At 70.7% G+C, this 166,635-nt stretch carries 155 protein-coding genes, 4 tRNA genes and 2 pseudogenes; 73 read left to right on the top strand and 88 right to left on the bottom strand.

Annotated features, from left to right (window positions below):
* The first annotated feature begins 254 nt into the window (after positions 1-254).
* Positions 255-734, top strand: coding sequence for a methylated-DNA--[protein]-cysteine S-methyltransferase (locus ACIBMZ_RS24440; protein ID WP_396697503.1), 480 nt, complete (start codon positions 255-257; stop codon positions 732-734).
* 148 nt (positions 735-882) lie between these two features.
* Here the strand turns inward: ACIBMZ_RS24440 and ACIBMZ_RS24435 are convergent, their stop codons facing one another.
* Both ACIBMZ_RS24435 and ACIBMZ_RS24430 read right to left on the bottom strand, forming a co-directional pair.
* Positions 883-1,962, bottom strand: a complete 1,080-nt coding sequence (locus tag ACIBMZ_RS24435) for an inositol-3-phosphate synthase (protein WP_350698100.1) — start codon at positions 1,960-1,962, stop codon at positions 883-885.
* Positions 1,963-1,985: 23 nt separating this feature from the next.
* On the bottom strand, positions 1,986-2,624 hold the full coding sequence (locus ACIBMZ_RS24430; protein ID WP_396697501.1) for a PadR family transcriptional regulator: 639 nt from the start codon (positions 2,622-2,624) through the stop codon (positions 1,986-1,988).
* Positions 2,625-2,798: 174 nt separating this feature from the next.
* Here ACIBMZ_RS24430 and ACIBMZ_RS24425 point away from each other — a divergent pair, with 174 nt between their 5' ends.
* The 3 genes from ACIBMZ_RS24425 to ACIBMZ_RS24415 all read left to right on the top strand — a co-directional run bounded on the left by ACIBMZ_RS24425 (position 2,799) and on the right by ACIBMZ_RS24415 (position 8,021).
* Positions 2,799-3,254, top strand: coding sequence for a DUF5318 domain-containing protein (locus ACIBMZ_RS24425; RefSeq protein WP_396697499.1), 456 nt, complete (start codon positions 2,799-2,801; stop codon positions 3,252-3,254).
* Positions 3,255-3,450: 196 nt separating this feature from the next.
* Positions 3,451-6,354 (top strand): transglycosylase domain-containing protein, encoded by a 2,904-nt coding sequence (locus ACIBMZ_RS24420; RefSeq protein WP_396697497.1) that lies wholly within the window; start codon positions 3,451-3,453, stop codon positions 6,352-6,354.
* A 155-nt stretch (positions 6,355-6,509) separates the two neighbouring features.
* Positions 6,510-8,021 carry a glycosyltransferase family 87 protein gene (locus ACIBMZ_RS24415; protein ID WP_396697495.1) on the top strand — a complete coding sequence of 504 codons (1,512 nt, stop codon included), beginning with the start codon at positions 6,510-6,512 and terminating at the stop codon, positions 8,019-8,021.
* Between the two features lie 15 nt (positions 8,022-8,036).
* Here the strand turns inward: ACIBMZ_RS24415 and ACIBMZ_RS24410 are convergent, their stop codons facing one another.
* Both ACIBMZ_RS24410 and ACIBMZ_RS24405 read right to left on the bottom strand, forming a co-directional pair.
* The gene (locus ACIBMZ_RS24410; protein WP_396697530.1) at positions 8,037-10,256 is read right to left on the bottom strand and encodes a hypothetical protein; all 2,220 of its coding nucleotides are present in this window, start codon (positions 10,254-10,256) and stop codon (positions 8,037-8,039) included.
* A gap of 89 nt (positions 10,257-10,345) precedes the next feature.
* The gene (locus tag ACIBMZ_RS24405) at positions 10,346-11,137 is read right to left on the bottom strand and encodes a deoxyribonuclease IV (RefSeq protein WP_396697493.1); all 792 of its coding nucleotides are present in this window, start codon (positions 11,135-11,137) and stop codon (positions 10,346-10,348) included.
* A gap of 588 nt (positions 11,138-11,725) precedes the next feature.
* Here ACIBMZ_RS24405 and rpsF point away from each other — a divergent pair.
* From rpsF to rplI, 4 genes are all read left to right on the top strand, one after another.
* A complete protein-coding gene (gene rpsF, locus ACIBMZ_RS24400) occupies positions 11,726-12,016 on the top strand; it encodes a 30S ribosomal protein S6 (RefSeq protein ID WP_117228245.1) in 291 nt (96 codons plus the stop codon).
* 80 nt (positions 12,017-12,096) lie between these two features.
* The gene (locus ACIBMZ_RS24395) at positions 12,097-12,636 is read left to right on the top strand and encodes a single-stranded DNA-binding protein (RefSeq protein WP_350698000.1); all 540 of its coding nucleotides are present in this window, start codon (positions 12,097-12,099) and stop codon (positions 12,634-12,636) included.
* A gap of 41 nt (positions 12,637-12,677) precedes the next feature.
* Positions 12,678-12,917, top strand: a complete 240-nt coding sequence (gene rpsR, locus ACIBMZ_RS24390; protein ID WP_007073789.1) for a 30S ribosomal protein S18 — start codon at positions 12,678-12,680, stop codon at positions 12,915-12,917.
* A 14-nt stretch (positions 12,918-12,931) separates the two neighbouring features.
* A complete protein-coding gene (gene rplI, locus ACIBMZ_RS24385; RefSeq protein WP_117228246.1) occupies positions 12,932-13,378 on the top strand; it encodes a 50S ribosomal protein L9 in 447 nt (148 codons plus the stop codon).
* Positions 13,379-13,474: 96 nt separating this feature from the next.
* Here the strand turns inward: rplI and ACIBMZ_RS24380 are convergent, their stop codons facing one another.
* Positions 13,475-15,133, bottom strand: coding sequence for a hypothetical protein (locus tag ACIBMZ_RS24380; protein WP_396697490.1), 1,659 nt, complete (start codon positions 15,131-15,133; stop codon positions 13,475-13,477).
* A gap of 373 nt (positions 15,134-15,506) precedes the next feature.
* Here ACIBMZ_RS24380 and ACIBMZ_RS24375 point away from each other — a divergent pair, with 373 nt between their 5' ends.
* Positions 15,507-18,209, top strand: coding sequence for a replicative DNA helicase (locus tag ACIBMZ_RS24375; RefSeq protein WP_396697488.1), 2,703 nt, complete (start codon positions 15,507-15,509; stop codon positions 18,207-18,209).
* A gap of 73 nt (positions 18,210-18,282) precedes the next feature.
* Here the strand turns inward: ACIBMZ_RS24375 and ACIBMZ_RS24370 are convergent, their stop codons facing one another.
* Genes ACIBMZ_RS24370 through ACIBMZ_RS24355 form a run of 4 tightly spaced genes read right to left on the bottom strand, consistent with a single transcriptional unit; the run spans position 18,283 to position 23,155 of the window.
* Positions 18,283-18,654: a zf-TFIIB domain-containing protein gene (locus tag ACIBMZ_RS24370; protein ID WP_396697486.1), complete on the bottom strand. Its 372-nt coding sequence runs from the start codon at positions 18,652-18,654 to the stop codon at positions 18,283-18,285.
* A gap of 22 nt (positions 18,655-18,676) precedes the next feature.
* On the bottom strand, positions 18,677-19,309 hold the full coding sequence (locus tag ACIBMZ_RS24365) for a phosphoribosyltransferase (RefSeq protein ID WP_396697484.1): 633 nt from the start codon (positions 19,307-19,309) through the stop codon (positions 18,677-18,679).
* Positions 19,306-20,631 carry a glycosyltransferase family 87 protein gene (locus ACIBMZ_RS24360; RefSeq protein WP_396697482.1) on the bottom strand — a complete coding sequence of 442 codons (1,326 nt, stop codon included), beginning with the start codon at positions 20,629-20,631 and terminating at the stop codon, positions 19,306-19,308. Before ACIBMZ_RS24360 ends, ACIBMZ_RS24365 begins: the two co-directional genes overlap by 4 nt.
* Positions 20,632-20,644: 13 nt before the next feature.
* Positions 20,645-23,155, bottom strand: a complete 2,511-nt coding sequence (locus tag ACIBMZ_RS24355; RefSeq protein ID WP_396697480.1) for a putative bifunctional diguanylate cyclase/phosphodiesterase — start codon at positions 23,153-23,155, stop codon at positions 20,645-20,647.
* A 422-nt stretch (positions 23,156-23,577) separates the two neighbouring features.
* On the opposite strand from ACIBMZ_RS24355, the gene ACIBMZ_RS24350 reads away from it, so the two are divergent.
* The 5 genes from ACIBMZ_RS24350 to ACIBMZ_RS24330 all read left to right on the top strand — a co-directional run bounded on the left by ACIBMZ_RS24350 (position 23,578) and on the right by ACIBMZ_RS24330 (position 29,596).
* Entirely contained in the window at positions 23,578-26,685 is a 3,108-nt protein-coding gene (locus ACIBMZ_RS24350) for an AfsR/SARP family transcriptional regulator (RefSeq protein ID WP_396697478.1), read from the top strand.
* Positions 26,686-26,942: 257 nt separating this feature from the next.
* Positions 26,943-27,434: a cyclic pyranopterin monophosphate synthase MoaC gene (gene moaC, locus ACIBMZ_RS24345; RefSeq protein ID WP_396697476.1), complete on the top strand. Its 492-nt coding sequence runs from the start codon at positions 26,943-26,945 to the stop codon at positions 27,432-27,434.
* A complete protein-coding gene (locus ACIBMZ_RS24340; RefSeq protein ID WP_396697474.1) occupies positions 27,431-27,901 on the top strand; it encodes a molybdenum cofactor biosynthesis protein B in 471 nt (156 codons plus the stop codon). Before moaC ends, ACIBMZ_RS24340 begins: the two co-directional genes overlap by 4 nt.
* A gap of 22 nt (positions 27,902-27,923) precedes the next feature.
* Entirely contained in the window at positions 27,924-29,183 is a 1,260-nt protein-coding gene (locus tag ACIBMZ_RS24335; RefSeq protein WP_396697472.1) for a molybdopterin molybdotransferase MoeA, read from the top strand.
* A complete protein-coding gene (locus ACIBMZ_RS24330; RefSeq protein WP_396697470.1) occupies positions 29,177-29,596 on the top strand; it encodes a molybdenum cofactor biosynthesis protein MoaE in 420 nt (139 codons plus the stop codon). Before ACIBMZ_RS24335 ends, ACIBMZ_RS24330 begins: the two co-directional genes overlap by 7 nt.
* A 50-nt stretch (positions 29,597-29,646) precedes the next feature.
* On the opposite strand, the gene ACIBMZ_RS24325 is transcribed toward ACIBMZ_RS24330, so the two are convergent.
* Together ACIBMZ_RS24325 and ACIBMZ_RS24320 are read right to left on the bottom strand one after the other, a co-directional pair.
* Complete coding sequence (locus ACIBMZ_RS24325; RefSeq protein WP_396697468.1) at positions 29,647-31,089, bottom strand: glycosyltransferase 87 family protein; 1,443 nt, start codon at positions 31,087-31,089, stop codon at positions 29,647-29,649.
* A gap of 226 nt (positions 31,090-31,315) precedes the next feature.
* A complete protein-coding gene (locus tag ACIBMZ_RS24320; protein WP_396697466.1) occupies positions 31,316-31,861 on the bottom strand; it encodes a DoxX family protein in 546 nt (181 codons plus the stop codon).
* A gap of 151 nt (positions 31,862-32,012) precedes the next feature.
* On the opposite strand from ACIBMZ_RS24320, the gene ACIBMZ_RS24315 reads away from it, so the two are divergent.
* On the top strand, positions 32,013-32,558 hold the full coding sequence (locus ACIBMZ_RS24315) for a GNAT family N-acetyltransferase (protein ID WP_396697464.1): 546 nt from the start codon (positions 32,013-32,015) through the stop codon (positions 32,556-32,558).
* Between the two features lie 150 nt (positions 32,559-32,708).
* Here the strand turns inward: ACIBMZ_RS24315 and ACIBMZ_RS24310 are convergent, their stop codons facing one another.
* From ACIBMZ_RS24310 to ACIBMZ_RS24280, 7 genes are all read right to left on the bottom strand, one after another.
* A complete protein-coding gene (locus ACIBMZ_RS24310; RefSeq protein ID WP_396697462.1) occupies positions 32,709-33,947 on the bottom strand; it encodes an AAA family ATPase in 1,239 nt (412 codons plus the stop codon).
* Between the two features lie 142 nt (positions 33,948-34,089).
* The gene (locus ACIBMZ_RS24305; RefSeq protein ID WP_396697460.1) at positions 34,090-34,752 is read right to left on the bottom strand and encodes a hypothetical protein; all 663 of its coding nucleotides are present in this window, start codon (positions 34,750-34,752) and stop codon (positions 34,090-34,092) included.
* A gap of 159 nt (positions 34,753-34,911) precedes the next feature.
* Positions 34,912-38,121, bottom strand: coding sequence for a UvrD-helicase domain-containing protein (locus tag ACIBMZ_RS24300; protein ID WP_396697458.1), 3,210 nt, complete (start codon positions 38,119-38,121; stop codon positions 34,912-34,914).
* Positions 38,122-38,182: 61 nt separating this feature from the next.
* Positions 38,183-39,445: a metallophosphoesterase gene (locus tag ACIBMZ_RS24295; RefSeq protein ID WP_396697456.1), complete on the bottom strand. Its 1,263-nt coding sequence runs from the start codon at positions 39,443-39,445 to the stop codon at positions 38,183-38,185.
* 15 nt (positions 39,446-39,460) lie between these two features.
* On the bottom strand, positions 39,461-39,715 hold the full coding sequence (locus ACIBMZ_RS24290) for a MoaD/ThiS family protein (RefSeq protein WP_396697454.1): 255 nt from the start codon (positions 39,713-39,715) through the stop codon (positions 39,461-39,463).
* Positions 39,712-40,725, bottom strand: coding sequence for a GTP 3',8-cyclase MoaA (moaA, locus tag ACIBMZ_RS24285; protein ID WP_396697452.1), 1,014 nt, complete (start codon positions 40,723-40,725; stop codon positions 39,712-39,714). Before moaA ends, ACIBMZ_RS24290 begins: the two co-directional genes overlap by 4 nt.
* Positions 40,722-41,636: a fructosamine kinase family protein gene (locus ACIBMZ_RS24280; protein ID WP_396697450.1), complete on the bottom strand. Its 915-nt coding sequence runs from the start codon at positions 41,634-41,636 to the stop codon at positions 40,722-40,724. Before ACIBMZ_RS24280 ends, moaA begins: the two co-directional genes overlap by 4 nt.
* A gap of 206 nt (positions 41,637-41,842) precedes the next feature.
* Between ACIBMZ_RS24280 and ACIBMZ_RS24275 the strand changes: the two genes are divergently transcribed.
* From ACIBMZ_RS24275 to ACIBMZ_RS24260, 4 genes are read left to right on the top strand one after another with little or no spacing between them, the layout of a single operon-like run.
* Positions 41,843-42,874, top strand: coding sequence for a DUF4192 domain-containing protein (locus ACIBMZ_RS24275; RefSeq protein ID WP_396697448.1), 1,032 nt, complete (start codon positions 41,843-41,845; stop codon positions 42,872-42,874).
* Between the two features lie 48 nt (positions 42,875-42,922).
* Positions 42,923-43,498 (top strand): helix-turn-helix domain-containing protein, encoded by a 576-nt coding sequence (locus ACIBMZ_RS24270; protein WP_396697446.1) that lies wholly within the window; start codon positions 42,923-42,925, stop codon positions 43,496-43,498.
* The gene (locus ACIBMZ_RS24265; protein ID WP_396697444.1) at positions 43,495-44,853 is read left to right on the top strand and encodes an MFS transporter; all 1,359 of its coding nucleotides are present in this window, start codon (positions 43,495-43,497) and stop codon (positions 44,851-44,853) included. Before ACIBMZ_RS24270 ends, ACIBMZ_RS24265 begins: the two co-directional genes overlap by 4 nt.
* Complete coding sequence (locus tag ACIBMZ_RS24260) at positions 44,850-45,560, top strand: GAP family protein (protein WP_396697442.1); 711 nt, start codon at positions 44,850-44,852, stop codon at positions 45,558-45,560. Before ACIBMZ_RS24265 ends, ACIBMZ_RS24260 begins: the two co-directional genes overlap by 4 nt.
* A gap of 84 nt (positions 45,561-45,644) precedes the next feature.
* On the opposite strand, the gene fdhD is transcribed toward ACIBMZ_RS24260, so the two are convergent.
* Complete coding sequence (gene fdhD / locus ACIBMZ_RS24255; RefSeq protein ID WP_396697440.1) at positions 45,645-46,499, bottom strand: formate dehydrogenase accessory sulfurtransferase FdhD; 855 nt, start codon at positions 46,497-46,499, stop codon at positions 45,645-45,647.
* A gap of 209 nt (positions 46,500-46,708) precedes the next feature.
* Between fdhD and ACIBMZ_RS24250 the strand changes: the two genes are divergently transcribed.
* The 3 genes from ACIBMZ_RS24250 (at position 46,709) to ACIBMZ_RS24240 (ending at position 48,720) form a co-directional block, all read left to right on the top strand.
* Positions 46,709-47,296 carry a molybdenum cofactor guanylyltransferase gene (locus tag ACIBMZ_RS24250; RefSeq protein WP_396697438.1) on the top strand — a complete coding sequence of 196 codons (588 nt, stop codon included), beginning with the start codon at positions 46,709-46,711 and terminating at the stop codon, positions 47,294-47,296.
* A complete protein-coding gene (locus tag ACIBMZ_RS24245) occupies positions 47,293-47,550 on the top strand; it encodes a DUF6457 domain-containing protein (RefSeq protein ID WP_396697436.1) in 258 nt (85 codons plus the stop codon). Before ACIBMZ_RS24250 ends, ACIBMZ_RS24245 begins: the two co-directional genes overlap by 4 nt.
* An 87-nt stretch (positions 47,551-47,637) precedes the next feature.
* Positions 47,638-48,720 carry a T3SS (YopN, CesT) and YbjN peptide-binding chaperone 1 gene (locus ACIBMZ_RS24240; protein WP_396697434.1) on the top strand — a complete coding sequence of 361 codons (1,083 nt, stop codon included), beginning with the start codon at positions 47,638-47,640 and terminating at the stop codon, positions 48,718-48,720.
* Positions 48,721-48,793: 73 nt separating this feature from the next.
* Here ACIBMZ_RS24240 and ACIBMZ_RS24235 read toward each other — a convergent pair whose 3' ends face one another.
* Together ACIBMZ_RS24235 and ACIBMZ_RS24230 are read right to left on the bottom strand one after the other, a co-directional pair.
* Positions 48,794-50,716: a beta-propeller domain-containing protein gene (locus ACIBMZ_RS24235; RefSeq protein WP_396697432.1), complete on the bottom strand. Its 1,923-nt coding sequence runs from the start codon at positions 50,714-50,716 to the stop codon at positions 48,794-48,796.
* 86 nt (positions 50,717-50,802) lie between these two features.
* A complete protein-coding gene (locus ACIBMZ_RS24230; protein ID WP_396697430.1) occupies positions 50,803-51,261 on the bottom strand; it encodes an Lrp/AsnC family transcriptional regulator in 459 nt (152 codons plus the stop codon).
* Positions 51,262-51,320: 59 nt separating this feature from the next.
* Between ACIBMZ_RS24230 and ddaH the strand changes: the two genes are divergently transcribed.
* Positions 51,321-52,154 carry a dimethylargininase gene (gene ddaH, locus ACIBMZ_RS24225; RefSeq protein ID WP_396697428.1) on the top strand — a complete coding sequence of 278 codons (834 nt, stop codon included), beginning with the start codon at positions 51,321-51,323 and terminating at the stop codon, positions 52,152-52,154.
* Positions 52,155-52,249: 95 nt separating this feature from the next.
* Here ddaH and ACIBMZ_RS24220 read toward each other — a convergent pair whose 3' ends face one another.
* Positions 52,250-53,455 carry an ABC transporter substrate-binding protein gene (locus ACIBMZ_RS24220; RefSeq protein ID WP_396697426.1) on the bottom strand — a complete coding sequence of 402 codons (1,206 nt, stop codon included), beginning with the start codon at positions 53,453-53,455 and terminating at the stop codon, positions 52,250-52,252.
* A 79-nt stretch (positions 53,456-53,534) separates the two neighbouring features.
* Positions 53,535-54,323: an alpha/beta hydrolase family protein gene (locus tag ACIBMZ_RS24215; protein WP_396697424.1), complete on the bottom strand. Its 789-nt coding sequence runs from the start codon at positions 54,321-54,323 to the stop codon at positions 53,535-53,537.
* 137 nt (positions 54,324-54,460) lie between these two features.
* On the opposite strand from ACIBMZ_RS24215, the gene ACIBMZ_RS24210 reads away from it, so the two are divergent.
* Positions 54,461-55,069, top strand: a complete 609-nt coding sequence (locus ACIBMZ_RS24210; protein ID WP_396697422.1) for a bacterial proteasome activator family protein — start codon at positions 54,461-54,463, stop codon at positions 55,067-55,069.
* A gap of 50 nt (positions 55,070-55,119) precedes the next feature.
* Here the strand turns inward: ACIBMZ_RS24210 and ACIBMZ_RS24205 are convergent, their stop codons facing one another.
* From ACIBMZ_RS24205 to ACIBMZ_RS24195, 3 genes are all read right to left on the bottom strand, one after another.
* Positions 55,120-55,932 carry an HAD family hydrolase gene (locus tag ACIBMZ_RS24205; protein WP_396697420.1) on the bottom strand — a complete coding sequence of 271 codons (813 nt, stop codon included), beginning with the start codon at positions 55,930-55,932 and terminating at the stop codon, positions 55,120-55,122.
* Positions 55,932-56,753 carry an HAD hydrolase family protein gene (locus ACIBMZ_RS24200; protein ID WP_396697418.1) on the bottom strand — a complete coding sequence of 274 codons (822 nt, stop codon included), beginning with the start codon at positions 56,751-56,753 and terminating at the stop codon, positions 55,932-55,934. The genes ACIBMZ_RS24205 and ACIBMZ_RS24200 overlap by 1 nt, the downstream gene beginning before the upstream one ends.
* A 277-nt stretch (positions 56,754-57,030) precedes the next feature.
* The gene (locus ACIBMZ_RS24195; protein WP_396697416.1) at positions 57,031-57,780 is read right to left on the bottom strand and encodes a hypothetical protein; all 750 of its coding nucleotides are present in this window, start codon (positions 57,778-57,780) and stop codon (positions 57,031-57,033) included.
* A gap of 161 nt (positions 57,781-57,941) precedes the next feature.
* On the opposite strand from ACIBMZ_RS24195, the gene ACIBMZ_RS24190 reads away from it, so the two are divergent.
* From ACIBMZ_RS24190 to ACIBMZ_RS24180, 3 genes are all read left to right on the top strand, one after another.
* Positions 57,942-58,373 (top strand): OsmC family protein, encoded by a 432-nt coding sequence (locus ACIBMZ_RS24190; protein WP_396697414.1) that lies wholly within the window; start codon positions 57,942-57,944, stop codon positions 58,371-58,373.
* Between the two features lie 107 nt (positions 58,374-58,480).
* The gene (locus ACIBMZ_RS24185; RefSeq protein ID WP_396697528.1) at positions 58,481-58,819 is read left to right on the top strand and encodes a metallopeptidase family protein; all 339 of its coding nucleotides are present in this window, start codon (positions 58,481-58,483) and stop codon (positions 58,817-58,819) included.
* A gap of 70 nt (positions 58,820-58,889) precedes the next feature.
* Entirely contained in the window at positions 58,890-59,606 is a 717-nt protein-coding gene (locus ACIBMZ_RS24180; protein WP_396697412.1) for an AIM24 family protein, read from the top strand.
* A gap of 10 nt (positions 59,607-59,616) precedes the next feature.
* Here the strand turns inward: ACIBMZ_RS24180 and pheA are convergent, their stop codons facing one another.
* From pheA to ACIBMZ_RS24160, 4 genes and pseudogenes are all read right to left on the bottom strand, one after another.
* Positions 59,617-60,573 (bottom strand): prephenate dehydratase, encoded by a 957-nt coding sequence (gene pheA / locus ACIBMZ_RS24175; protein ID WP_396697410.1) that lies wholly within the window; start codon positions 60,571-60,573, stop codon positions 59,617-59,619.
* Positions 60,574-60,691: 118 nt separating this feature from the next.
* A pseudogene (locus ACIBMZ_RS24170) lies at positions 60,692-61,180 on the bottom strand (hypothetical protein); the annotation flags it as partial.
* Positions 61,181-61,364: 184 nt separating this feature from the next.
* Positions 61,365-61,823, bottom strand: coding sequence for a PAS domain-containing protein (locus ACIBMZ_RS24165; protein ID WP_396697408.1), 459 nt, complete (start codon positions 61,821-61,823; stop codon positions 61,365-61,367).
* A 167-nt stretch (positions 61,824-61,990) separates the two neighbouring features.
* Positions 61,991-62,731, bottom strand: a complete 741-nt coding sequence (locus tag ACIBMZ_RS24160) for a hypothetical protein (RefSeq protein ID WP_396697406.1) — start codon at positions 62,729-62,731, stop codon at positions 61,991-61,993.
* A 163-nt stretch (positions 62,732-62,894) separates the two neighbouring features.
* On the opposite strand from ACIBMZ_RS24160, the gene ACIBMZ_RS24155 reads away from it, so the two are divergent.
* The gene (locus ACIBMZ_RS24155) at positions 62,895-64,094 is read left to right on the top strand and encodes an arginine deiminase (RefSeq protein WP_396697404.1); all 1,200 of its coding nucleotides are present in this window, start codon (positions 62,895-62,897) and stop codon (positions 64,092-64,094) included.
* 107 nt (positions 64,095-64,201) lie between these two features.
* Here the strand turns inward: ACIBMZ_RS24155 and ACIBMZ_RS24150 are convergent, their stop codons facing one another.
* The 12 genes from ACIBMZ_RS24150 to ACIBMZ_RS24095 all read right to left on the bottom strand — a co-directional run bounded on the left by ACIBMZ_RS24150 (position 64,202) and on the right by ACIBMZ_RS24095 (position 76,227).
* Positions 64,202-65,086 (bottom strand): DUF5926 family protein, encoded by an 885-nt coding sequence (locus tag ACIBMZ_RS24150; protein WP_396697402.1) that lies wholly within the window; start codon positions 65,084-65,086, stop codon positions 64,202-64,204.
* A 59-nt stretch (positions 65,087-65,145) separates the two neighbouring features.
* Positions 65,146-65,559 carry an ATP-binding protein gene (locus ACIBMZ_RS24145; protein ID WP_396697526.1) on the bottom strand — a complete coding sequence of 138 codons (414 nt, stop codon included), beginning with the start codon at positions 65,557-65,559 and terminating at the stop codon, positions 65,146-65,148.
* Between the two features lie 69 nt (positions 65,560-65,628).
* Entirely contained in the window at positions 65,629-67,086 is a 1,458-nt protein-coding gene (locus ACIBMZ_RS24140) for an ATP-binding protein (RefSeq protein WP_396697400.1), read from the bottom strand.
* A 55-nt stretch (positions 67,087-67,141) separates the two neighbouring features.
* Positions 67,142-67,933 (bottom strand): glycerophosphodiester phosphodiesterase, encoded by a 792-nt coding sequence (locus ACIBMZ_RS24135; RefSeq protein ID WP_396697398.1) that lies wholly within the window; start codon positions 67,931-67,933, stop codon positions 67,142-67,144.
* A gap of 5 nt (positions 67,934-67,938) precedes the next feature.
* Complete coding sequence (locus ACIBMZ_RS24130) at positions 67,939-68,274, bottom strand: rhodanese-like domain-containing protein (RefSeq protein ID WP_396697396.1); 336 nt, start codon at positions 68,272-68,274, stop codon at positions 67,939-67,941.
* A gap of 48 nt (positions 68,275-68,322) precedes the next feature.
* A complete protein-coding gene (locus ACIBMZ_RS24125) occupies positions 68,323-69,261 on the bottom strand; it encodes an LCP family protein (RefSeq protein ID WP_396697524.1) in 939 nt (312 codons plus the stop codon).
* 193 nt (positions 69,262-69,454) lie between these two features.
* Entirely contained in the window at positions 69,455-70,648 is a 1,194-nt protein-coding gene (locus ACIBMZ_RS24120) for an LCP family protein (RefSeq protein ID WP_396697395.1), read from the bottom strand.
* Between the two features lie 235 nt (positions 70,649-70,883).
* Positions 70,884-72,104: an LCP family protein gene (locus ACIBMZ_RS24115; protein ID WP_396697393.1), complete on the bottom strand. Its 1,221-nt coding sequence runs from the start codon at positions 72,102-72,104 to the stop codon at positions 70,884-70,886.
* 69 nt (positions 72,105-72,173) lie between these two features.
* Positions 72,174-73,148, bottom strand: a complete 975-nt coding sequence (locus tag ACIBMZ_RS24110) for an NAD-dependent epimerase/dehydratase family protein (protein WP_396697391.1) — start codon at positions 73,146-73,148, stop codon at positions 72,174-72,176.
* Between the two features lie 95 nt (positions 73,149-73,243).
* Complete coding sequence (locus ACIBMZ_RS24105) at positions 73,244-74,911, bottom strand: cation acetate symporter (RefSeq protein ID WP_396697522.1); 1,668 nt, start codon at positions 74,909-74,911, stop codon at positions 73,244-73,246.
* Positions 74,912-74,916: 5 nt separating this feature from the next.
* Positions 74,917-75,270 (bottom strand): DUF485 domain-containing protein, encoded by a 354-nt coding sequence (locus ACIBMZ_RS24100; RefSeq protein WP_396697389.1) that lies wholly within the window; start codon positions 75,268-75,270, stop codon positions 74,917-74,919.
* 189 nt (positions 75,271-75,459) lie between these two features.
* Positions 75,460-76,227, bottom strand: a complete 768-nt coding sequence (locus ACIBMZ_RS24095; RefSeq protein ID WP_396697520.1) for a flavin reductase family protein — start codon at positions 76,225-76,227, stop codon at positions 75,460-75,462.
* Between the two features lie 657 nt (positions 76,228-76,884).
* Between ACIBMZ_RS24095 and ACIBMZ_RS24090 the strand changes: the two genes are divergently transcribed.
* From ACIBMZ_RS24090 to ACIBMZ_RS24080, 3 genes are all read left to right on the top strand, one after another.
* Positions 76,885-77,670, top strand: coding sequence for a helix-turn-helix domain-containing protein (locus ACIBMZ_RS24090; RefSeq protein ID WP_396697387.1), 786 nt, complete (start codon positions 76,885-76,887; stop codon positions 77,668-77,670).
* Positions 77,667-77,873 (top strand): DUF397 domain-containing protein, encoded by a 207-nt coding sequence (locus tag ACIBMZ_RS24085; RefSeq protein ID WP_396697385.1) that lies wholly within the window; start codon positions 77,667-77,669, stop codon positions 77,871-77,873. Before ACIBMZ_RS24090 ends, ACIBMZ_RS24085 begins: the two co-directional genes overlap by 4 nt.
* 365 nt (positions 77,874-78,238) lie before the next feature.
* Positions 78,239-79,159, top strand: a complete 921-nt coding sequence (locus tag ACIBMZ_RS24080; protein ID WP_396697383.1) for an endonuclease domain-containing protein — start codon at positions 78,239-78,241, stop codon at positions 79,157-79,159.
* On the opposite strand, the gene ACIBMZ_RS24075 is transcribed toward ACIBMZ_RS24080, so the two are convergent.
* Together ACIBMZ_RS24075 and ACIBMZ_RS24070 are read right to left on the bottom strand one after the other, a co-directional pair.
* On the bottom strand, positions 79,143-80,831 hold the full coding sequence (locus tag ACIBMZ_RS24075) for an ABC transporter permease (protein ID WP_396697382.1): 1,689 nt from the start codon (positions 80,829-80,831) through the stop codon (positions 79,143-79,145). The genes ACIBMZ_RS24080 and ACIBMZ_RS24075 overlap by 17 nt on opposite strands.
* Entirely contained in the window at positions 80,816-81,580 is a 765-nt protein-coding gene (locus ACIBMZ_RS24070) for an ABC transporter ATP-binding protein (RefSeq protein WP_396697381.1), read from the bottom strand. The genes ACIBMZ_RS24075 and ACIBMZ_RS24070 overlap by 16 nt, the downstream gene beginning before the upstream one ends.
* 225 nt (positions 81,581-81,805) lie before the next feature.
* On the opposite strand from ACIBMZ_RS24070, the gene ACIBMZ_RS24065 reads away from it, so the two are divergent.
* Together ACIBMZ_RS24065 and ACIBMZ_RS24060 are read left to right on the top strand one after the other, a co-directional pair.
* The gene (locus tag ACIBMZ_RS24065) at positions 81,806-82,306 is read left to right on the top strand and encodes a SigE family RNA polymerase sigma factor (protein ID WP_396697379.1); all 501 of its coding nucleotides are present in this window, start codon (positions 81,806-81,808) and stop codon (positions 82,304-82,306) included.
* Complete coding sequence (locus ACIBMZ_RS24060) at positions 82,299-83,120, top strand: hypothetical protein (RefSeq protein ID WP_396697377.1); 822 nt, start codon at positions 82,299-82,301, stop codon at positions 83,118-83,120. The genes ACIBMZ_RS24065 and ACIBMZ_RS24060 overlap by 8 nt, the downstream gene beginning before the upstream one ends.
* Positions 83,121-83,148: 28 nt before the next feature.
* Here ACIBMZ_RS24060 and ACIBMZ_RS24055 read toward each other — a convergent pair whose 3' ends face one another.
* The 6 genes from ACIBMZ_RS24055 to ACIBMZ_RS24030 form a co-directional block, all read right to left on the bottom strand.
* Positions 83,149-84,789 carry a cation acetate symporter gene (locus ACIBMZ_RS24055; RefSeq protein ID WP_396697375.1) on the bottom strand — a complete coding sequence of 547 codons (1,641 nt, stop codon included), beginning with the start codon at positions 84,787-84,789 and terminating at the stop codon, positions 83,149-83,151.
* Positions 84,790-85,191 (bottom strand): hypothetical protein, encoded by a 402-nt coding sequence (locus ACIBMZ_RS24050; protein ID WP_396697518.1) that lies wholly within the window; start codon positions 85,189-85,191, stop codon positions 84,790-84,792.
* 187 nt (positions 85,192-85,378) lie between these two features.
* Complete coding sequence (locus ACIBMZ_RS24045) at positions 85,379-86,158, bottom strand: LytR/AlgR family response regulator transcription factor (protein WP_396697373.1); 780 nt, start codon at positions 86,156-86,158, stop codon at positions 85,379-85,381.
* Positions 86,155-87,381, bottom strand: coding sequence for a sensor histidine kinase (locus tag ACIBMZ_RS24040; protein ID WP_396697371.1), 1,227 nt, complete (start codon positions 87,379-87,381; stop codon positions 86,155-86,157). Before ACIBMZ_RS24040 ends, ACIBMZ_RS24045 begins: the two co-directional genes overlap by 4 nt.
* A 39-nt stretch (positions 87,382-87,420) precedes the next feature.
* The gene (locus ACIBMZ_RS24035) at positions 87,421-88,932 is read right to left on the bottom strand and encodes a sugar transferase (protein ID WP_131054760.1); all 1,512 of its coding nucleotides are present in this window, start codon (positions 88,930-88,932) and stop codon (positions 87,421-87,423) included.
* A gap of 325 nt (positions 88,933-89,257) precedes the next feature.
* Positions 89,258-90,118 (bottom strand): Fpg/Nei family DNA glycosylase, encoded by an 861-nt coding sequence (locus tag ACIBMZ_RS24030; protein ID WP_396697369.1) that lies wholly within the window; start codon positions 90,116-90,118, stop codon positions 89,258-89,260.
* A gap of 24 nt (positions 90,119-90,142) precedes the next feature.
* Here ACIBMZ_RS24030 and ACIBMZ_RS24025 point away from each other — a divergent pair, with 24 nt between their 5' ends.
* Entirely contained in the window at positions 90,143-91,525 is a 1,383-nt protein-coding gene (locus ACIBMZ_RS24025; protein WP_396697366.1) for a glycosyltransferase family 4 protein, read from the top strand.
* 344 nt (positions 91,526-91,869) lie between these two features.
* On the opposite strand, the gene ACIBMZ_RS24020 is transcribed toward ACIBMZ_RS24025, so the two are convergent.
* The 5 genes from ACIBMZ_RS24020 to ACIBMZ_RS24000 form a co-directional block, all read right to left on the bottom strand.
* Positions 91,870-92,583, bottom strand: coding sequence for a CDP-alcohol phosphatidyltransferase family protein (locus tag ACIBMZ_RS24020; RefSeq protein ID WP_396697363.1), 714 nt, complete (start codon positions 92,581-92,583; stop codon positions 91,870-91,872).
* A complete protein-coding gene (locus tag ACIBMZ_RS24015) occupies positions 92,567-93,634 on the bottom strand; it encodes an iron-containing alcohol dehydrogenase family protein (protein ID WP_396697360.1) in 1,068 nt (355 codons plus the stop codon). The genes ACIBMZ_RS24020 and ACIBMZ_RS24015 overlap by 17 nt, the downstream gene beginning before the upstream one ends.
* Positions 93,622-94,353: a sugar phosphate nucleotidyltransferase gene (locus tag ACIBMZ_RS24010; protein WP_396697516.1), complete on the bottom strand. Its 732-nt coding sequence runs from the start codon at positions 94,351-94,353 to the stop codon at positions 93,622-93,624. The genes ACIBMZ_RS24015 and ACIBMZ_RS24010 overlap by 13 nt, the downstream gene beginning before the upstream one ends.
* A gap of 73 nt (positions 94,354-94,426) precedes the next feature.
* Positions 94,427-95,194 carry a hypothetical protein gene (locus ACIBMZ_RS24005; RefSeq protein ID WP_396697358.1) on the bottom strand — a complete coding sequence of 256 codons (768 nt, stop codon included), beginning with the start codon at positions 95,192-95,194 and terminating at the stop codon, positions 94,427-94,429.
* A complete protein-coding gene (locus ACIBMZ_RS24000; RefSeq protein WP_396697355.1) occupies positions 95,191-95,640 on the bottom strand; it encodes an NUDIX domain-containing protein in 450 nt (149 codons plus the stop codon). Before ACIBMZ_RS24000 ends, ACIBMZ_RS24005 begins: the two co-directional genes overlap by 4 nt.
* A 136-nt stretch (positions 95,641-95,776) precedes the next feature.
* Here ACIBMZ_RS24000 and ACIBMZ_RS23995 point away from each other — a divergent pair, with 136 nt between their 5' ends.
* The 3 genes from ACIBMZ_RS23995 (at position 95,777) to corA (ending at position 99,045) form a co-directional block, all read left to right on the top strand.
* Positions 95,777-96,271: an ester cyclase gene (locus ACIBMZ_RS23995; protein ID WP_396697353.1), complete on the top strand. Its 495-nt coding sequence runs from the start codon at positions 95,777-95,779 to the stop codon at positions 96,269-96,271.
* 147 nt (positions 96,272-96,418) lie between these two features.
* Positions 96,419-97,513 (top strand): PLP-dependent aminotransferase family protein, encoded by a 1,095-nt coding sequence (locus ACIBMZ_RS23990; RefSeq protein ID WP_396697351.1) that lies wholly within the window; start codon positions 96,419-96,421, stop codon positions 97,511-97,513.
* Positions 97,514-97,986: 473 nt separating this feature from the next.
* Positions 97,987-99,045, top strand: a complete 1,059-nt coding sequence (gene corA / locus ACIBMZ_RS23985; RefSeq protein WP_396697514.1) for a magnesium/cobalt transporter CorA — start codon at positions 97,987-97,989, stop codon at positions 99,043-99,045.
* Between the two features lie 56 nt (positions 99,046-99,101).
* On the opposite strand, the gene ACIBMZ_RS23980 is transcribed toward corA, so the two are convergent.
* The gene (locus tag ACIBMZ_RS23980) at positions 99,102-99,917 is read right to left on the bottom strand and encodes a hypothetical protein (protein ID WP_396697349.1); all 816 of its coding nucleotides are present in this window, start codon (positions 99,915-99,917) and stop codon (positions 99,102-99,104) included.
* A gap of 59 nt (positions 99,918-99,976) precedes the next feature.
* Here ACIBMZ_RS23980 and ACIBMZ_RS23975 point away from each other — a divergent pair, with 59 nt between their 5' ends.
* Both ACIBMZ_RS23975 and ACIBMZ_RS23970 read left to right on the top strand, forming a co-directional pair.
* Entirely contained in the window at positions 99,977-100,507 is a 531-nt protein-coding gene (locus tag ACIBMZ_RS23975; protein ID WP_396697347.1) for a peptidylprolyl isomerase, read from the top strand.
* A 142-nt stretch (positions 100,508-100,649) separates the two neighbouring features.
* Complete coding sequence (locus ACIBMZ_RS23970) at positions 100,650-101,561, top strand: rhomboid family intramembrane serine protease (RefSeq protein ID WP_396697345.1); 912 nt, start codon at positions 100,650-100,652, stop codon at positions 101,559-101,561.
* A gap of 48 nt (positions 101,562-101,609) precedes the next feature.
* On the opposite strand, the gene ACIBMZ_RS23965 is transcribed toward ACIBMZ_RS23970, so the two are convergent.
* On the bottom strand, positions 101,610-102,044 hold the full coding sequence (locus ACIBMZ_RS23965) for a PH domain-containing protein (RefSeq protein ID WP_396697343.1): 435 nt from the start codon (positions 102,042-102,044) through the stop codon (positions 101,610-101,612).
* A 112-nt stretch (positions 102,045-102,156) separates the two neighbouring features.
* Here ACIBMZ_RS23965 and ACIBMZ_RS23960 point away from each other — a divergent pair, with 112 nt between their 5' ends.
* From ACIBMZ_RS23960 to ACIBMZ_RS23950, 3 genes are all read left to right on the top strand, one after another.
* Positions 102,157-103,329, top strand: coding sequence for a thiolase family protein (locus ACIBMZ_RS23960; protein ID WP_396697341.1), 1,173 nt, complete (start codon positions 102,157-102,159; stop codon positions 103,327-103,329).
* Between the two features lie 57 nt (positions 103,330-103,386).
* Complete coding sequence (locus ACIBMZ_RS23955; protein ID WP_396697339.1) at positions 103,387-104,385, top strand: phosphotransferase; 999 nt, start codon at positions 103,387-103,389, stop codon at positions 104,383-104,385.
* Between the two features lie 117 nt (positions 104,386-104,502).
* Positions 104,503-105,015 carry a hypothetical protein gene (locus tag ACIBMZ_RS23950; RefSeq protein ID WP_396697337.1) on the top strand — a complete coding sequence of 171 codons (513 nt, stop codon included), beginning with the start codon at positions 104,503-104,505 and terminating at the stop codon, positions 105,013-105,015.
* Between the two features lie 37 nt (positions 105,016-105,052).
* Here ACIBMZ_RS23950 and ACIBMZ_RS23945 read toward each other — a convergent pair whose 3' ends face one another.
* A complete protein-coding gene (locus ACIBMZ_RS23945) occupies positions 105,053-107,254 on the bottom strand; it encodes a hypothetical protein (protein WP_396697335.1) in 2,202 nt (733 codons plus the stop codon).
* Between the two features lie 125 nt (positions 107,255-107,379).
* Between ACIBMZ_RS23945 and ACIBMZ_RS23940 the strand changes: the two genes are divergently transcribed.
* On the top strand, positions 107,380-108,087 hold the full coding sequence (locus tag ACIBMZ_RS23940; RefSeq protein WP_396697512.1) for a glycosyltransferase family 2 protein: 708 nt from the start codon (positions 107,380-107,382) through the stop codon (positions 108,085-108,087).
* Between the two features lie 36 nt (positions 108,088-108,123).
* Here the strand turns inward: ACIBMZ_RS23940 and ACIBMZ_RS23935 are convergent, their stop codons facing one another.
* Together ACIBMZ_RS23935 and ACIBMZ_RS23930 are read right to left on the bottom strand one after the other, a co-directional pair.
* Complete coding sequence (locus ACIBMZ_RS23935; RefSeq protein WP_396697333.1) at positions 108,124-109,014, bottom strand: transketolase family protein; 891 nt, start codon at positions 109,012-109,014, stop codon at positions 108,124-108,126.
* Positions 109,015-109,016: 2 nt separating this feature from the next.
* Entirely contained in the window at positions 109,017-109,742 is a 726-nt protein-coding gene (locus tag ACIBMZ_RS23930; protein ID WP_396697331.1) for a transketolase, read from the bottom strand.
* 46 nt (positions 109,743-109,788) lie between these two features.
* Here ACIBMZ_RS23930 and soxR point away from each other — a divergent pair, with 46 nt between their 5' ends.
* On the top strand, positions 109,789-110,271 hold the full coding sequence (soxR, locus tag ACIBMZ_RS23925) for a redox-sensitive transcriptional activator SoxR (protein ID WP_396697329.1): 483 nt from the start codon (positions 109,789-109,791) through the stop codon (positions 110,269-110,271).
* Here soxR and ACIBMZ_RS23920 read toward each other — a convergent pair.
* Positions 110,268-111,245: an NAD(P)H-quinone oxidoreductase gene (locus tag ACIBMZ_RS23920; protein ID WP_396697327.1), complete on the bottom strand. Its 978-nt coding sequence runs from the start codon at positions 111,243-111,245 to the stop codon at positions 110,268-110,270. The genes soxR and ACIBMZ_RS23920 overlap by 4 nt on opposite strands.
* A gap of 343 nt (positions 111,246-111,588) precedes the next feature.
* Between ACIBMZ_RS23920 and ACIBMZ_RS23915 the strand changes: the two genes are divergently transcribed.
* Positions 111,589-111,675, top strand: a tRNA-Ser gene (locus tag ACIBMZ_RS23915).
* Positions 111,676-111,930: 255 nt separating this feature from the next.
* Here the strand turns inward: ACIBMZ_RS23915 and ACIBMZ_RS23910 are convergent.
* A complete protein-coding gene (locus ACIBMZ_RS23910; RefSeq protein WP_396697325.1) occupies positions 111,931-112,089 on the bottom strand; it encodes a hypothetical protein in 159 nt (52 codons plus the stop codon).
* A gap of 150 nt (positions 112,090-112,239) precedes the next feature.
* Here ACIBMZ_RS23910 and ACIBMZ_RS23905 point away from each other — a divergent pair, with 150 nt between their 5' ends.
* Positions 112,240-112,773 carry a YbhB/YbcL family Raf kinase inhibitor-like protein gene (locus tag ACIBMZ_RS23905; protein ID WP_396697323.1) on the top strand — a complete coding sequence of 178 codons (534 nt, stop codon included), beginning with the start codon at positions 112,240-112,242 and terminating at the stop codon, positions 112,771-112,773.
* 159 nt (positions 112,774-112,932) lie between these two features.
* Here ACIBMZ_RS23905 and ACIBMZ_RS23900 read toward each other — a convergent pair whose 3' ends face one another.
* Positions 112,933-113,643, bottom strand: a complete 711-nt coding sequence (locus ACIBMZ_RS23900) for a class I SAM-dependent methyltransferase (protein WP_396697321.1) — start codon at positions 113,641-113,643, stop codon at positions 112,933-112,935.
* A gap of 210 nt (positions 113,644-113,853) precedes the next feature.
* Here ACIBMZ_RS23900 and ACIBMZ_RS23895 point away from each other — a divergent pair, with 210 nt between their 5' ends.
* Entirely contained in the window at positions 113,854-115,680 is a 1,827-nt protein-coding gene (locus ACIBMZ_RS23895) for a hypothetical protein (RefSeq protein WP_396697319.1), read from the top strand.
* Between the two features lie 4 nt (positions 115,681-115,684).
* On the opposite strand, the gene ACIBMZ_RS23890 is transcribed toward ACIBMZ_RS23895, so the two are convergent.
* On the bottom strand, positions 115,685-116,467 hold the full coding sequence (locus ACIBMZ_RS23890; RefSeq protein ID WP_396697510.1) for a hypothetical protein: 783 nt from the start codon (positions 116,465-116,467) through the stop codon (positions 115,685-115,687).
* Between the two features lie 277 nt (positions 116,468-116,744).
* Between ACIBMZ_RS23890 and ACIBMZ_RS23885 the strand changes: the two genes are divergently transcribed.
* Complete coding sequence (locus tag ACIBMZ_RS23885) at positions 116,745-118,259, top strand: peptide deformylase (RefSeq protein WP_396697317.1); 1,515 nt, start codon at positions 116,745-116,747, stop codon at positions 118,257-118,259.
* A gap of 226 nt (positions 118,260-118,485) precedes the next feature.
* On the opposite strand, the gene ACIBMZ_RS23880 is transcribed toward ACIBMZ_RS23885, so the two are convergent.
* Positions 118,486-119,607, bottom strand: a complete 1,122-nt coding sequence (locus ACIBMZ_RS23880; protein WP_396697315.1) for a globin domain-containing protein — start codon at positions 119,605-119,607, stop codon at positions 118,486-118,488.
* Between the two features lie 119 nt (positions 119,608-119,726).
* On the opposite strand from ACIBMZ_RS23880, the gene ACIBMZ_RS23875 reads away from it, so the two are divergent.
* Positions 119,727-120,533, top strand: coding sequence for a CPBP family intramembrane glutamic endopeptidase (locus tag ACIBMZ_RS23875; protein WP_396697313.1), 807 nt, complete (start codon positions 119,727-119,729; stop codon positions 120,531-120,533).
* Between the two features lie 165 nt (positions 120,534-120,698).
* Here ACIBMZ_RS23875 and ACIBMZ_RS23870 read toward each other — a convergent pair whose 3' ends face one another.
* Positions 120,699-121,304: a hypothetical protein gene (locus tag ACIBMZ_RS23870; RefSeq protein ID WP_396697312.1), complete on the bottom strand. Its 606-nt coding sequence runs from the start codon at positions 121,302-121,304 to the stop codon at positions 120,699-120,701.
* A gap of 1,374 nt (positions 121,305-122,678) precedes the next feature.
* On the opposite strand from ACIBMZ_RS23870, the gene ACIBMZ_RS23865 reads away from it, so the two are divergent.
* The 6 genes from ACIBMZ_RS23865 (at position 122,679) to ACIBMZ_RS23840 (ending at position 128,125) form a co-directional block, all read left to right on the top strand.
* Positions 122,679-122,769: transfer RNA gene (locus ACIBMZ_RS23865), tRNA-Ser, on the top strand.
* Between the two features lie 35 nt (positions 122,770-122,804).
* Positions 122,805-122,877 (top strand) — tRNA-Arg (locus ACIBMZ_RS23860).
* A 398-nt stretch (positions 122,878-123,275) separates the two neighbouring features.
* On the top strand, positions 123,276-124,751 hold the full coding sequence (locus ACIBMZ_RS23855) for a helix-turn-helix transcriptional regulator (protein WP_396697310.1): 1,476 nt from the start codon (positions 123,276-123,278) through the stop codon (positions 124,749-124,751).
* Positions 124,752-124,792: 41 nt separating this feature from the next.
* Positions 124,793-125,641, top strand: coding sequence for a PfkB family carbohydrate kinase (locus ACIBMZ_RS23850; RefSeq protein WP_396697308.1), 849 nt, complete (start codon positions 124,793-124,795; stop codon positions 125,639-125,641).
* Between the two features lie 322 nt (positions 125,642-125,963).
* On the top strand, positions 125,964-127,112 hold the full coding sequence (locus ACIBMZ_RS23845) for a hypothetical protein (RefSeq protein WP_396697306.1): 1,149 nt from the start codon (positions 125,964-125,966) through the stop codon (positions 127,110-127,112).
* Positions 127,113-127,417: 305 nt separating this feature from the next.
* On the top strand, positions 127,418-128,125 hold the full coding sequence (locus ACIBMZ_RS23840) for a hypothetical protein (RefSeq protein WP_396697304.1): 708 nt from the start codon (positions 127,418-127,420) through the stop codon (positions 128,123-128,125).
* Between the two features lie 98 nt (positions 128,126-128,223).
* Here ACIBMZ_RS23840 and ACIBMZ_RS23835 read toward each other — a convergent pair whose 3' ends face one another.
* Complete coding sequence (locus tag ACIBMZ_RS23835) at positions 128,224-128,898, bottom strand: hypothetical protein (RefSeq protein ID WP_396697302.1); 675 nt, start codon at positions 128,896-128,898, stop codon at positions 128,224-128,226.
* Between the two features lie 305 nt (positions 128,899-129,203).
* On the opposite strand from ACIBMZ_RS23835, the gene ACIBMZ_RS23830 reads away from it, so the two are divergent.
* Entirely contained in the window at positions 129,204-129,905 is a 702-nt protein-coding gene (locus tag ACIBMZ_RS23830; RefSeq protein ID WP_396697300.1) for a creatininase family protein, read from the top strand.
* Positions 129,906-129,984: 79 nt separating this feature from the next.
* Here ACIBMZ_RS23830 and ACIBMZ_RS23825 read toward each other — a convergent pair whose 3' ends face one another.
* From ACIBMZ_RS23825 to fxlM, 8 genes are all read right to left on the bottom strand, one after another.
* Entirely contained in the window at positions 129,985-130,488 is a 504-nt protein-coding gene (locus ACIBMZ_RS23825) for a PPC domain-containing DNA-binding protein (RefSeq protein ID WP_396697298.1), read from the bottom strand.
* On the bottom strand, positions 130,481-131,560 hold the full coding sequence (locus ACIBMZ_RS23820) for an asparaginase (RefSeq protein WP_396697508.1): 1,080 nt from the start codon (positions 131,558-131,560) through the stop codon (positions 130,481-130,483). The genes ACIBMZ_RS23825 and ACIBMZ_RS23820 overlap by 8 nt, the downstream gene beginning before the upstream one ends.
* A 79-nt stretch (positions 131,561-131,639) precedes the next feature.
* Complete coding sequence (locus tag ACIBMZ_RS23815) at positions 131,640-133,196, bottom strand: helix-turn-helix transcriptional regulator (protein ID WP_396697296.1); 1,557 nt, start codon at positions 133,194-133,196, stop codon at positions 131,640-131,642.
* 21 nt (positions 133,197-133,217) lie between these two features.
* Positions 133,218-134,099 (bottom strand): thiopeptide-type bacteriocin biosynthesis protein, encoded by an 882-nt coding sequence (locus tag ACIBMZ_RS23810; RefSeq protein ID WP_396697294.1) that lies wholly within the window; start codon positions 134,097-134,099, stop codon positions 133,218-133,220.
* A 13-nt stretch (positions 134,100-134,112) separates the two neighbouring features.
* The gene (locus tag ACIBMZ_RS23805; RefSeq protein WP_396697292.1) at positions 134,113-135,186 is read right to left on the bottom strand and encodes a lanthionine synthetase C family protein; all 1,074 of its coding nucleotides are present in this window, start codon (positions 135,184-135,186) and stop codon (positions 134,113-134,115) included.
* Positions 135,183-137,927, bottom strand: a complete 2,745-nt coding sequence (locus ACIBMZ_RS23800) for a lantibiotic dehydratase (protein ID WP_396697290.1) — start codon at positions 137,925-137,927, stop codon at positions 135,183-135,185. Before ACIBMZ_RS23800 ends, ACIBMZ_RS23805 begins: the two co-directional genes overlap by 4 nt.
* Positions 137,928-138,000: 73 nt before the next feature.
* Positions 138,001-138,147 carry an FxLD family lanthipeptide gene (locus ACIBMZ_RS23795; protein ID WP_176093382.1) on the bottom strand — a complete coding sequence of 49 codons (147 nt, stop codon included), beginning with the start codon at positions 138,145-138,147 and terminating at the stop codon, positions 138,001-138,003.
* Between the two features lie 14 nt (positions 138,148-138,161).
* Positions 138,162-139,400 (bottom strand): methyltransferase, FxLD system, encoded by a 1,239-nt coding sequence (gene fxlM / locus ACIBMZ_RS23790; protein ID WP_396697288.1) that lies wholly within the window; start codon positions 139,398-139,400, stop codon positions 138,162-138,164.
* Between the two features lie 591 nt (positions 139,401-139,991).
* Here fxlM and ACIBMZ_RS23785 point away from each other — a divergent pair.
* The 16 genes from ACIBMZ_RS23785 to ACIBMZ_RS23710 all read left to right on the top strand — a co-directional run bounded on the left by ACIBMZ_RS23785 (position 139,992) and on the right by ACIBMZ_RS23710 (position 154,611).
* The gene (locus tag ACIBMZ_RS23785) at positions 139,992-140,573 is read left to right on the top strand and encodes an AAA family ATPase (protein WP_396697286.1); all 582 of its coding nucleotides are present in this window, start codon (positions 139,992-139,994) and stop codon (positions 140,571-140,573) included.
* Between the two features lie 398 nt (positions 140,574-140,971).
* Positions 140,972-141,046 (top strand) — tRNA-Arg (locus ACIBMZ_RS23780).
* Positions 141,047-141,293: 247 nt separating this feature from the next.
* A complete protein-coding gene (locus ACIBMZ_RS23775) occupies positions 141,294-141,524 on the top strand; it encodes a hypothetical protein (protein WP_396697284.1) in 231 nt (76 codons plus the stop codon).
* Positions 141,521-142,972: an APC family permease gene (locus tag ACIBMZ_RS23770; RefSeq protein ID WP_396697282.1), complete on the top strand. Its 1,452-nt coding sequence runs from the start codon at positions 141,521-141,523 to the stop codon at positions 142,970-142,972. Before ACIBMZ_RS23775 ends, ACIBMZ_RS23770 begins: the two co-directional genes overlap by 4 nt.
* A gap of 415 nt (positions 142,973-143,387) precedes the next feature.
* Complete coding sequence (locus ACIBMZ_RS23765) at positions 143,388-144,062, top strand: hypothetical protein (protein WP_396697280.1); 675 nt, start codon at positions 143,388-143,390, stop codon at positions 144,060-144,062.
* Positions 144,059-145,261, top strand: a complete 1,203-nt coding sequence (locus ACIBMZ_RS23760; RefSeq protein ID WP_396697278.1) for a histidine decarboxylase — start codon at positions 144,059-144,061, stop codon at positions 145,259-145,261. Before ACIBMZ_RS23765 ends, ACIBMZ_RS23760 begins: the two co-directional genes overlap by 4 nt.
* A 103-nt stretch (positions 145,262-145,364) precedes the next feature.
* Complete coding sequence (locus ACIBMZ_RS23755; protein WP_396697276.1) at positions 145,365-146,168, top strand: class I SAM-dependent methyltransferase; 804 nt, start codon at positions 145,365-145,367, stop codon at positions 146,166-146,168.
* Positions 146,169-146,927: 759 nt separating this feature from the next.
* Positions 146,928-147,071, top strand: a complete 144-nt coding sequence (locus ACIBMZ_RS23750) for a hypothetical protein (protein WP_396697274.1) — start codon at positions 146,928-146,930, stop codon at positions 147,069-147,071.
* Positions 147,072-147,229: 158 nt separating this feature from the next.
* The gene (locus tag ACIBMZ_RS23745) at positions 147,230-147,874 is read left to right on the top strand and encodes a GNAT family N-acetyltransferase (RefSeq protein ID WP_396697272.1); all 645 of its coding nucleotides are present in this window, start codon (positions 147,230-147,232) and stop codon (positions 147,872-147,874) included.
* A 71-nt stretch (positions 147,875-147,945) separates the two neighbouring features.
* Positions 147,946-148,188: a hypothetical protein gene (locus ACIBMZ_RS23740; RefSeq protein ID WP_396697270.1), complete on the top strand. Its 243-nt coding sequence runs from the start codon at positions 147,946-147,948 to the stop codon at positions 148,186-148,188.
* Entirely contained in the window at positions 148,185-150,629 is a 2,445-nt protein-coding gene (locus ACIBMZ_RS23735) for a Helicase associated domain protein (RefSeq protein WP_396697268.1), read from the top strand. The genes ACIBMZ_RS23740 and ACIBMZ_RS23735 overlap by 4 nt, the downstream gene beginning before the upstream one ends.
* A 51-nt stretch (positions 150,630-150,680) precedes the next feature.
* Positions 150,681-151,625: an endonuclease/exonuclease/phosphatase family protein gene (locus tag ACIBMZ_RS23730; RefSeq protein ID WP_396697266.1), complete on the top strand. Its 945-nt coding sequence runs from the start codon at positions 150,681-150,683 to the stop codon at positions 151,623-151,625.
* Between the two features lie 841 nt (positions 151,626-152,466).
* Complete coding sequence (locus tag ACIBMZ_RS23725) at positions 152,467-152,817, top strand: Lsr2 family protein (RefSeq protein ID WP_357219091.1); 351 nt, start codon at positions 152,467-152,469, stop codon at positions 152,815-152,817.
* A 374-nt stretch (positions 152,818-153,191) separates the two neighbouring features.
* Positions 153,192-153,719 carry a DUF6244 family protein gene (locus tag ACIBMZ_RS23720; protein ID WP_396697264.1) on the top strand — a complete coding sequence of 176 codons (528 nt, stop codon included), beginning with the start codon at positions 153,192-153,194 and terminating at the stop codon, positions 153,717-153,719.
* A complete protein-coding gene (locus ACIBMZ_RS23715; RefSeq protein ID WP_396697506.1) occupies positions 153,716-154,201 on the top strand; it encodes a DddA-like double-stranded DNA deaminase toxin in 486 nt (161 codons plus the stop codon). The genes ACIBMZ_RS23720 and ACIBMZ_RS23715 overlap by 4 nt, the downstream gene beginning before the upstream one ends.
* On the top strand, positions 154,198-154,611 hold the full coding sequence (locus ACIBMZ_RS23710; protein ID WP_396697262.1) for an Imm1 family immunity protein: 414 nt from the start codon (positions 154,198-154,200) through the stop codon (positions 154,609-154,611). The genes ACIBMZ_RS23715 and ACIBMZ_RS23710 overlap by 4 nt, the downstream gene beginning before the upstream one ends.
* A 454-nt stretch (positions 154,612-155,065) precedes the next feature.
* On the opposite strand, the gene ACIBMZ_RS23705 is transcribed toward ACIBMZ_RS23710, so the two are convergent.
* The 7 genes from ACIBMZ_RS23705 to ACIBMZ_RS23675 all read right to left on the bottom strand — a co-directional run bounded on the left by ACIBMZ_RS23705 (position 155,066) and on the right by ACIBMZ_RS23675 (position 160,336).
* Positions 155,066-155,389, bottom strand: coding sequence for a hypothetical protein (locus ACIBMZ_RS23705; RefSeq protein ID WP_396697260.1), 324 nt, complete (start codon positions 155,387-155,389; stop codon positions 155,066-155,068).
* Between the two features lie 217 nt (positions 155,390-155,606).
* The gene (locus ACIBMZ_RS23700; RefSeq protein WP_396697258.1) at positions 155,607-157,127 is read right to left on the bottom strand and encodes a tyrosine-type recombinase/integrase; all 1,521 of its coding nucleotides are present in this window, start codon (positions 157,125-157,127) and stop codon (positions 155,607-155,609) included.
* Between the two features lie 92 nt (positions 157,128-157,219).
* Entirely contained in the window at positions 157,220-157,489 is a 270-nt protein-coding gene (locus tag ACIBMZ_RS23695; protein WP_396697256.1) for a DNA-binding protein, read from the bottom strand.
* A 154-nt stretch (positions 157,490-157,643) separates the two neighbouring features.
* Positions 157,644-158,099, bottom strand: a complete 456-nt coding sequence (locus tag ACIBMZ_RS23690) for an XF1762 family protein (RefSeq protein WP_396697254.1) — start codon at positions 158,097-158,099, stop codon at positions 157,644-157,646.
* Positions 158,096-159,271 carry a DNA-methyltransferase gene (locus ACIBMZ_RS23685; RefSeq protein ID WP_396697252.1) on the bottom strand — a complete coding sequence of 392 codons (1,176 nt, stop codon included), beginning with the start codon at positions 159,269-159,271 and terminating at the stop codon, positions 158,096-158,098. The genes ACIBMZ_RS23690 and ACIBMZ_RS23685 overlap by 4 nt, the downstream gene beginning before the upstream one ends.
* Positions 159,268-160,041: a hypothetical protein gene (locus ACIBMZ_RS23680; protein ID WP_396697250.1), complete on the bottom strand. Its 774-nt coding sequence runs from the start codon at positions 160,039-160,041 to the stop codon at positions 159,268-159,270. Before ACIBMZ_RS23680 ends, ACIBMZ_RS23685 begins: the two co-directional genes overlap by 4 nt.
* A complete protein-coding gene (locus tag ACIBMZ_RS23675) occupies positions 160,010-160,336 on the bottom strand; it encodes a DNA cytosine methyltransferase (protein ID WP_396697248.1) in 327 nt (108 codons plus the stop codon). The genes ACIBMZ_RS23680 and ACIBMZ_RS23675 overlap by 32 nt, the downstream gene beginning before the upstream one ends.
* A 305-nt stretch (positions 160,337-160,641) precedes the next feature.
* On the opposite strand from ACIBMZ_RS23675, the gene ACIBMZ_RS23670 reads away from it, so the two are divergent.
* On the top strand, positions 160,642-161,706 hold the full coding sequence (locus ACIBMZ_RS23670) for an IS110 family transposase (RefSeq protein WP_396697246.1): 1,065 nt from the start codon (positions 160,642-160,644) through the stop codon (positions 161,704-161,706).
* A gap of 55 nt (positions 161,707-161,761) precedes the next feature.
* Here the strand turns inward: ACIBMZ_RS23670 and ACIBMZ_RS23665 are convergent, their stop codons facing one another.
* From ACIBMZ_RS23665 to ACIBMZ_RS23640, 6 genes and pseudogenes are all read right to left on the bottom strand, one after another.
* The gene (locus tag ACIBMZ_RS23665; protein WP_396697532.1) at positions 161,762-162,265 is read right to left on the bottom strand and encodes a hypothetical protein; all 504 of its coding nucleotides are present in this window, start codon (positions 162,263-162,265) and stop codon (positions 161,762-161,764) included.
* Between the two features lie 137 nt (positions 162,266-162,402).
* A pseudogene (locus tag ACIBMZ_RS23660) lies at positions 162,403-162,630 on the bottom strand (DNA cytosine methyltransferase); the annotation flags it as partial.
* The gene (locus ACIBMZ_RS23655) at positions 162,627-163,490 is read right to left on the bottom strand and encodes a hypothetical protein (protein ID WP_396697244.1); all 864 of its coding nucleotides are present in this window, start codon (positions 163,488-163,490) and stop codon (positions 162,627-162,629) included. The pseudogene ACIBMZ_RS23660 and the gene ACIBMZ_RS23655, both read right to left, overlap by 4 nt.
* Positions 163,487-164,401 (bottom strand): TRM11 family SAM-dependent methyltransferase, encoded by a 915-nt coding sequence (locus ACIBMZ_RS23650; RefSeq protein WP_396697504.1) that lies wholly within the window; start codon positions 164,399-164,401, stop codon positions 163,487-163,489. The genes ACIBMZ_RS23655 and ACIBMZ_RS23650 overlap by 4 nt, the downstream gene beginning before the upstream one ends.
* A gap of 37 nt (positions 164,402-164,438) precedes the next feature.
* Positions 164,439-165,353 (bottom strand): hypothetical protein, encoded by a 915-nt coding sequence (locus ACIBMZ_RS23645; protein WP_396697242.1) that lies wholly within the window; start codon positions 165,351-165,353, stop codon positions 164,439-164,441.
* A 622-nt stretch (positions 165,354-165,975) separates the two neighbouring features.
* The coding region (locus ACIBMZ_RS23640) for an IS3 family transposase (RefSeq protein WP_396697240.1) at positions 165,976-166,635 on the bottom strand (660 nt) is incomplete at its 5' end.

Here is a 166,635-nt window from a genome sequence, read left to right as displayed (position 1 = left end):
GTAGTCCGTGGGGCTCGGAACCGGCTTGATTTTCTTGTGCGCCACGGCCTCACCTCTCGAACCACCCCCGGCGCCCGCCGGAGCACCCCGACCGGGGGGACGCTCCGGCGGGCGCCGGCCGTTCGGCGTGTGTCGACCGGGCCGGGGTTGCCCCTCGATGCAGGATCGAGGGGCATCGCATGCCGTGGAACACCACTCGATCCCGGATCGAGCGCGATCATGGTTGCGGTGGGCGGCTGGGGGACAATGGCGGGATGCGTTGGACCGTGCTGGATTCGCCGATCGGAGAGTTCTCGGTGGCCACCGAGGGCGACAGCGTGTGCGGAACGCACTTCGCGGCGGTGGCGGGCGGGTCGCGGGAACCCGTCGACGAGGCGTCCGAGCGTGCGGTGGCGGAGCTGCGGGCGTACTTCGCCGGGGAGCTGACCGGGTTCGGTGTGCCGGTGACGGTGCCGCGCGGCTCGGAGTTCGAGCGGGCGGTGTGGCGGGAGATGACCCTCATTCCGTACGGCGAGACGCTGACCTACGGTGAGGTGGCCCGGCGGCTGGGGGATCCCGGTGCCGCCCGCGCGGTCGGGGTGGCCTGCAACCGCAACCCGATCCCGGTCATCGTGCCGTGTCACCGGATCGTCGGGGCCGGCGGCAAGCTGGTCGGCTTCGGCGGCGGCCTCGACCGCAAGATCAAACTGCTGGAGCTGGAGGCCCGGGTAGCCCTGCAACGCGCCTGGTCCTGACGACCGCCGCAATCGTGGCACTGTAGGAAGTCGACACGCCGGGCCGAGAGCACCCACGGTGCCACGATCCGAGTGTCGCCTGGGGACGACGTGAAGGGCCGGGTCCTCATGGGCCCGGCCCTTCACGGTGCTGCTGGTGGTCAGCGCGTCAGCGCTCGACCTCACCGGTGATGAAACCCTCGACGGCGGCGTGCGCCTCGTGGTCGGCGTACTGCACCGGCGGGGACTTCATGAAGTACGACGACGCCGACAGGATCGGGCCGCCGATCTTGCGGTCCAGGGCGATCTTCGCGGCCCGGACGGCGTCGATGATGACGCCGGCCGAGTTCGGCGAGTCCCACACCTCGAGCTTGAGCTCCGCGTTGAGCGGGGTGTCGCCGAACGAGCGACCCTCCAGGCGGATGTACGCCCACTTGCGGTCGTCGAGCCACGGCACGTGGTCCGACGGGCCGATGTGCACGTCGCTCTTGGCCATCTCGTGCGGCACCTGGGAGGTCACCGACTGGGTCTTCGAGATCTTCTTCGAGACCAGGCGGTTGCGCTCCAGCATGTTCATGAAGTCCATGTTGCCGCCGAAGTTGAGCTGGTACGTGCGCAGCAGCTCGACGCCCCGGTCCTCGAAGAGCTTCGCGAGGGCCCGGTGCACGATGGTGGCACCGACCTGGCTCTTGATGTCGTCACCGACGATCGGCAGGCCGGCGTCGGTGAACTTCTGCGCCCACTCCGGGTCCGAGGCGATGAAGACCGGCAGGGCGTTGACGAACCCGCAGCCCGCGTCGATGGCGGCCTGGGCGTAGAACTTGTCGGCCTGCTCCGAGCCCACTGGCAGGTAGGAGACGACCACGTCGACCTGCGCGTCGCGCAGCGCCTTGGCCACGTCGACCGGCTCGACGTCCGACTCCTTGATGATCTCGCGGTAGTACTGCCCGAGGCCGTCGAAGGTCGGGCCGCGCTGCACGGTGACGCCGGTCGGCGGCACGTCGCAGAGCTTGATGGTGTTGTTCTCGCTGGCGACGATCGCCTCCGCGAGGTCCATGCCCACCTTCTTGGCGTCGACATCGAACGCCGCGACGAACTGCACGTCAGAGACGTGGTAGTCGCCGAAGGTGACGTGCATGAGACCCGGGACGCGGTCGTTCGGGTCGGCGTTCCGGTAGTACTCGACGCCCTGCACGAGGGACGAGGCGCAGTTACCCACACCGACGATGGCGACGCGGACGGAGCCCATCGCGTGTGCCTCCTTCTTCTTGGTCACGGCCGCTCTGTCCTGGTCTCTCCAGGCGGAGGCGGGCTGTTGTCTTCTCGTCGGCCACCGGCCGTCCCGTCGTGCGGGACCGTCGGGGCACGGCCGGAGCGCTCGTTGGCGATGAGCTCCTCCAGCCACCGGACCTCACGCTCACAGGCCTCCAGGCCGTGGCGTTGCAGCTCCAGGGTGTACGCGTCGAGGCGCTCGGCCGCCCGGCCCAGCATGTCGCGAAGGCCCTCGCGACGTTCCTCGATCGTGCGGCGCCGACCTTCCAGGATTCGGAGTCGGGTCGCCCGGTCGGTTCGGGAGAAGAACGCGAAGTGCACACCGAAACCGGTGTCGCCGTAGGTCTCCGGCCCGGTTTGCGCGATGAGCTGGGCGAAGCGTTCTTTTCCTTCCGCGGTGATGGTGTAGACCACCCGACCTCGTCGGCTGGTCAGCGCGGGAACCTCCTCGGCGGTGGCGGGTGTCTCGGCGGCTTCGGCGATCCAACCCGCCGCCTGCAACCGGCGCAGCGTCGGGTAGAGCGAGCCGTAGCTGATCGCAGCACGGATCGCCCCGAGCTTGGCGGCGAGCTCCTTGCGGAGCTCGTAGCCGTGCATCGGGGCCTCCTGCAACAGGCCGAGGATGGCGAGTTCGAGCACGGCCACCCTTCCTTTACCCTGTGCGTGGAGCGCTAACCGCCGCGATGTATCGGGCCGATACATCGCACCGTAGCGTCTCACACCTCGGTGGGCAAACTCCTCGCTCCGGGGTCCTCGCATCACGGATCGTCACGGTGGTCGCCCCGTCAGACGAGACCGCGTACCCTTTGCCGCATGCGTACGCAGCGCCAGGTCGTCGACTACTCGCTTCGAAAGCGAGCGCTGCTGCGTGAACTCCTCGCCGGTCGCGTCGGCACCTATGACCTGTGCGACGCGTCTCCCTACCTGAAGAACGCGGCCCGCTTCCACGGCGAGTCCACCGACCAGCGTTGTCCGATCTGCCGGAGCGAGAACCTTACGCACGTCCATTACATTTATGGCGACGAGCTCAAGCAGTCTGCCGGCCAGGCCCGTACGGTGGCGGAGCTGTCCGTGCTGGCGATGACGCTGCGTGAGTTCCAGGTCTTCGTGGTGGAGGTGTGTCTCGGCTGTGACTGGAACCATCTCGTCGAGCAGTACCTGCTCGGGCGGGACGGGCTGACCGGTGGCGAGTCGGAGCAGGAGGCGTCGGGTGGGGTGGCTGCCGCCAGTGGAGCAGGCGCCCGGCGAAGGCGAGAGGCGCAACGGTGAATCGAGCTCGATCGGCCGGCCCCGGCCGTACTGCACGCGACCGGGGCGACCGACGGCTTGTAGGTCTGAATAGTCCGATTGATTCGGATGTGGCACCACTGTGGCGGCACCCCCGTGCCCCGCGTTCGGGTGTCCCAACTCACGGCAAACCGGTGGCGGTGCGAGTGCGCCCCACCGCGACGGCAGGGTGTGAGGAATGAATTCGTACGGCGATCCCAGCTCCTCGCGCGGACGGGCCCGGATTCCGGGCCAGGACGACCCGGGGCAGGCGGACGACGCGTACCGCTACCCGGGTGGTGAACCGCACGGAGGCAACTGGTCGAGCGGCCCGGAGTCGTCCGGTCCCTCGGCCCGCGCCTCGGTCGGTGGTCGGGCCTCCGTCGGCGGGTCGGCGAGTGTGCCGCCGCGTGGCGGGCCCCCCGCCGGTGCGGCGCCGGTCGGCTCCGTCGGTCGCGCCGGACCCGGCCGGGCCTCGGTGCCGGTCTCGCCGGCCGCACCGGGCCGCGCCTCGGTCCCCGTCTCCCCCGCCCCCGGTCGGTCCGGCCGGGCGTCGGTGCCGGTGAGCCCGGCGCCGGGTGGGCCTGCCGGACGCGCCTCCGTCGGTGCCGCCTCTGTGGGGGCTGCGTCGGCCGGCCGGGCGAGCGTCGGTGCGGCGGCCGTCGGCGGTGGAGGTGGTCGGGCTGCGGTGGCCCGGGCCAGTGTCGGCGGTCCCGGTGGACCCGGCGGGCCTGGCGGCCCGGGTGGTCCGGCCGGTCCCGGTCGTGGTGGTCGCGACCCGAACGCGGTGTCCCGCGCCCGCAAGCGCAAGCGGATGAACATGCTGATCGCCAGCTTCGCGGTGTTCATCATGCTGGCCGGCATCGGCGTCGTCGGATTCACCTACTACTCGACGAACGTGGTGCTGCCCAAGGAGATCCCCCTGCCGCTCTCCACCGCGGTCTATGCCAAGGACGGCAAGAGCGTCGTGGCCAGGCTCGGCAACGAGAACCGGATCTTCGTCACCATCGACAAGATCCCCGAACACGTACAGCATGCCGTCGCCGCCGCCGAGGACCGCAACTTCTACCGGCACTCCGGCGTCGACTACAAGGGCATCGCCCGGGCCGCCTGGAACAACCTCTCCGGCGGAGACCGGCAAGGTGCCTCGACCATCACCCAGCAGTACGCCCGCAATGCCTACGAGAACCTCCAGGACGACAGCTACGGCCGGAAGGTGAAGGAGGCGATCCTCGCCTCCAAGCTGAACGACAACTTCGGCAAAGAGCAGATCATGGAGAACTACCTCAACGTGATCTACTTCGGTCGAGGTGCGTACGGCATCGAGGCGGCGGCACAGACCTACTTCAAGACCACCACGGAGAAGCTCACCCCGGCGCAGGCGGCGGTGCTCGCCGCGCTGATCAAACAGCCGGTCGCCAGCGCCACCCACCAGGGGTACGACCCGGAGGTCAACGAGGTCGACGCCAAGTCCCGGTGGGAGTACGTCATCAACGGCATGGTCGCGGAGGGTTGGCTGGGCGCGCCCGGTAAGCCCGAGCGGCCGACCGAGTACCCGAAGGTCCAGAAGATCAAGAAGGACAACGGGTTCGGCGTCGCCACCCCGGTCGGCAACGTGATCAACTACGTGCGCAAGGAGATGGAGGAGTGGGGTATCTGCTCCAACTCCGGCGCTCCGGACAAGCCGAACTGCGTCACGGAGCTGCGTGAGGGCGGCTACCGGATCACCACCACCATCGACCCCAAGATGCAGAAGGCCCTGGAAGAGGCGGCCCGGCCGGACCGCAAGGGCTCGGTGCTCTACGGGCAGCCGAAGAACCTGATGGCGGCGGCGGTCTCCATCGACCCGAAGACCGGGCGGGTGCTGGCCTACTACGGCGGCAACAGCGGTGCGGACTTCGACTACGCCGGGATGAACACCAACAGCAACGGTGACATCGTCGGCGGTCATCCGCCGGGCTCGTCGTTCAAGGTCTACACGCTGGCGGCGGCGATCGACGAGGGGATCTCGGTCAAGTCGCGCTGGGACGCGACCCCGTTCAAGCCCGAGGGCTACGCCAACGAGATCGTCAACGCCGGCCGCGACGTCCGGCGGAGCTGCAACAAGTCCTGCACGTTGCAGGAGTCGACCGTGCTGTCGTACAACGTGCCGTTCTTCCACATCGCCGAGCAGGTCGGTGAGGACAAGGTCATCGACATCGCCCGCCGGGCCGGCATCCGGACCATCTGGTCCGTCGACCCGCCGAAGCCGTACGACCTGACCAAGAACAAGCCGGAGGAGCTCGGCAAGAAGACGTTCGACCGGGTGATCGGCTTCGGGCAGTACCCGATCACCGTCTTCGACCACGCGAACGGTCTGGCCACGCTCGCCAACAGCGGCAAGTACAACAAGGCCCACTTCGTCCGGGTGGTGGAGAAGCAGAACAAGGCGACCGGCAAGTGGGACAAGGTCGCCGGTGAGAAGCTGACCAAGGGCGGCGGCACGCAGGTGATCAGGTCGGAGGTCGCCGACGAGGTGACCGCCGTGCTCAAGGAGATCCCGGGCCGCAGCAACGCCGGGCTGAGCAACGGCCGGCAGGCGGCCGGCAAGACCGGTACCTGGGAACACAACAACACCGACAAGAACGCACACGCCTGGATGGTCGGCTACGACAAGAACGTCGCCACCGCCGTCTGGGTCGGCAGCCGTGACCCGAAGAAGCCGACCATCGTCGACAAGAACGGCAACAACGTCGGCGGTAGTGGCTTCCCGGCTGCGGTGTGGAAGAAGTACATGGACGACGCCCTCAAGGGCTTCGACCCCAGCGACCTGCCGAACGTGACCGGCGTCGGCGACGACAAACTGGGCAACGGCGAGGAACCGCCACCGCCGCCACCGCCCACGCCGCCGGCCGGGCAGAACAACTGTGACCCGACCGACCTGCCCTGTCTGTTGGAGCGCGGCATCACCGGTGGTCCGGGCAACGGCGGACCCGGTGGCGGCGGACCCGGTGGCGGCAACAACGGTCCAGGTGGGGGCAACCAGTTCGATCCACCGAACAACGGTGGGGGACCGGGTGGTGGCGGCGGTGGTCTGCTGCCACCGAGAAGCACCCGGGACTGACAACCGGTCCACGTGGTGGGCGGTCCGAACCTCGTTCGGGCCGCCCACGCGGCGTTCATGGCCCCTGGTCGATCGGCGTCCGTCGACGGCTGATCCGTGGGCGGTGCCGTGGTTCGGCTTCTGTGCGGTCAACTGATACGGCAGGATGCACGGTCATGAGCACCCAGTCGACGCCCGGCATCGATGAACCCGGTGTCCCCGACCACCCGTCCCGCTCCGACGGTTTCGTGCGGGGTCTCTCCGGGCTGATCGGCGGCCCGCTCGGTGACCACGCCACCGCACGCGACCGCCAGAGCGGCTCGGAGCGCCGATTCTGGACGGCCGTACGCATCGTTCTGGCGCTCACCTGCCTGACCCTGGCCCTGCACTGGGTGCAGAAGTCGCCCTGCCAGGACGGCGCATGGGTGGACAACAAGCAGTACACCCGCTTCTGCTACACCGACGTGCTGGCGCTCTACTACGCGGAGCGGCTCCACGAGGGTGCCGTGCCCTACCGGGACCACCCGGTCGAGTACCCGGTGCTGACCGGGTACTTCATGGGGGCACTGGGACTGCCCGTGCACGCCGTGGGCGAGGGCAACCCGCAGATCAACCAGGGGCAGTGGTTCTACAACCTGAACGTGCTCGTGCTCGGGGCGCTGGCGGTGGCCACCGTGGCGGTGCTGCTGTCGCTACGCCGACGACGACCCTGGGACGCCGCACTCTTCGCGTTGGCCCCCGCACTGCTGATCACCGCCACCGTCAACTGGGACCTGCTCGCCATCGGACTGGGCGCGTTCGGGCTGCTGGCCTGGGCACGCAGCCGACCCGTCCTGGCCGGGATCCTGCTCGGGCTGGCCGGGGCGGCGAAGATGTGGCCACTGTTCATCCTCGGCCCGATCCTGGTGCTCGCGTTCCGCACCGCCCGGCTCCGCCCGGCGTTCACCGCGATCGGGGCGGCGGTGGTCACCGTGCTGGCGGTGAACCTGCCGGTGGCGATACCGGAAGCCACCAGGGACGGCTGGAAACGCTTCTTCGAACTCAACACCGAGCGCCCGATCGACTGGGGCACGCTGTGGTACATCGGTCGCTACCTGGACGGCAAGGTCGGTGACCCGGCGAGCATGGGTCCCTTCCAGTGGCTCGACGCCAACATCCCCGTGCTCAACAACCTGTCGTACGTGCTCTTCGGACTGGCCTGCCTCGGCATCGGCGCACTCGGGCTGCTGGCGCCGCGTCGACCCCGACTCGGCCAACTCGCCTTCCTGGTGGTCGCCGTCTTCCTGATCTTCAGCAAGGTCTGGTCGCAGCAATTCGTCCTCTGGCTGCTGCCGCTGGTGGTGCTGGCCCGGCCCAAGTGGGGTGCGTTTCTCGCCTGGCAGGCCGCCGAACTCTGCTACTTCGTCGCGTTCTACGGCCAACTGCTCGGGGCCTCCACCGGCCGACCGGTCTTCCCCGAGGGCGTCTTCGTGCTGGCCGCCGGCCTGCGACTGACCACGGTGGTGGTCCTGTGCGTGCTCGTGATCCGGGAGATCCTGCACCCCGAACGGGACGCGGTCCGCAGCACCTACCCGGACGACCCGGACGGCGGTGTGATCGACGGCGCTCCCGACGCGCCCTGGCTGGACCGATGGCGAAGCCGCCGCACCACCACCGATCCCGCCCCGGTCCCTGTCACCACCGGTTGACCGTCACCGGCCCACTCAGAGACGGAAGACGACGACCGAGCCGATCTCCTCACGGGTGATGCCGAGCCCGTCGACCGGCGCGTCGATGCTGATCTCCCAGGGCGTGCCGACGACCTGGTCCCGCAGGATCAGGACGTTCTGCACGCCCAGGGTGCGCAGGTAGTCGACGCTGGTCTGGTCCGGGAAGGCCATCGTGACCCGGCGGACGTCGTCCAACTGTCGTGGGACGAAGCCGCTGCCGCCGTTGACGACCTGCTGGAACCGCGACGTCGACCAGAGCATCACCGGCTGGTCGTGGCCCTGACTGCTGGGCAGCACCAGCATCGGACCGTCGACCTCACGCATCGCGGCGGGCTGCGACGGCACCACCGGCTGCGGGGTGGTGTTCGTCCCCTCGGCGAGGACCAGGAACAGCGGGACCAGCGTGGCCAACCGCAGCCACGGGCTAGGCCAGGACGGGATCCGCTCGGCGGAGATCTCTCGTACCCGCTCGGCGAAGGCGCTGACCGCACCCGCCGCGAGCAGCCCCAACAGCAGGGTGGTCCAGAGCATCAGCCGTCCCGGCGTACGGATGCCGTTCCAGCCGGGCAGATGCTCGAAGAGCGGTACGTAGGTGTACGTGCCGCCGAAGAACTCGGTGCCCATGGCCAACACCATTGTGACCAGCACGCCGAGGAACAGCAGCAGACGCTGCCGAGCGGTCCAGATCGAGAAGAACAGACCACCGGCGGCCAGCGCGTACAGCACGAAGCCGGGTAGCAGCGTCATCTCCGGGTGCCAGGGCAGGATCGCCCGCGCACCCTCGTGCAACTCGCCCCAGACGCGGGACTCGCCGGGAGCGGTGACGAAACCGGTCAGCGGTGGTGAGAAGACGGCGATGTCGCCGATGGAGCGCTCCGCGTGCGGGTGGAGCTGGGTCACCGTGAAGTACGGGATGGCCAGCAGGATGCCGACCCCGGCGAAGATCAGGCCGCCGATCAGGTCGGCGGTCAGCAGCCGCTGACCGAACGGCCGCTTCACCCGCCAGAAGATGCGCTTGGCGTACCAGACGACGCCTGCCACCACGACAGTGCCGGCGAGGACGTACGCGAACGGTAGGCCGATGCCGAAACCGAGACTCAACTGCCAGGCGGCGACCAGCCAACCGGTGTACACCCAACCGGGGCTACGGCGTTCGGGCCGGTAGCCGTGCCGCAGCGACCAGCCGTGGCCCCGCGCGAGCATGGCCAGTGCGAGCGGGATGCCGCCGTTGGAGATGACGTGCAGGTGACCGGCCTGCGCCAGCAACCACGGCGCGTAGGTGTAGCTGACCCCGGCCACCGCCGACCCGATCCGGCTCGCACCGAGCTGTCGCGCCAGCACGTACGCGCCGAACGTGGCGAGCGCGTGGGCCAGCACGAACATGATGTTGTAGCGCAGAAGGGCGTGCTCGGGGCCGGTCCCGATCATGCCTGCCGGGGCGTACCCGAGGAGCGTGTCGGAGAACGCGAAGCTCCACCGCTCCGGGAAGAACGTGTTGGCGTGCCAGAGCTGCGTCGGGTCGGTCTTCAGGATGTGCCCCGACCAGGCCATCTGCCATGCCTGCAGGCTCGGGTCCCAGTAGTCCTGCGGCAGGGTGTGCCGTGGATAGCGCAGCGTCGGCCAGGTCATCAGCACGGCCAGTGCAAGCGACCCGAGGGCGGCCAGGGTCCACTCGTGGATGGCAAAACGGCCGAGACGGCTACCGATTCGTCCGTACCAGGTGGGTACCGGCACGGGTGCCGGCCCGAAGGCGGCCCACGGGTCCGCCTTCTCGTCGCCCGGGGCGCCCTTGTCGGTCGCGACCTTGTCGATCCCGTCCTTGCTCGTCGCGTCCTTGCTCGCTTCGGACTCGCTGGCCGAGTCCTTGCCGTCGGCGGTGTCCTTGCTGCCGGTCGCGCCCGGATCCGCGCCGAGGGCAGCGTCCTTGTCGGACACGCTCTTGCCGTCAAGGGCCTTCTGGCCGCCGGGCGACACCTTCGCGTCCTCACCGGCGGTGGCATGGTCGGCCGTGCCTTCGTCGGCGGTCACGCCCTTGCTCTCGGCGGCGCTGTCGGAAGGACCAGCCCCGGCGGTCGTGCCTTCGTCGGCGGTCACGCCCGCCCGGGCGGGCGTGACCTCGTCCGCGTCGCTTGTCGCCTTGCTCGCACCGACGGGGGTCTTCCCGGGTTCGCCGCTGTCGGCCCCTGCGTTCGTGGCCGTCGTGTTCGGCGGCATCTCGGTGGATGCGCGGGAGGTCGGCGGCTCGGCCGCAGCGCCGTCCTGCGGAGCCGACTGTGAGCCGCCGGTGGCGGACTGATCCGTGGTCATTCCGCCGACGCCTCCGGGCCGAGTTGACCACGCAGGAAGGCGATGTCGCCGCTCTGGCCGTCGGCACCGCCGGGGGTCTCCACGATGACCGGGGCGTCGGCGGCCCGGACCACGGCCACCAGGAGGTCCGGTTCGATGGTGCCACCGCGCAGGTTGTCGTGGCGGTCCCGGCCCGAGTCGAACGCGTCCTTGGAGTTGTTGGCGTGCACCAGGTCGACCCGTCCGGTGATCGCCTTCACGCGGTCGACCAGGCCGAGGAGTTCCTCGCCACCCGCGTGCGCATGACAGGTGTCGAGACAGAAGCCCACGTCGTACGCGCCGATGACGTCCCAGAGCCGGGCGAGCGCGTCGAGTCGACGGGCGCAGGCGTTCTCGCCGCCGGCCGTGTTCTCGATCAGCACCGGCAGCCCGAAACCACCGGAGTCGGCTGCGTAGGCCAGGGCCTTGCGCCAGTTCTCGATGCCGCTGGCCGGATCGTCACCCGCGTTGACGTGACCACCGTGCACCACCAGCCCCCTGGCCCCGATCGCCGTGGCGGCCCAGGCGTGGGCGAGCAGCAGCTTCCGGCTCGGGATACGGATGCGGTTGTTGCCGGTGGCGACGTTGACCACGTACGGCGCGTGCACGTAGACCTCCACCTCGGCGGCGCGCAGCCGTTCGGCGTCCGCACGGGGCTGTGGGGCCTTCCAACCCTGGGGGTCGGAGAGGAAGAACTGCACGGCGTCGGCCGTTCGGGCGGTCGCCTCCGCCAGCGGGTCGGTCGGATCGACGTGGGCTCCGATACGCATGCAGGGGAGCCTACGTCCCGGGACCGACGGTCGGGGTGACGCCCACCGGCCCGACGGCGTCACCGCACCCGCCGGAACTCGTTGATACCGATGGATCCGGCGCTTCGGACGTTCCTGATCCCGGTGTCGGCGGACCGGCCGCCTGTCGATGTCCGACCGCACCCGGTCGGGTGTATCGGCACGGCAGGACGTCGACGGCTGTCAACAGAGAAAAATGTCGGTAATTCTGGGATTTGCCCCATGAAGAGCTGACTTCCGGGATATCGTCAAGTAACAACGTGATAAAGCTCCGCGGGGCGTCTTCCGTCCAACCTCATCGGTGTGGTCGTTCCTCCCCAGGTCCCACCCAAGGAATGCGGACGGGGCGCCCCGCGGTCCCGTGACCGGGGGTCCGGGTCGACAGCGACGTCGACGCGGACCCCCGGTTCGCTGTGCCGGTCACCTCGGTGATGGTGATCGTCCGGGCCGGGTATCCTGGTCCGGTTGTCCGCTCCCGGTCGGGTTCCCCCGGTGCGGGGCGGGCCACGACGCACGACCTCCTGCCACGGAAGGACCGTGGCCGCTTAGCCCACAGGAGGTGAGCACGTCTTGCGTCATTACGAGATCATGGTGATCCTCGACCCCAGCCTCGAGGAGCGCACCGTCGCCCCGTCGCTCGACACGTACCTGAACGTGATCAGGACCGCGGGTGGCTCGGTGGAGAAGACCGACGTGTGGGGCCGCCGGCGCCTCGCGTACGAGATCAACAAGAAGGCCGAGGGCATCTACGCCGTCGTCGACCTTCAGGCGTCGCCCGAGGCGGTGGCCGAGCTGGACCGCCAGCTACGTCTCAACGAGTCCGTGCTGCGCACCAAGGTCATCCGGCCGGAGATGCGCTAAGCAATCCACCAAGCCCCACCCGGAACAGCCTCACCCGTGCTGTCGGAGGGTTCTGAGAACCTGTACGCCGGAACGGTTGAGTGCGCGAGGAGTTGGTCATGGCAGGAGACACCACCATCACGGTCATCGGCAACCTGACCGATGACCCCGAGTTGCGGTTCACCCCCTCGGGGGCAGCCGTCGCCAAGTTCCGGGTCGCCTCGACGCCCCGGTACATGGACCGGCAGTCCAACGAGTGGAAGGACGGCGAGCCCTTGTTCCTCGCGTGCACCGTCTGGCGTCAGGCCGCGGAGCACGTGGCGGAGTCGTTGCAGCGCGGTGCCCGCGTGATCGTGTCGGGCCGGCTACGCCAGCGGTCCTACGAGACCCGCGAGGGCGAGAAGCGCACCGTCATCGAGCTGGAGGTCGACGAGATCGGCCCGTCTCTGCGCTACGCCACGGCGAAGGTGCAGAAGATGTCCCGCTCCGGCGGTAGCGGCGGCGGCTTCGGCGGCAGTGGCAGCGGCGGTGGTGGTGGCCAGGGCGGCGGCGGAGGCAACTTCGACGACCCCTGGGCTTCGGCCGCACCAGCCCCCTCCCGTTCGGGTGGCGGCAACTTCGACGAGGAGCCTCCGTTCTAATGGCGCCGAGCGCCCGTGATCGTAAACCAGGAGCAAGAGCAATGGCGAAGGCTGCGGCACTGCGCAAGCCGAAGAAGAAGGTGAACCCGCTCGACAAGGACGGGATCACCTACATCGATTACAAGGACACCGCGCTGCTGCGCAAGTTCATCTCCGACCGCGGCAAGATCCGCGCTCGGCGGGTGACCGGCGTGACCTCGCAGCAGCAGCGGCAGATCGCCCGTGCGGTCAAGAACGCCCGTGAGATGGCGCTCCTGCCGTACACCGCCACGGCCCGCTGAGAGGAGGCGCCGACATGAAGATCATCCTGACTCAGGAGGTGTCCGGGCTCGGCACCCCCGGCGACATCGTCGAGGTCAAGAACGGCTACGGCCGTAACTACCTGCTCCCGCAGGGCTTCGCGATCGCCTGGACCAAGGGCGCGGAGAAGCAGGTCACGCTGATCAAGCGGGCCCGCTCGGCACGGGAGATCCGCGATCTGGGCCACGCCAACGAGGTGAAGGGCCAGCTCGAAGGTCTCAAGGTCAACCTGAAGGCCCGGGCCGGCGACGGTGGCCGACTCTTCGGCTCGGTCACCTCCGCCGAGATCGTCGACGCCGTCAAGGCGGCCGGCGGCCCGGCACTCGACCGGCGTCGGCTGGAGCTTCCCGGCCACATCAAGTCGATCGGGTCGCACCCGGTGCGGGTCAAGCTGCACCCCGAGGTGACCGCTACGTTCAACCTCAACGTCGTGCAGGGCTGAACCCCGCTGACGTAACCGACAGGGCCCGCACCGGCGACCGGTGCGGGCCCTGTCGCATGCGCGTACCCAGCCGACGGGCCAGCGCGCGTCGACCCGTCAGCCGATCGGTTGGCCCGTCACCGCACTGATCATCACGGTGGACAGACCCCCACCCACCACGGCAGCGGCCAGCGCCACCGTGGTCGACCGCCACGTCGTACCCACCCGGCGCAGCAACATCGCCACCGCCAGGCTGCTCATCAACGCCAACCCGAAGCGGGGCAACCCACCCACCATCGCGCCGAACGCCCGCGCCCGCGGCGAATCACAGCCGCCGCCACTGATGTCGGTCACACAACCCGTCGGCGGCGCCCCGTCGAGCGTCAACAGCCACACGAAGATCACCGCCGCCGGCAGCAGATAACAGGCCGCGGTGTACAGCAACGGCAACCACGGACCACCCGGATCCGGATCGAGCAGATCGTCCTCCAGCCGCCGGTTCCAGCTTCCGGAACCGACCGCCTCGATCCGCCGCCGTACCGCCGCCATCCCGACCGGTCGCGGCGGAGCCGCCGCGGGCGACGAGCGCCGCCGCGTCGCGGACCGCGGCCGAGGCGCGGTGTACCCGACCACCGGCGACCGAGGCGCCGCCTCGGGCGCGTCCACCCACCGCGGATCGTCACCGGCCAGACGCGTACCCGGCCAGAAGGGCTCCCGCGCCGGCTCCGGCTCAGCCCGCTCCGACCAGGACCACTGCCCGGCACCCGAGGTCGCCGGAGCGGCCCCGGACCGAGGCACATCCGTCCGATCCCACCGGTCCGGCTCGGAGTAACCGGCCCACCGCTCCGATGGCCGCTCCCCATCCCGTTCCCGTGGTTCCGGAGCCGGCCCGGGCTCCGGCTCCGGCTCCGAGAAGCGATCCCACTGGCCGGTGCTGTCCGGCTCGCGCCACGGATCCGAACCCGCCGCCTGAAGCCACTGACTCGTGCTGTCCGCGTCCCACGGATCCGCCGACGTGGGCTCCACCCGGCGAGCGTCGACCGCCGACCGGTCCCACGCATGCAGGCCGGACGCGTCCCACGGATCCACCGCCGGCTGCTGGTACTCCGGCTCGGCGACCCGCTCCGCACCCCGCTGCCACGGGTCGACCGCAGGCGTCGCAGGCTCCGCCGCACGCCGCCGACGCCGGGTGGGCGGCTCGACGGCCGGTTCGGACCCGCCAGACTCGCCGTCCTCCTCCGCAAGCCCCGACCAGGTCACCTGACGGCGCTGCGACTGGGCGCGACGCGGCCGACTCTGCGGCGTCACACCCGAGACCGGGTCGTCGTCCTCGGCGCGACGACTACCGACGTACCCCTCTTCCTGTGGCCGGTCGAACGTCCACTCGCGGGTGTGATCGGACTCCGGGAGGGCCGCGGCCCGCGACGTGGGCTCACGCCGGCCCGACTCACCGGCACGGCGACCCCGGCCACCCTCCGCCGAGCGCCGACCGCCCGCGTAGCGCGGCCGCTCGACCTCGTCGTCATCGTCCGGAGCGGCGTGCCGCCCGCCACCGTCGACACTGCGGACGCCGGACTCCAGAGCCCACCGCGGCAGGTACGGCTCGGCCGGCTCGTCCTGGCCACGCTCGGCGGCCCGACGCCGACTCGGGGTGCGGTACCGCTCGACCGCGGAGTCGTACCGCTCGTCCGGGTCCCGTTCCACGGGCTCGGCCCACGAAGCGGTCGGCCGCTCACGCGGGCCGTCCTCCCCGCGTACCCAGTCCCGGTAACTCACGGCCGGAGCGTGACCCTTCTCAACCGAAAGCGCAATCCGCTGTCCAGGTGTAGCCGTAGGGCACCGATCCTACGGGACGTTCAGGACAAAGCCCTACCCGGAAATTCCTGTCCACAGGCTGGGGACGATACCTGTCCAGCTCAACGCCGTGAGCCGCACTGTTCCCCAGGAGTTATCCACATGCTGTGCACACGCTGCGCACATGTCAGTCCACCGCCATCCACAGGTTGTCCCGAGGCTCGTCCACCGGCCTGGTTGAGTGGCTGACCTCGGTTTCCGTATCGTTAGCCCCCGACCCGCCGCCAGATGCCCCCGATCGACGGCCGGTCGACCGTCACACCCCGGGCGGTGAGCCCGGAAACGATCCGACGCAGTGGAGGGGGGCCCGGTGTCGGTCACGGATGACATGCGGACAGAGTCGTTTCCCAACGGCGGGCAGCAGTCCGGCCCGCCACCGCGCGACGGCCAGTTCGACAAGACGCCCCCCCAGGACGTCGCGGCCGAGCAGTGTGTCCTGGGCGGCATGCTGCTGTCCAAGGACGCCATCGCCGACGTCGTCGAGATCCTCAAGACCAACGACTTCTACCGGCCGGTGCACGCCACCATCTTCGACATCATCCTGGAGATCTACGGCCGGGGTGAACCCGCCGACGCGATCACCGTCGCGGCGGCGCTCGCCGACTCCGGCGACCTGGCCCGGATCGGCGGCGCACCGTACCTGCACACGCTGATCGCGAGCGTGCCGACCGCGGCGAACGCCGCGTACTACGCGCGCATCGTCAGCGAGCGGGCCGTACTCCGGCGGCTGGTCGAGGCCGGCACCAGGATCGTCCAACTCGGATACGGCACCGGAGGCGGCGGCACTCGCGACGTCGACGACGTCGTCGACCTGGCCCAGCAGGCCGTCTACGACGTGACCGAGCGCCGCGTCAGCGAGGACTTCGCCGTCCTGGCCGACATGCTGCAACCGACGCTGGACGAGATCGAGGCCGTCGGCGCGCAGGGCGGTGTGATGACCGGCGTACCCACCGGCTTCACCGATCTGGACCGCCTGCTCAACGGCCTGCACGCCGGCCAATTGATCATTGTGGCAGGCCGCCCGGGTTTGGGTAAATCTACGGCAAGTATGGATTTTGCCCGAAATGCAGCGATTAGGGCCAATCATGCCTCAGCCATCTTCTCGCTGGAAATGAGCAAGGTCGAGATCGTCATGCGGTTGCTCTCGGCCGAAGCACGGGTGCCGTTGCACGTGCTGCGCAGTGGGCAACTCTCCGACGACGACTGGACGAAGCTCGCCCGGTGCATGGGTGAGATCAGTGAGGCGCCACTCTTCGTGGACGACACGCCGAGCATGAACCTGATGGAGATCCGGGCCAAGGCCCGTCGACTCAAGCAGCGGCACGACCTCAAGCTGATCGTGGTCGACTATCTCCAACTGATGACCTCACCGAAACGCACCGAGAGCCGTCAGCAGGAGGTCGCGGACCTGTCCCGAGGCCTGAAGCTGCTGGCCAAGGAGGTCGAGTGTCCGGTCATCGCGGTCAGTCAGCTAAACCGTGGCCCCGAACAACGCACCGACAAGCGCCCCCAGTTGTCCGACCTGCGGGAGAGCGGCTGCCTGACCGCCGAGACGAGGCTCATCCGGGCCGACGACAACTCAGAGGTCACACTCGGTCAGCTCCTGGCCGGCGATGCGAAGGACGTTCCGGTCTGGGCACTCGACGAGAGCCTGCGGTACACGCCACGGACGATGACGCACGTCTTCCCGAGCGGCCATCGCGAGGTGTTTCGGTTGACGCTGACGTCCGGCAAGCAGGTCGACGCCACGGCAAACCATCCCTTCCTTACGTTCGCCGGTTGGGTTCCGCTCGGCGAGTTGACCCCGGGGATGCGTCTCGCGACGCCTCGGCACGTACCCCCGCCCTTGGCCGTCCGACCCATGGCCGAGGAAGAGGTGGTGCTTCTGGCGCACCTGCTCGGCGACGGTTCATTCGTGCGACGTCAACCCATTCGCTACGCGAGCGTCGACGAGGCGAACCTACAGGCGGTGTCGGAGGCTGCGAAGTACTTCGGTGTCACGGCGGTACGCGACGACCATCCGACGGTGCGAGTCACGACTCTTCGACTTCCCGCTCCGTACCCGCTCGCCCATGGGCGACGTAATCCGATCGCCGAGTGGTTGGACGGGTTCGGACTCTTCGGATGCAGGTCGTACGAGACGTTCGTGCCGCAGCGCCTGTTCGGGTTGCCCAAGGAGCAGGTCACCCTCTTTCTTCGGCACATCTGGGCGACTGACGGGTCAGTGCACGTCAACAAGTCCGGTCAGGATGGGCGGATCTCCTTCGCGTCGACCAGTCGGCGGATGTTGGAGGACATCTCCCGTCTCCTGCTCAGATACGGCATCACTGCCCGGCTGAAGACGGTGCCGGTGACCCGGCATCGCCCGCAGTACACCCTCGACATCTCCGGGCGGGACGACCAACTGCGGTTCCTGCGCGAGATCGGTGTGCACGGGGCCAGGGCGGCGAAGTGCGACGCCCTGCTCGCCATCCTGGCGGAGACCACCGCCAACACCAACGTCGACACCGTGCCGCGCGAGGTCTGGGATCGGGTACGCGAGATTCTTGTCGAGAATGGCATGAGTCATCGTGACTTCGCCAAGGCCATCGGCACCCCGTTCGGCGGGAGTGCGTTGTGGAAGCGTGCACCGAGTCGTTCCCGACTGGCGAACATCGCTCGGGTCCTCGACGCCGCCGACCTGGACCTGCATGCCACGAACGACGTCTTCTGGGACGAGGTCGTGTCGATCGAGTCGATCGGTGAGCAGGATGTCTTCGACGCGACCGTGCTTGGTACGCACAACTTCATCGCCAACGGCATCGCCGCCCACAATTCGATCGAGCAAGATGCCGACGTTGTCATTCTTCTGCACCGGGACGACTACTACGACAAGGAATCGCCTCGTGCTGGAGAGGCGGATTTCATTGTTGCCAAGCATCGGAATGGGCCGACCGACACGGTGACCGTGGCTGCCCAACTGCACCTGTCGAGATTCGTCGACATGGCCATCGTCTGAGCCGTCCGAGAACCGGCTCAACCCGCCGGAGGCGACCGGGCCGGCCGACGTGGCGGCCCGGTCGCGGGGTGGCTCAGCCGAACATGTCGTCCAGGAAGCTCTTGCGCTTCTTACGCCGGTAGTGGCCGTGGTAGCCGTAGTGCTGCTGGGAGTGGCCGTAGGCGGGTGCCGGTGCCGGGTAGCCGTGCGGCGGGGGCGGCGGAACGGCACCGTAGCCGGGCTGGTGCGGGGCGGGTGCCGGGGGTGGCGGTGGGGGCTGGTAGCCGCCCTGGGGAGCGGCCGGGGGCTGCTGGGCGGCGCTCCAGTTGGCCTCCGCCTCGAACAGCTTCTCCAGCTCGCCACGGTCGAGGAAGATCCCGCGGCACTCGCCGCACTGGTCGATGACGACCCCACTGCGCTCGTACTGGCGCATTTCTCCGCGACACTTGGGACAGGTCAGGCTCATGTCCCGAAGGTACCTGGTGGGTTCACCCGGTTGAGGTCAGCGCCGCCGTGACCTCGCCGTCGGAGACCTCGTGGAAGTCGTCGTAGTAGGCGCCGACCGCGCCGAAGTCGACGGGTTGCAGCGCGCTGACCACCTCGTCGGCCTCGGCGGCCAACATCTCGTGGGCCTGGGGGGCGCTGACGGGTACGGCGACCACCACGCGGCGGGCACCGAGGTGGCGGGCGACCTGGACGGCGGCGCGGGCGGTCGCGCCGGTGGCCAGACCGTCGTCGACGATCAGGGCGATGCGTCCGGTGAGGTCCAATGGTGGTCGGCCGGCCCGGTAGAGCTGTTCGCGCCGGTCCAGTTCGGCCTGTTCGCGTTCCTGCACTCCGGCGATGTCGTCGGGGTCGAGGCGGCTGGCGATCACCTCGTTGAGGACGCGTTCGCCGCCGGGGCCGAGTGCGCCGAAGGCGACCTCGGGGGCCCAGGGCATGCCGAGTTTGCGGACCACGAGTGCGTCGAGGGGTGCGCCGAGGCGTTCGGCGACGACCTGGGCCACCGGCACGCCACCGCGTACCAGGCCCAGCACGACGAGGTCCGGTTCGCCGATCAGGTCGGTGAGTCGGTCGGCGAGTACCTGGCCTGCCTCGGTGCGGTCGCGGTAGGTGGTCATGTCCTCAGGTCTACGCCCTGTCGGTCGCCCGTGCTCGGCGGTTGCCGGATCCCGGGAAGGTCGAGCGCGGGTGCCCAGAGCAGGAACGCGATCGGGTACAGCAGGTAACCGAATCGGGTGGCGGGCATCAGCAGGATGGCGACGAGCAGGCCGTACCCGCAGATCAGGGCGGCGGTGCGAGCGGTGCGGGGTGGGCGGCGGGCGAGCAGGACGGCGATGGCGGTCCCGGCGGCGACCAGGAGGGCGGCGGCGACCACTCGCCCGGCGGGCAGGGTGTTCGCGATCAGGTAGCCGGGGAACGGTGTGGCGGCGGGGCTGGAGACCAGGCCGTGGCCGAGGGGGAAGCGCAGCACGTTCTCCACCAGCGCGGTGCGGTCGACCAGGAGGGTGGGGAGCAGTGCGGCGGCGGGGAGGCCGAGGGCTCCGGCGGCCACGCGCAGGCCGGCGCGGCGGGTGAGACCCCAGATGATCAGCACTGCGGCGACCGGCCAGGCGAAGAGCTTCAGGGCACCGGCGAGTCCGACCGCGATGCCGGACCAGCCGGGTCGGTCGGTGGCGGCGAGGGCGAGTGCCAGCAGGCAGAGCGCGAGTACGGGCAGGTCGTCGCCGCCGGTGGCGAGCGTGAGCGCGCAGACGGGCAGGACGGTGGCGGCCTGTACGCCGCGCAGCAGGAGGGCCTGGTGCCGGGTGGTCCGGCTGCGGGCGGTGGGTGGTCGCAGGATGCGGATGGCCAGCAGTAGCGCGACGGCGGTGCCGACGGCGAACCAGACCCGGGCGTCGGTCCACCAGGTGTCGACGAGTGCCCGGGGGATGCCGAACAGGGCCATGCCCGGCTGGTAGGGGGTGTAGCCGAGAAGTCGTTCGTCGGAGGGTAGGGCGGCGATGGCGTCGGGTCCGAGATAGGGCGTCCCGGTGTCGACGAGGCGGGCGCCGGAGTCCTCGACGACCAGGACTTCTTCCTGGGCGCGGTCGGTGCGTCCGGCCGTGCGTTGGATGCTCTGCCAGATCAGGGGCAGCAGGGCGGTGCCGGCCCAGGCGAGTGCGGTGACGAGGGCTCGGCCGGGCAGGGTGACCAGTTTCGAGTGTGGTCGGTGGCGGCGCAGGAGGAGTTGTCCGGTGGCGGCGAGTGCGGCGGCGAGGTAGCCGAGTGCGGCGATGGTGCCCCAGGCCCGGTGGGGTACGAGGGTGCTGGTGGCGGCGGTGATCGCGGCGAAGGCGGCTGCGGTGGCGTACAGGCCGAGGTCGAGGGCGAGGCCGTCGGCGGCGGTGTCGAGGCGTTGCCACCTGCTGAGGCGGTGGGTGGTCGAGGTGGCGGCGCTCACGTCGGCCAGTGTGTCAGGCGGGCCGGTGGTGGCCCCGGCCCCCCTGTCGGCGTCCCTTGCCCTTGGGTAGCCGGACGACGGCGCCGGCGTCGTGGAGGGGGGCGGCGAGGCTTCCCGGTCGGCCGCCGGCTCCGCGTTGGAGGGCGGCGAGGAGGGTGCCGGCGGCGAGGGGGCGGGCGAAGAGGTGGCCCTGTCCGGCGGTGCAGCCGAGTTCCCAGAGGGCGCGGCGTTGGGCCTCGCGTTCGACTCCCTCGGCGACGACGGCCAGGTTGAGGCTGCGGCCGAGGTCGAGGGTGGAGCGGATGATGGCGGCGGCTTCGGTGGCGGATTCCATGGCGGTCACGAAGCTTCGGTCGATCTTGAGTTCGTGGACGGGGATGCGGGAGAGCAGGGAGAGTGAGGAGTAGCCGGTGCCGAAGTCGTCGAGGGCGAGGCGGATGCCGGCGTCGCGCAGTCGGGTGAGTCCCTGGTCGACGACGTCGAGTTGGCTGAGGGTGAGGGTTTCGGTCAGTTCCAGGACGAGCCGGTCGGGGGGTAGGTCGTGGGCGCGTAGGCGGGCGAGTACGGAGCCGGGGAAGCGGGCGTCGAGCAGGCTGCGGGGGGAGACGTTGACCGCCACCGGGACGTCGAACCCGGCGTCGCGCCAGGTGCCGGCGGCGACCAGGGCCTGGTCGAGGATGGCTTCGGCGAACGCGGGCAGCAGCCCGGAGCGTTCGACGGCTTCCAGGAAGCGCAGTGGGTCGATCATGCCGTGGGTGGGGTGGCGCCAGCGCGCGAGTGCCTCGGCGGCGATGACTTCCCCGGTGCCGAGGTCGACGATGGGCTGGAAGTTGACCGTGAACTCCTGGTCGGCGACGGCGCGGGGTAGTTCGCCGCCGAGAGTGAGTCGGCCGATGTCGGCGGTGTCGCGCGCGGGTGCGTAGGTGGCGATCCGGTTTCCGCTTCGTTTGGCCTGGTACATGGCGACGTCGGCGCGTCGGAGCAGTTCGACCATGCCGCCGGTGGCGGGGGCGACGGCGATGCCGCCGCTGGCTTCGACGCTGATCCGCATGCCGTCGATGTCGAAGGGTTCGTGCAGGGCGGCGAGGAGTGTGTCGGCGCGGTGTGCGGCGACTGCGGGGGCGGGCAGTGCGCGCAGGAGTACGGCGAACTCGTCGCCGCCGAGGCGGGCGACCAGGTCGTCGGCGCGGGCGGCGGCGCGGAGCCGTTCGGCGACCTGCATCAGCATCTGGTCACCGGCGGCGTGGCCGAGGGTGTCGTTGACCTCTTTGAAGTGGTTGAGGTCGATGAGGACGAGGGCGGTGATGCCGTCGGCGTGCCGGTGGTGCAACTGCTCGTTGCCTTCTTCGAGCAGGTGGCGTCGGTTGGCCAGTCCGGTCAGTGCGTCGTGTGCGGCGGCGTGGGCGTGGGCCTGGGCCACCCGGGCGAGTTCGGCGTACGCCTGGGCGTTGCGGACGGCGGTGCAGAGTGCGGAGGCGAAGGTGTGCAGGGTGTACCGCTCCCGTTCGGAGAGCCGTACCGGTCCGCGGAAGCGGAGGCGCAGCATGCCGACGTCGACGGTCTTGTCGTGTCCTTCGAGGCGTACGGGGACGGTGGCGCCGTGTACCTCGGTGGGCTCGCCGATGGGTCCGTCGTACGTGAGGGTCTCGGTGGAGCCGCGTACCACGCGGCCGTCCTCGCGTAGTTCGATCTCGACCTCGTCGGCGGAGAAGAGTTCGGCGGCGCGGGTGACCGCTGTGGTGAGCACGTCGTCGAGTTCGACGACGTTGAGCGCGTCGGTGGTCTGGGCGAGTCGTTGCCAGGCCTGTTGTTCGGTGCGGGTGCGCACTCTGCTCGAGTAGAGCAGGTGAAGGCTGAGTACCAGAGGCGGTACGGCGAGCAGCAGCCGAATGTCGATCTTGATCGTCAGTACGGTACCGACAATGACGAGGAGGCGGGTGAGTGCCGCCGTGAGGCGGAGATCCCAGTCGTCGCGGAAGAGCTTGCGTAGCGAAATACCGGTCGCCATCGCGATCACCGGCAGGGTGATGATTTCGTCGAGGAGTACTGCGGTCAGGTAGGCGGCTGCGATTGGAATGACCGTCTGCGCGACGTCTGGATTGTTCGGTGTCCATTCGAGGATCTCAAGAACGAGTCCTGCGCCGCCGGCGACGAGCATGTTCTTGCTGATGCCGAAGACTCTCTTTAGTGACGTCAGTCGTGTCGGAGTCGTGGCGATGGCGATTCCCAGGCCGGTGGCAAGAATGACCACGGGGGTCGGTGCCACGGCGAGGCCGATCACGATGGCGGTTTCGGTCCAGGCGATCTCATGATTCGTCGAACGAATTCGGATCCTGACCGTCACTGTGAAGGCGACGGCGACCAGCGAGATCAACGTGGCCCAGACGATGGTGGCCTCGCGGCCGCCGTAGCTCGGCAGGTGGGCGGCGGCCACGGCGCCCGTCAGCCCGGCTGAAACGACGACGAGACCGACTAGCGGGCGTAGCCGCCGATCGGTCCCGGTCTGTCGTTGCTGTGGAGCCAAACCTCGTCCTCATTCGTCACCGAGGGACTGCGCTCCGCAATCGTACTTGTGTCGGCGCTGGTGCAGAAGAAGACGGATCACTTCCACTCGTGCGAGCTCATCTCAACCCCCTGACTTGTTTCCGGCCTGCCTGATGACCGAACACTAGGGGGCGATTGCTCAATTTAGCTATAATAAATGTCGTATTGCGCAGAATGGGCCAACATGATGGTGTTATGTAACGTTCTGTCCCGCCTTCCTGACGGAGGGTCTAAATGCCGTAGCTGTTGAGTTGCGGCCCTCCGTGTCGGTGATGTCGAGCTTTATGTTTCGACAAGGGTGGCCGAAGTGTCTGCGCATATCATCGTCGCTTCGGCCAGCATGCCGCATCAGGGCGGGATATCTGCTCGGGCGGTGGTCGCTAAGCTGCACACGGTGATCAGGTGGATGCGGTAGAGGAGCACGTGCGGGTTCAGGTCCTCGGTGGGCTTGTCGTCCGTGTCGGCTCGGTCACGCTCACCCTCGGCACACCGAAACAACAGACGGTGTTCGCGGTGCTCGCATGCAACGCCGGGCAACTGGTCTCGGTCGACCAGCTCGTCGACGAACTGTGGCCGGACGGCCCGCCCCCATCCGCCGTGCCGAACCTCCGGACGTACGCCGCGAACCTGCGTCGTGGCCTCGAGTCGATGCTCCCCGGACGTGAGGTACTGGTTCGCGCTCGGGACGGCTACCGACTGTTGGCGGAGCGGACTGAGGTGGACGTCCACGCCTTCCAGTCGGAGGTCGGCGCGGCACGTGCGCTCACCGGTGCGGACGAGGAGGCGGCGGCGAAGCTGCTCGAGCAGGCTCTGGCTCGCTGGCAGGGCCCCATGCTCACGGGCGTGGCCCTCGGACCGGCCCTGGTGGCGCACGTGGCCTCGGCGACCGAGGACAGGATGCTGGCGGCCGAGCTCCTGGCCGAACTGCAGATCCGGCTCGGTCGCTACGAACCCGTCCTGCCGCTGCTACGGGAGTTGCTTGCCAGGGAGCCGCTGCGGGAGCGGGCCCATCTGCTCCTCATGCGTGCCCTGCACCTCAGGAACGACCACGCCGGCGCTATCGCAGCGTACGCCGCAGCCCGCCGCATGCTGCGGGAACACCTCGGCATAGAACCCGGGGCCGAGCTCCGGACGCTCTATCGGCAGATCGTTGAGCAGGAGCGTGCGCCTCGCCGGCACCCTGACCTGACACCAGCCTCGTCCGTCGTCACGTCCGAGTTACCTGAGCAGTCACGCGTCCGGTCAGCACCAGGGCGGGGGGTGGTCTGGCTGCCACGCGCGGTCCCGGACTTCGTGGGCCGGGAATCCGCAGTCGAACACCTGTTGACGGAGACGCGCCGGGTCGGACGACAAGCTCCAGTCGTGCATCTCGTCGACGGGATGGCCGGTAGCGGCAAGACCTCGCTCGCCGTCCACGTCAGCGGACGATTGAGGGAGCACTATCCGGACGGCGGGCTGTTCATCGATCTCAAAGGGCACGACCGTACGGAGAAGCTAGACACGTCAGGGGCACTCGCCACGTTGCTACGGCAGCTCGGCATTCCTGGTGACCGCATACCTCCGGAACTCCAGGACCGCCTCGCCCTCTGGCGTCAGGAACTAGCCGTCCACCGATTGATCATCGTGCTGGACAACGCGGCCGATGCCGAGCAGGTCGCCGCCTTGTTGCCCACGTCCCCGGGATGCGTGGTGATCGTGACGTCACGGCGACGGGTCACCGGCCTGGACGTCAGCCCGCCGTTGTCCCTGCCGGTGATGGACCGGGCGGAAGGTGTTGCGCTGCTCGCCTCGGCCGTCGGCGCGGAACGGGTCGCTGCGGAACCGGAGGCGGCAGCGGCGGTGGTGGAACATTGCGGGCGGCTGCCGCTGGCGATCCGGCTCGCCGGCTCGCGGTTGGCACATCGCCCGACCTGGCGTCTGGCCGACCTCGCGAAGCTGCTCGACGACAACGTCCGTCGGTTGGATCACCTGACGTCGCGCGACCGGACCGTCGTCGGTGCCTTCGCCGCTTCCTATGAATCGTTGCCCGGTACGGCCAGGCGACTCTTCCGATTGCTCAGCGTGCATCCGGGTGATGAGTTCGACACGACGATGGCGAGCGCCTTGTCCGGACTCGCCACCGAGGTGGCCATTCGGACACTCGACGAGCTCCTGGATTGCCACCTGATCGAGGATGTCGGGATCGGTCGCTACCGAATGCACGACCTCATCCGGCAGTACTCACGCGAACTGTCGTTACGCAACGACACGAAGGCCGTTCGCGATGAGGCTCTGGGCAACCTGATCGACACCATGCTTCATCTGAGCTTCCCGGTCGCCGATCGCCTCGAGTCCCGATTCGTCCGACGGCACGTGACCCTCGATCCACCTCGCCGCCCCGACTTGCAGCGAGCTGCGGACGAACCGACCGAGGATTGGATGGCGGTGCAGCGCGTCAACCTGGTCGCACTCGTCGCCCGCGCACACGAGGAAGGACTCCACGACCAGTCGTGGCGACTGGCCCGACTGCTCTGGCGTTTCCTGTACGTCCGTGCCTACTTCGACGACATCGTTTCCACCCACCGCCACGGGCTGCTGGCAGCCCAAGCAGCCGGGGCCGAGGACGCCGTGGCGGCGATGCACAACTACCTTGCCTCCGCCTACCTGCGCAAAGGCAACTACGGGGATGCGCTCGCCCACGTCACCGAGGCCGTACGGATCTCCGAGCGGCGCGACGACCTGCCGAACCTCGGCCGGTACCGGACGAATCTCGTCGCAGTGCACTGGATACGTGGTGAACTCCAGGAAGCAGCGAGGGTAGGTGAACGCTGCCTGCGCGGTGCCAACGGGTACGGCGCCGACGAGGTGCCCAGCTTCCTGCCGAACATCGGGCTCGCCCTGATGCTGTTGGGCAGGTACGAGGAGGCGTTGCACCTGCATCGTCTGCATCTGTTCGCCGGGCGCCAGGCGGGTAGCACTTTCCATATCCTCAACGCGCTGAGTCACATCAGTGGGGTGAAGTGCCGCATGGGACGGTACGAGGAGGCACTCCGGGCCCTACGGACCGTGCTGATCCTGCGCAAGCGCACCGGTCACCGGTACGCCGAGCCGGAAGCCCGGAACGAGATGGGCACCGTGCTCCGGTGCCTCGGTCGAACCGAGGAGGCGGTGGCCCAGCACGAGGCCGCCCGGCGGCTGGCGATCGAATCAGGCGAGCGTCACGTCCAAGCCGCCGCCCTCAACGATCTGGCGCTGACCCTCGCCGAGTCCGGTGACGCAGAGCGGTCGATCGGCCTGCACCATGAGGCGTTGCAGGTGGCGACGCGGATCGGCCATCCGTACGAGCAGGGCAGGGCACTGGTGGGACTGGCTGACCAACTGTGGGCTGACGATCCGGTCGCCGCGCGGCGGCACTGGGAGCGTGCGCTGGCGATCTTCCGTCGGATGGGGGTACCGGAGCGGTTCGAGGTGGAACGCCGATTGGCGGACCTCGCCGGGACCGACCACCGCCACACCACGGAGTTCTCCTGAGCCTCGCTCCCCGTCGCCGTCGCTTATCGATTTCTTATCGACCGGCTGGGTAGCGTCTCGACGTCGCCGACGGGGGGAGATCCGCCACGGACGGATTTCGTCGCGACACCCTTGCCCCGGTTCGTCCCAGCTACTGGGGCAGGGTGCGGAAGGGGGCGGCGCGCGAGCGCCACTCCTTCCGCGAAGCACCACAGCGGACTGCCTCCGCGATGCACCGCACACCGGGCACGCCGGTGCGGAGGGATAGGCTCGCCGGCGTGACCGAACCCGCCCAGCTCACCCACGTCGACGCGACCGGTGCGGCGCGCATGGTCGACGTCTCCGCCAAACAGGTATCCGGTCGGGTGGCCGTCGCGGCCGGTCGGCTGCGCACCACGTCCGAGGTGATCGAGCTGCTCCGCCGGGACGGGTTGCCCAAGGGCGACGCGCTGGCCGTCGGCCGCCTGGCCGGGATCATGGGCGCCAAGCGCACCCCCGACCTGATCCCGCTCTGCCATCCGATCGCGTTGCACGGCGTCACGGTCGACCTGGAGCCCACCACGGACAGCGTCGAGATCACCGCCACCGCCCGCACGGCCGACCGGACCGGCGTCGAGATGGAGGCACTGACCGCCGTGGCCGTCGCCGGGCTGGCCCTGGTGGACATGGTCAAGGCGGTCGACCCGGCGGCGAGCGTCGAGGCGGTCCGGGTGGTGCGCAAGGAGGGCGGCAAGACCGGCCTCTGGGAGCGTCCGGCGGACCGGCCGTGATCCGCGCCCGGGTGGTGGTGGCGTCCAACCGTGCCGCCGCCGGCGTGTACGCCGACACCAGCGGCCCGCTGCTCGCCGACGGGCTGCGCGAGCTGGGCTGCGAGGTGGACGACCCGGTCGTGGTGCCGGACGGCGAGCCGGTGGGACACGCGATCCGCGCGGCGGTGGCCGCCGGGGTGGACGTGCTGGTCACCAGCGGCGGCACCGGAGTCACGCCGACCGACCGGACTCCCGACGTGACCCGGGCGCTGCTCGACTACGAGATCCCCGGCATCGCCGAGGCGCTGCGCGCCCACAGCCGTGACCGGGTGCCCACCGCCGTGCTGTCCCGGGGCGTGGCCGGGGTGGCCGGGCGCACCCTGGTGGTGAACCTTCCAGGGTCCACCGGTGGCGCCCGGGACGGTCTCGCCGTGCTGGGGCCGATCCTCGCGCACACCGTCGACCAGTTGCGCGGTGGCGACCACTAGGCGAACCGATAGGCTCGGCCGGGTGAGAACGGAAACCGCATCCGCCACCGAGGGCGCCGTCGCGCCGCCGCCGGCCGGCTGGGAGGAGGCGCGCTCCCGGGTGTACGCGGTGGGCCTGGCCGCCGTACTCCCCGCGGTCGAGCGCCCGCTCGCCGATGTCGACGGGTACACCCTCGCCGATCCGCTCACCACCCGGACGGACCTGCCGGCGTTCCCCACGTCGAGTGTGGACGGCTGGGCGGTCCGGGGCGCCGGACCGTGGCGGGTGGTCGGGCGGGTGCTGGCCGGCGGGACACCGGCCCCGTTGACCGAGGACGGGACGACCGTCGAGATCGCCACCGGCGCGATGGTGCCGTCGGGTACCACCGCCGTGCTGCGGGTCGAGGAGTCGACGCGTACCGCCGACGGGTCGGTCGACGGCGTGCCGCGCGGGACGCCGGAGTGGCGGGATCCGGGCGAGGAGGCGGCGGCCGGTGAGGAACTGCTCCCGGCCGGTACGCCGGTCGACCCGGCGGTGATCGGCCTGGCCGCCTCCTGCGGTCACGACACGCTGCGGGTACGCCGACAGCCCCGGGCCGCGCTGCTGGTCTTCGGGGACGAGCTGCTCACCGCCGGTCCGCCCGCTGCCGGGCGGGTCCGGGACGCGCTGGGCCCGACCGTGCCGAGCTGGTTGCGCCGGTACGGCTGCCAGATCCGTGCCGCCGACGTGGTCGGCCCGGTGGCCGACACGCTGCCCGACCATGTGGCCGCGCTGCGGACCGCGTTGGCCCACGCCGACCTGGTCTGCACCACCGGCGGGACGATGCACGGGCCGGTCGACCACCTGCATCCGGCGCTGGCCGAGCTGGGCGCCGACTACGTGGTCAACACCGTCGCGGTACGCCCCGGTTTCCCGATGCTGCTGGCCCGGGTGGTCGGCGGCGACGGCCGGGTCCGGTTCGTCGCCGGGCTGCCCGGCAACCCCCAGTCCGCCGTCGTCGCCCTGGTCTCGCTCGTCGCGCCGCTGCTGGCGGGTCTCGCCGGTCGGGTGGCGCCGGTGCTGCCGCACGTCACACTGGCCGAGCCGGTGCCGGGACGCGGCGACCACACGCACCTCGCCCTGGTCCGGCTCGACCGGGCCGCCGGGACGGCCCGCCCGGTCCGGCACGTCGGGTCGGCGATGCTGCGCGGGCTTTCCGGAGCGGACGGGTTCGCCGTGATCCGGCCGGGCAGCACCGGCACCGCCGGGGACCGGGTGCCGCTGGTGCCGCTGCCGCTGCTGTCCGGGGAGCGGGCGTGGTGATCGTGGTCGGGGACGTCACCGAGCAACCGTTGGACCTGGCGGCCCACGAGGCGGCCGTCACCGACCGGCGGGCCGGCGCGGTGGTCTCCTTCGCCGGGGTGGTACGCGACCACGACCACGGCCGTGCGGTGGTGAGCCTGGAGTACGAGGGCCATCCGAGCGCCGCCACCATCCTGCGGGAGGTGGCCGCCGAGATCGCCGCCGACCCCGACGTCTACGCGGTGGCCGTGTCGCACCGGATCGGTCCGCTCGCCATCGGCGACGCGGCGCTGGTCGCGGCGGTCAGCACCGCACATCGGGCAGCCGCGTTCGCCGCCTGTGCCCGGCTGGTGGACGAGGTGAAGGCGCGGCTGCCGATCTGGAAGCGGCAGGTCTTCGCCGACGGCACCGAGGAATGGGTCAACTGCCCGTGAGCGCCGCAGGTGCCGGGTCGCGCTGACCCGGCACCGTCGAGGCCCCCCGGTCAGCGCCGGTGCGCAAGCAGCGCGGTGCGGGCCATTCGGTCGGTGTAGAAGGCGGGTTCCGCGCCGGGACGCCACGGCAGGGCGGCGACCAGCACGATCAGCGCCAGCGCGAGGGAGTTCTCCATCAGCGCCCCGAACAGCCCGTTCTCGTAGTGCGAGACCTCGGGGAGCTGGTGCTCGTACGGCCAGATCGGCGAGATCAGGAAGAGCAGGTAGAGCCCGATCGCGGCGAGGCCGTGCCGGAGTCCGGTGAGAGTCGGGTACCAGATCGGCGGGCGGAGCGCGGACACGCCCGGTGGACCGCCGTACGCGCCGGAGGTGGACCGCTGGGCCGGGCCTCGGCTGGCGTCGTGGCGGCGGATCGCCGCGTCGGCCAGCACGATGATCGCCGGGATCACCCAGACGAGGTGGTGCGTCCAGGAGATCGGACTGATCACGTTGGCGGTCAGACCGACCAGGGTGAAGGCGGTCAGCTCGTCACCGTCGGCGTGTGACTGCGAGGCCCGGGACAGGCCCACCGCCAGCACCAGCACCGCGAAGGCGAGCCAGAGCAGCGTCGGGGTCTCGATCGAGTCGTACAGCCGCGCCAGCAGACCGGCCAGCGACTGGTTGGGCGTCATGTCGGCGGCACCGACCCGCTCGGTCTGCCACAGCACGTTGCCGAAGTAGGCGCGGGACTCGGCGCCCACGATGCCGAAGCTGCCGATGGTCACCGCGACGGTGGTGCCGATCGCGGTCGCGGCCACCCGCCACTGGCGAGTGATCATCAGATAGAAGATGAACAGCGCCGGGGTGAGCTTCACGGCCGTGGCCAGGCCGATGCCCACGCCGGCCCAGGCACCACCGTAGACGAACCGCAGCAGTGGCCCGTCGCTGTCCGCCTGGTGCGTGCCGCGCCGGGACCGCCAGCGCAGCGCCACCAGATCGGCCATGATCAGAGCGAACAGCAGCAGGTTGACCTGCCCGTAGCCGAGCGTCTCGCGGGTCGGCTCGATGGCGAGCGCGACCGGCGTGGCGATGGCCACCGTGTACCACAGTGGGCAGCCCAGCCGGTCCACTATCGGCCGTAGCAGGGCGGCCAGCACCACGGCCAGCGCGGCGATGCTGACCAGCGCGTTCACCAGCCCCGCCACGGTCACCGGCAGGTGCGCCATGGGCAGCATCGCCAGCCCGGCGAAGGGTGGGTAGGTGAATCCCAGGGTGGTGTCGGGCGCGACGAACTCGTACAGCTCGTGACCGCTCGCCCACCAGACCACCGCGCCGTGGTAGATCTTCATGTCGAAGAAGTTGTACGGACGCCCGAAAGCGCCGATGGCGAGCCATGCGGCATAGGCGACGGCGGCGACGATGCCGACCCGTACGACTGTCCTACGATCGATCCCACGCGTTACGCGGCGGACTGCGGCGAGGCGGTCCAGCCTTTTACCGACGCTCGTCGGCATGGCTCGGCCACCCCCGTACCAAGGTCGTCCTACCCGTCCAGGTCCGGTAGGGAGCCTAGAACGGCGCCTCACGTCAGTGCCTCCCGCGTTATGCGACCGTGTCCGATCCCACACAATCTTTTGACATTTCCACCGCGTTAACGCCTACCGGGCGGTTCAGGTGATTCGCGGCCTTAGCCAGACTGGGGGTGGGATCAGAGCAGGTCAGCGAGGGGGTGACGATGACTCAGCCGGGGATCCGCCGTGCGGTTGCCGCCGATCGGACGGCGATCCGGGCTTCGCGACGTGCGGTCCGCACGGCACGGCGTACCGACCGTCGGGAGTGGCCGATCCGGTGGCCGGCCCGCCACCGCAGGCCCGGCTTGCCCTCGGTGTCCGCTGCGGCGAGCAGCAACCCGCCGAACAGACCGAGGTTCTTGAGGAAGTGAATCTGGTTGTTGTTCCGCGTCGCCTGGTCGTCGTTACGCCAGAAGGGATGCCCGGCGAGGGTGACCGGGACCAGCGTGCCGGCCAACACGAGTGCTGCCGGCCGGGTGAACCTCCCGGTGGCCAGCATCAGCCCGGCACCGAACTGGACGGCGGCGTTGGCGCGGATCAGGCTCACCGTGTCGGTGGGGATGCGGGCGTCCGCGCGTTGCAGCAGCGGCGCCACCCGGTCGGTGACCGGCTGCGCCGCCGGCACCAGACGTTCCGGGTTGGTGAAGTTGCGGGCGCCGCTGACCACGAAGATGCCGCTCAACATGGCGCGGGCGAGGGATCGTACGGGCGTCATGGAACAGTCATACCCCGTCCGTGACCTCGACATGCCCCGCAACGGCCCATCCCGATCGATCGGGTGGCCCGGACGGCCCGAGCGGCGACGACGCCACGCCGATCACAGCGACCGTCACTGATGGATGCGCTACGCGCGGTAACCTCCCCGCGTGACGACGCTGCGGCTCCGACCCGAGGACCCGGCAGACACCGGCGCGGTCCGCCGGGTACTGGCCGCCGCCTTCGCCCGCCCCGACGTGACCACCCCGCCGGAGGTACGCCTCGTCGACGAACTGCGGGCCGGCGAGGCGTGGCTGCCGATGCTGGCGATGGTCGCCGAGTACGGCGGCGAGATCGTCGGCTACGCCCTGCTGACCCGGGTCCGGGTGTGCGCGGACGGGGTCAACGTCCCGGCGCTGGTGCTCGGACCGGTGGCGGTGGCACCGCACCGGCAACGGATCGGGCTCGGCGGCGCGGTGGTGCAGGCAGCCCTGGAGGCGGCCACCGAACTCGGCGAGCGGCTGGTCGTGGTGCTCGGCGACCCCGCGTACTACCGGCGCTTCGGTTTCAGCCGAGCCGACCGGATGGGCCTGACCAGCCCGTGGTCCGGCCTGGGCGAACCATGGCAGGCCCTGGTCCTCCCCCCGACGACCTCAGGCGAGCCGCCCGCCCCACGGGGCGAGGTGGTCTTCCCGCCCCCGTGGTCCAAGGTCTGACCCCGCCCGACCTCGCCTGCGTCCGCGATCATCGAGTTGTGGTCGTGCTCGATGCAGGATCGAGTGGTGTCACCCTTGCCCCGAGACCACTCGATCCCGGATCGAGCGTGATCTCGCGGCGAGGTTGGCAAGTCGGGTCGCGAGGCCGTGTCAGGCGGGTTGGGTGCGGAGGTAGCGGCCGAAGTGCGGGACGGTGAAGGCGACCGTGCCGCGTTCGCCGGAGTAGATCAGGCCCTTCTTGATCAGGGCGTCCCGGGCCGGGGAGAGGCTGGCGGGCTTGCGGCCGAGAGCGCGCGCGATCTCGGCGGTCGGCACCGCGGCGTCCATGTCGTCCCGGCCGCCTCCGTCGGCTGCCCCCTCGACCAGGGAGAGGGTCGCCATCGCCCGCATGTACTCGCGTTCGGCCGGGGTGGCCCGCTCGAAACGCGAACCGAAGAACCCCACCGCCAACTCGGCCTCGGCCTCCGGGGCGGCCACCCGGACGTCGGCGGCGGTGATCGGTGATCGGGGCGCGTGGTCCCAGGTCGCCTTCCCGTACGCCTGGACGAAGTACGGATACCCGCCGGACTTCTCGTAGAGCAGGTCGAGCGCCTTCGCCTCGTACTCCACGTCCTCCCGCTCGGCCGGTGCGCAGAGTGCCTGGTCGGCGGCGATGCGGTCGAGCCGGTCGATGCGTTGGTAGCGGAACAGCCGCTCGGAGTACGACTTGGCGGCGCTCAGCACCGCCGGCAGGTGCGGCAGGCCGGCGCCGACCACGATCAGTGGTGCGCCGAGTTGGGAGAGTTCGTGGCAGGCCGCGCAGAGCGCGGAGACGTCCTCCGCCCCGAGATCCTGCATTTCGTCGATGAAGACGGCCACGCCGGTGCCCACGTCACTGGCCACCGAGGCGGCGTCGGTGAGCAGCTCGACCAGGTCGATCTCGATGTCGCCGGAGTCGGCCCGGCCGGTGGCCGCCGGTACGTCGATGCCGGGCTGCCACCGGTCGCGCAGCTTGGCGGCACCGGCGCGACCGGTCGGGGCGCCCCGTTGGGCGAAGGCTTTGAGCACCCCGAGGAACGCGTCGATCCGGTCCGGTGCGCGATGGCGAGGGGCCAGTTCCCGGACGGCCATGTGCAGGGCCGCGGCGATCGGTCGGCGCAGTGACTGGTCGGGGCGGGCCTCGATCTTGCCGCTGCCCCAGAGGTTGTTGATCGCCTGTGAGCGCAGCGTGTTCAGCAGCACGGTCTTGCCGACGCCCCGCAGCCCGGTGAGCATCAGGCTCCGCTCCGGACGACCTCGGGCGATGCGTTCCAGCACGATGTCGAAGACGTCCAGCTCCCGCCCCCGCCCGGCCAGTTCGGGCGGGCGCTGACCAGCGCCCGGAGCGTACGGGTTGCGGACCGGATCCACGAATCGCACAGTATCGGGCCGTCTAGACGGGAGGCTAGACATGGATAGACGGGGCTACCGGCGTGTTGCCGTCGACCAAAAACTAGTGCTGTCTAGCGTGGACGCCAGACAGCACTAGTTTGACCGATCGTCGGTCCGACGGTCAGCCGCGCTGCTTGAGGCAGAGCACGAAGTCCAGCGAGTCCAGCTCGCTGTCGTAGAAGTACCAGTTGGTGTAGCCGTCGACCGGGGCGCACTTCGCCTCGGCGTCCCGCTCGCCGCTGGTCTTGCCGTCGAATCGACGCAGCACCTCGTACGACTTCGGCACGCACTCGCTGATCACCAGCTTGGGCTTCCCACTGGCGGGCCCCTCGTTGCGTACGCACTCACCGGGCTCGACGAACCGGGGATCGGTGGACGAGGCGTCCGACGGCGGGTCGGTCGGCGTCTCGTCCTCGTCGTCCGGCCCGGCCGGAGTCACCGGCGCCTCCTCCGGAGTGGGGGCGGCCACCGGCGTCGGCGTCTCGTCGTCCTGCCCGAGCAGGTAGAACGCGGTCGCGCCCCCGAGCACGAGCACCAGGACGGCCGCCAGCACCGCGAAGACCCGACCCCGACCCCGCCCGCGCTCCGGTGGTGGCACCGGCTGCCCGGCGTACGCGGACTCCGCACCGTCGCCCTGGTAGGGCGGATAGGTCGCGGTGTCCGACGAGTCGTAGTAGGGCTGTCCACCGCCGTAGCCCTGTCCACCGCCGTAGGGCTGTCCGCCATGGCTCGGCTCGTGCCACGGCGAAGGGCCGCCGTCACCCGGTGGTCCGTAGTTCGCCATGCACGCACTCCTGAGGCCGTGGGGGGGAAACGGTGGGCCGGTGCCGGTCGTCGCCCACGTCACCGTAGCGTGCGACCGTCTCACCGACCGTCCGTACGCGATCACGTAACGGTCACTGCGCCGCGCCGCCCCATCCACCCTGCGCAGGGCGACGGACGCTCAGATGAGCCGAAGCTGATGGTCCTTCGGTCGGCGGGGTCCAGCGGTGTCACCGAGCCGCTCGAAGAGGCCGGCGTCGATCACGTCGAGGAACGGGGACGGTCGGCAGTCCCGCTCCGACCCGTGTCGGACCCGGCGTGCCGCGTGGCTGACGTAGAGGCGGTCCTGTGCCCGGGTCAGCCCGACGAAGAACAACCGCCGCTCCTCGGCGATCGCGTCCTCGTCCGGGGTGGTGCCCGGCCAGCGCAACGGCAGCAGTCCGTCCTCGGCTCCGACCAGGAACACCACCGGGAACTCCAGGCCCTTGGCGGCGTGCAGGGTCAACAGGGTGACCGCCTCGGCGCGGGGGTCGAGCGCGTCCACCTCCGCCCCGGTGGCGAGCTGGGACAGGAACATCTCCAGGTCGTCACCGCACCGGCGGGCCAGCGGAGCCAGCAGGTCGACCGCGGTACGCACGTCCTCCGGCCGGACCCCGTGCGAGCCGTCGAGGGTGGGCGTGGCGAACCGTTCCGCGAGCGACTGGCCGGCGAGGCGTACCTGGGCGGGCAGCGCGCCGTCGACGTCGGTGACATGCCGCAGCTCGCGCGCGATGGCCATCACGCCGGGCCGGTCCCGCAGTCGGTCGTGCGATCGCTTCTGCACCGGGACGTTGGCCCGGGCCAGGGCGTCCACGATCGATGCGGCCTGCGAGTCGGTGCGGTAGAGCACCGCGATGTCGGAGAAGGACAACGTGCTCGACCGGCCGTCGATGCGCCCGGAGTCCAGCGACCGGTGGGACAATCCGCCGACCAGGTCGTCGACGGTGCGTACCACGAAGTCGGCCTCGTCGGCGACGGACGCCGCGGCGTACCGTCCGACCAGCGGGGCCTCCGGGTCGAGCCGGGCCGGGTCGAGTCGGCGTCCGCGGACCAGCGACGACGGCGCGATGGCCTGTACGGCGGCGGCCAGGATCGGCGCCGAGGACCGGTAGTTGCGGTTCAGCCGGACCAGCCGGGCGTCGGTGAAGTCCTGGGAGAAGCGCAGGAAGTAGCCGACGTCGGCGCCCCGGAACGAATAGATCGCCTGGTCCGGGTCACCGATCGCGCAGAGGTTGCCGTCGGCGGGGCTGAGCAGGCGCAACAGCTCGTACTGGACGGCGTCGACGTCCTGGTACTCGTCGACGAAGATCCACTGCCAGCGGTCCCGGTAGCGCTCGACCAGCCTGCGGTCCTCGCGCAGCAGCGCCACCGGCAGGGTGAGCAGGTCGTCCAGGTCGACCATGCCCTGCTTGCGCAGCAGCGACGTGTACCGGGCCGGATCGTCCCCGGCCTCCGCGCGGGCCGCCGTCCGGTCGGCGTCGTCGGCGATCCGGAAGTCGTCCGGCAGACCGGCCGTGGCCGCGTTCTCCCGCAGGATGGTCAGTCCGAGTGAGTGGAACGTACCCACGGTGACGTCCTCGGCGACCGGCCCGAGCAGCCCGTCGAGTCGGTGCCGCAGCTCCTCGGCGGCTCGTCGGGTGAAGGTGATCGCCAGGCACCGCTCGGGGAAGACGTTCAGCTCCGCGCAGAGGTATGCGATCCGGTGGGTCAGCGTACGGGTCTTGCCGGTGCCCGGACCCGCGACGATCAGCAACGGGCCGCCGGGTGCCGAGGCGGCCACCCGCTGCATGGCGTCGAGCCGGTCCAACAGCCCGCTGCCCACCTCCTCCATGCCGGCCAGCATCGGCTCGAACGGTTCGTGCGGGGAGGGCGGCGGCGCGATCGGTGGTGGCGGGACGGGTGCGGGAGCCGCCTTGCGTTTCGGTTCCGCCTTGGCCGCCGGCCGCTTCGCCCTCGTCTCCACGCCGACCGACTCGGCGGGTCGCCGCTGCGCGGGCACCTGCACGGGCACGTCGAACAGCGTCTCCTGCCCGCTCGACGCCGCACCGGCGCCCAGTTCGCTCGGGTCGAAGAGGGTGATGACGCCGTACTCGCCGTCGTAGCCGGGCACCCGACGGACCTCGTCGCGGCGAAGTCGACCGATGCCCTCCGCGAGCAGTTCGCCGCCGACCCGCCCGATGTCGTCCAGCGGGGCACGGGTCAGGATGTCCAGTTCGGAGCCGAGCGCGGCGACCAGGTCGGTGAGCTTGCCCTCGACCTTCTTGGAACGCGGACCGACCTTGTTGATCTCACCGAGGATCTCGGCGAGCTGGATCAGGTGAGTTACCTCGGGCGCGTGCTCCGGCCGGTACCCCTCGGGCCGGTCGGCCAGGTCCTCGACCCGGCTCAGGACGCCCACCGTCAGCGGTTTGCCGCACTCCGGGCAGCGTCCGGCGGCTGCCCTGGTCCGCTCCGGTGCCCAGTTCACCCCGCACAGCCGGTGGCCGTCCGCGTGGTACTTGCCCTCCTCGGGGAAGAACTCGATCGTGCCGGCCAGCCCGTCGCCGGTCCGCAACGCCTCCCGGATGCCGAAGTAGTCCCGGTCCGAGGCGAAGACGGTCGCCTCCCGGGCCAGCGCGGGCGGCGAGTGGGCGTCCGAGTTGGACACCAGCCGGTAGGTGTCAAGGCTGCCGACCCGCCAGTTCATCGCCGGGTCCGAGGAGAGCCCGGTCTCCACCGCGAAGATGTGCTCGGCCAGGTCGGCGTAGCAGTCGGCGATCGCGTCGAAGCCGGACTTCGAGCCCAGCGCGGAGAACCAGGGTGTCCAGATGTGCGCCGGCACGAGGTAACCGTCCGGGCTCGCCTCCAGCGTGATCTCCAGCAGGTCACGGGAGTCCAGGCCGAGGATCGGGCGGCCGTCGGACCCGAGATTGCCGATCCGGCCCAACGCGGTGTTGAACCGGCCTACCGCGTCGAGGTCCGGCAGGTAGATCAGGTGATGGACCTTGCGGGTCCGGTCGTCCCGCTTGTAGATCGTCGAGATCTCCACGCTGAGCATGAACCGCACCGGATCGCTCTCGGCGTGGCTGGACAACCGGGGCGGCAACCGGCGGGCGATGTCCCGCTCGGTCTCGTCGGACAATCGGTACAGACCGGGCTCGGCGGGGCGCAGGGTCTCCCGCAGGTGGTCGTACCAGGCGGGGTGGGTGAAATCGCCGGTGCCGAGCACCGCGATGCCCTTGCGTTTCGCCCACCAGCCGAGGTTCGGCAGGGTCAGGTCACGGCTGCAGGCCCGCGAGTATTTCGAGTGGATGTGCAGATCCGCGACGAAGGGCGGGCGGCCACCGGGGGGTACGGCGCTGAACGGAGGCACGCCGCATCCTGCCACGACCGGCCACGCCCATGCGCGCCGCCACGCTCGGGCGTGAGGTTCGCTATGCCGAACGCAGTTCCACGAGAGTGACCTGAGGCTCCGCGCCGACGCGCACCGGCGGGCCCCAGAAGCCGGCCCCGTTGGTCACGTAGACCTTGGTCCCGTCCACCTCGCCCAGGCCGGAGACCACCGGCTGCTCCAGCTTGACCAGCAGGTTGAACGGCACGATCTGGCCACCGTGGGTGTGCCCGGACAGTTGCAGGTCGACGCCGTACTTCGCGGCCTCCATCGCGGCCACCGGCTGGTGGGCGAGAAGCACCACCGGCCGGGACGGATCCCGGTCGGCGAGGGTGGCCGCGTAGTCGGGCGGGGCCGAGACGCCGGTGCCGACCGCGCTGACGTCGTTGACGCCGGCCAGGTCGAGCACGCCACCCCGGGCGGCGATCTCCAACCGCTGGTTCTGCAGGACCCGCAGTCCGAGCCGGTCGACCTCGGCCACCCACTCCTCGACACCCGAGTAGTACTCGTGATTGCCGGTGACGAAGTAGCTGCCGTGCCGGGCCCGCAGGTCGCGCAGCGGGGCGGCGTCGTCGCCCAGCTCGGCCACCGTGCCGTCGACCAGGTCACCGACGACCGCGACGATGTCGGCGTCCAGACGGTTGATCGCGGCGACGATGCGCTCGGTGTGCGCCCGACCGGTCAGCGGCCCGATGTGGATGTCGGAGACGGTGGCGATGCGCAGGCCGTCCATGCTGCGCGGCAACTTCGCCAGCGGGATCTGCACCCGGTCCAGTCGGGGCGGGCCCATCGCGGTCCGCACCCCGTACCCGACCAGGCCGGTGGCGGTGAGCCCGGCGAAGATCGCCGCACCACGGGCGAGCAGCAACCGGCGGGACGGGTCGTGGTCCGGGCCGACACCCGCGTCGTCGGCTGCCGGGGCGACCGACCCGGCGTCGTCGGTGCTCGGCGGGTCCGCCGGGGTGACGCTGCCGACCCGGGCCGGCTCCGGTGCGACGGACGCCGCCCGGCGGCGCAGCACCAGCCGCGTCACCAGCATCGGCACTTCCAGCGCGACGAGGATCACCAGCAGGTAGAACATCACCGCGAGCCAGAGATAACCCGGCCAGGCGAGCCAGTACATCCCGGACCGGGTGCCGATCATGGTCGCCGGTACGAGCAGCGCCAGCACCACCGCGCTGACCGTGCCGATCCGCCGCCAGCGCCCGGCGGTGGTGGTGTCCTTGACCAGCCGCTTCCAGAGGTAGAGGTGGATCAGCCCGGTGATCAGGGCAAGCGTGGCCACGAAGCCGAGTACCGCGAACACGTTTGTGGATCCCCCTCAGCCACCGGCGAAGGGAGGCAGGACGTCGATCGTCGCTCCGGCCGGTAGCGGCTGCTTCCGATCATGACAGGTCACACCGTCGACCAGAAAACTCGCCACCTTGAGCACCGGCACGAGTCGCGCCCCGTGCCGGTCGGACAACTCCGCCAGCACCTCGTCCAGCGACCGGCCGGCGGTGGTGGTCTCCTCGGCGCGACCGGCGGCGGCCCGGGCCCCGGCGAAGTAGCGGACGGTCAGGGTCGACACGGTCACCCTCCGATGGCCGACATCGGCCGGGTCGGTTGCAGGAAGGTCGGGTCGTCGATGCCGTGTCCGGCCCGCTTGCCCCAGGTCGCCGCCGTCCAGCGGCGGGCCACCTCGTCGTCGTCGGCCCCGGCCCGCAACGCCTCCCGCAGGTTCGACTCCTCGGTGGCGAACAGGCAGTTGCGGATCTGACCGTCGGCGGTGAGCCGGGTCCGGTCGCAGTCGCCGCAGAAGGGCCGGGTCACCGTGCCGATCACGCCGACCCGCGCCGGGCCGCCGTCGACCAGCCAGGTCTCGGCGGGCGCGGTGCCGCGCGCGGTCGGATCCGGACTCAGCGCGTACGCCGCGCGTAGCGTCGTCAGGATCTCCTCGGCGGTGACCATGGCGTCGCGGTCCCACCCGTGCTGGGCGTCCAGCGGCATCTGCTCGATGAACCGCAGCTCGTAGCCGTGGTCGAGGGCGAAGCGGAGCAGCGCCGGTGCCTCGTCGTCGTTCACGCCCCGCATCAGTACCGCGTTGACCTTGACCGGGGTCAGTCCGGCGTCGGCGGCACCGGCCAACCCGGCCAGCACGTCGGAGAGCCGGTCGCGCCGGGTGAGCCGGGTGAAGCGCTCACGGTCCAGCGTGTCCAGCGAAACGTTCACCCGGTCCAGCCCGGCCTCGCGCAGCGCCGGAGCCAGCCGGTGCAGCCCGATGCCGTTCGTGGTCAGCGAGAGCCGGGGGCGCGGGTCGAGTGCGGCGGCGGCCGAGACGATGTCGACCAGCCCCGGGCGGATCAGCGGTTCGCCGCCGGTGAACCGGACCTCGGTCACGCCGAGCCGGCACACCGCCACCCGGATCAGCCGGACCACCTCGTCGTCGGTGAGCAGTTTCGGCCCGGCCAGCCAGGGCAGTCCCTCGGCGGGCATGCAGTACGTACAGCGCAGGTTGCACTTGTCGGTCAGGGAGACCCGCAGGTCCCGGGCGACGCGGCCGTACCGGTCGACGAGGGCGCCGGTGGTCGGCGGGGCGACGCTCACCCGTCGACCGTAGCGCGCTCGGCCCCGCTCAGGGTGGCGCGGGCGGCGTGGACGACCGAATCCCGGTACGCGCTGCCGAACATCGCGGTGTGCACCAGCAGCAGATGCAACTGGTGCAACGGCACCCGGTCGCGCCACCCGTCGGCCAACGGCCAGGTCGCGTCGTACGCGGCCAGGATCCGGTCCGCGTACGGTGCCCCGCCGAAGAGCGCGAGCTGGGCGAGGTCGGTCTCCCGGTGCCCACCGTGCGCGGCCGGGTCGACCAGCCAGACCCGGTCGTCGGCGCCCCAGAGCAGATTGCCCGGCCAGAGGTCGCCGTGGATGCGGGCGGGCGGCTCGTCCCCACCGAACTCCTCGATGCGGGCCACGACCTGCTCGACGAGCGCGGCGGCGGGGGCGTCCAGGGCGCCGCCGTCGACCGAACGACGCAGGTAGGGCACGATCCGGGCCTGAGCGAACCAGGCCGACCAGGGACCGTCGTGCGGCGTGTTGTCGGCCGGCAGCGCGCCGATGAAGCCCGGCCAGCGTGCCCCGAAGGCGGGTGCCCCGGCCCGGTGCGTCTCGGCCAGCTCACGCCCGAAACGGTCGGCCGCCGCCCGCTGGGGCTCGCCCGGCTGCACCCACTCCAGCGCGAGCAGGTCGGGCAGGGCCACCAGCACCTCCGGTACGGCGACCGCGTCGGCCTCCCGTAACCAGCGCAGCCCGGCCGCCTCGGTGGCGAAGAAGTCCTCCGGCACCTTCCGACCGGCGTGCTCCGGCCAGGTCTTGGCGAACACCGAGTGCCCGTCGTCCAGGGTCAGTCGGCTGGCGGCACAGATGTCGCCGCCACGCACCGGAGTCTCCCGGATCCGCTGGTGGGTCAGGAAGGTCGGTAACTGCTCCGGATGCGCCCGCAGGTACGCCAGATCCATCCCCGCAAGGTATCCCTTCGGGAGTAAGGAAGGGCCCCCTACTAACGCCTCGTGTATAGGAAGGGTCCCCTCCTTACATCCGTACGCAGCGTGCGGGAATCAGGCGAATCGCGCTGAGCTGGGAGAATGCGCACGGTGACTGTGGATAACCCGCGTGTCGTCCACAGGGGCGGCGGCGGGAACCGGTCCGCTCGCAGGCTGGCCGCATGAACTCCACGGACCTGCCCCGGCTCACCGTCAGATCGCCCGCCGACCTCATCGCGGCCGTGCCGTACCTGCTCGGCTTCCACCCCACCGACAGCGTCGTGGTGGTGGCGCTGACCGGCTCGCGGATCGTCTTCGCCGCTCGGACGGACCTGCCCGGCGAGGGCGATCCGCAGGAGTCGGCGGAGCACATCGCCGCGGTGACCGCTCGGCAGGGCGCCGATTCGGCCACGGCCATCGGGTACGGTCCGGCCGCCCGGGTCACTCCGGCCGTGGACGCGGTCCGGGTGGCGCTGGCCGACGCCGGGCTCACCGTGCTGGACGCGCTGCGGGTCACGGGTGGCCGGTGGTGGTCGTACGTCTGTCAGGAGCCGGAGTGCTGCCCGCCCGAGGGCACCCCGTACGACCCGGAGGTCAGTGCGGTGCCGGCTGCGGCGGTCTTCGCCGGCCAGGTCGCGCTGCCGGACCGGGCCGCTCTCGTCGCAGCGGTTGCCCCGCTCGGTGGGCCGGAGATGCCGCGCGCCGCCGAACGGGCTGAGCGGCGCTTCGCCGACCTGCTGGCCGAGGCGCCCCCGGCCGACCTGCTCGGCGGCCGGGCGCTGCGGACGGCCGGGGTGGCGGCGTTGCGGGTCACTCGACGTCGGCACCGTGACGGCGAGCCGTTGACCGACGACGAGGTGGCGTGGCTCTGCCTGCTGCTGACCCACCTGCCGGTGCGGGACCACGCCTGGGAACACACCGACGGCCGGGACGAGGACGTGGCGTTCTGGACCGACCTGGTGCGCCGGGCCGAGCCGGAGCTGTCCGCCGCGCCGGGCGCTCTGCTGGCGTTCGCCGCGTGGCGCGCGGGGCAGGGCGCGCTGGCGGCGGTGGCGCTGGAGCGGGTGCTGGCCGAGCACCCGGACTACTCACTCGCCCTGCTCCTGGACGACCTGCTCCGTCGGGGAGTGCCGCCGTCACGCCTGGACGGTTGGCCGAGATCACCCAAGGCGCTGCGGCGGGGCGGGCGGCGATCCCGTCGCCGTCCGCGATGATTGACAAGAAGTCTTGTACGTCATTTCTTGTACGTCTAGGGTGGCGGCATGCCGAACGACGAGCCCGTGCTGCACCTGACCGACCCCCGTGCCATGCGGGCTCTCGCCCACCCCACCCGGCTACGGCTCCTCGGTGAACTGCGGCTGCGGGGGCCGCAGAGCGTCGGGATGCTCAGCGACGTCGTCGACGAGGCGGTCGGCTCGGTCAGCTACCACCTGAGCAAGCTCGCCGAGCACGGCTTCGTGCAGGAGGCCCCGGAGTGTGCGCGCAACCGTCGCGAGCGGTGGTGGCGGGCCGCGCACGCCACCACCTCCTGGGAGCCGTTGGAGACACTCGACGACCCGGAGCGGAAGGTCGCCTCGGACCTGCTGCGGCGTGCCGTGCTGGAGCGGTACCAGGCAGCGCTGAACAGCTACCTCGCCGCCGAGGCGACCTTCGAGCCGGAGTGGGTACGCGGCACCGCCAGCAGCGACAACGCCTACCACCTCACCGCTGCCCAACTGCGGGAACTGCGGGCCGACCTGGAGGCGCTGGCCGCGCGCTGGAGGGAGCGCAGCGACCCGGACCGGGCCGACGCCCGCCCGGTCACGCTGATCTACCACGCGTTCCGGCGGCCCGAATGAGCCGCGCGTCCCGCACGCCACTTGTCGGTCTGCTGGTCGGGCACACGGTCTCGCTGACCGGCAACATGCTCACGATCATCGCGCTGCCGCTCTACGTACTCGCCGAGACCGGCTCGGCCGCCGCCACCGGCATCACCGGGGCCGTCGCGACCGCGCCGATCGTGCTCGGCGGCGCGCTGGGCGGAGTCCTGGTCGACCGGATCGGCTACCGCCGTGCGAGTGTGCTCGCCGATCTCGTCTCCTGCCTGACGGTCGCCGCGATCCCTCTCCTGCACGCCACGGTCGGGTTGCCCTTCTGGGCGCTGCTCGCATTGGTGTTCCTCAGCGGGCTGCTCGACACGCCGGGCCAGACCGCCCGGGTCGCCCTGCTGCCCGAGGCGGCCAGCGCCGCCGGTCTGCCCACCGAGCGGGCGATCGGCTGGTTCGAGGCGACCGAGCGGGGTGCCCGACTGCTCGGCGCACCGGTGGCCGGCCTGCTGGTCGCCACCCTGGGAGCGCTGCCCGTGCTGGTCCTCGACGCGGTCACGTTCGTGCTGTCCGCCGTGGTCGTCGCCGTACTGGTGCCGTCGACCCTCCAGACCGGTGCCGACCGGACCGCGAACGTCGACGGGCCCACGACCGGCGGCGACACCGGCTACTGGCGGCAGTTCGCCGCCGGCGTCCGGTTCCTGCTCGCCGAGCCGCTGCTGCGGGTCCTGGTCCTGCTGGTGCTGGTGACCAACTTCTTCGACGCGACCAAGACCACCGTGTTGCTACCCGTCGTCGCGCACCGGGACCTCGGTGGAGCGGCGGCCCTCGGGCTGCTCGTCGGTGCCATGGGCGGCGGTGCCCTGGCCGGCTCGTTGGTGTTCAGCGCCGTGGGGCACCGGCTGCCCCGCCGGGTCACCTTCGTGGTGGCCTTCGCGGTGGCCGGTCCGCCGCCGTTCTGGGCGATGGCCGCCGGGCTGCCGTTGCCGGTCCTGCTCGCTGTGTTCGCGAGCGCCGGTTTCGCCGCCGGGGCGATCAACCCCATGATCGGCGCGATCAAGCTCGAACGCGTACCGGCCCGGATGCGGGCCCGGGTGTACGGCGTGATCGGCGCGGTCGCCTGGGCCGCCATCCCGCTCGGCGCGCTCGGGGCGGGCTTCGCCAGCGAACACGTCGGCACCACGGCCACCCTCGTCGCCGCCGGCACCGGTTACCTCCTGGTGGTCCTGGCCCCGCTCCTCGGTGGACCCTGGCGCACCATGGGCCGACCCGCGCCCGGACTCCGGGAGGCCGTCCCGCATGCTCGGCAGGGCGCGCTACCCGGGCGGCCGGTGGACGGGCCCACCGATAATCAGCGGATGAGTCTGCATACCGTGGATCCGGCATGAGTGTCGCGCTACTGCTGTCGCTCGCGGGACTGGCGCTCGTCGACAGCACCAGTATCGGCACCCTGTTCATCCCGGTCTGGCTGCTGCTCGCTCCGGGGCCGGTTCGCGTCGGGCGGGTGTCGACCTACCTCGGCACCATCGCCTGCTTCTACTTCCTGGTCGGGCTGTTGCTCTACTTCGGGGGCAGCGGGCTCGCCGAGCTGTTGGGTGGTGCACTGGACAACCGCCCGGTGCTGTGGGGGCAACTCGCGCTCGGTGTCGGGCTGTTCGTGCTGAGCTTCCGCTACGACGGCAAGCGCGGTGGCGGCGGCGGTCGGGTGTTGCGCTGGCGGGACCGGGCGACGTCCGGTGACTCGTCGGCGCGTTGGCTGGTCGGGTTGGCGGTGTTCGCCGCGCTGGCCGAGGTGGCGACCATGCTGCCGTACCTGGGTGCCCTGGGTCTGCTGACCACCTCGGGCCTGAACGTGCCGCAGGTGGTCGCGTTGCTGGCGGGGTACTGCCTGGTGATGGTCCTGCCGGCGCTGGTGCTGTTGGCCGCGCGGGTGGCCTGGCCCCGGCAGATCGAGCCGCTGCTGGCCCGCCTCAATGCGTGGATCGTGCGCTCGTCCGGCAGCATGCTGGGTTGGGTCCTGGGCATCGCGGGCTTCCTCATCGCCCGTGACGCCGCCGTCCGGCTGGAGCTGTTCGAGCTGCTGGCCAACCGCTGATCGCCGGGCGGTGACCATCCACCGAGCCTGAAGCGGCGGCCGATGTCCTGCGCCGGGTGGCGGCCGGATGCGCGGCGGGTACGGTCAGTCGGTCACCCGGTGGACGCCGGTGTAGAGGTTCATCGTCCGGCCGCGCAGGAAGCCGACCAGGGTGAGCCCGGCCTCGGCGGCCAGGTCGACCGCGAGCGTGCTCGGCGCCGACACCGCCGCGAGCAGCGGCAGCCCGGCCATCCACGCCTTCTGGGTCAGCTCGAAACTGGCGCGGCCGGAGACCAGCAGCAGGTGCCCGGCCAGCGGCAGTCGGCGCTTGCGGACCGCCCAGCCGATCACCTTGTCCACCGCGTTGTGCCGACCCACGTCCTCGCGCAGCACCAGCAACTCGCCGTCGGCGGAGAACAACCCCGCCGCGTGTGAACCGCCGGTCCGGTCGAAGCCCCGCTGACCGGCCCGTAGCCGCTCCGGAAGCTGGGCCAGCACCCCGGCGGGAACGGTGAGCGGGTCGGCGGCCACGTCGAACCGGGACCGGGTACGGACCGCGTCGATGCTCGCCTTGCCGCAGACCCCGCAGGCGCTGGTGGTATGGAAGTGCCGGGTCGTCTCGGCGCCGGGCGACGGCACGCCCGGAGCCAGGGTCACGTCGACCACGTTGTAGGTGTTCGGTGTGTCGGTGCCGGCACAGAGTTGCGCGGTGGACACGTCGTCCGCCGCGCGGATCAGCCCCTCGGTGAACAGGAAGCCGAGCGCCAGATCCAGGTCGGCACCGGGGGTCCGCATGGTCACCGAGAGCGGGCGGCGTCGGTCCGGACCGGCCGGCCCGACCCGGATCTCCAGCGGTTCCTCGGCGGCGAGCGTGTCCGGTCGGCGGACCCGGATCCGTCCGGTGTCCGCCGCGTCGAGGTCGACGCGGAGCACCTCGCGTCGGTCACTGGCCCGTCCCACCCCGCCATCCTGCCCCGCCCGCACACCCCGCCGCACGTCGCCGCTCCACCCGGCCCCAGCCCCGAGCCGCCCGGTCGAGCCTCCCCAGCCCCCGCGCCCGCCGCCGCATCTCACCGCTGCGCCCGTCCCGCGCGCCCCGGCCGAGCCGCCACCCGGTCGCCGGGCTGCGCCGGGAACCGGGCCGCTTCCGCCCGGGTTACCGTGACCCGGTGACGACGTACGCGGCGATCGTGCTCGCGGGCGGGGCCGCGCGCCGGATGGGTGGGCGGGACAAACCGGCGCTGCCCGTCGGTGGGGTACCCATGCGCGAACGGGTGCTCGCCGCCGTCGCCGACGCGACGCCCCGCATCCTGGTCGGTCCGGGGCCGACCCCGGCGGGGGTGCTCCCGGCCCGGGAGTCGCCGCCCGGTGGCGGCCCGGTCGCCGCCACCGCGGCCGGAGTGGCCCGGCTCGAACCGGGTGTACCGGTCGTCGCGCTGCTCGCCGCCGACCTGCCGCTGTTGACCCGGCCCGCCGTCGGTGAGTTGTTGGGTGAGCTGGACACGGCACCGCAGGCGGACGGGGTGTGTTTCGTGGACGCCTCGGGGCGGCGGCAGACGTTGTGCGGGGTGTGGCGTACCGACGCCCTGCGTGCGGCGCTGGACCGGCTCGCCGGGCGGTATGCCGGAGCACCGCTGCGGGAGTTGCTCGCCGGGCTCGTCGTACGCGAGGTGACGTGGTCCGGCGGCGGCCCACCGCCGTGGTTCGACTGCGACACTGACGGTGACGTACGCCGGGCGGAGGAGTGGGCGCGATGACGGTGCTGGACGACTGGGTGACGGCGGCCTGTGCGGAACTGGGGCTGGAGCCGGCCCAGGTGCCGGTGCCGACCGTGCTCGACCTGGCTCGGGACGTGGCCCACCAGGTGGTCCGTCCGGGTGCTCCGGTCACCGCGTACCTGCTCGGGCTGGCCGTCGGGCGTGGCGCCGATCCCGTCGCGGCGGCGTCCCGGCTCGCCGACCTGGCCGGCACCTGGCCGGTCGAGCTGGGCGGTCACCGGCCGGCGGACTGACCGCATCGGGGGTTGTCCGATCACGGTCCGGGCTGCGCCGACCGATACGGCGGCTGGGTAGGGTGACCGGAACGGACGGAGGCGATCATGACGGCAGACCACCCCTCGGCGCCGCCCGGCACGCCGGCGCATCCCCACGAGTCGATCCTGCTCGACGAGCCGACCACGGCCGACCTGCGGGCGAAGGTGACCCAGGCGTGGCGGGAGTTCGCGAGGGCGCTGGCCGACCGGCTGGTCGACCTGCCGGCGGGGGCGAGCGTGGAGCTGACGCTCGACCCGACCGCCTCCGGCACGGACGACGCGATCTACGCCGTCGGGACCGATGTCGGTACGGACGGCCGACTCAACGCCCGCGCGGTCGGCAACGCCACCCTGCCGCAGGGATACCGGCTGGACCGCGCAGCCGTCGCCGACATGGTGGCGCTGGGCTGGTCGCCGCCCGGCGTGGTGGAGGGCTCCGGCGACCAGTTCGGCCTGCACTGCGGGGTCGACGAGGCCACCCGGCTGGCGGCGGTGCTCTCCCGCACGCTGCGGGACATCTACGGCGCACCGCATCCCGCGTTCCTGGTCTACCAGATCGAGGACGCCGAGGGTGAGCCGTTGACGGGTCCGCCGCTGGGCACGGCGCGCAGCGAGTTCGGCCTGGCGCGGGAGATCGGCACCGAGCTGGAGGAGGCGCTGGCCGCCGCCGGTGGGGACAGCCCGGAGACCGAGGTGCTGGACCTGGCCGAGCGGGTACGCACCGTCGTCTCCACCATGCTCAAGTCGGACTCCGACCGGGTCCAGGTCGACTCCGACGGCGACATCAACATCCGCGCGGGCTCGGCGATGGTCTTCGTCCGCGTCCGGGACAATCCGCCGCTGGTCGACGTCTTCTCCCCGGTCCTCACCGAGGTCGAGCCCACCGAGCGGTTGTACGTCAAGCTCTCCGAGCTGACCAACCGGATGCCGATCGGTCGGCTCTACTGCGCCGACGACACCGTGTGGGCCTCCATCCCGGTCTTCGGCCGGAACTTCCAACCCACCCATCTGATGCTCGCCGTGCAGGTGATGACCGGCCTCGCGGACGAGTTGGACGACCGCCTGCACGGCGAGTTCGGTGGGAAGCGCTTCTTCGGCGAGGGGGACAAGCCGGGACGGGGCGAGCACCGCACCGGCATGTACCTCTGAGGCGTCAGCGGTAGTGGCGGGTGGGACCCGGAAACCCCGAGAAACCGGGCCCCACCCGCGCGGGGAGGAAGGTTCAGGTCGTCGCGATCCAGCCGACGCTGCGTGCGGTGGCCGGGTCGGTGGCGCGCAGGCCGCTGTCGGAGACGGTCCACAGCACGTCACCGACCACCAGCGAGCGGCGTACCAGGGAGGACATCCGGCGGCTCTCGCGATCCGTCGTCGGGTGGGTCACCTCGCCGATCTCGCGAATGGTGTCGTCGCCGACGCGCAGCAGTCGGACCCCGGTCCGCACCGGCAGGGCCACCAGGCCGCTGTCCGGCCGGTACAGGAAGGCGTGTGCGTCGTACTGGGCTTCGGACGACGCCCCGGGCAGGTGCCACTGGTCCAGCCGGTACGGGCGGCCCGGATCGCGTACGTCGAAGAGGGACACCTGCACGCCCTGGGTACGACCCCGCGTGTCGGCCTCCTGGCCCACCCCGAGCAACCGTCCCTCGGGCAGCGGGTGCAGGTAACCCGAGTACCCGGTGATCTTCAGTTCGCCGGTGACCCGGGGCGCGGTGGGGTCGGTCAGGTCCAACGAGTACAGCGGATCGGTCTGCCGGAAGGTCACCACGTACGCCGACGGGCCGAGGTAGCGCACGGAGTAGATCCGTTCACCCCGGCCGAGCCCGTCGACCGTACCGGTGGACACCAGCGATCCGCCCTCGCGGCGCAGCACCCGTACCGCGGACTCGGAGGTCCGCTCCTGCGTACCGCCGCCCCAGACGTCGCCGGTGGTGGTGGCCACCCGCAGGTGCCCGTCCCACTCCGACAGCGCGTACTGGTTGATCAGCCAGCCGGGCACGCTGCCCGAGGCGACGAAGCGGGGACGCCCCGGCACCGCGGTGTCGAACTGGTGGATCTCGGTGACCTCGTCGGTCGCGGACGGCCGCCAGCGGGCCGTGGCGACCACCGGCCGGGCACCGGCGAGGTAGAGGCTGGTCGCGGTGCCGTAGACGGTGCTCGCGTCGGCGACCACGCCGACCGGGTCGCCGTCGCCGAGGCGGTCGGTGGTCAGGTCGAAGCTGAGTACGGTCAGCGTCGACGTGCCGGTCATCCGGGCCGGACGGCTGAGCCGGTCACAGCCGATCCGTCCGGTGTGCCGTTCGGCGCCCGCCGTCCACTCGTACTCGGGTAGCCACGCCTCGATGCCCGCCCGCGCGATGACGGCACGGTTGCGCGCGGTCCGCTCCCGGTCGGTACCGCTGCGGTCGAACGGGAACTCCAGGCGGGGTGCCGAGTTGACCACCACCCGGGCCGTCGCGCCGGTCAGCCGGGCGTCCACGGTCCGGCCCTGGACGCGGTACGTCCCCAGCACTCTGGGCGCGCCGGAGAGGTCGACCAGGACCAGCCGGGTGTCACCGATCGGACCCCAGATCCGGCGCGCGACACCGGTGGGCGTCTCGCGGGTGGCCTCGGTCAGGACCAGCGCCCGGTCACCGAGCAGCAGCAGCCGTTGATCGGTGAAGCGCAGACGCTCGTCGCCGTCGCCGAGGTCGAGTTCGCCGGTGATCCGCCGACTGGCCGGGTCGACCACCCGCAGGACGCCGCCGGTGGTCGTGACGATCCGCCGGCCGTCGGTCTTGACCAGGTCCGGCTCGTCGACGCCGACCTCGTGGTTGTTGGTCGTCGAGTGCTCCGGCGCGGCTCCCAGCGGCGCTGCGGCGGCTTCGGCGCCCTTCGCCACGGCACCGGCTCCGAGAGCGCCGCCCCGATCGCTGAGCGTGCGCCAACCGCCGCCGAAGCCGTACGGGCCGACCGAGGCGGTGGCTGCCGCGCGTAGTTCGGCGAGGGCGTCCGCGCAGGAGTCGAAGGAGACCAGGCCGACCGGCACCGTCTGCGGGTCCCCGGTGCCGATGGGCAGCGGCACGACCGGTGGTGCCGACATGCTGCCGGCGAGCAGCGCCACCGCGACCAGCGTGCCGCCGGCCGCGGTGGCCTTGATTCCCCGTGTCATGCGCGCTTCGACGCGGCGTCCGGCGCTCCGGTTCCCCGAACGGTCGCATCGGCCGACGAAGCGGGTGAGCGGTGTGGACGGCGGGTTCAGCTCGTGGAGGGGCCGACGCCGGGTGACTCCACCAGCCGGGAGAGGACGATGGTGCTGCGGCTGGAGGTGACGAACGATTCGGCCCGCAGCCGTTCCAGGGCCTCTTCGAGGTGGGCGATGTCGGCGGCCCGCAGATGGACGAGCGCGTCGGCCTCGCCGGAGACGGTGTACGCCCCGACGACCTCGGGGTGCCGGCGTACCGCCGCACCGAGTTGGGCCGGGGTGGTGCGGCCGGCGCAGAACAACTCGACGAACGCCTCGGTGGTCCACCCGACGGCGGCCGGGTCGACGATGGCCGTGAATCCGCGGATCACCCCGGCCGCCCGCAGTCGGTCGACCCGTCGCTTGACCGCCGGAGCGGAGAGTGACACCCGGGTGCCGATGTCGGCGTACGAGGCGCGAGCGTCTGCGACGAGCAGCGCAATGATTCGTTGGTCGACGGCGTCGATCTGCAATGTTCTGCTCCTGAGAAGCAATGTTTGCGGCTGTTACTAAAGTGGCACCCTACCTACCCTTGGTCACCGTGAACCAGCAGCGAGTGCCGCGAAAGCGGACATATCTCATGTGCTCGCCCGAGCGCTTCGCGGTCGAGTACGCGATCAACCCGTGGATGGACGTGACCGCCCCGGTCGACCCGGAGTTGGCGGTCAAGCAGTGGGACCGCCTGCGGGAGACCCTGGTGGGCCTCGGCCACGAGGTGCACCTGCTGGCTCCCGAGGCGGGCCTGCCCGACATGGTCTACGCCGCCAACGGCGCGTTCACGGTGGACGGCACGGCCTACGGGGCGCGGTTCAAGCACCCGCAGCGGGCCGCCGAGGCCGCCGCACACCGGGCCTTCTACGAGTCGCAGGGCTGGCGGTTCATCGCGCCGAACGAGACCAACGAGGGCGAGGGTGACTTCGCGTACCTGCCGGAGGCGCACGGCGGGCTGGTGCTGGCCGGGTACGGCTTCCGCACCGAACTGCCCGCGCACGCCGAGGCGCAGGAGGCGCTCGGCCGGCCGGTGGTGTCGTTGCACCTGGTCGATCCGCGCTTCTACCACCTGGACGTGGCACTCGCCTCGATCGACGACGGCAACGTCGTCTACTACCCGGGTGCGTTCTCCGCCGCCAGCCAGCGGGTGCTCGCCCAACTCTTCCCCGACGCGGTGGTGGCGGCCGACGACGACGCGCTGTCGTTCGGGCTGAACCTGGTCAGCGACGGCGCGAACGTGGTGCTCAACAGCGAGGCGACCCGGCTCGCCGGCCGACTCAAGGCGGCCGGCTACACGCCGCTGCCGGTGGAGTTGGCCGAACTCAAGAAGGGCGGCGGCAGCGTGAAGTGCTGCGTCGCCGAGCTACGACCCTGACCCGACCCGGAACAGGCCGGTCTGACCCGGAACAGGCCGGTCCGACGCGGAAGGGCCGGCCGTCGCACCGGGCCGGCCCCGACTCCTGCGTCGAATCAGCCGAGCGTGGCCAACTCGTTGACCATGACGTTGGAGAGCAGTTGACCGTCGCGCTGCACCTCGCGTAGGTACCACTTCTGCTGCGGGGTACGCGGCTGGTTGAACTGCCACGCGCCGCGCGGGCTGTCGATCTGCCCGATCCGACCCAGGGCCAGGTTCACCTCCTGCGCCGTGGGCGTCTCACCGGCGAGGCGGATCGCCTGGTCGAGCACCTTGGCCGCGTCGTAGGAGGCCATCGCGTACGTGGTGGGCGAGGCGTTGTGCTTCTTGCGGTACGCCGAGGCGAAGCGGCGGTTCGCCGCGTTGTTCAGGTCGGCGGAGTAGTTCAGGGCGGTCCGGATGCCGAGCGCGTCGTTGGCCGGGCGGATGCTCTCCAGCACCGTGCCCTCGGTGAGGAATCCGGGCGCGTAGATCCGGCCGCGGAACCCGGCGTCGCGCAACTGCATCACGAACTCCACGGCGGCGGTGCCTGAGTAGAAGCAGAAGACCGTCGACGGGCTGCGGCTCAGCGCCTGGCTGATGTCGCTGGCGAAGGCCGTCTTGCCGGGGTTCGGGCTGCCGGTGGTCCAGATGACCGGGTCGGAGATCCTCGGGTCCGTCTCGCCGAACTCCTGGCGGAAGCCGCGCAGCACGTCCTCGCCGCCGCCACCGCCCTCGGGGAGGATGATGGCCACCCGGTCGGCCGTACCCAGCTCGTCCTTGAGGTAGCGACCGAGCGCCCGGCCCGCCTCGTCGAGCACGTACGACGTACGCCAGATGTAGACGACGCTCTGCAGGCTCGGCGGCGAGGCGTTGGAGCCGATCAGCGGCACCCGGGCCTGCTCGATCGCGTCCCGGATGCCGAACATGACGGCGGAGTTGGCGACGCCGGTCATCGCGAGCACGTTCTCTTCGAGCAGCCGGCTCACGGCGGCCTGGCCGGACTTCACGGTGTCTCCCTCGTCGGCCACGACCAGGTCGACGGGGTGTCCGCCGAGACTCCGGTCGTTGAGGTCGAGATAGAGCTGGAAGCCGTTGGTGAGTTCGTCGCCGATGGCCTTGTTCACGCCGGCCTGCGGCGCGATCAGACCGATTTTGATCGGACTGCCGCCGGTGACGGTGGTGGTCCCCTCGTCGCCGTCCGTGCCACACGCGGCGACGAGGCTCCCTGTTCCGAGCGCGGCCAGCAACTGTAGTGCTCGCCTGCGGTTCATCTGCGACACCGGGTTCCCTTCAACACGCGTTGCCTGGGCGGGTGCGCCCCATCGGCGTTCTACCTGCTTCGCGACGCTGCGTCAATGATTAATGATCTTCGCCAAGAGACCGCAACGCGCTGGTTACTTTGGGCCAGGCCGCCGCCTCGGGGTCGATGAGCCCGAAATGCTCACATCCCGATAGCTCTACAAGGCGCATATCGGCCCCTGCCGCCTGGTTTGCGGCCACGTAAGCCCTGCTCATGGCGACCGGAACCTGTTCGTCGAGAGTGCCGTGCATCACTACGGTGCGTGTCGGGAGCGGTACCACGGATCGTGGGTCGGCAGCCGCGTACCGGTCGGGTACGTCGGCCGGACCGCCGCCGAGCAGGGCCGCCACCGCACCCCCGTCCAGGTCGAGCCGGTACGCCTCGGCGAGGTCGGCGACCGGCGCGAGAGCGAGCACTCCGGCCACCGCCTCCGGGACGTGCCGGGCCGCGTGCAGGGCGAGGTGTCCACCGGCCGAATGACCGACCAGGACCGCTGGCGTCGGCGTCACCGACCCGGGCAGCGCCTCGGCCGCCAGCCGGGGCAGGGCGGTCACCGCAGACAGCACGTCGTCGGTCGTACCGGGCCAACCGCCGCCGGGTCGCCCGGTCCGCCGGTACTCCACCTGGGCCACCGGATGACCGAGCGCGGCGGCCAGCGGGTCGGTGTGCCGCCGGTCGTACTCGTGGCGCCAGAAGCCCCCGTGCACCACGACGACGAGCCGTCGGGGCGTCCCGGTGTCGACCGGCCGGCGCAGGTCGGCGACCTGGTCGGGGTGCGCGCCGTAGGCGACGGTGACGTCCGGGGCGGGAGCGGGCCGGGTCAGCACGGCTCGCGGGTCGGAGGTCATCGGCCGACCGTAGCGCGCGACGGGCCGGACCCGGTGCCGGGTGGGACGCGCGGTGACCTGTGCACCACGCGGCGGATGGGCCGTGCGCGCACTTGCGTACCGGGCCGACGGGCGGGGACGACGGAGCCTGGGTAAAGATGGGTGCCATGACCGAAGCACACTCAGCTGGACAGAACGACGAGCCTGGCCGGGACGGTGCCGGGCACTCCGGCACGGTGGTGGTGGTCGGGCCGGACGGCCGACCGGTCGGCACCGTGCAGACCGACGACGGTCCCGGCGAGGACCCGGCGCGCCTGGTCGAGCAGCCGGCCAAGGTGATGCGGATCGGCAGCATGATCAAGCAGCTCCTGGAGGAGGTCAAGGCGGCCCCGCTCGACGACGCCAGCCGGCACCGGATGCGGGAGATCCACGAGCGCTCGATCGTCGAGCTGAAGGAAGGGTTGGCCCCGGAGCTGCGCGAGGAGCTCGAACGGCTCTCGTTGCCGTTCGCCGAGGACCAGGCGCCCAGCGAGGGCGAGCTGCGGATCGCCCACGCCCAGCTCGTCGGCTGGCTGGAAGGGCTGTTCCACGGCATCCAGGCCGCCCTGGTGGCGCAGCAGATGGCCGCGCGGGTGCAGCTCGAACAGATGCGTTCCGGCCGGCAGGCGCTGCCCAGCGGCCCCGGGGGCGCAGCGGTGCTGCCCGGCATGCCGGGTATGGGCCAGCCCGGCGGTGGCGAAGGACACAGCACCGGTCAGTACCTCTGACCACCGCGCGCGTCGTGCGACCTCACCGGGTCGCACGCCGCGCCGCGCCGTCAGTCGGCCCCGAAGACCTTCTCCAGGTACGCGGCCACGCCGTCGGTGGAGTTCGTCGAGGTGACGTCGTCGGCGATGGCCAGCACGGCGGGATGCGCGTTGGCCACCGCCACCGCTCGACCGGCCCAGGCCAGCATCGGTACGTCGTTCGGCATGTCGCCGAAGGCCAGTACGTCGGCGGGGTCCACCCCGATCCGGTGGCAGTACCAGGCCAGCCCGGCCGCCTTCGTCACCCCGGCCGCCGAGACCTCCACCAGCCCGGAGTTCGACGAGTGGGTGGCCTCCGCCAGCCCCGCCAGCGCGGCCGAGATCAACTCGGTGAACCGGTCCGGATCCTGGTCGCCCGCCCGGACCAGCAGCTTCACGGCCGGCATCGACAGCAGTTCCTCCGGCTTGTCCACCACCCGGATCGCCGCGTCACCGGCCTCCCAACGCACCGGATAGTGCGCCTCGTGCCGCATCTCCCGGCTGTCGACGATCTCCACCGCGAGGCTCACGCCCGGCACCTCCGCCCGCAGCCGCTGGGCCACCTCGGTGAGCAGCTCGGGAGCCAGCGGGTCGGCGCGGAGCACCTGGTCGTCGACCGGGTCGTAGACCACCGCACCGTTGGCGCAGACCGCCGGCACCGGCGCGGCGAGCTGGTCGTACACGAGTCGGAGCCAGCGGATCGGACGGCCGGTGACCAACACGACCGGCGTGCCCTGGTCGGAGATCCGGGCCAGCACCGCGGCGGTGTGTGCACTGAGCGTGCGGTCGTCGCGGAGCAGCGTGCCGTCGATGTCGGTGGCGATCAGGCCGGGTGTCGCGTCCATCACCTGGACAGTAGCCGGTCGAGGTAGACCGCGACTCCGTCGTCGTCGTTACGCAGAGTGATGTCATCGGCGGCGGCGCGCACGCTCGGGTGTGCGTTGGCGACGGCCACCCGGGCCCAGCCGGCCCACTCGAACATCGGCAGGTCGTTCGGCATGTCGCCGAAGACCAGCACCTCGGCCGGGTCCACGCCGAGCGTCTCGGCGACCACGGTCAGGCCGGAGGCCTTGTCCACCCCGGGCGGGCAGATCTCGACGAAGCCGAGCCCGGCCTGGGTGACCGTGGCCAGGTGCGGCGGCACGATCTCCCGGGCGACCGCCAGCAACTCGTCGACGTGGTGGTCGGCGGTACGCGCGAAGGCCTTGATCACGTCACCGGCGAGGCACTCGTCACGGGTGCGCACCTCGAACCGGTCCTGGTAGGGCCAGTCCGGGTGGTAGTCGCCCCAGAGCGGCGCCTCGTGCTCGTCGGAGGCCTCGACCATCACCGTCAGCGGGCCGACCGCGACCTCCAGGTCGGCCAGCAGACCGGCCAGCACCTCGCTTCCGAGGCGCTCGTCCCGCAGCACCACCGGCCCGGTCGGGTCGCTCTGGTCCACCACCCGGCCGCCGCCGGCCAGCACCAGGAAGTCCGCGGCACGGATGTCGTTGCGGGTCAGCTCGGTCAGCCGGGGGCCGCGACCGGTGGCGCCGACCACCGGGATACCGGCGGCCCGCACCCGGTCGAGGACCTCGTGGGTGTACGCCGAGACGGTGTCGTCGCTGCGGACGAGCGTCCCGTCCAGGTCGGTGGCGATCAGCTTGGGCAGGCCCGGGCGGGTCATGGTTCCTCCTTCGCCCGCCGCCGTCGCGGCCAGCCGTACTGGTCGCCGGTAGGCGACCCGGCGTGACGGCGGGCAGCAACCGTACCTCGGGAAACAGGTCGCAACCATGGCTTCCCGGCGAATCGGATACCAACGGACGGCCGCCGCGAGATGACGTTCGGCCGTGTCGCGCTCCGCTGTTGCGTGCGGCCCCGACGCGGCTGCGGCGCTCGGGATGTAAGGAGGGGGCCCTTCCTATACACCAGGCGTTAGTAAGGTGCCCTTCCTTACAGCGACATCAGTCGGGCGGTGACTCGCGGGCGAAGGGGACCGTCGGGGTGACGGTGATGTCGGCCGGCGGGCGTCCCTCGTCGGGGTCATCCGGAGCGGACCGGCGCCGGGAACGTCGCCGTCCCGTCGGCTCGGCAGCCAAATCGTCCGGGTGGGACGGCTCGTCCCGCAGTGTCGGCACGGCCCCGGCGGGCACGGTCCGCAGGAGCGCGGCGGCGAACAGCAGCACGGCCGCGAAGGCCATGAACAGGCCACGCCCGTTCTCGGTGCGGAAGGTCTCCTCGCCCGAGTAGTAGACCAGGCCCCGGCGGGTCACGTCGCCGAGCGACGACGTGGTCGCCGCGAGCAGCGCGATCATGCCGGCTGCGAGCGCCAGGCCGGCCACCCGCGCGTTGACCTGCGCCGCCCTGGTGCCGCGTAGCGCGAGCGCCACCGTGCACCCGAGCAGCAGGAGACCGACCAGATAGCCGGTGCCCATTCCGCCGATCTCGGCGACCCCGTTGGTCACCTCCAGCGGACTGGCCGGATCCGGGCCGGTGGGGATGGTCATGGTCACCCACTCGCCGAGCAGCGAGGCGACGGCGGCCGTCGCGCCCAGCCCGGCGAGCAGCATCGGTACCCGGTGGTCGCGGCCGAGGCCGGCGACGGCCCTCCGGAGGCGGTTTGCGCCCGCCGGTTCGTCCGACGTACCCCATTCGAGGACGCTGGCACCGTCGGCGCGTTCGTCCTGACGAGGGATGGGGAGGTCGTTGGTCATCGTTCGCCCTCTCCTCGGAGCCTGGGCGCCCCCGGATGGCACGGCCCAGGAACGGCGGGTCCGGGTGAATCATTCCACAGCAGGCCTGTGACCTCGGGATCCCAACGCCGGGCCTCGCTGGTCGGTCGCCTGCCGGCGTCGGGTGGACTAGCGTCAGGTGCATGCCTATCCGTACCGCTTCCGCACGCTGGCAGGGCAATCTTCCCGAGGGCTCCGGCACGATCCGTACCGGCAAGGGCGGGTTGCAGGGGAACTACTCCTTCAAGTCCCGTTTCGAGGAGGGTGAGGGCACCAACCCCGAGGAGTTGATCGGCGCCGCGCACGCCGGCTGCTTCTCGATGGCCTTCTCCAAGGCGCTCGCCGACGCCGGGACCACCGCCACCTCGGTGGAGACCACCGCCACGGTGCACCTGGACAAGACCGACGCCGGGATGACGGTGACCCGCATCGAGCTGGACACCGTCGGTGAGGTCCCCGGCATCGACGAGGCGCAGTTCGCCAAGCTGGCTGAGACCGCGAAGCAGAACTGCCCGATCTCGCGCCTGCTGTCGCCCGGCGCGGAGATCACCCTCACCGCCCGCCTCTCCTCCTGACCGTCCCGCGCTGATCTCGCGCTTCCGGCGCCCCGCGACCGTGCGGAGGGCCTCGGAGGCGCGAGATCGCGCGCCGGGTGAGGAACAATGAGGGCGTGGCGGTCGAGATGGAGCGCGAGCGGTTCGAGGAGTTGGTGGGGGAGGCGCTGGACGAGGTCCCCGAGGAGCTGCTGGCGCTGATGAGTAACGTGGTGATCCTGGTCGAGGACGATCCGCCGCCCGGCGAGGACCTGCTCGGCCTCTACGAGGGACACGCGTTGACCGATCGGGGCTGGGACTACGCCGGAGTCCTCCCGGACCGCATCCTGATCTACCGCAACCCGATCCTGCGGATCTGTGACACCGACGACGACGTCGTCGACGAGGTGGCGGTGACCGTGGTCCACGAGATCGCCCACCACTTCGGCATCGACGACGACCGCCTGCACGCTCTCGGCTGGGGCTGACTGACCCAACCGGCCCCTTGCGGTGCTGCCCTACCGTCTCGGCCAGACACGGCGAGTACGGGAGGAACCCATGCGTAGCGAGCTGTTCTCAGCGGCGAACCTGGAGAAGGAGTCCGCGCAGCCCGGTATGCGGCTGCAGAACGCCAAGATGTTGAAGATCGAGCTGAACGGCGAGGCGATGGCCCGTGTCGGCTCGATGGTCGCCTACCAGGGGCAGGTGCAGTTCCAGGCGCTCGGCTCCGGCGGTCTCGGCAACTTCCTCAAGCAGAAGCTCACCGGCGAGGGCGTGCCGCTGATGAAGCTGACCGGTCAGGGTGACGTCTTCCTCGCCGACTTCGCCAAGGACGTGCACGTCATCGACCTGGAGCCGGGCGACGCGCTGTCCATCAACGGGTCCAGCGTGCTGGCGTTCGACTCGACGCTGAGCTACGACATCAAGATGGTCGGCGGTGCGGGCATGGCCGCCACCGGCCTGTTCAACTGCGTCTTCTCCGGGCAGGGCCGGATCGCGGTCACCACCCGGGGCACCCCCGTCGTGCTCAGCGTCGACGCGCCCACCTACGTGGACCCGCAGGCCGCCGTCTGCTGGTCGGCGGGGCTCCAGACCGGCTACCACCGGGCCGACCAGCTCGGGCTCGGCACGCTACTGGGACGGACCACCGGTGAGGCGTACACGATGAGCTTCGCCGGGCGCGGCTTCGTTGTCGTCCAGCCGTCCGAGGAGCCGCCGGTCATGGGCAGCGGCCAGCAGGAGCAGGGCGGGGTGCTCGGCGGACTGTTCCGCTGAGCCCGGCCGGTCAGCCCAGCTCGCCCGCCCGGACCCGGGCGAGCCAGGCTGCGGCGTCGGTGTAGTCGGCGTCGGAGAGACCGGCCGGGGCCGGCACCGGCCGTTCGCCGGCCGTGCCGTCCCACCGGTGCCGGGGGTACGACCCGAGGAAGCGCACGTCGGCACAGACCCGCCGCAGCCCCTGGAGGGCCTCACCGAGCCGGTTGTCGGCGACGTGGCCGGTGCAGTCGAGGAAGAAGACGTACCGGCCCAGCGCCTCACCGGTCGGTCGGGACTCGATCCGGGTCAGGTTCACCCCGCGTACGGCGAGTTCCATCAGCACGGACAGCAGGGCGCCCACCCGGTCGTGGGCGATGTAGACCGCCAGCGACGTCACGTCGTCGCCGGTGGGCGGCGGAGGCGGGCCGGGGCGGGACAGCAGCGCGAACCGGGTGACCGCGTCCGGATGGTCGGCGATCTTGTCAGCCAGCACGGCGAGCCGGTGTCGGGCCGCGCCGATGGGCGCGCAGATCGCCGCGTCGTACTCACCGGTGGCTGCGCCGGCCGCCGCGGCTCCGTTGGAGAGCACGTCGACCACGACCGCGTCGGGCAGGTGTGCCCGCAGCCAGCTCCGGCACTGGGTGGACGCCTGCGGGTGGGCGGCGACGCTGCGGATGGTCGGCAGCAGGGTGCCCGTCCGCGCACCGAGCACGAACTGCACCGGCAGGATCACCTCGCGGGTGATCACCAGAGGTTCGCCCTCGGCCAGTTCGTCGAGCGTGACCCCGACCGCGCCGCCGATCGAGTTCTCCAGCGGCACCAGCGCGGCGTCGGAATCGCCGGTGCGGACCGCCTCCAGGGCCTCGCCGACGCTGCGGGCCGGCGTACGGCTGCCCCGCTCGGCGGCGGGCACGGCACGCAACGCCTGTTCGGCGAAGGTGCCCTCGGGCCCGAGGTAGACGAAACGGGTCGGCGGCGTTCCCGGCATGGCGAACAGCCTACGCACCCGCCGTGGGGGTGGACGCCGATGGCGTCGGTGACTGCCCGGACGGCGTCGGCGTGGAGACCGGTGGCGGGGACGGCACGGGTGGCACCGGTACCGGCACCGATCCCTCGTCGCCGCAGGCCAGGGTCCTGATCCCGACCGGTGCGGCCACGCGTACCTCGACCGAGCAGACGTCGGTGCCGGCGGTCACCAGCCGCAGGGTGCCGGCCTGGTCCCGGGTGACCACCTGGAGCGGTTCGTACCCGGTGACGTCGACGCTGGTGAAGTGCCAGCCGGCGGCGCAGCGCGGCCCGCTGGTGACCTGTACCCGCGCGTTGCGGGGGAGCAGCCCGTCGCGGCCCCGGACCAGGTCGACGATCCGTTGCCGGGAAGGCTGGCCGGGACAGGCCACCGCGACCAGACCGGCGTCGGTCGGCGCGACGGTCGGGGCGACGCTCGGCGGGTCACCGAAGGGCGGCGGCGTCGGGGTGGCCGATTCGGCCGCGGCCGTGGTGGGCGGCGGCGTGGGCAGAGCCGACCCGTCGCGCAGGTCCGGCGGTTCGCCGCAACCGGCCAGCAGGAGCACGGCCAGCCCGGCGACTGCGGACAGCCGGGTACGGCTCCGGCGGTCGCCCGCTCGGGCGGGACGGTGGCCGGGGGCGGCACGACGGATCGGGGCGGACGGCACGGGGATGGTCCTCGATGGGGGCGAGCGTCAGGGACGGCCGGAGCCGAGCCCATGGTAGGAGGATCCGCCGCCGACGGGAAAGGCCAGTCGGGTACGTGGTGTCGGGTCAGAGCCCCGAGAAGAAGGTGAGCGAGCCGGCGACGGCCCCGTCGGCGAGCACCGGCGTGGAGATGGCGTCGACGGTCGCGTCGGAGATGCCCTCGGTGGTCGCCATGATCCGTAACAGGCCGCGGGCCATCCGGCCGGAGGCGAGCGCCAACAGTGGCGGGATCTTGTCGATGTCCGGCTCGGCCAACTCGCCCCGATAGGCGGTGAAGTCGAGCAACCGCAGGCCGCCGTCGAGCAGCGGCAGCCCCATGACGTCCTCGGGGGTGCCGAGGCCGAGCAGATCGCAGCCGGCGGCGGAGACGGCCACCACCCGGGTCTCGGCGTCGATCAGCAGACAGGGCTCGTCGGCACTGGACACAGTGGCCGCCCATCGCCCGAGGTTGTCGTACCCAAGCTCTGTCGGTGTCCCCGGGTCGGGCGCGAACACTTCCGAGAGCGAGAGTTCGACGTGGGCCACCGCGCCTCCTATGCACACCGACGGAACGTCCACGCTAGCCGGTCGTCTCGGCCACCGCTGACCGCGCTGAAAAACCACGCCATCGGTGCTGATCGCTGCCGGTCCGCGACGGCGCGGCCGGCCGGTGCGGAGCGCCGGTGCCCGGCCGCGTGGCGTCGCCGCAGACGTTACCGCCGGGTGGCCGGCTTGTCAGCGGCCATTCGGCCGTCCTCGTACCACCGGTAGTCGGCTGCTGGCGGATAGCCGCCACTCATCCACGTCCCGGGGTGCTGCGCGACCCGGGAGAGCTTCTCGGCAGTGGCCGGGCTGATCCGGTTGCCACCGGCGACGAGCATCCGGTCGAGCTCCCGGTGGGTGGCCATCAGACAGTCCTTGGGCAGGCCGTAGACGCTGATGACGCCGGAGCCCACGAAGGTGAGCACCGGCGTCACCGGGATCGGATGGCCGACCGCACTGGTCAGTGCCTTGCTGGCGCGCCGGGCGTCGCGGCGGGCCTCGGCGACGTACGGCGGGCGCTTGCCGTTGATCTGCACCACGTCGCCCGCGACCAGGACGCGGGCCCGGCCGTGGTCGGCGATGGTGACGGCGAAGAGTCCGCTCGGGCCGATGGCGAGGAACCCGGCCCGGTTGTCGTCGCTCTCGTCGAGCAGGGCGTCCGCGGCGTCCGTTCGCGGCCAGTCGATCACGTGCCACGCGGGCCCGAGATGGTCGAGTTGGCCGAGCGCACGGGCACCGGCCGCCTCAAGCCGGCGAGCGCCCCGCTCGGCACGGCGCCGACGGGCCCACTCCAAGGGCGACGGACGTGGCGCCTCGACCACCCCCGGTGCCTCGACCCGAGGGTGTGGCACCGCCGCTTGCGGCAGCGCCCGGGCGGACGGTACGGCTCGACGAGCGGGGAAGACAGTCATCGCGACCTCCGGCAAAAGGTCCCTCGAAGTTACTTTCTCACTACCCTACGTTGCGGGTCCCGGTAGTCGGCAAGCCGGAACGCCGGAATGACTGTGGATGAATGCCATATTCACCCACAGCCTTTTTATCGGATGCCGCCAAACCCTGCCCTAGGCTTCGGATGTGACCCACTACGTGGACAGTGAGGTCGGCCGGCTCGGCACCGTGCTGCTGCACCGGCCAGGGCCGGAACTCGCCCGCCTGACCCCGCGCAACAACGACTCCCTGTTGTTCGACGCCATCCCCTGGGTGGGCCGCGCGCAGGAGGAGCACGACGCCTTCGCCGCCGCGCTGCGCGAGCGCGACGTCGAGGTGCTCTATCTCACCGATCTGCTCACCGAGACCCTGGCCGTGGCGGAGGCCCGCGCCGAACTGACCGAACAGGTCCTCGCCTCGCCCCGACTCGGTGACACCCTGCGCGCCCGGGTCGCCGCGCACCTGACCTACCTCGACCCGGCCGCGCTCGCCGGAGTCCTCGTCGCCGGCCTCGCCCACGAGGAGCTACGGGTCGGCGGCGACCGGCGCGGCGGCCTGGTCTACACCCTGATGGACCGGCACGACTTCGTCATCGCGCCGCTGCCGAACCTGCTGTTCACCCGCGACTCGTCACTGTGGATCGGCGAGCGGGTCGGCGTGACCAGCCTGGCGATGCCGGCCCGGCGGCGGGAGACCACGCTGACCGACGCGATCTACCGGCACCACCCGCGCTTCGCCGGCACCGAGTACGTCTACCGGCCCGACCTGGAGCACCTCGAAGGCGGTGACGTGCTGCTGCTCGCCCCCGGGGTACTCGCCGTCGGGGTGGGCGAGCGGACCACCCCGGCCGGTGCCGAACGACTGGCCCGGCAGGTCTTCGCGGCCGGGCTGGCGCACACCATCCTGGTGGTGCCGATCGCCCAGGAACGGGCCACCATGCACCTGGACACGGTCTGCACGATGGTCGACGTCGACGCGGTGCTGATGTACCCCAACGTCGCGCACACGCTGTCGGCGTACACGGTGATCGCCGGGACGGACGGCGACGACCCCCGGGTGGACGGCCCGGCGCCGTTCCTGCGGGCCGCCGCCGACGCGATGGACCTCGACCGGCTCCGGGTGATCGACACCGGGCTCGACCCGGTGACGGCCGAGCGGGAGCAGTGGGACGACGGCAACAACACCCTGGCGCTCGCGCCCCGGCTCTGCGTCGGCTACGAACGCAACGTGGAGACCAACGCCCAGCTCGAACGGGCCGGCATCGAACTCATCCCGATCGCCGGGTCCGAGCTGGGGTCGGGGCGGGGCGGCCCCCGCTGCATGTCGTGCCCCCTGCTGCGCGAGTGACGACGCGGGCCGGGACGGAAGCCGGGCAGGGGACGAGAGTAAGGAAGGGTCCCCTGCTAACGCCTCCGGTAGAGCAGGGGTCCCTTCCTAACACCAGAAGCGCGCGCTCAGCGCAGGGTGAGCTGGCGGCCCAGCAGGCCCTGACGGGACCGGCGGGCGGCGGCGTCGAGCGGCCCGGTCTCCGTCAGCGCCTCCGCGTACCGCTTGGCGAACTCGGCGACCGGCGCCTCCCACTCGGCGGCCGGGGTGTCCTCGGGCAGGTCCCAGACCGGCACCAACCGGCCGTGGGCCCGGAACATGCCGGCGAACCTGGTCCCCTCGCCGAGGGTCAGCGAGCCGGCCGCGCCGAGCCGGGCCAACGCGTCCAGCGCGGCCTCCTCGGCCTCGGGCAGCACCCAGCGGACGTGTGCCTTCTCCGGCACCTGGCACCAGTACGCCGACCTCGCCGCCGCCAGGCGTACCGTCGGGTAGATCGCGGCGTTGGCCCGCTCCAGGGACGCCTGCACGGTCGGGTCGTCCACGGCCTCGGGAACCAGCCAGAAGTCGAAGCCCTCGTGCAGGGTGACCGTCAACGGACCGTCGACCAGGATGTCCTGCAACCGTGGGCCGGGGCCGGGCAGCGGCGGCACCTGGACCGGGGCGCCCGGCTCGGTACGCAGCGCGCAGAGCAGCGACTCGGCCAGGTCCCGGGAGACGTCACCGGACTGCTGGTGCCGCTGGAGCCCGACGAACACGTGCCCGTCGGCACGACTCATCGCGGGGGCGGCCATCGGCAGCACGGTGGCCAGCGTCACCGGGCGGTCGCCGTACTCCTCGACCAGCTCGGGGGTGAGCCGCAGCGGTGCGGAGGCGGCGGGCACCAGTTCCCGCAGCGCGATCCACTCCGGCTCGTCGGTCAGCCCTTCGAAGGGCCGGGGGACGAAGACGTCCCGCACCTTCTCCCGCTTCGGGGTGGGTGTGGCGGCCCGCTGGTTCTTTCGACGCTTGCTCACGGCGACACAGCCTAGAGGCCCGGACGCGACGCCGGGGGCGGGACCCGCCCGGCGGGCGATCAGCCGGTGACGACCAGGCCCGGTCGCTCGGGAACCGGGTCGAACTCGGCCCAGACGCTCTGCCCGAGACCGTCCCGTTCGACGCCCCAACGGTCCGCCAGGCCGGAGACGATGTGCAGGCCCCGGCCGTCGGCCGCGTCGATGTCCGCCGGGCGGATCCGGGGCGTACCGGTCGCGCCGCCGTCGGTGACCCGCAGCCGGACGTGCGCCCCGTCGTCGGTCGTCATCAACCGCCAGGCCACCCGGACCACCCCGCCGGGCAGCGGGTCGGCGTGCCGGACGGCGTTGCCGACCAGCTCGGCGAGGACCGCGACGAGATCAGCCAGCACCACCGGGGACACGACCTCGGCCAGTTCGGCGGCGAGGCGGTGCCGGGCGGCGCGTGCACCGCTGGCGTGGTGCGGCACGACCACACACCACGCTCGTTCGACCGCTCCCGTCGACACGTCCCGCCCCTCTGTCGCCCCTGGTGACCCCCACGATCACCGGCGGGGCAGCCGCACCTCTGCGACCGTACCTCCGCCGGTTCTCGGCCGGAGGAATACCCATCCATTCTGCTGTTCAACGATCCGGCGGACGAGATAGAGACCGAGTCCGGTGCCCGGATAGCGACGATTGTCACCCGAATCGCCCTGCCAGAACCGGTCGAAGGCCCGTTCGACGTGCTCCGGTCGTACGCCGATGCCCCGGTCACTGACCCGGATGCAGACGGTCGGCCCGTCCGCGACCGCGCTCACCTCGATCGGCGAGCCGGGTGGCGAGTACTTCCCGGCGTTGGTGACCAGTTCGGTCAGCACGGTGACCAGGCTCTGCCGGCGTCCGATCGCCCGGGGCAGGTCGGCCGGGAACTGGAGGGTGGCCCGGCGGCGCAGCTCACCGGGCAGGTTGGCGACCGCTCCGCGCAGCGTCTCGCCGAGATCGAAGGGCACCGCCGGTCCGTCGTCCGGCCACGCCTCGGCGGCCGAGGAGAGCAGCCGGTCGAGCAGCCGGGCCAGCTCGTTGGCGCGCTGGCCGATGACCTGCGCGGCCTGGCGCCGGTCGGCGTCGCTGAGCGACTCCCAGTGGTCGTTGAGCGTGTCGGCGTACCCCTTGATGACGGTCACCGGGGTGCGTAGCTCGTGACTGGTCACCGCGACGAAGAGGTCCCGCTCGTGGTCGTGCCGCTGCTGGTCGGTGATGTCCCGGAAGGTGACCACCCGCAGCGCACCCGGACCCGGCAGCTCACCCGAGGTGACCCGCAGCCAGCGCCCGTCCGGTAGGCGGTGGTCGAGGACCTGTCCGGACGGGGGCACCGGGAAGGGCAACGGTCTGTTGATCGCCTCGGCCGCGGACCGGCCGGTGACGTCGGCGGCGGCCGGGTTCCAGAGGCGTACGTGGGTGTCCCGGTCGACGACCGCCAGCCCGTCGGCGAGCGCCGCCACCACCGGGCCGTCGCCGTGCACCGGCAGGCCGCTCTGGTCGCCGTACATGTGCGCGATGCAGGCGCCCAGGAAGCCGACCACGCTCCACTGCTCCGGGCCGGGCTCGTCGTCCCCGGCCCGGTACAGGGCCTGGAGGCTACCGACGGCGTGGCCGCCGATCTCGGCGCGGGAGGCGACCATCCGCCGCAGGCCGCGATCGGTCAGCTCGTCGGCGAGCTGACTGCCGAGCCGGTCGGTCCGGACGCACTGCACCCGGGGGCCGGCGAGCAGGCAGGCGGTGATCGGATCGCTGGGAGGCAGTGGACGCCCGATGGTCCACTCGGCGGCACCGGTGGCGGCGATCACCCGACCGCCGCTGGGAGCGAACTCGACGAAGGCCATACCGGCGGCACCGAGTGCCGGTTGCGCCACCCGCAGCAACTTGGTCAGTACCGGAAGGCCCGCGTCCCCCGAGTTGATCATCTCGATGACGACGGTGTGCCCGGCGATGAGAGCCGAGTAATCGGTACGGTCCGTCATGTCCCCGAGTGTGCACCTCCGTTCGCCTTCTCCGGCACCCCCGACGGTGGGTCGGTTATCCCCTCAACCGGGCCAGCGTCTGTGCCGGGCGGTCGGTGATCACGCCGTCCACCTCGGCGGCCAGCACGAGATCGAGGTCCTCGGGCTCGTTGACGGTCCAGACGTAGACCTGGTTGCCGGCGGCCCGCAGCGACGGCACCAGCGCCGGACGTGCCCGGACCAGGCCGATCCCGGGACCGGCGATGCCCACACCGAACGGCAGTCGGCCCAGGCGCAGCCAGCGGGGCAGGACCTCCAGCAGCAGTACGGTCGGCAGCGCCGGGGCCAGCGTCCGCATCCGGCGTACGGCCAGCGGGGAGAAGGACATCACGGTCACGCGTACCGGGTCGTCGGGGCGCGGGTCGGTCAGCCCGTACCGGCGCAGCAGGGCGACCAGTCGGCGCTCCACGTCGCCGCGGTATCGGGACGGGTGCTTGGTCTCCACCAGCAGCCGGACCGGCCGCCCGGCGGCGAGGACCGCCTCCAGCAGCCGTTCGAGGGTGAGCAGCCGGGTGTGGGAAGCGTCCAGCACCTCGTCCCCGTCGGCCGGTACGCCGCCGGGGTGCCAGGAGCCGAAGTCCAACTCCTCCAACTCGGCGAGGGTACGGGCACTGACCAGGCCGCGACCGTTGCTGGTGCGGTTCAGCCGGCGGTCGTGCACGCAGACGAGATGGCCGTCACGGGTCAGCCGGACGTCGCACTCCAGCCCGTCGGCGCCCTCGTCGAGCGCGCGCAGGTAGGCGGCGAGGGTGTGTTCCGGCAGGTCGTACGACGCGCCACGGTGCGCGAAGACGAGCGGGGTGGGCACGGCCGCTACAACACCCGGCCCGGTTGGCCGTCCGAGTCGACCACCGGTCGCCCGGCCGCCTCCCAGTCGCCCATGCCGCCCTCGACGTTGCGGACCTGGTCCCAGCCGTTGTGCATCAGGTAGGCGACCACCTGGGCGGAGCGGCCACCGGAGCGGCAGATGACCGCGACGTCCCGGTCGTCGGGCACCTCGGCGAGGCGCGCCGGCAGCTCCATCATCGGCAGGTGGTGGGCGTTGGGTGCGTGCCCCGCCTCCCACTCGTCGTCCTCGCGGACGTCGAGCAGGTAGGTCTCGTCGTCGATCTCGGGCACCGTCATGGTGGGTACGTGGGATCCGAACACGGCTACCAAGCCTAGAGGGCCGTCGGGGAGATCGCGTCGACCGGCGGGTCAGAGCCGGGTGACCCAGTGCGGATGGGCGCCCGCCCACTGCGGCATCCGGGTGCCCCGGACCGCCTCGAACAGTCCCTCTCCGCCGTTGTCGAGCACGACGTAGGAGACCTGGTCGATGGTCTGCGGGTAGGAGGGCACCTGCACGCCGCGCAGCGCGTCGGTGGAGAGGCCGCGCAGCGCCAGCAGCAGATCCTCCACGGGTACGCCGTTGGTGTCCACGGTCAGCGATCCGCCGACCGCCTCGATGAGCCGGTGCAACCGGACCGGGTTCTCCCGGAGCCGGGTCTCCCCCGCCTGTTGCAACATCGCCCCGAGTAGTTGCTGCTGGTGCGTCTGCCGGTCGTAGTCGCCGCCGGGCAGGTCGTAGCGCTGGCGGACGTAGTCCAGCGCCTGGGCGCCGTCCATCCGTTGGCAGCCGGGCGAGAAGACCCGGTCGGTGTGGATCGAGCGCACCTCGGTGCGTACGCACAGGTTGACCCCGCCGAGCAGGTCGATGACACTGCGCAGACCGGCGAAGTCGACCAGGGCGGCGCCGTCGAAGCGGATGCCGGTGAGCCGGGACAGGGTGGCGGAGAGCAGTCGGGCTCCGGCCTCGCCGCCGCCGCCGTACTCGTACGCGGCGTTGACCTTGTCCTCGCCGCCGGAGTAGCCGGCCGCGGGCGGGATGTCGACCAGCAGGTCACGCGGTACGGAGACCAGGTAGCCCTCGCGCAGCCCGGCCGGCACGTGGACCATCAGGATGGTGTCGGTGCGTTGCTCCGGGCCGGTGTCGCCGGGGCGGCGGTCGGAGCCGACGAGCAGGTAGTTGAGCGGGCCGTGCCGGTCGGTGCGGTCGGCGCGGGCGGTCGGGTCGAGCAGTTCGGCCCGCGTCACGGTCCGTTCGTACCGGTCGGCGAGCACCCGGAGGCCGACCACGGCGACCGTGGCCAGCAGCACCACCGCCAGCCCGATCCCCAGCAGTACGCGCGGCCAGCGCGGGCGCCCGGAGCCTCCGCCGGTTGCCCGTCGTCCGCCGTCGCGTGCCCTCCTGGCCGTGACGTCCTCCCCGTCCGCCTGACATGAGCCTTCTTCATGTCAGGCTACGGACGGTGCGGGAGGCGTGACGGCGGTTTCCGACTACTCCCGCCGGTCACTTCCGGTTGGAGATCACCTCGGGGTTGTAGAACACGAACTCGGCCAGCTTGTCCTGCTTGACCGCGTGGAACATGTCCAGGGTCTGCTCGCTGAGAGCCTCCCGGCCGCTGTCCGTGCCGTTGAACGTTCCGCCGTTGGTCTTCAGCATGATCAGCTCGTTGCCGGTGACCCCGCGCATCGTGAAGACGAAGTCCTCGACCGAGACACCGCCGGTGTCCAGGATGAACGCCTTGCCGGCCGCCTTGATCAGCTCGTTGAGCTTGAGCGGGTTGGTCAGCGTGCCGTTCTGGCTGGCCTTCTTCGCCATCGCCTTGATGAGCTGCTGCTGGTTCTGCTGGCGGTCGTAGTCGCTGTTGGCCAGGCCGTACCGCTGCCGGGAGAAGTCCAGCGCGGCCCACCCCTCCATCTCCTGGCAGCCCTTCTTGTGCACCACCGGGGTCCGCTGCTTGCCGGTCTTCTTGGCGTCCGCGTTCCACATCACCTTGCCGTCGACGTACGACATGTGGGCGGACTTGACCTCCTGCTTCGGGCAGATGCGCACCGAGCCGAGGGCGTCGATCACGTTCTTGAAGCCGCCGAAGTTGATGATCGCCGCGCCGTCGAAGCCGACACCGGTCATGCCCTTGATGGTCTGGGCCATCAACTGGGCGCCGCCCTCCCAGCCACCGCCGTTGCGGGCACCGGCCTGGAACGCCGCGTTGATCTTGTCGACGCCGCCCGGGAAGCCGGTCTTGGAGAAGGCCGGGATGCGGGCCTCGGTGTCCCGGGGGATCGAGATCAGGTACGCCTGGTCGTGCGTGGCCGGGATGTGCAGCACGATGATGCTGTCCGCGCGTACGTCGTCGGCGGCCCACCGCTCCCGGGCGTCCACGCCCAGCAGCAGCATGTCGATCGGGCCTTCCAGGTTGTTGCCGCCCTCGTCCACCGTCTTGCCGGCCTCGCCGAGTAGGTTGCGCTGCGAGATGCTGCCGGTGGCCTGACCGATCACGGCCTTGCTGCCGACGATGGCGAGGCCGCTGGTCATCATCAGCACCGCGCCGAAGACCAGGGTGATCCGGGCCCAGAGAGGGTCCTTCCGCCGGGCGCGCCCCTTCTTGCCGCTCTTACCGGCCTTCTTCTTGCCGGTTGAGGAGGTCGAGGGGTTCGATGCGCCAGGCGGATCGAGCAAGGAGGGGCTCTGAACCGGCATGCGTGCTCCAGCTCGTGAATGTGGGGGGCGGGAACACTTTACGGACGCAATCCCGTCGTGGCGAGTTCGTCTGACGCTCAGTTACCGTTCTCCGCCACGTCATCCTGGGGAAATGGCCGAATGGCCAGAACAAAATGGACGATCGACTATTGGCTCTCAGCGAAATCACAACCGAAGACGAGCTATTCGATCACGATCCGTGACCGGAGAGCCCGCCTTTCGGGTGCGAACGTGATCAACCGTTACCGGCCCGCGACTCCTTGTTGACCTTGACCCAGTCGGCCATCGTGTCGCCGGACATCGCGCGGTACATGGCCAGGGCGTTCTCCCGGTCGGAGACGACCACCGACTCGCCGTTGACGTTCTGACTGCCCAGGTGCGGGCTGGTGACGAACGTCAGATTCTCGCCGCGCAGGTTGCGGAACTGCACCGCCATGTCGGTCAAGGAGAAGCCCTGGTCGACCGTGACCGCGTCGGTCACCGACCGGAGGAAGGCGTTGAGCTTCTTCGGATTGGTCAGCGTGCCGCTGCTCGCCGCCTTGTCCATCAGCGCCCGCAGGAACTCCTGCTGGTGACGCATCCGGGCGAAGTCGCCGTCCGGGAACTGCTTCCGCTGCCGGATCCAGTCCAGCGCCTCGGTGCCGTTCATCTGGTTGGTGCCCTTGGTGAACTTCCGGTACGGCTTGTGGATCGAGGTGATGCTCCGCTCGACCTCCAGCTCGACGCCGCCGAGCGCGTCGGTGACCTGCTTGAAGCCGCCGAAGTCGATCGCCATCACGTGGTCGATGTGCACGTCGGTGAAGCACTCGACGGTGCGTACCGCCAGCGGCAGGCCACCGAACGCGAACGCCGCATTGATCTTGCGGCGCTGACCGGAGTCGCAGTCGGCACCGGCGCTCTCCGGGATGGGCACGTACAGGTCGCGGGGGATGGAGACGAGGTACGCCTCCTGGTGGTCGGCGGGGATGTGCATGACGATGATCGTGTCGGCGCGCCACTCACCGGCCTGGTCCATCGGTGCGTCCGGATCCCGCGAGTCGGTGCCCACCATGAGGATGTTGAGCGCGCCGTCCACCGCCTTCGCCGGCCGACCGCCGGTGATCTCCGAGAACGGGTCGGTGCGGGCCAGGTTGTTGTCCAGGCTGCGGGCGTAGAACCAGGCGCCGACGCCGCCGAGTAGCGCCAGCACCAGCACCACGACACCGGTCAGCAGGGCGATCCGGCCCCACCGTGGGCGGCGGCCACGCGGCGGCGGTGGGCCACCGGGTCCGCCCGGCCCCACCGGACCTCGCGGACCGCCCGGCCCACCGGGTGCCTCGTCGTACGCCGAGAACCGGCTCGTCTCGTTCGCTCGGGCAGCGCGTCCGCCCCGGCCCGAACCGGCCGGTACCGCCGCGCGCCCGGCGCTGCGGTGCAGGTGGAGGGCCGGCAGTGCGGCGGAGTTGGTGGCTGACATGTAACTCAGGGTACGCAGGCCCCGCCACTGTCGCCCGCTGTGAAACCCGGCCGGTGTCGGGTGCCGGTGCTACCCGATCCGCTCGCGGAAGTACTCGATCGTGCGTCGCAGGCCCACTTCGGGCGCGACGGACGGCTCGTACCCGAGCGACTCACGGGCGAGGGTCAGATCGGGACGGCGTATCTCCGGGTCATCGGCACTGCGCGTGACGTAGGTCACCTCGGACTTGCTCTCACAGAGCGACACGATCGTCTCGGCCAGTTGCCGCATGCTCATCTCGTGCTCGGTGCCGCAGTTGACCGGCCCGCTCTCGGTCGAGTCGAGCAGCAGCAGGATGCCCCGGACGAGATCCGCCACGTAGCAGATCGAGCGGGTCTGGTTGCCGGTGCCGTGCACGGTGATCGCCTCGCCGCGCAGCGCCTGGGAGACGAAGGTCGGGATGGCCCGCCCGTCGTCCGGCCGCATCCTCGGGCCGTACGTGTTGAAGATCCGCACGATCGCGGTGTCCACGTCCCGGCTGCGCCGGTACGCCATCGTCGCGGCCTCGGAGAAGCGCTTGGCCTCGTCGTACACGCTGCGGATGCCGATCGGGTTGACGTTGCCCCAGTACGTCTCCCGCTGCGGGTGCTCCTTCGGGTCGCCGTACGCCTCGGAGGTCGAGGCCAGCAGGAACCGGGCACCGTCGGCGGCAGCCCGCTCCAGCAGGTGCAGGGTGGCCACCGAGCCCACCCGCAGGATCTCCACCGGCAGCTTCTCGAAGTCCGTGGGGCTCGCCGGGGACGCCATGTGCAGGATCGCGTCGAACCGCCCGGTCAGCGCGGGATGATCCGGCAGCCCGTCGGAGACGTCCGCCTCCACCAAAGTGAAGGACGGCTCGTCGAGCAGATGGGCGACGTTCTCCTTCGATCCGGTGACGAAGTTGTCCAGTGCGACCACCGTGCACCCGCGACCGATCAGGGAATCCACCAGGTGCGACGGGACGAAACCGGCACCACCGGTGACCAGGATGCGGTGACCGGGACCAAAACGCTGCTCAACCTTCACGCCGACCAGAGTAAAGGAGGGGTCCCCTGCTAACGCCTCGCGTCTTACAGGGGACCCCTACTAACACTCGGCGGGCGCTGCCCGCCGGTGGGTCGTCAGTGCGCGCCGGCGCCGGTCAGCGAACGCACCTCCAGTTCGGCGTACTTGTCCTCGTCGCTCTCCTTGGAGACGAGGGTGCCGATCCAGCCGCAGAGGAAGCCGAACGGGATGGACAGGATGCCCGGGTTGGACAGCGGGAACCACTGCCAGTCGTGGTCCGGGAACATCGCCGTCGGTGCTCCGGAGACCACCGGCGAGAAGAACACCAGCAGTACGGCCGCCAGCAGACCGCCGTAGATCGCCCACACCGCGCCCGAGGTGTTGAACCGCTTCCAGAACAGGCTGTAGAGGATTGCCGGCAGGTTGCCGGAGGCGGCGACCGCGAAGGCCAGTGCCACCAGGAACGCCACGTTCAGGTTCTGCGCGAAGATCGACAGGGCGATGGCGACCGCACCGATCACCAATGCGGAGATCCGGGCGACGCGTACCTCCTGCCGCTCCGAGGTGTTGCCGCGCTTGATGACGTTGGCGTAGAAGTCGTGCGCCAGGCTGGACGACGACGCCAGGGTCAACCCGGCGACCACCGCGAGGATGGTGGCGAAGGCGACCGCCGCGATGATCGCCAGCATCGCCGCGCCGCCCAGATCGCCACCGAAGAACTCGATGCCGAGCACCTCGGCGAGCTGTGGTGCGGCGGTGTTGCCGGCCGCGTCCTGTTCCCGGATGGCCGCACCGCCGACCATCGCCGCCGCACCGAAGCCGAGGGCCAGGGTGAGCAGATAGAACGAGCCGATGATGCCGATCGCCCAGAGCACGCTCTTGCGGGCCGCCTTCGCCGTCGGCACGGTGTAGAAACGGATCAGGATGTGCGGCAGACCGGCGGTACCGAGCACCAGGGCGATGCCGAGGGAGAGCAGGTCGGCCTTGTTGTAGAAGGTCTGTGTCGCGTTGCCGGCCACTTCGACGCCGTACCGCAGCCCGGGTTCCAGGAACGCGGAGCCCTGGCCGGAACTCGCCGCCGCGTCACCCAGCAGCGAGGACAGGTTGAACTTGTACTTCGCCAGCACCAGCAGGGTCATCAGCAGCGCGCCGCCCATCAGCAGGAACGCCTTGACGATCTGTACGTAGGTGGTGCCCTTCATGCCGCCCACGGTGACGTAGATGATCATGAGCGCGCCGACCAGGATGATGGTCGCCACCTTCGCGGTGCTGGCGTCCATGCCCAGGAACGTGGTGCCGGGGCGGATGCCGAGCAGCAGCGCCACCAGGGCACCCGCGCCGACCATCTGGGCCAGCAGATAGAAGATCGACACGGTGATGGTGGAGACCGCCGCCGCGGTACGCACCGGACGCTGCCGCATCCGGAAGGCCAGCACGTCCGCCATCGTGTACCGGCCGGAGTTCCGCAGCAGCTCCGCGACCAGCAGCAGCGCCACCAGCCAGGCCACCAGGAAGCCGATCGAATAGAGGAAGCCGTCGTAGCCGTAGAGGGCGATGATGCCGGCGATGCCCAGGAACGACGCGGCGGACATGTAGTCGCCGCCGATCGCCATGCCGTTCTGGAAGCCGGAGAACGACCGGCCACCCGCGTAGAAGTCGGTGGCGGTCTTGGTCTGCCGACTGGCCCAGATCGTGATGCCCAGGGTGGCGGCCACGAAGGTCAGGAAGAGCACGATGGTCAGGTTCCGGGCCGTCGTGTTGCCCGCCTCGACCGCGAGGATCATCGTGGTCACGACTCACCTCCGGTCAACTCGTGACGGATCTTGTCGGCCACCGGGTCGATCCTCCGGTCGGCGTACCGGCTGTAGAGCCAGGCGATGAGGAAGGTGGAGACGAATTGGAGCAGGCCGAAGACCAGCGCCACGTTGATGTTGCTGCCGAACAGGCGCGTGCCCATGAAGTCTCGCGCGTACGCCGAGAGGATCACGTAGAGCGAGTACCACAGGAAGAACGCGATGGTCATCGGGAAGACGAATCCGCGCAGCGCGCGGCGCAGTCCGGCGAATTCGTCCGACCGTTGGACCGCGAGGTACCGCTCGGGCGTCGAATCGGTCGGCGCGGTCGCGGGTGTGTCCGTGGACATCTTGTGGATCACCACCTTCACAGGCGTCAGGAGTTTCGCGCACGGTAAGAAGCGCACTCCCCGCCGGAAAAGGCTGAGATCGGTGCCGGTCGACGGTTGCGCCGAACGGCAGCATCGCTGCGCCGAGTGACCCAGCTCACTCCGTTGAGCGGTAGGTGAGATCCGTCCAGGTTCGTCCGTCGGCTGCGATCAGCTCAGTTCGCGGTAGCGACCCCGATGGTGGAGTAGCGGCGCCATCTCGTCACCGAGTTCCACCTCCTCGACCGTCGCCTCGACGAGCAGGCTCCAGCCGTACTCCCGGGCGCTGTCGAGCCGGCACCCCGCCCACCCGCCTGCGTCGGCGGGCACCGGCCCGTAGGGCGTCTCGGTCCAGTCGCCGGTGGCGAACAGGCCGCCGGGTGACGGGAAGAGGCCGGCGAACCGGTCCGCGAGCTGCCGGTGCGGCGGGCCGAGCGGCGTCACCGCGAACCGGCCGGCCTCCTCGATCTCCGCCCACAGGTCGGACTCGGCGTCGATCAGGCCGAGTAGTCGGCCCGGCTCACCCTCGGCCACCAGCGTGGACGAGACGGTCAACCCGGCCGGTCCGGGTGCGGTCCAGAGCGTCACGGGCGCGGCCAGCCGACCCCGGAAGCGGCGTACGGGCGACCGCTCGCCCGCTGGCACGGCGAACGGATCGGTGTGGTGGATCCGGGCACCCGGCTGATGATTCACGTGAAACATTGTGACCCGCCCGTCCGGCCCGCGTGCGCGTGCCCAGGTGAGGAACCGGTCGTGCAGGCTTCTGGGGGCAAGCTGTCCGTTGAGCTGGCTGAGCTGGGCGTGGGCCTCCGTCATCAGCAGTCCGAGGTACACCAGGAGCGCGGTCCGATCCTCGCGGTACTCGACCAGCAACGAGAGTCGGGCCGGCTGGCAGGGCCAGTGCGCTCCACAGGATCGGCAGCGCCAGAGTGGTCGCATCGGCACGTGCGGCACGAAGCGGCTCATGGCCGAACCGACCGTCGAGGCCGGGTCGATGCCCCCGACGCGGCAGATGCCCCGGTCACCACCGACCCCCGTTCGCCCGCCAACTCTGCGCGAGAGTGGGCGGGGCCTCCGCGACAGTCGGCCAGTAAGCCCAGCTCGGGAGCTGAGTCGCCGGACGTACTGGCATCGACGGACTCACGTACGGGCGCGGCTCGGGTGTCGGTCGACCTGTGCCCGGGCGTGTCTCGCGGGTCGAAGGCCGAGTGTGTGGGCTGATCCCGGACGTCGCAGGCGGCGTCGCTCCAGGGGCGAGCGGGCCGCCGGCTCGGATGCGCGCACGTAGGTGGGCCAGCGGCGCGGCACCGCGCGGCGGCACGGTGCCCCGGCCCGCCGTGGAAGGCGACGAGCGGCGGTACGCCCGCAGCACGACCTGCCGACACCTGCGGAACACGTTGTACATGGGTGGCCTCCTATTCGGGGGTCGCCCCGGCCGGGGGAATGACCGGGGCGACCCGACGCAGGACCGGCCGCCGGGTCGTCGCCTCCACCGGCCGGGCCGCGCGATTTCACCCTGGACTCCGCAATCTCCGCAGGGGAGGATGCCAGCGGTTACTACTCGGCGCGTTCGCGTACTTACCGGATGGGTGAGTGATGAACTTCGAGATGTGGATCAGGGCGTTGAAGGCCGCCCGTGCCGCCGCCGGTGTGTCCCAAGAGGGTCTTGCCACCCTGATCAAGTGGAGCCCGTCGCTGATCGCCGCCATCGAGACGGGCCGCCGCCGACCGACGATGGAATTCGCCGTCGCCTCCGACGAGGCGCTACAGACCGGCGGTCTGCTCGCCGAACTACTCAAGGAGGCCGACCGGGAACGCGGCCCCTCCTGGTTCGCGGCGTGGCGCGGCTACGAGCAGGAGGCCACCAGGCTGCGCGCCTTCGAGCCCTGTCTGGTGCCGGGCCTGCTCCAGACCGAGGAGTACGCCCGAGCCGTCATCTCGGCCGGAGGGCTACAACCACCAGCGATGGTGGACGAGCTGGTCGCGGTCCGATTGGAGCGGCAAGAGCTGCTGCGCCGAGGTGATCCACCGCAGTGCGTCTTTCTGCTCGACGAGAGTGTGGTGCGGCGGCCGGTCGGCGGCCCAGCGGTGCTCGACGCACAGCTCGGCCGGCTGTTGGCGGAGGCGCAACTGCCGCACGTCCGACTGCACATCGTCCCGGTCAACGTCGGCGAGCATGTCGGCCTGATCGGCGGCTTCGTGCTGGCCGAACTGCCCGACGGCGAGCAGGCGATCTACCTGGAGAATGCCGCTCGCGGACATGTGGTCAACGACCCTCAGACGGTCCGCTTGATCGACCGGAAGTGGGATAGCCTGCTCGGCGAAGCACTGTCCACGAGCGCCTCGCTGGATCTGATCCGAAAGCTCAAGGTGACGCCATGACCGCTGCCGAACCCCGCTGGCGCACCTCGACCCGCTCCGGTGACACCGGCGGCAACTGTGTCGAGGTGGCGGACAACCTGCCGGGAGTGGTGCTGGTGCGGGACAGCAAGGATCGTTCCGGCCCGTCGCTCACCTTCGCGCCGACCGCCTGGCGATCCTTCCTCGACCTCGCCCGCGAGGCATCAACCCCCACCGCCCGCTGACGACCCCTGCCGGGGCGCGCGACGCACACCGCGCACCGGTCGCGCACGGCGTGCGACCCTCTCCGAAGATCACGCTCGATCCAGGATCGAGTGGTGTCGTCGTCGCGCGTTGACCACTCGATCCTGCATCAAGCGCGATCATGCACGCCACCTGTGATCATGCGCGCCGCCGTGGTCGTGCGCGCCGCCTGTGGTCGTGCGCGCCGCCTGTGGTCGTGCGCGCCGCCTGTGAGCGTGCGCGCCGCCCGTGGTTGCGTGGGGCGCCCGTGAGCGTGCGGGGCCGCCGACGGGCGGCGGCACGGGCAGGGAGCCGCGTTATCCACAGGGGCAGCGCGCGGGAAGGGGTGGCTGCAATCGTCGATGGCATGTCCAGATCGCCGCGTCGGCCTCCGCAGTTGCGGGGACGCATCTTCCGTGGGTCCCACGCGATCACCAGTGGCCTGCTCACCCGCAACGATCTCCGCAGTTCCGCCTGGCGTCCGCTCTTTCGAGACGTGTACGCGGACGCCCAACTGTCCGTCACCCACCGGACCAGGTGCGCCGCCGTCAGCCGGTGGCTGATCCCGCCGGCCGGGGCCATCGCCGGTCGATCCGCTGCGGCACTCTACGGATGCGCCCGGGTCGCCGCCGATGACCCGGTGGACGTCATCGTGCCCCCTGACGTACGCGTCGGGAGCATTGCGGGTCTGCGCGTCCGTCGTGGGCCGATCGACCCGGGGGATGTCCTCGATCGCGCGGGCACGTCAGTCACGTCCCCCGTGCGTACCTGCTGGGACCTGGCACTCTGGCTCGACCTGGTGGAAGCGGTGGTGGCCATCGACGCGCTGCTGTCGCGCAGACTCACCGACGTGTCCGCGCTGCGCGGGTACGCCCTGGCTCGGGCTGGCCGCCGGGGCTGGCGGGCGATGCTCCGGGCCGTCGATCTCGCGGACGCCGGAGCCGAGTCGCCCCAGGAATCACGGACCCGGGTGCGGCTGGTGCTGGCCGGGCTACCCCGGCCCCGTACCCAGTGGGTCGTGTCGGACCGGGGCCGTTTCGTCGCTCGTCTCGATCTCGCCTGGCCGGACTATCGGGTCGCGGTGGAGTACGACGGGCTCTGGCATGCCGACCCGGAGCAGTTCCACTCGGACCGCAGACGGCTCAACCGACTGGTCACCGGGGATTGGATCATCCTGCACCTCACCGCGAAGCGCCTCCGTGAGGACTTCGAGGGCTTCGTCAGCGAGGTCCGGGCCGCCCTTCGCTCGCGGGGGCACCGCCCACCGTCGTTCAGCGGCGCGGGGTGACGGTGGCCAGCAGTTCGGGCTGGCGGCGGTCCAGGGCGTCACCAGCCAGGTACGCGCCGAGCAGCGCCGCACCCACGCCGTACGCCGCGCCGAGCGGCAGGCCCAACCAGAGCCAGGTGTCGCCGAGTAGCGCGGCGGCCACCACCATCGGTACGCCGAGCGCGGCGGTGACGACCATCGACAGCAGCGTCAGCAGACTCTTGGCCACGCCGGCACCGCTGTTCATGGCGAACGGGTTGCTCGTCTCCGGCAGCGAGTACGCGCCGAGTACCGAGATGAACGAGTTGACGGCCAGCCCGACGCCGTAGGTGGCGATCAGTGCACCGGCCATGAACCCGATCCACGCGGGCTCGCCGAGAACGAGGGCGATCACCACCGCGACCACGGCCAGCATCGGCAGTACGTACAGCGAGAAGGCGGTCATCCGGGCGAGCAGTTCCTGCCGACCGGGCACGCCGGCCACCACGTTGGCGGCGTAGGCGCTGCCGTCGAACCCGAACTGGTTGGCCAGGGTGACCGCGGCGAGCAGCCCGACGAAGAGCATGGAGACGCTGACCAGTACCGGCGACGAGCCGCCGACGGTGAAGCCCTGGTCGCTGTCGTACGAGAAGCCCTGCGCGCCGTAGTTGACCATGACTGGCACGAAGAGGCCGACCACCGCGATGGTGATCAGGTTGGCCCGCCGCCGGGCGTCGCGCCACCAGTAGCGGGCCTCCCGGGCGACCAACGCGCCGAACTGGTCCCGACGCAGCCAACCCGCCACGCGGGGGAACAACTGGGTGACCGCGCCACCGGTCGGCCCCGCCTGAGCACGGGCCGGTCCGCTGCTCGCCGCACCCACCATCGCCGACTCCAGCGACCGCGACCACCACGCCAGCAGCGCGAGGATGGTGAGCACGGCGATCGCCAGCTTCAGCGGGGCGGCCCAGACCCGTCCCTGGGCCATGTCGATGCCAGCCGTGAAGGGCGCGCCCAGCGGGGTCCAGCCGAGCACGGTCGCCACCGGGACGAACCGGTCCCAGTCGACCTCGCCGAGCGCGGCCACACCCGCGATCTGCAACGGCCCGAGCATCGCGGCCAGCACCGCCAGCAGGACAGCGGCCAGGTCACGGACCCGCCGGGAGCGGAGCATGGTGGCGAACGCGCTGGTCACCGCCCGCGCACCGGCGACGCAGACGAGCAGCCCCAGCACGACCCCGATCGCGGCCACCACGGCGGCGGACCAGCCGCCGAAGACACCGGCGGTGACCACCAGGCCGGAGAACGCCACCAGGGCGGCGATCGCCGGTACGCTCACCAGCGCCGCCGCGAACAGCCCCTTGACCAGGGTGCGGCGGGGCAGCGGTAGCAGCGCGAATCGGGCCGGGTCGAGTGTCTCGTCGACGCCGAAGAAGACCAGCGGCAGCAGCAGCCAACCGAGCACGGTGAGGCTGCCGGCGAGCGCGGCGATCAGGAGCGCGTACTTGCCCTCGCCGGCCAGCCCGGGGGCGGCCATGCCGAAGAAGGCGCCCACCGCGATCCAGAGCCCGAACAGCGACCCGATCAGGAACAGCGCGACCCGCCAGCTCTGACCACGGAAGTTGTTGAGCATCACCCGCAGCTTGAGCCGGACGAAGTGCCGGGCCGAGACGGTCCGTACCGGCTTCGCCGGGGCGGTCACTGAGACAGCCACGCCAGCTCCTGACCGGTGGCGGTACGCCCGCCGACCACCTCGACGAAGACCTCCTCCAGCGAGCGCTCGCCGCGCACCTGCTCCAGCGTGCCGACCCGCTTGATGGTGCCCTCGGCGAGGATCGCCACGTGGGTGCAGAGCCGCTGCACGACCTCCATCACGTGACTGGAGAAGACCACCGTGCCGCCGCCGGTGACGTACCGCTGGAGGATGTCGCGGATCAGCGCCGCCGAGACGGGGTCGACTGCCTCGAACGGCTCGTCCAGCACCAGCAGTCGCGGCCCGTGCAGCAGCGCGCAGGCCAGGCCGATCTTCTTCTTCATACCGGCCGAGTAGTCCACCACCAGGGTGCGACCGGCGTCGGCCAGGGCGAGCACGTCGAGCAACTCCCCGGCCCGCTGGTCGACCACCGACGGGTCCATGCCGCGCAGCAGACCGTGGTACGCCAGCAGCTCGGAGCCGCTGAGACGGTCGAAGAGGCGTACGCCGTCCGGCATCACCCCGAGCAGCCGTTTCGCGGTGACCGGATTGGCCCACACGTCGTGCCCGAGCACCTGGGCGCCGCCCGCGTCGGGTCGCAGCAGCCCGACCGCCATCGACAGGGTGGTGGTCTTGCCCGCGCCGTTCGGGCCGAGCAGGCCGTAGAACGAGCCGGTCGGCACGTCCAGATCCACGCCGGATACCGCGATCTTGCTGTCGAACCTCTTCGCCAGGCCGCGCAGCGCCAGCGCCGGATGCTCACCAGTCATGAGCCCGACCGTATCCGGTCCTGACCAGCGCACCGACCGACCGGAGGACGATTCACGACTCATCCGCGAGGCGGACGTCGCTCCCGTCGCCCCTGCAAGCCGACGGACGTTAGCAGGGGACCCCTCCTATACCCCAGGCGTTAATAGGGGGCCCTTCCTTTCCGAGGTGTGCAACCGGACGCCCTGCTGACGGGTGAATGAATCAGATCCGGACGGGGAGGGCCATTGGACGGGGACGACGGGTTCGAGGAGTTCTATCGAGCCAGCAGGCATCGGGTGGTCACGATGCTCTACGCGCTCGGCGGCGACCTGACCGAGGCCCAGGACGCAGCCCAGGAGGCGTACGTCCGTGCCTGGCAGCGATGGTCCCGGATCAGTGGGTACGCCGACCCGGAGGCGTGGGTACGCATCGTCGGACACCGCCTGTTGATCAACCGGTGGCGCAAGATGCGCAACGGGCTGGTGGCGTACCGCCGTCACGGGAGCGCCTCGCCGGTCCCGCCGCCCTCGGAGAACACCGTGGCCCTGGTCGCCGCGTTGCGTCGGCTCTCCGTCGAGCAGCGGCAGGTGATCGTGCTGCACCATCTCGCGGATCTCTCCGTCGCGGAGATCGCCAGCCAGACTGGCGCGCCCGCAGGCACGGTAAAGGCGCGACTTGCCCGAGGTCGTCGGGCGCTGGCCGCGATGCTCGACACCGATCTTCCCGAGGAGGTCCGCAATGCCTGATCCGCTCTTCACCGACCTCCTACGGGACACCGAGCGGCTGACCTGGGCGTCGATCGACCAGGTCACGCACCGGGGGCGGCAGCGTGCCCGGCGTACCCGGATGATGTCCGTCCTCGCGGCGGCGGTGGCCGTGGCGGTGGTGGCCACCGGCGCAGTGGTCCTCTCCGGCAGCCCGGAGGCGACCGCCCCGATGGGACCGGCGGGTCCTGCGCCGACGGAGTCGACCGGCCCGAGCGCTGGCCCGCTTCGGACGGTGCCGACCTCTCCGACCGGGAACCGCCGCCCGCTGGTCGGTGCCGCCGACCCGGCGGTGCCCGCTGCCGCCATGCTCCAGGAAGGTGACGGGCCGGCCGGCTACCAGGCGGACGATTCCGAGGGTAACGACGACTGGGCCTTCACGGACAGCGCGGATCGGTGCGTGAACCCGGACCACCCGCTGTTGCGGCTGGTCACTCGGGCGGAACGGGACCGGTACCTGCGGGATCCCGAGCCCCGCAGCAATTTCGTGATGCAGCGCGTGGCTCGTCTCGCGGTCGATGACGCGCTTCGTTACCAGAGTCTGGTGCTCGACCGGGTCGAATCGTGCGGCGACAAGTACGTGTCGATGTGGGTGGTCGCCGCCGGATTCGCCGGTGAGGAATCTCTGGTGGTCCGCGCGCAACACAACGCCGGTCCGGCCCTCTTCTACGTCTTCGTCCGTCAGGGGGATCTGGTCACGCAGGTGTGGCACAACGAGATCACCGACACGGCGGCGGCCGTCGAGTTGGGGCGGGCGGCGGCCCGGCGGCTCTGCGCCGGGACGGACACCTGCTGATCCTGCGGCGGTGCCCCGGATCGCCGGGTCACCGCCGGAGGGCGTCGGGGGCGTGCAGGCGCAGCATGGTGCGGGCGATGTCGTTCGGGGCACGGCGGCGGGTGGCGAGGGAGACGGCGACCATCACGGTGAAGGCCAGCGGCACCGTCCAGGCGGCGGGCTGGGCGGTCAGGGTGGCGGGCCAGCCGGACAGCGGTGGGCCGAGCACGGTGACCAGCACCGCCGACACCGCCGCGCCGCCGCCCACCAGGATGCCGGCGGCGGCACCCGCGTCGGTCAGCCCGCGCCACCAGATGCCGAGTACCAGCAGCGGGCAGAAGCTGGATGCGGCGACGGCGAACGCCAGCCCGACGACCTGCGAGACGTCCAGCCCGGAGACGTTCAACGCGAGCACCGTCGGGATCCCGCCCGCGATCACCGTGGCCAGCCGGAAGCCGCGTACCGAACCACGGCCGAGCACGTCCGTGGAGATCACCCCGGCGACGCTGGTGAGCAGGCCGGACGAGGTGGACAGGAAGGCCGCGAACGCACCGGCGGCGACCAGTGCGGCCAGCAGTCGTCCGGTGGCCCCGCCGCCGAGCGCCGCTTCGGGCAGCAGCACCACCACCGCGTCGGTCTGCCCGCTGACCAGCAGTTGCGGGGTGTAGATCCGGCCGAGTACGCCGTAGATCGTGGGTAACAGGTAGAAGACCCCGACCAGCGCCAGCACCACCAGGGTGGTCCGGCGGGCGGCGGCCCCGTCCGGATTCGTGTAGAAGCGTACGAGGACGTGCGGTAACCCCATGGTGCCCAGGAAGGTCGCCAGGATCAGCGAGTACGTGGCGAACAGCCCCCGGTCGTCGTCGGCTGCGGTGCTGGGCAGCAGCCATTCGGCGGATCCGGTCGCCATCCCGGAGACCGCCGGCACCGGCTCACCGGCTGCGAAGGTCAACTCGTCGCCGGGGCGTACCTCCCGGGTCGCGCCGTCGGGCAGCGTGAGCACCGCACGGTGCTCGACCACGACGGTGGTCGCGGTCCGGAACGTCGGCCCGTCGGGCGGGGTCACCGGCGGACGCCCGTCGGCCTGCCACTGGAGGGCGAGGAAGATCGCGGGTACGGCGAGCGCGGTCAGCTTGAGCCAGTACTGGAACGCCTGCACGAAGGTGACCGCACGCATCCCGCCGAGCGCCACGTTCGCGGTCACCACCGCGGCCACCACCAGGGCACCCACCGGGTACGGCGACCCGGCCAACGTGGCCAGCGTCAGCCCGGCACCCTGCAACTGCGGGACCAGGTAGAGCCACCCGATGAAGATCACGAAGACGGTGGCCAGGGTGCGCAACCGGCGGGAGCCGAGCCGCATCTCGCAGAAGTCGGGCAGGGTGAACGCCCCGGAGCGGCGCAACGGTGCGGCCACGAACAGCAGCAGGGCCAGGTAGCCGGCGGCGAAGCCGACCGGGTACCAGAGCACGTCGACGCCGTACTTGAGGACCAGCCCGGCGACGCCGAGGAAGCTCGCCGCCGAGAGGTACTCCCCGCCGATCGCGGCGGCGTTCCAGGTCGGGCTGACCACCCGCGAGGCGACCAGGAAGTCGGAGGTGGTCCGGGCCAGCCGCAGCCCGTAGAACCCGATCCCCAGGGTGATCAGGGTGACCGCGACGATCGCGGGTACGACGAGGTCGTTGCCCATTCAGCGCTCCGGCCGCCGGACCAGGTCGGTGAAGTCCTGCTCGTTGCGTTCGGCCAGCCGCACGTACGTCCACCCGACCGCGACCAGGAACGGGAAGGAGAGCGCGCCGAGCAGCAGCCACGGCAGGTTGACGCCGAGCACGGTCATCCGCCCGACCGACGGCGCGACGGCGAACAGCAACGGCAGCCCGCCCAGCCCGACCAGCACTACCGCCGACAGTTGCAACGCCAACGCCAACTGGGCGCGGACCAGCCCCCGGACCAGGGCTTCTCCGACCCGGGTCTGCTGGGTGAGTTCGGTGTGCGTACCGGCGGCGGGGCGCTGCCGCTGCGACACCTCGGCCAGCACCACCCGGGTACGCGTGGGCGCCTCGGGTGTCGGGGGCCCGCCCTGTGGCGGCACCCGAGGGGAGTCGGCGGGGCGGGGCTGCGCCCCGGGCCGTGCCGCCGCCCCGGGCGCCGGGACGGGATCGTCGGCAGCGGCCACCTCGGCAGTCTCGTCTGCCGGACGGGAATGTCAAGAGGGCTGTGCACAACCTGTGGATAAGTGGCGCAGCCTGTGGATAACCCGGTGGACAGCGGTCACGCCGTCAGCGGCTCCACTCCTGCTTCGCGGCGCGGACCAGCTTGTCCTTCAACTCCCGGATGTGTCGCCGACTCACCGACAGCTCCGTGCCGTCGACCACCACCACGTACCCGGAGTTGACCAGCCGGAGTTCGGCGATGAGCCGGAGCTGCACCAGGTACGACCGATGGATCCGGACGAAACCGGCGTCGGCCCAGCGTTCGGCGAGCGTGGCCAGCGACACCCGGACCAGGTGGGCGCCGTCCACGGTGTGCAGCCGGGCGTAGTCGCCCTGCGCCTCCACCCACCGCACCGCCGAGCGGGGCAGCATCCGGGTGCTACCGGCCAACTCCACCGGGATGGTCGGGTCCTCCTCGGTGCGGGCCAGCGCGGCCGGGTGCGACGGCACCACCCGCGAACCGACCACCCGGCGCAGCGCCTCGGACAAGCGCTCGGACCGGACCGGCTTGCGGACGTAGTCGGTGGCGCCGAGGTCGAAGGCGTCGGCCGCGCCGTCGTCGTACGCGGTGACGAAGACGATCGCCGGTGGCCGGGCGAACCGGCGCAGCACCCGGGCCAGCTCCATGCCGTCCAGGCCGGGCATCCGGATGTCCAGGAAGACCACGTCGATGTCGCCGTCGCGGAGCACCCGCAGCGCCTCGGTGGCGTCACCGGCCGTGTGCAGTCGGGCCACCCGGGGGTCGGCGCGCAGGTGGTACGCCAACTCGTCGAGCGCGGGCGGTTCGTCGTCGACCGCCAGGACGCGCAGGAAACCGGGAGCGGCCGGGCCGCCGTTGCCGGTCACGAGCCCGCCCGTACGCCGGGATGGAACTTGGGTACCCGCATGCTCACCTTCGTTCCCGAGCCCAGGCCCGTCTCCACGACCAGGCCGAAGCCGTCACCGAAGACTGACCGGAGCCGTTCGTCGACGTTCGAGAGCCCGACGTGCTGGCCCGGGTCGTCGCCGGGGTCGCCGGTGGCACCGGCCAGCTCGGCGATCCCGGCGGTCAACGTGGCCGGATCCATCCCCACTCCGTCGTCCTCCACCGTGATGTGGCACTCGGCTCCCGCGTCCCGGGCCTCGATGCTCACCATGCCCGTGCCGGGCTTGCGCGACAAGCCGTGCCGGACCGCGTTCTCCACCAGTGGTTGCAGGCAGAGGAACGGCAGGGTCACCGGCAGCACCTCGGGGGCGATCTGGAGCCGGACCTGGAGCCGGTCGCCGAACCGGGCCCGTTCGATGGTCAGGTAGCGGTCGATCGACCGCAGCTCCTCGGCCAACGTGGTGAACTCCCCGTGCGCCCGGAAGGAGTAGCGGGTGAACTCGGCGAACTCCAGGATCAGCTCCCGGGCCCGCTCCGGGTCGGTGCGGACGAACGAGCCGATCGCGGTCAGCGCGTTGTAGATGAAGTGCGGGCTGATCTGGGCCCGCAGCGCCCGTACCTCGGCGCGGGCCAGCCGCTCCCGGGACGAGTCCAGCTCGGCGAGGGCGAGCTGGCTGCCCGCCCAGTGCGCGGTCTCCAGGGTGGCCTGCACCAGACCGGGGGCGGGAACCCCGTCGGTGACGGCGACCAGGGCACCGGCGATCCGGCCCTCCGCGCCCGCCAGCGGGGCCACCACCGCACCCCGGACCGGGCAGTCGACGCGGTCGCAGAACAGCTCCGCCTCGCCGAGCACCGTCGACCGCTCCGACGCCACCACCCGCTGGGCCGCCGCGCGTAGCTGGTCACCGTGGTGTGCGCCCCGCCCGTCCAGGGCGAGCAGGTCGTCGGTGTCGGTCAACGCCAGCCCCTCGGCCCCGACCAGGGTGCGCAGGTGGCGGGCGGCCTTCGCCGCGCCGGCCGGATTCAGCCCGGCACGCAGCGGTTCGGCGGCCAGCCCGGCGGTGTGCAGCACCTCGTAGGTGGCCCGCTGCCCGGGGGTGGCGATGCCTCGGCGACCGCGCAGCCGACCGACGGCGTACAGCGCCCCGGCCAGCACGGCGACCAGAGAGATGACGCCGACGACGGCGGAGAGGTTGCCACCCACGCCGACGATCCTGGTCGTTTCCGGCCGCCGGGCCAAGAGTCAGTACGCGCCCTTGCGCGCCAGCACGACGCCGACCGTGCGCCACAGGATGCTCAGGTCGTACGCCAGCGACCAGTTGTCGACGTAGTAGAGGTCCAGCCGGACGGCCTCGTCCCAGGACAGGTCCGAACGGCCGGAGACCTGCCACAGGCCGGTCATCCCGGGACGAACCAGCAGTCGGCGTCGGACGTCGCCCAGGAAGTCACCGTCGTCGGCGGGCAGCGGGCGCGGCCCGACCAGCGACATCTCACCCTTGAGCACGTTGATCAACTGGGGCAGCTCGTCGAGCGAGGAGGCGCGCAGGAAGCGGCCCACCGGGAAGACCCGCGGATCCTGCTTCATCTTGAACAGCATGCCGTCGGTCTCGTTCTGGTCGGTCAGGCTGGCCAGCCGGTCCTCCGCGTCGACGTACATGGTGCGGAACTTCCACACCCGGAACGTACGTCCCTCGTGCCCCACCCGGGGCTGGCGGAAGAAGACCGGACCCGGGTCGGAGATCCGGATCGCGACGGCGACGGCGAGGAAGACCGGCACCAGCATCAGCAGGCCGAGACCGGCGCCGACCCGGTCCATCATGCTCTTGGCCAGCAGCGCGGGCCCGGAGAGAGTCGGCTCCTCGACGTGCAGCAGCGGCAGGCCCTCGATCGGGCGGATGTGCACCCGGGGACCGGCGATGTCGGTCAACTGGGGGGCCACCACCAGGTCGACCCCGGAGCCCTCCAACTGCCAGGCCAGTCGGCGCAGCTCGCCCGGCTCGGAGCTGGCCGAGCCGCAGACCGCGATGGTGTCGCCGCCGACCTCGCGGACCAGCGCCAGTACGTCGCGGCCGGCGTACACGGGCACGGGAGTCTGCACGCCCCGGGCTGCCGCGTACCCGTCGGTGATGTGGATGGCGACCGGGACCAGCCCGGCAGACGGGTTGCGGGTGACCGCGGTGTAGACCTCCAGGCAGTCCGGCAGCGTACCGACCAGCACCATCCGGTGCGCCGCCTGCTGGATGTTGCGCCGGACCACGTGCAGCACGAAGCGGGCCAGGATCCGGCCCAGCAGGATCAGCAGCAGGGCCATCAGCAGGGCGGTGCCGACGGTGAACCGGGACAGGTCGGTCTTGGTGGCGAAGGCGAGGAACGACACCGTGGCGCAGGCCGTGACCCCGGCGCGGATCACCCGCTTGAACTCGTCCGGCCCGAGCCCGAGACAGCGCCGGTCGTAGGCGCCGTTGAACCACAGCACCACCAGCCAGCCCAGCGGCAACAGCAGGAAGGCCACGGTGAAGAACCACGTCGGGTCGTTCTGCGCGTCGTAGAAACCGGCGGTGGCCTGGTCGAAGCTGTGGATCGCGGTGTAGCTGGAGAAGGCGACGGCGGCGAAGTCGAGCAGCAGCAGGATCGCGGTGTACGGCCGGTGCCAGCGGGAGACGCGTCGCCGCGCCCGTGCCCACGCCGATCGCGGTACGCCGCTGGTGGAGGGCGGGGTCGGCGGCTGGATCTCGAAGCTGTCGACGTGCCGCACGAGTCTGCTCCGGCCTTCGTTGGTCACCGGGCGCTGGAGGCTAGTCGTCACCTCACCATGTCCTCCCGCATGACGCGTGCCGCTCACTCGCCGTGATGGCCCGCGTCGCCCACCGTTCCAGCTTCCCACGCGGATCCGTGTCCGTCGCGGACCCGGGGGACATTGCGCGACAGACTCGTTTTCGCCTGGGATCTGGCCGACTTCGCGCCGTCCGGAAGCCGGGGACCGGGCCACTATACCGATGGATTGTGGCCCGGGTAGAGCGTCCGAGCGGCGGTTCGGCACCCACGTCCGATTCCGCTCCGTAGTCGATGAGCAACGTCACTCACCGTACAAGTCGGGACAACCGTCGGTCAGCCAGCGGCCTGCCGCCGGTCTGGCAGGTGGCGCAGTACTGGAGGCTCGAATCGGCGAAGGAGACCTCCCGGACGGTGTCCCCGCAGACCGGGCAGGGCAGCCCGGTCCGCGCGTGCACCTTCAGCCCGGACCGCTTCTCGCCCTTGAGTTCGGCGGCGCGCTGCCCCAGCGAGCGGGCCACCGCGTCACCGAGCACCCGGCGGGTCGCCGCGTGCAGCGTGGCCATCTGGTCGTCGCTGAGCTTGTCGGTCAGCGCGAACGGCGACAGCTTCGCGGCGTGCAGGATCTCGTCCGAGTACGCGTTGCCCACCCCGGCCAGCACGGACTGGTCGGTGAGCACGCCCTTGAGCTGCCCCCGGCGGCTGCGCAGCGCCTCGGCGAAGGTGCTCAGGTCGGCGGCGACGGCGTCCGGCCCGAGCTTGGCCACCCCGGGCACCTGCTGCGGGTCGGTGACCAGATAGGCGGCGAGCTTCTTCTGCGTACCGGCCTCGGTCAGGTCGAAGCCGGAGCCGTCGTCGAGGCGTACCCGCAGGGCGATCGGCCCCTTCCCGGGACGAAGCGGGACGGTCGTGGCGAACGCCTCCCGGTAGTGCAGCCAACCCGCCCGCGCCAGATGGACCACCAGGTGCAGGCCGCCGTCGAAGACGACGTCGAGGAACTTGCCGTGCCGTCGGGCGTCGGTCACGGTCCGACCGACGACCGCGCTCGGCGCCGGATCGAACGTCTTCAGGGCGCTGATCGCGGCGACCTCCAGCCGGTCGACACGCCGGCCCACCGCGCGCTGCCGCAGGTAGCCTGCGAGCGCCTCCACCTCCGGTAGTTCGGGCACAGCTCAACGGTAGCCTTCTTTGCCGTGAGAATCGTGGTGGCGCACAACCGGTACCGGGAAGCCCAGCCGTCCGGCGAGAACACCATCGTCGACGTGGAGATCTCCCAGCTCGCGGCGGCCGGCGTGGAGGTGCTGCCGTTCCTGCGCAGCTCCGACGAGATCCCGTCGATGCCGAAGACGGCGAAGGCCCTGCTGCCGATCTCCCCGATCTACGCCCCCCGGGCACAACAGGAGCTGAGCCGGCTGCTCACCGAGCACCGGCCGGACGTGTTGCACCTGCACAACCCGTACCCGCTGCTGTCGCCCTGGGTGGTGCGGACCGCGCACCGGCACGGCGTGCCCGTGGTGCAGACCGTGCACAACTACCGTCAGGTCTGCTCCTCCGGCCTGTACTTCCGCGACGGGGTGATCTGCCAGGACTGCCGGGGCCGGACGCTGGGCGTGCCGGCGGTGGTGCACCGCTGCTACCGGGGCTCGCGGGCGCAGAGCGCGCTGATGGCGACCACCCTGGCCGTGCACCGGGGCACCTGGAAGTCGGTGGACCGGTTCATCGCACTGACCAGCGCCGTCGCCGACCACCTCCGCGACTACGGCATCCCGGACGACCGGATCGTGGTCAAGCCGAACGCCATCCCGGACCCGGGCACCCCCGCGCCGCTGGGCCACGGCTTCCTCTTCCTCGGTCGGCTCTCCCCCGAGAAGGGCCTCGACCTGCTGTTGGAGGCGTGGCGTCGGCACCCGGACGGCACACTCGGCCCGCTGCGCGTGGCCGGTGACGGCGAACTACGCCCGCTGGTCGAGGCGGCGGCGGCGGAACGGTCGGACGTCACCTTCCTCGGCCCGCTCGACCGGGCCGGAGTCCGCGAGGCGCTGAACGCGAGCGCCGTGGTGCTGGCGACCTCGACCTGGCACGACGTACTCCCCACCGTGATCATCGAGGCGCTGGCCAGCGGACGGCCCGTGCTCGGCACCGCGCTCGGCGGCATCCCGTACCTGGTCGGCGCCGACACGCCCCGCGAACCCGCCGGCACCGGCCCGGCCGTGGCCGCCTCGGCAGCCGCCCCGCCCAGCCCCGGCGGCCCGTCCGGCCCGGTTGATCTTGCCGGCCCGGTCGGCTCCGGTGGACTGGGCTCCGATGGCCTCGGCCCCGTCGGCTCGGATGGCCCCGGTGGATCCGTCGGTCAGGTCGACTCCGCCGGTCGGGTGGGTGCCTTGCCGGTTGGGATCCGCGCCGGGGAGGCCGGCTGGGTGGTGCCGCCGGACCCGGCGGCCCTGGCCGCCGCGCTGCCGGTGGCCGCCGCCGGAGCCGCCGCCCTGGCCGGGCCCGCCCGCGCCCGCTACGACCGCACCTTCCACCCCGAGGTGGTCACCAAGCGCCTCATCGACGTGTACGCCTCCCTCCGCTGACCCCCACCCCCCACGTGTCCCGCTGTCTCCCGCGCCTCCCGTGTCGTGCCGAGCCCCCCAGCGGCGGAAGTGGGTGAGCGTTCGGTAGCCACTCGATCCGGGATCGAGTGGCTACCCCGGCGCTTCGATGCCACTCGATCCTGGATCGAGCACGATCTTGGGGAGTGGTCGGCGCGCGATCTCGGGGTGCGAGGTGGGCACGATCTTCTAGGGGCGGGATGCGCGCGTACGGCGGCTGCCGTCAGGGGGCCGTCGGCAGGCTGCGTTGATCGGGGCAGGCTGCGTTAACGGGGGGCCCTTGCTATGCACGAGGCGTTAGTAAGGTGCCCTTCCTTACATGCCGGCTAGAGCGAGGCGCGGGCGGAGAAGGCGATGCTGGCGAGCAGGAAGCCGCCGTTGACGACGGTGAACGCCACGAGAACCCAGAACACGAGCGCCGGGGCGAGGGCCAGCACCAGGGCGGCCACGAAGATCACCGCGCCGTAGTCGCGGATCAGCTTCACCAGGCGTACCGGCAGGCTGGTGGAGGTGACCATGCTGGCCGCGTTCGGGCCGGACTGCATCACCGAGGTCACCAGGTTGACCATCCAGGTGCCCGCGAAGGCCGCCACCAACCACACGGGCGTCGACGGCACCTGCGCCACGGCGGTCGCGGAGAGCGCGGCGACCAGGGCGATCTGGGCCGCCACGTCGCAGAGCACGTCGACCCGGGCCCCGGCCGCGCTGCCCTGACCGGTCACCCGGGCGAGCTGACCGTCGGCGCAGTCCAGGGCGTACGCGATCTGCCAGCCGAGCAGCGCGAGCAGCCCGACCACCCAGGCGGGTACGTCCCCGGCGGCGACCGGCCCGGCGAGCGCGACCACGGTGACCGAGGTGGCGAGACCGAGTACCAGGTTGGTGATGGTCAGCGCGGTCGGCCGGAGCCCGAGCCGCTGGGCGACCAGTGCGAAGACGGCGCCGATCCACTGGCTCACCGACTCGCTGAACAGGCCACCGCCCCGGTTGACCCGGTGGAAGTCGGCGATCGTGGGGTGCGAGGGCTCAGCCAAGGTGCTCACGGAGGGCGTCAACGTAGTCTCCCAGCCGGGTCCGGATGTCGTCAGCGGACAACGCGAGGTGTTCGAGGATGGTGTAGCGGTCCGGTCGGGTGCGCGGCGCGAAGGCCACCGCCTCGACGAACTGCTCGTCGGTGAGGCCCAGTTCCTCCGGCCGGACGGCCAGGCCGTGCCGGTGCAGGCAGCGGCCGAGTTGGCCGAAGCGTTCCCGGTCGCCCCGGAGGAAGGTGCAGAACAACGCGCCCAGGCCGACCTGTTCGCCGTGCGAGCCGGTGCCCGGGTACAGGTGGTCGATGGCGTGCGAGATCTCGTGGTCGCCGCCGCTGGCCGGGCGGCTGGACCCGCAGATCGACATCGAGATCCCGCCGAGGATGAGCGCCTCGGCCAGCGTGGTGAGGAACGTGTCGTCGGTGATCTTGCCGGGGTGGTTGACCAGTGCCTCGGCCCCGGTCCGGGCGAGCGTCACGGCGAGTCCGTCGATCGGTTCGTCGCGTACCCGGTGGGCCAGTTCCCAGTCGGCGCAGGCGCTCAGGTTGCTCACCGCGTCGCCGATGCCGGCCTGGGTCTGCCGATCCGGCCCGTTCTCCACGAAGTCGAGGTCGACCAGGACGGCGATCGGGATGTGCACGCCGTACGAGCCCTTGCCGCCCTCGTGGGTCAGCGATGCCACCGGGGAGGCGATGCCGTCGTTGGCGAGGCTGGTCGCCACGGTGACCATCGGGATGGCGTAGCGGGTGGCGGCGTACTTGGCGGTGTCGATGGTCTTGCCGCCGCCGATGCCGACGACCGCGTCGTAGTGTCGGCGCCGGAGCTGGTCGCCCAGCTCGTTGGCGGAGTCGACGGTGCCGCCGGTCACGGTGAAGATATCGGCCGAGCCGAGTGAGGGCCGGCAGAGGTCGGCGATCTTCTCGCCCTGCCCGGGGCCGACCACCACTGCGACGTCGCCGCCGCCGGAGATCCGCCGGTCGGCCAGCAGCGCGCCGAGGTTGGCCACCGCCCCTCGGCGGACCTCGATCGACAGCGGTGTGGTGACGGTGCGCGCTAGTAACGGCACGCGATCTCCCGCGCCCGGGCCAGGTCGTCGTGGTTGTCGACCTCCACCCAGGACACGTCACCGATCGGTGCGGCGCGTACCTCGCCACCCCGTTCGGCGAACTCCTGGTATCCGTCCTCGTAGTACAGGTTCGGGTCGCGCCGCCAGGTCGCCTCCAGCGCGTCGGCGAGCGGCCCGGCCACCTGCGGCTCGATCAGCGTCGCGCCGATGTACTCGCCGTACGCCTGCGCCGGGTCCATCAGCTTGGTGATCCGGGTGAGTTGCCCGGCGGCGTCGAAGGTGGTCTTCATCTCCTCCTCGGCCAGCGGCTTGAGGGTGTCGACCGCGAGCAGTACGCCGGGCCCGCGCTCGGCCAGCAGCGTCTTCTCGATGCTTACCGGGTGCACGGTGTCCCCGTTGACCAGCAGCACGCCCCGGGCGAACCAGTCGCGGGCCAGCCAGAGCGAGTACGCGTTGTTCCACTCCTCGGCCTTGTCGTTGTGCACGAGGGTGAGCGTCACGCCGTGGCGGCGTTCCAGGTCGGCCTGGCGTTCGCGGACCGCGTCCGCCGCGTAGCCGACCACCACGACGACGTCGGTCAGCCCCACCTCGGCGAGGTTACGCAGCGCGATGTCGAGGATGGTGATCTCGCCGTCCACCGGGACCAGCGCCTTGGGCAGCGTGTCGGTGTACGGGCGCAGGCGGCGACCGGCCCCGGCCGCCAGCACCATCCCGACCATGCCGACATCAGTTCCTGTTCTCACGGCGTTCACCGAAGGAGGATAGCGCCGCGCGTCGCCCGGCTGTCGGGGGTCAGCCGGGCAGGGCCGCCAGGTCGGCGAGGAAGGTCAGTCGCTCCTCGGCGGTCAGCGCCGTGTACGGTCCGGCCGCCCGCCGGTCGGTCTCCAGCTCGATGGCCTGCCACTGCGCCCCGTCGGTCAGCTCGGCGATGCTCGCCGGGGTGTGTCCGGCGGCCGTCCAGGCGTCGGTGTGCGCGTCGGCCCGGTGGTACCGCAGCGTGCCGAGCCGGTTGAGCAGCAGCACGCCCGACGGGGTGCCGTCCGGCTCGTACGGTGGGGCGACCGCGTCGAACGCGCCGGGACTGGGCACCGGTTCGTCGCCTCGGGGTGACAGGGCGGCGGCCAGCAGCCGCCCGGCGGTCTCGGCCGACCGCTGCACCCGGTCGTCGTGACCGGCCCAGAGTTCCTCGGTCACCTCGGCGTGTACCTGGTACAGCTCGGCGAGGAACGCGGTGCCGCGTTCGGTGGCGGTGAGCCCGCCGTCCGGCCGCCGGTGGATCATCCCGTACGCGACGTGCCGGTCCAGGGCGCGTCGACAGGCGACCGGGTCCCGGTACCGGGTGATCGCGGCGAATCCGGCCCCGTCGACCGAGCCGCCGGCCGCGAGGCGGGTCCGCATCTCCACCAGGAAGCTGGTGGCGGGCATGCCGCCGTACCGCTGGCTCAGTTCCGCTCCGCCGCCGTCCTGCCCGGCCTGTATCGCTGCGCGGACGACCCGGTCGAGGACGGGGGCGACCAGCGCCACGTACCGGTGCGCGGCGAGCCCGACGCTGTCGCTCACGAACCGGTCGGACCCAGGAGTTCGAAGGCCTCCTCGGCGATCCGCCGGATCAGCCCGTCGTTGACGTCGCGGTCCTCGTCGAGCAGGTCGAGGTCGGCCGGGCCGAGCCAGCGGTACTCGGTGTGCTTGCCGACCTCCAGGACCGGTGCGGTCAGGTCGCCGTCGACCCGGATCAGCCAGTCGCTCTCGACCCGGGCCAGGCCGTCGTCGCCGACGTACCGGTATTCGCCGACCAGCGCGATGATCTCCGAGACGCGCCAGCCGGTCTCCTCGGTGACCTCCCGGCGCAGCGCCTGTTCGACGGTCTCGCCGGGTTCGAGGTGGCCGCCGACGATGTCCCAACTGTTCGGGAAGAGGCGGCGGTGCGGCGAGCGGCGTTGGAAGAAGAGGCGCCCGTCGGGGTGGACGATCAGCGCTCCGGCGCAGCGCAGCGGCTCGGTGGACACCCCAAGAACAGTAGCCGCCGGGCCGAGCTGCGGCGATGTCCGCTCGGGCGGACTTGTCCGCTGGTGTGGACCGGTCGGACCGGGGGTATGGATTCTCTGCGGGCGCGGGCCGAGACGCGCACGCGAGGAGGTCGACATGCGCGGCGCGGACCAGTTGGTCGAGCAGCAGTACGCCATGCTCCTGCGACGGGACGTGGCCCGACTCCCCGACCTGTACGCCCGGGACGGGTACTACGCGATGCCGGGTGTGACGGTCCGGCCGGTCGAGTTGCCCGCCCTGCTGCGTACCTGGACGGGTGCCTTCCCGGATCTGCGGGTCGACGTGCTCGGCTCGGTGCGTACGGCCGGTGGGGCAGCGGTCGAGCGGCGACTCACCGGCACCCACACCGGGGTGCTGCACACCCCGTTCGGCACGGTGGCTCCCACTGGACGCACCGTCTCCTGGGAGGTGGTGGACATGGTCCGGGTGCGTCGGGGACGCATCGCCGCCTGGCGGTCCTACTTCGACTGGGGACAGTTGATCGCCCTGCTCGGCCTGCACGTCGCCGGGCTGTCCCGGCAGCAGGCCCCGGACGGGTCGTTCGCCGACGAGCCCGCCGTCACCGCCGCACCCCGGGCGGTCGCCGCCTGATCGGTCGTCCGGCCTGACCTGGTACGCAGTCGGTCCGCGCGGGCGGGACGCCCGGTCCGCACCGGTTCACCCGACTCGGTGGCTCAGGATGCGGACATCGCCGTGCCGTACGCGTTCACCCGGCCGCCGCCCGTACGCTGAACAGCCATGACTGCCGAGCAGCTGATCTCCTTCGCCCGTGGCGCCCCCTCTCTGGACATCGTCGATGTCGAAGGGCTCAAGGCCGCCGCCGTCCGCGCGTTCGACGCCGATCCCGCCGGGGTGACCGCCTACGGCACCTCCGTCGGCTATCTGCCGCTGCGCCAGTGGGTCGCGGAGAAGCACGGGGTCACGGCCGAGCAGGTGCTGATCACCAACGGTTCGTTGCAGGCCGACGCCTTCCTCTTCGACCACCTGGTCCGGTCCGGTGACGCGGTGGTGGTGGAGCGGCCGACCTACGACCGGACCCTGCTCAACCTCCAGCGGATGGGTGCCGAGGTGCACGGCGTCACCATCCAGCCGGACGGCCTGGACACCGCTGAGCTGCGCAAGTTGCTGGAGTCCGGGGTACGGCCGCGCCTGGCGCACGTGATCCCGAACTACCAGAACCCGGCCGGCGTGACGCTCTCCGCGGACAAGCGGCGTGAGCTGCTCGACCTGGCCGCCGAGTTCGGCTTCACGATCTTCGAGGACGACCCGTACGCCGACGTCCGGTTCCGGGGCGAGCCGCTGCCGTCGATGCTGTCGATGGACACCCGGGACGTCGTGGTGCACGCCTCCAGCTTCACCAAGACGGTCTGCCCCGGCGTCCGGGTGGGGTACCTGGTCGGCCCGGCCGACCTGATCGCCGACATCGCGAAGAAGGCGACCAACCTCTACATCTCGCCGGGGATGGTGGCGCAGGCGATCGTGCACCAGTTCTGTGTCTCCGGCGACATCGCCCGGTCCATCGAGACGGTCCGGGCGGCGCTCGGCGAGCGGGCCGGTGCGCTGGCCGAGTCGCTGCGGCGGCACATCCCCGAGGCCCGCTTCGTGGAGCCGGACGGCGGCTACTTCCTCTGGGTCGAGCTGCCCGAGGACGTCCTCGTCGACAAGCTCGCCCCGGCGGCGGCCGAGCGCGGCGTCGCGGTGGTCAAGGGCAGCGACTTCGTGGTGGACGGTGGCCGGCACGCGCTGCGCCTGGCGTACTCGGCGGTGACCGCCGACCGCATCGACGAGGGCGTCCGGCGGCTGGCCGAGGCGATGGAGGCAGTCCGGGGGTGAAAATCTGTCGGGTTTCCGACAGAACGGCGATACCGGCGTGCCCGGGACTCCCGCTGTGGCGACTGGCGGCCCACAATGCTGCGAGCGTCCTTCACCACATGTCGTGCAGGTCACGCCGGTCCCGGCCGGCGTGACGCCGACGGCGCGGTGCGGCCCGGCCGGCTGCGGTGTGGTGTGACGCGGTCAGCACAACCCCCCGCCCCCAACGGCGCCGGGCGGGCCGGATCGCCCCCTCACCCCCCTGATGCGATCCGGTCCGTCCGGCGCCACCCCCCCGCCGCCGCGCCGCCGCCATGATCGGTACGGCGGCGTACCCTGCAAGCCGCAGCCGAGCGCGGACGGGGGGCGTGATGACGGAGCGGATGCAGCGGGAGGGGGCCGCCTCCACCGGCCGCGACCAGACCGATCCCCAGCCGGTCCCGTCGCCGCTCGCCCGGTCGCCGCGAGCCCGCGCCTGGTCGCCGGTACGCGCGGTGACCCGACGGCTCAACCCGGACGGGTCCCAGCGGGTGGAGGCCCCGGCGGGTCCACGGCGCAGTGCGGTGGTCGACTGCGCGCTCTATCTCGACGGGCGGCGGCAGGGCGGCGACTGCGGCTACGCCGAAGCGCTCGCCGAGGCGCGGCGCGCCGAGAACGGCTTCGTCTGGCTCGGGTTGCACGAGCCGGAGCTGGCCGAGATGAGCGAGATCGCCGCCACGTACGGGCTGCACGAGCTGGCCGTGGAGGACGCGGTCAAGGCGCACCAGCGGCCCAAGCTGGAGCGTTTCGGCGAGGTCAGCTTCCTGGTTCTGCGTACCGCGCGCTACTGCGAGCACACCGAGCTGACCGAGAAGACCGACGTGGTGGAGACCGGGCAGGTGATGCTCTTCATCGGCCCGCACTTCCTGATCAGCGTCCGGCACGGGGACGCCTGCCGGCTGGCACCGGTCCGCGAGGAGCTGGAGGCCCGGCGGGAGTTGCTGCTGCACGGCCCCTGGGCGGTCGCGTACGCGATCACCGACCGGGTCGTCGACCTGTACCTGGAGGTCGCCGACCAGCTTGAGGACGACATGGACGTGCTGGAGACGGAGGTCTTCGACCGGCAGGCCAGTGGCCGGATCCAGCGGATCTATCAGATGAAGCGGGAACTGGTCGAGTTCAAGCGGGCGGTGATGCCGTTGCAGCGGCCGTTGCTCGCGCTCACCGCCCAGATGAGCCGCGAGGTGCCCAAGGAGGTCCGTCGCTACTTCCGCGACGTGCAGGACCACCTGAGCCGTACGGTCGAGCAGGTCAACTCGTACGACGACCTGTTGAACTCGATCCTCCAGGCCCGACTGGCCCAGGTGACCGTCGACCAGAACAACGACATGCGCAAGATCGCCGCCTGGGCCGCCATCGCGGCGGTGTGGACGGCGATCGCCGGGATATACGGCATGAACTTCGAGTTCATGCCCGAGCTGAAGATCGTGTACGGCTACCCGGTGGTGCTGGCGTTGATGCTCACCATCTCGCTGACGCTCTACCGGTGGTTCCGCCGCAACGACTGGCTCTGACCCCCGCAGCCCGCCCGCCCCGCCGGAGGTGGCGGGGCGGAGGCGGGACCGGGAGATCAGGCGCGACCGTTGGACTTGCTGGGCGACTTGCTCAGAGCGGTGGTCAGGTCGTCGGCGGGCCGACCGTTGGTGGTCCGGGCACCCTCGGCGACCGACGGCACCTTGTCCGTCGGCGTCACCGGGGACGGCTTGGGCGGCGTGGTGGTCGACGCGCTGTCGCCGGAGACCACCGCCGAGCTGCCGGCACCGGTCGACGCCTTGGCCACACCCGACGGGGCGGTCGTACGCACCTCGATGGTCTCCACCTCGTCGCGCATCGGCTCCAGCGTCGTGGTCGCGTCGTACTCGGTCCACTCCTGCTGCTCGCGGTGGCGTCGCAGGGCGATCGCACCGGCCAGCCCGGCCACCACACCGGCGGCGAGCATGCCGGCCAGCATGGTCCCGCTGCGACGGGACTTCTTCCGCTTCATCTTCTTCATGTTCTTCGCCTTGACCTTCCTGGCGGCCGCGGCCTGCTTGGCGACGACCTTCTTGCCGGACGCGGCCCGGCCGGCGGCCTCGGCCTGTGCGTGACGCACGGCCAGGGCCAGCGGCGCCATCGCGGCGGCCGTGGTGGCGAGGCCGCTCGCGGCGCGGTCGCGGACCAGCACCGCGGTCGGTGCCACCGCGTCGCGGGCCGTCTGGACCCGAGGGCCGACGGTGGACCCGGCCCCCTTCGCCGCGTGCGTGGCGGCCAGCCTCAGGTGACCGATCCCCCGATTGAGCTCGGCCCGGGCCAACTGCCCCTCAGTCCTGCGGCGCCCGATTCCAAACACGGTCCCACCTCCTGGGAGTTGCTTCGTCTCATCCTCCACCTTCGGATGCCTCCGCATGTCCAGATCGGGCACATGGGAGGATCCGCAAGGAACTGACCAACGAGTAAGGAGTACCCGTGGCCGAGGCTGTCTACGCCACCTTGCACACCAACGCCGGCCCGATCCGGCTGGAACTCTTCCCCAACCACGCGCCGAAGACGGTTCGCAACTTCGTCGACCTGGCCGAGGGCACTCGTGAGTACACCGACCCGCGGACCGGCAAGCCGGGCAACGGCCCGTACTACGACGGCACCATCTCGCACCGCGTGATCAGCGGATTCATGGTGCAGATGGGCGACCCGACCGGCACCGGTCGGGGTGGTCCGGGCTACACCTTCGCCGACGAGTTCCACCCCGAGCTGCGGTTCGACCGGCCGTACCTGCTGGCGATGGCGAACGCCGGGCCCGGCACCAACGGCTCGCAGTTCTTCATCACGGTGTCGCCGACGCCGCACCTGAACAACCGGCACACCATCTTCGGGGCGGTGGCCGACGAGCAGTCCGCGAAGGTGGTCGACTCGATCGCCAACACGCCGACCGGTCCCAGCGACCGGCCGCTCCAGGACGTGGTCATCGAGCGCATCGAGATCGAGCGGCAGCCGGCCTGACACCGGCCGTCTCAGGTGGTGCCCGCCGCCCGGGCCTGGGCGCGGCGGGCACCGACCGGCCGTACGTCGCCTGACCCGTCTCACCGGTGGCCCGAGGTACCTTTGCTCGCATGACTGAGCGCTCGGGCACCTGGAGCACCCGGTGAGCGAATCCCCGCCGACCACCCCGGTCTGTTACCGCCACCCCGGCCGGGAGACGTACGTCCGGTGCACCCGGTGCGACCGGTCGATCTGCCCGGACTGCATGAACGAGGCGTCGGTCGGGTTCCAGTGCCCGGAGTGCGTGGCACAGGGCCGCCGGAGCACACGACCGGCGCGCACCGCCTTCGGTGGCGGTGAGACCGGTCGGCTCGGGTACGTCACCAAGACGCTGATCGGCATCAACCTGATGGTGATGCTGATCTCCATCGCCTCCGACCGGGGCGGGGACGCGGCGGCCGGCGGCAGCGGCTTCGGCGGCCTGCTCGGCGGGAGCACCCCGCTGACCGAGTGGGGTGCGGTGCTCGGCCGGGCGATGTTCCTCGACGGCAGCATCGGCGGCATCGCCGAGGGCCAGTGGTATCGCCTGGTCACCGCGATGTTCCTGCACTACGGCGTGGTGCACCTGCTGCTGAACATGTGGGCGCTCTGGGTCCTCGGCCGGTCCCTGGAGGCGGTGCTCGGGCCACTGCGCTTCATCGCGCTCTATCTCATCGCCGGCTTCGGCGGCAACGTCGCGGTGTACGTGTTCAGCGCCCCCAACCAGATGTCAGCCGGTGCCTCCACCGCCATCTTCGGGCTGTTCGCGGCGACCTTCGTGATCATGCGTCGGCTGGGTCGGGACACCTCGGCGATCGTGCCGATCCTGGTGATCAACCTGATCTTCACGTTCACCGTGCCGCAGATCTCGATCGCCGGTCACCTGGGCGGTCTGGTCTTCGGCGCGTTGATGGCGCTGGTGCTGGCGTACGCACCCCGGTCCCACCGGACGCTGGTGCAGGTCACCGGCGGCTCGTTCCTGCTGGTGGTGCTGCTGGTGCTGGCCCTGTTCCGCACCTTCACCCTGCTCGGCTGAGCCCATCGCCCGTGACCGGCCCGCGACACGCGGCGGGCCGGTGCGGGCTCAGCCGGTCGTCGGGCGGGCGGCCCGCAGCGCGTCGGCCACCTCGTCGGGGTCGGTGTCCAGGTCCTGCCGGCTGAACAGGTGCAGCGACTCGCCGGTGTCGATCTCCAGCACCGGCCCGCTCACCCCGCGCCCGGCCCGGCGGTTCACCTCGATGGTCTCGATCGTCGACCAGGGCAGGTGCCGCCGCGCGGTCCACCACCCCGTCGGCACGGTGACGCCGTCGGCGTCCACGGCGAGCCGGACCGGTGCGACGAGGTCCCGTACGCCCCAGGCGACGAGGGCCGCGCCGGCCAGTACGCCGAGCGCCGGCCGGAGCAGGTCGCCGTCGGCGAGCAGGAGTCCCAGGGCGAGTACGCCGCCCGCACCGACCAGCTTGAGGATCGGCAGCGCGGGGCGTACCCGCCACTGCCGGGCGACCGTCTCGAACGTCACCCGACCAGCATGCCAGCGCGGCAGGTGACCGGCATGCCGGTGCCCACGGGCGGCGACGTCGCCGCGTCGGCGGCGTAGGATCGGGAACAGCCCAGGTTACCGGGGAGTAGACATGAGTGACGCGGTTATCGTCGGCGCGGTGCGTACCCCGGTCGGGCGGCGCAAGGGCAGCCTGGCCACGGTCCACCCGGTGGACCTGTCGGCGCACGTGCTGCGTGCCCTCGCCGAACGCACCGGCATCGACCCGACGCTCGTCGACGACGTGGTCTGGGGCTGCGTCTCCCAGGTCGGCGAGCAGTCGTGGAACGTGGCCCGCAATGCCGTGCTCGCGGCCGGCTGGCCCGAGTCGGTGCCCGGCACCACGGTGGACCGGCAGTGCGGCTCCAGCCAGCAGGCCCTGCACTTCGCCGCCGCCACCGTGCTCTCCGGACAGGCCGACCTGGTGGTGGCCGGCGGTGTCGAGTCGATGACCCGGGTGCCGATGGGTTCCAGCGCGGCGGGCGGGCTGCCGTTCAGCGGCCAGATCCTGGCCCGCTACCGGGGTGTCGAAGGGGTCGCCGAGGACTCGCCGCTGCCGTTCAACCAGGGCGTCGGCGCGGAGCTGATCGCTCGGCGCTGGCGGCTGTCCCGGACCCAGCTCGACGAGTTCGCGCTGGCCAGCCACGAGAAGGCTGCCGCCGCCCAGGACGCCGGGGCGTTCGAGGCCGAGCTGACCCCGGTGCCGCTGGCCGACGGCGGGAAGTTCACCGCTGACGAGGGCATCCGCCGGGAGACCTCGCTGGAGAAGCTCGGCGAACTGGCCACCCCGTTCCACCCGGAGGGCGTGGTCACCGCCGGTTCGGCCTCGCAGATCTCCGACGGCGCGGCGGCGCTCGCGGTCACCACCAGCGAGTGGGCCAGCCGGCACGGCCTGCGTCCGTTGGCCCGGGTGCACACCGCCGTGGTCGCCGCCGACGATCCGGTCACCATGCTCACCGCGCCGATCCCGGCCACCGCGAAGGCGCTGCGCCGCGCCGGGCTGGGCATCGAGGAGATCGGGGTGTACGAGGTGAACGAGGCGTTCGCCCCGGTGCCGCTGGCCTGGTTGGCGGAGACCGAGGCGGACCCGGAGCGGCTCAATCCTCGCGGCGGTGCCATCGCGCTGGGGCACCCGCTCGGCGGGTCCGGTGCCCGGATCATGACGACGATGCTCGCCCACATGCGCGACAACGGGGTGCGCTACGGCTTGCAGACCATGTGCGAGGGCGGCGGGATGGCCAACGCCACCATCGTCGAGCTGCTCTGACCCGTACGCGGTAAAAACCCGTCGCGGGCCGACTCCGGTGGGGGTTAGCGTGCCCCCGTGACCGCCGCGACCGCACCGTACACCGACTGGGACGACCGGATGTGGCGCGCCGCCGCGTGGGAGTGGGTGGCCGAGGCGCTCGCCCGCACCGGGCAGCGGATAACCGGCCCGGTCGAGCCACGCGTCCGACCGTGGGCGCTGATCTGGCGGGTGCCGACCGACGCCGGTGACGTGTGGTTCAAGGCGAACGCGGCGGGGACCGGCTTCGAGACGGCACTGACCGCAGCTCTGGCCCGGCTGGCACCCGGACGGGTGCTCGACCCGATCGCGGTGGACACCCGGCGGCGCTGGGCGCTGTTGCCGCACGGCGGCGCGACGCTGCGCGAGGCGCTGACCGGCGAGCCGGACCCGGCCCGGTGGGAACGGATCCTGCCCGAGTACGCCGACCTGCAACGGGCCACCGCCGCGCACGTCGACGAACTGCTCGGTCTCGGCGTACCCGACCATCGCCCGGAGGCACTGCCGGGGCACCTCGCCGAGTTGCTCGACGACGGTGCGGCGCTGCTGCTGGACACTCCGGACGGCCTGACCACCGAGGCCCGCGACCGGCTGCGGTCCCGGCTGCCCGAGTACGCGCAGCGGTGCCGGTTGCTGGCCGAGGGGCCGATCGGGCCGACCGTCCAGCACGACGATCTGCACGACGGGAACGTCTTCGTGACCGGCGACGGTCACCGCTTCTTCGACTGGGGCGACGCCTCGGTGGCGCACCCGTTCGGCACGCTGCTGGTGGCGCTGCGGTCGGTCGCGTACGTCAACGGTCTGGACGCCGGGGACCCGGCGCTGGGTCGGCTGCGCGACGCGTACCTGGAGCCGTGGACGGACCGTTGCGACCGTCCGACCCTGCTCCGGCTCGCCGAGACGGCGGCCGGGGTGACCATGGTCAGCCGGTCGTTGTCCTGGCGTCGGGCGCTGGACACCACCGACCCGAGTCGCGCCGAGTTCGCCGCCAGCGTGCCCGGGTGGCTCGACGAACTACTGGTCACCGAGTTCGCCTGAGCGCGTCGCGAGAGCCGGTCGAGAGGGGCTCGGCCGGGTTGCAAGACGTAACGTGGAATTTGCAAAAAGCATGTCGGTGAGCCACGTCACCCAGCGAACATCGTCGTTGGGCAGGTCATGGACGTCTTCTCCCGAACGTTCCTCCCGGCCGCCTCCGAGGCCGGCCTGGCGGTGCAGACCGCCACGCGACACATGCCGGTGTTCCGTCGCTGTGTGGGCTCCGGCGACGCCACCATCCTGGTCACCCGGTGCAGCCGACCCGATCGGCCGATGTCCGGGGACTACCTCCTCCTACTCACCCATCGACGGCTGGTGGTGACCCGGCAGACGCCGGTGCTGCACCGCCTGCGACTGCACCTCAACGCCGAACTCCGCGAGCTGAGCCACGTCACGTGGAGCCCCGACCCTCGGCTGCACTCGGTGGAGTTGGCTGCCACCGCGATCGACGGGATCCGTGAGCGGTTCCTGATCCGCACCCAGTTCCCGAAGCAGGTGTGGCAGCTCGACGCGCTGCTCAACCACGCGTTCCGCACCCGGGTACGCAGCGCGCTGCCCCGGATCGTGGCCACCGTCGCCGAGACGCCCGCCGCCACCCGGCCGACCACGCTGCATCCCGCCGTGGCCCGCTGACGCAGGACGGCCCGAACGCCACTGCGACTGCGGTGGTTCAGCGCTCCGCCGGCACGGCGTAACCCACGTGGTCCCGGAACTCGAACCGCCAGCCGGGCGGCACGAGATCCGCGCAGAGTCGGCGGCTGCCGGTGCAGACGATGGCATCCATCGCCGCCGGGTCGGCCGCCGGCCGGTGGTCCAACACCGACTGGAGCGCCGACAGCTCCGGGGACCCGCCGTCGGCGTCCCGCAGCAGCAGCCACCACGGGTACTCCCAGTCGTCGTTGCGCTGGGACAGACCGATCCGCTGGGCGTCGGCGGCACGCACCGCGTCGGCCGCCCAGCGGTACTCCTCCGCCCACTGCGGTCGTCGCAGGAAGCGGCTCTCCCAGTCCGACGTGGTGAAGACCGAGCCCGCGCCGACGAGTCGGCGCGGGAAGCCGTACGACACCGCGAGCACGCCGGCCAGCGCGCAGGTGGCCAGCACCGTCACCGTGAGCGTCGCGGCGATCGGCCGCCGGGCACTCCGCCCGGCACCGGCGTTCCGGCTCGACCGGCGCAGCACGGCGTCGAGCCAGAGCCCGGCCAACGGCACCGAGGCGGCCAGGGCGTAGAGGATCAACCGGTTGCCCCAGGGCTGCCATTTGATCATCGCGGTGTGCAGCACCACCGCGATCACCACCACCAGTGCGTACGCGCGCAGCGCACCGGCCGTCTCCGGGCTGACCCGGGCCGGACGACGCAGTGCCGCCACGGCACCGATCAGCACCAGCGCACCGGCCAGCGGGAAGGCCACCCGGTCCTCGTCCGGATACCAGGACGGCACCGGGAAGACCTCCCGCCCGAACGTGATCGCCCGGTCCTGCGGGTCCACGCCGAGCAGACCGGCCACGCCGACGATCGCCGCGGCGGAGGCGTCCCGGAGCGGGGCCAGCGGGGTGTCCAGCGCGGTGTGTCCGATGCGGAGCGCGTTCACCACCACCGACAGCGGGTCGTGCCGCTCCATCGGCACCGACTCGCGCAGCCGCTCCGGCCCGAGCGGGTGGCCGAACTCGACGTACACCCGGCCCAGGAACGGGCCGACCACGGCGGCGGCGACCAGCAGGATCAGCGCCGAGGCGCCGACCGTCCGGGCGGTCGGGGCGGCCGGGAGCCGACGGTCCGCGCCCGGCCGGTCCAGGTATGCCAGCCGGAGCTGACCCAGTCCCCAGAGCACCAGCAGCGGGCCGACCGCGAGCAGGCCGCTGGTCTTGGTCACGGCGGTCAGTCCGGTGGCCGCCCCGAGCGCGAGCAGTTCGCCGAATCCGGCGCGGTGACGCAGCCCGTCCAGGGCGACCGTGGCCGCGCACACCACCCAGGCGGCGCAGACCAGGTCGGTCTGGGTGCTGGTCGCCTGGAGCGTCACCATCGGCGTGGTGGCCAGCACGAAGACGGTGAGCAACTGGGCCCGTCGGGCGCCGCCGAGCTGCGCGGTCACCCGGGCGACCGCGATCAGGCAGAGCACCCCGGCGGCCCACTGCACCAGGTGGTGGAGCGCGTCGCCGCCGGTGAACAGGCGCAGGTGCAGCAGCAGGTACTCGGCACCCGGCGGGATGGTGACCTGCCGGTGGATCGCGGTGGCCCAGAGCGACAGGTCGCCCTGCGCCACCCAACGCTCCACCTTGGGCAGGTGATAGGTCTGCGAGTCGAAGTTGTTCGGCGCGGCGAGCAGGGCGATCAGCAGCTCGACCAGGACCAGCCCGACGACCACCCCGGCCAGCAGCCGTTCACCGCGACTCGCCGTACGCCGGAAGTCGGTGATTGACGCGCGCCAGCCGGTCTCCGCCGGGCGGTCCTGCGGGCCGGACGTGGTGGGTTCGACGGTGGTGACCGTACCGACGGCGGCCGGGGTGTCCGACGCTCCGGCGAGGACATCCGCCGAGGACGTCGTGGCGGGACGGCCACCGACCGACACCGCGTCGGAGGTGGCACGTGCGGCCTCCCGGGTCCGGCTGGTCGCCACGCGTCGCCGTGCGGCGAAACCGGCAGCGGCGAGGAAGAGGAGCCACGCCACTGCGAACGCGGGCGCGGTCAACATCCCCAGTGCACCGAGCACCTCGACGGTCAGCACCGCGAAGGCGCCGACGGTGAGACTCGCTCGGATCACCGTCAGCCGCCGTGGCGCGGTGTCACGCACGGACCGTGGCCGCAGTGCCACCGTCAGCGCGACGACGGCGACGACGGGGGCGAGGACGAACGGGAAGCCGGCGGCCGACATGGCCGGAAGTAAACACCATCGGCCTGAGTGCCCGACGGTCGATCTCCTGAGGCGGTCGCCACCACAGGACCGACCTGCCGGGGCTACGCTATGGCCGACACACTGCCGCCCTCGTGGAGATTCCCGTGAAGCTGTCGATCCTCATGCCGGTCTACAACGAGGAAGAACGCATCGCGGATGCCCTCAAGCAGGCGCTGGCGGTCGAGTACCCGTGCGAGATCGAACTCGTGGTGGTCGATGACGGCAGCCGTGACGGCACCGGTGAGGTCCTGGACCGGGCCGACGACGCGCGTCTGCGCGTGATCACCCACCAGCGCAACGCCGGCAAGGGCGCGGCCATCCGGACGGCGGTCGCCAACGCCGAGGGTGAGTACATGGTCATCCTCGACGCGGACCTGGAGTACGACCCGCAGGACATCCCCAAGCTGCTCGCCCCGGTGCTCGACGGCCGGGCGACCGTGGTCTACGGCAATCGGACCTTCGGCAGCCACAGTGCCTACAGCTTCTGGTACGTGATGGGCAACAAGGGCGTCACCATGGCGGCCAACGTGCTGTTCAACTCCTACATCGGCGACCTGGAGACCTGCTTCAAGCTGATGCCGGTGGAGCTCTACCGCTCGCTGGACGTGCGGTCCCGGGGTTTCGGCATGGAGGCCGAGGTGACCGGCAAGCTGTTGCGTCGCCGGATCCGGCCGTACGAGGTGCCGATCAGCTACCGGGCCCGGGGCCGCGAGGAGGGCAAGAAGATCACCTGGCGGGACGGCGTCGAGGCGATCTGGATCCTCGGTCGCGAGCGCACCCGCCGCCGTTCCGGGAGCGGCCCCGCCGCCTGACGCGGCGATCGGGGCGAGGACGACGGCGGGCGGCTCTCAGACCAGAGCCGGGGCGAGGAATGCGGTCACCTCCCGGTGCAGGCCCGCCACGTCCAGTCCGTGCCAACGGGTGTGGTCGTCGGCCGAGCCGTACCGGCGCAGCTCGTCGCGTCCCACGCCGAGTGCGAGGAGCCGGTGCGGCCGGTCCGCCAGTGCCGCCGTGACCACCCGGGTCGAGGTGCCCGCCAGGTAGGGCTCGACCAGGATCACCTCGGTCCCGGCGAGCGCCCGCAGACCGGCGGTGTCGAACGGGCGCGGGCGATGCGTGTACGCCACCGTGACCGGCAGGTCCGCTGCGGCTGCCACCGCCGCGTCCAACACCGGGCCGACCGCGACCAGCAGCGGCGCGCCCGGTCCCGCGTCGCGCACCACCACCAGCTCGCCGTCACCGCCGTACGGCCGCGCGTTGTGCAGCGTCGACAACCGCAGGTACGCCGAGGCGTCCCCGGCGACCGTGGCGCGCAGCAGACCGGGCACCTCGGCCGGGTGCCCCGGCACGTGCACCGTCCAGCCGGACAGGGTGTCGAACAGCGCCACGTCGGCCGGGCTCAGGTGGGTACGTCCGGCCGCCGCCCGGTCGTACGACGCACCCACGCTGACCAGCACCGCGTGTGCCGCCTGGTGGTCGAGGTCGAGCTTGATCTGCTCGTACGCCCGCTCCACCAGGAACGGTGCGTAGCTGTGCACGATCGGCCGTAACCCGGTCAGCGCCAGCCCGCCGGCCACCCCGAGCATCAACTGCTCCCGGATGCCGACGTTGAGCACCCGGTCGGGGTGCCTTCGGGCGGCCGGGGCGAACGCGTCGGCGGAGATGTCGGCGAGCACCAGGGCGGTCCGCGGATCCTCGGCCAGCAGGTGCGTGGTGGTCTCGATGAAGCTGTCCCGCATGGCTACTCCCCGCTCTCGACGACCGCGACGACGACGTGCGGCCGGTGTCCGTGGTGCCCGGTCAGGGCGGTGTGCAGCGCGTCGTGGTCCCGTCCGTCGACCGTGGCGGCGGTCCACCCGTTCACCGTGAACCGGGTGGCCACGCCACCGGGCCAGCCGTGGGTGGCGGAGGAGTTGTCGACCACGATCGCGGTCAGGTTCGGCAGGCCGGTCGCGCCCGCGTACGCGATCGCCTCGTGGTTGGAGCCCTCGTCCAGCTCGGCGTCACCGAGCAGGGCGTACACCCGAGTGTCGAGCAGTCCCTGGGCGCGTAGCCCGAGCGCGGTTCCGACGGCCAGCCCGAGACCGTGCCCGAGCGAACCGGAGCCGATCTCGACGCCGGGGACCAGCGTCCGGTCCGGGTGGTCGCCGAGCCGGCTGTCCGGCCCGCCCTGGTCGTCCAGCCAGTCGAGCGGCACGAACCCCTTGGCGGCGAGCACCGCGTAGTAGCCGGCGACCGCGTGTCCCTTGGAGAGCAGGAAACGATCACGAGCCGGGTCGTCGACGGTGTCCGGGGTGATCCGGAGGATCCGGTCGTAGAGCACCCAGAGCACGTCGACGGTCGAGTGGACGTTGGCGCCGAACACGCGGCCGGCACGGATCCGCTCCAGCAGCGGGGCGACCGGCGACCGGCCGTCGAGCGGCGCGGCGGCCTCGGCGACCCGGGCCGTGGTGGCGAGAGTAGTCATGCGGATACCCTGCAAGTTGAAGTCAGGTTCAACTCAAGGCGGTGTGATGCAGGAAGCCCTCACCATCGGTCAGCTCGCCGACCGCAGCGGCGTGGCACAGTCGGCGCTGCGCTACTACGAGCGGATGGGACTGATCCGGGCCGACCGCACCGGCGGCAACCAGCGCCGCTACCACCGAGGCGAGCTACGCCGGGTCGCGTTCATCCGGATCTCGCAGCAGGTCGGCATCTCGCTGGACGAGATCCGGGCCGCACTCGACTCGCTGCCCGCCTCCCGTACGCCCACCGCCGAGGACTGGACGCAGCTCTCCGCCGCGTGGCGGGACCGGCTGGACCAGAAGATCAGGCTGCTCGCCAAGCTCCGCGACGATCTCGACGGTTGCGTCGGCTGTGGGTGCCTGTCACTCCAGCGCTGCGCTCTCAACAACCTCGACGACCGGCTCGGCGCAGAGGGCCCCGGCCCCCGACTGACGCTGCCGAACACCCCGGCCTGTCAGACGTCGCTGCCGCCCAGTGCGGTGAGCAGCTAGCCGACGGTGAGCAGCACCTTGCCGAGGTGCTCGTTCGACTCGACCAGCCGGTGCGCCTGCGCCACCTCCCTGATCGGCAGCCGCCGGTCCACGACCGGGCGGACCCGCGCCGCCTCCACCAACGGCCAGACCTCGTCGCGTACCCCCTGCACGATGGCGGCCTTCTGGTCCAGCGGGCGGGCCCGCAGCGCGGTGGCCGCCACCGTGCCGCGCTTGGCCAGCAGCGCGCCCAGGTCCAGCTCGGCCTTGCGGCCACCCTGCATCCCGATCACCACCAGCCGCCCGTCCGGAGCCAGCGCGGCCACGTTCCGGCCGAGGTAGGACGCGCCCATGATGTCGAGTACGACGTCCGCGCCCCGCCCGTCGGTGACCCGCCGGACCTCCTCCACGAAATCCTGCTCCCGGTAGTCGACCAGGTGCACCGCACCCAGCTCACGCAACCGGGGATGCTTGGCCGCCCGCGCGGTCGCCACCACCCTGGCACCGAGCGCGGAACCGAGCTGAATCGCGAACGTGCCGATGCCGCTGCCACCACCGTGCACCAACAACGTCTCGCCCGCCGACAGCCGGGCCACCTGGACCACGTTCGACCAGACCGTGCACGCCACCTCGGGCAGCGCGGCAGCGTCGACCAGGTCCACCCCCGCCGGCACCGGCAGCAACTGCCCCGCCGGCACGGCCACCCGCTCCGCGTACCCGCCGCCGGCCAGCAACGCACAGACCTCGTCACCGACCCGCCACCCGGAGACGTCCGCACCGGTGGCGCTCACCACACCCGAACATTCCAGTCCCGGGTACGCGGGCGCGCCCGGCGGCGGCGGATAGTGCCCCTGCCGTTGCAGCAGATCCGCCCGGTTCACCGCAGTGGCCCGCACGTCGACGATCACCTCGTCCGGCCCCGGCTCCGGATCGGGCACCTCGTCCCAGCTCAGCACCTCCGGCCCACCGGGCTCGGCAATCACGATCGCGCGCATGGCCCAGTCTTACCCGATCATCCCGCCGTTCCACGCCCGGCCCCGCGCCGACATGCCCTGGCCCGGCTCCGCGCCGACATGCCCCGGCCCCGGCCCGCCCCGCCCCGGCCCTGGCCCGCCTCGCCCCGGCCCCGGCGCCCCGGCCCAGCCCGGCCCAGCCCCGGCCCGGCGCCGCGCAGACACGCTCCGGCCGCGTCTCGGACCGGCGGAAACCGTGCCGACCTGGACACTGTGGAGGCACCCGACCGCCCGCCGCGACGCTCATCCCGGGTCGGGTGGCTCACCCCATCGCCGATCCGCCGGACGTGGCAGACTATGCACGGCCGCGCCGTGCGTGGCACCGGGAGGGTTCGCCTAGTGGCCGATGGCGCTGGTCTTGAAAACCGGTAAGGCAGCGATGTCTTCGTGGGTTCGAATCCCACACCCTCCGCTCACCTGCCACGCGCACCCGCACCCGTCCACGCGCCCCACACACCCCCCGGGGCACCCCCCCACGCCGCACCATGGGCATGCCCGCCGCGATCATGGACTTGTGGCACGCGAATAGTGGCTGATGCCCCACTTCGACTTCGCCACGACTCCATGATCGGCGGGGCGCGGCGGGGCGGGGCGAGGTTGAGGCGGGTGGCGGTGTGGGAGCGGGAGTGGACGGCGGTGGCGGCGAGGCGGCGAGATGGTCGCTGCCTCAGCGCTGCGGTGGGCGTACCTGCTGGTTCTCGCGGATCTTCTGGGTGGCGAGGCGGTCCAGGGCCCGGCGGCGCTCGTCGGGTCGGGGCTGCTCGTCGTCGCGGTCACGTACGGCGTCGACGGCTGCGGTGACGAAGTCGCGCCAGATGCCGGCCACGGATCTCCCTCGCTCGATGGGTGCCAGGCTGACAACCCGGGTGAGCGGCCTTCGGTTACGGCGGACACCTCGCGTTTTCCCGGTTGGCACCGCGCGACAGGGTATGAAGGGGGACGCAGAACACCACTTCCACCGGAAGGACCTGTGTCGATGACCCTGGAACGCCCCATCGCCCCGGACCCGTACGAGCTGCTGCCGACCGTCGCCTCGTTCACGCTGACCAGCGACGACGTGCACAACGGTGAGCCGATGGACGCGGCGCACGCCCACGACAGCACCGGTGGGGGCAACGTGTCGCCGCACCTGGCCTGGTCGGGTTTCCCGGCGGAGACCAAGGGCTTCGTGGTCACCTGTTTCGATCCGGACGCGCCGACCGGCAGCGGGTTCTGGCACTGGGTGCTGGTCAATCTCCCGGCCGACGTGACCGAGTTGCCGCGTGGTGTCGCCGAGGGCGACCTGCGGGGCGCGTTCAGCGTCCGCAACGACTACGGCGCGCAGGGGTTCGGCGGTGCCGCGCCGCCGGCCGGTGACCGGCCGCACCGGTACGTCTTCGCGGTGCACGCCCTGGACGTGGAGCGCCTGGACCTCACGCCGGACGCCACCCCGGCCTACGTCGGCTTCAACCTGGCCTTCCACACCCTCGCCCGGGCCACTATCCGCCCCACCTACCAAATCACCCCCTGACTCACCCGCTGGCAAGCCGCGTTGATCAAGAGCCTTTCGCCATCGATCCCGACTGGGAGTGGCACAAACTTCTTGATCAACGCGGCGAGCGGGCGGCGAGCGGGCGGGTGGGCGGCGAGCGGGCGGGTGGGTGGTGGGCCGCCCGGGGGGAGGGGGCGTTTAGGAGGGGGTGCGGGCTACGGCGAAGACGGACTGGCCGAAGGGTGGGCGGGCGACCTGCTCGGCGGCCTTGGTGGCGGGGAGGACGAGGGTGTCGTAGACCTTCACCATCGGGCCCTCCTTCGGCATCAGCCGGAAGACCTTGGTGGCCATGAAGTAGCCGATCAGGCCGAGCGCGTTCGCGTAGTGGATCTTCTCCACCCGCAGACCGGCCTCGGTCATCGCGGCGGAGAGCGTCTTCTTGGTGTAGCGGCGCACGTGGCCGGTGGCGATGTCGGCCGGGCTCATCGCGAACTGGAACGCCGGGACGATGATGACCACCGCTCCGCCGGGGCGGACCAGTTGGCCCATCGTGCGCAGCGCCTCCACGTGGTCCTCGATGTGCTCCAGCACGTTGTACGACACCGCCGCGCTGTAGTCGCCCCGCTCCGTGTTGGGCAGCAACATCTGGCGCACCTCGATGGAGGGCTGGTCGGCCAGGCGCTCCTTGAGCGCGACCAACCGGTCCGGGTCGGCCTCGGTGGCCGTGAACCGGGGAAAGTGCTCGGCCCACTCAAGGGCGTAGTCGCCGAGCCCGCTGCCGATCTCGATCGGGTTGTCGCCCAGGTAGGGCACGGCCAGCTCGACGAACCAACGTCGGTGGTTGACCGCGGTGGCGAGGCCCTCCAGAACCTCGGACTGCACGCGCTGATCCCCAGTGATTTCTGCCATGCGTCGATTCCTCACGATACGACTCGACCCCGCGCCAGGACCGACTGAGTGAACCATCCGCCTGGAGGGCGGGAATATCGGGGCCCGCGGTGGCCGAATTACGGTCGGGTAGCTGCACGATCGGTGGTGGTCAGCGAACTCGGGAGATGTTACGCCAGTGGCTCGAAGGCCGCACGGTGGCCCGATACGCCGACTACGCTCCGAATTACCATGACTACTCCTGAATCGGGCCGCTCCGCCGACGAGTCCGAGGCGCCGGGGGTGCTGGCCGGGCCGCCGGAAGGTGGTCATCGGCCCAGCTCAGGGCGGTGGAAGGATGTCGCCGCCGTGGTGAGCTTCGCGGTGCTCGGCTTCTGGATCACCGCGCGGATGTGGCTCAACCCGGCCGACGGTATTCGCGACAATCAGACCGATATGGCCCAATTTCAGTGGATGATGGCGCACGGTGCGCGAGTGGTCACCGAATTCGCGTACCCGTTCTCCTCGGATCGGATGAACGTGCCGGAGTCCGTCAATCTAATGGCGAATACTTCCGTTTTATCCGTTTCACTGCCGATGACGCCGGTGACGCTACTGTTCGGCACCCGTACGTCGTTTCTGCTCTTCCTCACGCTCGGGATGATCGCCACGGCCACGGCCTGGTACTTCGTGCTCTCCCGGGTCCTCGTCGGCTCGCGCGGCCCGGCCTGGTTGGGTGCCGCCTTCTGCGCGTACGCCCCGGCGATGGTCTCGCACGCCAACGCGCACCCGAACATCGTCTCGCAGTTCGTGGTGCCGCTGATCGTCTGGCGTACCGTGCGGCTCGCCGAACCCGGTCGCTGGCTGCGCAACGGCGTCCTGCTCGCCCTGGTGATCGTCTGGCAGGCGTTCCTGAACCTGGAGATCCTGCTGATGGCCGCGATCGGTGTCGGCGTGGTCGTGGTGGCGCTGGCGATCGCCCGACCCGACCTGCGCGCCCGGACCCGTCCCTTCCTCGCCGGACTCGGTGTCGCCGCCGCGGTCGCGCTCGTGCTGCTGGCGTACCCGCTCTACGTCCAGTTCTTCGGGCCCGGCGCATACAACGGCCTGTCCTGGCTGATCCGGGGCTACTCCACCGACCTGGCCTCGTTCTTCACCTACGCCCGGGAGTCGGTGGGCGGGGACGCGCTCAGCGCGGCCCGGCTGGTCAAGAACCCCACCGAGGAGAACGCCTTCTTCGGGTGGCCGCTGGTGATCCTGGTGGCGGCGGTGGTGTGGTGGCTGCGGCGCAATCCGGTGGTGATCGCGTTGGCCGGGCTGGGGCTGGTCTTCGCGGTGCTCTCGCTCGGGCGGGAGGTCCGCTTCGACGGCCGGGGCACCGGGATACCCGGCCCCTGGGCCGTGCTGGAGGACCTGCCGGTGCTGCACTCCGTGGTGCCCACCCGCTGGTCGCTGGCGATCACACCGATCGTCGGGCTGCTGCTCGCCTACGGTGCCGAACAGGTCCGGCAGGTCGCCATCCGGCACCCCGACCGGCGTCGGCAGATCCGGTTCGGCACGGCGACCGTGCTGGCGATGGCCCTGGTGCCGGTGCTGCCCACCCCACTGCCGACCAAGCGCCTCGAACCGACCCCGGAGTTCGTCACCTCCGGGGCCTGGCGTCCCTACCTGGCCGGCGGGCGCAGCCTGGTGACCCTGCCGTTGCCCGACACCGAGTACGCCGAACCGCTGCGCTGGTCCGCGCAGACACGCTTGCAGATGCCGATCGCCCGTGGCTACTTCCTCGGGCCGGACACCCGGCCCGGCCGGGACCGGATCGCGCTGTTCACCGCATCGCCGCGTCCCACCAGCACCTTCTTCGGCACGATCCGGCGGACCGGCGAGGTGCCGCCGATCACCGCGCGGGACCGGCAGGAGGCGGTCGAGGACCTGCGGTACTGGCGGGCCGGCGCGGTCGTCCTCGGCCCGCACGAGCAGGCCGAGGCGTTGCGTACCGGGATGACCGAACTGACCGGCGTGGAGCCCACGTACACCGGCGGGGTGTGGCTCTGGGACGTCCGCCCGCTGGTCGGGGACTGACCGCTCAGGAACTGCGGATGCAGCAGCCCTGGCAGACCTTCGGTGAGGGCAGCGTGAAGGCCAGGCAGCAGGTGCGGCGCTGCACGGTCGGCTCGCCGTTGCGTCCCGGCACCAGCTCCACCAGGTCGGCCAGGTCGAGCGCGCCGAGCAGGGTGTCCACCGCCTCGACCGCCGAGCCGGGCAGGCTGTCGGCGGCCCGCAGCACCCCGTGCGCGATACCGGAGGCCACCGAGCCGAGCAGCGTACGCGTGCCGATCCGGACCTCGCCCTGGATGGCGGCGATCATCGGCGACAGGTGCGCGTCCAGCAGTGTGCCGCGCAGCGCGGTCAGCAGGGCCTGGTCGTCGGCCAGCACCCGGACCTGGGGCAGCCCGGAGACGGCCAGCGGGTCGTTGGGCAGGACCGCGATCGGGGTGGACCGGCGCAGGCCCAGTGTGATCAGGGTGCGCGGGTCGGCGAAGTGGACGAGGGCGGCGTCGGCGTCGAGCAGCGGCACCCGGCGGGCGACGGCCCAACCGAGCACCACCGGCAGTGCCGCCCAGTAGCTGTACGCCTTCCAGGCGACCGCGGCGGAGGCGTGCGGAGTACCGCCCCAGAGGCGGACGGCCGAGTCGAGCAGCTCGGGCACCTGGGCGCCGCTGGTCAGCGTCGTCGCCGGGGCCCAACCCGCCTCGTCCGGCACGACCAGCCCGGCGGCCAGGCCGGGCAGCACGTCGGTGCCGAACATCGCCCGCAGGGTCGCGGTGACCGGGGCCAGCGGTGCGGCCGAGGCGGCGTGGACGGGCAGCACGGCTGTCACCTGTTCCACCCCCGTCCGAGACCCCACTGGCCAAACTAAGGCTAGCCTAACCACACTTTCGTTGCCCGGGGAACCGGGAAGAGCGAAATGGCGAGAGGTTCGGATCACTCTACGGCCGGTGGTCACGCAGAGTGCCGTACCGGAGACTCGGGGCAGTATCGGTAGAAAACGCTCAGCGGTCAAGGGTCCTGTCGACAAGGTGCCAGTTGTGTGCGTGATCGGCAACGCAACGTGAAACTTGATGCACCCGGCCACGAGGAAGCTGATGACGACCTCACCGCTCGATCGGGCTGCCGACTCGTTCGCCGCCGAACTCGCACGGCACCGGACGGAGCGGGGGCTGTCCAAGAAACAACTCGCCATCCTGATGGGCTTCGACCCGTCGTACGTCAGCCACGTGGAAGGGCGGCGGCACCGGCCCACCGAGGACTTCGCCCGGCGCGCCGAGGCCGTCCTGGAGGCCAGCGGCGCGATCTGGCAGCGGTTCCGGGAGTACGACGACCTGCGTCACGCCCGAGCCGAGCGCTACCACCGGGAACCCGCCCTCCCCGGCCAGTGGATGCCGCCGGGCACCGGACTCATCGTCGAACGCGAGACCGCGGTCCTCACGCACACCGACGACTCCTACCACTGCGTCATCCGCCGGGAGCTGTACAACGCCGGCACCGAACCGGTCACCCGCTACCTGGTCCGGATCGCCGTCGACCGCTACCCGAACGACCCCGGACGGTCCAACCGGCACCACCGGGAACACCCGCTGACCTTCGCCGAGCTGCAACTGAGCGCCTACCGGGAGGAGTCCGGCGAACGGGAGGCCATGCACTGGCGGGCCAAACACGACCGGGACGCCTTCAAGGAGATCTGGCTGCTGTTCGAGAACGCCGACCGGCGCTTCCCGCTCTATCCGGGCCGCCGGGCCACCATCGAGTACGCGTACACCGTCGGGCGGGACAAGTGGGGTCCCTGGTTCCAACGGGCGGTCCGCGTACCGACCCGGCACCTCGCCGTACGCCTCGATCTGCCGGCGGCGCTGGACCCGCAGGTCTGGGGCGCGGAGACCTCGCTCTCGGCGGAGGAGGGGCCACTGCGCACGGCGGTGACCCGGCGCGACGAGGACGACCGGGCGATCTTCGACTGGGCGACCGACGAGCCGCCGCTGAACGCCCGCTACCGGATGCAGTGGCGCTTCCGCGCCGAGCCGGAGAGCGAGCCCGAGGGCGGCCGGGTCCGACCGTCCGACCGGATGCGGGGACTCGGCATCGTGCAACGCGGCGCCGACCTGCTGCGGCAGCCGGCCCGACCGTTCGACCTGCCCCGCGAGGAACACTCCGCCCGCGAGATCGTCGACCGGCTGGTCACCGCGGTGGCCCGGCTGGACGAGATCCACCCGTTCACCAAGGGAGTCGGCGTCGCCGCACCGCAGCTCGACATCGGTCGCGCGGTGGCCGTGGTACGTCCGCCCGACCGCACGGCCGAGCCCGTCGTGCTGCTCAACCCCCGGGTGGTCGAGGCCGCGCCGGACACCGACGAGCAGTACGAGGGCTGCCTCTCCTTCTTCGACCACCGGGGGCTGGTGCCCCGCGCCCTGCGGATCGACGTCGAGCACGCGCAGTTCGACGGCGGACGGGTGATCACCTCGTTCGAGTTCGGCATGGCCCGCCTGGTCGCGCACGAGATCGACCACCTGGAGGGCCGGCTGTACGTCGACCGGATGGCACCCGGCGTGCCGCTGGTGCCGATCGAGGAGTACCGCGAGTCCGGGAATCCCTGGCGCTACTGACCCCTGCCGCCGTCACGGTTGGCGCCACCGCGCCCGGTTGTGAGCGAGGGACTCATAATCCCTCGGTCACGGGTTCGCGGGTTGGCGCCACCGCGCCCGCCCGGGTGGGAACGACGGCCGGACGGGCGCGGGTGGCGTGGGCGGTGCCGGTCCGCCCGATCAGGGGGACCGGGGCGCGTGCCCCAGGGGGCAGGGGCACGCGCCCCGGCTCGGGGGGAGAAAAGCTCTACAGGTTGCCGAAGGTGTCGTACCGGGTCTGTTGTGGCGGGACGTCGTCGGCGGCGAGCACCCGCAACGTCGACCGGACCATCGAGGCGGAGCCGGAGACGTAGCAGTCGTGCGCGGTCCACGGCCCGTACCGGGCCACCACCTCGGAGATGTCGCCCTGCTCGCCGTCGAAGTCCGGGTCGTCGCTGCACGCCGGGGTCACCGACAGCCACGGATGGGCCGCCACCAGTTCCCGCAACAGGTCGAGACCGTACAGGTCAGCCTCGGTGCGGGCGCCGTAGAAGACGTGCACCCAGCGCGACCGGTTGTGACCGGCCAACTCCTCCACCAGGGCCTTGATCGGGGCCAGCCCGACCCCGCCGGCGACACAGAGGATGTCCCGCTCCGACGCGCGGTCCAGCGTCATCGACCCCATCGGCGCGGCCACCCGCAGCAGGTCACCTGGCTTGATCCGACGGACCAGGGCACCCGAGACCCAGCCGGCGGCCTCCGTCGGCGTACGCACGTGGAACTCCAGCACGTTCTCGTCGTTCGGGGCGTTCGCCACCGAGTACGTCCGCCACACGCGGGGATGGTGCCGAGGTGCCTCGACACTGACGTACTGGCCGGCCTTCCAGGTCAGGGGAGTTTGCAGGGCTCGGCAGGTGAAGACGGCGGTGTCCGAGCCGTACCGCTGATGGGTCAACACCTCCGCGTGCCAGTACGGCGGGTTGTCGTCCGCCGCCGCCCCGGCCAGCATTTTCTCCGCGATCGCCGCGTACGCGTCCCGCCACGCCTGGTCGTACTCCAGATTCCATCCGTCCCCGGCGGTGCTGCGCAGGGCGTCCAGCAACGCGACGCCCATCGTCTCGTAGTGCGTCGTCTCGACGTGGTACTTGCGGTGGTCCCGGCCCAGCGCCCGCAGGAACTCGTCGAACCCCTCCGGGTCGTCGACGGTGTGGATCGCCGTGATGATCGCTTCGAGAAGCCGGTCACCCTGCCCGGACATCTGCACCGGGAACAGCTTGCGCAGTTCCGGGTCGAGGAGGAAGAGCCGCGCGTAGAAGTGGTCGGTCAACCGGACCCGGTCCTCCTCGACCAGGCTCCAGCTCTCCTTCAGCAGCCGCGCGAAGTTGTCCACCGGAGGGCGCTCCTTCTTCTGACGGCGGGATCGGGAACACCGATAGAATGTCCACGGAGCGTGCATGAAGGTCGCACAGAATGTGCGATCCGACGTGAGGCGCGCTCAGTGGCACCCGGATGCCACCAGCGCAGACGGTCGGGCAGAGTGGTGCGGTGACCGCAGAGTTCACCAGCCCTACGTCCCGTCGGACGCTCGGCACCGAGACGATGCTCGTGCTCGGCCTCTCGCTCGGCCAGTCGGCCGTCTACGCCACCGTCTCGATCATCGCGAAGCTGACCGCCGAGGGTGGACTCTCCCGGCAGACCGCCGCACTGAACACCTCCGCGTCGGCCCGGCCGTACCTCGACCTCACGTACCAACTGCTCGGCATCGTCTTCGCGCTGCTGCCGGTGCTGCTCGCCGTACACCTGCTCACCCGCGACCCCGGCGATCCGGTCCGCTCCCTCGGCCTGGACGCCCGACGGCCCTGGGCCGATCTCGCCCAGGGAGCCGGGCTGGCGGCCCTGATCGGCCTCCCCGGCCTGGTGTTGTTCTGGGCGGCGGCCCAGCTCGGCATCAACGCCACCGTGGTGCCGGCCGCGCTGCCCGACCTCTGGTGGACCGTGCCGGTGCTGATCCTCGCCGCCTTCCAGAACTCGATCCTGGAAGAGGTGATCGTGGTCGGCTACCTGATGACCCGGCTACGGCAGCTCCAGTGGCGCGTCGGAGCGATCATCGCCACCAGCGCCCTGCTCCGCGCCTCCTACCACCTCTACCAGGGCTTCGGCGCGTTCATCGGCAACGCGATCATGGGCGTCGTGTTCAGCCTCTTCTACCTGCGTACCCGCCGGGTGATGCCGTTGATCGTGGCACACGCCCTGCTCGACATCTTCGCCTTCGTCGGCTACAGCCTGCTGCCCCGAGAATGGTTCGACTGGCTCTGACCGCGCGGCCCCCTGGTCCGGTGGCGGTCGCCGGTCGCGCGTCCGGGCGGTCGGGGTGGGCCTCGGTCGGTGGCCTTCGCCGGTCGCGTGGCGTCCGGCGGGCCGTGGTCAGCGACGTCGAGGTGGGCGCCGCCCAGCCGCTGCGCCGCCAGCCTCCAGCCGCCGTCATGCCCTAGGTCGGGGCGGGCGGTAGGCGGCGACCGCGCGGGAGGCCAGCCGCTCCACCGCCGCCGAGTCACCGACCGCCGCCGTCACCAGCGCCGCGCCGGGCAGCAACCGGGACGCCCAGCGCAACGCCAGCCAGCCGCCCGCCTGCGCGGCCAGCGGTGCCGCCAGCCGCCAGGCCGCCTCGGCAGCCCTCGGCCCCGGCTGCTCGCCCGGCCCGTCCGCAGCCCGAGCCGCCGCCAGCGCCGACCGCGCACTCGCCTCGTCCGGGTGCACCTGCGCCAACACCAGCAACTCCACCGCCCGCTCCGGATCCGCCGGATCGCGGCCGTACGCCGCCGCCAGGTGCAGCACCAGATTCGCCTGCGTCCAGAGCACCGCCGCCAACTCCACCACCGGCGCGAACGCACCCGCCAACGCGGCCGTCGCCCCGCCGAACCCCGCCTGCCGGACGAACCGCCGGCCCGCGAGCCGGGCCAGACCGTCGCCGTCCGCCTCCGGGTACCGCTGCCGCAGCCGCCACGCCCACGCCGCCGCCGCCGGGCCGAGCGCCTCCACGGCGCTCAGAGCGAGCAACTCCGGGGCATAGCCCGGGTGGTCCAGCACCCGCGCCACGAGAATCCGCAGATCAGGCGTACGCCCGGCGAACTCGGCCCTGCTCCCGTCGTCCGAGGTCCCTCCGGCTGAGGTCCCGCCGGTCGGCGGCGTCGGCTCAGCCGGCGCGGGTGAGGTCAAGGTCGACTCGGCCGGTCGAACCTCGGCCGGTGGTGTGTCGGCTGGGTGGACCTCAGTTGGTGGGTTCTCGGCCGGTGGGTTCTCGGTCGGGCGGACCTCGGCCGGTGGGTTCTCGGCCATGGTGGATGAGGTCTCGGTCGAGGCACGGGCGGTTTCGGCGGGCGTGGGGGAGGTCTCGGCCGGGGTTGGTGAGGTCGGCTCGGCTCGGGGCGTCGCTGCGACACCGCCTGCTCCGGCCCGGGCGGCTGCGATCCCGGTCACCTTCGTCGCGTGCTTCCCAGCCGGTGCGGCCTTGGCCGCTGCCTTCCTCGTCGTCTTCTTCGCCGGGACGGACCCGGAGGAGGCAGTTTCCGCCGCCGTGGTCCTCCTCGGCGCGGCCTTCCTGGCCGTCTTCCGAGCCGGACCCGCCTGCGGCGCAGTGACATCCTGCTGCTCGTCGCCGATCGACGACGCTTCGGTCGCACTGTGCTGTTGGCGGCTGGTCGACGACGCTTCGGTCGCACTGTGCTGTTGGCGGCTGGTCGACGACGCTTCGGTCGCACTGTGCTGCTGCTTGCTTGTCGACGGCCCGTCGGCCGCACGGTGTTGCTGGTCGTTGGCCGACGGCGTGCCGGTCGCCATGGCGGCCCTCGGGGCATCGGTGGAGCCGGGGGTGGCTGCCTCCGGCCCGCTCGCTCCGGAGGTCGAGCGGGAAGTCCTCTTCGCGGCGACCTTCCGACGAGGGGGCGTAGAGGCGCCCGGAGACGCCGCAGGCGGCTCCGTGACCTCGCTGCGGTCGGGCCGGCTTCCGTCGTCCCCCACCGGCCCGGCCTCCGACGAGGACGTAGTCGCAGGTGGAGGCGTGGGGGTGAAGGGCGTCCTGGAAGAAGCAGGACGAGTCTGGCGAGGCACCGGCTGTTCCGGTACGGGCGGCGGCTGGAAGACCACCCCCGGCGCGGCCTTGGCCCGACGAGGTCGACGCCCGCCCTCGTCCTCCGGCGCCTCGTCCTCCTTCGGAGGCGCAGGTGCCGGGGGCGGCGTGAACGTCGCCTTCGGGGAGCGGCGACGCGCTTCCCGAGCAGGTTCCGGACGATCATGATCGCGTGGCGACTCCTCCTGCATGTCGATGGAGCGTAGTCGCGATCACGGCGACGCACAGCGCAAGAATCCCCTCGCCGGTCTGCGGGTCGGCGGGTTCCGGTAGTCGCTTTGCCCCCAGACGGGCGGGGCCTGTATCCTCGGGCGCGGTGGTCTGCGGGCCACCAGGGAGACTTCGCCTAGTCTGGTCTATGGCGCCGCACTGCTAATGCGGTTGGGGTCTTAAAGCCCCTCCCGGGTTCGAATCCCGGAGTCTCCGCGCGAAGGCCGGGTGTGTAGACTGGCCGAGCACCAGCGCCCGTAGCTCAACGGATAGAGCATCTGACTACGGATCAGAAGGTTAGGGGTTCGAGTCCCTTCGGGCGCACAAGATCGACAAGGCTCTGACCTGCCATTACGGCGGTCAGGGCCTTGTCTGTTTGTGTCCCTTGTGGATGGTTGGCTGCTCGGTGGCTGCTCGTGCGACGAGCATCCCCTGCGTGTCGGTCTGTCCGGGGGCGTCCGGTCGGGTCCGTGCGAGCTTGGCGATGCCGAACTTTCACCCTTCCTCAATCAATTCACGAATACTGATCGAATGCGTGGAGGGCGGGGTGGGTGGGGGCGTGGTTCCGCATCTTGTCGTCGACGTGAATCGGCGCGGTTTTGCGTTGTGGTGCGGCGTGGTGGGCTTGCGGTGGGCGCTGGCTTGCTTTGGCGTGGTCGGTTACGGTGGCGTCGCTTTGTGTCGATGTGATCTGTGTGTGCGGGTGTGGAGGGGCGGTCGCCGTGATCGATCCGCAGCGGGTGCACGATGCGAAGGTGGCGTTGGGTGCGAGGCTTGCGGGCTGGCGTCACGCGCGTGGGTTGACTCAGTTGGCGTTGGCGCGGCGGGTGCCAATTTCACGAACCACGATCGCCTCGGTGGAGCGTGGGCGGCAGTGCCCGGACCGGATCTTCTGGCAGCGCTGTGACGCGAATCTTGCGGCTGGTGGAGAGTTGCTGGCCGGCTATGACGACTATCGGCGCCTCAAGCGGCAGCTTGATCTGGAGAAGGCTGAGGCGGATCAGCGCGCACGGTGGGGTGAAGCCGAGGACTGTTCGCTTTCGGAGGGGGATAGCCATGCTTCGTTGATTGCGGCACCGAAGCCGACGTCAGTCAACGGTCCGGGCGGTCTGACGGCGCCGCTGTCGCAGGTGACCATTGTCGCGGGTGAAGGCGAGGGCGACGTGGGCGAGGGTGACGTCGCTACGCTTTCGGTCATGTCCGACGGGCAGGCGATGTCAGTGCGGGTGAGTCGCAGGGCTCTGCTGGAACTCGCCGCTGGGCTCGCGACTGTGCCGGCTTTGACGATCACCGGCGAATCTCGCTCACGGGCCGTTGATCCGGCTGTGGTGGACCATTACGCGGAGCTTCGCGCGTTCCTGGTGCGGGCGGATGACCGGCTGGGTGGCCTGACGATTCTGTCGACGGTCGAGCAGCAGATCACCACGATCGCCGTGCTGCGGAGGCAGGCGCGTGGGTCACTTCGTGACCAGTTGCTCAGCACGGAGGCCCGGTGGAGTGAGTTCGCTGGTTGGCTCAGTGACGATCTCGGTGACCGGGCGGCGGGTGGCCGCTGGCTGGACCAGGCGGGAAGCATGGCGCAGGAAGCCGACGATCAGGAGTTCTGGGCGTACGTGCTGGCGCGTAAGGCCCAACGGTTGGTGGGTACCGGTGACGAGGACCGCGTCGTCGGGATTGCTCGTGTGGCGGCCCGCCTGCCGGATACGCCTACCCTCGTGCGTGCCTTCGCCGCCGTGCAGCAGGCGCATGGCAGTGCCATCGACAACGACGCCTGCGCATTCGAGGCCGCGATCGAGCAGGCTCACGAACTCGTCGCGACCGTTCGCACGGCCGGGGATGACAGCACACTCGGTTCCTTCTGCACCCGGCCGTATCTGGCGGCGCAGGAAGGTGAGGGGTGGCTGCGCCTCAACCAACCCCGAAGGGCCGTCGACAGTTTCACCGCCGCCGTCAACGAGTGGCCTGACCGGTACCGACGCGAGCGGGGCGTGTACCTGTCGCGCACCGCGCACGCCCACCTGGCGGCCTCGGAGCCCGTCCGTGCCGCCACGGTCGCGGCCCAAGCGTTGACCGTCGCGACCACGACCGGCTCGGCCCGAGTGCACCGCAACGTGACCGTCCTGGCCCACCGCCTCGAACCCTTCGCCAGCCAGCCCGAAGTCCGGCACCTCATCGACCACCTCGCCGCCACCACATGAACCACCACCCGCCCCCGCCCGACCATGCCGATCCACCGGATGTGGCCTTCGTCGGCCGCGCCAACATCGACATCACCGTGCGGATCCCCCAACGGCCCGTGCCCGGCCGCACCACGTTCGCCTCGTCGCCCGCGACGACCACCCCGGGCGGCAAGAGCCTCAACCAGGCGATGGCCGCCCGACGAGCGGGCGCCCGCACCAGCCTGATCAGCACCGCCGGCGACGACCAATGGGGCACCTTCCTGCACCAGGCACTCATCGACGCGGCCGTCGACGTGTCCCACTTCCACCTTCTACCGACGACTCCGACCGGCATCGCGATCATCGAGGTAACCCCCGACGGGGAGAACTACATCGTCCTCGCACGCCCTCCCGCCACCGAACTCACCGCCGCGCACGTACGCACCGCACTACATCAACTGCCGGCCCCGATCGTCATCACCCAACTCGACCTCCAGCCCGACGCCGTGCACGCCGTCCTCGACCACCACCGCGCCAGCACGCTCATCGGCAACCTCGTACCACATCCCACACTCGGGACGAACGCGCTCGGCGCGCTCGACCTGTTCGTCTCCAACGAAACCGAAGCGGCAACCATCCTCGGCCACCACCACACCGACCCATCAGTCGCCGCCCAAGAACTGCGCAAACTAGGACCACGAGCAGCCGTGGTGACCGCCGGCGCCCGCGGAGCCGCCTACAGCAGCCCCGACCACACCGCACTCGTGCCCGCACCACACATCGACGCCATCAACACCACCGGCGCGGGCGACACCTTCCTCGGCACCCTCACCGCCGAACTCGCCCGCAGAACTCCACTACCCCACGCCATCGCCCAAAGCGTCGCCACCGCCACCACGCATGTGAGCACCACAAGAAGAGGGCAATAGCGCACGCGCCGCACTCTGCCGAACGCTCGATCCCGAGCAGCCACACCAATGACGACGATCTCGTCGGTCCCTGGGGGCACCCGGATCTGCCAAGGAGGTGCCCAGCAATTTCTGCCTCATCTGAAGGAGCCCGGTCGTTGTGATCTCCGAGATCGTTCACCCTGGGGCCAGTTTGGAGTGGCAATCGCACCTTCCTGCCACTGACCGATCCTTGGAGTACCGGGCGGGGCATCAATCCTTCATCCGTGCCGGTCGATGGCGCGGCCCCGGCAACGAAAGCGTGTGATGGCCATGGATTTCGTGCGGTGGCAGGATGAGGCGCATGAGTAGTGCTGTGAATAAAGCAAGGGCTGAGGTCGAAGCGTCCGCACAGCTTGGCCTGCTGATCGCACGAGCTGACCTAGGATACGTGTGCGCGGCCATCGGAGGAAGCGTCGTCGAACGAGGGCTCGTCTTCCTTCAGCATGCTGTTTTGGTTGCTTTCGAGGCACATGCCTTTTGCACGCGGCAGCTTGGAATTGCCATGCCGGACCTCCTATGGGATCCAGCGCTAGCCGCTGCATCGCGCACACGTGGTAAGTTCTTCGACGACAACCGTCGCGACATTGAGAAGTTGGCGGGGGACATCCGCTTGCTCGCAGACGCAACACGGGCTTCCTTTCGAGAGGGCAGGCGTCGGCGCTTGGCTAGACTCCTTGGAATTCATAATCCCGACCTTGCTGTGCTGAGCGTGCGCCAGATTCCGGTGGCGACCAGCATCAGCCTCGCTTTCCATTCGGGGAACCAGATCCCTGGACCCAACAATATTCAGGCGGCGGGACGGGTCGTTCACGACCTCGCCGTGGGTATCGGCCAAATGGTCAGTGCGCTCGGCCTCGCCGAGGCCAAGCACAGCGCGCCAGCAGGCGAACTGGATTCGGCCTGGGTCTGGGGTGACGGTGACTCAAAAGAATGCTATTTGCAAGCGTTTTCAGGAGACGTGCCCGAACGATACGTCCCACTCCTACTCCTGCTTCAGAACGCTGTCGCCACGGCCGCGAGCGTCGCCACTTCCAGATGCTGCGGCGATTGCGGTTTTGCGGCGTTCAAACACCGGCTCGTCGTCGTACATCATGCCGTGCGGTCACTCGCAAAGCTCAACAATACCCCATCTCTAGACAAAGCGAGCTTCGCGCGATTGGAGTCTCTGCTCGATGATCCCGGGTTGGCTGAGGTGCTCCGCTTGCGGTCCCTTCGAAACGGGCTTGTCCACTTGGGACTTTCCGACGTCCCACCAAAAGTATTCACGGCAGACCATCCCCTTGAGGGCGTTATCATGCACTACGCGTCTGGGCAGGGATACGCAGACGTCGACGCCCTCGTCAGCCGATCCCTGGCTCTAATTAACGATCAGCTAACTGAATGGTTGTTGACACCTCCGGACGGCGGTGTCGGCTTTGCCGGACTGCTGCGGCCACCTCCGACTGCATGAATCTCGTCGCTGGAACGCACGAAGCGCCGCCGTCCGTGCGCAACGCCAAACTCGAAACCGCACGCGTGACGTAGTACGGCAGCAGGGACCGCAGTCCACCCGAACCAACCTGCCTGGTCGACGTCAAGACCAGACATCCGCTCATCGTGAAGTCAGACACCGACCAACACGCAAGCCGGTCACGTCAGCCCGACAAGCTAGCCAACAAGGTGCATTGCGAGGTCCGAGGGCTCTCTGCGATTCCAATCCACGCGGACTGTCCCGAGCGTGCCCGCGCCGCCCGAACCCGGCTACTCTCCAACCCCATGAGCAACGTGGCCGGAGCGAAGACAAGCCGTGAAGAAGAGATCGCCTTTCTGGCGCTAGAGCAGGTGCTCGGCGTCGACATCAAACTCGCGGATGCCGGCGCCGGTAACAGAAAGCCGGACGGTTCTTGGGTATACCCCGATGAGCAGAGGCGCCGGGGCATCGTCGAGGTAACTTCACCTCCGGCCACGAGCCTAATGCGCGAGTGGGCACGAGCGAAGAAGGCGGGGCGTCCCCAGATCGAGAGCGGATCGATCGCCTTGCGCTGGAACGAACTCGCTCAGGTGTGTGCCGAGATGCTTGCGGAAGGCTGGGCCCGCGATAACCTCGATAAGCTCCGAGCCCATCCGGCAGATGAACGGCATCTCTTCCTTTTTTCGCGGGGCCACTCGGGAGGCGCCCATTACTTCTATCGACTGTCGGATTCTTATGCAGACGGATCAATTGAGCACGTCGATGACATTGTACTCCCTCCCGGCATCTCGGACGTCTGGTTTCGAGGTCGGGCACGGCGAGATCTTGGCCAACCACTGGGCTCGGCGGAACTTTGGTTGGCGAGGTATCAAACAGGGTCGGGGTGGCACCGCTACGTGGTGCGAATCGAGGAACAGCAACTGCCGTCCCCAAATCCGCGTATCAGTGACGATGGCGTTCCCGTAGGATGGCGCATCCTGAAGGATCGAGCTATTAAGTCAGCTGACAGCTGATGCAGCGCGCGAAAGGATTAGGAAAGCGGCCATTATTGGAGTCTTGCTGAACTCAACTGCCGCACTACGTGCGCAATCCCGCCGAAGTGCCCCGGTACTCACGCGTTTTTCCCGTCGTCTGTTCCGCTGTCCTCCAGGAGCGCCTTGGCCAACCCCATCGGCTTAACCTCGACGCTACCCACTTGAAGAACGATCGACGCCGTGGCGCGGCCGTCTCCCGTGCAGTCGCCACAGGTATGTTTGACGATGTGCGGGTGGACTGTTTCGGGCACTACCGTTTCGCCGGTGTCGTCCGCCAGTAGCATCGCCCCAAGGAGGATGTATTTGTTTACAAGCTTGGCGATCTGCACCGCGATCTCGTCGCCAGCCTCGCGCAGGTCCAGCAGCCTTACTGTGAGCGCCTGTACTGCCTCGTTGCTCCGATCGATGTACTTTCCGGTCCGCGGATGCTGAAAGAGAGTGGCCGTTCCGCACCTGTTGCAGCGATTCAACGCGACTGCATGCGTCAGCTCATTGCGCTCGTCGGCTGCCGTGAGCACTTCGAGCAACCATTCGCTGGCGCGGTCGGGCAACAGGTGCGGGTACTTCTCCTGAAACTTGAGCGCTTGCTTAGCCGCTTGTTTAGTGGTGAGCCCAGAGTCTGGTGGCTTCGGCATCGACGATAGGTGGCCGTAATCGAGCATTCGAAGCATGTCGATCAGCAGCTCGCTCAACGCCGTATCCGCGAGCATGAGGTGGCCAAGGTCCCCCACCCAATCGCCTACTTTCGCCATGCTGGCACGATACAATCCAGGTAGGACATCCCTCGTCGTGCGTCTCTCGGCTCGGTCCGCGTACTGATCTGCCGCAAGCCGCTCGCTGCGGAGCCTAACGGAGGCGATGTATGGCCGTGCCGATGTCAGGCCGCGATCGGTGCCTTGATGATGGTGGTGACCCTCGCCGCCGCGACGGCTTCGGCGAGGGCGATGCGTTCGCTGCGCCAGGTGCATCTCCGACTCGTAGGCCCGACGACATCTGCCGACGTGACTGAGTTCCGTAACGCCTTCTCCCTCGTCGAGTCCACGGTCAAACTCTGATCATGGGCTTGATCTTTGGAGCGACGACCATGGACGAGGCGAACCGGGCTGCGGATGTCGCCGTACTGCCGGTGGGCAGTTTCGAGCAGCACGGCGACCACCTTCCTCTGATGACGGACACCATCGTGGCCTGCGCGATCGCACAAGCTGCCGCAACCGCCTACGAGTTGCTGCTGCTGCCCCCGGTGACGATCAGTTGCTCGCAGGAGCACACGGGATGGCCCGGCTCGGTGAGTATCCGCTCCTCCACCCTGACCCGCATCGTTACCGACGTCGTGGAGTCACTGAGCCAGGCTGGCGTCGACCGCCTGGTCGTGGTCAACGGTCACGGCGGGAACTACGTGCTGTCCAACGTCGTGCAGGAGGCGAACGTCGCCGGACGCCACATGGCCCTGTACCCGAGGCGGCAGGACTGGGAGACCGCCCGCCAGCACGCCGAGCTGAGCAGCACAAGTCACGACGACATGCACGCGGGGGAGATCGAAACCTCGCTGCTACTACACCTGTGCCCCGAACTCGTCCGGCCCGGATACCAGACCGCCGACCACCTTGCGGACCGCCCGGATCTGCTCGTACTCGGGATGCGCGGCTACACCGACACCGGAGTCATCGGCAAACCATCCGCTGCTACGGCCGCCAAGGGAAAGGCAGTCCTGGAGAGCCTGACCAGCTCTTTCGCAACGAGCCTCGCGCTGCTCAGATAGCCCTTCGAGACAGATCGAGCCCGGGACTGGCCGCTCGCGTAGGTGGATGGCGTGGCCGCCAGCAATTTCGGCCGCGAGGTTACGGGTGCTGCGTTGGCCGAGGTCGTATCGGGCTGGGACCGGCGCTGTCGAAGCGTAGTTGTGGCACGTCGTGCAGGTCGGGGTTCGGGACTCGGTGCATCGCGGGTGAGCGGATTTCGATGATGAGCATTTCGGTGAGGAATTGGACGGTGGCGTCCAGGAGGTGGCTGGTGTGGGCGGTGGCGCTGTGTTCCTTTAGGCCGACGGTGATGTGGATGTGGGGTTTGATTGTTTGGGTGGTGTCGTCCCAGGCGATGGTGCCGCCGCCGAGGGCTTCGATGTTGGTGAGGTCGACGTGTGACCAGACGGGGGCGTCGGGGTTGTCGAGTCGTTGGCAGGTGCCGACGATCTTCGCGGTGGACAGGCCGGCGATGAACATCGGGATGTAGCCCTGCTTGATGCGGTGGGTGCGGCAGGCGTTGGTGAGGGCGGTGAAGAAGTCGTCGCCGTGGTCGAAGACGACGCCGATCATGCGGCCGGGGGTGAGGTCGTGGCTATGCATCCGTCGTGCTCGTTTCCGTCGGCTGGTTGTCGGTGATGGGCCAGGGCCAGGCGGTGGGAGCGGTGAGTCCACCTGCGGTGGTGATCGCCGTGGCGATGTCCTGTGGGTTTGCTGTGGCGTTGAGGAGGGCGCGTAGCAGGATGCGGGCTTTGTAGGGGTGCAGCCAGCCGGCGGGGATGAGGCCGCGTGTGATGAGGTCCTGTTCGGAGCCGGGGAAGCCGTAGGTGCGGGTGAGGGTCGGTCCGGCTGGGGCGCGGGAGGCGAGGACGACGGGGATTCGTCCGGCGAGGGTGCCGAGGGTGTCGACGAGGGGTTCGGGGACGTGGCCGACGCCGAAGCCGGCGATGACGAGGCCATCGACGCGGGCGCCGATGGCGTCGAGGACGGTGGGATCGTCGTCGAGGGTGACCGTGTGTAGGCCGACACGGGCGTGTTCGGCGAGGTGCGGTGGGGGGAGGGTAAGGCGGTGGGGGACTCGGGTCAGCATCCGTAGGGTGCCTTCGAGTACGTAGCCGAGGGGGCCGGTGTCCAGGGAGCGGAAGGTGTCGCCGCTGGTGGAGTGGGTTTTGGTGACCCATCGGGCGGCGTGGACTTCGTCGGCGAAGACGACGAGGCAGCCCTGTTCTCGTGCGTGTGTCGATGCGGCGGTGTGGATGGCGGAGAGGATGTTGGCGGGTCCATCGGCGCCGGCGAGGGTGGGGTTACGCATCGCGCCGGTGACCACAAGAGGTTCGGGCCGGTGGTGGAGTAGGTCGAGCAGGTAGGCGGTCTCCTCGATCGTGTCGGTGCCCTGGGTGACTACGACACCGTTCGCGCCGTTGGCGAGCGCATCGGTTGCGGCGGCGGTGAGTTCGGTGATGTCGGTAATGGTGAGGGACGCGCCGGGACGGCGCCGAAAGTCCACCACTTCGATGTCGATTCCGGCGTCGGCGAGCCCGGGGACGGCGTCGACGAGTTGCTGGGTGGAGAGAGCGGGGCTCACGGCGCCGCCGGTGCTGCTGGTCATGGCGATGGTGCCGCCGAGCCCGAACACCACGACCCGTGGCGGGGGTGCGGTTGAGGTTGAGGACACCGGGCTCCTTTCAGGGCGCGCCGCCGCAGTGACGAAGACTGTGCTGTCCTGCGGCGATCGTGATGGTGGCGGGAGCTTATTACGGCAGGGAGCCGACGAAGCGACACGCCCGATCGGCGCCGTCGAGGGACAGCAGCCGGCTGCGCGGCTCGGCCAACCCGGCCAGACCGTAGTCACCGAGCTCGGCGCACCGGGTTCGCAGCCAGGTCCAGTTGAGGTTCAGGTAGTCGGCGAGGGCGTTCAGCCGCGAGGCGGAGGTGTCGGCGGCGATGACAGAGTGAGCACATGCGTGCCCGGCGGCATCGCGGTACTCGGCTAGCGCGGATCGTTGGCCGGTGACGTCGACGTGCCACACTCCGTCCGCGCGGATCCACGTGGCGACGATCGCGCGGCGTGAGGTGAGGGCGAGGCCGGGCAGCGCGGCGTACTCGGATTCGTCGGTGATCGCGACGTCGATGCCGAAGGACTCCATCAGCGCGACCGCCAGCAGCAGAAGGATCTGTTCTGACTCTGTCGATGCTTCCACGGCGGCCTGGGGGACGCAGAAGATTCTCGTCGCCTGCTGGGAGCTGGTGGTGAACCGTGCTGCGGTGGATTCCAGGTACCGCAGTTTGTGGCCGAACAGCAGCCAGGTGCTGGCCTCTTCGCCGGTCTGTTCCCGGGTCCAGTAGGTGGGGATCTCGGTGAGGTCGGCGGATTGGCGGCTGATGTGGTCGGCGCAGAACGCCGAGCCGAGCCACATCCGTGACACGGTCTCCAGGTCTGGTCCGACATCACCGCTGACAGCCGACCGGGTCAGGCGGCTGTACTCGGCTATGGCGGTGCGGGCGGCGTCGAGGCGGGCGTCGTCAAGCAGGAGCGACTGGTCCAGGTTCGCCACGGCCCACAGCACCGCTGCGGTGATCGCGTCGAGCTGGTACACGCGGGGGATGAGCAGGCGAACACCGTCATCGACATCGACCAGCCGTTGGGACGCCTGGCGGGAGTCCAGAGCGAATAGGCGGTTGCTGGCGGACGTGGTGATCTGTCCGGCGACGAGCCGACGCTGTAGCGGGCGTCGCCACTGCCGCTCGGCATCGGTCCTGGGAATCGTGGCGATGATCCGGCCGTCGTCGACGGCGGGGTACACCTCGACGTCGATAGGCACGCCGGGAAAGTACCGTCCACCCGGCGCGGCAAGGGTGCGTTCTACCCGGGGCTCCCGGGTTGCCGAGCCCAGCGCAGCGGCGATCGTCGATGCAAGATCACCGCCCGGTGAATGGGCGGCGACGGCCCGGTGGCGAGCTGACGCGAGGCCGGCATGAGACGTGGCACGATCCAGTGCCGTCTCGGCGGCTGCACCCCAGCGGACCCGCATCGCCGTCTCGGACCGTTCCCGCTGATATTCCGACTCAAGCTGGCGGTATGCGTCGTAGGCAGTGAGTAGGCGGCCCTCGGCGTTCAGAAGTGTGTCGCACTGCTGCCAGAAGACCCGGTCGACCACCTGCCGGCCGGCCTCCACGTTCGCCACCGTGCTGCGGGTGCTGTGCACCTTCCGTGCGATGTCCTTCTGCATAAGACCACACGCTGCGCGTCGTTCGCGTAGCTCCCTGCCGAGCGCGTGTTTCGCGTCGTGAAGCTGTTGCGGGTCGATCATGACATTGGCCTTTCCCCGCGGTCAGCTGGTCCGTCTGATTTCGCTCCGCTGAGGAGCGGCATCGCATGCCGACTTGACGTCAGCTGACGATATCGGCGGACTCGACTGTTGTCCGGTACCACGGCTGCCTGGCAGCCACACGTCGGCGTGGCCGAAGATGGCTTCCGTGGCTGCTTGCGCGAGGGTGGCTTGGGCTGCGGCAGGTATCCCGATTCGGTTCCAGTGGAAGATCAGGTGTTCCACGATGACCGCGCGTAGTCCTCGGGTGAGCCTGCCTGTGTCGCGTAGCCCCCGAAGGGTGGTGCCGGTGCTCTCGAACCCGGTGTGCCAGTTGCTGGGGGCGCGAGTCGAGCCGAGTAGCAGGTAGTGGACCTTGTCGGTGAATGCCTTCCACCTGTCCGGGTCGGGCGCGGGCCGGTGGCTGAGGTGCTCGGCGCGTCGTTGGGTGACTCGTGCCCAAACGTCGCCTTGTTCGTTGAGGTCGAGTCCTGCGGCGCGCATGAGTGCGGTGCAGAGGATGAGTGAGTGTTCGCGCCGGTCGGTGGGACGGTCGTGGAGGTAGGTGAGGAGGTGTCGGCTGTCGTGGTGGAACAGCGTGTGGGCTGCGTCCATCGCGTCGGGGCCGCCGAATGCGTGCGTCTCGGGCTCGTAGATGTCGCTGGTCCAGACGACTCCGTCGGTGAGCAGACGGTGTAAGGGATCCTCGGGCCAGTGGTGCGCTGGGGTGGGTAGGTAGCGGATGCGCCAGGGTCCTTTGCGGATGAACCACCACGCGCTGATCAAGCCGGCGGTCTCGGCGGTGGGCAGCACCCGGCGGAGATGAGGAACTGCCTGCTGTTCACGCTCACGGCGGCTGTGGCCGGGGTAGTGGATGTTCACCTGTTTCCAGGCGATCTCGTTCATGACGTGCCTTTCGTCAGCTGAGGAGGAGGCAGGCGTCCCAGCCGGTGGTGGTGGCGGTGGTGGCGAGGTGGGAGCCGGTGGTGCCGTCGAGGAGGCCGGTGGCCTCCTCGGTGCCGGGGGCGGTGTGGTGGTGCAGGTGTGTCAGGTGGGTGAGTGGCGTCGGGGTGAGGGCGTCGGCGGTGATGCGTCGTGCGGTGGTGAGGAGCCCTGCGGTGCCGTGGCACAGGCTGCGGTCGGTGAGCCGGCGGAGTTGCGCGGGGTCGGTGACGCAGGTGGTGAACGCGGTTTCGGCGAGGTATCGGCGGCGGGTGTCGTCGAGGGCGAGGGCGGCCAGTTGTTGGGCGCGGGCGATGCCGGGGGTGCCGTAGCACCACGACGGGCGCAGCGGCTGCTGCTGGGTGGGTGTGGCGTGGTGCAGGTCGTCGAGGGTGATGGTTTGCGGCCACCAGGTTTTGCCGTCGGTGTGCTGCTGCCAGGTGTCGAGCCAGCGGCAGATGGTGCGGATCGCGGTCGAGTGTCCGTCGACGGTGATGCCGTCTTTGTGGGTGAGGGCGAGCAGGGCGAGGGGGCCGGTGATGCCGTGGGCGAGGCCGTGGTTGGCGTGTCCTCCGGCCGGTGGTGGTTGGTGGCGGTCGGGGCTGTTGGTGCACCACCAGCCGGGAAGGTTGTGGACGGGTTCGGTGAGCCGGACGAGGTAGTCCAGGACGTGGCGCAGCAGGTCGGTATCGCCGAGGCGGCGCAGGGCGACGCCGAGGCCGGTCAGTCCCCGGATGAGGTCGTACTCGGCGTAGTGGGGCTGTTGGTGGGAGTCGATGCGGCGGTGTGCGGCGTGCAGTCGTCGGCGGGTGACGGTGGCGGTGCCGTCGGCGGCGACCGCGCGGGCGCGGGCGAGGGCGGGCTGGTCGCTGGTGGCGAGGACGAAGGCGAGCGCGGGAGCGCCGTAGAAGAGGCTGGCTCCGGCGGCGATGCTGACGCCGTGGCTGGTGGCGGTGCGTAGGGCGGCGTACGCGGCGGGCCAGTCGCCGGTTTCCAGGTGCAGGAGGGCAATGCCGGCTGCGCCGTCGGCGAGGGACTGTCCGGGGTTCATGTGGTGGCCTGGTGGGTGCGGGCGATGGTGCGGGCCAGGCGCAGGCAGTGGCGTTCGGAGGCGGTGTCGACGCCGATCATGCGGGCGTGGTGCAGGTGCAGCAGGTCGGCCAGCACGTGGTCGAGGTGCAGACCGTCGGCGGCGGCCAACCGTCGGTAGGTGGCCAGCGCCGCGTCCAGGGCGTCGTCACGGAGTGGTGTGCGGGCGTGGGCGAGCTGCGCGGGTGAAAGTCGTGGGCCGCTGTGGTGGGGCAGGTGTACGGCGAGCCATCGTGGTCCGTCGCGGGTGAAGGCGTCGGCGATGGCGATCATGCCGGCGGCGGTGGTGGCCTGACGGTCGCCGGCCAACCGGTGCAGGACGGTGTGGGAGTCCGCGGCGAACACCCGCTCGGCGGCGGCGAGGGTGGGCTCGGTGCCGTGGCGGGTCTCCGGCCGGTAGCTGTGCAGGGTGTAGTCGTGCAGGACACCGTCGTGTTCCAGGTGTTGCGTCCACTCGGCGAGGCTGCTGACGGTGCTGGTGAAGTCGGCGTGGTGCAGGGGGATGCGCAGCCGCAGGTGTGGTTCGGGGTCGGGATAGCGCAGGAACCACCACCCCGCCGGCAGGAGGCTGTCGACTCGGCCGGCGAGGTCGTGCAGGATGTCGTCGGCCCGCCCGTACAGCCGCGTCTCCAGCCACGGCGATGGCCCGGGCCGATGCACCACGGTGGCCGCGGTGCGGGCCGGTCGAGGCGGCCGGTCGGCGAGTTGCGGCTGGGTGCGGGTGAGGGTGAGGAGGAGTTCGGCGGGCCTGCCGCCGATCCACCCGGCGGGGCCCGGCGCCTCGGTGACGGTGGTGCGGCGGTGCCGGTCGATCTGCTGCCGCAGCACCGCCAGGTGCGCCTCCTCGTCCAGGTCGAGGCGCAGCTGGACGTCGTCGTCGCCGACCAGGATCTGCTCGGGTAGCCGGTAGACCTCGCGGTATCGCTGCCAGGCGTCGCGCCACTGCGGCCAGGGCACGTCACGGGGAAGGGCGGCGCGGTCGACGATCCAGCGGGCGGGATGCAGGATGCTGCGTCCGCGCCGCACGCGGGGTAGGAACGGCAGCCCGCTGGCGTGGCCCCAGTCGAATCTGCTGCACGGCGCGGTCCATGCCGTCCCGATCTCGGTCAGGAACCGCATCAGCGGCTGCTGCAGCCCGGGCAGCAGCACGCTGTTGCACAGCAGCGCCTCGACCGGCCGGCCAGTCGCCGCCCGGACCAGCCACAGTCGGTGGCCGTCGCCGGCCACCGCCAGGTCCGCGACCGTGACCGGCGGGTCCGGATGGAAGTCACCGACGGGCAGGACGGGCAGCATCGCCGGTGTCCGGGCGACCGAGATCAGCCGCGCGTCCAGGGGCGGCCCGGACAGCTGCACGATGTCCGCATCCGGCAACGCGGTCGGCAGATTCTGGTAGACGTGCTGGAACGCGGCCCGTTCGGCGGGGGTGAGCAGGTCCAGGAACCGGCCTGCGGACACCCCGGCATGCCGGGCGCCGCTGAGCACCGTCATCGTGAACGCACCCCGGTCCACATCTGCGAGGGTCGCGGCGGCGAGAGTGAACCTGACCTCGGTGTGCGGGACAGGCGGCCGCTCATCGTCTGCCCGGAGCTGACCGATCAGCTCGTCGTCGAGGACCACCTCCGCGCCGCCGGTGAGCGCCGACTGCTGAGCGACCTGCCCCAGTAGCCGGTCGCGGGCGGTGAGCACCGCAGGTACGCGGCGGGTGGATCCCCGGTACCCGGCGGGGAAGCCCAGCACGGTCAGCACGTCGCGGACCGGCACTGCCGCACCCGGGCCCCACCGCGCGATGAACGCCCGGTGGTACTCCGCCCAGCCCGGCAGCTGCGGTGCCACCGCTACCAGCGTCGACGCGGCACGGGCCGCTTCCCGTCGCACCGCAGGTGGCAGCGTCACCGCCACGTCGACCCGCAGGTCCACCGCGACCCGGTCCCCAGGATCAGGCATCGGAAGGTGCCGGGCCAGGTGGGCCGCCGGGTCGGTGACGGTCATCGCCGGACGCACCGCCGACAGCAGCACCCCCGCCCGGACCAGCGACGCGACCGTCCGCTCCACCTCGTCCACACCGAGGAACAGCGACTCGGCGACGCGGGCGGCAAGAACGCCGAACCCGACCGGACCGGCCGCCCCTTCCACTACCGCCCGCACCACATCCGTCAGCCGGACCTCGATGTCCCACCGGCGCTCGCCGTCGCTGCGGGCACAGGGCAGCACCCACACCCCACCTCGCCGGTACCCCACCGCGTTCGTCACCACCGCCACCCGACGAAGCACCGTCAGATCCCGCTCCGCACGCACGGTGTGTTCCGCGATCGCCTGCCCGTCAGCAGACGCCACCGACCGGTGCGCCTCACCCCAGCGCACCGCCGCCCGGTGACCGAACTCCACCGGCGCCACCCCCGCGAAGGTGCCGAACGGTGTCGCACGGGTGGTCCACCGCAGCAGATACCGCACCGTCGACTCCACCAGACGCCGCAACCGCTCCTCCGACACCGGCTCACCGGCGACGGCCCGACTGATCTGCGCGGCCAACCGCGGCGTGGCACCGGCGACAGCCGCCGCGAACCCCGGCACCGCCCACACCGTGGCCAACCACCGCTGCCACTGCGCAGGCCGGGGCGAGGTCAGGTCGGGCCAGGCCGGCAGGACCAGGCCGTCCGGGTACGCGGCGACTCTGATCAACGCCGCACCAGGAGTGGAGAACACGATGCACCACCGAGACAGGGCAGGGCCCGGCGTCGGCGGACGCCGGGCCCCGAGAGTGGGTGTGGAGGGTTGGTTACTTGCCGCCGCCGGAGCAGGCGTTCGAGCCGGTGTTACCCGAGCCGCAGCCGTCGTCGGTGCTGGTGGCGTACCCGCCGGCGGCGGGCCCGGAGTCCACCAGCGTGATGTCCAGGTCCAGCTCGTCGAGTTCCGTGTTCTCCACTCGCGTTTCCCTTCCTATGCGGGGGTGAAGGTGAGGACCATGCGGCTGTGCCGCTTGTCCAGCACCGTCCCGGCCGGCACGTCGCCGTCGGGAGTACCTGCGGGCAGAACGCTCAGCACCGCAGACGGCTCGCCGGCGTCCACCCATGCGCGCATCTGCGCCACCATCCGCGCCGCCCACACGGCCGCGTCCGGCCCATGCGCACACGCGCCGACGTCGAACACGTCGCCGCTCCACCGCAGCGCCGACCGGTACACGAACGTGCCCCCGTGCAGGGCGGCGGGTGTACCGAACCGCCACGCCGGGGCCACGACACCGGCGTCCACGGCGTCCTGCTGCGCCGTCAACACCATCACCTCGTCCACCTCATCGCGAAGACGGGCCGCCAGCCACAGATCCAGATCAGCCAGGACGGTACGAGGCGGCAGACTCGCCCCGGCCCACGCCTGCTCCCGCGGCAACGCCAACAGCCCACCGACCGAGGTCGCGTCGACCTGCTGACCCTCGTCCAGCCGCAGGTGGACCCCCTGCGCGATGTCGACGTAGCGCACCTCGTGCGCGCCGGCACCCTGCATCGCCACGAACCCACACAACCGGTCGCTGCGACTGACCAGCCGATCACCGTCGCGCCGCAACGCCCACGACCGGGTCATCCCGAACGTCCGCACCGGTGCTACCAGCACGCCGCCCTCCGCCAGATGGGCGATCCACGCCGGAGGCACATCCCACGCACCGACCGTCACGATGATCAGGTCGAATCTGCGGTCCGAGGTGACCGGCTGCTCGGCGTCGGCGCAGACCACCGTCACATCGCTGTACCCCGCCGCAGCCAGACACGCCACGGCCCGCTCGGTCACCTCTGGATCGATGTCCACCGTCGTGACCGAACCCGACGGCCCCACCAACTCCCGCAGCAACGACGCGTTGTAGCCACCCGACCCGATCTCCAACACATGCCGGCCCGCCAGACCACCCTCAAGGGCATCCGCCGCCTGATCGAGCATCTCCGCGATCAACCACGGCGCCGACACCGAACTGACGGTCTCGTCACCACGCTTCTTAGTGATGACGGCGCTGTCGCTGCAATACGCCTCCACCAACGACACACCCGGCGTGTACAGCTCCCGAGGCACCACCCGCAGCGCCGCCTGCACCTCAGGCCGCATCACCAGTCCCTTGGCCTCGTGATCGGCGACCAGCTGGTCGACCATCGCCTCACGCAACCTCTGACTGCTCACCGTGTCGATACTCATGGACCTGTCACTCTCCCTATCCATCACGCCGCCCCAGTTCACACGGCCGCTCTTCTTCGGCAGCAGTCCACGTACGCGAGCAAGCTTCGGAAGACGCACCTTCACCGGAGCACAAGGGCCGCATCGCCACTCGACGCCTGAACGCCGGTCGTACACGTTCATGGCTCGAAGTGCGGTGATCTGTGTAGATCACGTCCTCCGATCAATGTGCGGATGGCGAGGAGAACGGCTTCGTGCCGGTCGTGCTCACCACTGAACGCTGACGCACCGGTGTCGAACACCCTCGACACGGAATTTCGACACCGGCCGCGAGCATGCCTGCTGGGCAGTAGCAGTCCTGGCCAGCCCGCACCGGCTCGATCCGGCGACCTCTACATCTGGTTGAACGGGATCCAGCGTGGCGTCGTGGCGGTGTTCAAAGGGCCGCATGCGGAGACACTGAGCTCGTGCGCAACCGCCGGCCGCGGAGACGACCAGGGCTCGGCGACATGTTGGTGGCCAGTTGGGATACCTCCCCGCTGGCGGCCAGGTAGCGGGGAGATATCTGGCCGTAGATGACTACTCAGAGCTGATCCCTACCGGTGTCGTGTCGTGCATCGGCCGAGCTATAACGATGTGGTGGGAGCAACGCCGACCCTTGTCGTCATCAGCGGGCCTTCGGGGGCTGGCAAGACGACGCTCGCCCACCTGCTCGCCGGGCGGATCGGTTGCCCGGCGATCTGCCGGGACGAGATCAAGGAGGGCATGGTCCACGCGGCCGGCGACTTCATCGCCGCACCGAGCGACGAGCTGAGCCTTCGGACTCTGCCCACGTTCTTCAAGGTGCTGCAACTGCTGTTGTCCGCAGGTGTCACCACAGTCGCCGAGGCGGCCTTCCAGGACCGCCTCTGGCGCCCCGGCCTGCAGGCATTGATCGGTATCGCCGACATTCGGGTGGTGCATTGCCGGGTCGACGCGCAGACGGCCTTCGACCGCGTACAGCGACGGCAGGACGAGAACGCGATCCGGCGTGCCCACGCTGATGCGCACCTCGGTGACCATCAGACCCATGGCGTCGGTCACCGCAGCTTCCAGTCTGTCCGGCTCGACGTGCCCGAGATCGAGGTGGACACCAGCGACGGCTACCGTCCTGGACTCGATGAGATCGTCGCCTTCGTGAACGCCGGGCGATGAGCTACCCGTGGTTACCTTGCAAAACTTCGGAACGGGCCGTCCACGGGAAATCCAGCTGGCCGCCGACAGCGACACCGACCGTCTGAGCTGGCTTCAGCGAGCGTAGACGGCATGTGAGCTGCCGCCTCACTACCGAGGGCGACCGCCGGCTGCTCGCCTGGCGAGCGTGACGACCGTCGAAGAGCGGGCGGCGTGTCGATTCTTCGTGTCGACGGTGTTCGACAGTCCCGGTCCCCGTCATAACTGATCCGACGACATCGACTGCTGCGGCGTTGACGACTCGGTGACGACAGGTGACCCGACATCTGTGGAGTCGGCGCGACCGCAGCCGGGTGACGCGATTCCTCGTTCGCGTCACCTGCTCACAGGGGAGGCGGGATGCGAATCCGACCAGCCGTGGGCCGGACGGCACCGGCCCAGGCCGCCGTCGCCTCCGACGGAGGCGACGCGGGTTCGGATCACCGCCCGGTCCGCCCCGGGGCTCGCAGCACGGCGGTGATCATCTGTCCGTGTGCGAGCCCTGGGGCGATGCCGGACCGCCTGTCACACCCTCTCGACGACGAAGGAGTACCCGCCGTGCAGCCCGTCCGTAATCGCCATCGCCACCTACTCATGTTTCTCAGACCGAATGCCGGACCGGGGTTGTCGGAGCGGCAGCTCGTGGCCCGCACCCCGACGGACGGAGGAACGGGATCGAGTGAGGAGGTGTGGGGGTGGGCGGTGCGCCGGGAGTGGCGCGACGGTCGCCACGACCTGTTCGGGTTCACCGCCGACCGGCACACGGCCGACCGTGCCGTGGCCCGTGACCAGGGCTTCTGGCGGGTCGGGCCGGTGCGGCCCGCAGCGGTGTACGTGGTGGCGGCCAACGCGTCCGCGGTGAACGGGCATCCGGTGTCCGGCTGCGGCAACTCGTCGTGCCCCGACTCTCCGGAGCGGGGTGAGCTGCGGTGACGGCGGGAGTGCAGGTGGCGTTGGCGCGTCGGACGGTGACGCCGTTCGGGTTGTGGGTGTTCGGGGCGCAGGCGTCCGCACCCTTGGTTGTTCTGGTCGGTGGTATCCCCGCGATCTACGCGACCACAGGCATCACCGCGCTGCCGCTGACGTACGTGCTGGTCGCGGGTGTGGTGGCGGTACTGGCGGTGGGTTACACGGCGATGGCGCGTCAGGTCGGGCACCCGGCGGCCTACTACGGGATCCTCGCCCATGGTCTGGGTCGTGGTTGGGGTGTGGCCGGCGGCATGGTCGCGCTGGTGGCCTACAACGGGATCCAGATCAGCCTGTACGGGCTGCTCGGTGCGACTCTCGCGGCTCAGGTCGGTGGGGTGTGGTGGGTGTGGGCGGGCATCGCCCTGGTGGCGGTCGCGGCGTTCGGTCGCGCGCCGATCGTCCGCTCGACGTGGTTGCTGGCGGTCGTGTTGGTGGTGTCGCTGCTGTTCGTCGCCGTGTTCGTGCTGGCCGGTGTGGGGCAGGCGTCGGCGGGTGACGTGTGGGCGGGCTTCGACGTGGCGGGGTTGATGGTCGGTGGGATCGGCGGGGCGGTGGCGTTCTGTGTGGCCTCGCTGATGGGCGTCGACGCGCCGGGGTCGTTCGTGGAGGAGGCCGTCGACCGGCGGTCGGTCGGTCGGGCCTCGGTCGTCGGCGCGCTCGCTCTGGGTGGGGTGTATGCGGTGGCGGCGTGGGCGATGGGCGTGGCCGTCGGTCCCACCGCCGTCGGCGAGGCGGCTGCGGTGGACGGCGATCTGCCGTTCACGATCCTGAGCCGGGCCGGTGGCGGGGTGGTGGCGCTGGCGGGAGTGATGCTGCTTCTGGCGATCCTCACCGCGAAGCTGTCCTTTCACGCTGTGGTCGCGCGGTATGTGTTCGCGATGGCGCGGGAGGGTGTGCTGCCGGCCCGGCTCGCGGGGGCCGAGGGCGGCACGCGGGTCAGTGCGCCGCGTGGCGGCTCGTTGACGCAGACGGTCATCGCCGGTGTGGTGGTGGCGGGGTTCGCGGTGGCCGGCGCGGACCCGGTGGGGCAGATGTTCACCTGGCTGTCGACGTTGGGTGCGTTGGGTCTGCTGAGCCTGCTGCTGGCCGCGTCCCTGGCCGCGCTGCTCGCCCCACCCGAGGTGCGGGGTGAGCGGGCCGGCGTGTGGGAGTGGCGGATCGCTCCGGTGCTGGGCCTTGTCGCGGGGACGGTGGTGCTCGCCGCGATGATCCTGAACGTCGGGAGTCTGCTGGGGGCCGCGCCCGGATCCCCGTATCCGCTGCTGCTGCCCACGATCATCATCGCCGCCGCGGTCGCGGGCGGGATGTGGGCCCAGTACGTGCGGCAGTCCCGGCCGGAGGTCTACGCGGGGATCGGTGACGGTACTCCGCAGCCGAACGCGGTGCCCGATGCCGTGAACATCTCGATCTGACGGGCCGACGATGATGACTCACGCGCACCGACCTCCCGGCCGTCCCGGCCACCCGGTCGACCCTCTGCATCCCGGCTGGAGCCCGGAGTACCGCCAGGTGCCCTCGCCCGCCGCGCACCGACCGCCCGCCGACCACGGACCTCGGCCCGACTACCGGCCGCCACCCGCATCCGGGTACGGGCCGCCGCCTGGGCCTGGGTACGGGCCGCCGCCTCCAGCTGGGTATGGGCCGCCGTCGGTCGCCTACGACCGTCTTCCGGAACCTCCGCCCGAACCGCCCCAGCCGCAGCTGCCTGCAACGGAGCCGCAGGCGACGGCAGCGGAAATGGCGGAGGGTGGCTCGGAGGGTGAGTCGGACGCCGACCGCCGGTGGTGGGTGGAGTTACGTCACCAGGTCCTCTACCGGTGTAAGGGCGTGAATCGGGGGCATCTGCTCGCCGCCGACGAGCGATACGGGACGCGGGAGGCCCTCGGCCCGCACGCGGTGATGCTGTTCTTCGCGGCGCCGTCGTCGACGGAACCTTACGGGTTCCGGCTGCACACCGCCTACCGGATGTTCCTGGCGGCTCCCGAGTCGGAACACCTGGTGGCCCTGTTGGCGGACCTGACGGCCATCGCCGTAGACAACATCTCCCACGCCAGGTCCCTGGGACGGTGGTGGCATCCGCTGGGTCCGGAACGGTCGATGGTCAACGGCGGTGACATGACCCTGCCCGCCGACGCGGTCTACGTCGGTGCCGGGGTGAGCACCCTCGACTCCGTCGACGGGTCGTGGCAGCAACTCGCCCGATCCCTGCGCAGCCCGTCCGGGACCGGCTCCGTCCGGTCGGCGTTCGACTTGAGAAGCGAGTGCTATGCGCTGCTGGTCGACGGCACGGCCATCAAGGTCGATCGTGACCCGCACGCCCGTGTCGGCAGCTCGGGCGTGCGCAGCAGCAAACCCCTGGAAGCGCGGTGGGATCCGCTGTGGCACAACCCGCACCACGACCTCACCAGCCAGGGCGACGCCGACACCCGGCAGGTGTGGCACCACCTCGGCACCCTGCACGAGGTCCTGACCACTCAACTGCGCCGGGAGCGGTCACGGTGACCACCTCGATCGCCGATCTGGCGGTGGCCGCCGATCTGAGCCGCGATGACATCGACGTCACCTCGGTCCTCGACCACCTCGTCGCCGACGCCGCAGCCACGGCACCGACCGCCATCGGGTACCCGGGCGCGGTCGACCTCGACCACAGCGCGGTCATCGCCCGCCTCGGGCACCGGCTGTGGAACAACATCGGCGACCCCGCCGACACCGGCGGGGTCGCGCACACCCGGGTGCTGGAACGGGCGGTGGTCGCCTGGATGGCGGACCTGTTCGGGATACCGGCCGGTGACCGGTGGGGCTACGTCACCACCGGCGGCACCGAAGGCAACCTGTCCGCCCTGGCCGCCGCCTACCGACGCTGGCCGACAGCCCGGATCTACTACTCCACCGCCGCCCACTACTCCATCCCGAAGATCGTCGACCTGCTCGGCGCCTACAAGGCCGTGGTGCGGGCGCATCCGGACGGGGAGATGGACTACGACCACCTCGGCGAGCAACTGCGCAAGCGACGGCGGTGGCCCGCCATCGTGGTCGCCACCGCCGGCACCACGATGACCGAAGCCGTGGACGACACCACCCGCATCCGCGCCATCCTCACCCACTACTCCATGGCCGGGCACCTGCACGTCGACGCGGCCCTGTCCGGGATCCCACTCGCCCTTGACGGCAAGCTGCGCTGTGATGCCGCCGGCATCGGCTCGATCGCCGTGTCCGGCCACAAGTTCCTCGGCGTGCCCACACCGTGCGGGGTGGTGCTGATCCGCGACCACGTCCGCAACCCGGCCCGACAGCCGATCGCCTACACCGCCGCCGCCGACACCACCGTCACCGGATCCCGCTGCGGCCTGGCCGCCGCCCTGCTCTGGCACGCCATCGCCGTCCACGGTCGCGAAGGACACCGATGGCGGGCCGCCGAAGCCCGCACCGTCGCCGCGTACGCCGTCGACCGGATCCGCGCCACCGGCTGGCAGGCATGGCGGTACCCCCACGCCTTCACGGTCGTCCTCCCCACCCCACCCGAGACCGTCCGGGTCAAGTGGCTACTGGCCACCGACGGACCCGCCAGCCACCTCATCTGCATGCCCGGCATCACCACCGCACAGATCGACGCACTCACCGCCGACCTCACCGCCGCCATCAGGACACCGATCCCGCGTCCCCGCGCACCGCACACACCTGAGGTCACCACCGCGTCCTGACCTCGACCGGCGGACCGCTCCTGCCTCACCAGCGGCAGGCCATCGACGAAGCCGCCCAACTCGTCGACCGGATCCCACCGCCACGAACACCGCCGCATGACCGATGCCGCCGGCATCACCAGACCAACCTCCGGAGGCCCCTATGACGCCCACGCCGCTGTCGGCACGCCCTGCCCCGGTTCACCGACTGCTCGACCCGGTCATCCGCAGAATCTTGGACCGGATCGACATCAGACCCGACCAGTCCGTGCTCGAAGTCGGTGCAGGTCCCGGGGAGATCACCGCCCACCTGGCGCACCTCGTCGGCGACCACGGGATCGTCACCGCCGTCGACACCGACACCAGCCGACTCAGCCCGACCAACGTCATCGACGTGCAACAGCGTGACCTGGACCGGGACGTCCTGCCCGACACATATGACAGATACGACCACGTCGTCGCCCGTCGCAGCACCCAGCCGCTACGCGACCCGGTGGACGTGTTGGAGCAGATGATCGCCCGACTGCGCCCCGGCGGCTGGCTGCTCCTCGCCGACATCCTGCCCTCCGCGCCGAAGGTGTACCGGGCGCCGGACGCCGTCGACGACCACCTGATCGCCGCCGTCATGAACCGGGTCCGCCGCGCCATCGCCGGCAGCGACGAGGCAGGCACGTGGACGAGCAACATCGAGTCCCTGCTGGTCAACCGGGGCATGACGCGGCACTGCGTCCACGTCGGCACCGAGACCTGGACCGGTACCCGGCCCGGTTGCCAGCTCCTCGCCGACATCGCCACCCACCTACGCCCCGAACTGGCCACCGAGTTCAGCGACAGTGATCTCGATCGGTTCGGTGCCCTCATGGCCGATCCGCGCGTGCTCCTGGCCTCCTACACGACCCGGGTCATCCACGCCCGCGAAGCCGACTGAGAACGCGATCACCATGACGACGCCGACCTACCCGCACCGCCGCCTCTTGCCGATGCTCCTCGGCGGCGGCGTTCTTCTGCTGGCCGCGTGCCAGCCCGACACCGCCGCAGCCCCGCGACCGGACACGACCAGCACACCCGCCGCAGCATCGCCCCCGACCAGCTCACCCGCCAGGGCAGCGGCAACCGACGTCGGGCTCACCGCAGGGCAGCGGCTGACCATCCTCGCCGACACCCTCGCCAGCACACCGGCCGACGCCACCACCGGCCTGCCCTACACCTACCTGCACCTGCAAACGTGGGCTCGGGCGACGAACAGGATCGTTCGCAGCGACGTCCGACGGTGGCGGCACGCGGACGGTTCCGGCCGTGAGGTCATGCGGCGGGCGCCGGACCTGGCGGGTGTGGAGCACCAGCCCCGACCCGGTGAGCGGTCCCTGTTCGATCACGCCGCCCCGACCACGCACCGCCACCGGGCGGGAGGTCTGCACCCGTACCTTTCCGAGCCGGTCCCGGCCGACCCGGCACGGTTGGCCAGGCTGTTGGTGCCAGCCGAGCTCGTCGGCGAGCCCGCCTACCCGAGACTGCTCGCCGGTGGTGTCATCGGCCTGGCCACCAGCCAACACCTCAGCCACGCCCAGCGGGCCACGGCACTACGTGTGCTCGCACGGATTCCCGGCATTACCTACGGCGGCCCGACAACGACCTCGCCGCACGCGCCGGTCTGGCGTTCCGTGTCACCGCCGAGGGGTCCACGACCGTGCTGGTCATCGACCCGAGCACGGGGGAGTTGCTCGCCGCGCACGAACGCGTCAGCGGCATCAAGCCGGGCCTGTTCTCGCACGTGCTCATCCTGACGCGAGGCCACACCACCGACACCGCCACACCACCCGCCGCCAGGTGAGGGGTGACGACCTGGCCAGCCGCCGCACCTGGACCCGAGCAGCAGGCGACGGCTGGTCTCCCGGCCGGCGGCAGCGGACCGCCCCCGTTGCGCTGCCGCCGGCCACCCACACCAGCACGCCGTCTCCCGGCGGACCGACGACAGAGAAGGAGAACGAGGTGGGGTACCGGATCCGGGCCGCCAGATGGACCGAAAGGGCTGAAGCCGCAAAGGTGATCGCCGAGGCGCTGTGTCCCAGCCCGCTCGCCGTGTGGTTGGTGCCCGACGACGCGCAGCGGGCCCGTGTCCTGGCCGCCGTCGCCGCGATATGGGTGGAGCACGCCATGTTTTACGGCGAGGTTCATCTCGTCGACGACTTCAGCGCCGTCAGCGTCTGCTTGCGCCGGTACGGTCCGCTGCCGCCTCCGGCCGACTACGCCGCGCGTCTCGCCGAGGCCGCCGGCCCACACGTCGACCGCTTCGTGACGCTGCATGATCTGCTCGCTGCCGCTCCGCCCGACGAGGCCCACCACCACCTCGCCTACCTCGCCGTCCGCCCACCGTTTCAAGGGACCGGGCGGGGCCAGGCACTGATGGCGGAGGTGCACAGCCGCATCGATCACCTGACCATGCCCTGCTGGACCGTCACGCTTGCGGCCGGGCAGCGCCTGCTCGCTCGCAATGGTTATGAGCCCGGCAACGCGATCACGGTCGCCGACGGCCTGGCCCTGTATCCGATGCGGCGCCGCGCGCAGCGTGACGCCACGACGCGGGCCGGTGCCACATTGACGTCGTCCACCGCGCCGTCCCGCGACGGCGTGTGACGGCCGTGAGGCTTCCGGAATCAGCGAGGTCGGAGTTGGCGGCTGGCCGTGTGATTCGTGTAGCGCATCTGATGGTGGTCATCGTGTTCGTGCATACGCCGATCTCGTTGATCATCGGCGGTGTCACCTATGTGGGGGCCGCCACCGCCCTGCATGTGGTGGCACCGGATCTTCCCGCGCCGGCACGCGGCGGCGTCGTCACGGCCGCCGTATTGATCGTCTGCGGCCTGGTGGGCTGGTACCTGCACGAGATCATGATGATCATCGCCCGACTGGCGACCGCAGCCCTGCGACTGACGAAGGGACTGAGGTGACGGGCGCACGGCTGGTCGAGCGGCTGCCAGCGCTTCGCGACTATCAGCGGGAGGCTGTCGAGGCGATCGTGCGAGGACAGTTTACCGGTGGTCGCGGCCAGTTCCGGGCGGCGTGCGGCACCGGAAAATCGCTGGTCGCGGTACACGCCGCCGCGCGGCTGTGCCCGGCCGGGCTGGTGGTCGTGGCGTGCCCGTCGCTGCCGCTGCTGGCGCAGACCCTGGCGGGGTGGGCCGCCGCCGGCATGGGGGCGCAGGTCCTCGCGGTGTGCAGCGACGACACCGTCGCCGACGCGGCGGTGCGGGTGGCGGACCTTCACTGTCCGGTCACCACCCGGCCGAGGGAGATCACCGACTGGGTGCGGCACACGCCGAGCACGCGCATGCGGCTGATCCTGGTCACGCATGCCTCTGCCGGTGTAGTGGGCGAAGGACTTCACAAAGCCGACACCGTCGCCGATCTGTTGGTCATCGATGAGGCGCACCACACGGCGGGATGGCCCGGCAAACATGTCGCGCTGGTGCACCGCGACGAGCACCTACCTGCCACACGGCGGCTGTACATGACCGCCACGCCACGGGTGCTGAGCGCACGACGCCGTGCCGGCCGCGACGGTGAAGACGTCCTGTCGATGGACGACATGGACGTGTTCGGGCCGGTCCACCACAGCTACCCGTTCGCGAAAGCGATCGCTGACGGCTGGCTCGACGACTACCGCATCCTGGCGATCGGCGTCACCACGGCAGAAGCGCTGGCGGCCCTGCGGCGGCTCGACCCCCACGCTGTCGTCCGGGCCGGTGCGGCGCCGCTGCGTACCGCGGTGGTGCAGAACGCCCTCATCCGTGCCGCCGCAGAGTTCGGTCTCCGTCGGGTGCTGGTGTTCACCCCACGGGTGGCGCAGTCCCAGGAGTTCTCCCGAACCCTGCCGGCCGCGGTGGCGTCCCTGCCGGAGCAGGATCGTCCCAAGGGCCGCCTGACGGTCGGACACGTCGACGGCACCCAGACGATGACGCAGCGGCAGCTTCACCTGGCCAACCTCGCCGGCCCTCCCGCCGACGGTTGGACGGTGATCTCCAACGCTCGGTGCTTGAGCGAGGGCGTCGACGTGCCCGCCGTCGACGCCGTGGTCTTCACCGCGCCGAAAGAGTCCGAGCCCGACGTCATCCAAGCCGTCGGCCGCGCCCTGCGCCGTAATCCTGCCGGATCCGGCATCGCCACCATCCTGCTACCGGTTCTCCTGCCCGACGACCCAGACGAGACCGCCGGTGACCTCGCCGGTGACCTCGCCGAGTGGACCACGCTGTTGCAGGTGCTGCGGGCGCTGCGCGCGCACGACAACGGCCTGGCCGCGGACCTCGACCTGCAACGCACGAACCTTGCGACCGGCGCTGCGGCGCTACCGCCGCGTCTGCTCGTCCGCCTACCCGAGGGCTACGCCTCCGAAGATCTGCTGCGCACGCTCACCGTGCGGGTGTTGGAGGAGACCACCTCGGAGTGGCTCGTCGGCTACGCCGCGCTGAAGGCGTTCCAGGCGGACCACGGACACCTGAAAGTTCCCGTCGACCACGTGCGCCACGGCGTGCGACTGGACCGCTGGGCCGCGCGCCAGCGAGCCGACTACCAGGCACAACGGCTTCCACAGGACCGGGTCCAGTCCTTGACCGAGATCGGCTTCGACTGGACACCCACGACGCGAGCCTGGGAGCGAGGCGTCGCTGCCGCCACCGCGTTCCACGCCGAACACGGCCACCTGGACGTCCCCACCGGACATGTGGTCGACGGACTCGACCTCGCCCTCTGGCTAGGGCAACAACGCGGCTATCACCGCAAGGGCACCCTCGCCGCCGAGCGGGTCGCCGCCCTCACCGACCTCGGGATCGACTGGACCGTCAAACGCCGCCCCTCCTACCAAGACGGCTTCACCGCCCTGCACCACTTCCACGCCACCCACGGCCACATCCGAGTCCCGTACGGCCAGCTCATCGACGGCATCAACCTCTACGACTGGCTCGGCGCCCGACGCACCGATTACCGACTCGGACGCCTCACCACCGACCGCATCCGCGCCCTGGAAGCACTCGGCATGCAGTGGTCCATCCGAGACGCCACCTGGGAACGCAACCTGATCACCGCCACCGCCTTCCATCAGCGCGAAGGACACCTGCACCCACCCCGAGGCCACCGCGAAGGCGACATCGACCTCTCCCGGTGGATCCACGCCCAACGCGCCGCACGACGCGACGGCACCCTCCCACAGGACAGGATCGCCGCCCTCGACGCGATCGACATGCACTGGGAGATACCCAGCGGCTGGACCGGCGTACAGCAGGTCACCGCGAGCCGAAGCAGCCGCTCGCACGGCGACACCCGCCCGACAGCACCTGGCGCGGCACCGTCACCTCCAGCCGACCTGGCCCCCCAAACAGTGCAGCCCACCGGATGAGAACGCCTCCTGAACCCGCTGTAACACCCCGCACGCCACGTTGGAGTAGCTATGACCCGCCTGGAGATCGCCCTCCTCAACTTCGAAGCCGGCGGCCTACGACCCGGTCAGGGACGGGACCTGCGACTGCTCATCGACGCGTTCCATACCGTCGAACACGCCCCCGCGTTGCTGCTGCTCAATGAGGCGAAGTACTGGAGGGAAAACGGGAGCCGACCCTTGCACCAGGCGGCCGAGCTGCTCGCCGACCGGTTCCACACCCGCTACGTCGGACTGCTCGGACACGACCCCGACAGCCCCATGCCGTCGGCGATCATCTACGACCCCACCGTGCTGACCCTCCGAAGCTGGCCCACCGCCGGCGACCCGCACCTGTTCCCCGACAAACGCAACATCGCGGTCTTCGCCGTCACCGACACCGCCGACGTCGACACCGACCGCGCCGAGTTCGCCGCGGCCATCACCCACTGGACACCCCACTGCGGCATCCGCCGCCGCCAACAAGCCGCACTCCTCGACCGCTACGGCACCACCCGCCGACCCGTCATCATCGGCGGGGACCTCAACTCCACCGCCAGCGGCGACCACCTCCCCCAACGAGACTGGACCGCCGCCGACTACCGCACCCGCGCCCAGAAAGGCCGACACCTACCCGACGGCACCTGGACCGCCGACACCGACGCCGTCGACCACCTCATCGGCCGCTGGAACCCCCACACCCGACACCGCGACGACGGATGCGGCTTCCACGCCCTCGCCGACCTCGCCTGGCAAACCAACCCGCACACCAAGCTGCTGCCCACCGTCAACGACAAAGACCACGTCGGCGGCGGCCTGCTCATCGACTGGCTCCTCGCCAACACCGCCATGCTCCCGCACGTCATCCCCGACAGCTACCACGTCCACCTACCCCACACCCACCCACACCCGTCCGACCACCGCCTCATCACCGCCACCCTGACATTCCCGACAGCACCGTCCGGCAAGGGCGGTTGACGATGATGGGGATCTCGGCACCAGCGGAATCGGAATCAGCGGCTGTCCATCTGATCCGTGTGGCGCGTCTGATCGCAGCCCTCGTGCTCTTCCACACGCCGATCTCGCTGATCGCAGGCGCGGTCACTTACGTGGTGACCGCCACCGCCCTGCGTGCGGTGGCACCGGATCTCCCCACGTCGGCACGCCGGTAACGCGATGACGCAACCCTGACTGTGGGTTGTTTGCCGGACACCGGCGGACTTCATTGACGCCTACGGTGATGGCAACTCCTCAGAGGAGTTTAATGTTCGTCTCGTAGAAGGGAACGCGCTTCAAGGCCCCGCGAAGATTGATAGAGGCCAGTGCGATTAATGATAGGCGTCGTCGCGCGCTAAGGCATCAACCGCCTGCGGCGAGTCACCTCCTCACGTGTTGGTCGCATCTCGGCAGCGTCTACCGACACCACTCACGCTCGGCCGGCGTGCCACACCCATCGCGGCCCCCGTCGTCGCCGAACCTCGTGCTCTCCCTCGGTCGTTGGCACCCGCGAGCCGCGCTGTGCCTCCAAGAAGGCGCTGGACCGCGACTGGGCGCGGATGGCCGCGCCGCTGATCGACGGAGTCGTCCGCCAGTCGAATGCAGGTCACCCCCTCCCGGACATCGCCTGCCAGGCTGACGTGGGGTCACCATTCACTTACTGGAAGCCAGAGTGCTTGGCAGGTTAAGGAGTAGTTTCCGGAAGGCTCGACCGGTCAATACGAGTCCAGCCGAGTCCATCTGGTTGACGCGGCAAGCGTCACTCGGGATATCGTGTCCCTACGTTCGTAGGATCACCCTGCTCGAGAGGAATGCGCGTACCGTGGCGAAGCAGATAATTCAGAAGCTGATCGATGATCTGGACGGCGGAGACGCCGAGGAGACCATCAAGTTCGCTCTCGATGGCGTGCAGTACGAGATTGACCTGTCGAGCAGCAACGCCGGCAAGCTGCGCGAACTGTTCGCTCCCTATGTCGCCCATGGCACGAAGGTCGGCCGAGGCGGAGTGGTAGTCGGTGGCCGCGCTGCTCGCGGCCACGGCACGGCCAGCACCGACCGCGAGCAGAACAAAGCGATCCGGGCATGGGCCAAGAAGGCCGGCAAGGACATCTCCGATCGAGGACGAATCCCGCAGGAAATCGTCGACGATTACCACGCGAAGGCCGGCAGGTAAAGGCACACACGCCGACCCTGCGCGCACCTCGCCGCACCGTAGTCGTGGTCCCGTGACAGCGGCGTCGACCTGCGCCACACCTGGGCCACCACGCTAGTTATGCCCACACAAGATTCACTGGGCGACGTTCGATGTCGCGGCGTCGGTCGGCGTCGCGTTCATGGATGACGTGTGCCACGTGCGGATGTCCCGCGTTGCCAGCTTGTAGGCGTGAACGTAGTAGTCACGCACGCCGGGATCATCCTTCAAGAAGCAGCCGGAAGAGGACACCGCTGGCGGCTTCGCTTCCCGGACGTTGTGTTCCGTCGGCGGGCGTCTCTAGGCTGCCACCGTCGGGTGGTAGGCACGAGGCGTTCGAGCGGGGTGATGAGGCGATGCCACTGACCGACACCATCGGCGCCGACTTGCAGGCGATGACCGCAGGTGTAGACCGGTCCCAGCAGGAGACCGCGGCGGTCGACCGCGCCATTGAGCAGATCGCCGCTCGCGCGGTGGCCTCTGGCTTCATCGGTATCACGGCCGGCCTCGGGCGGGTACGAGAGGTGCTCGGGCAAGCCCGATCCCGGTTGAACGAGGCATCGGGCGTCCTGAGTGAGGCATCGCGGTCCGTAGGTTCCGTGGCGCAACAACCGTCGCCACAGGAGACCATCGCCGCGCTCACCCCAGTGGTCGCGGCGTTGAATACGGTGGATGGCAGCGTGGCCGCTGCGGCATCCGCGGTCGACGAGGCGCGGCGGCTCACCATGGCGGCGCTGCAGGGCGGTCAGCCCGGTCCGACGCTGGCGCGTCTGCAGCAGGTGATGCAGGTCCTGGCTGCCGTCCGTACTCGCAGGACTGAGGCCCAAGGCCGGGTCGACGCGGCGCTGGCGCAGGCTCGGCAGGTCGGTGAGCTGGGAAACTGACCACGGGCGGTGGTAGCGACCTCAGCCCACCGCCCACCCCACAAGACGCCGCCACGAGTGCGACCGAAGATGCCCCATCCGCGCGGCTGCCCGAGTGGCTGACGGACGCCGCCCGGGACCTGCCTCGGCGGCAGGCGAAGGATCCGACCTCCGGTGTGGCGCTGATCAATGGGCAGCGGATAGCCATGAAGTCTGGCCGTGACCCGGCTGCCGCCGTCGACCTCAAACCGGCGTATCAGCTCATCGCTACCACGACCGATCATCTGGAGGCCAAGCTCGCGGCCCGGATGCGCCGCGACCACCTCGCCCGGGCGGCCGTGGTGACGAACAACCCGCCCTGTGACTACACCCCCTACGGCTGCGAGAAGATCCTCTCCCGGCTACTGCCAGCCGGCGCGCAGATGGACGTGTACGTACGCGACGATGACGGGCAGGTACGCCACTGGCGCACCTACACCGGCAACGGAAAGGCGATCGCATGAAGGTGACCTGGACCTACGACCGGGGCGACCACCGCGACAACCACGAAACCGACCTGACCGACGCCGATGCCCTGGAAGCACTCCTACGCGAGATCCACCAAGCCGGTGAGCCTGTCGTCGTCACGATCTTCAGCGACATCACCGACGACCCCGACGACCTGCCACCCGGCCTGCAGATCGGCCTCGGCCACCGCACCCACGCCTTCGTGGTCTACATCGCCGACGACGGCGGCTACCTCAACGACCCCACAGTGCTGCCACCTGACCAGGAACTCCGATACGACCTCGGTGGGGTACCCACCGAGTACCCCACCGAGCATCTCCGGCTGCGACCAGACACGGCCATACAGGTAGCAGGCACCTTCCTCAAGACCGGCGGAACACCACCACACCTGCCCTGTCCTGAGTAGCCGCGGCGAGATCGGGTGGGGTGGCTGGCGGCAGGGGCACTGAGGGCAGTCCGCTGACGCCGGCCGGGAGACCGACCGTCTCCTGTCTTTCGGATCCAGGGATTTGGCGCCCTTCGGGCACCTTCACGCCTCCGTTCTTCGGAATTCGCGAACTCCTGCGAATGTGGTTGCCGCTCCTGCAAGGAACTGTAGCGAGCCGGAGATCAGCGAATACCAGTCGTCACCACGAGTGAGAGCCAAAGCCGATCCTGTAAACCAGAGGAGCGCGAGAATCAGAAAGCCGCAGCCGATCAGCCTTCGTCGGTTCCGCATCAGAAGACCACCCTCGCTGTCTGTGAAGTGGACGGCCACGTCCACCCGCGATCGGTGGCGGCCGAACCTCGTCGAGGCCGTCGAGTCACGTCTGCAAGATCCGCGATCTTGTGGAGGTGGAGGCTCCCAGCGTGGTCGACAGTCATCCCTCTCGCTTCACGAGTGCGCGCGCGACCAGAGCAAAGACTCCGGGCAGGACGGCAGGAATGAGTCCCATCAAGCCGGTGGCCAACAGGATCCACTGGGTCGCGCGGTGTCGTCCGTGGCTGTAAGCGACCGTCGCCCCTGCGGCTAGCACACTGACCATCAACAACCACACCAGCAAGACTTCGTCGAAACGATGGGGCAGTGCCTGCCCCCGCACCTCGCTGAACTCTTCCAGCGCTCCGATGGTCGCTAATGCTGACAAGCCGGATAAACCAGTCAACGAAATCGTCAATAGCCGACGCGAGGTGTGGACCGCCATTCTCGCCCTCCTCGGCGACGGCTTGAACTCGGCGCTGCCAGTACACCAGCCGGGGCCCGCGTGGATCATCCACCGTCCGCACGAGGATGTCGGCAGATGCCACGCGGACTCCGTCTGACCCGTCACGTGCACCGCCCACAAGCGGCGAGCGCCCCGCTATCCGTCGGGGATCTCGGTGAGTGGGTTTCAGCAGCGGACGGCGCTGTCGCTGACCGCGTCATGCGGCGGTACGGTGTCCGCCCTCCGCCTCGCGGTCGCCGACGCGGTTGCGTCGGCGGGGGATGAGTTTGGTGGTGGCTTCGGCGGTGGAGTGTTTGAGTTCCTGGAGGACGCTGGTGTAGGTGTCGGCGGTCAGTTTGTAGCTGGCGTGTCCGAGGGTGTCTTGGATCTCCTTGATGCCGGCTCCGGCGGCGAGCATCAGGGTGGCGGCGGTGTGTCGCAGGTCGTGGAACCGGATGGGTGGGAGTCCGGCGTTGGTGACGTGCCGGTCGAAGCGGGTGGTGATCAGTTCGGGGTGCCATGGGCGTCCGTCGCGGCGGACGAAGAAGACGTCGCTGTGATGCCACCGCTCTCCGGCGGAGAGTTTCCAAGCGGCGCGCCGGGTGAGGTACTCGTGTAGCCCCGCCACCGTGTCCTTGGCCAGCGGCACCACCCGGTCACCGGCGGCGGACTTCACCGCCTTCTCGATGACCTTGTAGCCGACGCTGGTGCGTTGGTCGACGATGGTCAACTCGTTGGCGGTCAGGTCGACGTCGTAGTCGTGGAGCCCGGCGAGTTCACCGCGGCGAGGTCCGCGATGTACGGCGAGGTCGAACAGGGCGGACAGTTCGAGGTCGTGGGCGTCGACGTAGTCGAGGAACTCGCCGACCTGCTGTGGGGTCCACACCATCACCGGGCTGGGACGTCGGCCGGTGTGACGCCACCGGTTCACCGCGGAGGCGGTCCAGAGTCGCGGCTTGGGTGGGGCACCGGAGCGCAGGATCACCGACTCTGCCGGGTTGTGGTCGACGAGCCTGTGCCGGTAGAGGCGACGGGCGTCGTTGAGTGCCTTGCGGAGGGTGGCCAGGATGCGGTGCATGCTCGCCGGTCCGACCGTCCGCACCCCCTTGACGCTGTCCCGCACAGACTGCAGCGTGCTTTGGCGGGCGGTGAGGATCTCGGCGTTGCGGGCCTCGATGCCGGCGAACACCGACTGGATGTGCCCGGCGGTGAGGGTGTGCAGCGGTACGTCGCCGAGCTTGGGGATCCAGTACTTGTTGAGGTGGTCGCGGTAGCTGCGCAGGGTGGCCGGTGCGAGGCCGGTGACGTCGGTGATCCAGGTGGTGAGGTAGACGCCGAGGGTCAACGGCGTACCGGCGGTGGGCGCGCCCGCATCGCCGCTTGCTGGGGTGGTGTGGAGGTCGCGGGCGAGGGTGTCGCGGTCGGGAAGCGGTTCACCGTGCCGGAGACGGTGCAGCAGGTCGGCGACGTGGCGGCGCAGGAGTCTGTCGGTGCCGCCGAGGTCGAGCAGCGCCTGCGCGCGGTCGCGTTCGGTGGCGGCGGCGTTGCGGCTGTCGAACCCGGCCCGCCGTAACTGCCGTCTGGCCCCGGTGGCGTCGGGTGGGAGTTCGAGTTGGTACGCCCACATGCCGTGGTGGGGGTTCCATCCGTTGCCGCGGCGCAGCTTGGGGCACTTCACGCCGAGGCGCTTGCCGTTGTGGCGGCAGCCGCAGCGTTTGGTGATGGATCCATCGGCCATCGGAACAAGGTCTCCTTCGTGCCGACGCCCGGGCGGGCATCGGATTGTCGGGTGTCGTTGGATGGTGATCAACGCTCGGTCGCGGGGACGGGTCAAGTCACCTGCGGTGGGCGGTCGAGGTCGGTGGCGGTGAGGACGGCGATGATGGCCGGCACGGACACCCGGTAGCGGGAGCCGATCTTCATGACCGGTATCGGCAGCCTGTTGGACCGGGCCAGTTGGTAGGAGCTGGACCGCGAAAGACCGAAGATGGCGCCCGCGGTGGCGACGTCGGTGGTCGTGCCGAGCGCGCGGACCTTATCGAGGCTCCACGCGCCACTGCCCGACGCCGCTGTCGAGGTCGAGGGTCGGTCGGATGACATCACTACTCCTTGAACGGCGGTGGGGAATCGGAATGGCGCGGGGCCGCCCCCGTGCACGGGGGCGGCCCCGAGGGGTTCGTGGGGCTGCTGCGGAATCGACGTCGTCGGCGCCGTCCGTGCGACGCCTCCCGCACGGACGAGTGGAGGCGGGTCGCTAGTCGGGGGCGTGCCACCGTTGGCGGCCGATGTGGGCGGTGCCGTGATCGGTGCGAGGTCGGCTCGGTCGGGACCAGCCCGGTGCCGATGGGCGAGTGGCGAGGACGCGCCATCCGGCGGCCCGCAGGCTGGCTCCGGACTCGCCGTCCTGCGTGTAGGTGATCAGGCGGCGGTAGCCGAGTGCTCGGGCCGCCCGCCACGCTGCGGCGTACAGCAGCGAGTTCGCGTTGCGGGTGCCGTCGGTGGCGACCCTGGTCACCTCAAGCGTCTGGCCGTCGTCGAGCATCCGTGCCACCGGACGCCCGACGACGGCGACGCCGACCAGGACGCCGTCCTGGTCGGCGGCCCCGATGCTGAACTTGTGGCCACGCGGCGGCCGGTGATGCCGATGCCAGTCCTCGACGAATCTGCAGGCTTGGGCGAAGGAGACCGGCACGGTTCGTAGGCGGCTCACCCGCCGTCCTCGCTCGACGTGTCTCCAGGCAGATGCGGGGCGAGTCGGTGCAGCGCCTCGTCGTGGAACGCGGGGCTGATGTCGACGCCCAGGTACCGGCGGCCGAGGTGCAGTGCGGCGAGACCGGTGGTGCCGGCGCCGGAGAACGGGTCCAGGACCACACCGCCGGGCGGGCAGCCGGCCGCGATCGCTCGCAGCGGTAGGTCGATCGGGAACGGCGCCACATGCGATCCCCGGTAGGGGCGGGTCGCGATCCGCCACACGTCGCCTGGGTTGCGTCCCTTCGGATGGGCGGCGGTGTGGGCGTGGCCGAGCGGAACGAGGTTTCCCCGCCCGGCCCGAGGCTCGACCCCGACCTCCTCCGCGCCGTACTTACCGGCGCCGTAGGCGGTGGTACCGCGACGGCGTGCGGTCGCCCCGATCCCGCCGGTGCGGCCCTTGCGGGACCCGCCGATGATCCGGGTCCCGTCAGCGGCCTGCGGTCTGGCAAGCGGGATCCGGATCGGGTCGAGGTCGAAGTAGTAGGAGTGGGATCTGGTGAGCAGGAACAACAGTTCGTAGCTGGCGGACAGGCGGTCGCGGACGGACTCGGGCATCGGGTTGCTCTTGGCCCAGATGACCGCGTTGCGCAGCCACCACCCGCGCGACTGCAGGGCGAAAGCGACCCGCCAGGGCACCCCGACCAGATTCTTCGGAGGGAGCATGTCCTGGACGCGCGGCCTGGCGGGTCGCAACCCGCCGGGTTGCGGCCGGCCTCCCTTCGGTGCGCCGCCTGCGGCGCTGCTGTAGCAGTCGCCGAGGTTGACCCAACAGGTCCCTGTCGGTGTGAGGACTCGTTTGGCCTGCTCGAAGACCGCGACGAGGTTGTCGAGGTAGTCGTCCAGGGTGGCTTCGAGTCCGTACTGCGGGTCGACCCACCGGGCGCGGCAGGCCGGGCAGGTGATGCCGTCGGTGCGGCGGGTCCGGCCGAGCGGGTGCTGGCAGGCCGGGTCACCGCCGCTCCAGGCGCCGGTGCCGTAGTCGCGCAACCCCCAGAACGGCGGGCTGGTGACGACGCAGTCGACGCTGGCCTCGGGCATCGCGGCGAGCACCTGGCGGGCGTCTCCGAGATACAGCGCGACCGGGCCGACGCGCCGATACCGGTAGTCGTCCAGAGTCCTGGGATCGGTCATGTCGGTACCGCCCACCGGTGTGGGCACAGCAGCAGTCGCAACGCGACGGCCGCCTGTTGGGGGACTACGCCGTTGCCGAGGACCCGCAGCGCGGCGGTGCGCGGCACCGCGAGCGTCGGGTCGGTCACGTGGCCGATGTCCAGGCCCATCAGCCATTCCACGAACGGCGGCGCGAGGACCGGTTTGCCGTGCCGTCCCGGTTGGGTCGGCGCGGGCGCCGGGCGGCCGAGCAGCAGCTCCCATCGGGCCACCGCCGCGGCGTACACACCCCACCGGTCGGCGTCGGGCCGGCCCAGCCCGGCCACGGTGGTGCGTAGGTCCGCTCCACCGTCACCGTGCCTGCCGGGCCCGTGCGCGTCGGAGGCACGCGGCGTGGGCAGCGTCCGGACCGGAACCCGCACGGCCGCCGAGGGCAGAGTGAGGTCACCGTGCGACCCGCGTTGCCCAGGGCAGCCCTTGACGCCGTCGGTCGCCCTGGGTGTGGGCAGCAGCACCTGCGACAACGGTGGCCGCCACCCGGTGCCGGCCCGCCGGCCGGGAGTGCCGGTGTCGCTGGCCCGCGGCGTCGGCAGCAGCTTCGAGGCGACGCCGGACAGGGACGGCCGGCGGGCCGCCCCCGCCGATGGGGACATGTTCGACCCGTAGCCGACCGCGCTCGGTGTCGGTAGCAGGCCGTGGCGGGTGCCGGTCGGCTCCACCAGGTCCGGCAGACCGTAGGGGTGGCCGGGGCCCTTACCGTCACGGGCACAGGGTGTCGGCAACGTCGGCACCTCCTCCCCGCGGTGGGGCGGGAGCGGCCAGCAGGAACAGCCGGTCGCGTCGGTGGGCGGCACCGACGTCGGATGCGCGTAGGCATAGCCAGCTCGTGTCGTACCCGATCGTGGCCAGGTCACGGTGGACGACGTCGAGTCCTCGCCGCAGGAGGGCGGCGACGTTCTCCACGAACAGCAGCCGAGGTCGAAGGACGCGAACGGCGTCGGCGACGTGGTTCCAGACGCTGGAGTGTGCGCCGGTGATGCCGGCGCGTCGGCCGGCGTTGCTGATGTCCTGTCGCTCCAATGTCATTGTGGTGGTGCCGTCTTCGTTGACGGTGGCCGGTGAGGCGGCGGTGGGCTGACTCGTTTCCGTGCTGTCACCGCGACGACAACCGATGACAGGGAGCGACCCGTGTGTTCTTCGAGAATGGGAGGCGCGGTGGCGGGTTGGCTCCTTCCCTCAGGTCGCTTTCGTGGTTGACGTGGTCTTGTCATGTCGCCCGTCGCCGCTTCGCTGAGGGCCGGTGTGACTTCATTGAAGCGTGACACCCCGCACTGGGGTTCTTGATTGAGGCATGTCCGCCGGTCGACCCCTGATTCGAGAGGAGAACGGAGATGGATGCGAAGGTCGTGATCGGGCTCGATCCACACAAGGATGTTCTGGTCGCTGTCGCCGTGGATGGCAACGGCCGGCAGCTCGACGTGAAGGATGCGATTGCGAGGCCGCGCGGATACCGGGCGCTGCTGGTCTGGTCGAGGAAGCTAGGACCTCACCGCTGGGCGGTGGAGGACGTGCGTCATGTCGCCGGCGGGCTGGTGCGGTTCTTACTCGCCGAAGACGAGCATGTCGTGTGGGTGCCGACGCATATGAGCGCCGACCACCGGCGTCGGGTGCGTGCGGTTGGGAAGTCCGACCCGATCGACGCCCTCGCCTGCGCCCGCGCCGCGTTGGCTGAGGACCTACCGGTTGCGGTGCCCGAGACGGATGTGCGGGAGATCAAGATGCTCCTTGATCACCGCGAGGACCTGGTGGGTGAGATGGTGCGGATGTGCTGCCGGCTGCGGTGGCATCTGCACGACATCGACCCGGACTTCGCCGCGACGATCCCGGCCCGCAAACTGCACCGGCCGAAGTGGAACGCGCTCGTGACCGCGTTCCTGCGGGAGCGCGAGGGTAGTGTCGCGGTCTCGATCTGTCTGGACCTGATAGAGCGGATCAAGGATCTCGGCGACCGCGCCGGACGCCTGGAACGTGAACTGGAAGAACGGGTCAAGGTTGAGGCCCCGCAACTGCTGGAGCTGCCGGGTTGCGGGCCGATGTCGGCGGCGCGGATCGTTGCTGAGACGGGTGACCCCGCGAGGTTCAAGTCAGCGGCAGCGTTCGCGATGTTCACCGGCTGCGCTCCGATACCGGCGTCCTCGGGAAACAGCCAACGCGTCAGGCTCAACAGAGGTGGCAACCGGCGAATGAACGCCGCGATCCACCGGATCGCGATCACTCAGAAGCGCATGCACCCACCCGCGCAGGACTACCTCGCCGCCCGTCGAACGCTCGGTAACCCGAACACCGAGGCGATCCGCGCACTCAAGCGCCACCTTGCCAGGCGAGTGTTCACCCTGCTACGGAATCGTGACGCAGCCACAACAGCGATCAGGCCAGTCGCTGGCCTTGCTGCCTGAATCATCTGGACGTCCCGACGCGGGCTTGGCCGCAGCTCGGTGGACGGCAGCGTCTCTAGACGACGTCGAACATCAGCGACTCGATCCGTCCGTCACCGGGCGTCGGGCGGAAACTGATCACCTCGAGTAGCTTGTCGAGGTCCGAAGCGACAACTCTGGTCTGCTCGAACTCAGGCTCTTCGCCGTGCACGATTGCGCCATCTCGTCGGACGGCAAGATAGCCGTAGTGCCCTCGGGCCGACAGCAGGATCGGGAAATGTTCGGTCCAGAAGTCGGCGACCGCGGCTCGCTCTTCATCGGTCGACGCTGCATCCAGACTGATCGTCTCGAACTCATTCCACGCGAATTCGTCTGTCGTCGTGCCTGCGTAGTCGTCTGTGGAGAGAAACCACGTTGCTTCGTCAGCGCTCGACAGCCGAGAGAAGGACGAGACCCATGAAGCGACGGAGCTGTGTGCTCGTCCGAGTGCGGCAGGGGCGAGCCATGCTCCCGCAGGCGCCGGGGAGAACAGCCAGCCTGCGGATTGTAGGCTACCGATCGCCGACGCACGCAAATCCATAGCCACCAGGCTAACGAAGTGCATCGAGACACGAACGTGCCGAGCACCCTTGATGTCGGAAGGCGCCCTCGGCCGACATCGCGGCGCTCGAACTTGACATTGAGGCGCTCGAACTTGACATTGAGGCACGGGAATCCGGCGGTGAGGATGTCGACCGCCTCGACCCGGGTCCAGTCGACGGTGCGGATGTCGCCGAGGTTGGCGACCTCGGGCCAGTGATGGGCCAGGACGGTGGCGGCGTGCCGGTCGGTCTCGGCGTACCAGGCGAGCTGGCCGCCGAGCACCAGCTCGACGGCCAGGTCGAGCCCGCCGTACCCGCTGCACAGGGATCCGATTCGTGGGGAGGTGGTCTGCGCACCGCTCACGCCACCTCCCCGAGCCCGTGGCCGGTCGTCGTCGCGTCGTGGGGGCAGGTCCACGGCCCGCAGCCCGGCGTGTCCCCTGGCCGGGTGCGTGGGCGCAGGATTACCTGGTCGAGCGGCACCCGCTGCCGGTGCAGGAAGAACTGCCCGCGCAGCGGATGCCCGTCCGCGTTGGCCCGGGCGGAGCCGTCGCGGATGGCGTGGTCGAAGGCGACCGCGTCGGCCCACTCCTGCGGGCTGTGCTCACGCAGCGCGAACCAGAAGGCGTCGTCGTGAAACGGGCACCCCACACACGACGACTTCGGGGTGTCGGCGAGACCGTGCCGGGCCAGGAAACGCAGGCAGTCGGTTCGTCGCCAGCCCAGGTCGAGCAGCGGGAAGACGTTACGCATGTAGCCGACGTCGGCGTCGCGGGCGCGGTGGACCTCGTCGACCGAGATACCGATGGCCATCTCGGCGACGACTCCGGCGGGCACCCGTCGGGGATGGGGATGACCGAGACGGCGCCGCACTTCTGCCTTGATCGGTTTGATCTTGTATTCGGAGGTGCACTGCCGTCGGGCCATTCCCCGCTCGCCGTTGCGGCCGAGCGTGAACAGGGGCATGCTCGCGAACCGGTGTGCGGGGTCGAGGGCGTCGGCGCGGATGTCGCCGGTGCCGACGCGTACGACGTCGATGCCTGCCTGGGCGGCGATGCTGCTCAGGCGGTGCAGGTGCCGGTAGACCGATCGTGGTTCCCACCGGGTGTCGGCGAAGATCGCCGCGTCGAATCGGGGAATCGTCCCGTGGACGGCCAGCAGCAGGAGCGTGGTGCTCTGTACCCCGGCGCCGAGGGACAGGAAACGGTAGGCGGGTGCGGTCACTGCACCACCCCGGTCCCGTCCTCGGCGGCCTTGGTGAAGATCAGGACGTCTTCGTGGGCGATGAGGTGCATCGGTGTTCCGCCGGCCCTGGCCCTGCGGACCTGTTGGAGTTGGAAGAACGACGGTCGGGCGACGAGGTGCCCGTCGCGGACGGCGGCGAGCAGGGCGACGCACCGTTCGGTCGGGACGAGCCCGGCGCGGATACCGGCGGCGATGACGGCGCTGGGCAGGTCGACCAGCTCGCCGCGTTTACGCCAGGGTCGGGCGGTCACCACGACGACCCCGCCGGGGCGGAGCAGGGTGTGGCAGCCGGCCAGGATGCGGGTGAATCCGTCGGCGAGGCCGGTCAGGTCGCGGTAGGCGAGGTTGCCGCGGTCGTGGCCGTCGTTGTACCGGTCGTCGTACTTGACGACCCCGTGCTCGCCGGGCCGCACGAGGCCGTGCACGGTCGGTCCGTAGGGCGGGGAGGTGACCACGAGCGCCACCTGCCCGGTCAGCGCGGCCGGGACGAGGGCGGTGAGGCGGGTGGCGTCGCCGCGGATGACCGAGGCCCGTCCGGTGGCGCCGTGGTCGTGGGCGTGGCGGATGTTGGCGTCGGCGATGTTCGACCAGCGCGGCTCGTACTCGATGCCGAAGGCGTCGCGGCCGGCGTGGACGGCTTCGACGAGGGTGGTGCCGATGCCGCACATGGGGTCCAGGACCAGGTCGCCGGGTCGGGTGTAGGCGTCGACGGCGTGGGCGGCGATCGCGGGCAGCATCCGGGCCGGGTGCTTGACCGACTCCGGCACGTACCGGCCGCGTCGTTGAACGGGGCCGGTGGCCTGGGCGGTGACCCAGACCGACAGGCCGTCCGGGTCGGCGCGGTGGCGTCCCTCGTACTCGCGGTGCCCGCCGTAGTCGTTCCCGCCCACGACGGGGTCGTGCTGGCTGGAGGGCGGCGTGGTGGTGTCAGGCACGGCCGTCACCTCCAACGCGGGCTCGCCGGGATCGCGGTTCGGCGGCACGGTCGGGGTGGGGGGTGAAGACGAGCAGGTCGGCGTGGACCCGCAGGTGCGCGACCTGCCACCGCGCGGTGTCGTGGGCGAGGGTGAGCAGTTCCTCGTCGGTGACGTGGTAGACGAACTGGTCGCCGTCGGTGTCGGCCTCGACCGCGACGATGTGCTGCAGGTAGCCGAGGCCGGCGGCGGCCGCGGCGGCCACCAGCGGACCGAAGTCCTCCGGCGTGGGCTGCGTCCCGGCGGGCACACCGACGACGAGGACGAGGCAGCCCCCGGGGCGCAGCAGCCGCGCGCAGGCCGCGAGGAGCCAGGCGAGGCGGACCCGCGCGGTGGTGTCCGCTGTGTGGAGCGGCCAGCACGCGACCACCAGGCTGGTCGCCGCGTCCCGCCGACCGTCGTCCGGCGGCGTGAGGGAGTCGGTGCCGGGGCGGTCGAGGTCGGTGAGGTCGTCGCCGAACCACGCGCCGAGCTCAGGCGGGTCCTCGCCTCCGTCGGTGTCCGGCATCGGCGTGCCGGTGACCGGGGTGGTCCCCGATGCCGGGGGCGGCTCGGTGGTGGTGGGGCCGATGATCAGGCTGGAGCTGTCGGTGAACCAGGCCCGGTGGTGGCGGCGACCGCCCGTGGCGCAGATCGCGGTGAGGGCGTGGTCGTTGGTGAGGTCGACGACCGCCTCGCCGGGCCGGCTGTAGGCGGCGACGAGGCGGTACGCGAGACGGGTGGGCAGGCTGGTGTGGGCGTCGGCGTCGGTTCGGGCCGTGCGCCAGACCGTGATCGGGACCGGCGGGTCGCCGGCGATCAGGTCGATGAGGGTGGGGTCGACCGGCGGCTGGTGGCCGGTCTGAGGGTGCGGCGGGTGCTGGCTCATGTGGATGTCGGCTCCGCGCCGCGCCGTGAAGCGCTGACACCCCCGAACCGCGCCTTGTGAGCCGTGACGAACACTTGCTCCGCTCGCAGGCACTCACAGCCGCCGACCGGACGTCGGGCATGCCCCGGGTGGGGTTGGCGCCCGTCGTCGACGCCACGCCGAACGCCCGCCCGATGCATACCGTCGGGCACCGCGAGGTCGTGACCGCATGCGGGGACCAGCCGGCCCGCTCACAGCGCCGCCACGGTGAGACCGCTCGTGGGCGACGTGGCCGACGGGGCTCACGGCGGTGGCCAGCGCGGTGAGACACCTCGTGCTGTCACAGGCCCTGCTGTCACAGGCCTTGGCACAGCCGCCGGTCTCGGGCGTAGTGACAGCCGCCTGTGAGTGTCACAGGTCGCGCCGGTGACAGGGGTGCGCAGAGGGGGTGTGCGCTGACAGAGGCGCTGTGAGCGGACCCGGCTGTCACCGGCGTCCGTCAGGACCGGCGCGGTGAGCGCCGCCGCCATGACCTCGCCGACCAGGGGACCGCGGTGACACGGGCACCGCGACGCGGGCGCTCTCACAGGGACTGTCACGGTGTCACAGGGCAGGTCAGCCGCCCTGTCCTGTGAAGTGACCCCTATCGGCCGGACACCTCGATGTCTGTCAGGGACTTTCGGTGGATCTTCTCGTAGGTGTCGGGGCTGACGTTACCCAGTCGGCTGTGTCGGCGGCGTGGGTTGTAGAAGCCTTCGATGTAGGAGAAGACCTCCATTTCCAGTTCGTGTCGGCTGGGCCAGGCGCGGGTGTAGACCAGTTCGGTCTTGAGGGTGGCGAAGAACGTCTCGGCCATGGCGTTGTCGTAGCAGTCGGCGACCGAGCCCATCGAGGCCAGGACGCCGCAGGAGCGCAGGGTCCGCCCGAACTCGAACGACGTGTACTGCGCCCCCCGATCCGAGTGATGGATGAGCTGGTCACGGGCGGGGCGGCGATGTTGGATGGCCATGCCGACCGCGTCGAGGATCAGTTCGGTGCGCAGGTGATCGGCCATGGCCCATCCGACGACCCGGCGGGAGTAGGCGTCGACGACGACGGCGAGGTAGAGGAACCCTTCCCAGGTGCGTAGGTAGGAGATGTCGGCGACCCACAGCCGGTTCGGTGCGGTGGCAGTGAACTGCCGCTGGACCAGGTCCGGTGCGGTGGCTGTGGACGCGGCCTTGCGGCGGGGCTTGCCGCGCCGCCGGCGGTGGGCGCCCTCGATACCGGCCAGCCGCATCAGTCGGGCCACCGCCTTGCGGTT

The organism is Micromonospora sp. NPDC049900 (genome assembly GCF_044461025.1).
GTDB lineage: Bacteria > Actinomycetota > Actinomycetes > Mycobacteriales > Micromonosporaceae > Micromonospora.
Note: the sequence above shows the minus strand (reverse complement) of the source record. Positions and strands in the feature narration are given on the sequence as shown.

Excerpts from the sequence above, each read along its gene's own strand:
- ACIBMZ_RS24440 (WP_396697503.1), top strand. The coding sequence starts at position 255 with ATGCGTTGGACCGTGCTGGATTCGCCGATCGGAGAGTTCTCGGTGGCC.
- ACIBMZ_RS24435 (WP_350698100.1), bottom strand. The coding sequence starts at position 1,962 with ATGGGCTCCGTCCGCGTCGCCATCGTCGGTGTGGGTAACTGCGCCTCG.
- ACIBMZ_RS24425 (WP_396697499.1), top strand. The coding sequence starts at position 2,799 with ATGCGTACGCAGCGCCAGGTCGTCGACTACTCGCTTCGAAAGCGAGCG.
- ACIBMZ_RS24420 (WP_396697497.1), top strand. The coding sequence starts at position 3,451 with ATGAATTCGTACGGCGATCCCAGCTCCTCGCGCGGACGGGCCCGGATT.
- ACIBMZ_RS24415 (WP_396697495.1), top strand. The coding sequence starts at position 6,510 with ATGAGCACCCAGTCGACGCCCGGCATCGATGAACCCGGTGTCCCCGAC.
- ACIBMZ_RS24410 (WP_396697530.1), bottom strand. The coding sequence starts at position 10,256 with ATGCCGCCGAACACGACGGCCACGAACGCAGGGGCCGACAGCGGCGAA.
- ACIBMZ_RS24405 (WP_396697493.1), bottom strand. The coding sequence starts at position 11,137 with ATGCGTATCGGAGCCCACGTCGATCCGACCGACCCGCTGGCGGAGGCG.
- rpsR (WP_007073789.1), top strand. The coding sequence starts at position 12,678 with ATGGCGAAGGCTGCGGCACTGCGCAAGCCGAAGAAGAAGGTGAACCCG.
- rplI (WP_117228246.1), top strand. The coding sequence starts at position 12,932 with ATGAAGATCATCCTGACTCAGGAGGTGTCCGGGCTCGGCACCCCCGGC.
- ACIBMZ_RS24370 (WP_396697486.1), bottom strand. The coding sequence starts at position 18,654 with ATGAGCCTGACCTGTCCCAAGTGTCGCGGAGAAATGCGCCAGTACGAG.
- ACIBMZ_RS24365 (WP_396697484.1), bottom strand. The coding sequence starts at position 19,309 with ATGACCACCTACCGCGACCGCACCGAGGCAGGCCAGGTACTCGCCGAC.
- ACIBMZ_RS24325 (WP_396697468.1), bottom strand. The coding sequence starts at position 31,089 with ATGCCGACGAGCGTCGGTAAAAGGCTGGACCGCCTCGCCGCAGTCCGC.
- ACIBMZ_RS24320 (WP_396697466.1), bottom strand. The coding sequence starts at position 31,861 with ATGACGCCCGTACGATCCCTCGCCCGCGCCATGTTGAGCGGCATCTTC.
- ACIBMZ_RS24305 (WP_396697460.1), bottom strand. The coding sequence starts at position 34,752 with ATGGCGAACTACGGACCACCGGGTGACGGCGGCCCTTCGCCGTGGCAC.
- ACIBMZ_RS24280 (WP_396697450.1), bottom strand. The coding sequence starts at position 41,636 with ATGGATCTGGCGTACCTGCGGGCGCATCCGGAGCAGTTACCGACCTTC.
- ACIBMZ_RS24275 (WP_396697448.1), top strand. The coding sequence starts at position 41,843 with ATGAACTCCACGGACCTGCCCCGGCTCACCGTCAGATCGCCCGCCGAC.
- ACIBMZ_RS24270 (WP_396697446.1), top strand. The coding sequence starts at position 42,923 with ATGCCGAACGACGAGCCCGTGCTGCACCTGACCGACCCCCGTGCCATG.
- ACIBMZ_RS24265 (WP_396697444.1), top strand. The coding sequence starts at position 43,495 with ATGAGCCGCGCGTCCCGCACGCCACTTGTCGGTCTGCTGGTCGGGCAC.
- ACIBMZ_RS24260 (WP_396697442.1), top strand. The coding sequence starts at position 44,850 with ATGAGTGTCGCGCTACTGCTGTCGCTCGCGGGACTGGCGCTCGTCGAC.
- ACIBMZ_RS24245 (WP_396697436.1), top strand. The coding sequence starts at position 47,293 with ATGACGGTGCTGGACGACTGGGTGACGGCGGCCTGTGCGGAACTGGGG.
- ACIBMZ_RS24240 (WP_396697434.1), top strand. The coding sequence starts at position 47,638 with ATGACGGCAGACCACCCCTCGGCGCCGCCCGGCACGCCGGCGCATCCC.
- ACIBMZ_RS24235 (WP_396697432.1), bottom strand. The coding sequence starts at position 50,716 with ATGACACGGGGAATCAAGGCCACCGCGGCCGGCGGCACGCTGGTCGCG.
- ACIBMZ_RS24215 (WP_396697424.1), bottom strand. The coding sequence starts at position 54,323 with ATGACCTCCGACCCGCGAGCCGTGCTGACCCGGCCCGCTCCCGCCCCG.
- ACIBMZ_RS24210 (WP_396697422.1), top strand. The coding sequence starts at position 54,461 with ATGGGTGCCATGACCGAAGCACACTCAGCTGGACAGAACGACGAGCCT.
- ACIBMZ_RS24205 (WP_396697420.1), bottom strand. The coding sequence starts at position 55,932 with ATGGACGCGACACCCGGCCTGATCGCCACCGACATCGACGGCACGCTG.
- ACIBMZ_RS24200 (WP_396697418.1), bottom strand. The coding sequence starts at position 56,753 with ATGACCCGCCCGGGCCTGCCCAAGCTGATCGCCACCGACCTGGACGGG.
- ACIBMZ_RS24195 (WP_396697416.1), bottom strand. The coding sequence starts at position 57,780 with ATGACCAACGACCTCCCCATCCCTCGTCAGGACGAACGCGCCGACGGT.
- ACIBMZ_RS24190 (WP_396697414.1), top strand. The coding sequence starts at position 57,942 with ATGCCTATCCGTACCGCTTCCGCACGCTGGCAGGGCAATCTTCCCGAG.
- ACIBMZ_RS24185 (WP_396697528.1), top strand. The coding sequence starts at position 58,481 with ATGGAGCGCGAGCGGTTCGAGGAGTTGGTGGGGGAGGCGCTGGACGAG.
- ACIBMZ_RS24180 (WP_396697412.1), top strand. The coding sequence starts at position 58,890 with ATGCGTAGCGAGCTGTTCTCAGCGGCGAACCTGGAGAAGGAGTCCGCG.
- pheA (WP_396697410.1), bottom strand. The coding sequence starts at position 60,573 with ATGCCGGGAACGCCGCCGACCCGTTTCGTCTACCTCGGGCCCGAGGGC.
- ACIBMZ_RS24160 (WP_396697406.1), bottom strand. The coding sequence starts at position 62,731 with ATGACTGTCTTCCCCGCTCGTCGAGCCGTACCGTCCGCCCGGGCGCTG.
- ACIBMZ_RS24140 (WP_396697400.1), bottom strand. The coding sequence starts at position 67,086 with ATGACGGACCGTACCGATTACTCGGCTCTCATCGCCGGGCACACCGTC.
- ACIBMZ_RS24120 (WP_396697395.1), bottom strand. The coding sequence starts at position 70,648 with ATGCCGGTTCAGAGCCCCTCCTTGCTCGATCCGCCTGGCGCATCGAAC.
- ACIBMZ_RS24115 (WP_396697393.1), bottom strand. The coding sequence starts at position 72,104 with ATGTCAGCCACCAACTCCGCCGCACTGCCGGCCCTCCACCTGCACCGC.
- ACIBMZ_RS24105 (WP_396697522.1), bottom strand. The coding sequence starts at position 74,911 with ATGATCCTCGCGGTCGAGGCGGGCAACACGACGGCCCGGAACCTGACC.
- ACIBMZ_RS24100 (WP_396697389.1), bottom strand. The coding sequence starts at position 75,270 with ATGTCCACGGACACACCCGCGACCGCGCCGACCGATTCGACGCCCGAG.
- ACIBMZ_RS24095 (WP_396697520.1), bottom strand. The coding sequence starts at position 76,227 with ATGCGACCACTCTGGCGCTGCCGATCCTGTGGAGCGCACTGGCCCTGC.
- ACIBMZ_RS24090 (WP_396697387.1), top strand. The coding sequence starts at position 76,885 with ATGAACTTCGAGATGTGGATCAGGGCGTTGAAGGCCGCCCGTGCCGCC.
- ACIBMZ_RS24085 (WP_396697385.1), top strand. The coding sequence starts at position 77,667 with ATGACCGCTGCCGAACCCCGCTGGCGCACCTCGACCCGCTCCGGTGAC.
- ACIBMZ_RS24080 (WP_396697383.1), top strand. The coding sequence starts at position 78,239 with ATGTCCAGATCGCCGCGTCGGCCTCCGCAGTTGCGGGGACGCATCTTC.
- ACIBMZ_RS24070 (WP_396697381.1), bottom strand. The coding sequence starts at position 81,580 with ATGACTGGTGAGCATCCGGCGCTGGCGCTGCGCGGCCTGGCGAAGAGG.
- ACIBMZ_RS24060 (WP_396697377.1), top strand. The coding sequence starts at position 82,299 with ATGCCTGATCCGCTCTTCACCGACCTCCTACGGGACACCGAGCGGCTG.
- ACIBMZ_RS24055 (WP_396697375.1), bottom strand. The coding sequence starts at position 84,789 with ATGGGCAACGACCTCGTCGTACCCGCGATCGTCGCGGTCACCCTGATC.
- ACIBMZ_RS24010 (WP_396697516.1), bottom strand. The coding sequence starts at position 94,353 with ATGGTCGGGATGGTGCTGGCGGCCGGGGCCGGTCGCCGCCTGCGCCCG.
- ACIBMZ_RS23995 (WP_396697353.1), top strand. The coding sequence starts at position 95,777 with ATGCGCGGCGCGGACCAGTTGGTCGAGCAGCAGTACGCCATGCTCCTG.
- ACIBMZ_RS23990 (WP_396697351.1), top strand. The coding sequence starts at position 96,419 with ATGACTGCCGAGCAGCTGATCTCCTTCGCCCGTGGCGCCCCCTCTCTG.
- ACIBMZ_RS23980 (WP_396697349.1), bottom strand. The coding sequence starts at position 99,917 with ATGCGGAGGCATCCGAAGGTGGAGGATGAGACGAAGCAACTCCCAGGA.
- ACIBMZ_RS23960 (WP_396697341.1), top strand. The coding sequence starts at position 102,157 with ATGAGTGACGCGGTTATCGTCGGCGCGGTGCGTACCCCGGTCGGGCGG.
- ACIBMZ_RS23950 (WP_396697337.1), top strand. The coding sequence starts at position 104,503 with ATGGACGTCTTCTCCCGAACGTTCCTCCCGGCCGCCTCCGAGGCCGGC.
- ACIBMZ_RS23945 (WP_396697335.1), bottom strand. The coding sequence starts at position 107,254 with ATGTCGGCCGCCGGCTTCCCGTTCGTCCTCGCCCCCGTCGTCGCCGTC.
- ACIBMZ_RS23935 (WP_396697333.1), bottom strand. The coding sequence starts at position 109,014 with ATGCGGGACAGCTTCATCGAGACCACCACGCACCTGCTGGCCGAGGAT.
- ACIBMZ_RS23930 (WP_396697331.1), bottom strand. The coding sequence starts at position 109,742 with ATGACTACTCTCGCCACCACGGCCCGGGTCGCCGAGGCCGCCGCGCCG.
- soxR (WP_396697329.1), top strand. The coding sequence starts at position 109,789 with ATGCAGGAAGCCCTCACCATCGGTCAGCTCGCCGACCGCAGCGGCGTG.
- ACIBMZ_RS23920 (WP_396697327.1), bottom strand. The coding sequence starts at position 111,245 with ATGCGCGCGATCGTGATTGCCGAGCCCGGTGGGCCGGAGGTGCTGAGC.
- ACIBMZ_RS23905 (WP_396697323.1), top strand. The coding sequence starts at position 112,240 with ATGACCCTGGAACGCCCCATCGCCCCGGACCCGTACGAGCTGCTGCCG.
- ACIBMZ_RS23900 (WP_396697321.1), bottom strand. The coding sequence starts at position 113,643 with ATGGCAGAAATCACTGGGGATCAGCGCGTGCAGTCCGAGGTTCTGGAG.
- ACIBMZ_RS23895 (WP_396697319.1), top strand. The coding sequence starts at position 113,854 with ATGACTACTCCTGAATCGGGCCGCTCCGCCGACGAGTCCGAGGCGCCG.
- ACIBMZ_RS23885 (WP_396697317.1), top strand. The coding sequence starts at position 116,745 with ATGACGACCTCACCGCTCGATCGGGCTGCCGACTCGTTCGCCGCCGAA.
- ACIBMZ_RS23875 (WP_396697313.1), top strand. The coding sequence starts at position 119,727 with ATGCCACCAGCGCAGACGGTCGGGCAGAGTGGTGCGGTGACCGCAGAG.
- ACIBMZ_RS23845 (WP_396697306.1), top strand. The coding sequence starts at position 125,964 with ATGAGTAGTGCTGTGAATAAAGCAAGGGCTGAGGTCGAAGCGTCCGCA.
- ACIBMZ_RS23840 (WP_396697304.1), top strand. The coding sequence starts at position 127,418 with ATGAGCAACGTGGCCGGAGCGAAGACAAGCCGTGAAGAAGAGATCGCC.
- ACIBMZ_RS23835 (WP_396697302.1), bottom strand. The coding sequence starts at position 128,898 with ATGGCGAAAGTAGGCGATTGGGTGGGGGACCTTGGCCACCTCATGCTC.
- ACIBMZ_RS23830 (WP_396697300.1), top strand. The coding sequence starts at position 129,204 with ATGGGCTTGATCTTTGGAGCGACGACCATGGACGAGGCGAACCGGGCT.
- ACIBMZ_RS23825 (WP_396697298.1), bottom strand. The coding sequence starts at position 130,488 with ATGCATAGCCACGACCTCACCCCCGGCCGCATGATCGGCGTCGTCTTC.
- ACIBMZ_RS23815 (WP_396697296.1), bottom strand. The coding sequence starts at position 133,196 with ATGATCGACCCGCAACAGCTTCACGACGCGAAACACGCGCTCGGCAGG.
- ACIBMZ_RS23810 (WP_396697294.1), bottom strand. The coding sequence starts at position 134,099 with ATGAACGAGATCGCCTGGAAACAGGTGAACATCCACTACCCCGGCCAC.
- ACIBMZ_RS23805 (WP_396697292.1), bottom strand. The coding sequence starts at position 135,186 with ATGAACCCCGGACAGTCCCTCGCCGACGGCGCAGCCGGCATTGCCCTC.
- fxlM (WP_396697288.1), bottom strand. The coding sequence starts at position 139,400 with ATGAGTATCGACACGGTGAGCAGTCAGAGGTTGCGTGAGGCGATGGTC.
- ACIBMZ_RS23755 (WP_396697276.1), top strand. The coding sequence starts at position 145,365 with ATGCCGCCGGCATCACCAGACCAACCTCCGGAGGCCCCTATGACGCCC.
- ACIBMZ_RS23740 (WP_396697270.1), top strand. The coding sequence starts at position 147,946 with ATGGTGGTCATCGTGTTCGTGCATACGCCGATCTCGTTGATCATCGGC.
- ACIBMZ_RS23730 (WP_396697266.1), top strand. The coding sequence starts at position 150,681 with ATGACCCGCCTGGAGATCGCCCTCCTCAACTTCGAAGCCGGCGGCCTA.
- ACIBMZ_RS23720 (WP_396697264.1), top strand. The coding sequence starts at position 153,192 with ATGCCACTGACCGACACCATCGGCGCCGACTTGCAGGCGATGACCGCA.
- ACIBMZ_RS23710 (WP_396697262.1), top strand. The coding sequence starts at position 154,198 with ATGAAGGTGACCTGGACCTACGACCGGGGCGACCACCGCGACAACCAC.
- ACIBMZ_RS23705 (WP_396697260.1), bottom strand. The coding sequence starts at position 155,389 with ATGGCGGTCCACACCTCGCGTCGGCTATTGACGATTTCGTTGACTGGT.
- ACIBMZ_RS23700 (WP_396697258.1), bottom strand. The coding sequence starts at position 157,127 with ATGGCCGATGGATCCATCACCAAACGCTGCGGCTGCCGCCACAACGGC.
- ACIBMZ_RS23695 (WP_396697256.1), bottom strand. The coding sequence starts at position 157,489 with ATGTCATCCGACCGACCCTCGACCTCGACAGCGGCGTCGGGCAGTGGC.
- ACIBMZ_RS23685 (WP_396697252.1), bottom strand. The coding sequence starts at position 159,271 with ATGACCGATCCCAGGACTCTGGACGACTACCGGTATCGGCGCGTCGGC.
- ACIBMZ_RS23675 (WP_396697248.1), bottom strand. The coding sequence starts at position 160,336 with ATGACATTGGAGCGACAGGACATCAGCAACGCCGGCCGACGCGCCGGC.
- ACIBMZ_RS23670 (WP_396697246.1), top strand. The coding sequence starts at position 160,642 with ATGGATGCGAAGGTCGTGATCGGGCTCGATCCACACAAGGATGTTCTG.
- ACIBMZ_RS23665 (WP_396697532.1), bottom strand. The coding sequence starts at position 162,265 with ATGGATTTGCGTGCGTCGGCGATCGGTAGCCTACAATCCGCAGGCTGG.
- ACIBMZ_RS23645 (WP_396697242.1), bottom strand. The coding sequence starts at position 165,353 with ATGAGCCAGCACCCGCCGCACCCTCAGACCGGCCACCAGCCGCCGGTC.